Annotated in this window: 216 protein-coding genes and 6 tRNA genes (1 of these 222 cut by a window edge); 143 read left to right on the top strand and 79 right to left on the bottom strand. The window is 47.8% G+C overall.

The annotated features are described in order from the left end of the window. Positions 1-218 precede the first annotated feature (218 nt). Positions 219-521, bottom strand: coding sequence for a putative quinol monooxygenase (locus ACZ5PW_RS18500; protein WP_464556433.1), 303 nt, complete (start codon positions 519-521; stop codon positions 219-221). A gap of 170 nt (positions 522-691) precedes the next feature. Between ACZ5PW_RS18500 and ACZ5PW_RS18495 the strand changes: the two genes are divergently transcribed. After that, the gene (locus ACZ5PW_RS18495; protein WP_464556432.1) at positions 692-1,189 is read left to right on the top strand and encodes a methylated-DNA--[protein]-cysteine S-methyltransferase; all 498 of its coding nucleotides are present in this window, start codon (positions 692-694) and stop codon (positions 1,187-1,189) included. Between the two features lie 6 nt (positions 1,190-1,195). Here ACZ5PW_RS18495 and ACZ5PW_RS18490 read toward each other — a convergent pair whose 3' ends face one another. From ACZ5PW_RS18490 to ACZ5PW_RS18480, 3 genes are all read right to left on the bottom strand, one after another. Next, entirely contained in the window at positions 1,196-2,287 is a 1,092-nt protein-coding gene (locus ACZ5PW_RS18490) for a tetratricopeptide repeat protein (protein ID WP_464556431.1), read from the bottom strand. A gap of 173 nt (positions 2,288-2,460) precedes the next feature. Next, complete coding sequence (locus ACZ5PW_RS18485; protein WP_464556430.1) at positions 2,461-2,850, bottom strand: pancreas/duodenum homeobox protein 1; 390 nt, start codon at positions 2,848-2,850, stop codon at positions 2,461-2,463. Between the two features lie 95 nt (positions 2,851-2,945). Then, positions 2,946-6,242 (bottom strand): PAS domain S-box protein, encoded by a 3,297-nt coding sequence (locus ACZ5PW_RS18480; protein WP_464556429.1) that lies wholly within the window; start codon positions 6,240-6,242, stop codon positions 2,946-2,948. A gap of 203 nt (positions 6,243-6,445) precedes the next feature. Between ACZ5PW_RS18480 and ACZ5PW_RS18475 the strand changes: the two genes are divergently transcribed. From ACZ5PW_RS18475 to ACZ5PW_RS18455, 5 genes are all read left to right on the top strand, one after another. Further along, the gene (locus ACZ5PW_RS18475; protein ID WP_464556428.1) at positions 6,446-7,417 is read left to right on the top strand and encodes a YbgA family protein; all 972 of its coding nucleotides are present in this window, start codon (positions 6,446-6,448) and stop codon (positions 7,415-7,417) included. A gap of 17 nt (positions 7,418-7,434) precedes the next feature. Further along, a complete protein-coding gene (locus tag ACZ5PW_RS18470; protein ID WP_464556426.1) occupies positions 7,435-8,994 on the top strand; it encodes an SDR family oxidoreductase in 1,560 nt (519 codons plus the stop codon). A gap of 4 nt (positions 8,995-8,998) precedes the next feature. Then, positions 8,999-10,372: a deoxyribodipyrimidine photo-lyase gene (locus ACZ5PW_RS18465; RefSeq protein ID WP_464556425.1), complete on the top strand. Its 1,374-nt coding sequence runs from the start codon at positions 8,999-9,001 to the stop codon at positions 10,370-10,372. A gap of 132 nt (positions 10,373-10,504) precedes the next feature. Next, positions 10,505-10,867 carry a hypothetical protein gene (locus ACZ5PW_RS18460; RefSeq protein WP_464556424.1) on the top strand — a complete coding sequence of 121 codons (363 nt, stop codon included), beginning with the start codon at positions 10,505-10,507 and terminating at the stop codon, positions 10,865-10,867. Between the two features lie 278 nt (positions 10,868-11,145). After that, a complete protein-coding gene (locus ACZ5PW_RS18455; protein ID WP_464556422.1) occupies positions 11,146-11,913 on the top strand; it encodes an SAM-dependent methyltransferase in 768 nt (255 codons plus the stop codon). Positions 11,914-12,194: 281 nt separating this feature from the next. On the opposite strand, the gene ACZ5PW_RS18450 is transcribed toward ACZ5PW_RS18455, so the two are convergent. Next, the gene (locus ACZ5PW_RS18450) at positions 12,195-13,184 is read right to left on the bottom strand and encodes a substrate-binding domain-containing protein (RefSeq protein ID WP_464556420.1); all 990 of its coding nucleotides are present in this window, start codon (positions 13,182-13,184) and stop codon (positions 12,195-12,197) included. Between the two features lie 393 nt (positions 13,185-13,577). On the opposite strand from ACZ5PW_RS18450, the gene msrB reads away from it, so the two are divergent. The 7 genes from msrB (at position 13,578) to ACZ5PW_RS18415 (ending at position 20,962) form a co-directional block, all read left to right on the top strand. After that, on the top strand, positions 13,578-14,684 hold the full coding sequence (msrB, locus tag ACZ5PW_RS18445) for a peptide-methionine (R)-S-oxide reductase MsrB (protein ID WP_464556416.1): 1,107 nt from the start codon (positions 13,578-13,580) through the stop codon (positions 14,682-14,684). A gap of 172 nt (positions 14,685-14,856) precedes the next feature. Continuing rightward, positions 14,857-15,681, top strand: coding sequence for a glycosyltransferase family 2 protein (locus ACZ5PW_RS18440; RefSeq protein ID WP_464556414.1), 825 nt, complete (start codon positions 14,857-14,859; stop codon positions 15,679-15,681). A gap of 330 nt (positions 15,682-16,011) precedes the next feature. Next, positions 16,012-17,295, top strand: coding sequence for a hypothetical protein (locus ACZ5PW_RS18435; protein ID WP_464556412.1), 1,284 nt, complete (start codon positions 16,012-16,014; stop codon positions 17,293-17,295). 182 nt (positions 17,296-17,477) lie between these two features. Next, positions 17,478-18,278, top strand: coding sequence for a DUF3100 domain-containing protein (locus tag ACZ5PW_RS18430; protein WP_464556409.1), 801 nt, complete (start codon positions 17,478-17,480; stop codon positions 18,276-18,278). Then, a complete protein-coding gene (locus tag ACZ5PW_RS18425) occupies positions 18,278-18,736 on the top strand; it encodes a hypothetical protein (RefSeq protein ID WP_464556405.1) in 459 nt (152 codons plus the stop codon). Before ACZ5PW_RS18430 ends, ACZ5PW_RS18425 begins: the two co-directional genes overlap by 1 nt. Continuing rightward, positions 18,737-19,882: an amidohydrolase gene (locus tag ACZ5PW_RS18420; RefSeq protein WP_464556403.1), complete on the top strand. Its 1,146-nt coding sequence runs from the start codon at positions 18,737-18,739 to the stop codon at positions 19,880-19,882. A gap of 147 nt (positions 19,883-20,029) precedes the next feature. Beyond that, positions 20,030-20,962 carry a DMT family transporter gene (locus tag ACZ5PW_RS18415; protein ID WP_464556402.1) on the top strand — a complete coding sequence of 311 codons (933 nt, stop codon included), beginning with the start codon at positions 20,030-20,032 and terminating at the stop codon, positions 20,960-20,962. Here the strand turns inward: ACZ5PW_RS18415 and ACZ5PW_RS18410 are convergent. Further along, positions 20,959-21,504, bottom strand: coding sequence for a cysteine hydrolase family protein (locus ACZ5PW_RS18410; protein WP_464556400.1), 546 nt, complete (start codon positions 21,502-21,504; stop codon positions 20,959-20,961). The two genes, ACZ5PW_RS18415 and ACZ5PW_RS18410, sit on opposite strands and share 4 nt — an antisense overlap. A gap of 159 nt (positions 21,505-21,663) precedes the next feature. On the opposite strand from ACZ5PW_RS18410, the gene ACZ5PW_RS18405 reads away from it, so the two are divergent. Next, positions 21,664-22,611, top strand: a complete 948-nt coding sequence (locus tag ACZ5PW_RS18405; RefSeq protein WP_464556398.1) for a GlxA family transcriptional regulator — start codon at positions 21,664-21,666, stop codon at positions 22,609-22,611. 104 nt (positions 22,612-22,715) lie between these two features. Here ACZ5PW_RS18405 and ACZ5PW_RS18400 read toward each other — a convergent pair whose 3' ends face one another. The 3 genes from ACZ5PW_RS18400 to ACZ5PW_RS18390 all read right to left on the bottom strand — a co-directional run bounded on the left by ACZ5PW_RS18400 (position 22,716) and on the right by ACZ5PW_RS18390 (position 25,379). Then, on the bottom strand, positions 22,716-23,600 hold the full coding sequence (locus ACZ5PW_RS18400) for an MlaA family lipoprotein (RefSeq protein ID WP_464556397.1): 885 nt from the start codon (positions 23,598-23,600) through the stop codon (positions 22,716-22,718). After that, positions 23,597-24,859 (bottom strand): alpha/beta hydrolase, encoded by a 1,263-nt coding sequence (locus ACZ5PW_RS18395; RefSeq protein WP_464556396.1) that lies wholly within the window; start codon positions 24,857-24,859, stop codon positions 23,597-23,599. The genes ACZ5PW_RS18400 and ACZ5PW_RS18395 overlap by 4 nt, the downstream gene beginning before the upstream one ends. A 100-nt stretch (positions 24,860-24,959) precedes the next feature. Continuing rightward, complete coding sequence (locus tag ACZ5PW_RS18390; protein WP_464556395.1) at positions 24,960-25,379, bottom strand: hypothetical protein; 420 nt, start codon at positions 25,377-25,379, stop codon at positions 24,960-24,962. A 269-nt stretch (positions 25,380-25,648) separates the two neighbouring features. On the opposite strand from ACZ5PW_RS18390, the gene ACZ5PW_RS18385 reads away from it, so the two are divergent. The 3 genes from ACZ5PW_RS18385 (at position 25,649) to ACZ5PW_RS18375 (ending at position 28,456) form a co-directional block, all read left to right on the top strand. Beyond that, positions 25,649-26,413: a substrate-binding periplasmic protein gene (locus ACZ5PW_RS18385; RefSeq protein WP_464556394.1), complete on the top strand. Its 765-nt coding sequence runs from the start codon at positions 25,649-25,651 to the stop codon at positions 26,411-26,413. Positions 26,414-26,535: 122 nt separating this feature from the next. Then, the gene (locus ACZ5PW_RS18380) at positions 26,536-27,162 is read left to right on the top strand and encodes a hypothetical protein (RefSeq protein WP_464556393.1); all 627 of its coding nucleotides are present in this window, start codon (positions 26,536-26,538) and stop codon (positions 27,160-27,162) included. A gap of 160 nt (positions 27,163-27,322) precedes the next feature. Then, positions 27,323-28,456, top strand: a complete 1,134-nt coding sequence (locus tag ACZ5PW_RS18375; protein WP_464556391.1) for a GGDEF domain-containing protein — start codon at positions 27,323-27,325, stop codon at positions 28,454-28,456. Between the two features lie 126 nt (positions 28,457-28,582). On the opposite strand, the gene ettA is transcribed toward ACZ5PW_RS18375, so the two are convergent. Continuing rightward, positions 28,583-30,265: an energy-dependent translational throttle protein EttA gene (ettA, locus tag ACZ5PW_RS18370; protein WP_464556389.1), complete on the bottom strand. Its 1,683-nt coding sequence runs from the start codon at positions 30,263-30,265 to the stop codon at positions 28,583-28,585. A gap of 212 nt (positions 30,266-30,477) precedes the next feature. Between ettA and ACZ5PW_RS18365 the strand changes: the two genes are divergently transcribed. The 6 genes from ACZ5PW_RS18365 to ACZ5PW_RS18340 all read left to right on the top strand — a co-directional run bounded on the left by ACZ5PW_RS18365 (position 30,478) and on the right by ACZ5PW_RS18340 (position 37,854). Beyond that, positions 30,478-32,796, top strand: a complete 2,319-nt coding sequence (locus tag ACZ5PW_RS18365) for a methyl-accepting chemotaxis protein (RefSeq protein WP_464556387.1) — start codon at positions 30,478-30,480, stop codon at positions 32,794-32,796. 299 nt (positions 32,797-33,095) lie between these two features. Further along, complete coding sequence (locus ACZ5PW_RS18360; RefSeq protein WP_464556386.1) at positions 33,096-33,434, top strand: TraR/DksA C4-type zinc finger protein; 339 nt, start codon at positions 33,096-33,098, stop codon at positions 33,432-33,434. A gap of 15 nt (positions 33,435-33,449) precedes the next feature. Beyond that, complete coding sequence (locus ACZ5PW_RS18355) at positions 33,450-35,435, top strand: monovalent cation:proton antiporter family protein (RefSeq protein WP_464556384.1); 1,986 nt, start codon at positions 33,450-33,452, stop codon at positions 35,433-35,435. Next, the gene (locus tag ACZ5PW_RS18350) at positions 35,423-36,232 is read left to right on the top strand and encodes a hypothetical protein (RefSeq protein ID WP_464556382.1); all 810 of its coding nucleotides are present in this window, start codon (positions 35,423-35,425) and stop codon (positions 36,230-36,232) included. The genes ACZ5PW_RS18355 and ACZ5PW_RS18350 overlap by 13 nt, the downstream gene beginning before the upstream one ends. A gap of 10 nt (positions 36,233-36,242) precedes the next feature. Further along, entirely contained in the window at positions 36,243-37,109 is an 867-nt protein-coding gene (zupT, locus tag ACZ5PW_RS18345; protein ID WP_464560453.1) for a zinc transporter ZupT, read from the top strand. Positions 37,110-37,293: 184 nt separating this feature from the next. After that, entirely contained in the window at positions 37,294-37,854 is a 561-nt protein-coding gene (locus ACZ5PW_RS18340) for a flavin reductase family protein (RefSeq protein ID WP_464556380.1), read from the top strand. A gap of 143 nt (positions 37,855-37,997) precedes the next feature. On the opposite strand, the gene ACZ5PW_RS18335 is transcribed toward ACZ5PW_RS18340, so the two are convergent. Then, positions 37,998-39,803, bottom strand: a complete 1,806-nt coding sequence (locus ACZ5PW_RS18335; RefSeq protein ID WP_464556378.1) for a hypothetical protein — start codon at positions 39,801-39,803, stop codon at positions 37,998-38,000. A 237-nt stretch (positions 39,804-40,040) separates the two neighbouring features. Here ACZ5PW_RS18335 and ACZ5PW_RS18330 point away from each other — a divergent pair, with 237 nt between their 5' ends. Further along, on the top strand, positions 40,041-43,139 hold the full coding sequence (locus tag ACZ5PW_RS18330) for a UvrD-helicase domain-containing protein (RefSeq protein ID WP_464556377.1): 3,099 nt from the start codon (positions 40,041-40,043) through the stop codon (positions 43,137-43,139). A gap of 54 nt (positions 43,140-43,193) precedes the next feature. On the opposite strand, the gene ACZ5PW_RS18325 is transcribed toward ACZ5PW_RS18330, so the two are convergent. After that, positions 43,194-43,340 carry a hypothetical protein gene (locus tag ACZ5PW_RS18325; protein WP_464556375.1) on the bottom strand — a complete coding sequence of 49 codons (147 nt, stop codon included), beginning with the start codon at positions 43,338-43,340 and terminating at the stop codon, positions 43,194-43,196. A 141-nt stretch (positions 43,341-43,481) separates the two neighbouring features. Here ACZ5PW_RS18325 and cbiR point away from each other — a divergent pair, with 141 nt between their 5' ends. From cbiR to polA, 4 genes are all read left to right on the top strand, one after another. Next, the gene (gene cbiR, locus ACZ5PW_RS18320) at positions 43,482-44,231 is read left to right on the top strand and encodes a cobamide remodeling phosphodiesterase CbiR (RefSeq protein WP_464556374.1); all 750 of its coding nucleotides are present in this window, start codon (positions 43,482-43,484) and stop codon (positions 44,229-44,231) included. Positions 44,232-44,341: 110 nt separating this feature from the next. After that, positions 44,342-44,845, top strand: a complete 504-nt coding sequence (locus ACZ5PW_RS18315; RefSeq protein WP_464556373.1) for a bifunctional adenosylcobinamide kinase/adenosylcobinamide-phosphate guanylyltransferase — start codon at positions 44,342-44,344, stop codon at positions 44,843-44,845. Positions 44,846-44,850: 5 nt separating this feature from the next. After that, a complete protein-coding gene (locus tag ACZ5PW_RS18310) occupies positions 44,851-45,846 on the top strand; it encodes a DHH family phosphoesterase (RefSeq protein ID WP_464556372.1) in 996 nt (331 codons plus the stop codon). Positions 45,847-46,305: 459 nt separating this feature from the next. Beyond that, positions 46,306-48,945, top strand: coding sequence for a DNA polymerase I (gene polA / locus ACZ5PW_RS18305; RefSeq protein ID WP_464556371.1), 2,640 nt, complete (start codon positions 46,306-46,308; stop codon positions 48,943-48,945). Between the two features lie 77 nt (positions 48,946-49,022). Here the strand turns inward: polA and ACZ5PW_RS18300 are convergent, their stop codons facing one another. Then, complete coding sequence (locus ACZ5PW_RS18300; RefSeq protein ID WP_464556370.1) at positions 49,023-51,563, bottom strand: PAS domain-containing sensor histidine kinase; 2,541 nt, start codon at positions 51,561-51,563, stop codon at positions 49,023-49,025. Positions 51,564-52,150: 587 nt separating this feature from the next. Next, positions 52,151-52,276 (bottom strand): hypothetical protein, encoded by a 126-nt coding sequence (locus ACZ5PW_RS18295; protein ID WP_464556369.1) that lies wholly within the window; start codon positions 52,274-52,276, stop codon positions 52,151-52,153. 142 nt (positions 52,277-52,418) lie between these two features. On the opposite strand from ACZ5PW_RS18295, the gene ACZ5PW_RS18290 reads away from it, so the two are divergent. Beyond that, complete coding sequence (locus ACZ5PW_RS18290; protein ID WP_464556368.1) at positions 52,419-53,303, top strand: flagellin N-terminal helical domain-containing protein; 885 nt, start codon at positions 52,419-52,421, stop codon at positions 53,301-53,303. 639 nt (positions 53,304-53,942) lie between these two features. After that, positions 53,943-55,085 (top strand): NADP-dependent isocitrate dehydrogenase, encoded by a 1,143-nt coding sequence (gene icd, locus ACZ5PW_RS18285; RefSeq protein WP_464556367.1) that lies wholly within the window; start codon positions 53,943-53,945, stop codon positions 55,083-55,085. 81 nt (positions 55,086-55,166) lie between these two features. Here the strand turns inward: icd and ACZ5PW_RS18280 are convergent, their stop codons facing one another. Beyond that, positions 55,167-55,499, bottom strand: a complete 333-nt coding sequence (locus ACZ5PW_RS18280) for a hypothetical protein (RefSeq protein ID WP_464556366.1) — start codon at positions 55,497-55,499, stop codon at positions 55,167-55,169. Positions 55,500-55,791: 292 nt separating this feature from the next. On the opposite strand from ACZ5PW_RS18280, the gene ACZ5PW_RS18275 reads away from it, so the two are divergent. Further along, positions 55,792-56,847, top strand: a complete 1,056-nt coding sequence (locus ACZ5PW_RS18275) for an efflux RND transporter periplasmic adaptor subunit (protein WP_464556364.1) — start codon at positions 55,792-55,794, stop codon at positions 56,845-56,847. Between the two features lie 22 nt (positions 56,848-56,869). Then, positions 56,870-59,986 carry an efflux RND transporter permease subunit gene (locus ACZ5PW_RS18270; RefSeq protein ID WP_464556363.1) on the top strand — a complete coding sequence of 1,039 codons (3,117 nt, stop codon included), beginning with the start codon at positions 56,870-56,872 and terminating at the stop codon, positions 59,984-59,986. A 72-nt stretch (positions 59,987-60,058) separates the two neighbouring features. On the opposite strand, the gene ACZ5PW_RS18265 is transcribed toward ACZ5PW_RS18270, so the two are convergent. Beyond that, positions 60,059-61,219 carry a pyridoxal phosphate-dependent aminotransferase gene (locus ACZ5PW_RS18265; protein WP_464556361.1) on the bottom strand — a complete coding sequence of 387 codons (1,161 nt, stop codon included), beginning with the start codon at positions 61,217-61,219 and terminating at the stop codon, positions 60,059-60,061. 268 nt (positions 61,220-61,487) lie between these two features. On the opposite strand from ACZ5PW_RS18265, the gene ACZ5PW_RS18260 reads away from it, so the two are divergent. The 4 genes from ACZ5PW_RS18260 to ACZ5PW_RS18245 all read left to right on the top strand — a co-directional run bounded on the left by ACZ5PW_RS18260 (position 61,488) and on the right by ACZ5PW_RS18245 (position 64,961). Beyond that, the gene (locus tag ACZ5PW_RS18260; protein ID WP_464556360.1) at positions 61,488-62,066 is read left to right on the top strand and encodes an aminodeoxychorismate/anthranilate synthase component II; all 579 of its coding nucleotides are present in this window, start codon (positions 61,488-61,490) and stop codon (positions 62,064-62,066) included. Continuing rightward, the gene (locus ACZ5PW_RS18255; RefSeq protein WP_464556358.1) at positions 62,032-63,318 is read left to right on the top strand and encodes an anthranilate synthase component I family protein; all 1,287 of its coding nucleotides are present in this window, start codon (positions 62,032-62,034) and stop codon (positions 63,316-63,318) included. Before ACZ5PW_RS18260 ends, ACZ5PW_RS18255 begins: the two co-directional genes overlap by 35 nt. Continuing rightward, positions 63,315-64,079 carry an aminotransferase class IV gene (locus tag ACZ5PW_RS18250; protein ID WP_464556356.1) on the top strand — a complete coding sequence of 255 codons (765 nt, stop codon included), beginning with the start codon at positions 63,315-63,317 and terminating at the stop codon, positions 64,077-64,079. The genes ACZ5PW_RS18255 and ACZ5PW_RS18250 overlap by 4 nt, the downstream gene beginning before the upstream one ends. A gap of 210 nt (positions 64,080-64,289) precedes the next feature. Beyond that, positions 64,290-64,961, top strand: a complete 672-nt coding sequence (locus ACZ5PW_RS18245) for a PilZ domain-containing protein (RefSeq protein WP_464556355.1) — start codon at positions 64,290-64,292, stop codon at positions 64,959-64,961. A 199-nt stretch (positions 64,962-65,160) separates the two neighbouring features. On the opposite strand, the gene trpS is transcribed toward ACZ5PW_RS18245, so the two are convergent. The 4 genes from trpS to ACZ5PW_RS18225 all read right to left on the bottom strand — a co-directional run bounded on the left by trpS (position 65,161) and on the right by ACZ5PW_RS18225 (position 67,448). After that, complete coding sequence (trpS, locus tag ACZ5PW_RS18240; protein ID WP_464556353.1) at positions 65,161-66,156, bottom strand: tryptophan--tRNA ligase; 996 nt, start codon at positions 66,154-66,156, stop codon at positions 65,161-65,163. A gap of 25 nt (positions 66,157-66,181) precedes the next feature. Next, positions 66,182-66,820 carry a site-2 protease family protein gene (locus tag ACZ5PW_RS18235; protein WP_464556352.1) on the bottom strand — a complete coding sequence of 213 codons (639 nt, stop codon included), beginning with the start codon at positions 66,818-66,820 and terminating at the stop codon, positions 66,182-66,184. A gap of 38 nt (positions 66,821-66,858) precedes the next feature. Further along, positions 66,859-66,935, bottom strand: a tRNA-Trp gene (locus tag ACZ5PW_RS18230). A 153-nt stretch (positions 66,936-67,088) separates the two neighbouring features. Next, positions 67,089-67,448 carry a response regulator gene (locus ACZ5PW_RS18225; RefSeq protein WP_464556351.1) on the bottom strand — a complete coding sequence of 120 codons (360 nt, stop codon included), beginning with the start codon at positions 67,446-67,448 and terminating at the stop codon, positions 67,089-67,091. A 398-nt stretch (positions 67,449-67,846) separates the two neighbouring features. Here ACZ5PW_RS18225 and ACZ5PW_RS18220 point away from each other — a divergent pair, with 398 nt between their 5' ends. From ACZ5PW_RS18220 to ACZ5PW_RS18210, 3 genes are read left to right on the top strand one after another with little or no spacing between them, the layout of a single operon-like run. Further along, positions 67,847-68,044 carry a ubiquitin family protein gene (locus ACZ5PW_RS18220; RefSeq protein WP_464556349.1) on the top strand — a complete coding sequence of 66 codons (198 nt, stop codon included), beginning with the start codon at positions 67,847-67,849 and terminating at the stop codon, positions 68,042-68,044. Positions 68,045-68,049: 5 nt separating this feature from the next. Further along, positions 68,050-68,973: a PP-loop family protein gene (locus tag ACZ5PW_RS18215; protein ID WP_464556348.1), complete on the top strand. Its 924-nt coding sequence runs from the start codon at positions 68,050-68,052 to the stop codon at positions 68,971-68,973. Continuing rightward, positions 68,970-69,989 (top strand): glycosyltransferase family 2 protein, encoded by a 1,020-nt coding sequence (locus ACZ5PW_RS18210; protein ID WP_464556347.1) that lies wholly within the window; start codon positions 68,970-68,972, stop codon positions 69,987-69,989. Before ACZ5PW_RS18215 ends, ACZ5PW_RS18210 begins: the two co-directional genes overlap by 4 nt. Positions 69,990-70,133: 144 nt before the next feature. Here ACZ5PW_RS18210 and ACZ5PW_RS18205 read toward each other — a convergent pair whose 3' ends face one another. The 4 genes from ACZ5PW_RS18205 to ACZ5PW_RS18190 are packed head-to-tail and all read right to left on the bottom strand — an operon-like array spanning position 70,134 to position 75,199. Then, complete coding sequence (locus ACZ5PW_RS18205) at positions 70,134-70,853, bottom strand: STAS domain-containing protein (RefSeq protein WP_464556345.1); 720 nt, start codon at positions 70,851-70,853, stop codon at positions 70,134-70,136. Between the two features lie 21 nt (positions 70,854-70,874). Beyond that, complete coding sequence (locus tag ACZ5PW_RS18200) at positions 70,875-72,926, bottom strand: ATP-binding protein (protein ID WP_464556344.1); 2,052 nt, start codon at positions 72,924-72,926, stop codon at positions 70,875-70,877. Next, the gene (locus ACZ5PW_RS18195; RefSeq protein ID WP_464556342.1) at positions 72,926-74,128 is read right to left on the bottom strand and encodes an ABC transporter substrate-binding protein; all 1,203 of its coding nucleotides are present in this window, start codon (positions 74,126-74,128) and stop codon (positions 72,926-72,928) included. Before ACZ5PW_RS18195 ends, ACZ5PW_RS18200 begins: the two co-directional genes overlap by 1 nt. Then, complete coding sequence (locus tag ACZ5PW_RS18190; protein WP_464556340.1) at positions 74,129-75,199, bottom strand: hypothetical protein; 1,071 nt, start codon at positions 75,197-75,199, stop codon at positions 74,129-74,131. A gap of 236 nt (positions 75,200-75,435) precedes the next feature. Here ACZ5PW_RS18190 and ACZ5PW_RS18185 point away from each other — a divergent pair, with 236 nt between their 5' ends. From ACZ5PW_RS18185 to ACZ5PW_RS18165, 5 genes are all read left to right on the top strand, one after another. Then, positions 75,436-75,822, top strand: a complete 387-nt coding sequence (locus ACZ5PW_RS18185; RefSeq protein ID WP_464556338.1) for a response regulator transcription factor — start codon at positions 75,436-75,438, stop codon at positions 75,820-75,822. A gap of 119 nt (positions 75,823-75,941) precedes the next feature. Beyond that, positions 75,942-77,600, top strand: coding sequence for an HD domain-containing phosphohydrolase (locus ACZ5PW_RS18180; RefSeq protein WP_464556337.1), 1,659 nt, complete (start codon positions 75,942-75,944; stop codon positions 77,598-77,600). A gap of 95 nt (positions 77,601-77,695) precedes the next feature. Continuing rightward, a complete protein-coding gene (locus ACZ5PW_RS18175) occupies positions 77,696-78,937 on the top strand; it encodes an ABC transporter substrate-binding protein (RefSeq protein ID WP_464556335.1) in 1,242 nt (413 codons plus the stop codon). After that, positions 78,934-81,444, top strand: coding sequence for an ATP-binding protein (locus ACZ5PW_RS18170; RefSeq protein WP_464556334.1), 2,511 nt, complete (start codon positions 78,934-78,936; stop codon positions 81,442-81,444). Before ACZ5PW_RS18175 ends, ACZ5PW_RS18170 begins: the two co-directional genes overlap by 4 nt. A 14-nt stretch (positions 81,445-81,458) precedes the next feature. Beyond that, positions 81,459-82,121: a putative molybdenum carrier protein gene (locus ACZ5PW_RS18165; RefSeq protein WP_464556332.1), complete on the top strand. Its 663-nt coding sequence runs from the start codon at positions 81,459-81,461 to the stop codon at positions 82,119-82,121. Between the two features lie 52 nt (positions 82,122-82,173). Here ACZ5PW_RS18165 and ACZ5PW_RS18160 read toward each other — a convergent pair whose 3' ends face one another. Further along, entirely contained in the window at positions 82,174-82,482 is a 309-nt protein-coding gene (locus ACZ5PW_RS18160; RefSeq protein WP_464556331.1) for an Hpt domain-containing protein, read from the bottom strand. 185 nt (positions 82,483-82,667) lie between these two features. Here ACZ5PW_RS18160 and ACZ5PW_RS18155 point away from each other — a divergent pair, with 185 nt between their 5' ends. From ACZ5PW_RS18155 to ACZ5PW_RS18140, 4 genes are all read left to right on the top strand, one after another. After that, entirely contained in the window at positions 82,668-83,048 is a 381-nt protein-coding gene (locus ACZ5PW_RS18155) for an ArsR/SmtB family transcription factor (protein WP_464556329.1), read from the top strand. A 2-nt stretch (positions 83,049-83,050) separates the two neighbouring features. Further along, positions 83,051-84,277 (top strand): SO_0444 family Cu/Zn efflux transporter, encoded by a 1,227-nt coding sequence (locus ACZ5PW_RS18150; RefSeq protein ID WP_464556327.1) that lies wholly within the window; start codon positions 83,051-83,053, stop codon positions 84,275-84,277. A gap of 36 nt (positions 84,278-84,313) precedes the next feature. Continuing rightward, a complete protein-coding gene (locus tag ACZ5PW_RS18145) occupies positions 84,314-84,460 on the top strand; it encodes a hypothetical protein (RefSeq protein WP_464556325.1) in 147 nt (48 codons plus the stop codon). Between the two features lie 135 nt (positions 84,461-84,595). Beyond that, on the top strand, positions 84,596-85,132 hold the full coding sequence (locus ACZ5PW_RS18140) for a hypothetical protein (RefSeq protein WP_464556323.1): 537 nt from the start codon (positions 84,596-84,598) through the stop codon (positions 85,130-85,132). Between the two features lie 114 nt (positions 85,133-85,246). On the opposite strand, the gene mltG is transcribed toward ACZ5PW_RS18140, so the two are convergent. The 3 genes from mltG to ACZ5PW_RS18125 all read right to left on the bottom strand — a co-directional run bounded on the left by mltG (position 85,247) and on the right by ACZ5PW_RS18125 (position 90,608). Next, positions 85,247-86,368, bottom strand: coding sequence for an endolytic transglycosylase MltG (gene mltG, locus ACZ5PW_RS18135; protein WP_464556321.1), 1,122 nt, complete (start codon positions 86,366-86,368; stop codon positions 85,247-85,249). Further along, positions 86,290-86,697, bottom strand: coding sequence for a Holliday junction resolvase RuvX (ruvX, locus tag ACZ5PW_RS18130; protein ID WP_464556319.1), 408 nt, complete (start codon positions 86,695-86,697; stop codon positions 86,290-86,292). The genes mltG and ruvX overlap by 79 nt, the downstream gene beginning before the upstream one ends. Positions 86,698-87,065: 368 nt before the next feature. Beyond that, a complete protein-coding gene (locus ACZ5PW_RS18125; RefSeq protein ID WP_464556318.1) occupies positions 87,066-90,608 on the bottom strand; it encodes an FAD-binding and (Fe-S)-binding domain-containing protein in 3,543 nt (1,180 codons plus the stop codon). Between the two features lie 471 nt (positions 90,609-91,079). Between ACZ5PW_RS18125 and ACZ5PW_RS18120 the strand changes: the two genes are divergently transcribed. From ACZ5PW_RS18120 to ACZ5PW_RS18085, 8 genes are all read left to right on the top strand, one after another. Then, positions 91,080-92,219 (top strand): pyridoxal-phosphate-dependent aminotransferase family protein, encoded by a 1,140-nt coding sequence (locus tag ACZ5PW_RS18120; RefSeq protein WP_464556316.1) that lies wholly within the window; start codon positions 91,080-91,082, stop codon positions 92,217-92,219. 361 nt (positions 92,220-92,580) lie between these two features. Further along, positions 92,581-93,174 (top strand): TetR/AcrR family transcriptional regulator, encoded by a 594-nt coding sequence (locus tag ACZ5PW_RS18115; protein ID WP_464556314.1) that lies wholly within the window; start codon positions 92,581-92,583, stop codon positions 93,172-93,174. A 12-nt stretch (positions 93,175-93,186) separates the two neighbouring features. Continuing rightward, complete coding sequence (locus ACZ5PW_RS18110; protein ID WP_464556312.1) at positions 93,187-95,322, top strand: SulP family inorganic anion transporter; 2,136 nt, start codon at positions 93,187-93,189, stop codon at positions 95,320-95,322. Between the two features lie 12 nt (positions 95,323-95,334). After that, positions 95,335-96,549 (top strand): response regulator, encoded by a 1,215-nt coding sequence (locus ACZ5PW_RS18105; protein ID WP_464556311.1) that lies wholly within the window; start codon positions 95,335-95,337, stop codon positions 96,547-96,549. Positions 96,550-96,576: 27 nt separating this feature from the next. After that, positions 96,577-98,316 (top strand): sensor histidine kinase, encoded by a 1,740-nt coding sequence (locus tag ACZ5PW_RS18100; RefSeq protein WP_464556309.1) that lies wholly within the window; start codon positions 96,577-96,579, stop codon positions 98,314-98,316. Positions 98,317-98,320: 4 nt separating this feature from the next. Then, positions 98,321-98,677 (top strand): response regulator, encoded by a 357-nt coding sequence (locus ACZ5PW_RS18095; protein WP_464556307.1) that lies wholly within the window; start codon positions 98,321-98,323, stop codon positions 98,675-98,677. 19 nt (positions 98,678-98,696) lie between these two features. After that, entirely contained in the window at positions 98,697-99,329 is a 633-nt protein-coding gene (locus ACZ5PW_RS18090; protein WP_464556305.1) for a sensor histidine kinase, read from the top strand. 41 nt (positions 99,330-99,370) lie between these two features. Further along, positions 99,371-99,799: a response regulator gene (locus ACZ5PW_RS18085; protein ID WP_464556303.1), complete on the top strand. Its 429-nt coding sequence runs from the start codon at positions 99,371-99,373 to the stop codon at positions 99,797-99,799. A gap of 161 nt (positions 99,800-99,960) precedes the next feature. Here ACZ5PW_RS18085 and hypF read toward each other — a convergent pair whose 3' ends face one another. Genes hypF through ACZ5PW_RS18065 form a run of 4 tightly spaced genes read right to left on the bottom strand, consistent with a single transcriptional unit; the run spans position 99,961 to position 106,175 of the window. Then, positions 99,961-102,318, bottom strand: coding sequence for a carbamoyltransferase HypF (gene hypF / locus ACZ5PW_RS18080; protein WP_464556302.1), 2,358 nt, complete (start codon positions 102,316-102,318; stop codon positions 99,961-99,963). A gap of 40 nt (positions 102,319-102,358) precedes the next feature. After that, complete coding sequence (locus tag ACZ5PW_RS18075) at positions 102,359-103,297, bottom strand: DUF362 domain-containing protein (protein WP_464556300.1); 939 nt, start codon at positions 103,295-103,297, stop codon at positions 102,359-102,361. Then, on the bottom strand, positions 103,297-104,703 hold the full coding sequence (locus ACZ5PW_RS18070) for a hypothetical protein (protein ID WP_464556297.1): 1,407 nt from the start codon (positions 104,701-104,703) through the stop codon (positions 103,297-103,299). Before ACZ5PW_RS18070 ends, ACZ5PW_RS18075 begins: the two co-directional genes overlap by 1 nt. Further along, the gene (locus ACZ5PW_RS18065; RefSeq protein ID WP_464556295.1) at positions 104,700-106,175 is read right to left on the bottom strand and encodes a sulfite exporter TauE/SafE family protein; all 1,476 of its coding nucleotides are present in this window, start codon (positions 106,173-106,175) and stop codon (positions 104,700-104,702) included. The genes ACZ5PW_RS18070 and ACZ5PW_RS18065 overlap by 4 nt, the downstream gene beginning before the upstream one ends. A gap of 227 nt (positions 106,176-106,402) precedes the next feature. Here ACZ5PW_RS18065 and ACZ5PW_RS18060 point away from each other — a divergent pair, with 227 nt between their 5' ends. Beyond that, positions 106,403-107,887: an ATP-binding cassette domain-containing protein gene (locus ACZ5PW_RS18060; RefSeq protein ID WP_464556292.1), complete on the top strand. Its 1,485-nt coding sequence runs from the start codon at positions 106,403-106,405 to the stop codon at positions 107,885-107,887. 165 nt (positions 107,888-108,052) lie between these two features. On the opposite strand, the gene ACZ5PW_RS18055 is transcribed toward ACZ5PW_RS18060, so the two are convergent. Continuing rightward, positions 108,053-108,319, bottom strand: coding sequence for a hypothetical protein (locus ACZ5PW_RS18055; protein ID WP_464556290.1), 267 nt, complete (start codon positions 108,317-108,319; stop codon positions 108,053-108,055). An 11-nt stretch (positions 108,320-108,330) separates the two neighbouring features. After that, positions 108,331-109,077: a 3'(2'),5'-bisphosphate nucleotidase CysQ gene (gene cysQ, locus ACZ5PW_RS18050; RefSeq protein WP_464556288.1), complete on the bottom strand. Its 747-nt coding sequence runs from the start codon at positions 109,075-109,077 to the stop codon at positions 108,331-108,333. A 38-nt stretch (positions 109,078-109,115) separates the two neighbouring features. Here cysQ and ACZ5PW_RS18045 point away from each other — a divergent pair, with 38 nt between their 5' ends. The 4 genes from ACZ5PW_RS18045 to ACZ5PW_RS18030 all read left to right on the top strand — a co-directional run bounded on the left by ACZ5PW_RS18045 (position 109,116) and on the right by ACZ5PW_RS18030 (position 112,314). Then, positions 109,116-109,409 (top strand): MoaD/ThiS family protein, encoded by a 294-nt coding sequence (locus tag ACZ5PW_RS18045; RefSeq protein ID WP_464556284.1) that lies wholly within the window; start codon positions 109,116-109,118, stop codon positions 109,407-109,409. 3 nt (positions 109,410-109,412) lie between these two features. Beyond that, positions 109,413-110,255, top strand: coding sequence for a HesA/MoeB/ThiF family protein (locus ACZ5PW_RS18040; protein ID WP_464556281.1), 843 nt, complete (start codon positions 109,413-109,415; stop codon positions 110,253-110,255). Positions 110,256-110,784: 529 nt separating this feature from the next. Then, positions 110,785-111,012, top strand: a complete 228-nt coding sequence (locus ACZ5PW_RS18035; RefSeq protein WP_464556279.1) for a hypothetical protein — start codon at positions 110,785-110,787, stop codon at positions 111,010-111,012. A 117-nt stretch (positions 111,013-111,129) separates the two neighbouring features. Next, the gene (locus ACZ5PW_RS18030; protein WP_464556276.1) at positions 111,130-112,314 is read left to right on the top strand and encodes a PP2C family protein-serine/threonine phosphatase; all 1,185 of its coding nucleotides are present in this window, start codon (positions 111,130-111,132) and stop codon (positions 112,312-112,314) included. Positions 112,315-112,326: 12 nt separating this feature from the next. Here the strand turns inward: ACZ5PW_RS18030 and ACZ5PW_RS18025 are convergent, their stop codons facing one another. The 8 genes from ACZ5PW_RS18025 to flgB all read right to left on the bottom strand — a co-directional run bounded on the left by ACZ5PW_RS18025 (position 112,327) and on the right by flgB (position 119,619). Further along, positions 112,327-113,184, bottom strand: coding sequence for a transporter substrate-binding domain-containing protein (locus ACZ5PW_RS18025; protein ID WP_464556274.1), 858 nt, complete (start codon positions 113,182-113,184; stop codon positions 112,327-112,329). Between the two features lie 221 nt (positions 113,185-113,405). After that, positions 113,406-114,719: a FliI/YscN family ATPase gene (locus ACZ5PW_RS18020; protein ID WP_464556271.1), complete on the bottom strand. Its 1,314-nt coding sequence runs from the start codon at positions 114,717-114,719 to the stop codon at positions 113,406-113,408. Continuing rightward, entirely contained in the window at positions 114,719-115,462 is a 744-nt protein-coding gene (locus tag ACZ5PW_RS18015) for a FliH/SctL family protein (RefSeq protein ID WP_464556268.1), read from the bottom strand. Before ACZ5PW_RS18015 ends, ACZ5PW_RS18020 begins: the two co-directional genes overlap by 1 nt. After that, complete coding sequence (gene fliG, locus ACZ5PW_RS18010; RefSeq protein ID WP_464556266.1) at positions 115,449-116,450, bottom strand: flagellar motor switch protein FliG; 1,002 nt, start codon at positions 116,448-116,450, stop codon at positions 115,449-115,451. Before fliG ends, ACZ5PW_RS18015 begins: the two co-directional genes overlap by 14 nt. A 1-nt stretch (position 116,451) precedes the next feature. Beyond that, positions 116,452-118,056, bottom strand: a complete 1,605-nt coding sequence (gene fliF / locus ACZ5PW_RS18005; protein WP_464556264.1) for a flagellar basal-body MS-ring/collar protein FliF — start codon at positions 118,054-118,056, stop codon at positions 116,452-116,454. Positions 118,057-118,387: 331 nt separating this feature from the next. Next, on the bottom strand, positions 118,388-118,714 hold the full coding sequence (gene fliE, locus ACZ5PW_RS18000; protein WP_464556262.1) for a flagellar hook-basal body complex protein FliE: 327 nt from the start codon (positions 118,712-118,714) through the stop codon (positions 118,388-118,390). Positions 118,715-118,756: 42 nt separating this feature from the next. Continuing rightward, positions 118,757-119,197: a flagellar basal body rod protein FlgC gene (gene flgC, locus ACZ5PW_RS17995; protein ID WP_464556261.1), complete on the bottom strand. Its 441-nt coding sequence runs from the start codon at positions 119,195-119,197 to the stop codon at positions 118,757-118,759. Between the two features lie 11 nt (positions 119,198-119,208). After that, positions 119,209-119,619, bottom strand: a complete 411-nt coding sequence (flgB, locus tag ACZ5PW_RS17990) for a flagellar basal body rod protein FlgB (RefSeq protein WP_464556260.1) — start codon at positions 119,617-119,619, stop codon at positions 119,209-119,211. 315 nt (positions 119,620-119,934) lie between these two features. Here flgB and ACZ5PW_RS17985 point away from each other — a divergent pair, with 315 nt between their 5' ends. From ACZ5PW_RS17985 to ACZ5PW_RS17965, 5 genes are all read left to right on the top strand, one after another. Continuing rightward, complete coding sequence (locus tag ACZ5PW_RS17985; RefSeq protein WP_464556259.1) at positions 119,935-120,489, top strand: tetratricopeptide repeat protein; 555 nt, start codon at positions 119,935-119,937, stop codon at positions 120,487-120,489. Between the two features lie 185 nt (positions 120,490-120,674). Then, positions 120,675-121,274, top strand: a complete 600-nt coding sequence (locus ACZ5PW_RS17980) for an IMP cyclohydrolase (protein ID WP_464556258.1) — start codon at positions 120,675-120,677, stop codon at positions 121,272-121,274. 350 nt (positions 121,275-121,624) lie between these two features. After that, positions 121,625-123,226: a GTPase HflX gene (gene hflX, locus ACZ5PW_RS17975; RefSeq protein ID WP_464556256.1), complete on the top strand. Its 1,602-nt coding sequence runs from the start codon at positions 121,625-121,627 to the stop codon at positions 123,224-123,226. Positions 123,227-123,348: 122 nt separating this feature from the next. Then, positions 123,349-123,567: a translation initiation factor IF-1 gene (infA, locus tag ACZ5PW_RS17970; protein ID WP_464556255.1), complete on the top strand. Its 219-nt coding sequence runs from the start codon at positions 123,349-123,351 to the stop codon at positions 123,565-123,567. Between the two features lie 35 nt (positions 123,568-123,602). Beyond that, positions 123,603-123,812, top strand: a complete 210-nt coding sequence (locus ACZ5PW_RS17965) for a cold-shock protein (RefSeq protein WP_464556254.1) — start codon at positions 123,603-123,605, stop codon at positions 123,810-123,812. Between the two features lie 104 nt (positions 123,813-123,916). Here the strand turns inward: ACZ5PW_RS17965 and ACZ5PW_RS17960 are convergent, their stop codons facing one another. Together ACZ5PW_RS17960 and ACZ5PW_RS17955 are read right to left on the bottom strand one after the other, a co-directional pair. Then, a complete protein-coding gene (locus tag ACZ5PW_RS17960; RefSeq protein ID WP_464556253.1) occupies positions 123,917-124,243 on the bottom strand; it encodes a hypothetical protein in 327 nt (108 codons plus the stop codon). 204 nt (positions 124,244-124,447) lie between these two features. Next, positions 124,448-125,407 (bottom strand): chemotaxis protein, encoded by a 960-nt coding sequence (locus ACZ5PW_RS17955; protein WP_464556251.1) that lies wholly within the window; start codon positions 125,405-125,407, stop codon positions 124,448-124,450. Positions 125,408-125,587: 180 nt separating this feature from the next. Here ACZ5PW_RS17955 and ACZ5PW_RS17950 point away from each other — a divergent pair, with 180 nt between their 5' ends. The 5 genes from ACZ5PW_RS17950 to ACZ5PW_RS17930 all read left to right on the top strand — a co-directional run bounded on the left by ACZ5PW_RS17950 (position 125,588) and on the right by ACZ5PW_RS17930 (position 130,958). Then, complete coding sequence (locus tag ACZ5PW_RS17950; RefSeq protein WP_464556249.1) at positions 125,588-125,956, top strand: response regulator; 369 nt, start codon at positions 125,588-125,590, stop codon at positions 125,954-125,956. Positions 125,957-126,240: 284 nt separating this feature from the next. After that, on the top strand, positions 126,241-127,335 hold the full coding sequence (hypD, locus tag ACZ5PW_RS17945; RefSeq protein ID WP_464556247.1) for a hydrogenase formation protein HypD: 1,095 nt from the start codon (positions 126,241-126,243) through the stop codon (positions 127,333-127,335). A gap of 2 nt (positions 127,336-127,337) precedes the next feature. After that, a complete protein-coding gene (gene hypE, locus ACZ5PW_RS17940) occupies positions 127,338-128,342 on the top strand; it encodes a hydrogenase expression/formation protein HypE (protein WP_464556245.1) in 1,005 nt (334 codons plus the stop codon). 109 nt (positions 128,343-128,451) lie between these two features. Further along, positions 128,452-129,687, top strand: a complete 1,236-nt coding sequence (locus ACZ5PW_RS17935; RefSeq protein WP_464556243.1) for an EAL domain-containing protein — start codon at positions 128,452-128,454, stop codon at positions 129,685-129,687. A gap of 26 nt (positions 129,688-129,713) precedes the next feature. Next, positions 129,714-130,958, top strand: coding sequence for an EAL domain-containing protein (locus tag ACZ5PW_RS17930; protein ID WP_464556242.1), 1,245 nt, complete (start codon positions 129,714-129,716; stop codon positions 130,956-130,958). Here the strand turns inward: ACZ5PW_RS17930 and ACZ5PW_RS17925 are convergent. The 3 genes from ACZ5PW_RS17925 to ACZ5PW_RS17915 form a co-directional block, all read right to left on the bottom strand. Further along, a complete protein-coding gene (locus tag ACZ5PW_RS17925) occupies positions 130,955-132,727 on the bottom strand; it encodes a chloride channel protein (protein ID WP_464556240.1) in 1,773 nt (590 codons plus the stop codon). The genes ACZ5PW_RS17930 and ACZ5PW_RS17925 overlap by 4 nt on opposite strands. Before the next feature lie 16 nt (positions 132,728-132,743). Further along, complete coding sequence (locus ACZ5PW_RS17920; RefSeq protein ID WP_464556238.1) at positions 132,744-133,691, bottom strand: chemotaxis protein; 948 nt, start codon at positions 133,689-133,691, stop codon at positions 132,744-132,746. Between the two features lie 102 nt (positions 133,692-133,793). Then, positions 133,794-134,765 carry a tRNA dihydrouridine synthase gene (locus tag ACZ5PW_RS17915; protein WP_464556236.1) on the bottom strand — a complete coding sequence of 324 codons (972 nt, stop codon included), beginning with the start codon at positions 134,763-134,765 and terminating at the stop codon, positions 133,794-133,796. A gap of 313 nt (positions 134,766-135,078) precedes the next feature. On the opposite strand from ACZ5PW_RS17915, the gene ACZ5PW_RS17910 reads away from it, so the two are divergent. The 48 genes from ACZ5PW_RS17910 to ACZ5PW_RS17675 all read left to right on the top strand — a co-directional run bounded on the left by ACZ5PW_RS17910 (position 135,079) and on the right by ACZ5PW_RS17675 (position 167,365). Then, positions 135,079-135,154 (top strand) — tRNA-Thr (locus ACZ5PW_RS17910). An 18-nt stretch (positions 135,155-135,172) separates the two neighbouring features. Next, positions 135,173-135,257: transfer RNA gene (locus tag ACZ5PW_RS17905), tRNA-Tyr, on the top strand. Between the two features lie 62 nt (positions 135,258-135,319). After that, positions 135,320-135,395, top strand: a tRNA-Gly gene (locus ACZ5PW_RS17900). A 40-nt stretch (positions 135,396-135,435) separates the two neighbouring features. Further along, positions 135,436-135,511: transfer RNA gene (locus ACZ5PW_RS17895), tRNA-Thr, on the top strand. Between the two features lie 81 nt (positions 135,512-135,592). Continuing rightward, on the top strand, positions 135,593-136,786 hold the full coding sequence (tuf, locus tag ACZ5PW_RS17890; protein WP_464556235.1) for an elongation factor Tu: 1,194 nt from the start codon (positions 135,593-135,595) through the stop codon (positions 136,784-136,786). A 3-nt stretch (positions 136,787-136,789) separates the two neighbouring features. Continuing rightward, a complete protein-coding gene (gene rpmG, locus ACZ5PW_RS17885; protein WP_464556234.1) occupies positions 136,790-136,939 on the top strand; it encodes a 50S ribosomal protein L33 in 150 nt (49 codons plus the stop codon). A gap of 16 nt (positions 136,940-136,955) precedes the next feature. Continuing rightward, positions 136,956-137,032: transfer RNA gene (locus ACZ5PW_RS17880), tRNA-Trp, on the top strand. Between the two features lie 20 nt (positions 137,033-137,052). Further along, on the top strand, positions 137,053-137,307 hold the full coding sequence (gene secE, locus ACZ5PW_RS17875) for a preprotein translocase subunit SecE (protein WP_464556233.1): 255 nt from the start codon (positions 137,053-137,055) through the stop codon (positions 137,305-137,307). Positions 137,308-137,333: 26 nt separating this feature from the next. After that, entirely contained in the window at positions 137,334-137,894 is a 561-nt protein-coding gene (gene nusG, locus ACZ5PW_RS17870; protein WP_464556231.1) for a transcription termination/antitermination protein NusG, read from the top strand. Positions 137,895-137,968: 74 nt separating this feature from the next. After that, positions 137,969-138,394 carry a 50S ribosomal protein L11 gene (rplK, locus tag ACZ5PW_RS17865; protein WP_464556229.1) on the top strand — a complete coding sequence of 142 codons (426 nt, stop codon included), beginning with the start codon at positions 137,969-137,971 and terminating at the stop codon, positions 138,392-138,394. A gap of 15 nt (positions 138,395-138,409) precedes the next feature. Continuing rightward, positions 138,410-139,114: a 50S ribosomal protein L1 gene (rplA, locus tag ACZ5PW_RS17860; RefSeq protein ID WP_464556226.1), complete on the top strand. Its 705-nt coding sequence runs from the start codon at positions 138,410-138,412 to the stop codon at positions 139,112-139,114. Between the two features lie 151 nt (positions 139,115-139,265). Then, positions 139,266-139,787 (top strand): 50S ribosomal protein L10, encoded by a 522-nt coding sequence (gene rplJ, locus ACZ5PW_RS17855; RefSeq protein WP_464556222.1) that lies wholly within the window; start codon positions 139,266-139,268, stop codon positions 139,785-139,787. Between the two features lie 48 nt (positions 139,788-139,835). Beyond that, a complete protein-coding gene (gene rplL, locus ACZ5PW_RS17850) occupies positions 139,836-140,222 on the top strand; it encodes a 50S ribosomal protein L7/L12 (protein WP_464556219.1) in 387 nt (128 codons plus the stop codon). A gap of 302 nt (positions 140,223-140,524) precedes the next feature. Then, the gene (rpoB, locus tag ACZ5PW_RS17845) at positions 140,525-144,628 is read left to right on the top strand and encodes a DNA-directed RNA polymerase subunit beta (protein WP_464556216.1); all 4,104 of its coding nucleotides are present in this window, start codon (positions 140,525-140,527) and stop codon (positions 144,626-144,628) included. Positions 144,629-144,693: 65 nt separating this feature from the next. Further along, a complete protein-coding gene (gene rpoC / locus ACZ5PW_RS17840) occupies positions 144,694-148,851 on the top strand; it encodes a DNA-directed RNA polymerase subunit beta' (protein ID WP_464556213.1) in 4,158 nt (1,385 codons plus the stop codon). Positions 148,852-149,004: 153 nt separating this feature from the next. After that, positions 149,005-149,376: a 30S ribosomal protein S12 gene (rpsL, locus tag ACZ5PW_RS17835; protein ID WP_015851063.1), complete on the top strand. Its 372-nt coding sequence runs from the start codon at positions 149,005-149,007 to the stop codon at positions 149,374-149,376. A 26-nt stretch (positions 149,377-149,402) separates the two neighbouring features. After that, positions 149,403-149,873, top strand: coding sequence for a 30S ribosomal protein S7 (rpsG, locus tag ACZ5PW_RS17830; protein ID WP_464556210.1), 471 nt, complete (start codon positions 149,403-149,405; stop codon positions 149,871-149,873). Positions 149,874-149,930: 57 nt separating this feature from the next. Then, entirely contained in the window at positions 149,931-151,952 is a 2,022-nt protein-coding gene (gene fusA / locus ACZ5PW_RS17825) for an elongation factor G (RefSeq protein ID WP_464560451.1), read from the top strand. A 249-nt stretch (positions 151,953-152,201) separates the two neighbouring features. Beyond that, positions 152,202-152,519, top strand: a complete 318-nt coding sequence (rpsJ, locus tag ACZ5PW_RS17820; RefSeq protein ID WP_015851066.1) for a 30S ribosomal protein S10 — start codon at positions 152,202-152,204, stop codon at positions 152,517-152,519. A gap of 13 nt (positions 152,520-152,532) precedes the next feature. Beyond that, a complete protein-coding gene (gene rplC, locus ACZ5PW_RS17815; protein WP_464556208.1) occupies positions 152,533-153,165 on the top strand; it encodes a 50S ribosomal protein L3 in 633 nt (210 codons plus the stop codon). An 11-nt stretch (positions 153,166-153,176) separates the two neighbouring features. Further along, a complete protein-coding gene (gene rplD, locus ACZ5PW_RS17810; RefSeq protein WP_464556206.1) occupies positions 153,177-153,797 on the top strand; it encodes a 50S ribosomal protein L4 in 621 nt (206 codons plus the stop codon). 2 nt (positions 153,798-153,799) lie between these two features. Continuing rightward, positions 153,800-154,090: a 50S ribosomal protein L23 gene (gene rplW / locus ACZ5PW_RS17805; protein WP_464556204.1), complete on the top strand. Its 291-nt coding sequence runs from the start codon at positions 153,800-153,802 to the stop codon at positions 154,088-154,090. 3 nt (positions 154,091-154,093) lie between these two features. After that, positions 154,094-154,924 (top strand): 50S ribosomal protein L2, encoded by an 831-nt coding sequence (gene rplB / locus ACZ5PW_RS17800; protein ID WP_464556202.1) that lies wholly within the window; start codon positions 154,094-154,096, stop codon positions 154,922-154,924. A gap of 9 nt (positions 154,925-154,933) precedes the next feature. Beyond that, on the top strand, positions 154,934-155,215 hold the full coding sequence (rpsS, locus tag ACZ5PW_RS17795; protein WP_015851071.1) for a 30S ribosomal protein S19: 282 nt from the start codon (positions 154,934-154,936) through the stop codon (positions 155,213-155,215). Between the two features lie 13 nt (positions 155,216-155,228). Continuing rightward, positions 155,229-155,561, top strand: a complete 333-nt coding sequence (rplV, locus tag ACZ5PW_RS17790) for a 50S ribosomal protein L22 (protein ID WP_464556199.1) — start codon at positions 155,229-155,231, stop codon at positions 155,559-155,561. Between the two features lie 9 nt (positions 155,562-155,570). Next, positions 155,571-156,212: a 30S ribosomal protein S3 gene (rpsC, locus tag ACZ5PW_RS17785; protein WP_464556196.1), complete on the top strand. Its 642-nt coding sequence runs from the start codon at positions 155,571-155,573 to the stop codon at positions 156,210-156,212. Further along, entirely contained in the window at positions 156,212-156,625 is a 414-nt protein-coding gene (gene rplP, locus ACZ5PW_RS17780) for a 50S ribosomal protein L16 (RefSeq protein ID WP_464556194.1), read from the top strand. The genes rpsC and rplP overlap by 1 nt, the downstream gene beginning before the upstream one ends. A 1-nt stretch (position 156,626) precedes the next feature. Further along, the gene (gene rpmC / locus ACZ5PW_RS17775) at positions 156,627-156,821 is read left to right on the top strand and encodes a 50S ribosomal protein L29 (protein WP_464556192.1); all 195 of its coding nucleotides are present in this window, start codon (positions 156,627-156,629) and stop codon (positions 156,819-156,821) included. Between the two features lie 3 nt (positions 156,822-156,824). Next, positions 156,825-157,091: a 30S ribosomal protein S17 gene (gene rpsQ, locus ACZ5PW_RS17770; protein WP_464556190.1), complete on the top strand. Its 267-nt coding sequence runs from the start codon at positions 156,825-156,827 to the stop codon at positions 157,089-157,091. A gap of 10 nt (positions 157,092-157,101) precedes the next feature. Then, a complete protein-coding gene (gene rplN, locus ACZ5PW_RS17765) occupies positions 157,102-157,470 on the top strand; it encodes a 50S ribosomal protein L14 (RefSeq protein WP_464556188.1) in 369 nt (122 codons plus the stop codon). Between the two features lie 25 nt (positions 157,471-157,495). Continuing rightward, positions 157,496-157,813 carry a 50S ribosomal protein L24 gene (gene rplX / locus ACZ5PW_RS17760; RefSeq protein WP_464556186.1) on the top strand — a complete coding sequence of 106 codons (318 nt, stop codon included), beginning with the start codon at positions 157,496-157,498 and terminating at the stop codon, positions 157,811-157,813. A gap of 9 nt (positions 157,814-157,822) precedes the next feature. Continuing rightward, positions 157,823-158,362 carry a 50S ribosomal protein L5 gene (gene rplE / locus ACZ5PW_RS17755; protein ID WP_464556184.1) on the top strand — a complete coding sequence of 180 codons (540 nt, stop codon included), beginning with the start codon at positions 157,823-157,825 and terminating at the stop codon, positions 158,360-158,362. Between the two features lie 11 nt (positions 158,363-158,373). Beyond that, positions 158,374-158,559 (top strand): type Z 30S ribosomal protein S14, encoded by a 186-nt coding sequence (locus ACZ5PW_RS17750; RefSeq protein WP_015337847.1) that lies wholly within the window; start codon positions 158,374-158,376, stop codon positions 158,557-158,559. Positions 158,560-158,574: 15 nt separating this feature from the next. Beyond that, positions 158,575-158,958, top strand: a complete 384-nt coding sequence (gene rpsH / locus ACZ5PW_RS17745) for a 30S ribosomal protein S8 (protein ID WP_464556181.1) — start codon at positions 158,575-158,577, stop codon at positions 158,956-158,958. Positions 158,959-158,970: 12 nt separating this feature from the next. Beyond that, positions 158,971-159,507 carry a 50S ribosomal protein L6 gene (gene rplF / locus ACZ5PW_RS17740; protein ID WP_464556178.1) on the top strand — a complete coding sequence of 179 codons (537 nt, stop codon included), beginning with the start codon at positions 158,971-158,973 and terminating at the stop codon, positions 159,505-159,507. A gap of 12 nt (positions 159,508-159,519) precedes the next feature. After that, positions 159,520-159,879 (top strand): 50S ribosomal protein L18, encoded by a 360-nt coding sequence (rplR, locus tag ACZ5PW_RS17735; RefSeq protein ID WP_464556176.1) that lies wholly within the window; start codon positions 159,520-159,522, stop codon positions 159,877-159,879. A gap of 16 nt (positions 159,880-159,895) precedes the next feature. Beyond that, positions 159,896-160,387 carry a 30S ribosomal protein S5 gene (gene rpsE, locus ACZ5PW_RS17730; RefSeq protein ID WP_464556175.1) on the top strand — a complete coding sequence of 164 codons (492 nt, stop codon included), beginning with the start codon at positions 159,896-159,898 and terminating at the stop codon, positions 160,385-160,387. Positions 160,388-160,399: 12 nt separating this feature from the next. Then, on the top strand, positions 160,400-160,573 hold the full coding sequence (gene rpmD, locus ACZ5PW_RS17725; protein WP_464556173.1) for a 50S ribosomal protein L30: 174 nt from the start codon (positions 160,400-160,402) through the stop codon (positions 160,571-160,573). After that, positions 160,570-161,016: a 50S ribosomal protein L15 gene (gene rplO, locus ACZ5PW_RS17720; protein WP_421901153.1), complete on the top strand. Its 447-nt coding sequence runs from the start codon at positions 160,570-160,572 to the stop codon at positions 161,014-161,016. Before rpmD ends, rplO begins: the two co-directional genes overlap by 4 nt. 3 nt (positions 161,017-161,019) lie before the next feature. Further along, positions 161,020-162,330 carry a preprotein translocase subunit SecY gene (secY, locus tag ACZ5PW_RS17715; protein WP_464556172.1) on the top strand — a complete coding sequence of 437 codons (1,311 nt, stop codon included), beginning with the start codon at positions 161,020-161,022 and terminating at the stop codon, positions 162,328-162,330. A 6-nt stretch (positions 162,331-162,336) separates the two neighbouring features. Further along, positions 162,337-163,104, top strand: coding sequence for a type I methionyl aminopeptidase (map, locus tag ACZ5PW_RS17710; RefSeq protein WP_464556170.1), 768 nt, complete (start codon positions 162,337-162,339; stop codon positions 163,102-163,104). Positions 163,105-163,294: 190 nt separating this feature from the next. Next, positions 163,295-163,408 (top strand): 50S ribosomal protein L36, encoded by a 114-nt coding sequence (gene rpmJ / locus ACZ5PW_RS17705; protein ID WP_015851088.1) that lies wholly within the window; start codon positions 163,295-163,297, stop codon positions 163,406-163,408. Positions 163,409-163,420: 12 nt separating this feature from the next. Beyond that, complete coding sequence (gene rpsM / locus ACZ5PW_RS17700; protein WP_464556168.1) at positions 163,421-163,792, top strand: 30S ribosomal protein S13; 372 nt, start codon at positions 163,421-163,423, stop codon at positions 163,790-163,792. Between the two features lie 71 nt (positions 163,793-163,863). Then, positions 163,864-164,253: a 30S ribosomal protein S11 gene (rpsK, locus tag ACZ5PW_RS17695; RefSeq protein ID WP_464556166.1), complete on the top strand. Its 390-nt coding sequence runs from the start codon at positions 163,864-163,866 to the stop codon at positions 164,251-164,253. A gap of 18 nt (positions 164,254-164,271) precedes the next feature. After that, a complete protein-coding gene (gene rpsD, locus ACZ5PW_RS17690) occupies positions 164,272-164,898 on the top strand; it encodes a 30S ribosomal protein S4 (RefSeq protein ID WP_464556165.1) in 627 nt (208 codons plus the stop codon). 13 nt (positions 164,899-164,911) lie between these two features. Then, entirely contained in the window at positions 164,912-165,952 is a 1,041-nt protein-coding gene (locus tag ACZ5PW_RS17685) for a DNA-directed RNA polymerase subunit alpha (protein ID WP_464556163.1), read from the top strand. Next, positions 165,942-166,364 carry a 50S ribosomal protein L17 gene (gene rplQ / locus ACZ5PW_RS17680; RefSeq protein ID WP_464556160.1) on the top strand — a complete coding sequence of 141 codons (423 nt, stop codon included), beginning with the start codon at positions 165,942-165,944 and terminating at the stop codon, positions 166,362-166,364. The genes ACZ5PW_RS17685 and rplQ overlap by 11 nt, the downstream gene beginning before the upstream one ends. An 89-nt stretch (positions 166,365-166,453) precedes the next feature. Further along, on the top strand, positions 166,454-167,365 hold the full coding sequence (locus ACZ5PW_RS17675) for a selenium metabolism-associated LysR family transcriptional regulator (RefSeq protein ID WP_464556157.1): 912 nt from the start codon (positions 166,454-166,456) through the stop codon (positions 167,363-167,365). A 76-nt stretch (positions 167,366-167,441) separates the two neighbouring features. Here ACZ5PW_RS17675 and ACZ5PW_RS17670 read toward each other — a convergent pair whose 3' ends face one another. The 12 genes from ACZ5PW_RS17670 to ACZ5PW_RS17615 form a co-directional block, all read right to left on the bottom strand. Beyond that, positions 167,442-167,852, bottom strand: a complete 411-nt coding sequence (locus ACZ5PW_RS17670) for a hypothetical protein (RefSeq protein ID WP_464556155.1) — start codon at positions 167,850-167,852, stop codon at positions 167,442-167,444. 85 nt (positions 167,853-167,937) lie between these two features. Further along, positions 167,938-168,255 carry a hypothetical protein gene (locus tag ACZ5PW_RS17665; RefSeq protein WP_464556152.1) on the bottom strand — a complete coding sequence of 106 codons (318 nt, stop codon included), beginning with the start codon at positions 168,253-168,255 and terminating at the stop codon, positions 167,938-167,940. A gap of 5 nt (positions 168,256-168,260) precedes the next feature. Beyond that, on the bottom strand, positions 168,261-168,956 hold the full coding sequence (locus ACZ5PW_RS17660) for a flagellar basal body-associated FliL family protein (RefSeq protein WP_464556150.1): 696 nt from the start codon (positions 168,954-168,956) through the stop codon (positions 168,261-168,263). Positions 168,957-169,063: 107 nt separating this feature from the next. After that, the gene (locus ACZ5PW_RS17655) at positions 169,064-169,447 is read right to left on the bottom strand and encodes a chemotaxis response regulator CheY (protein ID WP_464556149.1); all 384 of its coding nucleotides are present in this window, start codon (positions 169,445-169,447) and stop codon (positions 169,064-169,066) included. Between the two features lie 10 nt (positions 169,448-169,457). Then, on the bottom strand, positions 169,458-170,249 hold the full coding sequence (locus ACZ5PW_RS17650; protein WP_464556147.1) for a FliA/WhiG family RNA polymerase sigma factor: 792 nt from the start codon (positions 170,247-170,249) through the stop codon (positions 169,458-169,460). Next, positions 170,191-171,018 carry a MinD/ParA family protein gene (locus ACZ5PW_RS17645; protein WP_464556145.1) on the bottom strand — a complete coding sequence of 276 codons (828 nt, stop codon included), beginning with the start codon at positions 171,016-171,018 and terminating at the stop codon, positions 170,191-170,193. Before ACZ5PW_RS17645 ends, ACZ5PW_RS17650 begins: the two co-directional genes overlap by 59 nt. Before the next feature lie 113 nt (positions 171,019-171,131). Then, positions 171,132-172,220, bottom strand: a complete 1,089-nt coding sequence (locus ACZ5PW_RS17640; protein WP_464556143.1) for a flagellar biosynthesis protein FlhF — start codon at positions 172,218-172,220, stop codon at positions 171,132-171,134. A 27-nt stretch (positions 172,221-172,247) separates the two neighbouring features. After that, the gene (gene flhA / locus ACZ5PW_RS17635; protein ID WP_464556140.1) at positions 172,248-174,347 is read right to left on the bottom strand and encodes a flagellar biosynthesis protein FlhA; all 2,100 of its coding nucleotides are present in this window, start codon (positions 174,345-174,347) and stop codon (positions 172,248-172,250) included. A 62-nt stretch (positions 174,348-174,409) separates the two neighbouring features. Then, entirely contained in the window at positions 174,410-175,477 is a 1,068-nt protein-coding gene (flhB, locus tag ACZ5PW_RS17630; protein WP_464556137.1) for a flagellar biosynthesis protein FlhB, read from the bottom strand. 12 nt (positions 175,478-175,489) lie between these two features. After that, a complete protein-coding gene (gene fliR, locus ACZ5PW_RS17625) occupies positions 175,490-176,293 on the bottom strand; it encodes a flagellar biosynthetic protein FliR (RefSeq protein ID WP_464556136.1) in 804 nt (267 codons plus the stop codon). Positions 176,294-176,489: 196 nt separating this feature from the next. Further along, positions 176,490-177,395, bottom strand: a complete 906-nt coding sequence (locus tag ACZ5PW_RS17620) for a M23 family metallopeptidase (RefSeq protein WP_464556135.1) — start codon at positions 177,393-177,395, stop codon at positions 176,490-176,492. Positions 177,396-177,469: 74 nt separating this feature from the next. Next, entirely contained in the window at positions 177,470-178,219 is a 750-nt protein-coding gene (locus ACZ5PW_RS17615; protein WP_464556132.1) for a tRNA lysidine(34) synthetase, read from the bottom strand. Positions 178,220-178,435: 216 nt separating this feature from the next. Between ACZ5PW_RS17615 and ACZ5PW_RS17610 the strand changes: the two genes are divergently transcribed. From ACZ5PW_RS17610 to moaC, 4 genes are read left to right on the top strand one after another with little or no spacing between them, the layout of a single operon-like run. Then, positions 178,436-179,746 (top strand): DUF4340 domain-containing protein, encoded by a 1,311-nt coding sequence (locus ACZ5PW_RS17610; RefSeq protein ID WP_464556129.1) that lies wholly within the window; start codon positions 178,436-178,438, stop codon positions 179,744-179,746. A gap of 37 nt (positions 179,747-179,783) precedes the next feature. Next, positions 179,784-180,005, top strand: a complete 222-nt coding sequence (rpoZ, locus tag ACZ5PW_RS17605; protein WP_464556127.1) for a DNA-directed RNA polymerase subunit omega — start codon at positions 179,784-179,786, stop codon at positions 180,003-180,005. Positions 180,006-180,008: 3 nt separating this feature from the next. Continuing rightward, complete coding sequence (gene dnaJ / locus ACZ5PW_RS17600; protein WP_464556125.1) at positions 180,009-181,118, top strand: molecular chaperone DnaJ; 1,110 nt, start codon at positions 180,009-180,011, stop codon at positions 181,116-181,118. Position 181,119: 1 nt separating this feature from the next. Then, on the top strand, positions 181,120-181,596 hold the full coding sequence (gene moaC / locus ACZ5PW_RS17595; RefSeq protein WP_464556124.1) for a cyclic pyranopterin monophosphate synthase MoaC: 477 nt from the start codon (positions 181,120-181,122) through the stop codon (positions 181,594-181,596). A 361-nt stretch (positions 181,597-181,957) separates the two neighbouring features. On the opposite strand, the gene ACZ5PW_RS17590 is transcribed toward moaC, so the two are convergent. Continuing rightward, positions 181,958-184,804: a M16 family metallopeptidase gene (locus ACZ5PW_RS17590; RefSeq protein WP_464556122.1), complete on the bottom strand. Its 2,847-nt coding sequence runs from the start codon at positions 184,802-184,804 to the stop codon at positions 181,958-181,960. Between the two features lie 455 nt (positions 184,805-185,259). Between ACZ5PW_RS17590 and ACZ5PW_RS17585 the strand changes: the two genes are divergently transcribed. Then, positions 185,260-185,907, top strand: a complete 648-nt coding sequence (locus ACZ5PW_RS17585; RefSeq protein WP_464556120.1) for a succinate dehydrogenase/fumarate reductase transmembrane subunit — start codon at positions 185,260-185,262, stop codon at positions 185,905-185,907. Positions 185,908-186,187: 280 nt separating this feature from the next. Here ACZ5PW_RS17585 and gatA read toward each other — a convergent pair whose 3' ends face one another. The 6 genes from gatA to ACZ5PW_RS17555 form a co-directional block, all read right to left on the bottom strand. Then, positions 186,188-187,651 carry an Asp-tRNA(Asn)/Glu-tRNA(Gln) amidotransferase subunit GatA gene (gene gatA / locus ACZ5PW_RS17580; protein ID WP_464556118.1) on the bottom strand — a complete coding sequence of 488 codons (1,464 nt, stop codon included), beginning with the start codon at positions 187,649-187,651 and terminating at the stop codon, positions 186,188-186,190. 22 nt (positions 187,652-187,673) lie between these two features. Then, positions 187,674-187,967, bottom strand: coding sequence for an Asp-tRNA(Asn)/Glu-tRNA(Gln) amidotransferase subunit GatC (gene gatC, locus ACZ5PW_RS17575; RefSeq protein WP_464556117.1), 294 nt, complete (start codon positions 187,965-187,967; stop codon positions 187,674-187,676). A 216-nt stretch (positions 187,968-188,183) separates the two neighbouring features. Continuing rightward, positions 188,184-190,247, bottom strand: a complete 2,064-nt coding sequence (locus ACZ5PW_RS17570; protein ID WP_464556115.1) for a penicillin-binding protein activator — start codon at positions 190,245-190,247, stop codon at positions 188,184-188,186. A 308-nt stretch (positions 190,248-190,555) separates the two neighbouring features. Continuing rightward, positions 190,556-192,475, bottom strand: coding sequence for a molecular chaperone DnaK (dnaK, locus tag ACZ5PW_RS17565; RefSeq protein ID WP_464556113.1), 1,920 nt, complete (start codon positions 192,473-192,475; stop codon positions 190,556-190,558). An 87-nt stretch (positions 192,476-192,562) separates the two neighbouring features. Then, positions 192,563-193,141, bottom strand: coding sequence for a nucleotide exchange factor GrpE (gene grpE, locus ACZ5PW_RS17560; RefSeq protein WP_464556111.1), 579 nt, complete (start codon positions 193,139-193,141; stop codon positions 192,563-192,565). A 163-nt stretch (positions 193,142-193,304) separates the two neighbouring features. Beyond that, on the bottom strand, positions 193,305-194,519 hold the full coding sequence (locus tag ACZ5PW_RS17555) for an aminopeptidase (protein ID WP_464556109.1): 1,215 nt from the start codon (positions 194,517-194,519) through the stop codon (positions 193,305-193,307). Positions 194,520-194,805: 286 nt separating this feature from the next. Here ACZ5PW_RS17555 and ACZ5PW_RS17550 point away from each other — a divergent pair, with 286 nt between their 5' ends. Then, entirely contained in the window at positions 194,806-195,039 is a 234-nt protein-coding gene (locus ACZ5PW_RS17550) for a FeoA family protein (RefSeq protein ID WP_464556107.1), read from the top strand. Next, a complete protein-coding gene (gene feoB, locus ACZ5PW_RS17545; RefSeq protein WP_464556105.1) occupies positions 195,040-197,220 on the top strand; it encodes a ferrous iron transport protein B in 2,181 nt (726 codons plus the stop codon). A 423-nt stretch (positions 197,221-197,643) separates the two neighbouring features. On the opposite strand, the gene clpB is transcribed toward feoB, so the two are convergent. From clpB to coaE, 5 genes are all read right to left on the bottom strand, one after another. Then, positions 197,644-200,265 carry an ATP-dependent chaperone ClpB gene (gene clpB / locus ACZ5PW_RS17540; RefSeq protein WP_464556103.1) on the bottom strand — a complete coding sequence of 874 codons (2,622 nt, stop codon included), beginning with the start codon at positions 200,263-200,265 and terminating at the stop codon, positions 197,644-197,646. A gap of 335 nt (positions 200,266-200,600) precedes the next feature. Next, on the bottom strand, positions 200,601-200,915 hold the full coding sequence (locus ACZ5PW_RS17535; protein ID WP_464556101.1) for a chaperone modulator CbpM: 315 nt from the start codon (positions 200,913-200,915) through the stop codon (positions 200,601-200,603). A 14-nt stretch (positions 200,916-200,929) separates the two neighbouring features. Continuing rightward, positions 200,930-201,919, bottom strand: a complete 990-nt coding sequence (locus ACZ5PW_RS17530) for a DnaJ C-terminal domain-containing protein (protein ID WP_464556099.1) — start codon at positions 201,917-201,919, stop codon at positions 200,930-200,932. 207 nt (positions 201,920-202,126) lie between these two features. Beyond that, positions 202,127-202,858 carry a rhomboid family intramembrane serine protease gene (locus ACZ5PW_RS17525; RefSeq protein WP_464556097.1) on the bottom strand — a complete coding sequence of 244 codons (732 nt, stop codon included), beginning with the start codon at positions 202,856-202,858 and terminating at the stop codon, positions 202,127-202,129. A 351-nt stretch (positions 202,859-203,209) separates the two neighbouring features. Then, a complete protein-coding gene (gene coaE / locus ACZ5PW_RS17520) occupies positions 203,210-204,859 on the bottom strand; it encodes a dephospho-CoA kinase (protein WP_464556095.1) in 1,650 nt (549 codons plus the stop codon). A gap of 207 nt (positions 204,860-205,066) precedes the next feature. On the opposite strand from coaE, the gene upp reads away from it, so the two are divergent. From upp to ACZ5PW_RS17460, 12 genes are all read left to right on the top strand, one after another. Beyond that, on the top strand, positions 205,067-205,693 hold the full coding sequence (gene upp / locus ACZ5PW_RS17515) for a uracil phosphoribosyltransferase (RefSeq protein ID WP_464556093.1): 627 nt from the start codon (positions 205,067-205,069) through the stop codon (positions 205,691-205,693). Positions 205,694-205,934: 241 nt separating this feature from the next. Further along, entirely contained in the window at positions 205,935-207,185 is a 1,251-nt protein-coding gene (locus ACZ5PW_RS17510) for a uracil-xanthine permease family protein (protein WP_464556090.1), read from the top strand. 197 nt (positions 207,186-207,382) lie between these two features. Then, on the top strand, positions 207,383-208,465 hold the full coding sequence (mnmA, locus tag ACZ5PW_RS17505) for a tRNA 2-thiouridine(34) synthase MnmA (protein ID WP_464556087.1): 1,083 nt from the start codon (positions 207,383-207,385) through the stop codon (positions 208,463-208,465). A gap of 18 nt (positions 208,466-208,483) precedes the next feature. Next, positions 208,484-209,062, top strand: a complete 579-nt coding sequence (locus ACZ5PW_RS17500) for a GNAT family N-acetyltransferase (RefSeq protein WP_464556085.1) — start codon at positions 208,484-208,486, stop codon at positions 209,060-209,062. Between the two features lie 288 nt (positions 209,063-209,350). Then, positions 209,351-210,118: a CDP-diacylglycerol--serine O-phosphatidyltransferase gene (gene pssA / locus ACZ5PW_RS17495; protein WP_464556083.1), complete on the top strand. Its 768-nt coding sequence runs from the start codon at positions 209,351-209,353 to the stop codon at positions 210,116-210,118. A gap of 165 nt (positions 210,119-210,283) precedes the next feature. Beyond that, a complete protein-coding gene (locus tag ACZ5PW_RS17490; protein WP_464556081.1) occupies positions 210,284-211,825 on the top strand; it encodes a 2-isopropylmalate synthase in 1,542 nt (513 codons plus the stop codon). Then, complete coding sequence (gene leuC / locus ACZ5PW_RS17485) at positions 211,825-213,084, top strand: 3-isopropylmalate dehydratase large subunit (protein WP_464556079.1); 1,260 nt, start codon at positions 211,825-211,827, stop codon at positions 213,082-213,084. Before ACZ5PW_RS17490 ends, leuC begins: the two co-directional genes overlap by 1 nt. A gap of 156 nt (positions 213,085-213,240) precedes the next feature. Next, positions 213,241-213,735, top strand: a complete 495-nt coding sequence (locus tag ACZ5PW_RS17480; protein WP_464556077.1) for a 3-isopropylmalate dehydratase small subunit — start codon at positions 213,241-213,243, stop codon at positions 213,733-213,735. A gap of 12 nt (positions 213,736-213,747) precedes the next feature. Continuing rightward, a complete protein-coding gene (locus ACZ5PW_RS17475) occupies positions 213,748-214,065 on the top strand; it encodes a hypothetical protein (protein ID WP_464556075.1) in 318 nt (105 codons plus the stop codon). Next, positions 214,062-215,138, top strand: a complete 1,077-nt coding sequence (gene leuB, locus ACZ5PW_RS17470; RefSeq protein ID WP_464556073.1) for a 3-isopropylmalate dehydrogenase — start codon at positions 214,062-214,064, stop codon at positions 215,136-215,138. The genes ACZ5PW_RS17475 and leuB overlap by 4 nt, the downstream gene beginning before the upstream one ends. Before the next feature lie 306 nt (positions 215,139-215,444). After that, positions 215,445-215,960, top strand: a complete 516-nt coding sequence (locus ACZ5PW_RS17465) for a NifB/NifX family molybdenum-iron cluster-binding protein (protein WP_464556071.1) — start codon at positions 215,445-215,447, stop codon at positions 215,958-215,960. Between the two features lie 164 nt (positions 215,961-216,124). Beyond that, a complete protein-coding gene (locus ACZ5PW_RS17460; RefSeq protein ID WP_464556069.1) occupies positions 216,125-216,481 on the top strand; it encodes a 50S ribosome-binding protein YggL in 357 nt (118 codons plus the stop codon). Between the two features lie 143 nt (positions 216,482-216,624). On the opposite strand, the gene ACZ5PW_RS17455 is transcribed toward ACZ5PW_RS17460, so the two are convergent. The 3 genes from ACZ5PW_RS17455 to mqnE form a co-directional block, all read right to left on the bottom strand. Then, positions 216,625-217,449, bottom strand: a complete 825-nt coding sequence (locus ACZ5PW_RS17455) for a menaquinone biosynthesis protein (RefSeq protein ID WP_464556067.1) — start codon at positions 217,447-217,449, stop codon at positions 216,625-216,627. Continuing rightward, positions 217,442-218,539, bottom strand: a complete 1,098-nt coding sequence (gene mqnC / locus ACZ5PW_RS17450; RefSeq protein WP_464556063.1) for a cyclic dehypoxanthinyl futalosine synthase — start codon at positions 218,537-218,539, stop codon at positions 217,442-217,444. Before mqnC ends, ACZ5PW_RS17455 begins: the two co-directional genes overlap by 8 nt. Positions 218,540-218,668: 129 nt before the next feature. Beyond that, entirely contained in the window at positions 218,669-219,757 is a 1,089-nt protein-coding gene (mqnE, locus tag ACZ5PW_RS17445; RefSeq protein ID WP_464556060.1) for an aminofutalosine synthase MqnE, read from the bottom strand. Positions 219,758-219,846: 89 nt separating this feature from the next. Here mqnE and ACZ5PW_RS17440 point away from each other — a divergent pair, with 89 nt between their 5' ends. Further along, a complete protein-coding gene (locus ACZ5PW_RS17440) occupies positions 219,847-220,695 on the top strand; it encodes a 1,4-dihydroxy-6-naphthoate synthase (RefSeq protein WP_464556057.1) in 849 nt (282 codons plus the stop codon). 3 nt (positions 220,696-220,698) lie between these two features. On the opposite strand, the gene ACZ5PW_RS17435 is transcribed toward ACZ5PW_RS17440, so the two are convergent. From ACZ5PW_RS17435 to ACZ5PW_RS17415, 5 genes are all read right to left on the bottom strand, one after another. Beyond that, a complete protein-coding gene (locus ACZ5PW_RS17435; RefSeq protein ID WP_464556056.1) occupies positions 220,699-221,628 on the bottom strand; it encodes a DMT family transporter in 930 nt (309 codons plus the stop codon). 319 nt (positions 221,629-221,947) lie between these two features. Next, on the bottom strand, positions 221,948-222,205 hold the full coding sequence (locus ACZ5PW_RS17430; protein WP_464556054.1) for a hypothetical protein: 258 nt from the start codon (positions 222,203-222,205) through the stop codon (positions 221,948-221,950). Between the two features lie 88 nt (positions 222,206-222,293). Then, entirely contained in the window at positions 222,294-222,815 is a 522-nt protein-coding gene (yjgA, locus tag ACZ5PW_RS17425; protein WP_464556052.1) for a ribosome biogenesis factor YjgA, read from the bottom strand. Positions 222,816-222,896: 81 nt separating this feature from the next. Continuing rightward, positions 222,897-223,781 carry a DMT family transporter gene (locus tag ACZ5PW_RS17420; RefSeq protein ID WP_464556051.1) on the bottom strand — a complete coding sequence of 295 codons (885 nt, stop codon included), beginning with the start codon at positions 223,779-223,781 and terminating at the stop codon, positions 222,897-222,899. Next, positions 223,782-224,222 (bottom strand): C-GCAxxG-C-C family protein, encoded by a 441-nt coding sequence (locus ACZ5PW_RS17415; RefSeq protein WP_464556049.1) that lies wholly within the window; start codon positions 224,220-224,222, stop codon positions 223,782-223,784. A 585-nt stretch (positions 224,223-224,807) separates the two neighbouring features. Here ACZ5PW_RS17415 and ACZ5PW_RS17410 point away from each other — a divergent pair. From ACZ5PW_RS17410 to ACZ5PW_RS17395, 4 genes are all read left to right on the top strand, one after another. Then, entirely contained in the window at positions 224,808-225,284 is a 477-nt protein-coding gene (locus ACZ5PW_RS17410; protein WP_464556047.1) for an Lrp/AsnC family transcriptional regulator, read from the top strand. Between the two features lie 140 nt (positions 225,285-225,424). Beyond that, complete coding sequence (locus ACZ5PW_RS17405; protein ID WP_464556045.1) at positions 225,425-228,445, top strand: proline dehydrogenase family protein; 3,021 nt, start codon at positions 225,425-225,427, stop codon at positions 228,443-228,445. 387 nt (positions 228,446-228,832) lie between these two features. Further along, positions 228,833-229,948 carry an ABC transporter permease gene (locus tag ACZ5PW_RS17400; protein ID WP_464556044.1) on the top strand — a complete coding sequence of 372 codons (1,116 nt, stop codon included), beginning with the start codon at positions 228,833-228,835 and terminating at the stop codon, positions 229,946-229,948. Beyond that, a protein-coding gene (locus ACZ5PW_RS17395; protein WP_464556042.1) for an ABC transporter ATP-binding protein crosses the window boundary here: on the top strand, positions 229,945-230,686 show its 5' portion. The gene runs 77 nt beyond the window's last position; 742 of the gene's 819 nt are visible here — the first part of the coding sequence; its start codon is at positions 229,945-229,947; the stop codon falls past the right edge of the window. Before ACZ5PW_RS17400 ends, ACZ5PW_RS17395 begins: the two co-directional genes overlap by 4 nt.

The raw sequence follows: 230,686 nt of genomic DNA, 5'->3' as shown, positions 1-230,686 counted from the left end.
AGCATCTGTATCGTGAAGTAAATTGTAAGTCGATTTGGAATGTTAGGGTGCCTAGCCTTGGGGAGTGTTGCTGGAATGATTGAAAGTCATGGATTTCTAATTACTCTTAATTGTGAACTTATTCTTTTGTATATCTTCTGAGACCTTCCCCGCAGTCCACTGATTTGATTTTGCCACCAGACACAAGCCGCCCGGACCAAGGGCGGCTTGTGTCTGGTTTATTTTTCGGGAATGGAGTCTATCAGCTCGAGCATTTCAAGTTCAGGTTCGCCCTGAATAAGTTCTGCTGAATATTCGCCAAGCTTTTTAAAGTGTTCAGTGTTTGCATGAAAATCGAATGCCTGCTGATCCTTGAACTTTTCAATGAAACGGAATTTGCCGGGAGTTCCCTTAACCCGGTGAAGTCTGTATTCCAGAGCTCCTTCTTCAGTGGATGTGCCCGCAACCAGACTACGTAGAAGTTCTTCCAGTTTTTCTTCGCAACCTTCCTTCGCGGTGATTGAAGCTGTGAGTGTTATCATTAGAAACTCCTTTGTTTGTGTTCAGCATTATATTCAGAGTGCTGGACTATTGGATTGATTTGAGTTCTGATTACATTTTTAAAATCGTTTTGTCTTCCCACTTTAGGATGACAGGACTAAGTGCTTATGAAGAGATTGGGATTGTATTATATTTTCAGACAGGAGGGCAAATGACTGCGGAAGCCTACTACACATGCTTTGATAGCCCGCTGGGAGAAATTATTCTCGCGGGCAATAAGGACGGTCTGACAGACCTGCATATCAATATCCGTGAAAGCAGCAGAGAGTTTGTCATATCCGACTTGTGGAGCAGAAATGATGCTTTTTTTGAAGGGGAAATTCGTCAGCTTAATGAATATTTCGATGGCCAAAGGACTGAGTTCAAACTTAAGCTGAACCCGCAGGGAACAGATTTTCAGAAGAAGGTGTGGGATGAGTTGTGCAAAATACCTTTCGGAGAAACCAGATCTTACAAAGGTGTTGCGGAAAACATCGGCAACACCAAGAGCTGCAGGGCGGTAGGTATGGCCAATTCCAAAAATCCGATTCCGTTGATTATCCCTTGTCACCGTGTAGTGGGAGCTGATGGAAAACTGTCCGGGTTTGCTTATGGCGCGGATATTAAAAGAAGGCTTATTGAACTGGAAAAGATGGCCGTAAAAATCTGAGGGAGATCAGTCGCCATTATCAATGGCTACCTGCTGGCCTTTTTTATCTGACATCAGCTTGTCCACTTTTCCCTGTTCTTTTTCTATGAGTTTCATGATCTGTTTATGCATAACCTTTGCAGGTTCAAGTGAACTGTCAAGGCGCAGGGATAACTCAGTGTAGTTGAGGGCACTCTCGTAATCCTTGGCGTAAGTGTAGGCCCTAGCCATGTTGTAATAGAGATTGGCGTCATTGGGAGTGAATGTGCAGGCCTGATGGTATGCCTTGATCGCCCCGTTGTAGTCACCTTCCTTGCGCAGTTTAACTCCCAGACGGTTGAAGGGGTTAACGGCCTCAGGTTCATTCTGCAGAATTTCTATGAAAAGTTCTTTCACACTATCAAGGTTATCCTGTATCGCGTATATATCCGCCGCTTTTGTCAGGTAATCCTGATAGCTGTCCATGTCGCCTTTGCCTCTGTATGCGTCTGCCATCCCCTTGTATGCTTCTGCGTACATTTCGTTCAAAGCTATAGCCTTGTTGAAGGCTATTATGGCCTTGCCGTATTTCTCATCGGAAAGGTAGTTCAGCCCTTTTTCGAAATACTCTTCGGCGGGATTCTTGTCTGCTTCAACCAGCTCTTCAACTATTTCCTCAAATCCGTTTATCGCTTCGTCGAAACTGCCATTTGAAACCATATCCCATGATGCGCTCAGGAGTTCCTGTTCAATTTCATCCGGGGTTGCGCTCATGTAGGCGGCATAGAGATGGCGTTTCATAGTCTCCATGCTGTAGGGGCGCAGCACATAACCGCCGCAGCCGCTGGATATGGCATTCAGGACCGAGTCCTTGCGCTGGTCTTTTGTAACCATGATTACCGGGAGTGATCTTGAGGCATGGCGTTTTAGATTTTTAAGACAGGTGCCCCCGGTTGCGTCATGCAGTTCGTCATCTACAAGGGCTACATCTATGGCATTTTCCTTAAGACCCTCCATGGCTTTTTCCCAGGATGAGTACACACTGATCGCGGTAGCTCCCAGACCGACCAGTGACAAACGGTCATTTGAGACGTGATTAGAGTCGTTTGAAAAAATACCATATCTTAAATCTTCAAGCATTCCCCGCTCCTGATATCAATTAGATTCAACAACAATACAGGGTAGAAGTGGATGATTCAACATAATTTCCGGGTATTTTAGATGAATTGTGGATAATAATCACTGGATAATTAAAAAGCCGGCGCTCTGGAATCAGAAGCCGGCTTGAAAAAGCTTAGCCTGTAAGGCTGGGCTTAATTGTCGCTCAGATTGACATAGAGCGGGATAACATGCAGTTCCCTGTTCTTTTCCTGAGTCATGCCCAGCTTCCAGTTTACGCTGTCTTTTTTGCCAACAGCTTCTCCTACTTTTTCGGCCAGCCCCTGAATATTGATTATCGGGTGGCGGGAAAAGACTTGAGGAAGGCCGTAAGTAAGGTTGCATGCAAGACAGCAACCCGGTCTCTGCTTAAGCTGAAGCTCAAAGTTGAGGGTTTCTCCGCTCTCTCCTGCGTAGGCGAGTGAGATGTCATAACTTCCCTCTTCCGCGTCACCGAAGAGAGCTTCGAAGAAATCATTAGTTCTGGTAGCCGGAAAAAGTTCTTCCAAAAGTTCTTCGCTGAAAATATCTGCATATTGAGCCATATATCCACTCCACTGCTTTTTGTTAAAATAATCCCTTATCCGCCGAAAGGAATAGATGCCTTTGAAGCAGTGTCTGTGTCAACATATAAGCACGTTCAGCATTTTGAAGCCTTTTCCAGTGCCTTTTCTAGCGTGGCCCATTCAAATGGTTTGCTTATATAACCGTTCATGCCTGCATTACGGGCCATTTTTACATTGCTCTGATGAGCGTGGGCGGACAGGGCGATTACAGGGATATCCTGAAATCTTTTCATCTCGGGGGAAGTCCTGATTATTCTGGTCGCTTCTATGCCGTCCATGACAGGCATCTGGATATCCATCAGGATGATGTCAACTTCAGTCTGCTTGAGTTGCATAAGACATTCCTGACCATTTTCGGCGCATATGATCTGGTGTCCCATGTTTTCAAGCATTTTAGTGGCCATCATTCTGTTTACTTTTTCATCTTCCACCAGCAGGATTTTAAGGGGTCTGACTGAGGATGTCCGGGAATTATGCTCCTCTGGCCAAGGTATTTCGTCAGTAGTTTTCAGTGAAAGGTTGAAAGATATTGTTGTGCCGGTGTTAACCCTGCTTTCGACATTTATTTCCCCTCCCATGAGACCTATAAGCCTTTTGACTATGGAAAGTCCCAGTCCTGCTCCTTTGTATCTTCTGGAAAGTGAGCCGTCCACCTGGGTGAAAGACTCAAAAATAGATTCTATTTTGTCTTCAGGGATTCCTACACCGGTGTCTCTTACTGTGAAAAACAGCTCCTTATGCCCATTGGATACGGAAGGGGAGGTCTGAACTTCAAGGGTTACCGATCCTTTTTCGGTAAATTTTAGTGAATTACCCAGCAGGTTGAATAGTATCTGTCTTATCCTTCCTTCGTCCCCTATGTAGCAGCCTTCAGTTTCCGGAGAGATGTTATGGATGAGTTCAATGCCTTTCTGCTCGGCCTGATACTTGAACAAGTTGACACATTCACTCATAAGACCATTCAAAATAAAGGGTTCTTCAAACAGTGTAAGGGTTCCCACTTCCATTTTCGAAAGATCCAGTATGTCATCAAGAACCCTTAAAAGGTTTCTGGAAGACTGTAAGGCTATATTTACACTTTCCTTCTGTTCATCTTCCAGCCGGGATCTATAGAGGAGCTGCAACATTCCCATGACACCGTTTAAGGGTGTTCTTATTTCATGGCTGATATTGGCCAGAAATTCGTCTTTGGATTTGTTGGCGGCAATTGCTTCTTCCTTGGCCTTGGACAGCTCACGCTCATTATGCAGCCGTTCGGTAATGTCGTGAATGATGGAAATAAGCCTTGTCTTGCCTTTGAAATGAAAAGGTCCTGAAAACACCTCAACGTCCCGAATTGTCCCATCTGACATGCAGTGCTGGAAGATAAAGGTTTTCTGGTTGCGTTCTCTGGCCTTATCCATCGCTTTGTCGATTTCATCCAGAGTAAGTGTGTTCAGTTCATAGATATGTTTTGAACAGAGTTTTTCTCTGGACATGCCGTACATTTCCTGGGCAGCTTTGTTTGCATCTCTAATTCTGCCGCTTCCCGGATTGATGATCAGCATTACCGTATGATTGTCTTCAAAAAGAGCCCTGAATTGTTCTTCACTCTCACTGATTGCCTTTTGGGCATGTTTTTGGTCTGTGATGTCTTCAAATGTTATTCCCAGCCTGTTGTCAGGGAGGCTGAAACTGCGGATTCTGAACAGATGTTCCTTTTTGCCGGACGGGTAGGGAACTTCATCTGTGTAGCAGTCACAATCAGAATTAATGGGAGAGATTATTTTTTCCAGAAGATCCCGATCAGGAGATGCCTTCCATATTTCCCGGATATCCAGCCCAAAGGAGTGTTCTCGGCTGATCCCGAAGATTTTTTCCGCGGCAGGGTTGGCATCTACAAGCGCCAGCGAACCATGATCGTTGAATCGGAATATCAGCATACCCGCCGGTATATTATTGAATATATCTCTTCCTGATTCCGACAACTGGTCGAATTTCTGTCTCTCAATAGCTATGGCCATCTGCTCGGAACATGCTGAAAATAGCTGAATATCTTCGTCTGAATATCCGTCGGAACTATCATAGTCCTGAATAACAAGGGTCCCGATAGGTTTGCCGCGGACTCGCAAGGGAACTCCCAGCCATGCTTCAGGGATTTCTCCATGGACTTCAACCTGATTGTTTTTCATCATTTTTTCAATTTCGGATTTCAAAAGATGAATAACGCTGTTATTGCGTATCGGTAAAAGTGCCAAAGCCCTATTTGAAGGGGCGTTTATATTAGTGATATGCGCACAATTCTCAGCTTTTTTATCTATGCAGTATTTAGAGCGGAGCTCTTCTCTCTCTTCGTCAATCAATGCGACAAAAAAGTTTTCAGCTTTTAGTTCGTTGAGCATCAATTTGTGTATTGACTCAAGCAGGTCTTCAAGATTTTCGGCGTTCTGTGAATGCTCCATCACCTCAAAAAGAATGGCCCTGATGTGTCTGGATCGCGCGAGTTCCCTTTCTTTACTGAAGATCTCAGTGAGATCTTCAGCATAAATAGCCACCCTGTTAACTCTATCATTTTCAATGATAGGATAGATAATATGAAAAATTGGTTTTCCGTCCCGATAATCTTTTACCTTTACCGGTTTCCTGCTTTCTATTGCTTCCGCGAGGCGCACCTTTCTGGCTTGGGCAAGATCCTCAGGGAGGTAGTCATAGACATTGGTTCCTATCATTTTTTCGGGGGTCGAACCAAGGTCTTGGGCGATGGTTTTGTTGACGTAAAGCAGTCTTCCGACAGGGTCGACCATGAAAATAGACTGGTGACTAACGTCAATCAGTGCCTGAAGTGATTTTTCAGCTTCATGTGCTTTGGTTTCTGCAAGTCTGAGTTCTTCTGTCTGCTCTTTAAGGCAGGTACTCACCTTCTTGAGGTCAGAGGCCTTTCGTTCAATCTCAAGTTCCAGCCAACTGAGGTAATCATCCTGAATCTTATCCACCTTTTTTCTGGTTGTTATGTCCCGGCATATTTCAAGCACATAAGTCTTACCTTCATGCTCAAATCGTCTTGCACTTATTTCCACAGGAATATCTCTTCCGTCTTTAGCGGTATGCACAGCTTCGTAAAGAGCGGCCGCCCCCGAAGAGGGTTCCTGCATGTACGGTTCGGAATATGATGTCAGTGTTTTTTCAAGATCATTGATGTTCATGAGCAGCAATTCTTCGCGACTGTATCCCAGACGTTCAATTGTGGCCTTGTTTACGTCTCTGATAAGCCCACCATTGGCATTCGGGAGAAGTTCAAATTTGATTACCGAATCTTCGATGGTATCAAAGTAAATACGAAAACCGGCGCTGCCATGAGGATTTGCCGATTTGCATTTGTTGTAGTTGCTCATAATTTTCTCATTGAGATTAAAAATGACACGTTAAATGATTTATAATGTAAACTGTAAATCTTAATTTTTCTACATTAAATTAAAAAAAGAACTTTTACTAAAATGAAGGACTCACTTACATTAGGTGCGATAAAATAATGTGTGGAAATGAAAAATAGTGTAGCATAACAACCTAAACTGAAAAATGAAAACTGGAGATAATTATGCAGCCTTCATCCATTGACGGGGAAAGTAAAATCAGGATCGGTATAGCAAGGTGTCTGCTTGGTGAAAATGTTCGCTACGATGGCGGCCACAAACTGGACAGATACCTGCGTGATGTTCTCGGAGATCATGTGGAGTGGGTTCCCGTATGCCCGGAAGTCGAATGCGGCATGCCCACACCGCGCGAAGCCATACGGCTGGTCGGTGATGTTGATTCACCAAGACTGGTGGGTCGCAAGTCAGGCAAGGACTGGACCGATCAGATGCAGGAGTGGGGCCGCGGGAAGCTTGAACTTCTGGAGAAAGAAGACCTCTGCGGCTATATTTTCAAGCATGGCTCACCTTCTGGAGCCATGGGCCGTATGAAGGTGTATCAGGACAATGGTAAAATAATGTATAGCGGCGTAGGAATCTGGGCCAGAATGGTTTTGGACCATTTTACGCAATTACCCTGTGAGGATGATGGAAGACTCCGTGACAACGGTATCCGTGAAAATTTCATTACAAGGATTTTTACCCTGAAACGCTGGAAAGATGCTTCCGCGGGGGGAATGACTCCCGGAGGACTTGTAGAGTTTCATACCAGAAATAAAATGCTGGTCATGGCCCATAACGAAGCCTTGTACAGGGCCATGGGCAAACTTGTGGCTACCGCCGGCAGTGCTGATCTGGATAAGCTGATTCCCGAGTACCTTGGAATGCTTCTCAAAGCCCTGAGTTACAGACCTACAGTGAAAAAACATGTAAACGTGCTTACCCATGCCATAGGTCATTTCAAGAAGGACATCACAGGGGATGAGAAGCAGGAGATTCTTTCACTTGTGGAACAGTATCGCAATGGCCTTGTCCCGCTGATAGTACCCATCACTCTGCTTAATCACCACGTGCGTAAGCATGGAAAGGATTATCTGGCAGGCCAGCATTATCTGAATCCTTATCCGGCAGAACTCATGCTCAGAAATCACGTCTGATCAACTTGGGAGGATCAATGGGAAAGATGTTAATTTCTGATGACGAACGGGGTAACCATACTGTCTGCGTCCTTGGAGCCACCGGATATGTCGGCGGCAGGCTGGTTCCACAGCTCCTTGAAAAAGGCTGGAGAGTCCGGGCTGTCGGTCGATCAATGGCAAAGCTGAAGTGTCGCTCTTTTGCCGGTCATGATCTTTGTGAGCTTGTGGAGGCTGATCTTTTCGATCCTGAATCTCTGGATAATGCTTTGCAGGGCTGTTTTGCAGCTTATTATCTGGTCCATTCCATGCAGCCCGGCTCAGGGGATTTTGCGCTCAAGGACCGTGTCGCCGCAGAAAATACAAGAGACTCGGCAGCTCGTAGCGATGTAAAGAGGATTATCTATCTGGGCGGGATGATTCCTGATGACCCGAATATTAGCCATCACCTTGAGTCCCGGGCGGAAGTGGGGAAGATCCTTTCCTCAGGTCCGGTATCCTGCACAGTATTGAAGGCTGCGGTCATACTTGGCTCGGGCAGCGCCTCTTTTGAGATTCTGCGCTACCTTGTTGACAGGCTTCCGGTCATGCTGACTCCTAAATGGGTGAGAGTTGAAAGCCAGCCGATCAGCATCCGTGATGTACTTTTTTATCTTGGCGGCTGTCTGGAGCATCCTGATACTGCGGGGGAAAGTTTTGATATAGGAGGACCGTTCATCGAGACCTATGAAAAGCTGTTCCGAATCTACCAGGAAGAAGCCGGACTGCGCAAAAGACTGATTCTTCCTGTTCCCTTTTTATCTCCCGAGCTTTCCTCTCACTGGCTCGGTCTGGTCTCACCTGTTCCTGTCGCTCTGGCCCGGCCTTTGATTATGGGGTTGCGTAACCGTGTAGTCTGTAAGGATTTTCGCATACGGGAAGTAATGCCCTGTGAACTCACGGACTGCCGCACGGCTATCCGACTTGCTCTGGCCAAGGTTGAGCAGCAGGTTGTTGATACCTGCTGGTCTGATGCCGGAGCTCTTGAAACTCCGGAGTGGGCTGTCTGCGGTGATGCGGGATATTCCGGTGGAACCGTCTATCACTCTGCGTACAGGGTAAAACTGGAAGGGGGAAAAGAAAAACTCTGGGAGAGAATCATTTCCATCGGCGGGGCTGAGGGTTGGTACTGCTGTGATTCCCTTTGGTCTATCCGGGGCTGGATGGACAAAATTATCGGTGGAGTGGGGTTGCGAAGGGGAAGGCGGCATCCAACGGAAATCTCTGTCGGGGATGCGCTTGATTTCTGGCGGGTACTGGATATTCAGCCGGGTGAAAGACTGCTCCTGTTGGCTGAAATGAAACTGCCCGGTGAGGCTCTTCTCGAGTTTACTCTTGAGGAGACTCTGGCAGGAGACACTGTATTGACTATGACGGCAAGGTTCCTTCCCCGCGGGCTTGGCGGTATGCTTTACTGGTGGTCGGTCTATCCCATGCATGCGATCGTCTTTAAGGGCATGGCCCGCTCACTGGCGAAAAAAAGCGGGAACCGTATTCTTGAGGGGCCTGAACTTGTTGACGGTCCGGCCCCCCGATGTCGTATCCCCGGAGTGAAATAAACTGATGAAAGCTATTGATAGAAGAAGAATCAACCATCACAACAGTGAAAAGGATAATGGCGGTCCGGTTGTATACTGGATGAGCCGTGAGCAACGGGTTCGTGATAACTGGGGACTGCTACATGCACGCAGCCTTGCCGGGGAAACTCGCCCTCTCATTGTCCTTTTCTGTCTTGCCCCGTCTTTTATAGGTGCGACCTTAAGGCATTACGATTTCATGCTTAAGGGATTGAAGCAGGTAGAGGCTTCTCTGGCAGCCGCAGGGATTCCTTTTGTTCTGCGGATGGGTAACCCGGAGCTTGAGGTCCCTGAGTTTGTCAGGGATATCAATGCCGGTGTGGTGGTAACTGATTTTGACCCTTTGCGTATTAAAAAAATATGGCAGGAAACCGTCTGCTGCAATGTCGACATTCCTCTGATTGAAGTGGATGGCCATAATGTGGTCCCGGCAAGAATTGTAAGCAATAAACAGGAGTATGCAGCCAGAACTATCCGTCCGAAGATTCAGCGCCTGCTGCCTGAATTCCTGACGGACTTCCCCGATCTTGCTCCCTTGAAAAACAATCCGCTCAAGTTTCCCAAGGTGGACTGGGAGGAAGTGTTCGGTTCGATTGATGTGGATACGGGAGTGAAGCCTGTGGATCTTGTTCCCGGAGAAGAAGCAGGCCTAAAAGCTCTAGACGGATTTATTGCGGAAAGGCTTGGTATTTATGCCGAGCGACGCAATGACCCCAATTCCGGAGCAGTCTCCGGTCTTTCTCCTTATTTTCATTTCGGACAGCTTGCCCCGCAGCGGGCGGCTTTTAATGTGCTTAACAGCGGCGTGGGAGAGAATCAGGAATCCTATCTGGAAGAGTTGATTATCCGGCGTGAACTTTCCGACAATTTCTGTCTGTATAACAATAAATACGATTCGCTTGAAGGAGCCCCGGAATGGGCCCGCAAAACCCTTGAGGAGTACAGCGGTGACATGCGTGAGTATGTTTACACGTATGAAGAGTTCGAGCAGGCCCGCACTCATTCGTCATTATGGAATGCTGCCCAGCGGCAATTGCTCACTACGGGCAGGATTCATGGATATATGCGTATGTACTGGGCCAAGAAAATACTGGAATGGTCGGAGTCTCCGTCAGAAGCATTGCGCATAGGCATTGAACTCAATGACAGGTTTGCAATGGATGGGCGTGACCCAAACGGATATGTCGGGGTGATGTGGTCCGTTGCGGGGCTTCATGACCGTGCCTGGAAGAAACGTCCTGTATTCGGTTCTATTCGTTATATGAATGAAAACGGGTGCAGGCGAAAGTTTGACGTGGACAGTTATATAGCCCGGTGGGTCAGTGGTATTTCATCCGGAAGTCTCCTTGATTTTGAGTAAGTTCGTTTTTGCGCCATCTTGAAATTAATTTTAATCAGAGGCTATTTTTTTCAAAAAAAGAATGCCCATCTAATTAAATTGTGCTACATGTAAGCTATCTACAAATCTAACTCGTTTCTTTGGAGGTTCACTATGGCTAATATGGATTATCCGGGCCCCTGCCCCAGTTGTGTTGGTATTGACGGATGCAGTACTGAAGAAGCAAAGCAGCAGGCTGTAGGGCATTACTGCAAGGGTCTGGAGATGGAACTCAATTCATGGAAGGCCCGTCTGTACGATGTGCTTGCCGATGAAAATTCCACCAGTCTCAAGGATCAGATTATACACCTCAAGTCCACAATGAAGGAGCTTGAGGCTGTTGTCGATCAGATGAAGGATGTCTGCCCGACCAGTCTCGGCGAACAGGAAAAGGTAATTTCAGGTAAGCTTGAAGATCTGCGTGTACATTATACCAAGGCTATGGAAGTTCTGGCTCCCGGCTGGTTCGGCGGCTAGAAAAGAAATTATTTGTTTTGGTTGATTAATGCCGGTCCATTGGGCCGGCTTTTTTTGGGCCCGGTGCTCATTGACGTGTTATTGGCAATTGAATTAAAGGCTTGAGATTGGTCGTTAAACGTCAGCATTTTGAAATTTAATACGAGGGTTTTTATGAAAAAGAGTTTTGTAGTGTAATCCGTCTGCTGGACGGCTTGTGTGTCTCAGCGGACGGAGGAATCCTGTTTGTTCAAGGAAACCGCATCAGGTTTGATCATAACTTTTAACAGGAAGTTCCAATGACACATTTTAAATACAGCAAGTCACTTAAATACACTGATCTGAAACATATCTATACCCAGTGCAGTGGGCCGGGCGGGCTTAAACTGACCGAGTTCATGGCTGAAAAAATGGGTGTAGGACTTATGGGGCGTGTACTCGATGTCGGATGCAACCGTGGGATTCAGAGTTGTTTTCTGGCAAAAGAATATGGTGTTTCAATTGTCGGGATCGATCCATGGGATGATCGCATGGATGGCCGCCCTATGATTGAGCATGCCCGTGAAAACGCTTCTATGTGGAAGGTTGCAGACAAGGCTCTGTTCCAGAAAACCGGATTGCCTGACTCCTATTTTGCTTCATCTTCATTTGATGGAGTCTACTCCACAACAGCACTTGAGATGGTTCGCAATCTTGTTGGTGAGGAAGGTTATCTGAATTGCCTCAAGGAGATCAGAAGGGTTCTTAGACCCGGAGGTATCTTCGGGATCGGGGAGCCTATGCATCTGGATGTGCCTTTACCGAATGATCTCGAACCTTATGTTTCACAGGAAGAGTTTCCATGGAAAGAATGTTTCAGGGATATCAATCATTCGGTCAGGGTTGTGAGGGAAGCCGGTTTTGAAATTATCGAATCGGGCTATGCCCCGGACTCCCGAGAATGGTGGGTTGAGTATGTAGAGAATGATCCGTTTTGTCTTGCCGCTCCGGACGAAGATCCTCTGACGATTGAAAAGGATGCAGGACGCTGGGTGAGTTTCGGCTACATAATAGCAAAGAAAGTTTAAATATGAATTGACGTTTTAAAGGGGGCCGGAAACCGGCCCTTCATACTGCTCATGAAATATCATCTGCATCGTAAAGAGAATTGTTGGCGGGTTTTAGAGCTTGCAAGGATTTTACCCTGTGGAGTGCTGTAAAAAAAATACTGGAATTCAAGTACGTATGAATACGCTTGGTTCCATTTTCTTTATGGTTACTTGGATTTTACACCTGGCTTATAGCTCTTTATCAACCGTCTGCTGATTTTTCTTGTGCAATGATACAAAGCTGTCCCGGGGCTGTTCTTTCAATTGAAACACATAGGGCATTCTTTTTTTTCTTCTTCTGTAAAATCCCTGAGGCATCTCAGGTGCTTCGTGAAATGGTAGTTCTCTTTGGTGATGACTTTTACCGGGCTCTCCATTTTTCTGACAACCTTCTGTCCTTTAAGGAGTTCCAGTGCGGTCCGGACTCCGGTATAGCCCAGTGCAAAAGGTTTCTGAGTTATCAATGCGTCTATCTTTCCTGATTCCAGCCCGGCTAACAGCTTTTGGCTGAAATCAAATCCTATAAAAGTCTTCCCGGAAATCTTCTTTTTATCAAGAATCCGCAGAACCCCCTCCGAAGAGACTTCGTTCACTGCGAAAATCCCAGCAATTGAGGGAGTGGTTGTTAAAATGTCTCTTGCCGCCAGTTCTGATTCTTTACGGGTCCCTTCAAGAATATTGACTCTTATTACAGTTCTGCCCGGTGAAAGTTCATTAAGAGTATCAATGAATCCTTGTTCCCTTCTGGAAATCGAACTGCTGTCCGGGGTGTTCCCCATCAGAAGAATCGGACCTTTCTTTTTAATCCTGTCCAGAAGCAGTTCTGCTCCGAGCCGTCCGGCTTTATAGTTGTCCGTTGCGATTGAACAATGAGCATTTCCACCGGTGACGAGAGAGTCTATAATAACAACTTTTATTCCGGCGGAAACAGCATTCTTAATGCTTTCATTAAGCTTGTCTTTATGAGTAGGTGCTATGACTATGGCGTCCACCTTTTTATCAGCATAGAATTTAACCAGATACTGCTGTGCTGATAATTTGTTTTCCACTCTGGGACCACGCCATATTATTGTCGCGTTACTGTCACGAATGGCGGCATGTGCGCCGACACATACTATTTTCCAATAATGCATAAGAGTTGCTTTGGGGATAACTGCGATAGTGTACTGCTTTGCAGCGGATGCCTGCAGCGGATTGATAAATCCGGAAAGCATAATAAGCAGTATTATTATGGCTTTTGTCTGTATCATGTAATACGATAAAGTCTGTCTTGTCGGGATGTGCAGCAATGATTTTATTTTCTTTTAAATGATTCTACGTTTATTATTTTTTAAAAAACCATAGACACATTTATAGTTATGGGCAAATTGTTTGTTTGAAAATTACTATATAATTATGATCTCGTTTGTTCATTGTCTTCCAGAAAAGGCAAACCATAACTATTTTTATGATCTGAATTAAACCCGCGTTTAAAAATAGTTCATGGTTGCCGAAGTTATAGGTGATATGCGGAGCTGATTTTTTTTCGGCAGAGTCTGGTTGGCCGAATTTATATTTATTCAGGTGAATGTGTCTTTTGTGATGATGATTGACATTAATGATTTCTATACTATTTTAGTAGTAGTTATCATTACGAGGTGAGTATGAATAATAAAAAAAAGATTCTGTTTCTGTTTGTCATGTCTCTCGCAGTTGGCATAGGGCTGACATCCTTAAATCTTTATGCAAATCAGGAGTCGGAAATGGATAAGGTTAATAATATTGAGATCGCGACACTTGCCGGAGGATGTTTCTGGTGTGTTGAGTCTGATCTGGAAAAAGTTAAGGGAGTCCATGAAGTTGTTTCCGGTTATGCCGGGGGACATGTGGACAATCCTACGTATGAACAGGTCAGCTCAGGCCAGACAGGGCACCTTGAGGTCGTTCAGGTGCATTTTGACCCGGAACAGGTCAGTTATGAGCAGATATTGGATGTGTTTCTGAAACACCATGATCCGACAGACCCGGCAGGATCTTTCAATGACCGCGGCTCGCAGTACACTTCAGCTGTGTTCTATCATAATGAAACGCAGAAGGCAGTGGCGGAAAAGGTTTTGTCCGACCTTGATGCATCGGGAGTTTTTACAAGACCAGTGGCTACAAAGCTGATTCAATTTACAGAGTTTTTCCCTGCTGAGGAGTACCATCAGGATTACTACAAGAAGAACCCTGTAAGATATAACTGGTATAGGTTCCTGTCCGGCAGGGACAGTTTTGTGGAAGAGCATTGGGGTGGGAAGAACGAATCGATTACCTCAGATCCCGGAAGCAGTAGTTATGTACGCCCCGGAGATGACGAGTTGAAGAATACCCTTACCCCTTTGCAATTCAAGGTTGTGCGAAAGGATGGGACTGAGCCCGCATTCAATAATGAATTCTGGGATAACAAACGTGAAGGAATCTATGTGGATATTGTTTCAGGTGAGCCGTTGTTCAGCTCAAAGGACAAGTTTGAGTCCGGAACAGGCTGGCCCAGTTTTACCCGGCCCATAGAAGATAAAGCTGTTGTGGAAAATGAGGACAATTCTTTCTTTATGAAAAGAGTTGAAGTCAGATCCCGCAAAGCGGATTCTCATCTTGGACATGTCTTTGATGATGGGCCGAAACCCACGGGGTTGAGATACTGCATTAATTCTGCGGCACTTCGTTTTATTCCTCTTGAGGAAATGGAGGCGCAGGGATACGGGGATTATCTCAGTCTATTTGATTAGATGTTGTTTGGTTGATGCTTGAAGGCCGCTTTATGCGGCCTTTCTACTTTCTATGCCCGTCATTTTCTTTTAAAAGAACGGTAACATTCAAGCCTGCCTGATTATTAGCCTTTATTGTAAAAAAATGATATTATAAGATTCTGTAAAACTTACAGATAGTTCGGGAAAACATATGTGCTTGCTGTCAATCATCATACCTAATTATAATTACGGACATTTCGCCAACCGTTTTTTTCGTTCCCTGGCTGATCAGTCTCTTGACATGTCAGAAGTGGAAGTCCTGTTTGTGGATGACGGCAGCACCGATGATTCTCTTAAGCAGGCATCAATCTGGCGTGAACGCTTCAGCGTCCGACGGTTTGAAATTCTTACACCCCCCCGAAGCGGAAAACCGGGGACAGTCCGTAACTATGGTCTGGAAAAGGCACGGGGGCATTTTTTAGTATGTCTGGACCCGGACGATACTCTTTATCCCGGCTACTTGAAAGCCTGTGTTGATTTTTTAAGTGCCGGTCCTGGAGTTGATCTTGTCTACACCGACTATCTAGAACGCAGGCCGGATTTCTCCACTGAGTTTATCCTGCCTGAATTCAAACCTCTTTATCTCAGGACTCAGAATCCCGTTCCTCCTTCTGCTGTATTCCGCCGTAATATATGGGAAAGGGGAGTGCGCTACAGGGATAACACTGTTTATGAAGATTGGGATTTCTGGATTCAATGCCTTATGTCCGGAGCTAAGTTCAGGCATTTACCCGAAGTTCTGTACGTCTACGAAATTCATGATTCCAACTTTTCCCATCAGGCCGTTAAAGATGACGGTAATGCTAAGGCTCAGATTGTGATCAACAATCCATCCTTCTTCCATCCTTCAGTCCTCCAATGGGCCCATGACCATTTAAGGAGAAGACCCTATGCTCCAGCTTTTCAGCGTGGATACATTCCTACCGCTGATGATGTCGTAAAAGTTATGGACATGTTCGGCAACAAACGCACCTGATTATACAGGAAGCGCTCACTCTTATTTGTGATGCAGCGAGTTTGTGTGAATTATTATATTTTATTGCGGAATTATTAATATGTGAGATTGATATTTCGTGTTGTGCTAATATGGTCAATGTTTAATTGCGCAAATTATAGTTTTCAGGGGCTATAATGCTTTTGGAATGCCTTGCCATGGTGTAATTCTTTCTTGACAGTGATGATTCTCAAGTGCACTCTTCTTTTAGTTTTGGTCACATTAGTGACATTTCCGAAAAGGTTTTTGTGGGTGTGCGTTACTTAATACGTAATCCTTTAAAGTCAGCAACTGACAGCTCCGGTGGTTTAAATGAAGATTGGCTGCATCGGTCCTTCCGATTCCATTCAACTTGTAGAAGAAGTTGTCTCCCGCCGCTGCCCTGAAATCGAGCTGGTTACCTATGTTCGTGAAAGAGCTGAAGACTCTTGGCAGGTTCTTGGACAGTGCCAGAGTGAAACACAGGGAACTCTTTTCACCGGAATTGCGGTTCAGGAGGGCGCTAAGGCCCGTGGAGCCGTTACCAATCCTTATGAACATATCCAGCGTGGCGGATACAGTCTGCTGCGGGTTCTTTCGGAAATGCACCGAAGCGGTATCAAGTCCGGTAAGCTGTCAATCGACGTTGTCAGTGACGATATCCTTGTGGAAGTAGTGAAAGAGTTTGGTGTAGAGCTTGAAAGTATCCACTCTATGCCTTTCGCCCTTTGCCGCACTGAGCAGGAGTATTTCGACCGCCATGTTGAGCTCTATGAATCAGGTCAGGTGGAAGCCATCGCAACCGGTTTCGGCTACGTCTACAGCGAACTAAAAAAGCGCGGCTTGCCCGTGTTCAGACTTTATGCCAGCAATCTGCAGATTCATGATTCCATAACCAGACTGGTCAACCGCATCAAGACCCGCAATCTCCGATCCGCCGGGATAGCCATCCAGCTTATACGTCTCAATTCCATCTCAAGAAGCTCCATCAACCAGTACGATGATATGAAAAATGGCGGCAGGTTCTACCTTGAACTTCTGGAATATGTCCGGGCTATTCAAGGAAGCTTGTTCAATTTCGGTACTGAGGAGCACGTTATTTTTTCCACCCGCGGGCTTATCGAAAGTGAACTGCACAGGGAACATTTCATGCGCCTGCTGGCATGGGGGCGGGAGCGCAATATAATTTTTTCATCCGGCATCGGTATAGGTGTTACCGCTTTTGAAGCTGAGAAATCGGCCCGCAAAGCTTTAGATAATGCCTCACAACTGGAAAGAGGCGGACTTTACGTTGTTGAAGGCAAGCAGATCAGAGGGCCTGTTGGTGAGGCGGATGAGCTGAAATACAACACTCACGTTGTGGACGACCGTTTGCTTGATATCTCCAGAAAGATCGGTATCAGCCCCAGTTATCTTGATAGGATCAAAGCTTTGATGGAGAAGACACGCAAGGACACCTTCGATTCATCCGATCTGGCTGCGTGCCTTGGTGTCGGGGAGCGCAGTGCCCGCAGGGTGCTGAAGAAGTTTCTGGACAGCGGTTATGCTGAGGTTCACGGAAGTGAGGCTGCCCATAAGGTGGGAAGGCCTAAAAAAATGGTGCGTATTCTGATCTAGGCTGGTCATTTTTTTTCGGCGCATTTTCGGACATAAATTTGACATGTCCGAAAATGCATCTGGCTCGGTTTCACTCAATAGATGAGTGGAAGGGGTGCTCGTGCTTGAGGAGCTGTCTGGTGTGACAGTGTGTTTGTTAACTTTCAGGTCACTATACGGTGACCGAAACAGTGGAGTGTTTTATGAACGATGCTGTAAAAAACGTGAAACTGCATCTGGTCGTGCTGGGGCTGGTGATTGTTTCAGAACTTATCGGAATTCAGACCTTTAAGATAGGTCCCGGTAAGCTGGTGTTGCTGCCCATGCTTTATGCCATGTTCATCGGTATTTTTCTGGGACCTAAATTTCTCAAAGTGGTCAAGCAGAAGGATATGGTCAACGCCGGATCACTGGTTGGGCTTACCCTTTTGCTGCTGATGGCCCGTTACGGAACTCTGGTAGGTCCGAAATTCTATGACATCCTTCAGGCCGGTCCTGCCCTGGTTCTTCAGGAGTTCGGTAACATTGCTACTCTTTTCCTCGGTATTCCCATTGCGATGTATCTCGGTCTCAAGCGTGAGGCTGTCGGAGCGGCACATTCAATCGCCCGTGAACCCAACGTTGCACTCATCGGCGACATTTACGGACTGGATTCGGCAGAAGGTCGCGGTGTAATGGGCGTTTACATCTGCGGAACTGTTTTCGGTACTATTTTCTTCGGCCTCATGGCTTCTTTTCTTGCTGCTTTCGAAGTTTTTCATCCCTATGCGCTTGCAATGGCTTCCGGTGTCGGCAGTGCCAGTATGATGACCGCATCCGTGGGGAGCCTGAGTGCCGCATATCCCCAGATGGCTGAGCAGATTCAGGCTTTTGGCGTGGCAAGTAACACCCTGTCAGGCATAGACGGTGTCTACATGTCCATGATTCTTGCCCTGCCCCTGTCCAACAGGCTGTACAATTATCTGTACAAGCTCAAATTCAACGAGTCCCGGGAGGCCAAATAATGACTAAACAGCAGAACCTCATAGAATCCGTAATTGTACTTATCATTGTTTCAGTGATGGTGCTTATTGGAAACCAGGTCGGATTCAGCAACAATATGGTCGAGGCCCTTCCCGGTATGGGCATCCTGCTGCTGCTCTGTATTGCAGGCGTTGCCACCAACATGTTTGTTTTGAAGAAAATCCCTTCGGTCCTTTTTGTTATCACTTATGGCGTAATTGTTACCCTCCCGGGATTTCCTTTTTCCGAAACAGTTAATGCTGCTGTTGCCAAAGTTCACTTTCTGGCCCTGACTACCCCTATCCTTGCATACGCCGGTGTTGCAATCGGTAAGGACCTTGAGACATTCAAGAAAAGCGGATGGCGTATTGTCGTGGTCAGTATCTTCGTAATGATTTCAACTTATATCGCATCTGCGGCCATTGCGCAGGGTGTACTGAAGTTTATGGGAGACATTTAAATGGCATTGAACTGCGAAGTCACAGCACTTCATGATGAAATGAAGGCAATCCGCCACCAGATTCATCAGAATCCCGAAGTCGGTCTGGATACCGAGGAGACAGTAAAGCTTATCAAGTCCAGGCTTGATGATTACGGCATTTCTTATGCCGATATCGGTGTGAACTCCCTTGTTGCCGAAATCAAAGGCGGGGAAGGGGACACCACTGTAGCTTTCCGTGTTGACATGGACGCCCTTGATATGAATGAGGAAAATGAATTTTCCTATAAATCTCAAACTGAAGGAAAGATGCACGCGTGCGGTCATGACGGTCATTGCACTTCACTGATTGCTCTGGCCGCCTACCTGTCCAAGAATCGTGATTTCAATGGAACTGTTCTGCTTCTTTTTCAGTCCGGTGAAGAAGGTTATGAGGGAGCTCTCCGTGTAATCGAGGACGGTTTTTTTGATAAGTACAAGGTTGACTACCTCTTCGGTTTTCATGCCTGGCCAGGACTTGAATCCGGTAAGATTGCGGTTCACAGCGGGGCCTGCATGGCATCCGAAGACCGTTTCGAAGTGCAGGTTACAGGTAAGAGCGGACACGCATCCATGCCTCATGTCTGCAACGAGCCTTTTGCCGCGGTGGCGGACATTATCAAGGGATTGCAGTCTATTATTGTCCGCAAGGTCCCCTCTCACGAGCGTGGTGTTGTTTCCATTACTCAGGTCCATGGCGGAAGCCTGCGCAACGGTATTCCCGACAATGTACTGGTTCAGGGAAATGTGCGCACCTGTAACGAAGAGGTTCAGGATCTCATTGAGGAGTCAATCGGACAGGTGGTTAAAGGAGCCGCGACCATGTACGGTGTTGAAGCCGAACTGGATTATGTGCGCAAGCATCCGGTTCTGGTTAACTCCACTCCCGAAATCGCGCTCAGTGCCGCACGTAAGGTTGTCGGTGATGAGAATGTCGTAACCGACATGGAATCATCAATGGCTGCTGAGGATTTTGCTTTCTTCATGAAATACACCAAAGGCTGTTACGTATGGATCGGTAACGGTTCAGACTCTGCTCCTTTGCATAACAGCAGGTTTGATTTTAATGATGATATCTTGCCCATTGCGGCAAGTTTTTTCATAACCGTGATAAATGAGCTGCTTTAAAGACAAGCGCGGGGCCAATGTTGGCCCCGCCTTGCACTCCCGCATTCTTAAATACCATTTCCGTATTAAATAAGCTCTCCCACGATGGACTTCTTTCTAGTGATCGTTTAAGCGTTCATACTTATTATTGATAGTTTGGAGACCGCTATGAAGATCATTCTTACCGGAATACTTGCCGCTCTTTTCTTCAGTTCCACATTCATCCTGAACAGAGCCATGAGCCTTGAAGGCGGACACTGGGTCTGGTCCGCAAGCCTCCGTTATCTATGGATGCTGCTGTTTCTGGGGACAGGGCTTTCTATCCTGCGCAGAAAACTTCTGCTGGATTCATTAAGGATTTATAGAGAGCATCTGGCTTTCTGGACATTGGCAGGCAGTGTCGGGTTCGGTGTTTTTTATACGCTGATTACGTTCAGTTCCACTTATGCTCCCGGCTGGGTAATTGCCGCAACCTGGCAGACTACAATTCTTGCCACTCCCATTGTTCTGCTCGGTTTTGGGAAGAAGATACCTTTACGCGCTATCATGCTGACCCTGATAATTTTTGCAGGGGTTCTACTCGTAAACATTGAAAGTTTTGAAGAAAGCTCATTGACTCAGGTGCTTCTGGGGGCAATTCCTGTATTTGTGGCAGCGTTTGCCTATCCATTCGGTAACCAGCTTGTCTGGGAAGCCAGAAACGGCGGTGGCAGGTATATTCCCGGCCTTGATTCTCCGGCAATGGACGATCCGTTCTGCAGGGTTCTTCTGCTGACTTTGGGGTCCCTTCCGTTGTGGATTGTGCTTCTTCTGGTGACAGATCCCCCGTCTCCGTCAACCAGCCAGCTTTTGAATACCGCTTTTGTCGCCGTGTTCTCCGGAATTGCAGCGACAAGTCTGTTCCTCTATGCCCGACATAAAGCCCGCTCCGCAGCCGAACTTGCCGCGGCAGATTGTACCCAGTCCATGGAGGTCGTCTTTTCACTGGGCGGTGAAGTCATTTTTCTGGGTGGCGCATTGCCGGGTATGCTCGGCTGGGCGGGAATACTCCTGACCATGATCGGGCTGGTTCTGTATATCAGGGTCCAGAATGTCCGTTAACCGGCCAATTCCATGGTACTGACCATTTCCGCATAAAACATCCCCAGCGAGGCCATAAAGGCTGCGTGAACTTCAGCAGATCCGGCTTTTGTTCCTTCAAATTCCAATGCAGCTCCGCAGCAGGCGTCATGCACAACAGTGCACTTGTAGCCTAGGTCATTGGCCGCTCTAGTTGTTGCGTCCACGCACATATTGCTCATCATTCCGGTTATGACCAGATCGGTCACACCCAGTTTTTCCAGTTCCTGCCGGAGAGAGGTTTCACGAAAACTGTTGGGGTAATTTTTGATTACAACCTTTTCCCCTTCAAGCGGTGAAACACATTCATTTATCACCACTCCTTGAGTTCCGGGGATGAAGAAAAATGAACCTTCTCTGACGGATTCGTGCTGAATGTGAATTACGGGCAGTCCTTTTTTTCTGAAGTTTTCCAGAACCAGTCCGGCATTTTTACCGGCTTGTATGCTGTTCTCAAGGGCAAATTTTCCGCCCGGGAAATAGTCGTTTTGAATATCGATAATGATCAGTGCGGTTTTGGACATTAATCTTCTCCGTTTGTTTTTGATGTTAAGCTGGAATTGTCCACATCCTTAAATTGTCTTTTGGACGATTAAATTGAAAGTGTCTATATTGACAACAATCATGCCTTAAGTGACATTGAAGACATGCCGAAAATTAATTTTTTAGTTTTTGAAAACTGTATGGCTTCGGGAATAATTGGCCCGCGGGAAGTTCTCAGCATTGCCAACAGTATTGCGGAAGAACGGTCCGACAGCATTGCCTGCTTCGAAGGCTTTGAAGTTGCAAGCTCAGAGGGAATAGAAGTGTGCGGCTTTGCGGGAAGTCGAGTTGAAGTGGGCTGCAAGCTTTCGGACATCAATCCGGACATCCTGATAATACCCCCCTGTTTTGGAGATGTTGATCCGTTATTAAATGACCAGACAGTCAAGAAATTTCTCTTGGAGAGAATTGATAAAGGCACAGTGGTGGCAACGGTTTGTGCGGGATCATTTCTTCTGGCGGGAACCGGATATTTGGACCGGAAAATTGCTACAACACACTGGAAGCTTGCCGATAATTTCAGAAAACGTTTCCCGCAGGTGGATCTTCAGCCGCAACAGATGCTCATTGATGGTGGGGGCTATATCTGCGCCGGAGGTGCGATGGCCTGGCAGGATCTTGCGCTGCACCTGATTTCCCGGTTTATGGGCCGTGACGTAGCCTCCAGTTGTGCCAAAATACTGGTTATGGATTCCACAAGGCATGTTCAGACTCCTTATTTTATGTTCGACCAGCAGAAGGAGGCATCCGGTTTTGCCGATAAGAATATAACTGAAGTACAGAAGTGGATGCAGGAAAACTACCGGGAAAGTATCTCTACAGAAGAAATGGCCCGGCTTGCAGGACTGGGAATGCGTACATTTTTGCGCCGTTTCAAGCGGGCAACCGGACTGACTCCCGGTTCATATCTTCAGCAACTGAGAGTCGAAGCCGCACGCCACCTGCTTGAGGTCAGCAACAAAGGTGTTGATGAAATCACGATTATGATAGGTTACGAGAATTCATCTTCGTTCAGGAGACTGTTCAAAAAGAAGACCGGGCTTAATCCGGGGGAGTACCGGAGTAGATTCGGGCGTTCAGATTGTTAATGGTCACATAGCTCGGAACCGTATGGGGAGAAGGTCAAGCTGAAGTAAAGACTTTGCCCGGAGAAAATATTATTCAAATATATTCAGGTGAGGATAGAGTAGGCTCATGGGTTGGACTCCATTCTTCTGGGAGTCTGGAAATCTCTCTTCATGTATGGCTCTCCGCCAAGTGCGGAATCAAGTTCCATTTTTTTCATATCGAGTTCGCGTTTTTTGGAATACAGAAAACGGACCAGATCATACTCAAACGGAGAACCTGTCTGGTAATAACGGAAGGGGATGTTAGCACGCAGGTTCAGTCCGCGTATTGTAGCTTCGCCAATACCTATAGCGGTTCTGCCTTCCTTTACCCCTGCAAGATCATAAACCCAGTTCATTTCATACCAGAGCAGAGCAAAGTCGCCAGTGTACCCGGCAGCATCCCTGATGCTGGATGGGCCGACAATCGGCAGGACCAGATAACGTCCCGGGGGAGCCCCCCAGATTCCGAGGGTGTCCGCAAACCCGGTCTCTTTTTTAAGTAAGCCCATCTCCTTGGCTACATCGAAAATTCCCAGCAGGCCGATGGATGAGTTTATGACGAAACGGGACAGGGCTGTGAATGTTCTGTCTCCGCTGACTTGAAGAATGCCATTGGTGAACGATTTGACTTCATTCAGGTTGTTAATTGCGTTGGTCACTCCGGCTCTCACGGGGGCGGGGAGTATTGCGGTGTATACATCCACGGCCGGAATATAAACAGCACGGTCGAACCGGGCATTGAAAGAATAAATATTCCGGTTCATGGAATCCCAGGGGTCGTATACGTCAAGAAATTCGAGGTCAGCAGCTTTCTTTCTGTTTGCCGCTGTGTCCGGTGCCCGGGAAATCGGCGCGATAAATCCCTTGGGCGCGAGAGCAAGATCCGGGTCAGTCTTGCTTATGGTCGCGCATCCGGCACAAAATATCAAAGCGCAAAGGTATATGATGCTCAGGATATTTTTATTCATCGTTTGAGCATCTCCTGTGCTTTCAGGGCAAAAGGCTTGAACATGAGGTTCCCGCAATGTCCGCCCCGGGGAAAAAGCACGGCCCGCCCGCCGAATGTTTCCCGGATGAATTTCACATCGTTTTCACTGAGGATTATGTCGTCCTCGTTACCAAGGACAAGTATTTTGTCGCTTTGCTTGAGATAATCCCGGATGGAGTGTAGGTCGCAATTTTTCACCAGTTCGCCTTTGGTTGTCCCGGGCTTGATGAATTGCAGATATGGCAGGAGATATTCATTTATATAGGCTTCAAATGAAATTGCCGCGCTTACCCGCATGTAGGGCATCAGGTTGTCTCCGGTGGTCAGTGTCTTGGAGACTGGAACAATGTAGCCAGCGTTAAGGCACACATCCGAGCAGAAAATCATGCTGGCGGAGGTCATGCGGAAGGAGGCGGCAATGATGGCTCGCAGGTCCATATTGGAAAAGTCGGTATGTTGGGACAATGCGTAGAGGAAGTCATCGTCAAGGTCGACTATGTTTGAATGGATATAAAGCTGGGAAAAGGCTTTAATCAGTTCATCAATAACCTGTCTGGGTGTTTTGTCGCCGAGGTTTTCCGGCCCAAGCCATGAATCAAACCTCAGGGCAGAAGTGTAAAGACTTACCGGGGGGTTGATCAAAAGAACCCTGCGAAAGCAGAAGTCCTTGTTCATTTCATCCATTCTGGCGATGAATGCTGAGTGCATCGCTCCCAGACTGTAACCGGTCACGTTCCAGCTTTTTATCTTGTATACTCCCTCAAGATCGGCTTTAATCCATTTCATTGCACGATAGAGGTCTCTTACGTCGTAAGGTACATACCCCGGGGCTGCGTATTCGGAAATACTGACCACGAAATTTATATGTGTGGGTGAAGACAGGGCGACTACATGAAATCCCGCCTCATAAAAAAGCTGGGTCAGGAATTTCATCTTTATGGAATTGTGTTCCGAACCTGTTCCGGCAATGATGAAAACCAGCGGAGCTTCATCATCCTGCATGGCTGTAGTGTATCTGAAGTTATCGTTATACCAGAAAATGTCCGGAATACGACGGTTTTCAACTTCAATCTCACATAGTTCCGTTGCTGCGGGATGTTCAATGCGGTGCATAAGCTCCGGTGGAGTTCCGAAAACAGTAGCCTTGTAAGGATCGGCAATCGGGAATTGCTCAGAGCATAGTGCTTTTTGGGGAGTCAGGAAGCAAAAAACAAACAGTAGAATGTAAAATGTATTCAAAAATGTGTTGCTGCCTATTTTTATACTTTTCATGCAGCATAAGTAGCAGTTGAAGAATTATTTGTAAACGGAAACACAGAAGAGCCGTATCTCTTTTGAGTTAAATCAACATCCTTGGCTCCGGAAGATAATCAATTATCCACCTTGTCCATTCTTCCGTTTTGACCAGTTCCAGAATTTTCTGGGCAATTTCATGGCCTTCAAAAGGCTCTTTGTAGTCATCGAGGACTTTAGCCCCTTTGAATACAGGGGTGAACTCTCCTTTGGTGAAGGGGGCTATGGAAAAGTCGAACATATCTATAAGATACCCGTCCAGTTTGCCTTTTGCCTTCCAGTCGAAAACTATCTCGTATCCCGGTTTGCTGTGGCGGGAAAAGCCCCACACCTCGGCAATTTTTTCGATTCCCTGTTCTTCGTCTCCCATCTGGAAGCATTCCCCCATTACTTCAACATGGGGTTCAAGGGTAATCATTTCCTTTGCAAGGTCTTGAAATTCTTTCAGAGTCAGAATTTTATCCATTTCATTATACCTGTCTGGTTAGCTGTAAAGAGAAGACTGAATACATATTTTTATAAGCGATGCCAACGAATCTTTTTCAGGATAGAGTTTTATTATAAAGTGAACGAAATTTGATTGCTGGTTGATTGAAAGTGAGATCCTGGACCATACCATTGTTTACGTCTTTGTTAATTTACACATTTCGTACTCAGTTGTGTTTGCATTGAATCATGGTTTGCTTTAACTTTAATATAGAATATTTTAGTCACCGGAACTATTGCGGAGTTTGAATGCTGATTGGCTCATACCTCAGGAGTGCACTGCTGGCCTGCGTGTTGCTTATTTCATTATGTGTCAATGCACGTGCGGATAAAGTTGTGTACCTGAGTTCTATTGAATGGCCGCCATACACAGGGCAGTTTCTGAATAATCAAGGAGAGAGTTCCAAACTCGTCCGTGCCGCTTTCGCCATGATGGGCTATAAGGTTGAAATTATTTTTGTCCCGTGGAAGCGGGCTATGCGCATGGCTGACACCGATATGCAGGTGGCTGGTTTTTTCCCCGAATACTATTCAGAGGAGCGGGCGGAAAAGTATATTTTTTCGGCCCCTTTCGGATGCAGTCCGGTCGGCTTGCTGATGCAGCGGGACAAACCTTTGGAATGGAAGTCGGTAGATGATCTTTCCGGCCACAGAATTGGTTTTGTGTCGGGGTACGTAAATACCCTTGAGTTGGATTTGGCCATAGCCAACGGCACAATTACCGCTGATTATGCTCCTTATGATGAAAGCAATATTCTCAAGGTGGCGACAGGGAGGATCCGGGCTGCGGTGATTGACCCGCATGTCTACAGGTATCTGGCGCAAACATCCCCGAAGGTTAAAAAATACAGTGACAGACTTGAAGTGCATCCTGATAATTTCGGTGTCAACGAGCTGTATATCGCTTTCAGGCGGGATAGAAACGGAGAAAATTATGCCCGCATTTTTAATGAAGGTCTTGAAAAAATAAGGGGAAGTGAAGGCATGGTCCCTTGCAAAGATTCAGGGCATTAGGCTTACCGGCAAAAATTGAATAGTCAGCCTGCTATATCAACAGGCTGGCTTGAAGTTTAAACGCAGCAGGAGTAAGCAAAGGGAATACATTATATAATCCCACCTGAGAAAGGAGCCTGCTAATGTCCCAGTCCTGTTTCAGTCCTTCTTCCATTGAAAAGTGCGTCCTGCATTTTCTTTCTTTGACTCTTGAAAAAAACACACCTGATAATAAAAAGCTGACAGTTTTCTGCGGCAGCGAGAAACTTGTTTTTCGTGAATTGAACATTGTTCAGGAGCGCGGGAGCCTGCCGTTACTGGAACTTTTTTTTGATGCTGGCGAAAGTGTTATTAAAGTCGAGCTGTTCGGGCATATTTCACCTGTAAAGTTCTACCGGTTCGAAATGTATGACAATGGCCGGCTTATTTCCGGACACTGTTTTACTGATCCCGGCCAGCTTTATCATCCGGATGTTTACGGACAGATGATTGATCTTTTTCCCACTGATGTGGATTCACGTGCACTGTTGCTTAGTCTTTATTTATGGAGATCCTGCACCGGTCTGTCTGGATTGTGTCCCGATGACTTAAAAAAATATTTTTCCAAAATGAAGTCAGTGTCCCGCTATGAGTGGATTAATGATTATGTTTTTTGTCAGGATGATAAAATACATGAAAAATGGACTGTGAAAAATATGGATGGCATGGAGAAATCAAGTTCTTTGTATGTTATTCTCAATAACGGAGTTATAACCGGGGTTGTGCAATAAATGAGTGAACATTATATGCATTTAAAATAATGGGTATTGCATTGTAAGTGTGTTTGTATTTAGTGTATAATTGTGTCAGGTTCTGTGCTTTTGTGTAGAAACTTGACTAAAGTGCATCCTGCGGTTAAATCAGCCCCTCGTTAATAATAAGGGGTTGTCCGTGGGAAAATTAAATTGGCTTGGGGAATTCAGTGATGGCACTCTTGAAAGGGCTTTTCAGCTTGACAAATGGCCTACTGCCAGAAGCAGGCTTTTGGTGCTCTATGTATTCATTATCGCCGCATATATCGTCAGTATAAGTACTGATTTCTATGATCTGGGATCTGGTGCAGGATTTAACCAGATGTTTGCTGCCAGAACCGGAGTCAGCTGTTTATGTGTCATGGCGTTCATTCTGCTGCTGCAAAACAGGATCAGGATGAACCTGCAGTACTCCGTAATGTCAATGTGTATGTGCGGCTACACCATTGTCGAGTCTCTGGAGCTCATGATCAAGTATGCCGATATCGGTTCGCTCAGTGTTCCAACTGCCGTTTTTATGGTTCTGGCCTATTATGTCCTTCTGCCTCCCCGGGTGATGCCTTCCCTCATTGCCGGAACCATCGGTTCTGTTTTCTATCTCTTTTCGTTGAGTACGGTTGTCCCGCTGACAAGCGGGACTTTCATGAATTGCGCAGTATATTTTTTTCTGGCGAACAGTTTCGGACTTTTTTTTCTGAGCTCATTCGGTATTTCCTTGAGGCGCGAGTATGAGGCTCATCATGAATTGAAAAAACTGGTTGAATATGACGAGCTTACCGGTGCATGCAGCAGACGGCGCGTACTGGAAGCCGGCGAAGAACTTTTCAAGTCATCGGTCAGGTTCAATAACCGTATGGCTGTACTGATGATGGATATAGACCATTTTAAAAGCGTCAATGACGACTACGGTCATCACACCGGTGATGAAGTTTTGCGGGAGACAGCTCAGAGGTGTGGAAGTGTGCTTCGTGAGGTTGATCATTTCGGACGTCTAGGCGGAGAAGAATTCGTCATTCTTCTTCCTCACTCCGGCCTGCATCAGGCCATAAGTGTTGCGGAGAGACTGCGTAGAAAGGTAAGTGAATCAGAGTTTGTTATTGACGGGAAAAAGCTGCCCGTCAGTGTCAGCATCGGAGTTACGGAGCTTCGTTCCCACAGGAATTTCTCAGACCTGCTTCAGGATGCGGACGAACAGCTCTACCGGGCCAAGAAGTGCGGTCGCAATCAGGTCTGTCCTGTTCAACTCCGCATCCTTGAATGTGGATGTCCCTGATTTTTAGAAGTTAACCTCTCTTCTCAATGATTATAAAATAAAGCCCACAATATCCATGAATGATATTGTGGGCTTTTCTTTTTTGATTCACCTGAAAGTACCAGCGGGGCAGAACTGCCGTAACAGCTATCTTGTAAGCTTGCGGTACTTGATGCGGTGGGGCTGGTCAGCTTCCTTGCCGAGTCTCTTTCTGCGGTCCTCTTCATATTCGGAATAGGAACCTTCGTAGTAGTAGACTGAAGAATCGCCTTCGAAAGCGAGAATATGAGTGGCAATCCTGTCCAGAAACCAGCGGTCATGGGAGATAACCAGTACGCATCCGCCGAAGTTGTTCAGTCCTTCTTCAAGGGCCCGCATGGTATTCACATCAAGATCGTTGGTAGGTTCGTCAAGAAGCAGTACGTTGCCGCCTTCCTGAAGCATGAGCGCAAGATGAACGCGGTTACGTTCACCACCGGAAAGAACTTTGCACTTTTTCTGCTGCTCAGAGCCGGTCAGGTTGAACTTGCCCACATAGGCTCGCGCGTTGATTTCCCGGTCGCCGAGTTTGACGAATTCATTCCCGCCGGAAATAACCTCATAAACGGTTTTCTCAGGGTCGAGAGCATCGCGGTGCTGATCAACATGGGTCACCTGAACAGTTTCGCCAACAATCACTTCCCCGGCATCTGGCTGTTCCTGACCTGAAATCATTTTGAACATGGTGGTTTTACCGGCTCCGTTAGGGCCGATGATGCCTACAATGGCTCCCGCCGGAATCATGAAACTGGCGTCTTCAAGCAGAAGTTTTTCTCCGGCCTGTTTGTTTACATTCTTGAACTCTATGACCTGCTTGCCGAGTCTTGGTCCCGGAGGAATATAGAGCTCAAGTTCCTTTGTGTATTCATCATTGTGCTGGTTGGCCAGATCATCGTATGCCTTGATGCGTGCTTTGCTCTTGGCATGTCTGCCCTTGGGGGACATGCGTATCCATTCAAGCTCCCGGGCAAGGGTCTTGCGGCGCTTGTCATCAGCTTTCGCTTCGTTTGCAAGGCGTTTTTCCTTCTGTTCAAGCCATGAGGAGTAGTTGCCTTTCCAGGGAATGCCCCGGCCTCGGTCCAGTTCGAGTATCCAGCCCGCAACATTATCGAGAAAGTAACGGTCATGGGTTACCGCGATAATGGTTCCTGCATAGTTCTGAAGGTGTCTCTCAAGCCATGAAACGGATTCAGCATCAAGGTGGTTTGTAGGCTCGTCAAGAAGCAGAATGTCGGGCTCCTGCAACAGCAGGCGGCAAAGTGCTACACGACGTTTTTCACCACCGGAAATCACGGACACTGGTGTGTCTCCGGGGGGGCAGCGCAGTGCGTCCATGGCCATTTCCAGACGTGAATCCAGATCCCATGCTCCGCAGTTATCCATTTTTTCCTGAACCTTTGCCTGGCGCTCCAGAAGAGCGTCCATTTCATCAGGTTCCATTGGCTCGGCGAATTTTGCGTTGATTTCATTGAATTCGTCTAAAAGCGCAACAGTATCCGCCACGCCTTCTTCAACTACTTCACGCACAGTTCTGGTTTCGTCTACCAGAGGCTCCTGTTCAAGGTAGCCGATAGTGTAGCCGGGAGAAATATGGGTCTCGCCGTCAAAGCGGTCATCTACACCTGCAAGAATTTTAAGAAGTGAACTTTTACCGGAACCGTTGAGTCCCAGTACGCCGATTTTAGCTCCATAAAAATATGAGAGGGAAATGTCCTTGAGAATCGGCTTCTTGTCATAAAATTTACTTACCCTGACCATTGAGTAAATGATCTTATCAGGTTCGTTGCTCATCCTTATTACCTCATTTGATTATATGCGATTGGTATGGACATGGTTTTGGCAGAAAAACGTGAGTCAGGCAACGTTTGAATTATGGGAGGACCGGATGAAAATTGTCAGGTTGTATTCTCCGTTGTAATAAATACTACATTTATGTTACATGTTAAATAGGGAAAACCATAGGAACGGGCTGTAATTTTAAAACAGGAGTTGTGGGGAAAGCTATGAAGGTTAAAAGTATCAACACGGTGGTTATTGTGGTGGTGTTTATCCTGATCACCCTGACCATATCAGTGAGTGTCATATGGGTTTCAGGAGACACTTACAAGGCTGTTTTCAAGGAACAGAAAAACGCTATGGAGAATATGGTGGATCAGTCCATCAGTGCTTTGGACCTTTATATGTCGCAGACGGCAAGCACAGTAAAACTGCTTGCAACGGATAAAGCCAGTGTTGATGCACTTGCGCATGGGGATACTTCCGCCGCTGACAGTCTTTTCAAATCCTTGATAGGTTCTTCCGACAATTACTGGGCTGCATTCCTTTTTGACACTGAAGGTAAGGTCGTTACCGGCTACAATGCTAAAGGTACCGATATGAAAGGGGCTGACCGCTCTTCACGCGGCTATGTGAAAAAAATACTTTCAGGCACGGATTTTTATATTGCAGATCAGATTCTAAAGTCTAAGAGCGGAGGCGGAATTCTTATTTTTGCCATCGCCAAGGCTGTCCGGGATTCAAACGGGAAAATAATAGGTGGTGTGGGGGTGTTTCCTAAGTGGGAAGTCTTTACCAGGGAATTTATTGATCCTTTCCGTGTGGGGAAGGAGGGGTACAGTTTCATGATGGATTCAAGAGGAACGGTTATTGCCCATGCCGTGGATAAAGATTTATACTTGGAAGATGTTTCAAAGTTTGAATTTGTTAAAACTGTACTCGCAGAGAAAAACGGCGGTACCGCTTATGAATGGAAAGGCCGTGAAAAGTACATGCAGTTCAAGACATTCCCAACTACTGGATGGGTTGTAGTTGTCAGCGCTTATGAAACGGACCTGACCTCTGCGGCTATAAACCAGAGAAATGTCCTATTAGTCGGTGGCGCTGTACTTGTGCTGGTCTTGAGCGCAATTATGGTGTTGATGATCAAGCGGTTGGTCGTAAAGCCTGTTGAAAGCATACTTGCATACTCGACAGAAATTGCGTCTGGTAATCTTCGGGCGGAACTTCAGGGCACATTCCGTTATGAGTTTGAATCCTTATCTGAACAGATCAATCATATGGTTGATGAGCTCAAGAACAAGCTCGGTTTTTCTGAAGGGGTTCTTAACGGTTTGACTGTCCCCTGCGGAATTGTTGATCCTCAGGGTAATATGGCCTGGGCTAACTCTAAAATCTGTGAGCTTATTTCAAGTCGTTACAGTCCTGATCAGTTGGCCGGAGTTCCGGCAGGTGAATTTTTTTTCGGAGATCCGTCCAAGAAGACTATGTCGTATGAAGCAATGCGGCAGGGTAAGATGCTGGAGAAGGAGACCGAGTACAGGACGCATAAAGGGGATATCAAGCACGTGTTCGTAACCACCACCCCTTTCCACGATATGGATGGCAATATGCTTGGTGCTGTCACGATGTGGATTGATATGACTGACATTAAAGAGCAGGCCGCCGAAATTGAAAAGCAGAACGAGCGCATCACTCTGGCCGCTGCTAAAGCTGAGGAAATCTCTCAGAATCTGTCCAGTGCCGCCGAGGAACTTTCTGCCCAGATTGAGCAGTCCTCTCGTGGAGCTCAGGAACAGCGGGACAGGCTGTCCGAAACCTCGACCGCAATGGAAGAGATGAACGCAACAGTCCTTGAAGTTGCTGCCAATGCCGGAACCGCGGCTGAAGATTCCACCAGTGCACGTGATAAAGCCCGTAACGGAGAGCAACTGGTTCGTCAGATGATTGATGCGGCTGATGGAGTCAGGGCTCAGGCGGACGGTTTGAAAATATCCATGGAGCAACTCGGTGTGGAGGCTTCTGAAATAGGAAAAGTGTTAGGAGTGATCAACGATATTGCAGATCAGACCAACCTGCTTGCCCTTAATGCCGCCATTGAGGCCGCAAGGGCCGGCGAAGCCGGGCGCGGTTTTGCGGTTGTAGCTGATGAAGTGAGAAAACTGGCCGAAAATACCATGTCGGCTACCGGCGAGGTCGGTAACGCCATAACAAAGATTCAGGATATGACCCGCCGCAACATTTCCGCCACCGAGGAAGCTGCCAGTTCTGCCCACCGCAGCAGTGAAATCGCCAATGAGTCCGGACAGACTCTGGCTGAAATTGTGAAGCTGGTTGTTAACGCCGCTGATCAGGTCCGGGCGATTGCCACGGCAGCGGAGGAGCAGTCGGCAACAAGTGAAGAAATCAACAGGTCCACAGAGGATATCAGCCGGATATCACTTGAAACGTCACAGGTAATGACTGAATCGGCCAAAGCTGTTCACGAAGTTGCCACAATGGCTGCTAAGCTCAATTCAGTTATAGAAGACATTCAGTCGGACTGATTTGTTCAAAATTAAATCTGAATGAGCTTTTTGAGGCCAGCGATAACGATGTGGGTGAGCAAGACAATAATTACCGCAACTTGTGACCAAGTTAGCTTACCGTTGAAGTGAGTTCTTCTGATACTTTGAAAAACCGCGCGCGATAATTTTCGCGGGACAGCGTTTACTAAATCAGCACCTGAAGCGGCTCTTTGCTCTTTAAAGACGCAAAGAGCCGCTATTTATTGTTCCTTATGAAAATTTAATTGCTCTTGCATGCCTTGAGATGCGTGTATAATATTACGCGATAAATGGAGAAAATGATGAATGAAAATCAGAAATCAGAATTGAAAAATAAAATCATTGAAGAGATTGGAAATCTTAAAATTCTTGTGGAAGGACTTAAAGATACAGTAGAGCCGGTAGCTCCGGATGTTGCAATAGGCAGGCTTTCCCGGCTTGATACCATGCTCAATCAGGGAATAAACAAGAATTCAATAGCCCAGTCCAAAGACCGAATCCTTAAACTTGAGGGAGCATTGGTCCGGCTTGGAGAAGATCCTTTTTTCGGTGAATGCGAAGAATGCGGAGAAGAGATTTCATTTGCCCGTCTCTTGGCGCTGCCGGAAAGCAGGTTGTGCATCAACTGTGCAGAATAATATGGAGAGTATAAAGTGGGAATTGCATCTGATCTGGTAATCCTGATCCTCGCCGGAATGATGGGCGGGATGATTGCCCGGCTACTCCGGCAGCCATTGCTGCTGGGGTATATCATTGCCGGGGTGCTTGTAGGTCCTTATACCGGAGGTATAACCATAAGCAGCGTTCATGACATCGAACTGCTGGCTGAAATCGGCGTGGCTCTGCTGCTTTTTACGCTCGGTATCGAATTTTCAATCAACGAGTTGAAGCCGGTCCGTAATGTTGCGCTGATAGGTACTCCTCTGCAGATTGTGCTGACTATGTTGTTCGGTTACGGGGTTGGCTCGCTGATGGGCTGGGATTCGCAGATTTCTCTGTGGTTCGGTGCTTTCCTTTCTCTCTCCAGTACCATGGTTGTTCTTAAGACCCTTGAAAGCAGGGGGCTGGTAGGAACCCTTTCAAGCAGGGTGATGCTCGGCATGTTGGTTGTGCAGGACATAGCCATTGTGCCGATGCTGATCATCATGCCTCAGGTCGGGACAGAATCTTTCGGGCTTAATGATCTTGCTTTTGCGGGCGTTAAGACAGTGCTTTTCCTCGCGACCATGTTTCTTCTCGGAACACGGGTGATTCCAAGGATTATGAAAATTGTGGCCGGCTGGAATTCCCGAGAATTGTTTATGCTCACCTGTGCCGCCATTGGTCTGGGGGTCGGATTTGCCACCCATGAACTGGGGCTGTCCTTTGCCTTCGGAGCATTTGTCGCCGGTATGGTGCTGAGTGAATCCCGTTATGCGTATCAGGCGCTGAGTGACATCCTTCCGCTTCGGGATATTTTCAGTATGATCTTTTTCGCTTCGGTGGGAATGCTTATTGACCCCTTTTATGTGTGGGAAAACCTGCCTGTTATTACAGCTCTGGCCTTATCTATCCTGCTCGGTAAAGGGGTGATCTTCGGCACTGTGTCCTGGATTTTTCGCTATCGCAATGTCATTCCCCTTGCTCTCGGGTTTGGCATGTTTCAGGTGGGTGAACTTTCATTTCTGCTTTTGCAGCAGGGAGTGGATTCAGGTTCATTTCCAAGGGAGTATTTTCCTCTGTTCATGGGGGCCGGAATAATGACCATGCTCATGACACCTTTCATGGCTTCATTGACCGGACCCATATACAATTACCTGCAACGCAGGAGCAGTTCCGATCCTGTACAGACAAAGAATCTCCCGGATTCCGAACTTGAAGGGCATGTGGTTATTCTTGGTTATGGCAGGTTCGGCTCGTATGTTGCCGGAACTCTTAAGGAACTGGATATGCCGCATGTCACAATTGAACTCAATGCCAATAAAGTAGAGCGTGCGGCGGAGGAAGGGGAGTCGGTTATTTATGGTGATGCCCAGCAGGAGATTGTACTCGAAGCGGCCCGGGTATCCCATGCCAGATCAGTTATCATGACTATTCCTTCCGTAAACGGCTCCTCGGCGGTGATCAGGAAAATCCGCCATCTTGCCCCGGATGTCCCGGTGACAGCTCTATCCAGAAACCCGGAACATCTTGAGGTGCTGGACCGCTTGAATGTGCACCACATTATCATGCCGGAGTTTGAATGCGGACTCGAAATGGTACGCCGCACCTTGTGTGAATTCTGTCTTCCGCCTGATGAAATTCAAAATGTAATGGATTCCATGCGCCGGGAAAGGTATACCACTTCGGTGGAAGAGAACCATCCCAAGTTTGCCCAGCTCGCCAGATTGGGCAAGGCCGCTGATTCAATCGGTCTGCACTGGGTTACGGTGGAGAAGGATTCAGAAGTTTCCGGGCGTTCTCTTTCCGGAAGTAAAATCCGGACAGTAACGGGAGTTTCCGTAGTCGGAGTTCTTCGGGGAGATGATTTCACTCTTAATCCCGAAGGTGATTACAGGTTCGAGGCGGGGGACATTGTCGGGGTGCTTGGTAAGAAGGATAATGTCAGAAGATTTAAATCGTTTGCCGGAGCAGAGAATAAAGAGTTATGCGCAATTTAGTTTTTATAGTATTTATGGTCCTTATTTCCACTGCCGGATGTGCCGGATCAATAGTCCCGGTTCCACAGGGGCTGCCTGAATCCCTTTCTCCGGGGGATAATCCCGTTGATATTCTTTCCTGTTTTGAGGGAGTTCCTTATCGCGGCGATGGGGCCGTAAACAGGTATGGGGAATATACCCTTTTTGCCACTCCGGAGATTCGGTTCGATGAACCGGGACTTAATTGCAGCGGTTTCACTGTTGCCGCGTCCCGTTATCTGTTCGACCGCAACCTGTATTTGAATGACATGACCATAGACAGGCTCGGTGACAGCGGAAAGGACTCTCCCTATGGGCAGGACTGGGATTTCGGTTATGATCTGGTTTTGAATGTAACGGAAGGAATGGAGCGCAGCGTGCTTCTGCCTTTCGGGAAAAAGGCTCAGATCGATGGCAGCAACGGAAATTCACTTAGGGGGTTTCAACTGCATGACCGTGCGGCATGGAAGGATATTATGTCCCGCATGGAAGCCGGGAAAGTTTACCTGTTCTCTATGAGCAAGCCGGTCAGTTTTAAGAAGTACAGGTTACTTCATTATCATGTCGGACTGATTGTTCCCGATGGCAAAGGACATATATGGCTCTGTCACGCGACAACAAAAGGCGGGGTCAATAAGTCCGATATAACCGATAAGGCGAAGCTTGAAAGAATAATTGAAGCAAATCCCGATACCCATCTGGGGCCTCGTAAAATACTGATAATCGAAGTTCCTTCCCGGGCAGGGGGAGTTTCAGTCCTGAAATCCATTGCCAACTGAGGAGAGAATGATGATAGCTGAAAATGCTGCTTTTGCTCTGGGACTGACTTTATTTGCGGGACTTTCCACTGGTATCGGTTCTGCTCTGGCCTTTTTTGCCAAACAGACCAATACCCGTTTTTTGTCGCTCGCTCTTGGATTCTCGGCCGGGGTGATGATTTATGTTTCGTTTATGGAGATTATGGTTAAAGCCCGTCAAGCATTGCAGTCTGATCTCGGAAATGTTGCCGGAACCTGGGTTTCTGTGATTTCTTTTTTTGGGGGGATTGCACTGATTGCATTGATTGATAAATGGGTTCCATCTTATGAAAACCCGCATGAAATGCATCGGGTAGAGGACATGACTCCCAAAAAAGCTGAAGAGGCTATTGAGTCCGGTGAAATGCCTGATCTTGGAAACGGGCTTGAAACTGAAGAGGGGCGCAGAAAACTTCATAGGATGGGAGTTATGGCAGCTCTTGCGATTGGTATCCATAACTTTCCTGAAGGTCTGGCGACATTTACCGCAGCACTCAGTGACCCCAGTCTCGGTATTGCAATCGCGGTTGCAATTGCTATCCATAACATCCCGGAAGGAATAGCTGTTTCGGTCCCTATTTATTATGCAACTGGCAGTAAGAAGAAGGCATTCTTCTATTCATTTACATCAGGGCTTGCCGAACCTGTAGGGGCTCTGGTCGGATATGTCCTGCTCATGCCTTTCATGTCAGATACTGTCTTCGGGGTTATATTTGCCGGTGTAGCCGGAATTATGGTCTTCATTTCACTTGATGAACTTCTTCCTGCGGCGGAGGAGTACGGTGAGCACCATATGTCCATCTACGGACTTATTGCCGGTATGGCCGTGATGGCCGTCTCTTTGCTGTTGTTCCTGTAGGGTTGGATCGCTTGTCTTGTTCGTTGCCGGCCTTTGTTTAGGGTTTTGTTGTCTCTGGGACTTGGTGGTATTATCATATATCGGAGTCTTGAATTTCCGGAAGTGACAGTTGAAGCTGATTTTGCAGATGTGATAATGGAATAGTAAATAAAATTAACTGGCGGATTGTTCAACAGGAGTTCAAATGGCTAAAAGAAATATAGGTGTCCAGGGGTTCACCATGCCGATGCCTCAGGCGATTCTGGGCAGCAGGTATGAGGGACGTAATAATTTTATGGCTCTGGCCTGGGTTTCAAGGGTTAACTATAATCCCGCATTGATGATGATCTCTGTAGGCAAGCGGCATTTTTCCAATACCGCTATCAAGGCCAGTGGCGAATTCAGTGTGAACATCCCTTCGGTTGATCTGGTAGAGGTTACTGATTTTGTGGGGCTTGTTTCCGGCAGCAAGCTGGATAAGTCCGGTCTTTTTGAGGTGGAAGAAGGCGAGCTTGAAAATGCTCCGGTAATCAGTAAATGTCCGGTATCTATAGAGTGCAAAGTCTTTGACTCCATGGAACTCCCCAATGACACCCTTTTCGTGGGGGAAGTTGTCGCCACATGGTGCGAAGAGGAGGTCCTTGTGGATGATGTTCCGGATATCAAAAAGGTTAATCCGTTCATGCTGACCATGCCTGATAACCGTTACTGGGATGTGGGAAACTGTGTTGGTCGTGCATGGCATGATGGGAAAAAATTAAAGTAGTCTTTTCAAAATGCCGGCAATGATATGTACTATAGCCGGAGTATGAATTGAAAACAAAAATCCCGTAATATTGGTCTCGATATTACGGGATTTTTTGTTCTGCTTTGAGATTACATCAGGCAAGGGCGCTGAAAAAGCGTGAATTATCGCATGTAATGTTTATAGCAAGCGATTGCATTCATGGCAAAAAGTGATGTTGTAACTTCACTTCCCACTATGATTCTTGTGGGATGCCTGACCATTGTCCATTCGTAGGCTTTATATGGATGTTTGAAACACCCCTCTCCAAGGTGCTCGTGAAGAATTTTGATTCCTCTTTCGATCAGTCCGTCGCCCCGCTGTGGATAACGCAGCAGGCAGAGAGTAGCCACCGCAAGGGATGCGTCAAACGGATTAAGTGTTGCTCCCAGCATGTCGTACTTGCAGTAGTTTATGGCTGCAAATCTTATCTGCTCAATTTTCCCTTCCGGGTCTATCAGTTCACGTTCATCTTTAGGGATAGTCAACCATGTATCGTAAAGCCGACCGGCATAGCTTACGTAAATCTCCGGCAGGTAGAATCTTACCGCGCTGTCATATTTGAAATTGCCGCTGATAAAGGCATTATGGTGAAAAGTAAGGAACCGTTTCACGGTTTCCAGATTATCACCTTCAAGTGCCTTCCACTGGTAGCGGTTGACCAGTATGGAATCGAGAATGTCCATGTTGTGGCCCGGGCATATTTCATTACCAAGTGTTTCACGGATAATCCGTCCGTCTTTTTTATGGAAGGGCTTATCAAACCAGAGTGGCACGGACCCGAAATAATCGAGGGGGCGGGTCATGGTGATTGTAGGCGGATTTGTATCGTATCCACTTCCAATCTGATACTCGTTAATGATTTCAACCCAAGGGAAATCGAGAAAATCTTCAGCCTTTTTCAGAAGATCTCTGTCACAGTCAATATTCTTCTTCTCCACCAGATCAAGCCATTTACGTGACATTGCCAGTGCAAGAAAGGTGGTGTCCACATCCGGGACATAATCATCGAAGCCCAGTTCTTTTTTGGCTTTCCAGTCACGGGGCTTCATGTTGCAGAGCGGGGTCCCGTTTTCATCCTTGGGCAGGCAGGTTATGGCTGGGTGTCTGATGCCCGAACTAGGCGCCATCAGCCATTCCATGCTGGTTACAATCAGAAAATGGAGAATGGACTCCATCATTTCCTTAAGTTTTGTCTGCTCCGTGTCAGGCAGTTCTTCCAGAATGTAGAGGTTGTAAATCTGTTCCCAGAAAATATCGTCATAAAAGCCTGTCCGGTGAGTGATCCATGAAACTCTCATGGAAAGCGGTTCGGCTATGCCTTTCCATGGACGTCGGAAAATTTTCAAAGCCAGCGGATTGGCGTGCAGGAAGCAGCGCATGAGTCCGAAAAGCAGGTTGATATTCTTAAATTCATGGGATCCCAGACCGATCATGATGTTCATGAAATTTTCACCATCACAAATGGAGTCTCCGGGCAAAAGGACCTGTGCGGAAACAGGAAAATATGGGTCTTTGGGATTTTTATCCCAGACCCGTATAATATCTTTAAGCACTTCATCCAGCACTTCGTTGATTTCGGAATCGTTAATACGCGGCGGGCGTGTATCAGCCGCATGGCGAATCCGCCACTGGGGATCTTTAACCCGGTTGAGCAGATTTGCCAGAGGTTCGAAGGTATTTTCTATCCATTCCCTATCCTGCCAGTTTTCATAACTTGCCTGCATGGCCGCGGACATCATGGATTGATAGGGCCCTACTTTTTCTTTTGGGATGGAAGGGTGGGTACACCAGCGCAGGATAAAATGCTTAAGCAGGGGGTTGCCGAACAGTTTTTTATAAAGCTTACGCAGGTTCTCGCCCGGTTCGCCGACTTTACCGCTTTTCAAAATCGGATCATCACAAATATCGTATACAGAAGCGAATTTCACTTGAACTCCTAAAGTTGTCTGGGCTCCGGCGGCCTCTTTTAAATTGTTAAAAAATTCCTATCAAAGTGGGGGCTGCCTTGCAATCCGTTCGGTCAGGATGTACTGTCCCTTAGATCCCTTGAGAAGGGCTCTAATGATACGATGATGATATGATAAAGTGTAATTTTTACACATTGTTATGATTTGACAGATGATCAGTTTATCAGGACGTGATCAAGACGGGGATGAACGGAAACCATGGAAAGATTTATAGCCGACCTGCATATCCATTCAAGATTTTCGCGTGCCACCAGTAAATCTTTGAGCCCCCGGCTGCTGGCCGCATGGGCCCGGATAAAAGGCATAGATGTCATAGGAACGGGCGATTTTACTCATCCCGAATGGGTGGCTGAGATTGAAGAGCAACTGGTTGATGACGGGTCAGGACTGTTTTCCCTCAAGGAGCCGGAAGGTCTGGAGAATGAGGTTGACTGGGTAGACGGCCCTTTTGCAGGGCAGACACGGTTCATGCTCCAGGCGGAAATAAGTTCTATTTACAAAAGACTTGGCAAAACCCGAAAGGTCCACAACCTGATTTACATGCCGGACCTTGAATCCGTGAAGAAGTTCAACGCCAAACTGGACGCAATCGGCAATCTCAAATCAGACGGCAGACCCATCCTCGGTCTGGACAGCAGAGACCTTCTCGAAATAGTCCTTGAAACAAATGATAAAGCCTTCCTAGTTCCCGCCCACATCTGGACTCCTTGGTTCTCCCTTTTCGGATCAAAATCAGGATTTGATACTGTTGAAGAATGTTACGGAGATCTTTCTTCAGAAATATTTGCCATGGAAACAGGTCTTTCGTCCGACCCGGAGATGAACTGGCTTATTTCCGCTCTTGATAAATACCGGATGATTTCCAATTCAGACGCACATTCCGGAGAAAACCTCGGGCGTGAGGCAAATATTTTCAGCGGAGATCTTTCCTACGAAGGTATATACCGGGCTTTGCGCGGCGAGGGGTTGGGACATAAATTTATGGGAACCATCGAGTTTTTTCCCGAAGAGGGGAAATACCATATGGATGGTCACCGCAAGTGCGGAGTTGTTCTTGATCCGAAGGAAGCTTCCATGCGGGGAGGAATCTGTCCCGCCTGCGGCAAACCCCTGACCCGCGGAGTTTATTCCCGTGTCATGGAGCTGGCGGATCGTGACGATCCGGTGCATCCTTCGGGGCAGCCGGGGTTTGCTTCTCTGGTCCCCCTTAAGGAGCTTATCTCAGAAGTGGTCGGGACCGGGCCCAAGACCAAGAAAGTTCTTGGGGTGTACGCTCCGCTTATCAAGGAATTCGGTTCAGAGTTTTCAATTCTTCAGCATGTTCCTGTCGAGGACCTGAAAAAACACAACGAACATCTTGCTGAAGGCATACGCAGGATGCGCGAGGGGCAGGTCATACGTAATTCCGGATTTGACGGCCAGTACGGAACAATTTCTGTTTTCAGCGCTCAGGAACGGGATGAGATTGTAAACGGCGTGAAGCTCGTTGTGGTGCGGAAAGAGAAAGGTGATCTCGACAGGGCTAAGCCGGGCATCGAGATTCGTAAGGAGTCCGAAGAAAAAGAGGAGCCGCAGGTCGTCAGGTTTAACAAGTCGCAGAAATCAGCAATTGCTGCCGGACCTGCACCGGTTCTGGTCATAGCCGGGCCGGGAACAGGTAAGACGCAGACCCTCATGGGCAGGATCAAACACCTTCTGGAGAGGGGGACCCGGGCCCGGAGAATTCTTGCACTGACCTTTACCCGCAAAGCCGCTGAGGAAATGAACGAGCGCATGAAAAGTATTCTGGGCGAGGACGAGGTCCTGCCGCGTGCTGACACGCTGCATGCGCTTGCGCTGGAATACTGGCAGTCCGCTTTTGACGACGCCCCCATAATACTGAATGAAGAAGGGGCAAGAAAAGTTTTCGCGCGGGCAAACCCGCAGCTAACGGGAACCAAACTTAAAAATGCTTGGGCAACAATCAATCTTTCAAGAGAAACCCTTGAACGTCTTGAAGGAGAAGCGGCTGATATCTATACAGCATATGCATCACAGAAAGATCAGTACAATCTGGTGGATTACACCGATCTTCTGGAGTTCTGGGTTGAGGAACTCAAATCTGATCATTACGTAAGAACTTTCACTCATGTGCTGGTTGATGAGGTTCAGGACCTTTCTCCCCTGCAGCTTGCTATTGTACACCGCCTTGGAGGAGATGACGGAGAAGGGATTTTTGCGATTGGAGATCCTGATCAGTCCATCTATGGATTTCGGGGGGCTGCCGGAGATGTTGCAGGGAGACTGAAATCTTTCTGGGGAAATCTGATTGAAGTAACTCTTGAGGATAATTATCGATCCGCACAGGATATTCTGGATGCTTCAGCTTCAATCCTTGAGAATCCTGCAGAACTCAAAGCTCAAAGGGATTATGAGGCGGATTTACATCTTTTTACAGCTCCTGACAGTTCCCGTGAGGCATCATGGATCAGTGAGCGCATCAAGCAGTTGATCGGTTCCACAAGCCACAGTCTGGGTGATTCGTTCGGGCATGGTTCCATGAGCCCGGGGGATATTGCCGTTCTGGTCCGGTTCAAGGCGTTGATCGGACCGATTGAGGGTATGCTCAAAAGACAGGGCATTCCATGCAGTGTCCCCGAGGTGGAATCTTTCTGGCACGATTCTCGCGTTGAGGCTTTGCTGGCCGCGGCCCGGCGCATGCTGGGTTTTGCCGAAGAGGCCGATGATGAGGTGCCGGAAGTACCGGAAAAAATAGTAGCTCAGGGACCGGTCGGCCTTTCGGCATATCTTAACAATATGCCGCCTTTTGATCAGCTTTTTTGGGAAAGCAAGGCTTTCAGGGATATGTCCAGAGGGTATAGGGAGCATGGCGGATGGTCGGGACTCTTAAACTGGATTCACATGCAGAACGACCTTGATCAGGTCCGTAGAAAAGCGGAAAAAGTCCGTATTATGTCAATGCATGCGGCAAAGGGTCTGGAGTTTGAAGCTGTTTTTCTTGCCGGACTGGATGATGGAATAATGCCTTTTGCCGGAATAGATGTTTTAAGCGGGAATGTGACCGGAACTTCCGGATTGATTGACGAAAACGAAGAGCGCAGGCTTTTATATGTGGGAATGACCAGAGCAAGGAAAAAACTTTATCTTTCCCATGCGGCCAAGCGGCAGCTCTATGGAAAAACTTTGCGTCTACCGGTTTCGAGATTTTTGAAGGGATTGCCTGAATGTGTGAAGAGGTCTGCTATGGTCGCGCGCAAGGTGCAGAAAGAGAAGAAAATCAGTCTGCTTGATATGTAAACCCCTGCGGTTTTTTATTTGATAGGCTTTTGAAGTTACGCAACATATTTGACTCTAAAGTAAAAATACCCGGTAAAGCACTTTTTCATAAACCATGGACATTTTTCTGGCGGCAATGACGCTTAAGCCCACGCCCCTGAGACGACAGAAGACATGCAGCGGGTTAAGATAGTGCTGAAAAAAATTTCTTACTTTTCTCATTTTAACGCTCTCCGACATGATTAGATTGATTACTATTAACTTTAGCAATAAGTATGCCTCGTATTAAAAAGGTTTTTTAGCCAGTCCATTGTAGAAGTGATTACTTAAGTTATATTTGAAATATCTTTAAAGACGGAAAAAATGTCCATTTTTTTGAGTCATATTGACCCATCAATCAAGCTCGCTGCCCCTTCGTGGGTTATTCCCGGAACAGTTGCTGAAAACTGCCGCTATCTTGCAGGAAAAGTGGATGAGGTAGGTCTGCTTTTTTTTGAAACCGAGTCCTGTCTGAATTATTCAAGCACTGATCTGCCACAGAGCCTAGCGGATACGGATCTTTCATTTCATATTCATCACCCTCTTGACCTTCCATGGGATGAAGGAGGCGATACTGTTGCTGAAGTGGTCGGTTCTCTGATTGCAAAGGCTGCACATCTTGATCCGGTGTCTCATGTGATTCACCCGCCTGAATCAGGTTCGTATGCAGGTGCGCTCATTTCCAGTTTCAGGGAATCTTTGGACCGTTTTGATGTAGATCCTGAAATTCTCCTTTTTGAGAACATTCAGCACAACAGCCTTGGTGGACTTGTTGACCACATAAGAGATTGCGGTTTCAGAGTCTGTCTTGATCTGGGCCACATCCTCGCCTATGAACAGCAGGCTGTTCTTGATGAGAATCTTGCCGGGCTGGTCAAAATGCTGCATCTTAACGCCCCCGGTAGGGGAGGAAGGCATGAGAGCCTGCTTAAGTTGGATGATGCAGGACTGTTGTTGCTTGGAAGAATTATGGATAAACTGGAAAAATCGGGTACAATAACGATAGAAGTTTTTGAAGAAAAAGTTTTTTTTGAATCTTTATCATTCCTTAACGAATATTGTAGTTACAAATAAATGTGTACTTACCTTGTGAAAATTTTCTTGTGGTTGCAGTATGTGCGAAAAATAGAGTAGGAAGGGGAAAGTTTTTCCCGATTTTGTATTACTGTATTTGAGGAGAAAACTTGATTACATTTATACTTGGGGGCAATAAGTCGGGAAAATCAGACTATGCCCTTGATCTTTTTGCCGGATATTCCGGTAAGAAGTGCTTCATCGCTACCGGGAAAGCCCGTGATATGGCCTTCCGCAGGCAGATAATGGAGCATCGTAAAGAAAGGGACCCTTCAATTCCTGTGCTCGAATGCGGCCCGGACTTGCATGAGGTTCTATTGAGGGCTAAAAAGGATTATGACCACATTTTGGTGGACAGTCTGGATTTTTGGATGTTCTCATGCGCAGAGCATATGAACGGAAAACGAAATATCGGGGAGGTTGTCCGGCTTTTGTCTGATTGGGACGGTCCGGATGTTGTCCTGGTGTCGTGTGAAGTGGGCCTCGGCCCTGTGCCCATGACCCGTGAGCTCCGCGGCTTCGTGAGAAGCCTGGGATCACTCAACCGAAAAATTGCCGCGATAGCCGATAAGGCTTATCTGGTGGCTGCCGGGTTGCCCCTGGCCCTTAAGTAGTAATTATGGCTTATTTTAAACAGCTTGAAGACCGGCTGCAGGATCTGCTTGCCCTGTGCAACAAAGATGAAAGATGGCTGGTGGTGGTTAATGCCGACCCGGACTCCCTGGCTTCGGCCATGGCCTTTAAACGCATAATCGGACGCAGGGTTTCCGCTGTGGGGATTGCGCATATCAATGAGGTCAAACGGCTGGATAACCTGGCCATGATTCATTATCTGCGAATCCCGGCTCAGAGAATGATTCCGACTCTGGTGGCCCAGTATGACCGGTTTGCGATAATCGATTCACAGCCACATCACCACCCGGATTTTGATGATGTTAAATTTTCTGTTGTAATCGATCATCATCCTCATCCCGAGAAGCCTTACGAACCTGCTGAATTTACGGATATACGCCCTGAATACGGCGCGAACAGCACTATGCTGACCGAGTATCTGTATAATCTTGATATCCGTCCGGCCAAGCTTCTCGCGACAGCTCTTCTTTACGGTATCAAAACAGATACTCAGAGTTTCGAAAGGCCTTTCATTGATGATGACGTCAAGGCCTTCCGTTATCTGACCAAATATTCGGATATGAATCTCATCAAGCGTATTACCCGCAGCGAGATACATCCGGACTGGCTTAGATATTTTTCAAGGGCTTTTTACAATCTGCGCCGGATCGGGCCGGGGCTCTATTCCCATCTGGGTAAAGTTGAAAACCCCGATACCCTGGTTATTCTGGCTGATTTTTTCATGCGTGTGCATGGCGTTTCCTGGGATGTTGTATCCGGTATTTATCAGGAAACCCTTGTGGTCATTTTCCGCGGCGACGGTTTGCGAAAAGACATGGGGAAGATGGCTGCCAAACTTTTCGATGATATTGGCTCTGCCGGAGGGCACAAGGCCGCCGCCCGGGCTGAAATCAAACTTTCGGCTCTTGAAGGAGCTGATCCGGAAGCCTTTGTGGTCAAACAATTGACCAAGGGTAAAAAGAAAACCGTCAAAAGGATTTGATCTCAGACTGCTGATAAAAGCACCATTGGCGTCATCTTACGCCAGTGGTGTGTTTCGAGAATAATTGACTAACGTGTGTCTGACTCTGTTTTATACCGGCATTTTCTTAACAGCCGGGGATTTGTCTTTAGCCCCATTCCTCAGAAGGGTGTATGTTTAGTATGCTCGCCTGTATTTCGATGTAGAAATCAATTATTGACTGTGACTGTTGTTTTAGGTTGTCTCAGTTTTATTATATTTATATTGTTTAGCAAAAATTGACTTGAAGTTTTGTTGAAATAAATTTAATACATTGTCAGCTCAGGTCTTACAAAAGTTTAATGACGGTGTTAGGAAAGGATGATCTCCTCTCTGCGCAGACGGTCCCCATAAAATATGGGCCGCAAAAAGTCCGGGAGTGGGAATGGTTATTCTAAAGCCGCAGCAGGCTTCCAAAAGAAATGATTAGCGAGAGTAAAAATGTCACTTAAAGATAAATTGAATTTGCAGGGCGACCCTCTTTACCTGATTGACGGTTCGGCTTTTTTCTATCGTGGTTTCCATGCTTACCCTGATCTGAAGCGTTCGGACGGTTTTCCCACCAACGCGCTGTATATTGTCCTTCGAGTCCTGTTAAAGGTAATCAAGGAAGAAAAACCCAAATATATTGTGTTCATGCTTGATGGAAAAGGTAAGAATTTTCGCCATGAACTTTACGATCAGTACAAAGCGCAGCGGCCTCCGATGCCAGATGATTTAAGAGTTCAGATTGAGCCGCTCAAGGAAGCCATGGCCGTTCTCGGCGTGCCGCTGGTTGTTTCTGAGGGTGAAGAGGCGGATGATTGCATTGCTTCGCTCGCCAGACGTTACAAATCTGAACGTCCGGTTGTCATTCTGGGAGCTGATAAGGACCTCAGACAGTGCCTTGATGAAAATGTTTTCATGTGGGACCCGGCTGGAAGGAAAGAAAAAATTACATCCCTTGCTGACTTCAAAGAAGATACCGGACTGGAACCTGCTCAATGGGCGGATTTTCAGGCCCTAGTAGGTGACTCTGCTGATAATATCCCCGGAGTGCCCGGAGTGGGAAAAGTCACAGCTACAAAGCTGATGGCCCAGTATCCTACTCTTGAAGATATTCGTGATAATTTTGAACAGCTGCAACCTTCTTTGAAAAAGAAGATGAAGGATGAGCTGGAGAATATATTTATTTACCGTGAACTGACCAGACTTAAGGTCGACAGCTGCTCTGACCTGCACTTGAATAGCTTAAAAGTGAAGCCTGCAGATCCTGGTCAGGTTTCATCCTTTCTGGAAACCTACGAATTCAGATCTTTGGTCCGTGATGTCCGTAATGCCTTTCCCGCTGCTGCATCTAATAAAGCTCCTGCTCCCAAATCAAAAAAAAATGATTCAGGACAGCTTTCACTTTTCGGAGATGGGGCCCCTTCAAAGCCTGCCCCTGAAAGCAGGCTGGAGGTCAAAAAGGTCACCCTTGATGAACTCCCTGATTTCAGTGACGGAGAGGTGGGGATTGTTCGTGAAGGATCGACCTATTTTATCGGGTTTTCCGGTGAAGAATGGATGTGCCGTACTGAAGCAGCTCCATTGGTCGAAAAACTCCAGTCCGCCAGAATTATAGCGGTTGCAGACGTTAAGTCTTTCCTGCGTGCTGATCGCGGCTGGATGGAAATTCCGCTTGCACGCTGGTTTGACTTGAGTCTGGCTTCTTATCTTCTGAATCCCGAAGATAGAAATTACAGCTGGGACCGTCTTCGTTCGATGCTGTTCGCCGGTGAAGAGTTGCCGGACGCAGTGGACGAAGTTCACCCGGATGCTCAGGGAATGGCTGCCCTTGCTTTGATGCATGTGCTTCAGCCCCGTGTTCAGTCAGCAGGGCTTGACGAATTGATCACCAATCTTGAGACACCGTTAATTCCGGTTCTTGCCGAAATGGAAGAAGCCGGTATCACAATTAATCTGGATTCTTTTTCTGATTTTCTCAAAGAGGTCAGTGAGCGTGTTGAAGAGCTTACTAAAATTATTCATGAGCGTGCCGGGGAGCCCTTCAATATTCGTTCGAGCCAGCAGATGAGTAATATTCTGTTTGAAAAACTGGGATTGAAGCCCGGCGGAAAAACTCCCAAAGGAGCACTTTCCACTGCCAACTCGGTTCTTGAAAAGCTGCAGGACCAACATGAGATAATAAATGATATTCTGGAGTACCGTAAAATGGAGAAACTCCGCTCCACTTATCTGGAGCCTCTTCCCAAGCTGGTTAAGGAAGACGGAAGAATACATACTCATTTCAACCAGCTGGCAACTGCAACGGGAAGGCTTTCCAGTTCAGGGCCCAACCTGCAGAATATTCCCATACGCGGCGATCAGGGCAAGCGCATGAGAGCCTGTTTTACTGCCGGAGAGGGAATGCGTCTTGCCGCAGCTGACTATTCTCAGGTCGAACTGCGTGTTCTGGCCCACTTTTCCGGTGATCCGACACTGGTGTCCGCGTTTGAGCATGATGAGGACATTCATTCGCGGACAGCCGCGCTTCTTTTTGATAAAGAACCTGATGAGATCAGCCGTGATGAGCGTGGAAATGCAAAGACTATCAACTTCGGCCTTATTTACGGAATGGGGCCGCAGAAGTTGTCACGCGAACTTGGTATAAAAGTTAATGATGCCAAGGAATTTATCGCAAGGTATTTCGAAAAACTTGGCGTGCTGAAAGAGTTTTATGATTCTGTGGTAGAGACTGGCCGGGAGAAAGGATATGTAACGACTCTCTCCGGACGCAGACGTCTACTTCCGGAATTGCACTCAACTAACCAGCAGGTAATTTCACAGGCGCGCAGACAGGCTATCAATACTGTTATTCAGGGAAGCGCCGCCGATATAATCAAGATGGCGATGATCAAGGTTGCTGAAAATCCTGAAATCAAACATCTGGGTGGCCGTCTTATCCTGCAGATTCATGACGAACTTCTTGTGGAAGGTCCTGAAGAGAATATTGAGGAAATCGGTCGTCTTCTTCAGGAAGATATGCAGAAAGTCACCAGCCTTGCCGTGCCATTGAAAGTTGATCTGGGGCTAGGCAGGACCTGGGCTCAGGCTCATTAAGTATTAAAAAGTTGAGTTTGGTGCCAAGGTCTAAATCATCAGGCTGAAAGCTCCGGCAGTTTACTGTCGGAGCTTTTTTAGTCGGTCATTGCCGGAAGCAGTATGATGAAAGTAGTTCCCTTGCCCGGCTTTGAACGGACAAGAAACTTACCCATATGGTTCTGGGTGATGATGAAATAGGACACAGAAAGACCTAGACCTGTCCCTGAGCCCGGTGCTTTGGTGGTGTAAAAGGGCTCGAAAACTCTTTTGCGTATGTTCTCGTCCATGCCGGGACCGTTGTCCGAGATAATGCACCGCACCATGTTGCCGAAATTGTGGATCTTTATTGTCAGCTGTGGAGCCTCTTTCATTTCCTGCCATCCAGACATGGCCTGCGCGGAGTTGCGCAGCAGGTTGAGAAATACTTGTTCAATTTCGGTTTCAGTACACTTAACCTTGCTGAGATTCCTGTCGTATTCTTTAGCTATGCTGATTCTTTTGAAGTCATATTTCTTTTTGAGGTCATAATCCTGTGCGGCCAGAACTGCAGCTTTATCCATCATCAGCCTCAGGTCACCTGGAGCTTTGCGGGAATCACTCTTGCGGCTGAACTCAAGCATGCCGGAAACTATATCAGCGGCTCTGACACCTGAATCAGTAATACCATCGAGGGTTTTGAAAATTTTGCGGTCTTCCATATATTCTACAATGGAATCGACAGTACACCCCACTTTTTCAGCTGCCTTATGGTTGGCTGGAAGATCAGGTGAAAGCCTGCGCACGATATTCTGGATACCCTGCAGGATGCCGCCTAGGGGGTTGTTGATTTCATGAGCCATCCCGGCTGCAAGTCCACCGATAGACATCATTTTTTCCGTCTGAATCATTACTTCGTCCATACGGACCCTTTCGGTGGCATCGTCAATACGTATAACAGCACCTTTCATTCCATCATTCAAAGGATAGATGATAATATCCTGATATGTTCCGGTGTAGGTAAGATCCTGTGTCCGTATGTCCTTCTCTGGAATTCCTGTCCGCATTGCCTTCATAATCCGCGGCATATATCTGGATATAGCCGGGAAAGCTTTTCCCGCCTCTGTACCTTCAATCGTTTCAGGATCTACTGCAGCAAGTTGCAGAGCTGCACTGTTGAAGTGGCTGATTCTGCTTTCATCATTGAGACCAATGATTATTGAGGGCATGGAATCGAGAATATTACGGATGTAGTTTCTGGTCTGTTCCAGCTTTTCTTCCGCTTTTTTCTGCTCGGTAACATCTATTCCAACGCTCAGAATTTCTACAAGATCGCCATTATCATCATAGATAGGAGTATTGGTCCAGAAAATCCAGGCTTTGGATCCGTCCTTGCGTGTGTTTTGATTTGTACTGGCTGGTAGGGTCTCAGGGTAGTCGAGTAGAGTTACCATAAGATTTTCCAGAAATGAATTACCATCGTCTGTCTTGGGCACGATAGTCCCGACAATGCTGTTACCTAGTATTTCATCTCTACTGTAGCCGAAGAAGCTCTGAGCGTAGCCGTTGAAGAATGTACAGCGTCCTTTTGTGTCCATTCTTATAATGATGCTCCGGGCCAATTGAACCAGATCTCTGTATTGTTGGCGAGATCTGGCCAGTTCTTTTGAGTGGACGGCTATTTTATCAAGAAGTGCAAGAATATTACGGGCGAAAAAAGAGGTGGCAACAATATAGTCTCTATTTTCCTCGAAAGACATTGCCTCGACTTCATCATTCCAGTTAACTTTACGAATAATTTCAGCCGTATATTCTATGGCGGATAAGTTGCTCATGTCTTTGCCCGGCTTAGCTGAAACCCGGGCCATAAGCTTACCTATTCTGATGAAATCCTCCTCGTTTTTGGCGAGGTCCCAGGTCAGGAAGGCTGAACGTTTTATGAGCAGCGCAAGACAGGTCAGACTTAAAGTGAGCAGCAGGGAACCGATATAAAATTCAGTGGAAATATTTTTGGCAAGTATGATGGTGAACCCACCAAATTTGTCTGTGTGTGATCTGGCGGTAGCGAAAATATTGAAATTGGAAAAAGTTATTCCGCTGATTTTATCCTTGCGCAAGGCATGGGTATCTTTTGTGTGATAGATGCAGTCACCGGAAAAATTACTGATGAACAATTCCGGGCTATTGGGGGCCACCGGTAGCAGTTCTTCATATGGCACTTCGGCTATTGAAAAGCTGTGGTCATTTCTTTTTACCAGAAAGATTTTATTCAACTCATATTTAGGAACGTCGGGTGTTTTGATTATCCTTACTTGTCCCGGGGTAAGATCCTGAATCAGAGGAAAAATAGCATAATTCCGGATTGACTGCTCTTCGGTTGGAAATGGGCGGCTGTTGATAATTTCACCGTTCGGGGCAACCTTTAGTATTGATTCGAGGCCATAGTCGAATGAAGAACGTGAGTTGATCAGTTTCTCCAGAAAGGAGACCCTGTCTGTGAAATAGCTTTGCCAGGTCTCGACTTTGTCATCAACCTCATTGAAAACCGACCAGAAGAACAGAGCCGTGGAAAGCAGTGAGCTGGCAACAAAAATACATAGGAAAACAAACAGGTAATTCCTGATGCGGTTGTTGAGTTTATGGATGCTTCTGATTTTCATAGTGGGGTAAATTTATGGTGGTAAGTCATTTAGAGCGAATGCATTTAACGCATGTCAGGTAATATAATTGTTATATTCTGATGTAAACACTTGTTTAGTAAATAATGTTTGTCTTTCATCTGCCTAGATTAATTGACTTGATAGGCTGGTATACAGCCTGTCGGTAGAGTTGCTGCATTGAAAAATACCTGCCGAGGTATACAGGAATCTTTTTCCCGCCTCTGATAGGGCAGATCTTTCCTCCTGTCTGAATTTTCCTTGTCTTTAAAGATTACATTAGGTTGTATTTAGAAATAAAAAGGCTTTCTAAACAGTATCTTAACCTTCCTTATGAATACAAAAAAGACGTTTCCCGCCAAATAGGCACAACCGTTGCAAAATACTCTGGCAGAGAAAATCTATAAGCAGACAACAAAGGGAGACGTTCGGAAAAAAGTCTATTTCATGAGCACATCAAGGCATTTGGTCAAGGGAGATGATTCTCGGAGGTTGGTAATGTGCGGAGAATGCTTCGCATAGAGAATATTTCCCAAAAGGGACATGTGAGAATCGCTGCCACTTAAAAAGGCCGTGCCTGTACAGAGTCGCTAGACCCGCAAAAGGGTCATGCGCATAACCATTAAGGAGCGTACACCTGCGCGGGTCATGCAGGTAATGCCCTGGGACTGCTCAAGAAATCCGGCGATTATCCGGGCTGATTGGCCGCAGGCCATAAGTCTAACTGTTCCGGAGGGTATTTTATGGAGTAGGTGGCGAGAACCGAAAATTAAAGTGAGTCCAGTTTAAAAATTAAAAAGCTCGGAGCGGATGGAACCGCTCAAGCATACTTTTGGAATAATTCAAGGAGGAATTATTATGTCGCTCGTAATCAATCACAACTTGATGGCAATGAATGCAAGCCGCAACCTGCAGGAATCATATGGCAACCTGGGTGTATCTACCCGCCGTCTGTCTTCAGGTCTTCGTGTGGGAACCGCAGCTGATGATGCTGCAGGTCTGGCAATTCGCGAACTTATGCGTGCTGATATTAAGTCCCTTAATCAGGGTATTCGTAACGCAAACGATGCCATCTCCATGATCCAGACTGCTGATGGAGCACTAGGGGTCATTGATGAAAAGCTGATCCGTATGAAGGAATTGGCAACTCAGGCTGCTACCGGTACTTACAACTCTGACCAGCGCCTTATTATCGACTCTGAATATCAGGCCATGGCTTCAGAAATTACCCGTATCGCCAACGCAACAGACTTCAACGGGATTCACCTGCTTAACGGTAACATGTCCGGTGAGAACAGTGCACACAGCGGTGCAGGACTTACCTCAACCGGTCCGGTAAAGATTCACTTCGGTACCGGTAACGACTCCGCGGAAGACTACTACTACATCTCCATCAGCACCTCTACCGCTTCCGCTCTCGGTGTCGGACTTGCCGCAGGAAACTCAGTTTCCACGCAGGCTCTTGCTCAGCAGTCTCTGGATAAGCTGCAGAATGCAATTATATCCAAGGACAAGATTCGTGCTAATCTCGGTGCTCTCCAGAACAGACTGGAAAACACTATTACCAACCTCTCAATACAGGCCGAAAACGTACAGGCTTCGGAATCCCGAATTTCCGATGTTGACGTAGCGACTGAAATGACCGAGTTCACCAGGAACCAGATCCTCACTCAGTCCGCAGTGGCCATGCTTTCCCAGGCAAACGGTATGCCCAGGATGGCAATGCAGCTCATCGGTGGCTAACACAGGTGAGTGGATTAAGCTCAGAAAGGGAGGTCCGAGATTCTCGGGCCTCCCTTTTCATTTTGAGTAATAGTGAATGCTGTACAGAAATATAGGAGTATTGCTGGCGATTGTTTCCCATTTTTTGTTTTTAGCGAAATAAGTACGAAAAAAACGCTTGTGAAAATAGTAACTTTACTTTTTTGCAAGAAAGCCATATATATGCAGTCTGAATCCGGTAATGCGGATACATAAATGCCGCTTTTGTCTTATTCTCAAAGAAAATATCGTTACACGTGTTCAAGACTTTAAAAAGCGGTTTTGCTGCGGATTACGCAGTCTTGCAACTTTCTTGAAGCTGCCTTGATTCTCTTGCCGGGTTTTCCCGTAATAAACATGTATTCAAGCGGAGTTCATTGTGTTGCGCACATGTCCGGTGTGATCCTTCAGATGATTCACACCTGATCAGGTCAGGCATGGCTCTCGGCTGAACCCTGCGCGGAACGAAATTGCCGCCAATCCCCACTTGCGGGCAGGGAAATTTCCGGTTTCCACTTCAGCTTAAGGAATGATTTTTAATTACCGTCCAGCCCTGCTTAATGCTTATCCACCGCACAGCCACAAGAAACCGGAGCTGTGCCCATCAACAAGGAGATCACTTTGTCTGTTAAAACTGTATATTTTATTGAAGGTGATGGTATCGGCCCGGAAGTCTGGGGCGCTGCTCGTCCTGTTCTCGACGCTGCGATTGAAAAAGCCTACGGTGAAAAGAAGATCGAATGGAAAGAACTTCTTGCCGGGGAGAAAGCCTACGCGGCAACTGGCGAGTATCTTCCCAAGGAGACTCTCGATACCCTCGCTAAAGCCGAACTTGCCATCAAAGGTCCCCTGCAGACTCCTGTGGGAAAAGGTATCCGCTCTCTTAACGTTACCCTGAGACAGGTTTTTGACCTCTATGCCTGCATCCGTCCCATCCGCTACTTCGAGGGCATTGAATCTCCGGTTAAAAGACCTGATCTGGTTGACATTGTTGTTTTTCGTGAGAACACCGAGGACGTCTATGCCGGCATCGAATGGAGCTCCGAATCAGCCGAAGCAAAGAAAGTCATCGAGTTTCTGGTCGATGAAATGGGCGCCAAGATAGACTCTACCGCAGGTGTGGGAATCAAGCCCATTACTCCCGCAGGTTCCAAACGCCTGGTCAGAAGTGCTCTTAACTACGCTGTTGATCAGGGCCGTAAGTCAGTTACTCTTGTCCATAAGGGTAATATCATGAAGTTCACCGAAGGCGGATTCCGTCAGTGGGGATATGAACTGGCGGAACAGGAATATGCCGGTAAGGTAGTCAAGGAAGGTGAGGAAGCCGAAGGCAAGGTTGTAATCAATGACCGCATTGCTGATGCGATGTTTCAGGAATTGCTCATGCGCCCTGAACAGTACAGTGTTGTTGCCACCACCAACCTGAACGGGGATTACCTTTCTGATGCACTGGCCGCACAGGTCGGCGGTCTGGGCCTTGCTCCCGGTGTAAACATGGGTGATAAACTTGCTATCTATGAAGCAACCCACGGAACTGCACCGACTATCGCAGGAAAGGATCTTGCCAACCCCGGCAGCATCCTGCTTTCCGGAGCTATGCTCCTGGAAAATAATGGCATGGGTGAAGCAGCGGAACTTATCAAAAATGCTGTTGAAAAAGCTCTTGCCGCTAAAAAGGTAACCGTTGACCTCGCAGGTCAGATCAGCGGTGCACAGCAGGTCGGTTGTAAAGAGTTCGGTGAGATTATTCTCGCCAACCTGTAATAGAGCTTAGTAATATTGAATCAGCCCTAAAGCTGAACTTAGAATCCCTCCCTTTGCATAGGCATTGGGAGGGATTTTTTTTCAATATACTTTGATCTTAATACCATTTTCACCGGGTTTTAGTTCTATATAGCAGTCCGGGCTCTGGATTTCCGTTTTGGAAATACCCAGCTTTTCAAGATCGTAAACATCCGGAGTCATATGCATGATAAGTTTCATCGGGCGGACTCCTTTAAGTACTTTAGCCTTTTCGCCTGGGGCCAATCGAAACTGTCCGAGATTTACTTTCCTGTCGGAGGTAAATAGCGATCCGGCTACCGGATAGCCGCATTTGTTGCGGATAGTCAGGGCGTTGGCAATTTCGGGAAGGCCAATCAGGATTATTAAAGCCAGGATATAGATTGATTGTCTCATAGTATAAAGCAACCTCTCTTGGTTGCAGAATTTTAATTACAGAGGGTAATACACATAAATTCTTCACAGGAAATAATATATCACCGCTGCAGAGAGTTTTTGAATTATAATTATGAAATGCCTAACGTCTTGAAAAAGCGTGAACTGTTAATTAAGCCATAAATGTTCATACTTTTATCTGATGTTGCGGGTGTTTACTCATGTTAGCAGTACACAGTTAACACTGTTGACTAAATGTTGAAGTCAAGTAAAGTGTGCCCCCTGATGATATAATTCACACCGGAGAAGATATATGCGTAAAATGATTGTTTTTCTTGTGTTTTTGTTGTGCGCCTTTCCAGCTGCCGCTGCAGAAAAGAAGGCTCCGCAGATGCCGCCTGCCCATGTTGTGGCGGCCAAATCTTATGCAGGACAGGTTGCACCGCAGTCGGCCTATATCGGAACTGTATATTTTTCCGAGGTCTCGGATGTTGCTTCCGAGGTCAGCGGTAAGATTGTCAGGGTTGAGGTGGAAGAGGGTGATATTGTTAGAAAGGGCGATGTCCTTATCAGGCTCAGTTCAGATCTCTTGAATACAGAGATAAGAGCTGCAAGATCAGCCTATGCCGAAGCAAAGGCCAACTATGACCTTGCAAAACGTGACAATCAGCGCATTACCCAGCTTTTCAAGAGTGGGTCTGTTCATGAAGGTGAATATGACTCAAAAAGATTCAAGGCCCTGGCAATGGAAAGTGAGCTTGCCTCCAGTCAGGCAAAACTGCGCCGCCTTCAGATTCAGCTCAATAAGAAGGTGATCAGAGCTCCTTTCAACGGTGTGGTCATCAAAAGGGATGTCTATCTTGGTGAATGGCTTTCCATAGGTTCAGAGGTCGCAAAACTCGGGATGAACACCAGTTACGATGTCGTGGTGAACGTTCCGCAGGAAGTAGCACAGGTTGTCAAGCCGGGCCTTGAAGTGGGAATCAATGTCGGTGTTAAAGATTATAAAGGCCGGGTGTTTGCAATTATTCCCCGTGGAGATGTCGCCAGTAGAACCTTTCCGGTAAAAATCAGGGTCGAGAGTGAAAACGGTCTTGCTCAGGGAATGGAAGCCAGAGTCTCTCTACCTTCCGCACTGGCCAGCGAGACTGTGGTTGTTCCTCGCGATGCGGTTATTACCCTGCGTGGAACCACTATGGTTATTGCGGTGGTTGACGGCAAAGCTCAGCCTATTCCCGTAAATGTTGTCGGCTATAAAGGCATGAATGCAGGGGTCAGAGGTAAAGGGCTCAAGGCGGATATGGATATAGTAATCAAAGGTAACGAAAGACTCAGGCCCGGACAGCCCGTGGTCATCGACAACAAGTAGATATTTTCTGCGGAGCTGAATTATGGATTTTGTAAAATTTTCAATTGAAAAACCGGTCTCTATTCTGGTGGGAGTTATCCTGCTGGTTCTTTTCGGGGGAATGGCTCTTACCGGGCTTCCCTACCAGCTTTCTCCTTCGGTTACAGAACCGGAAATTACTGTCGAAACCAGTTGGACCGGAGCTACTCCTTATGAAATCGAGCGCGATATTATCGAGGAGCAGGAGAAGGTTCTGAAAGGTGTTACCGGTCTGGTGGAAATGGAATCTGAGTGCTTTGACAGTTTCGGTCGTATTTCTCTGCGCTTCAAGATCGGTACGGACATTGATGATGCCTTGCTCAGGGTTTCAAACAAACTTAATGAAGTTAAGAAATATCCATCCGATTCTGACCGCCCGATAATTTCGGCGACAGGTGCTGCAACCTCTCCGGTAATCTGGATGATATTCAAGACCCTGCCGGGCAACGATAACCGGATCGGTGAGTACGCAACGTTTTTCGAAAATGATGTCCGCCAGTATCTGGAACGTGTGGACGGCGTGGCTGATCTTTTTATCGGTGGTGGTACTGAAAAAGAGATGCATGTCATTATCGCGCCGGAAAAACTTGCTGCATACAATCTTACAATCGCGAAAGTAATTGACGTCCTTAAAAGTGAAAATGCCAACGTTGCTGCCGGTAACTTAGGCGTTGGTCGCCGTGATTACCGCATCAGGACCACCTCCGAGTTTAAAACTCCTCAGGATATCGAGAATGTTGTAATCACTTCCTCCGGACAACAGAGGGTTACCATCGGCGATGTGGGCAAGGTTGTGGCCGGTTTTGAAAAAAATACCGTAGCGATGCTGCACAACGGCATTCCCGGTATTGCGGTGGGTGTTAAACCCGAGCCCGGCGCAAACGTTCTTGATGTTACCGAGAATGTGAAGGTCGTGGTCGATGAACTCAACAAAGGGGTCCTTGCCGAGCAGGGCACTCATCTTGATTGGGTTTATGACCAGGCTCCATATATCAACGGTGCTATCGATCTGGTAAAGCAGAACATCATTATCGGTGGTGTGCTGGCGATCCTGGTCCTGCTTATTTTCCTGCAGTCCTTTTCCGCTACGGTTATTGTCGCAATTGCGATTCCAATATCTGTTGTAGGTTCATTTATTGTCTTCGGAGGACTGGGCCGGACACTGAACATTGTAAGTATGTCCGGTATTTCCTTTGCCGTAGGTATGCTGGTGGATAACGCCATTGTTGTCCTTGAAAATATCGACCGCCATCGCGGTATGGGGAAATCTCCTTATAAATCTGCTTACGATGGTGCAAGCGAGGTCTGGGGAGCGGTTATGGCTTCGACCTTGACCACAGTTGCTGTCTTTCTCCCTGTTGTTTTTATCGAGGAGGAGGCCGGTCAGCTGTTCAAGGATATCGCCATCGCGGTTACCTGCGCTATCTCACTTTCCCTGTTTGTTTCTGTTTCGGTTATTCCCATGCTGGCCAAGCAGTTCTACTCCTTCTCCAAAAGGGAAAAGAAGGTCAGAAAGAATATTCTTACCGGGCTGGGAGCAAAGGCCTCAGACTGGATAATGGGACTGCTCAGTCTTGCTATCCGCAACTGGGCCACTCGAATCGCCACGGTTTTTATTCTCGTTGCTGCCTCTGGTCTTCTGGTTTTTTCCTTTTTTCCCAAAATGGAATACCTGCCGCAGGGTAACCGTAACCTGATCCTGTCCATCCTTATTCCCCCGCCGGGTCTATCCTTTGAGGAGCGTGACTCCATAGGTGAGTATATCGCTGCTCAGGCCGAGCCGCATTTCAAAGAGGAAAAAGACGGATTTCCCCAGATTCAGCAGCTTTTCTATGTCTCTGCACCGGACATCAACCTCTTCGGAGCCATGGCCGCAGATGATGAAAGACCGGCTGAACTCATTCCCCTTTTCAATAGAATTATGAACTCTATCCCGGGCATGTTCGGGGTCAGTATTCAGGCTTCCATTTTCGAGTCCGGGCTTGGTAAAGGTCGAATGGTGGCTGTAGATTTCAGCGGCTCAGATCTTAACAAGCTGATAGCCGCTGCCGGGACGATGTTCGGCATGGCAAGGCAGGCCATTCCCGGAGGACAGGTCCGCCCCATTCCTTCACTGGAAATGCTTTACCCTGAAGTCAGGATTGTGCCCGACCGTGACCGGCTGCGTTCAGCAGGCATGTCCAGTCAGGAACTTGGTGAAGCGCTTGATGTCTTGATGGATGGCCGAAAGATCGGTGATTTCAAGGAAGATGGTAAGAAAAAGATCGACCTCAAATTGAAAGCTTCCGATAAGCGTGTATCCACGCCTGAGGACCTCTACGAGTCACTTGTAGCGACACCTCAGGGGTGGGCGGTTCCGGTATCATCCCTGTCCCATCTTGAGCGGACTTATGGTATCACGCAGATTAGGCATCTTGAGCGTCAGAGAACAGTAACCCTGCAGATTACGCCCCCTAAAACCATGCCTCTTGAGCAGGCCATGGATGTTGTCGAAAATCAGCTTATTCCCAAGGTAAAGGAAATGGGGCTGATGGATGGCGTGAATGTGCGCATGTCCGGTGCTGCCGACAAACTCACCCAGACCCGTGAGGCCATGCAGTGGAACTTTCTGCTGGCGGTAGTTATCACTTATCTGCTCATGGCGGCTCTGTTCGGAAACTTCATCTATCCGGTGATCATTCTGCTCACAGTTCCGCTGGCAGGTGCGGGCGGTTTTCTCGGTCTTAAACTTGAGAACCTGTTCATTGCTCCTCAGCCGCTTGATGTGCTGACTATGTTGGGCTTTGTTATCCTGATCGGTGTTGTTGTTAACAACGCTATTCTCATTGTGCACCAGTCTCTTAACAATGTGCGTAATGAGGGAATGGATCATCAAGAGGCTGTGCTTGAAGCAACACGCTCCCGTCTGCGGCCGATATACATGTCTGCGACAACTTCCATTTTCGGTATGCTGCCGCTGGCAATAGCTCCGGGCCCCGGTTCCGAACTCTATCGAGGACTTGGTGCGGTTGTTCTTGGCGGGCTGGCATTGTCCACGGTTTTCACCGTGTTCATGATCCCGGCCCTGCTGATGTTCTTCATTAAGATGGAGAAGGTAGGCGGTAATACTGCCGAGCAGTAAGGTTCAATAATATAGAATAAAAAGCCCTGCGGACACCGTCTGCAGGGCTTTTTTGGGTAAATTTTAACCTGATCAACTGTTTTCTTTTACGTATTTTTCCAGCCTGTTCATTCCTTCGGCCAGATTTTCCATCGAGTTGGCATAGGACAACCGAATGTAACCTTCAGCTCCGGGGCCGAAGTCGATACCGGGAGTCACACCGATTCCTGCTTTTTCAAGTATATCAAAGGCAAGTTTGAGGGAACTGCCTTCAAACTTTGCGGCAAGGTGCTTCATGTTAACCAGCACATAGAATGCTCCGGTGGGTTCCACTTTGATATCAAATCCGATCTCACGCAGTCTTTTGATCATGAACTTGCGGCGATCATCATAAATACCTTTGATGCGGTTGACATCGTCCCATGATTCCGTGAGCGCCGCCACACCTGCCCATTGGGCCATTGAGTTGGCAGAGATGAAGAAGTTCTGGCAGAGCTTCTGCATGGGACGGATGTATTTTTCCGGTGCGATTACGTAACCCAACCGCCAGCCGGTCATGGCGAACAGTTTTGAGAAACCGTTCAGCACAAATGCGTGATCAGTGTATTCAAGTATGGTGTGTTCTTTTTCCCCGTAAACCAGACCATGGTAAATTTCATCGGAGATGATCCATGGTCCCATCCCAGCTATCTTTTCCATGCGTTCGGGGGACAACAGTGTTCCTGTGGGGTTTGACGGAGAGTTGATGAGTATTGCCTTTGTCCTGTCATCAATTGCTTTTTCGATTTCTTCAGGGCGGTATTGGAATCCGTCTTCCTCAAATGTGCGTACCATGTTTGCTTCAGCACCCGAAAATGAGATGAAGTTGCTGTAGCAGGCATAGCAGGGATCTGAAACAATGATGTTGTCGCCCTGATCAAGAATAAAGGTGAAAAGCAGAAGCATTGCCGGAGATGTGCCCTGAGTTACGATCACCCGCTCGGGATTAATGTCCACATAGTAAGTCTCTTTATAATAATTGCTTACAGCTTCACGAAGTTCCGGAATACCCAGACTATGGGTATAGTGGGTTTCTCCCCTGTCCATGGCTTCGCAGCAGGCTTTTTTCACGCATTCAGGAGTATCAAAGTCAGGCTCGCCTATTTCCATATGAATGATGCTGCGGCCTTCCCGCTCCATCTCCTGGGCTTTTTCAAGTACGTCCATTACCAGAAACGGGGTGATTTCACATGCCCTTTTAGAAATACATTCCATGCTGTTCTCCCAGGTTTGGATTTTGATGCGCTGTGCGCTTTGAAGAATGGATAAGAAGCCCCGGTCCCTTATTACAGGTGTTTCAGGCGGGCCGGAGGAGGGTAACTCAATTCGTAGTCACTGTCTGCGGGATTATCCTTATTAGCCAGTATCTCTGGGTATATACATATTGTCGGACTTATTCGCAACAATCCCTGTGATGGCACTTATTTCGTACTTGCCCGACTTTAAATGCTGAAGTAATTACTCCGCAGTACTAAACGGAGTTATGTTTAAAAAAGTAAAAAGTATGAAAATCCTGCTGATAGATAACAATGACAGTTTCACCAATAATCTTGAACACCTGCTGGCGCGTGAGATTTCAGGTTCGGAGATTCATGTTGTCCCGTACTCGGAGGCTGTGTCAGGTGCTGGACCATTTGACTATTGCGGGTATGAATTGCTGATAATTTCTCCCGGCCCGGGCTGTCCTGCTGATTATCCCGGATATGAGAAGGTCTTCGAATCCGGGCTGCCTGTTCTTGGAGTATGTCTAGGTATGCAGATAATGAATGAGTATTTCGGTGGAAGAACTGACCGTCTGCGCGGCTGCTTTCATGGCCGGACAGAGGTGATCGATTTCATGGACAGGGAAGTCGCCGTGGCACGTTATCATTCTCTTTACTGTTCTGAAACCGGACCGGAAATGAAGACTGTCTGTACAAACCGAAAAGGTATTCCAATGGCTCTCAGCCATAGCCAGCTTCCGATTATGGGCTACCAGTTTCACCCCGAATCTTTTTTGACCGAAAACCCCGGAGTTTTTATCCGCCATGCCATCGATTTTTTCAATTTGCGTAAGCTTTAATAAGTTTCGGGAAATAGCGTTTCACTTTGCGTCGGCAGGTAAGGCTGACGTTCTGCTTGGGGCTCCTGATTATCCGAAATCCTGCAAGAGTTATCTGTGCATCAATCCGGAAGAGGAGCTTATTCTGGAGGCGGGTACTGGACGGGATGAATTAGCAGATCTTATCAGAAAGTTCTCATTTGCGGACAATAGACCTGCTGTCGGTTATCTGAGTTACGAATGCGGAGATGTTTTACGCGGGGTTATCAGTCCCAAGGATATAGATTTTCCATACGTTCATCTGAAGAAATACGCAGCTGTTCTGGTCCATGATTCTGCTACCGGTACACTGGAATTCATTCACGGAAAAGATAAGTTTCAGCATGAAATAGAGCGCGTGGCTGGTGAATGTGTAGCCGTGCCCGATATGGAAGAATTACCAAGTTTTGAACAGTCGCGGATAGCAATGTCACTTGGAGAGCGTGATTATATCGATGGCGTTGCCCGGACTTTGGACTTCATACGTAGCGGACTTACCTACCAGCTGAATCTGACCACTAAATTTACCCTCCCTGCTGATAATATTGATCCCGTGCTGTGGTTTTTTGCATTGAACAAAGAATACCCTGCCCCCTATTATGCCCTGTTCTCCAGCGTTGAAAAAATGATTATTTCCACGTCGCCGGAGTTGTTTCTGCGGGTGGAGAATGGAAAGGTCAGTTCGGAGCCGATAAAGGGAACTTTGCGTTTTGATAAATACTCAGAAGAATTGAAACGTAAACTTACCACATCAATTAAGGAAGATTCTGAGCTGTCCATGATAGTCGACCTCGTTAGAAATGATATTTCAGCTGATTGCCGTTACGGTTCTGTTGTGGTTGAAGATCATAAATCAGTTTTTGCGGTGGATAATCTGCTCCAGATGTACAGCCGGGTCCGGGGTGAACTTGCAGCAGGCAGTGATTGTATCGACCTTTTGCTTAATTCTTTTCCCGGAGGATCAATCACCGGATGCCCCAAGAAAAGTTCCATGGAACTTATCGATCAGTTGGAGCCTCACACAAGAGGTCCATACTGTGGCAGTATGGTTATTCTGCAGAGTTCAAGGGATTTGGTCTCATCAATCGCAATTCGAACCGCTGTCCATGATGCAGGAGCCGGAGAGATCTGCTATTGGGCGGGAAGTGGTATTGTAATCGATTCAGTGCCGGAGTCAGAATATCAGGAGACAGTAGCAAAGGCGGGTAAGATTATTAATCCGGAGTTGGTATGATATACTATAGAAAAGGAAAACTGAGCAGAGAAGAAGTGGGGCTAGATCTTTCTCAGCCAGCTTTCAGAACCGGATATGGATTTTTTGAGACTCTGTGTTGGAACGGAAGGACTGTCTGCCATCTGGACCTTCATCTTAAACGGGCCAGAAAAAGTCTTTCTGGGTTCGGGATAATTGAAGAGGAGGTTGACTATCAGGAGGCTATCAGTGAAGTAATCACTGCCAATAAGCTTTCAGACAGGTTCGGGCGGGTGAATATCTTCTTCCCAGTTGAGCAGGGCAGAACTTTTCCTGTAATCTGCGCGGTTCCTTTCGATCATATTACTATGCGTGAATGGCGCTTATATCAGTCCAAGGACGTTTTCCTGACCAGTCTGATGCAGCATAAAAGTATGAACCGCATGGCTTATCTAAACGCATGGCATGAAGCTACAGATAAGGGCTTTGATGATGCTTTGCTAACTGATTTTGAAGGGAATATTCTTGAGTCTTCATTCGCATCACTTCTCTTCCGTAAAGGGAGTGCCTTTTTCGAACCCCAAACAGACTATAAATTGCCCGGAACAGCTCAGGAGATTGCTTCAAATCATATATCTATCGAACCTGCGGTTATAAATATTGCCGATGTAGGAGAATTTGAGCATGTCTATGCCCTCAATTCTCTGGGTGGAATGATTCCTGTTACGGCCATTGGAAATGTTGAATTTGAGGCTGATCACGAATTGTCTGTAGATATGAGTGAAAAGATTCTGGAATTTTAGGTATTCATTTATTTGATTCAGTTCAGATTATATATCGCCACGACTTATATTCCCTGAGCTGGAAATTCTCTATATAGAAAATCGTGTTATAAATTTGTCGTATTGTTATTTTGTTTATCGTAATGCGTTGACATTACCAGCAGAGGCTGTCTATTAGCATTTTCTCAAAAGAATTATTTGCTAAATTATTAATAAACGGTGTCTGCTGTTATGCAAAAAGGATTAACAACACATTCAGTTATCTCCTGTGGCGATTCTGATAATCTCAAATTGAGAATAGGCGAGAGAGCAAATCTTGAGCTTGTCACTGGAGAGAGGCTTTGGGGTGAGATTGTCGGTGCGAAGCCGGGGTATTTCTTGAGTGTCTGGGTCCCTCAGATTAAGGAAAGGGATTACAAATCTTTTCTGACTGACTATCCGGATGTGACTGTCCGGGCAAAGTGTGACAGTTGTTTTTTATGTGGATTCAAATGTGCAGTAACCAGAGTTCAGCTTTATCCATATCCACTTATGTTTTTGTCCTATCCCAAGAATTTTGAAAAAATTAATCTCCGTAAAAGCAGAAGGGTCCCCTGTTTTCAGATTGTATCGCTCATCAACGGCGATAAGAAATTCAATGGTGTGTTTCGGGATATTTCCGAGGGCGGCGGAAGAATCGAATTCACCTTCCATAAAGATATAGATGCAAGCTGTTTCGCCGAGAATGAAAAAATAAAATACTGCTTTGACTATGAACATTCGGATAGCGCTATAAGCGGAGTTGGAACGATTAAGAACATGATTATATCCGGAAATAAACTGTCTCTGGGGCTGAAATTTGATAGTTTTGACGGTAACTGCAGGTCTGAATTAGGCAAGGTCATTCGAGCTTTTGATATCTGATTAAAATTATTTCTAAGTTAAAATTAAATCCCCCGCTGCATTGCAACGGGGGATTTAATTTTACTACTTGTAAACAATCTGCTTTTAACGCGAGATGTGCTGTCGGCATTACTTAAGGCAAATGGATGCTGGATAAGTTCTGCCAGTTTACCATATCCTTTTCAACTGACTCGCGAAGATTGGCAGATCTAAATAATTCTTAGAATTTGAATCCGATCTTTTCCCGGATTTCTTCCATGTTCTGCTGTGCCTGAGCGCGGGCTTTGGCAGTTCCCTCGTTGAGAATATCCCACACTATTTGAGGATTTTCATCAAGTTTGCGGCGGCGTTCCTGCATAGGCTCAAGGAATTTGCCCATGTTTTCAGCGAGAAGCTTTTTGCAGTCAACACACCCCCATGAAGCATCCTTGCAACCCGCTTCGATTTCAGCGCATTTAGCGCTGTCTGTAAGCAGTTTGTGGTAGGGGTAAAGGTTGCAGACTTCCGGATCGCCCGGGTCGGCCTTTCTCATTCTGTTCTTGTCGGTAAGCATGGACATTACTTTGGGGCGGACTTCTTCTATCGGCTCGCCAAGGTAGATGCCGTTGTTGTAGCTTTTGGACATCTTGCGTCCATCAAGACCGGGCAGCTTTGCATCTTCAGTGAGCATTGCCTTGGGTTCGGGGAAATATTCACCGTTAAGATGGTTGAAGCGGCGGGCGATTTCACGCGCAAGTTCAAGGTGAGGGAGCTGATCCTGACCTACGGGAACCTGTGAAGGCTTATACATGAGAATATCGGAGGCCATCAGTACCGGGTAGCCGAGGAATCCGTAAGTGTTGAGCTCTTTCTGGATAAGCTCCTGACGCACTTCCTTGTATGTGGGGTTGCGTTCCAGCCATCCCAGAGGAGTCAGCATGGAAAGGATAAGATGCAGCTCGGCATGTTCTTTGACTTGAGACTGATGGAAAATGACGCACTTTTCGGGGTCAAGGCCGGCTGCAACCCAGTCCTTCACCAGTTCGGGGACAAAGCCCTGGATTTTTCTGGGATCCGAATATTCACTGGTCAGAGCATGCCAGTCAGCTACGAAGAAATAGCATTCATGGTCTTCCTGAATCCTGACCCAGTTTACCAGAACACCGAAATAATGACCGAGGTGCAGGCGTCCGGTAGGCCTCATTCCTGAAACTATGCGTTTGTTTGTCTTAGTCATATTGAAATTTGCGTTTAGATGATTTTTAAAAAAGCAGCATGTTGTAAAAATAGCCTATAGCCGGAGATATTATTCTGCCGAGCAAGCCTAGCATTGCCAGAAGTATGACGATAATGAATCCGTACCTGAAAGACATGAACCTGTAGGCAGTCTCCCGGGGCATGAATCCGGCAATGATTTTACTGCCGTCCAGAGGAGGGATAGGCAGAAGATTGAAAAAACACAAGGCCAGATTGATGATAACCCCGGCTTTGGAGATAATCGCTGTAGGCTCAAGCACCCTTAGAGTGAGTTCCGAGTAGCCGCTGATGTCCAGCCCGAGGATTGTATTTAAGATAAGTGCGAACATGATGGCAAGTGCCATGTTCGCGGCGGGGCCGGCAAGGGCCACCAGCATCATGTCGCGCTGCTGGTTCTTGAAGTACATGGGATTGACCGGAACAGGCTTTGCCCATCCGATCATACGGGTCAGCACGAGTGCTAGTGTGCCCATGGGGTCAAGATGCTTAAGGGGATTGAGAGTAAGCCTGCCTGCCTGTTTGGCGGTCGGGTCGCCGAGAAGATAGGCGACATAGCCGTGAGCGGCCTCGTGACAGGTGATTGCTAGGAGAAAAGGAACAGCGAGAATGCTGATTTCTTTGATGATATTTGCGATGTCAAACATTAGGGGTTTTGCGTATGCGCAATTTAGAAGTGAATAAATGGCAGGCCAGGAGGGATTCGAACCCCCAGCATTCGGTTTTGGAGACCGACGTTCTAGCCGTTGGAACTACTGGCCTGCATTTATTGGCTTATGGGTCCTGTGCGCCAAAGCCAAGTGGGTGCTACCATGGGTGTTTGTGCTTGGCAAGAAAAAAGGAGCCTGTTTTTAACAAACTCCTAAAAAAAGTTTAAAAATAATGTGTTAAACTACTATTGTGGAAATCTGAATATTATCCCAAAGCCTCCTTGACCTTATCCTTGAGCACGCTCAGGTCAACGGATTTTACCACATAGTGATCTGCGGCAATGGATTTCATGTCATGCTTGAAGCTGTCGTAGGCAGTACTCAGGATAACAGGCAGTTCCTGATCCTCCTGACGAATCTCCTGTAACAGGTCCAGCCCGGAACGGTCTATGCCGAGTTTTATGTCGAGTATGACAAGGTCCGGATTTTCTCTTTTGATGACGGAAAGGATTTCTTCTGTTCCGTCCGAGGTGGCAACCTGATAGCCTCCGGCTTCAAGTTCCTCCCTGTAGAGCATCCGTATATGTTTTTCATCATCTACGACTAAAATAGTCTTCTGAGCCATATGCAACTCCTTGGAAGGCGTGGTTCTCTTGTTTTATATTAGTTCAACAATCAACTTCCGGTCAACATATATGGGACTTTTTTTGGTTACATTTGGTGTTTTACTGTTTCCCGGCAACAAAGCAGTTAAACCGAATAGTTGGATTAATTGATTATTCAGGTTATGAAAGATTGCTTTGTCCATAAGAATAATACCTGATTTCAGGTTCAACCCTAGCATAGATAAATCAAAAAAACTCTTATTTCTAGAAAAAAAGTTTCAACTTTCAGTAAACATAATCTGGAAATTGAAAAATATCCCATCTACACGGTCTGAAAAGCTTGAAGAAAATGGGCTTACAAGCTACACCCACACTTCTCAAGGTATCATATAATATAAAACGCACAAGGAGTCTGCCGATGATCAAAGTCAGACTTGAGCCTGAGGACAAGGTTGTTGAGTTTACTTCGCTCAACACCGTTCTTCAGCTTCTCAACAAACTTGGACTTCATCAGACTGATGCCCTTGTTATCCGTGATGGTCAGCTGCTGACTCAGGATATGCGCATCAGGAAAGATGATGAAATAACAATAAGAAAAGTAATTTCAGTCGGGTAAAATATATGAAATGCAAGGTCTGCAAGGCTGAATCGGTAGTATCTCTGCCGAGCCATAACACCTCGTTCTGTAAGGAACATTTTTTGAAGTTTTTTTTCAAGCAGGTTGCACAGGGCATCAAGAAGCGCAAACTGCTTGAGTATGACGACAAGGTTCTGGTTGCTCTTTCCGGCGGGAAGGATTCCCTCGGTCTGATGTATGCTCTTTCTGAACTCGGCTACAACGTAACAGGTCTGCATATTGATTTGGGGATCCATGAATCTTCCCGAAAGGCCCGTGCGGTGGTTGAGGATTTCTGCCGGGATAAAGGCTATCCGCTGAAGGTGGTTGAGCTTGAGAAAGAGGGCGTGCCCATGCCGCTTATAAAAAAGCATATCCGCCGTCCGATCTGTTCTATCTGCGGAAAGTTCAAACGCCATTATTTTAATAAGGTGGCTCTTGAGGATGGTTTTACCGCCCTTGCCACCGGACATAATCTCGATGACGAGATAGCACGCCTTTTTGCCAACACCTTGCGCTGGGATCAGGCTTATCTGTCGGATCAGGGGCCGTTGCTTCCTGCTGAAAACGGCTTTGCCAAGAAGGTTAAACCGCTTTTCCGGGTAACTGAATTTGAAAGTGCGAACTTTTCTTTCCTTTCGGATATACCTTACCACCACTTGCCTTGTCCTTTCAGCGGAGGAGCCAGTTTTACCGGTCATAAAATGCTCTGGCGTAACCTTGAACTGCGCAGTCCCGGTTCGAAAAGGGCTTTTTACAAGGGGTTCCTTGATCGCGGCCAGCCTGCTTTCGCTGCAATTGCTAAAGAAGAGAAGGACTTTGAAGTCATCCCCTGTGTTGAATGTGGATGCCCTACATCCGCGGGAACCTGCAATGTCTGCCGTATCAAGGATCAGTTGCAGAAATCCATAGAGGAAAATGGAAAGTGAGTCAGCCGAAAGTCTCAGTGACCATGCCCTGTTACAATTGTGAAGATACCGTAGGGCAGGCAATTGAAAGCATTCTGGGGCAGTCTTTCAGCGATCTTGAACTCATCGCTGCTGACGATGGTTCAACGGATGGGACTGCTGCTGTTTTAAAGAAGTATTCGGCGAAAGATTCACGCCTGAAACCTCTTTTTCTGGATCATCAGGGCGTTGTGGGAGCCGCAAATGCCGCTATCAATGCCGCTTCAGGCGAGTATGTTGCCCGGATGGACGCGGATGATATCGCCCTGCCGGAAAGAATGGCAAAACAGGCAACCCTCCTTGATGTAAATCCCGAAGTAGGTCTTACCGCGTGCAGGGTAGGGTTCGGCGGTGACCGGGAGAAGTGCGCCGGGTATGCCCATTACGTTGATTGGATTAATTCTCTGGTAGAAAGTGATGACATATCACTTAACCGTTTTGTGGAGTTTCCTTTCGCCAACCCTTCCATAATGATGCGCAGGGACCTGATTCACAAGCATGGCCCGTTCCGGGATGGAGATTTTCCTGAAGATTATGAGCTGGTTCTGCGCTGGCTGGAAGCAGGGGTAAAGATGCGTAAGGTGGATGAGGAACTGCTCATCTGGAACGACCCGCCGGACCGTCTGTCACGCAATCATCCGAAATATACTGTTGATGCCTTCTACAGCATCAAGAGCCAATATCTGTTCCGCTGGCTTGAACAACACAGTTGTACGCATCCCGAAGTCGGTATCATCGGATCAGGACGAACATCCCGAAAACGCTATGAGATACTGGAAAATCTAGGAACCAGAACAGCCTTTTATGTGGATATTGATCCGCGCAAGGTAGGCAAGATCATTCACGGATGTGAAGTGCTGCACCGCGATGACCTGCCTGAACCGGGGACCGTCTTTCTTCTCTCTTACGTGGCCAGCCGTGGGGCGCGTGAAGAGATTACCGAGTTCCTTACAGCAAAAGGTTATATGCTGGGGCAGCATTACTTACTGGTGGCTTAGGCTTGCGGTAGCTTGACGAAGAGCTTGGAAGATTCAGAAAAAAGGATGAAAAAAATCATACGAAACTTACTGAAAAATTCCAAAATTATTAAACCTCTTTTAAAAGGGGTAAGGGGGCCGGCAGGGAGGGAGAGATGCCGGAGGTTATAAAGGGATGCTGTCTCGTGCTTCTCTCTCGGTGGTATGGATAGCAGCCATCTGGCTTATTCCCATGGAATCGAGAACCGCACGGAAATTCCCGGAAAGTCCGGCGATGAAAACGTTCATCCCTTTGGTTCGTGCTTTTTCAACCACACTGTAAAGGGTGTCCATCGCCGCACCGTTGATGGAAGATTTTTCCTGAAAGGTGAGCAAAAGATTGCCTTTGGTGGTAGCCATTGCTTCATCAAAAGTATCCAGCAATAAGCCTTCGGAATTTGAAGTGAGATTTCCTGTAACCTTTACTACCGCAAGATTTTCTTCCATGGTCAGTTTTACATCATCTTTTTTACGGCTTGCAAATTCGCGTCGGTCGCTGGAAAGCTGAAGGGCCTTTTCAAGATCTTCACGTCTGACAGGCTTGTTGAGGAAATCTGTAGCATCAAGGTTCAAGGCCTTGATGGCCAGGTCCATATCTCCATGCCCGGTAATGACAATTACTTCAGCGTTCGGAGCGATTGCTTTTATCCTGCTTAGAACTTCAAGTCCGTCCATGCCGGGCATTTTAATGTCAGTCATGACCATTTCAGGCTGTTCAGCATCGAAAAGCTCAATCCCCGTCTCACCGTTTTCAGCGGTGACAACATCATGTCCATAAGCGGTCAAAAGCATTTTGAACATGTTCAAAGTGGCTTTTTCATCATCAATTACAAGAATTTTACTCACACCAAAACCCCTGTCTAGGTTCTATTGTTCCGGGCCGGGCAATGAATTATCATCTTTTGCGGCGGGGAATGCAATAATGAATGCAGTTCCTTTGCCGGGCTGGCTTTCAATATCTATGCTGCCCTTGTAGTCCCGGACTATGCCATATGTGATTGCCAGCCCCAACCCCATGCCATATCCTACTTCTTTGGTACTAAAAAAAGGTTCGAATATCTTGTTTCGGACCTCTTCGGTAATTCCCGCGCCTGTGTCCTCCACCCTGATAACAACATGACTGCCGTCCCGGTAGGTTTTGACCTTTATGTAGTCTTCCCCTTCATACCCGGTGGTTTCCCGCTTTTCAGCTATGGCGTCACGTGCGTTGTTAACCAGATTGAAGAATACCTGCTGCAAGCGGTTATCCTGAGCGATAATGCGGGGAAGGTTTTCAGTCAAATCCATTTCAAAGATAACATTCTGCAGCTCAAACTGTTTGGTCACAAGCGTGAGTACACTGCGTACCGGGCTGTTTATATCTACTTTGTCAGTCTTAAACCCGGATTTCCTTCCGAATGCTCTTAGGGCGGAAATGATTTCCGCGGCCCTGTCCACCTGCGTGCTGACTTCTCTGGCAACTTCCTGAAGCTGGCTGGCCGGAACGTCCCGCCCCTGTTCCGCCATCAGAGCCAGATATTCGCTGCCCATCTTGATCGCGTTAAGCGGCTGGTTGACCTCATGGGCAACCCCGGCTGACATCTCCCCGAGGGATTTCATTTTTGCCGCCTGCACAAGCTGGGCATCTTTTTCAATAATTTCGGTGATGTCGTTAACCGCCACGATGATGGACGGCTGGCTTCTGTATGTGATGGGGCATGCGTGCATATTTACATAAACCGGGATTCCGCCTTTTTTGAGGTGCAGAATCTTGGGATAATAAATACACCCCGAAGGCCCGCCGTATTCTTCAAAAGCTTTTATGCACTCACGGTTTGATTCAGGACCGAGCTTGAGGAATTTCTCTCCGATCAATTCATTCAGCGGATATCCGTAAAGCTCAGTAACTCTCGGATTAGCGTCAATAATTCTGAAATCTGAACAGGAGACAACCAGAATGGGGTCCGGACCGCTGTCGAAAAGCGACTTGTACTTTTCTTCTGATTCACGGAGGCGGCGTCTGTAAAGTTTGATCGACCAGACCATGTTACGGAAACTGTCGGCCAACTGGATTACTTCATCACCTTTCCTTTTGTAATAAAAGTGGCAATCCCGGCATTTTTGAAGGTTGTCTTTCCCGTCCACACCGTTATCCGAGTGCGGGCTGGAAAGATCAAAATGCCAGCAGGGGAAATCTGTATTGTAGTAGGCCGGGCAGCTTGACGGATCCCAGTCGGTTCCGCCGGCGAGAACATCCAGGCTGAAATTGAAATTTCCCCGAGAAAGTTCGTCCGAAAGCTGGGTAAGCCTGCTTATGGGCTTGGTGATATATTCCGCAAGACGGTGGCTGATAACGAAGATAATGACAACTACAAATGATATGAAGCCGAGGAATGTAAAGCGCAGGGTGGAAACAAGCTGGTCTATGTGTATTTTGTTAAGCCCTACATGAACTGTTCCGATGCGGTACAGGCCTTCTCTGATAGGTACGGCAATATCATAGGCGGAGGTCTTCCCGAGATCAATCAGGCGTACTGATTTTGATTCACCTTCTTTAATAGGGTTGGCCTTGTCCAGATTCTCAGGAAAGGGTTTGGTAAAGGTATGGCACAGCACTTCCTGATCCTTGCTGAGGACAAAGATATAGGTGATCAGGTGCTGCCGTTCACGGAGTTTTGCTTCCTCAAAGGCCAGACTGAGAAGTTTGGGATAGTTGCGGTCAAGGATATATCCGGCTCCGCGCTCGGCGATGGAATAGGCTATGGCCACACCTCTGAGTTCAAGCTCTTTTGTTAGGGATGAAACAAGTATCCACCGGGCCAGAAGGGCGATTATGGCACTGATGATGAGAATTACACCCAGAGTGGAAACAAAGAATTTGTTCTTGAGGGTCAGTCCTGAAAATCGGCGTATAATTCTGTCTGTATCAAAGAATCTCACTACCTTATACTCCTCCTGAGTTCGGCCCAGTCTCTGATAAGTTCAAAGCTGCCGTTTCGGTAGCGGGTGAAATAAACCTTGTCCATCCCCTGATGATCCTTTTCCCCGTATGAAACCGTAATTCCCGGAGCGATCTCGTATCTGTCCATGGACTTTACAGCGTCAATAAATTTGTCCCGTGTTAAATACCTGCCGCTTCTCCGCAGACCTTCAACCAGTATCCGGGCGTTGAAGAAACCTTCCAACCCCACCAGGTTCGGAGTTTCATCAGGATAGTATTTTTTCATGAGCCTGATGTAGCTGGCCGCTTCTGAACGGGAAAGCCCCTGGTCATCACTAAAGGGGGGAACCACCTGCGACATGATTACCAGATTCTTTGCTCCTTCGAGCTCCTGCGCGAATTGTCGCGCTCCAATGAAGGAAACTGTGTAGTAAACGGGGGTAACTCCTTCTTTATTGAGCTGTTCCATGAATTTTATGCATGGCGCACTGGTTCCGATCATGAAAACAGCCTGTGCTCCGGAGTATTTGATTTTCTCCACCCCTTCCTGCACATCCAGAGAGCCTCGCGTATAAGAGCCTCTGGCCACGGGTTCGAGGTCGAAGTCTTTTAGAGCTAGTTCGGTCCCGGTCAATCCGTCAAAGCCGAAAGCGTCATACTGGTAAAAAACCGCAATGCGGGTGATACCCAGATCCTCAACCATATGTCGAACGGCTTCCTTGGTTTCCTGGTAGTAGGAAGGCCGGATATTAATGACGTAACGGTTGAAAGGTTTGCGCAACGCATTTGCTCCGGTGAACATGCCCAGCAGGGGGATGCGGGCATCATCAACAAGAGGAAGTATTTTTACGGTGGTGGGGGTTCCCACATAGCAGAAAAGGGCGAATATTTTGTCTTCGATGATCAATTGCTGCGTATTGATAAGACATTTAGGTGGGTCATATGAATCGTCATAGGCGACAACTTCAATTCTGCGTCCGTGGACTCCGCCCTGATCATTTATGTGATTGATGTAGGAAAGAGCACCGTGGAGGGTCTGGGTTCCCAGATAACTGGCATGTCCTACGAGGGGAAGGGATGATCCAAGGACAACCCTGTCCTCATGGACACCCGGATTTTTGTCTTCATGGACTTTGACCGTAACCGATCTTTCACATGCCGCAAGAAGCAGCAGTGCCAAAATTAGGAGGGCTTTTTTCATTTACTGTCCTTGCTGGGGATTTGAAAGCTGCATGGCCATAACAGCCTGCCCTTTGAAAAGGCAGCTGCGCTTGCACGGAGGAATTTTAAGACTGCGCAAAAACTGGAAACTCATTCTGGTCTTATTGACGCCCATTGATCTTGCGGCTCTAGTTTCTGCATAAATGAGATGAGGCTGAAAAGTCTTTTTCGCAGGCATGTAGATCAGCATGGCCAGAAGAACCCGGTCATTGCGGGAAATCATTTCCCCCCCTTCACGGATTGAACCGACGAGAGCAAGTCCGCCTTTGGAAATATCAACAACGTGCGGTTTATCCGTTTTGGAGGTCAGGTGTCTTCTGTTGTCTATTACTATGTCCGGCTGGACTTTATCCAGTGTATAATCGATATCGAAATCTTCATTATCAAGCCGCCATATTTTTATCTTTATGTATCGCTGGTCAGCAACTTTCCTGCGGGCGTAGACCCGCCTCTTGATATAGCCGAATGAAGTTTTACGGGTGATAACGGCCCCTTTACCCGGGGAAAAACTTTTGACCGTTCCGGCAAAGGCATTGACCTTTTTGTTTCCCTTCAAAAGATCTTCAAAAACGAATTTAATCTCGGCTCCTTCATTAAGCAGATCTTCAGTAGCCATATCTTTAAATGTCACAATAACATTCATTCCCTCTATTCCGGCAACATTGACCACCGCCGCAAGGGTTCGCTGCCCTGAACGTTCCCCGAAAATATCAGCTTGAGTCCGGTTCATGACCAGTCTTTCAAGAATGTCCTGGTCAGTTTTTCCTTTCCAGATTTTGTTTTTTCCGGGATGCCTCTGTCCGGCATCTTTTCCCGGAACCTGTGGTGCGGCATGTTTCTTACCGGTCAGCTGATGTATTTTTTCGTTTAATAGGGATTTTATGAGCTGGTATATTTTGTATTTACGTATGAAGTAGTTCGCAATGAGAAGTGCAAGACCCACTGCAATAAGCATAAAGAACATTTTTACAGGTTCAGGTAAGGGTGGAAGCCCGTAAAATGTATTCTGGATGGTTCCCAGGAACCTTGTATCCACTTTGGCTTGGATCATAATAGATTATCTGGCTTCTTGTTTTAATTACTCAGTTTGATCGGGTGATCGGTTAACTCTTAATTCAACTATAGTATAAAAACAGACAAAAAGGCTATAACCCTCTCTGATGTTGACTTAATATTCTTTTTACAAGGTTCTTCAGTAAATAAATTATTTTTTCAGTAAGGTAACTCTTGCCGAGGTTGAAGACAATATGTAAATATGGTCACAGTTTGGCAACAAAAGGAGAGCCCATGCCCGGAAAAATTCTAGTTGTGGATGATGAAGTCCACATCAGGATGCTTCTCGAACAGACTCTGGAAGAACTCGAAGATGATTATGATGTTGAGTTGCTGACGGCCGAAAACGGCGAAGAAGGTCTGGACTGTATCCGTGATGAGCGGCCGGATCTGGTTTTTCTCGACATCATGATGCCCTATATGAACGGCTACGAGGTTTGTCAGGCTGTCCGGGAGGATGAGGGATTGTCTGGTGTGAAGATAATTCTTCTGACCGCCAAAGGACAGGAAGTAGACCGCAAGCATGGACTTGAACTTGGTGCTGAACGATACATGACTAAGCCTTTTGATCCTGAGGAAATTCTGGAAGTTGCTAAATTAATACTTCAACTAGAAGACTGACAGTGCAGCCGATGAATGTGAGCCTGAAGCCTGAAACACGGTTGAAAAAATTTATAAAACCGAAAAAATTGAAAGCTTTCTTTCGGAAAACGGCTCCGTTGCTTCCGGAAGGAGCGGTCTTGTGTGCTTACATCGACAGTTTTCCCTTATATTGTGAAGAACCTCTGAACGCTTCCAAATCCAGTGCTATTCTGGTCCCGGTAAAAAATCCGGCCAATGAGAATCTGAGCATCGGTGTCTTTCTTGATGAGAATGAGGATTATGGTTCAGAAGATCTTCAACATATCAGATCAGTTCTGGAACTCACTGCCTTTTCCATAGCAAATCACATTGAATCCGAGACAGCTCGAAGACTTATCGGGGAGGAAACCCTTTCCAAGTATCGTGAGCTGGCACTTCTGCACCGGTCCATCGTTGAACTGAATAATTCACTTCGGCTGAAGGATGTTATTCATGCCTTGTCGAATGAGTGTCAGACCTCAACTCTTCCGGCTCAGATGGGGGTTGTTTATCTGCCCGAAGAGGACGGGTTCAGTGTTTTCGACAGCTTCGGTGATTTTGAACCTGAACTTATTAAGACTCTGGTGGAGAGTCCGTTGTTTCAGGACGTGATTTCAAGTCTTCGCGGTGAGATAATCAATAATGTAACTCAGGACAGACGTTGCAGCGGCTGCATGCCTCAGGGAGTCCGTTCCCTGCTGATAATGCCCATCCCTTCCCCCAGTGTCTGTGAGGGGGTTCTGGTCCTCATGTCACGCTGTGTGAATGCTTTTAACGCGGCGCATCTCAAACATGTTTCCACATTGTCTTCCGTTGCGGGAATTTCCATAAGCAACGCATACAATTTTGAATCGATAAGGGTTCTGATGGATGCCCTTCTCAAGGCTCTGGCTGAAGCCATTGATGCCCGTGATCCTTTCACCGCCGGGCATTCTGAGCGGGTTGCCCACCTTTCTGTCGCTTTTGCCCGCCAGATATCCAATGAAGGTGGAGTCTTTGAGGATATAAATTTCAATGACGAACAACTTCGCGAAATATTTTATTCCGGTATCCTGCATGACATCGGGAAAATAGGAATCAAGGAAGAGGTTCTCACCAAGAAGACCCGCCTCCCGAAATCCATGCTTGATGTGATAGGAATGCGGCTGAAGCTTTTTGGTCTCCATCACAAGCATGAGTGGGAAAATGACTATAAAAGGCTTAAGAAAATAAATATTTCACTCAGTCCTCCTCAGGAAGATCTGGATTTTGTCAACAGCATAAGCAATGTGAAGTTCAAGGTTAATGGTTCAACCGTGCACATGCTTCAACCTGATGAGCGCAAGTGCCTGTTGGTGAGGAGAGGCAATCTTACCAGCGAAGAGCGGATGGAAATTGAGCGTCATCCCACCGAAAGCAGACGTATTCTTGAGCATATTCCTTTTCAGGACGATTTAGCTCAGTTGCTTACCATAATCGGCCAGCATCATGAGCGCATTGACGGTTCCGGTTATCCAGAAGGTCTGGAAGGTGATAATATCCTTATACAGAGCCGTATTCTGGCAATTGCGGATATTTATGATGCGATTACTCAGGAGCGGCACTATAAACCGGCAACTCCTCAGTCCAGAGCATTGAAGATTCTGGCCGCTGAAGCTGAAGAGGGTAAACTGGACCGGGATCTGGTTTTTCTTTTTATCAACAATATAAGTGAAATTGAAAAAGGGGCGGAGAGTATTGACCTTGATCGTCCTGTTTCTCCGAGGTTCTGCAAGATTCCTCGGAATAATATGAACTAGCCGCCGGCTACCCGAACGCCCCGGCGACAGGGATAACCTGCAATAAAACCGGGTTTTCCGGTCCGCCGGCTGAAATTTACTTCGGGGTTTCCGGTATGCTTAAGCCTGTTCTCAAGTCACTTCTTCTTTTCTCATTTCTGCTTCTATTATGTTCTTCCGCAAGTGCCGCCTGGAAAGGAAACTATATTCTGGGAATGTCTGCAGCCTTCACCGGCCCGAGTAAAGGGCTGGGGATAGAATTATTTCGTGGTGCCCAGGCTTATTTCGATCTGGTCAATGCCCGTGGAGGAATAAACGGCCGTAAGATTGTAGTGCAGTTTTACGATGATGATTACAATCCCGTTCCTGCAATCCGCAATACCATAAAACTTGTGGAGCAGGATGACGTTTGCTGTCTGTTCAATTATGTGGGCACGCCTACTGTTACCCGCGTTCTTCCCGTCATCAAACATTTCAATTATGACAAGCCGGTTTATCTGTTTTTTCCTTTTACCGGAGCTCAGCCCCAGCGGGAATTCCCTTACGAAGAGTATGTTTTCAATCTCAGAGCTTCATACCGTCAGGAAACTTGGGGACTTGTTCATAACCTGTATATGACAGGGCGGACCCGCATTGCTGTTCTATATCAGGCTGACGCGTATGGGCGCAGCGGCTGGGACGGTATCAGAAAAGCTCTTTCTGAAAAGGAATTGAGTATCGTGGCGGAGGCTACTTACCGCCGAGGGGCATCTTTTTCAGACTCCATGAAACAGCAGGTGGAAATTCTGGCCGAAGCAAAGCCTGATGCTATTATATCGGTTGGAACCTATGAGGCCAGTGCCGCTTTTATAAGGGACGCGCGTGATGCGGGAGTAGATGTGCCCATCTGCAATCTTTCCTTCGTAGGCAGTGAGAATATGCTTGAATTGCTGCAAGTGCTGGAGAAGCAGACCGGCAGAAATTATACGCGGAATCTGGTAAATACTCAGACTGTTCCAAGCTATGAAGATACCACCCTTCCTGCCGTTGTAGAATACCGCAAGGCCATGACCGGCAATCCGCCCTCAATGCCGGAAGGATTCGGTATGGGCTATGTTCCCCTGAAGTTCAGCTTCATAAGTTTTGAAGGTTTTCTCAATGCCAAGGTTATGACTGAGATTCTGGAGAAACTTGAGCAGCGCCAGTACAACGGGAATATCTATGCCGCAACCTTGTCCATACGAAATCTTGATATCGGAATCGGAGCAAAAGTGAGTTTCGGCAGGGGGAAGCATCAGGGGCTTGACGAGGTCTATTACACGACAGTTTCCAACGGAAAGTTCGTTCCGCTGAAAAGCTGGAAGAGGTGGAGCAAATGACCATAAAAATGAGAATGTCAAAGATTTTTCAGAAAACCATGCTTATGACTTTCATTCTGTTCGGGGTCATATCATGTTCCATGTCCCTTATATCCGCGCTTACCCTGCACAACCACATGGTTGACGAGTACATAAGCAAGGGCAAGGCCATCGCCAGCAGCATTGCCAGTTCCAGTGTCGAGATTCTTCTCAACCGGGATTCTTCCACTATACAGTCCATGATAGACCAGTTCACGGCCAGTGACGGGGCCGCTTACGTCTATGTTCAGGATGCTGATGGAAATATTATTTCCCATACTTTTGTGCCGAGGGTTCCCGAGATTCTGGCTTCCAGAAACATCCATCCGGAAAATATGTCCGTACGGGAACTGGAGCTTCCTGAATTCGGCGATGTGATAGATATCACCAAGCCCATATTGGCTGGAATGGCAGGTTATGTTCATGTCGGTATGGATAAGGGGATCATCAATAAATATGTATGGATTGCCATTGCCAAGCTCCAGGTGGTTATGTTTTTCATTTTTTGGGGCAGTGTGCTCATGCTTTATATGATGGTGAAAAAAATATCTGAGCCCCTGAATGAACTAACTGAATACGCCAAAAAGCTTTCTGATCATGATTTCACCGCTGATATCGAGATTAAATCCAATGATGAAATCGGGTTGCTGGCCGGAACAATGAAAAATATGGCCGATGAACTGACCACTCTGATTGCAGGCCTTGAGCGGGCGGTGAGTAACGCTACCAGCGAGTTGCAGGATACCCTGACTTATATGGAAGTCATCATGGACAACTTGGCGGATGGTCTTCTGGTTGTTGATATAAAAGGTAAAATATCTCTTACCAATCCGGCTTTGAGTGAACTGTTCGGCCTTTCCGGTCAGGAGGTCAAAGGGAAAGATATAAAGGATTATTTTTCGTCCGAAATGACAGATCTATATCATCTGGTTCGCGGTTGCGAACATGAAATTTATTCATCCGAAATAACCCTGCCGGACCGTCGTACGGTCAAGGCCGTTGCAACCCCGATCCATAAGTGGGAATCCGAGAACGGCTGCAATTTATGCCTTGGAGCTGTAATTCTGGTCAGAGACATTACTTATGAAAAAGAGGTTGATAATCTTAAGACTGATTTTATTTCCACTGTTTCTCATGAATTACGCACGCCTATGACTTCAATTCTCGGGTTCGCCAAAATAATCAGGAAGAAGCTGGAAAAGAATGTTTTTCCAACTTGCAGTGCTCCGGATAAGAAAACCGAGAGATCCATTTCGCAGGTAAAAGACAATATCAATATTATTGTCTCTGAAGGTCAGCGGCTTACTGAATTGATAAATGATGTCCTTGATATCGCCAAAATGGAATCGGGAAAAATTGACTGGAAGAAAGGTCCGGTTGATATGACAGATATTTTCAATACCTCGGTTCAGGCAACGACACCACTATGGCAACCGAAAGGATTGGAAATGATTGTGGATGTCGAGAACGGGTTCCCGAAAATTTATGGTGACCATGACAGAATCCTGCAGGTTCTCGTCAACCTTATTTCAAATGCCGTCAAGTTTACAGATTCCGGGGCGATTACCCTTAATGCCAGATCTCTCGGTGATGAGATAATGGTCAGTGTCACTGATACCGGGAGTGGGATTTCGCCCGAAGACCAGAAGAAAATTTTTCAGCGGTTCAAACAGGCAGGAGACACGCTTACCGGTAAGCCCAAGGGAACAGGACTGGGACTGCCCATTTGCAAGCAGATTGTCGATCACCACAAGGGGCGGATCTGGGTGGATAGTAAACTCGGCGAGGGGAGTTCTTTTCATTTTACACTGGCTGTGGACTCACCTGTCGTCGAAAGAGCAGTACCTGTATCGTCCCGTATTTCAAGAAAGGGTAAAGGTGAGATGCGTCCCGGCTGTCCTGACAGTCCTTTGATAATGGTCGCAGATGATGATCCGGCTTTAAATGAGTTCCTCTCACAGGTTCTTGAAGAAGAGGGGTACAGGGTGGTTACTGTAACCGACGGTCAGGAGGCTGTGGAAACCGCTAAAAAGAGGCTTCCCCATCTTATTACCATGGACCTCAAGATGCCGGTGATGAATGGAGATCAGGCGATCCGTTCACTTAGATCCGACCCGTCAACGAGCCATATACCTGTAATTGTGATAAGTGCACTTGCAGAAGGGCAGCGTGCCGGCGGAGATGCCGCACTCATCAAACCAATCGATGAGAAACGTCTTGTGGAGACAATCCACGGGCTTTTGCAGGAAGATCTGGTCATGAGTGATCCCTGCATGGTTCTTGGACAGGAGGACGCTCAGCCTGTTGAGAGTCTGCTGGTAATGTGTCCGGGTAAGATTAATTATTGTCCTCCTGCAGATTTGTGGAAAAGGGTGTCATCAGGTTTCAAAGGGACTATTTTTGTCACAGCCGAACTCAGCAACAGCCTTGATCTGGATAGATTATCGCAAACCCCTGATGTGCAGATTGTTATTTTACCGGAAAACTGATAACTGTCCCGGTCATGGAAAGAGCAGCTATATACGGGGGCAGTAAATACAAGTCCTGTGAAAAGTGTGGATGGACCGGAGCATTGGCAGCCTATGAAGTGATTCCGGCTCTTGTTCCGGGAATGGAATTGCTTAGGTGTCCCTATTGCGGAGAAACCCAGACAGTAGAAAGCAGGGTGTTCGGTGATGAGAAGGCTGCTCTGCCTCGCGGTTTCAAGATAGTTTCAGGAGGTCAGACCGGGGTAGACCGGGGGGCACTGGATGCGGCTATAATTATGGGCATTCCCCACGGAGGATGGTGTCCACGTGGCAGAAGGGCTGAAGATGGCAGAATACCTGACCGGTACAATGTTCAGGAGATGACATATCCGCAGTATTGGAAAAGAACCGAGAGAAACGTTCTTGATTCAGACGGTACTCTTGTTTTTCCCGGAGATTGCGAGTCTAAGGGGACGGCACTTACAATCAGGCTGGCCCGCAAGCACAAGCGTCCTCTGGCTGTTGTCCCTCTTGAAGATGGCGGGGCGCACAAGACTGTTTCAGCATGGATAATTGCCCGGAAAATAGAAGTTATGAATGTTGCCGGACCTCGTGAAAGCGGTGCTCCGGGAATAAGTCTTCGAACCAGAAAATTTCTGATCCAACTTCTCTCAATGATGAGGGAAGATTCGTCTTAAAAACCAGTGCAGTCTTTTTTTTAGGAATGCAGTTCTTTTACATGGGAGATGCTTATGGCTGCTCAGGGATAAACCGGGTGTTTTGGAGCAGATTCTCAAGCCGGAGACAGATCTTTTTTAAGTCTTCAGTATTTTCGTTCTGCGCAGCACTGCTTATATCTTCCAGACCACGGACATAAGTATCGTATCCGAAAGTAAGGGCAGCTCCACGAGAGGAGTGCGCTATCTCGCATATTTCAGCGAAATCTTCTTTACAGATTGATTTTCTGATGTCTTCCAGTTCCTTTGAAAGTGACTCAGTCAGAACCGGAGTCAGATCCATCAGATCCGGATCTATGATGATATCTATTTTTCCACTCAAGCCAACTCCTGCGGTAGCGTCCATTTTTATAATTACCTAAACGTTTCTTACTTTAATATATTATAAAATTTTGAGGAATTATTTATTTTGTCTTTGGTCAGGTTCGCTCTTGACCGGGTTGACAAAACATTTTAAGGAAATAATATATGAATAGTTGCTCATATATAAACATGACGGAGCTGGGAATGAACAATAAGAGCGGTTGCTGCGATGGCTATAATCCTGACATATGTAAAGTTAAACTGGTCCAGAGCAAGTGTTGTTCTCGAGAGACAATGCATGAGCTTGCTTCGGTTTTTAAACTGATGGGGGACCCGGTGAGAATCTCCATTCTGCACGCTCTTTCCATAAGTGAAATGTGTGTATGCGATCTGGCCGAGTTCCTTGATATGAGTCATTCAGCTGTATCTCACCAGTTGAGGCTGCTGCGTACCGCCAGAATGGTTCGGTTCGAGAAAGAAGGGCGCAGGGCAGTTTACAGTCTCAGTGACAGTCATGTTGAAACCATAATGCGGACAGCCCTTGATCATATGAAAGGTGACGGATGCCCGCCTGAAAAGGGATAGATATGCTCGAAATTATCATCAAAATTCTTCACGAGTCATGGGAGGTACTGCTGCAGTCTTCCCCTTATATTCTGTTAGGTTTTTTTATTGCCGGTTTACTCAAGGCTTTTGTCGGCCCTGAGTTTATAAGTCGTAACTTAGGTTCGGGAAAAACTTCAGATGTGCTTAAGGCTTCTCTTCTGGGTGTTCCGATTCCTTTATGCAGCTGCGGGGTTATCCCTGCGGCCGCCCAGCTCCGCCAGCAGGGGGCAAGTAAAGGTGCTACCACTTCCTTTCTCATCTCCACGCCTGAAACCGGTATGGATTCAATTGCGGTGACATACGCCCTGCTTGATCCGGTGATGACTTTTTTCCGGCCTTTTGCAGCCTTTTTTACCGCAATGGTGGCCGGTGTACTTGTTGACAGGAATGACAAGAAAAACAGTCCCTTGCATGAGAAAAACGTAATTCCGAATGCAATACTTACCCCCCACGATTCAGCTCATGTGCATTTGCACGGCGAGCAGAATGATTGCGGGTGTTCTGACAATTCGAAGGATTGCGGATGCTCGAAATCATCCTCAGGGCACAGATGCACTGATGCTGGCGGGGAAGTTCAGAGCTGCTCCGGTGGCGGGTGCGGATGCGTTGATTTATCAAAAGAGCTTCCTGCTACGTTCATGGGCAAGCTGAAAAGCGGTATGAAGTATTCGTTTGGAGAGTTGCTTCAGGATATCGGATTGTGGTTCCTTTTCGGTGTGCTGCTGGCGGGGCTTTTCAGTGCTGTGATTCCTGACGGATTTATCGAGGAAAATCTCGGGGGCGGCTTCCTGCCTCTGCTGATAATGCTTGCTGCTGCTGTTCCGCTTTATGTATGCGCCACAGCATCTACTCCGATAGCTGCGGCCCTTGCGCTCAAGGGACTGTCTCCCGGTGCTGCACTGGTTTTCCTTCTGGCCGGGCCTGCCACTAATGCGGCTTCCTTTACCGTTGTTGCTAAGCTGCTGGGAAAGAAGTCCGCTTTTATCTATCTTGGAAGTATTATAGGATGTTCATTGGTGTTGGGAATGTTCGTCAACTGGCTTTACTACAGTCTGGGACTGAGTATCACGGACTGGGTACAGAGTGGCGCGGAAGATACTCATGGCCTGCTTTATATTGTATCGGCATTGATTCTTCTTGCATTGGTTGTCTATCCCAAGGTATCGGCATTAGTGAAGGGTGAAAGTGTGATCGGACATTCTCACTAGTATTGCTGGATAAAATTCTCAACCCGGGAGGATGAAGTGACTGGAGAAGGAGTAGAAGCCGTCATTGTGATGCTGGTAATCGTATTTGCTATTTTCCATATGGTCAGGAAAAAATCCCGGGAAGGGCTGGATGAAATGATGAGAAAGCAGGAAAGGGATTCTGTTGAATCTGAAAAGGATTAGCAGCCCGACTATTTAATAATATAAAGTCTCCCCGAAAATTCGTGGGAGACTTTTTTTGGGTGTCTTGTTCAGTGTTGAGTAAAGTGTTATCGCAGGCTGAGTTTTGTTAACAATTAAATGTGCGGATAAGTAGAAGTGACTGAAAATACAGCTTTCATTGAAAAACAGCTTGCAGAATTGCGTGATACTGAAAACTTTATCGGTTTTTGCGCCTTTGATCTTTTTCTGGATGATGATGAATCAAGACGTAAGGAAGGGGTGCTTAAGATTTCCCGCCACAACCTCACTCCTGAAACCGGGTTTCTTAAGTTTATTTTCATCGTGGATGTGTATGGGGATAAAATAACCCGGGGAAAGGTTCTGGATATTTTTTCAAGATTTCATGACAGTGAACTGAATGCCGAGACAGATCCTGACTTCATGTATGTGAGGCCTACGGAACCCAAAACTCAAAAAGACCGCTCCTGGTTTATAGGAGAAGTTTTTTTTCATTTTGACACAGCCAAAGGGGCTTCGCATCAGAATGTATTAAAGTTCTTTCTGCCTTTTCTTACATTGAGACTGCCTGTTGAGTTCAGGGATTTGCAATGGTGGGATGATGAACAGTCCGAAAGTCCCGTTAAAAAATCCGCGATCGAATCGATCACGGATTTCATTATGAGTAAATTTTAGAATTCATCAGAGAATAGCCGAAAGATGAATATTCTTTATTGCTACTGAAAGATCAGAGATAAGAAAGCTTTATTAAAAAGGCGCAGTATCTATCGGGATACTGCGCCTTTTAGTTTAGTTGTAAGATCTGTAGGTGTCGCGGTTCCTGCGTAATTGGTATTTTCTAACGGCTGCGTTGTGTTCTTTGAGGGATTTGCTGAAGTAGTGAGAACCGTCTCCCTTGGCAACAAAGTACAGATAGGAGTGCTGTTCGGGATTTATGGCTGCTTTTATCGATTCAAGGCCCGGGGAACAGATCGGTCCCGGAGGAAGCCCTTTGTGCTGGTAAGTGTTATAGGGGTTGGATTTGTCTTTGAGATGCTTTTTTCGCAGATTACCGTCAAAGGTTTCACCCAGACCGTAGATAATGGTCGGATCGCACTGCAGCAGGTAGCCCTTTTTAAGTCTGTTTGCGAAAACACCGGCGATTCTGCGGCGTTCAGTAACATCTCCGGTCTCTTTTTCCACCAGCGAGGCGAGAATTATCGTACTGTGTACTTCTTTTGGTGAAGGAATCTTTCCGTCCCATGCCTCATTTGCTGCCTTCTTGAATTCCTTAAGCATGGTTTCGACCATGGTTTTTCCGGAATTGCTTTTGGGCCGGGTAAGCAGGTAGGTTTCCGGGAAGAGGTAACCTTCTGCATTTTTTGCAGGGATCTTGTATTCTGCAAGAAGTTCCGGGTCTGAAACAGCGGTTTTGAAGTCAGCGTAAGTTGTAAGTTCAGACTTATCGGCTTCCTGGGCTGTAGCCCACCAGGTCAGTCCTTCACGTACTGAAAATTTATGCAGAATTCCGGATGTGGTGGTAAGTTTCTCAAGAACTTCGGGAGCTGTCATATTGGACCAGAGGCGGAATTCCCCAGCTCTGATCTTGTCTTCCTTGCCTTCAACCTGAGCGTACTGGCGGAATCTTTTAGCATCACTGATCAGGCCTTCTTTGGCCAGATTTCCGGAAATGGTCCAGAGCGGTTGCCCCCGGTCAACTGTAAAGATAACTTCCCGCCCCTCAATTTCCGGGGGTAAGTTAAGAAAACTCCAGTTCTGGTACATGAACCAGCCGGCGACAAGCATGAGTGCCATGCATCCAAAAGCGATGGTTGGCATGACATAGCGCAGAACTATGCCCGGCTTAGCCATGTCTCCAGAATCACCTTTGCTGCCTGGCTGTCCAGATTTTTCTTTCTTTTCCTGTCCCAAAGTCCAGCCTCCTTGAGTTCTTCTTCCGCTGCTATAGAGCTGAGTCTTTCATCAACAAGATGAATGGGCAAGTCAACCCTTCTTTGTAACGATGCCGCAAAGTTACGCACTTGCCGGGTGGTAAGGGTGTCTTCCCCGTCCAGAGAAAGTGGAAGACCGATCACAATGTCGGCAATTTTTTCATCTTCTATTATTCCAAGTAATTCCATGAACATTGCGTCACGGGTTGTCCTCTCCATTACTTTATACGGAAATGCGAACATCCGTTCGGGGTCGGTTATGGCCAGTCCGACGCGTTTGGTTCCGAAATCTATACCTAGTGCTTTCATGTTTTCTGCCTTGGGGCACTTCGGAAATCAGTATGACTTTGTGATTACCTGTATGCCGGAATTACTCTATGGATGTGGTAAAATTATGACTTAAAATCCTCATCTTTCCGTAATTGTGGATTATCCGGTTGTGTAGTTCTCGTTTATCAGTATGGGATAAGGTCGGCCCGGCACATGCGTACACAATTGGGCTTAAACTCTCTGGGCATACGTTCGGATATTTCAAATCTTATAGTAAACCACATGTCAAAAACTCAAGGAGCCTTTGAAACCGCCCACAACCAAGAAATATCGGAAAAAGCGATAGCGTATAAAAATGCCCCCGGCAAGCCCTTAAAGGGCAGCCGGGGGCATTGGTCATGGTTTCTCTAAATCAGTACCAGTTCGTCCTGACGCTTGGCTTTTTCAAGTTCTTTTTTGAAATCCTTGCGCCATTTCGGTCCGCCTATGACTTCGGCCAGATATTCAACTGTGTGCATAACCCTATTCTGTTTCTTAAGGTTGTCCACATTGCGTTTAATACCGACTTTACAGGAAGGACAGCCTACCAGAATCGGAGTGTTCTTGTCCTGCCCCTGAAGATCATTTTTAAGCTGATCTCCTTTGCGGTCTCTGAGTTTGTTATATATTTCAGGGCTGGTTATTGAACCGAGACCTGATTCACCACAGCATCCCGGGGAGAGAGTGACTTTGGTTCCCAGAATGTCGGCGATTGCGTTGCGGTACATTTCAGGGGCTTTGGATTTTTTAACTTCAGTCCATTCAGTGTGGCAGGATGCATGATAGATAACTTCCTGATCCGCGCTGACAGAGCTGAAATCCAGTTGTCCGGGATTAGCCAGCAGATACTGGACTGCATCACTGCGTTTGATCTCCTGCCCGAGTTCTCTGAATTCGTATGAATCAAGAGATTCGCGGCAGGTTCCGCATGCGGTTATCAGGGTAGATACGTCCATTCCGGCAATTGATGCCTTGGCAATACGGTACTGGATGTCACTGATATTGCGGTGACGGTTGGTATTGTATGCCTCAACACAACCGCTGGCCAGCAGCGGATAACCACAGCAAAGATGTTTGGCGGGCATAATCACGTTCACACCGGACTTGAGCAGCAGATACAGGGTTGCCATTCCGATGTCCTTGGAGAACAGGGAAGCTCCACAGCCCGGAAAGTAATATACACTGTCCTTGGCGGGGGTGTTCTGCATGAACATGGAGCCTTTGTCCAGATTAATGGTCTCGGACAGGTTCTGGAAGTCCATGGCCGGGGTTTTGCTGTGCAGCATGGGAGATTCCATGCGTCTGCGCCAGTGTCCGGGAACAAGACCCACAGCCTTGGACTGGAGTCCGGCCGAAAGGGATAGAAACTTGGCAGCCTTGGGCAGCCTGCTCTGAGGATCTTTGGCAATGAAGCCGAGTACCGCGTTTTTAACAGGATGACCTCCGGTTCCCTTGTACTCAAGGAAGGAACGGATCTGAAGGGCGGCTCCGGCGGAGTCTATTTTGATAGGGCATACTGATGTGCAGCGCCCGCAGGCGGTGCAATGCTCCATCAGTTTGCGAAGTCTGGTCATCAGTTCAGGGGTCGGCTCACCACGCTGTACCTGAGAATAGTAGATTGCTTCAACAAGTGCGCCAAGGGCGATGTTCTTGTTGCGCGGATGGTACATGAGTCCCTGCTCCGGGAAATACATGGGGCAGACCTGCTTGCATTTTCCGCAACGGGTGCAGGTCTGGATGTTCTGGAGCAGTTCCATAAGGTGTTCCTTGTCCTTGATAGCGGTCTTGTTCAGGTCGTTGATGAGCCTGTTGAACGAGAATGTGTATGCCGGAGAAGGAAGATCCCTGCGGGTCAGTTTGCCGGGGTTGAGTATATTCAGCGGGTCAACCTTGAGCTTGTAGTCGCGGATGGCTTCGATCTTGGATTCAGACAGGTAGTCGATTTTGGTAATGCCGATTCCGTGCTCACCGGAAACCTCACCTTTCAATTCAAGAACTTTTTTGAACACATCATCAACCGCTTCATGTGCGGAGTGGAGCATTTCCGGGTCGTTGGAGTTGACCGGAATGTTTACATGACAGTTGCCGTCACCGGCATGCATGTGGTTAGCAATGATGATGCGCTGGTCCTTGAGCTTTTTAAATATTCTGGAAATATCCGAATCAAGCTTGGGAAATTCATCGCGCAGTTCCTGAAAAAGAAAATGCACCTGTCCCTCAAGCTCCTGATCGCTCATGTCGGTTCCGGTTATCTTGCCTTTGAGGATATTTGTGGTGCGCTCAAGAGCCAGTTCCACTTTTGGTTCCTCGATAGGAAAGCCGGGGAGTTCTTTAACCGCAAGCAATGATCTGCGGTAGATCTTGGCAAGGTAAATGAGGTTGAGGTCCTCAAGGAAGTCGGAAAAGTCCGGGATAACCTCAAGGGGAATAACGATATCCTCGTTTACTTTAAAGCCGGAGGTTCTTTTTGCGATAGCGGACAGCTTGTGACGGTCCTCCCAGAATACTTCAGCCTCTTTCGCATCACGGGCAGCGAAGATGTCCACTCCGTCATAGGGCTGCGCTATGGACATAATGGTGTCAACGGCACTCTGGAGAGCGGCTTCGTCATCAGAGTCAAGCTGGAGGATAAGAACGGAGATGGGATCACCTTCGTATTTTTCAGACTTCTTTACATATTTGATAGCCTGAACATACTTGGGACCGAACTCTTCAAGCGCGGATATTTTAACCAGATCGCCTTCTTCACGGATGGTGTCACGCAGGGCTACTACATCCTTGATGACAAGCATGGCATTGCGCATGGAGCGTCCGAAAAATTCAAGACACAGCACGCGGGATATGCTCGGCTTGGGATAAAGAGCGAAGCAGCATTCGGTAATGATGCCGTCCACTCCTTCTTTCTGCACTCCGGGGAGTCCACCGAGATACTTGTTGGTAACATCCTTTCCAAGCCCGGTACTGCGGATTTCCTCGGGGCTGAGCTCAATCATATCTATGCGACTGCCTTTAGCATCATAGATTTCGAAGGTTGCTTTTTCATCCGCGAAAATTTTGTGACCGGGATGTCCCTGACGGCGGACTTCGATCAGTTCGCCTTTAGGCATAACCATTTTATAGCTGATGATATTGTCGATAGTGCAGCCGTATTCAAAAGCGAAGGGCCCGCCGGAGTTTTCCGAAATATTACCGCCAAGGGAGGAGCCTGCTTTGGATGCGGGGTCCACGGTGAATAGCACCCCTTTTTTATCTGCTGCCTTGATGGCGTCCAGAGTGATTACTCCTGACTGGGCGCAGAGAGTCATGGACTGGGTGTCTACACTCATTATCTTTTTGAACCTGCCAAGGGAGAGCACTGCGGTACGGTCGAGTGCCGGTATAGCTCCACCTGTCGCACCGGTTCCGCCGCCCCGGGGGATCAGACCGAACTGCATTTCGTTGGCGAGGCGTACAATTGCCTGAACCTGCTCGGTTTCTTCGGGAAAAAGTACTGCTATGGGCAGCTCAATACGAAGGTCTGTTGCATCCGTGGCGGACTGAACAAGGGTATGCGGATCAAGGCCGATACAGTGTTCAGGAAGGATTTCCTTCATTTTTTCGATGAATCTGTCCTTGAATTCTCTATCTGCATCCTGTTTGAGCCAGAAATTTTCAACCGCTCTGGTCAGTCTTTGCGGGTATTCGCCGGAAAGGCTGGGACGGGCAAGTGTGAGCGTGCGGGAGACGGACTTGCGGACAAGCTCCGGATCGATGAAAGGATTGTAGCGCACAAGGAAGAGTTCCGCAGCAATGCTTTCCGAAAGCATGCGCACATCTTCAGGCCAGCCTTTGAATTCATAGGCATCGAGACCTAGCACTCTCTGCAGGAGCGCTTCGGCGGGAATAGAAATATGAGGACCTAACTGAGGCATAATATCTTACCGTGAGTGTTTTTATGTTTGGGGCAGAACAGCCCCTGTGAAGAAAAGAAGGCAATATAGTGGGGGTCCACCTGAAAATCAAGCAACTATTTTGCTAAAAAATTATATTTGAGGTTGATTTTGTTACAGGATGTATTTGTTAACTGTCCATTTTTTATACATAATTGTTTGCAGTGAGGTTGTTAAGAAACGCAAAGCAGCATAAAATTCAGGGGCACTCCATTAATCAGCTGTTCAGCCGAATAAAATTTCACTTATAAAGTGGCTCCTACCAGTTTGATATAATAACCACAGCACTGATTGTAAAGGTATCCCTCCTTTTGAACTTGACATAGAGCTGAAAAATGGAAGATTATTCGAACCTTGAATTTTACCTTACACCGCTCGAAAATACATTTTATTTCGAAATGCAAAATTAGGGCGGGGTTAAATTAATAAAAAAGAAAAAGAAAGGGGCAAATAATGATCGGAGATAATTTTGATGAACTCAAACTTTTTATAACCGGCCCCATCATGCTGCGCGAGGAAGTGCGCAAGGCTGGACTTCTGCCGGAATTCGGACACCGTGATGCGGAAAACCCCAAACGCTTCGGTCCGATTATGGAAAATCTCATGAACATCGCAGGAAATCCTGAGGGGTATACTCCGGTTATCTTTAACGGTTCCGGAACGAATGTCCTTGAGGCTTCTGTGCGTTCACTTGTTGCTGACTCCGAGAAGGTTCTCAATGTTTCAATAGGCGCCTTCGGGGATTTATATCACAAGCTGGCAGTTCTTAACGGAAAGAATGCTGTTCAGCTTAAGTTTCCCTATGGAAGGGCTGTTGATCTTGAAAAGCTTGAGGATGCCCTTAAAGAGCACCGGCCTGACGTTGTCACTTTTACCCATAATGAAACTTCTACCGGTGTTATCAACGATATCGTTGCTATCAGTGAAATGGTAAGATCATACGGTGCAAAGCCGATTATCGACGCGGTTTCCATTTTCGGTGGTGCTCCGTCCATGATCAATGAATCCAGACCGCTCATGTATTGCACCTCAACCCAGAAATCACTGGGACTGCCTGCCGGGTTCGGCATTGGTTTCATTTGTGATGAGGCGATTGAAAAGGCCGAAACCGTCCAGAACCGCGGCTACACCACTGATATTATAGCCCAGATGGGCAAGGCAAAGCTCAACCAGACTTTGACTACCCCGAACGGAACTCTTGCCAACCAGATGTGTGTGCAGCTTGATTATATAGTTAATGATGAAACGGTCGAGGGACGTTTCAGACGCCATGAAGAGATGCGCGCCATCGCCCATGAGTGGGCTGATACGATGGGTGGTTATGAACTTTTCGCGCAGGAAGGTTACCGTTCGCCCAGCCTGACTACCTTTAAGACTCCGGCCCAGATGACTATCGACAGGCTGAAAGAGGTCAAGGAGATCATGCGTGGTCATGGTTACCTGTTCGACCCCGGTTATGGAAAGATCAACAAGGAACTGGCAGAAATGGGTGAATCTCCCATTTTTCGCGTAGGTCACATGGCGGATATTATGCCCGATATGCTTGAAGAGTATCTTGAAGTTCTTGGTGGGGTGTTGAAGGGGTTTGAATAAAATCTAACGCTATAACAAATATGACTGGCCCCGAATCCTTCTTTAAGGATTCGGGGCTTTTTCGCGCCGAATAAGATTTTTATGTGGTGAGCGCTCGGTTTTTTTGCTTGAACTATCAAAAAAAATGATCAATAAAAACCGAGTAGTGGCTCAGTTTATTTAGAAAAATGGACTCTGTGAAAAAAAGATCATGGATATTTTGGATGTTTTAAATTGACTAAGTCGATATATTTTAGGTGTTTATTTGCTAAATTGCGTGCGTATTGTGAAAAAATGAACGGGTTGACATTGAACCCGGATTCAGATTATTTTTAATTCCGACTGAGTGCTCAGTCGGTTTTTTCGATCAAGAGGAGAAACAATGACCAAAATGTCCAAAAAGAAGGCGGCAATACTGGAGGCTGCCACCATACTTTTCGCCAACAAAGGTTTCACTGAAACTTCCATGCAGGAACTTTCAAGTATGACCGGGGCGGCGGAAGGTACGATCTTCTATCACTTCAAGAACAAGGAACACCTTTTGTTGAGTATCCTTGAAATAACCAGGGAGCGTATTCTGGAGGAGTTCAACCAGCACATGGAACACCATGCGCCGGGAACCGGAATTGAAGAAATGGAAGAGGTGGTTGCGTTTTACCTTCTTCTGGCAGGACGGATGGAGTATCAGTTTTTACTTTTGCACCGACATTTTCTCTATCAGTTCGCAGAAAGCAGACCTGAATTCCGGGAACATCTTGAGGCCATTTACAATTGTCTGGTTTACCTGTTCGAACAGGCAATTGAAAAGGGGGTGGAAGATGGTACCATTGGCGGGGTAAGTCCCCGGAAGAGCGCACTCATCATTTTTACGATGGTCGATGGTTTAGTGAGATTCAAGAATTTTAATCTCTATGATGCGGGAGCTCTGTTCAACGATTTGATTGAGTCCATCCGCAGAATGTTGAAACCTGAATAGGGGTGTTATTTCATGCTTACCAGAATTTTTCCTTTTCTGGACTGGTTTAAAAAGTACAGTGGCGCAGCTTTCAGAGCGGATATCATTTCCGGCCTGACTGTGGCACTCGTTCTTATCCCCCAGTCCATGGCGTATGCGCAGCTTGCGGGAATGCCTGCTTACTACGGTCTTTACGCCTCCCTGCTTCCTCCTATGGTTGCAGCTCTTTTCGGTTCCAGCCGCCAGTTGGCCACCGGCCCTGTTGCGGTTGTGTCGCTTATGACAGCAGCTTCTCTTGAACCTCTGGCGACAGCCGGAAGTGAGGGGTATATCGCCTATGCACTGCTTCTCGCTCTGCTGGTCGGAATTTTTCAGTTTCTGCTGGGTGTTCTTCGTCTAGGACTGGTTGTTAACTTTCTTTCCCACCCGGTTGTAAACGGTTTCACCAACGCGGCGGCTATCATTATTGCTTCCTCACAGCTTTCCAAGATGTTCGGTGTTTACGTGGATAAAGCCGAACTTCACTTTGAAACAATAATGAGAGTTATACATGGGGCTTTCCATTACACCCATCTTCCTACGCTGGGTATGGGGGTACTGGCATTCGCAATCATGGTGGGATTGAAAAAGGTCAACCCGAAAATTCCGAACGTGCTTTGTGCGGTTGTGATAACCACAGTGCTTTCCTGGGCGACCGGATTCAACCATGACACTGTTGTTGAATTATCCGCTATTCAGGATAAGCACGCTCAGGATGTTATTTCCGAGTTCAACAAGTCCGTAACAGGTATCGAGCAGCTTGCCCTTAAACGCACCCAGATTGCTGCCCTTGAAGACAAAGCCAAGGCAGACAAAGACCAGATCGGTTTTTATGATGCTGAACACGATCTTCATGTAGTGAATTACGAGGTTAATGTTTTAAAACATAAGTCGCATGAACTTCGTGCTGAACTGCGCTCCATGCTTTTCAGCGGAGTAGAGCAGTCTGACGGCTCAATGAGCTTTTTTCTGCAGGGCAATGTCCCGGCCGGAATGCAGGATGACGGCCGCACCTGGCGTCTGAAGGTCGGCAACAAACTGCTTAAGACCGATTCCCTCAAAATGATGGGCGGCGGGGCTGTTGTCGGAACAATTCCTTCCGGTTTTCCTCCGATTGCCATTCCCACTCTCGATTTCAAAGTTATTTTGAAACTGTTTCCTTTTGCAGTTATCATTTCGCTCCTCGGTTTTATGGAGGCTATTTCCATTGCAAAGGCCATGGCGGCGAAAACAGGCCAGAAGCTTGATCCCAACCAGGAACTTATCGGTCAGGGACTCGGTAACATGCTCGGTGCGTGCGGCTCAGCATATCCCGCTTCAGGCTCTTTTTCTCGATCGGCGGTTAACCTGCAGGCAGGGGCTGTGACGGGACTTTCAAGTGTTTTTACTTCCGCTATCGTGGCGGTTACGCTGATGTTCTTCACCCCTTTGCTTTACCATCTACCGCAGGCTGTTCTTGCTGCCGTAATCATGATGGCGGTTATCGGACTGATCAACGCGTCCGGTTTTATGCATGCATGGAAAGCACAGAAGTATGATGGCGCAATTTCTATCATTTCTTTCGTAGCGACCCTTGCTTTTGCACCGCACCTTGATAAAGGTATTATGATAGGTGTTGCATTGTCTCTGGGGGTGTTTCTTTACAAGAGCATGCGCCCGCGTGTCGCTGCTCTTTCCAAAGATGAGAACGAAGTCCTCCGCGATGCCAATGTTCACGGACTGCGCGAATGCGATCATATTGCGGTCGTTCGTTTCGATGGGCCGCTGTTCTTCGCCAACGCGAGTTTTCTTGAAGACCAGATTACTGACCGTCTTCTGGAATCTCCGAACCTGAAGCACATCATACTGGTCTGCAACGGTATCAACGATATTGATGCATCCGGAGAAGAAGCTCTTTCACTGATTGTCGATACTGTACGCAGCGGTGGACGTGATATCTCCCTTTCCGGTGTCAATGAAGCGGTAATGGCTGTGCTTGAACGCACCCATCTGCTCGAAAAGATCGGCAGGGATCATGTTTATGCTGATACTGAAACTGCTCTGTGCAAGACTCACGCTCAGGCCCATGTGGACGGCACCGAGTCTGATTGTCCTCTCACCACCTACTGCCGTATCAGCGGTAACGCTTAGTGGAGGTTTTTAATGTCTGATCTGTTTATTTTCAGCGGTCTGTTCTGCCAGACGGAATCAGTGATAAAACGGCTGATGGACAATGGTGAATTCAAGCTCGTGACTGATGATGATCTGGTTGCTGACGCAGCAGAACTCGGCGGTATGGATAAGAAGGCCGTTGCAAAGGCCTTTTCTCATAAGACATCCATTTTCAATAAATTCAGCCACGAGAAAGAGCGGGCTGTTTCATGGCTCAGGCTTGCCCTGGCTAACAAGCTCGCAAAGGGTGAAACTCTTCTCGTTTCAGGTCTGGTCACACAGCTTTTATCTCAGGAAGTGGCGCATGTTCTTAAGGTCTGCCTTATTGATGATGTGCACAAGAGAACAGCAATCGCCCTGAGCGAAGAGGGGTTTTCCGAGAAGGATGCTGTTAAGGCTATGCAGCACGCTGATGAAGAAGCTACTGTATGGGTTCGTGAAGTCGCAGGTAATAATGATCCCTGGGCTTCATCCCTTTACGATATGGTCGTGCCCGTTGGCAAAACCGGTGTAGACGAATCTGTCGCTCTGATAAGGGAGCAGCTGGGCAATGCGGCTGTGCAGGTTACCGAGCAGTCCAGGCAGGCAGTGCAGGATTTTCTGCTTGCGGCGCAGGTTGAGACCGTACTGGTTTCAAAAGGCCATAACGTGGAAGTTGCCGCCGTCAAGGGAACCGTTACTATCTCCATTAACAAGAAAGTTCTCATGGTGGAGCGTCTTGAGAAAGACCTGCGCGAAATAGCAGAACCTCTTGAGGGTGTTGAAAAGGTTGAAATCAGTTTCGGCAAGGATTTCTATGAGGCTGATATCTATCGCCGCATGGATTTCGAGCTTCCTTCACGTGTTCTTCTGGTTGACGATGAACGCGAATTTGTGAAGACCCTTTCCGAGCGTCTGCTCCTGCGTGATCTCGGTTCTGCGGTTGTATACGATGGTGAGTCCGCTCTTGACGTGGTCAAGGAAGATGAGCCTGAAGTAATGATCCTTGACCTCAAGATGCCCGGCATCGACGGTATCGAGGTACTGCGCAGAGTCAAGGGAGAACGTCCCAATATCGAAGTGATCATACTTACGGGTCATGGTTCTGAAGCAGACCGCAAGACCTGTATGGATCTGGGCGCGTTCGCTTACCTGAACAAGCCCGTGGATATCGAGGTGCTCAGCCGCACACTCAAGGAAGCTTACGCGAAAGTCCGTAATTCATAAGATAAACAATCTCCCCGGAGAAGGACCATGTCGATCAAAGGATTATTCAAACCGGAATTCTGGGATGCGGAAACTCAGTCCTCAGGACCTTACAAGCGCTTGTTTGACTACAAGCGTATCTGGCAGCTCTGTTTCGCTATTCTGGTAGTGGTTTCTCTTATTCCGATTCTGATCATGGCTTCTATCGACTTGAGTGTCACCGGGAGTGCAATTAAATCTGAAAATACGCTCCGGGCGGCGAGGACAACGTCCAATACCCGCCGGGCGGTTTCCTACTTCGTGGAGGAGCGGAAGTCCGCTCTCAAGCTCTTAGTCGGGCTTGATGATTTCCGCTCCTTCGACGATAGGAACCGACTTACCGAAATGCTTGAGTCTCTCAAGAACAGCTTCGGAGGATTTATTGATCTCGGAGTGATCAATAAAGAAGGTCGGCAGGTCGCATATGTTGGTCCGTACAATCTTGAGGGCCGTGAATACACCGGGCAGGACTGGTTCAAGCAGGCTGTTGAGAAGGGAGTCTTCGTAAGTGAAGTCTTTCTCGGTTTCCGGGACAGTCCTCATCTGGTTATCGCTTTGAAACATTATCTGGACAAGGAAAAGAAAAGCTTTAAAATCCTACGCGCGACACTGGATACCAAACAGTTCAATAATATTTTTTCAAGCCTTGATCTTTCTTCCGGTGAAGATGTTTTTCTGGTGAACCGGGAAGGAAGGCTTCAGACGCCTTCGCGCTGGAACGGTGCCATTTTCACTCAGGTGAGCTTTGATCTCCCGCAGAAGTCTTTCCGCACAAAAGTCGAGGAAATAGAGTTTAATAATGGCGGACCTGCCATGGTTGGATATGCTTATATCGAACACACTCCTTTCGTGCTTCTTTTTGTAAAGACCAAGGAAGAATTCATGGGGGCATGGCAGAGTTCCAGAGATACGGTCACTTGGCTGACGGTTGTAAGTGTTGCGGTAATTCTAGTGGTCATGTGGGGTGTGGCTTCTTATCTGGTCGAACGTATTTATATCGCGGACAAGAACCGGTCAAAGGCTCTGCAGCAGATGGAACACCAGAACCGGATGGCATCCATAGGCCGACTGGCGGCTGGGGTTGCACATGAGATTAATAATCCGCTTGCAATCATAAATGAAAAGTCTGGCTTACTTAAGGATCTGTTTACATTCAGCAAAGCCTACGAGGCCGATGAGCGGGTGCTGGGACTGGTCGATTCGGTTATCGAATCCGTTGAAAGGTGCGGCCGCATAACCAAAAGGCTGCTCAGTTTCTCCCGGCAGACCGATGTCGATTTCAGGCCGGTTTATCCTCGTAAGATTATCGAAACGGTCCTCAGTTTTCTTGAGAAGGAAGCCGAGTACAGATCCATTGATGTTCAGGTCAGCGTTGATGATTCCATTTATGAAATAGTCACGGATCGGGGAAAACTTGAGCAGATACTCCTAAACCTGATAAATAATGCTTTTCAGGCTATGCAGGATGGCGGTTCCCTTGAAATCGGAGTCAGGCGCTGCGATAAAAAAGAGATCTGTTTTGAAGTCAGGGATAGCGGGTGCGGGATTCCTGCCGCGGACCTTAAGAAAATTTTTGAGCCTTTCTATTCAACAAAGAAGCAATCTGGTGGAACAGGGCTTGGACTGTCCATTACTTACGGGCTGGTTCAGGATCTTGGCGGTGATATGAAGGTTAAGAGTGAACTCGGGAAGGGTACGGAGTTTACATTTACACTGCCGACTGTTCCGGTAATAAATGGAGACAGGTAGGATAATGAGAATATTACTTGTAGACGATGAGCCAGAACTCGTTTCTGCGCTGGCGGAACGTCTATCTTTCAGAGGGTTTGATTCTGAATGGGTGACCTCCGGCGAAGAAGCTATTCAGAAAGTTGAGGAAGCTGAATTCGCTTTGGCCGTTCTGGATGTAAAAATGCCGAGAATGAGCGGACTTCAACTGCGTAAGAAGCTTGAAAAGATCAGACCTGATATGAAGTTTATATTTGTATCCGGTCACGGATCGGAAGACGATTACAAGTGCGGCAGGGAAGAAGCGGCCTGTTATCTTGTCAAACCGGTCAGGATTGAAGATCTGGTTGATAAGATCAATCTGGCTCTTGGAAGTGAATAAACTTCAGGGAGAAATAAACATGGAATCAACAACACTGCCAAAAGATCGTGATGGGCTTGAGTTTTTCGGACAGATCAGCGCGGCTATTTCTCATGATCTTAAAAATGTTCTGGCTATAATCAACGAAGATGCAGGGTTGCTTCAGGATTTTTCGTTGATGGCCGCACAGGGTATGGAGTTGGACCCGGAAAGGCTGGGCAGGCTTGCCGAAAAGATTCAGGTTCAGATCAAACGGGGTGACTCGATCATCAAGAACATGAACAGATTTGCACACAGTGTGGATCTTCCTGAGTGTGAAGTTGATTACCGTGAACTTACAGCACTCGTGATTTCCCTTCTTACCAGACTGGCATCGAGAAAATGCGTCACAGTCATTCTGGATGAGAGTGATCCTGTAAAGGGCAAGGGTGATCCGTTTATTATACAGAGGCTCATTGCCAAGATTCTTGAAGTGTGTATGGACAATGTCGGGAATGACAATGAGCTTAAAATCGGGGTGGCCGCAGAGAATGGGCTGGGAGTCATCAGGATCGAAGGGCTGAGTGAGCAGATTCCGGAAGATTCACTGGGCGGTCTGGAAAAAATAGCCGAAACAGCGGGTGCTTCTCTTGAGTGCAACCCGCAGGATAAAGTTTTAACAGTTAAATTTTAACTACTTTTTAAACTGCACTATGATGCAGGTGGAGAGAAATCATGGCAGAAAAAGTACTCCTCGTTGATGACGAAAAGGAATTTGTTGAAGGTCTGGCTGAACGTATGGAACTGCGCGGTATGAACGTGACTGCATGCACCAACCCGCAGGATGCTCTGGACAAGGTTGATTCGGAATCTTTTGACGCGATTGTTCTTGACCTCCAGATGCCCGGCATTGACGGTATTGAAGCCCTTAAGCACATAAAAAAGACCCATCCTGAAATGCAGGTTATTCTTCTCAGCGGCCACGCTACCGTGGAAAAGGGAATTGAGGCCATGAAGCTAGGTGCTATGGATTTTGTTGAAAAACCTGCTGATATTAACATTCTCACTGATAAAATTAAAAAAGCTCAGGCAAAAAAAATGATTATTGTCGAGGAGAAGACCGAAGAAAAGGTTAAAGATATTATCAGCCACAAGGGGTGGTAGGGGCGGAAAGCTCGATACCCTTGTGTTAGATATTATTCATTTTTTGATCAGGGTTGCCTGATTATATGCAAGTCTGTTTTCTGAGTGAATTAAAATGAACAGCCGCAAGTCCAAAAGGAGTTGCGGCTGTATTTTTTAGGATTCTCCCCGAGGGAGAAGAATTATTTTTTTTTTCTGTTGAGCAGAAGCTGTCCATAGACCGCCTGCCCAAGTGAAATACAGGCGTCATTGGGGGGCAGATAACGATGTACCAGAGGAGTCAATCCCCGTTTCTGAAGTTCCACAGGAAGCTCAACCGCAATGGTCAGGTTCTGCATGACACCGCCGCTTAAGCCCACGGTTTTTACTCCTGTCTGTCCCGCAATAATTTCGGCACACTCGGCAAGGCCGAGGATCAGTCCCCGGTGAAACCTGCGGCTGATCACGGCTGGCTTGATTCCATTCACCCTGTCCTCATATGCCTGCCTGAAAAGTTCTCCCGTTTTGATTTCAAAGGGTGGCTCATTTTGCAGTAAAGGACAGCTGTATGCTCCCTGCTCTTCCATATCCTGAGCTTTCTCCAGAATAATGGCGGCCTGTCCTTCGTAAGTAATCACTGAACAGAGTCCGAGCATAGCGGATACTGCATCGAAAAGACGTCCGCAACTGCTGGTGGGCGGGCAGTTTATATTCCTTTCAAGAATCTGATCAAGCATGGCCAGTCCCGGCTGAACGCTTTCGGGGACTGGAATATTCATTGTATCGAGGTTTAAATCTTTTGCAGCTGCATAAGCAATACGCCAGGGCTCGCGAACAGCAGCCTCCCCGCCGGGAAGACGCAGGTGGGTGAAGCGGGCCAGTCTTTTGTGTTCAAGTTTATCATTATCTACATAAAGACATTCACCGCCCCAGATGGTGCGGTCCTCGCCCAGCCCGGTCCCGTCAAGGGCCAGTCCAAGCGCAGGTCCGTTGTATTTGTTTTCAGCTAGAACGGAGTGGATGTGGGCGTAGTGGTGCTGAAGGGCTTTTGTTTCAAGTCCTTCGTCAAGTGAAATTTCTTCGGCCAGTGCCGTTGTTAAATAATCCGGATGAAGGTCATGGACTATGAGTTCCGGTTTTACTTTGAGTATTGATTGAAGATGCTGGCGTATCTCTTTCCAGAAGTTTGCGGTTTCAAGGTTCTGCATGTCACCGATATGCTGGCTGCAGAATGCCTGATCGCCTTTGGTCAGGCAGAGGGTGTTTTTAAGTTCCGGTCCGGTCCCGAGCACACAGGGGCCGTTGTTGGATAGAAAAACAGGTGAAGGGGTGTAGCCTCTTGCCCGGCGCATGAGAACAGTGCGGTAAGCGGATTTATTTTTCAGCTGCTGGTCAAATTCAGGTACTGAGCGGGCAACGGAATCATCAACACGGATGAGAATATCCCGGTTGTGAAATAGAAAAATGTCAGCGATTTGAGGGAGTCTCTTCAGAGCCTCTCTGTTACCGATGCAGATGGGAGCGGAGCTCATGTTGCCCGAAGTCATGACCAGCGCAGCCGGATCGTTTGTACACAGGTCGAAAAAATATTTCAGCAGCACCTGATGCAATGGAGTGTAAGGAACCATCAAACCTATGTAGTCCGTGTCCGGTGCAATTTCAGAAGCAAGCGAGTAGTCCGCTGATTTTGGAGCAAGAACTATTGGCCGCTGCATCCCTTCAAGCAGTTCTATATCATTATCTTTTAGCTCGGCCAGTTTTTCAGCGGCTGAAATGTCATTGACCATGACGGCAAGGGGCTTGTCGGGGCGGCTTTTTCTTTGGCGCAGCTTCTTTACTGCTTCGGGGTTTGTCGCGTCACATACAAGGTGAAAACCACCAAGCCCTTTTACAGCCGCAATATTTCCTGCAGAAAGCAACCGGGCCAGTTCCCGCAATGAGTTCTCGGGAGAGGAAAGATTATTGCCCTTATTGTCTGTTAGCCAGACTTCTGGGCCGCATTCAGAACATGCGTTGGGCTGGGCGTGGAAACGGCGGTCCAGCGGATTTTCGTACTCCTCTTTGCAGTCCGGGCAAAGTGGAAAACATGCCATTGATGTTACCGGGCGGTCATAGGGAATGGAGCGGGTGATCGTATATCTTGGTCCGCAGTTTGTGCAGTTTGTGAAAGGATACTCGAAGCGGCGGTTCTGAGGATCGTTCATATCATTGAAGCAGTCCGGGCAGGTAGCCACATCCGAACTGATCAGCACACAGTGTCCTTCCCCTGCTGTGGATGCAAGGATGCAGAATTCTTCTTCTCCTTCCACTGTCTCCATATCCTTTTTATCAAAAGAGACGATACGGGCAAGACGCGGCAAATCCGAGTTGAAGGTCTGCTCAAAGCCGTCCAGGTCTTCTTCCGGTCCCTGAAGTTCAATCAGAACTCCCTCCGGGCTGTTCAGAACTGTGCCGGATAGATTATGTTTGAGGGCTGTTTTGTAAACAAAGGGCCGAAAGCCGACTCCCTGAACCTGTCCGGTCACGGTGAGCAGTCTGCGGTAAATTCTGCTGTTGTTCATCTGGGGATATATTCTCTTTTTTGCAAATTAATGGGAATGCTCAATTGCGGTTGAAGGGGCTGAGCAGGCTTTTTATTCTGCCCTTTACGAAGCGCACAGGTTCAAATTCCATTGGGCTTAATTTCTCGGGAATTACAAAGTCGGTGGTATCAAAATCGTCCGGCGGTTCTATTACATATTCTATATGCTCGGGGTGGTAACCGAAGATTTTCTGTTTTGCGCATTCCCGCCAGAGCAGAACCTTTTTGGGACTGAGTCCCAGAAGCATGTAAAAGGCGGTATCTAGAGCGTACTGATTACTGGATCCGGCCAGAAGATTCATGGTGTAGGGTTTGCCGTTGATCGGCCCTGTTACATGCATGGGGTAGATGGCGTCCATAATGTTGAATCTTACCGGCAGGGCTTTGTTCACTTCAATGATCATTTTTTCCATAAGCCCCGGATTCTCGCCGAACCGGGTATGCGCGTATGCTTTACGAAATCCTACAACTGTACCGAAAAGATTTTTCACTGCTCCGGTTACCAGGAACTGCCCATGCGCTTTGAACTTAGGAACATTGATAATCATATCTGTTTCAAGAGCGTCCCTTGATATCCCGATTGTTTCACCGAAGGATAATTTAAGCGGAGTGGGGCGGCCGAGATTTTTTATTTTAAGCCCCATTCTTTCGAGTCCGGAAGTCATGTCTATCGCCTTGGAAACATGCGCGGCGGAGCCGTAGCCCGGAGAGTCCGCCACCGTGATTTCTGCACCGCAGTCTTTAAGATAGCGGCATACCGCCAATGTGACATTGGGATGTGTGCAGGCAAGTTTGTTCTTGGAGGACACCAGATTAGGCTTGACCAGGACTTTTGCTCCCGGAGGAATTTTGAACCCGCATTCCTCCATTATAAGCTCTACAGCGGTGTTCATTATGGTTGACTCGTATTCAAGAATACGGAAAAAAGCCACCGCTTCTCTTTTGCGTTTGGTGCTCATTAATTTTTATCCTGTTCCTTGGCTTCCGGTTTAGGTCGCGTTTTTCCGGTTTTCCCACTCTGCTTCTGCTGAATGTCGGGAGTGGCTTTTTCTCTTTTAGCCGTTCCGTTTGTTTTACTCACTTTGCGGGTAGTTACTTTTTTTGAGTTATTTTGTGAAGTTTCGGGGGAGGGCTTCTCTGCAGTTTTTTTGACCTGACGGACTTTCTTGGGAGTTGCGTCTCCTGAAGAAGTTGAATCAGTCGTATTTTTCTTTTTAGGGATCTGTTTTTTTACCGCAACGGACCGATTTTGCATTTCCTGCTTTTTGTCGGCGGCAACGTTCTTCTTTTTAGTGGCAGTCCGTAATGGGGCCGCTGTCTTCTTATCGGCAGCACTTGAGGTTTTGTTAACTGCTTTTTTGGATGCCTGCTTAGGACTGTTGGCGGCTGTTTTCTTTTTAGTACTAACTTTTTCCGGGTCGGATTTCTTTTTACCCGTCTTTCGGGCTGCGGGTTTTGCTTTATCTTTATTCTGTTCAGGATCAGTTTGTTTCTTGAGAGCTTCCTTGTTTGTTCTTTTTCCTTCCCTTGTCTTCAACAATTCCTCAGCCTTTTTTTTGGCCCGGGCTTTTTTGGCTGCTTCCATTTTTGCACGTTTTTTCTTCAGCAGTTCTTCCTTTTTTTTGATAGCAGCTTTTTCTTCATCAGAAAGCTCCAGACCAAGCTTGACCCGAAGAGGGTTAAGAAAATTCTCAGAAACGAGTGTTCCGAAAAACATATAGTTGGAAATATCCCAGAAAATGGCAAAAATTAGAATTCCGATGGTTCCGAAAGTAAGGTAGAAGAATCCGGAAGTCTGACCGACCGGAAGGGCCTCTCTCAGGTTGTATGCCGGAACAAGCAGTTTGCCACGAATGTCCCGGACAAGTTTTTCCTGCCTGCTCAGGTTGAGTGCGGCCAGAGCCGGAGACATTTTTTTCAGAATCCTGTCCAGCATATACATGGATTGCATGTACGGCATGGAGTACTTTTTTTCTATCAGATCAAATCTGTTGGCATACAGGAGACTGATGTCGTCCATGAAAAACTGGAGAGTGTAACCGAGGTCTCCCTGAATATTAACTGAGCGTCCTTTTGGTGTTACGGTCAGTTTATTTGCCAGAAATATCATGGTTGCTATCCGTGCCTTTTCATTACTCCGGAAAACCATCGTTGTTCTGAAATTCCTGCCCAGATTGATTTCATTTTCTTCTGTCAGCTTTTTGAAGGGCGGGCGCACTCCTTTCCTAAGTGAATTGAAGGCAGTCTCCATAGTCTGGAAGCCGTTCTTTCCTTCAAAAAGGGGAAGGTACATTGACCCAACCGCCATTAGACTTGCAGCGAAAAGCACGGCTGATATCAATAGCGTTTTCATGGAAAAAGTCATTTGCCGTTCTCCTGTTGATCGGTTCTCTTGTCGGGAGGAGTCAACGATTCAACAAAGCCGGTTCCAAAGGCATAAATAAACCAGCCGCAGAATGTAGCCATGCCTATGAACATTATCCATGTGCCGCTCTGACTGAGAGTTGAGGCAATACCGTGAGGAATTGAAGCTCCGGATTTGTTCAGAAGGGCTGGAAGGGCCAGCAGACGGTTCAGCATCACTGATATCACAAGAAGGGCGGTTAAGCCTTTAACACGGTATGGCTGTATATGTTTCAGAGCTTTACTGCCCAGATGCAGGCCGGTCGAGGTTCCGAATATTAGCCCGGTAATGCAGTAGATATTGATAAGGCCGTCCAGTCCGTATGTTCCCATACTCAGAATTCCGGTTGAGATTGCCAGTCTGGCGAGATCGGTTCCCGCCACCAGCGCGGCCACACATCCGAATCCTTTAGTAAGAATAGTGAAACTGAGGATTACACCGCCGGACCCGGTCAGGGCCATGAAGAACCCCCCGGCCATGGCGAGAAGAACAGGAGGAATGACAGGAATACGATCGTATGCCGGTTTGGATTCGGACTGCTCCGGCAGATCTTCCATGCCCCCGCGTCGCATAATAGCAGGTTCAAGATCGTCTTCTGATTGGTCCTTGATGGTCCCGGGAAATTTTATGTAAGGGGGCAATTTTATTGTCCGCATGGTTCGGGCAATGGGCCAGGGCTCTTCATCGGGATACAGGTCATCTTCGAATTCAGCTTTTTCAGGTTCTTCTGTCTGCTCTGCTGTATTCTCTTTTTCCGAATTTTCGCCCTTTTTCTTTTCCGTTTCTCCTTCTTTGGATTCATCCTTATTTTCTTTATCCGGAGATTCCACTTGAACTGCAACTTCCCTGTTCTCAGCCTCTTTTTCTTTCTTCAGTATCTCAAGGGCGTACTGGTGTGCCGATTCTCTGAATTCAGGAACTATAATGAATGAGTAAACCGCAAGCCACAAAATGATCATTGAAGATATGAATACATCACTCCCGGCCGGGTCTGCGAGAAAAACGGTTTTACTTAGCTTGTAACCTCCGAATCCGCCTATTGTCGTCCCTGCCATGAGGTATAGTGCCAGCATGTAGTTGATACGTTTGTTGATACCCATGCGCATTGACTGGATAGAGCTGAATATGAACAGCCGGAATATTTCCGAACCAATGGCATAAACTCCCGAGATACCGGCGCTCATAAGTGCGGGGACAACCACCAGACCGCCCCCGGCCCCGATGGCAGAACTCAGCAGCCCGGCGGCGAGTCCAATGGCAGTGGAAAGCCAGAATCCGGGTTCACCGCTTTCTGGCAGAGAGTAGGGATTGTTAACATTACCTATTATATTGGGGATTTTAATTTCTGAAGCAGCCTGAAGCATGTCCGGAAGGAAAAGGACTGCAACAGTGGAAATGAAGATGGAAATGTAGAGGCCGGACGACTTTTTCATGTAATCCTCTGCCTGATTGGTTAATTATTTTCTTTACATATAAAAACAAAAGGAACTTTTTTCAACTAAATGAGTAGATAATTGTTTTTATCGGGCAATTCTGCCGGGACATAGGGGGGTGACTGTGACTATTGCACTTGCTGATCTTAAGTAGTAGTTGTTTGTTCCTTGAGTGAAAACAGGGTTTGTATTCAATAAGTTTCAGTATGTTATGAAGCGGGGTTTTCATGAGCGATTTACTGGTTTCAATGAAAGGTGTTTCACTTACCCTTGATCGGGGTCCGGTGCTTGAAGATATAAACTGGGACATTAAAAAGGGTGAACATTGGGCGGTTTTAGGACCCAACGGTGCAGGTAAGACCACCCTGATGATGATCCTTGCCGGGGAAGTCTGGCCTGATGATGATCTTAAGCGGGAATTTTATATTGAGGGTGAGAAAACCAGCAGTCCGCTAGAACCACTCGAGCGTTACCGTATGATTTCTCCCGAACATCAGGATATTTTTCTGCAGCTGGCCTGGGATGTTACCGGTGAGGAAGTTGTTCTTGCCGGCAAGGATAATACCCCGTTTCTTTACCGCCTTGCGGATGAGGGCGAGTACGGACCTGTGCGGGATCTCATGCAGTCGCTGGGGATGCTCGATCTGGCTAAACGCAGCATGGTTAAGATGTCCCGTGGAGAAGCTCGTAAAATACTTATTGCGAGAGCTCTCATGGCCGAGCCTGAATTTCTTATACTCGATGAGTTCCTTGAAGGTATAGACCAGCAGTCCAGAGCCCAGCTCATTCGCGCTATTGATGCCGCAGCCGCGTCCGGTACTACTGTGATCTGTTCGGCTCACCGTAAAGAGGAACTGCCTTCCTGTGTAAACCGCACCCTTTATATTCGCGATGGCAGGGTGGACCGCTGCGAGGATGGGGCTGGGGAAGGCGTAAGCTGCGCTACTCCGGATTTTGAAAACAGGGTTCTTCCGGAAATAGAGAGAATTGAGCCCGGTAGAAAGCTGTTTCAGCTTAAAGATGCAAGTGTTGTCTTTCTCGGCAAAACAGTGCTCCATAATATTGACTGGACGATGCGCGGCGGCGAAAACTGGGCTGTGTTGGGACACAACGGAGCAGGTAAATCAACTCTCCTGCGCCTGCTTTATGGTGACGCCGCGGCTTACGCTGCTGAGGAAGAAATGGAGCGTCTCCCTGAAAGAGGTGATTCATTAAGATCGGTACGTGGACGCATGGGGATGGTTTCAGCATCCATGCAGGCCTCATTCGGGGAAGCGGTAGGCAGGCCCATACCTATTTTTGATGTGGTGATTTCAGGATTTTTTGCTTCTGCCGGCATACTGGATGAAATCAGTGATGAAATGCGCAGCAGGACATGGGAGTGGCTAAACTTTTTCGGTATTGAAGACCTGGCCCAAAGACCCATGGAGCAGGTTTCATATGGACAACTCCGCAAGGCTTTTATCGCTCGGGCATTGATAGCAGGTCCTGATGTGCTGCTCCTTGATGAACCACTGGCCGGTGTAGACGCTGAATCAAGAATAGAGATATACCACCTTCTTGAAAAGCTGGCTCAGGCCGGGGTCTGTATGGTTTACGTCACCCATCACAGTGAAGAGCTTATCCCCTCCATTTCAAATGTGCTTGAAATTGAGAACGGCAGGGTTTCCTTTCGTGGCAGCAGGGAAGATTATACGACTCTGAGCAGATAAACCGGGATATTCAGAATAAATTAAAAGGCCGCCTGCTTCGTAATGTTTATCCGGAGCAGGCGGCCTTTCTCGTTGAATGGGACAGTTTGATTAAAGTGAGTGGATTTGGAAAGTCGGTATTATGATCGGAAAAAGGGGCTAACTGTATTGCTGAATTGGCAGGGATTATTTTTTAATCCAGCCTTTTCCGGCCATGCAACGGTCGAAAGCGCGGGCTTCATTGTTATGTTCAATACGCTGCTGATCATAGGTTTTAAGAAACTGCCAGTCGTTCTTAGGTTCGGAGTTTGCCTCCTTTTTTGAACGCTCCCGGCAGGCCGCGCGGTCTTTTTTAAACTGGTCGTTACGGTTGGTATCCATGCCGAGGCTCGGATTGTAATATGAAGTGCAGCCTCCGAGCAGTATCAGGGTGGTCAGAAGAATGGCACGCATTAAATCTCCCTTTATGCTTTGACTATGAAGCCTTTGTTTTTCAGTATTTCCTTGTTGTATGGGAATTCGCTTCCATCAAGTGATGTCATGCTTCCGCCTGCAGCTTCAACTATGGCTTGTCCTGCTGCAGTGTCCCATTCCATGGTGGGATTGAATCTTGGGTACTGGTGAGCCTTGCCTTCGGCTACCAGACAGAATTTGATGGCACTGCCTGCAGGGATCATTTCAGCGACACTTCTTTTTTCAAGATAGGCGGCCAGATCCGGAGAAGGGTGTGAGCGGCTTCCTACTATAACCAGTGCTTCATCTTCAGCGGGTGGGCTGGTGTTTATCTTTTCCGGTTCAGCTCCCCCCCGGCTGATATGTGCTCCGGTCTCCTGACTGCCGGTGTAAAGCTTGTCTTGTGTCGGCGCGTATACAACTCCCAGTACAGGACGGTTGTCCCGCATCAGAGCAATACAAACGCAGAATTCTCCATTGTTTTTAATGAATTCTTTTGTCCCGTCCAGAGGGTCCACGAGGAAAAATTCCTTCCATTCTCTGCGTTCTGAAAAAGGGATCTTTGCTCCTTCTTCAGAAAGGACCGGAATGTCGGGGTACATTTCAGAAAGGTGGTTCGAGATGACTGCGTTTGAAGCAATGTCGGCTTCCGTTACCGGGGATTTGTCATCTTTGCTGGTAACTTTGAAACCACTGTTTCGCACATCCATTATGGCTGCTCCTGCTTTCCGGGCAATCATGGATAAATTGTCTATCATTGTTTGCATGGTTAACGACTTAGCAGAGCTTTAAATTTATGTCATTATCTCCTTTGAAACCTGAGCCCCATTTTGACTTATATTTTCCTGCGGTTTACTTATGTTCAATGAAAATAAAAGCAGTCTGTTTCAGCCATCTTGCGGTTTATCATTCAAGTGATGGCTACTTGGAAGTCTCCGATAGCATTCGGGTGGATGATGTCCCTGAATTACTGGGTTTTCAAAAGGACGAGGTGGCTATGTATTTTGTTGGGGACAGTCGTGTTGACGTTGATTACGAACTTGCCGATGGTGATGTGCTCAAGTTGTTTCCACCAATAACCGGGGGGTGATCTATGGCAGTGGAAGACAAGGTTTACGAAATGATGGCCGGGCATCTTATGGATAAACAATGTGGTGATCAAAGACAGAACATCGCTCCTCATGAATTGTGCCTGAATATTTCAAGAGAACTGGGGCTGGATCGCCGTTTTGTTGAAATGGTGGCCTTTGATAACGGAGCCGTGCCGGAACGGTATTCCCGTAATATGTGTACTTTCAGTCCGGATGACCAGAAAACCATGTTCAAGTCCAAGGTTGCAGTAGTGGGCCTTGGCGGCCTTGGCGGTCATCTGCTTGAGGCCCTTGCCAGGACCGGAGTCGGGCATATTGTAGGGTGTGACGGGGACTCTTTTGAGCCTTCTAATCTCAACAGGCAGCGGCTGGCAGCTGAAAATTCCTTGAGCCTGAGTAAGGCGGATGCAGCCTTTGAAATGGTGAGAAGGGTAAATCCGGCGGTTTTTTTTGATGTGCGTTCGGATTATCTTGAGGAGAGGGATTTTGATGTTTTTATTGAAGGAGCCCGGGTTGTAGTTGATTGTCTTGGCGGGTTGGCCCATCGGCAGCAGTTAAAGGAAGCATGTACCAGGAATAATATCCCGATGGTTACGGCTTCTGTTGCCGGGTGGGCCGGGATTGTTTCCACGGTGTATCCCGGTGATGTGTCTCCTGCAGATTTTTTTGGAAGTGACGACGGTCTTGAAGAAAAGTTGGGGACTCAGACTCCGGCTATTCTCACTGCTGTCGGCATTCAAAGCAGTGAGGTTCTCAAGATTGTATGTTCCAAAGATCCCGGACTGAAAAACAAAGCACTGATGTTTGATCTTTCAAGATTTTATTTTGACATCGTTTCATTATGAAATGAAGAAAGCATAAGAGACTTATTCAGAATACAGATAATATTTACAATTTATTTTTTTGTATAAAGAAAAGGAGATTTCAGGGAATACTGAATCTCCTTTTTATTTTGTTTCTGAGTGTATGATTTATATTTGCTGGATATATATTGTATTAATTTATATTTTGAATGTATCTAATATTAGTTTTTATTTGTTAGTTCTGTTTTGTGGTTAATATATTGTATAGTTTTTGTTGTTTGTGTCATAATATTATGTAAGTAAAGTTGTTTATGTTGTTTATGCTCGTTTTTGTCTAGTTATTTGTTTGTTTTGGTGTGTGTATTTGTTTTTTTATTTCGTGTTCTTTGTGTTTTGTGTGTTTGTGTGTCTTGTTGGGAAAAAACTTTTAAAAATATTAAAATGTTCAAACCTTCGCAAATAGATGAATCTATTGGAAAAAATTAATAAAACACTAGACAAGATAGTCTTTAGAATATATTTCTGCGTTCATGTCGGGTGTTTTTATAGGATTTAACATCAGGAGGGTTTGATGAGTAAGCAGATTGAAGATATAACAGCTGAATTAAATAGTGTTTCCGATGCCTTGGAGTTTATTAGTAATTCTATTGAGTGCCATGAGTCAGAAGGGCGTGAGATTGAGACAGGAGGAGTGGCCTACCTTGTAAGGCTTGTGGGTGGACGCTCCAGAAGGGTTGCTGAGTTGTGCTGGGCAGTCATTGATGGGGGGCATGTTAATGATTCCGGCTCGGGAGAATGAAGAATGCTGCTGCTAATAATACTGTAGTGTCTTGGGATATTGTGCTATGGTTTACATGCTGCAGGAAGTTGGAATTTCCAATGCAGATGTATATTTTTTCCGCATGGAGGCCGGTCGGTGGATCTCGATATTGTAAACGAAAAAGTTAACGGTAATTTCTCAAGGATACTGGTAGTGGATGATTCCGCAACCATGAGGAATTTTCTGACTCGTGTTCTGGAAGATTCCTACGAAGTTCAGACCGCATCCGATGGTATGGAATGCATAAGGCTTTATCAGGAGAACTCCCCTAGTGTCATTCTTCTGGATCTGCTTATGCCGATGATGGATGGCTTTGATGTCATTGACAAAATAAGAAATGAGATCGGTGATCAGGAAGTCATAATCATTGTGCTCACCGGGCAGGATGAACAGGAGATCAAAGCCAGGGCCCTTAACAGTGGAGCCAATGATTATCTAACCAAGCCTTTCCATGTTGTGGAATTGAAAGCGCGTGTCGGCGTTGCTTTTCGGCAGGTGTCGCTTACCAGGCAGATACAGACAGCCAACGCCCGTCTGCAGCGCGCATATAATATTATTGATGATGAGGTGAAACTTGTAGCCCGTCTTCAGGACAAACTGTTGCCGACAACTGTTCCGGTAATAGACGGGCTTGAGCTTAACAGTCTTTACCGTCCATCAGGCAGGGCCAGCGGAGACTATTACGATGTTTTCGGTCTTGAGGACGGTGTCATAAGAGTTATTGTGGCTGATGTGTCAGGACATGGTCCTCAGGCGGCGTTCATTATGGCTATTGTCCGAACTCTTTTCAAGGCTGATGGTGCTTCGGGCAGTGATCTCGGAAACAGCCTTGACCAGATAAACAGCCACCTGCTGGATCTTATTGGCAAGGACAGTTACTTTGTCACTCTTTTCGCTGCGGATATAGATTTCAACAAGGGCCAGATGAAATATTTGAGTGCGGGACATTGTCCGGGGCTTATTATGACAGACGGCAGCCTGAGAGAGCCTCTTGCAGCCAAGATCCCGCCACTTGGCTTCTTCCCAGTGGAGTGCGATCTATCCGAATGCAGTTTTGAGAATTCCTTAAGGCTTTTCCTGTTTACTGACGGTTGTTACGAATGGCGCATGGGGAATGACTTTTTCAGTCTCGATCCTTTTGTAGAGATAGTTGAGGATCTTATGGAAAAGGGATGCTTAAAGCTTAATACAATTGAAGATGTCCTGGAAGAAAAGACAGGTTTCCGTCCCGTTTTTGATGACGATGTGACTGCAATGCTTATTGATTGGGCAAGAGCATAGTTTTGCCTGCCTTTATTTACCTTTTTTGAAGACCGTCAGAAAAGCTTTTAACTCTTTTCGATGAAATAAGGTGATACCTAGAACAATCAGGATAGCCAGCCAGACTGTAGCTTCTCTTGCAATGTTGACTTCTCGTTTTCTGCTCAGCCATTTGTTTATAATGGCGTTCTTTTTTTTCTTGGGAATAGCTGCCATGTACAGGTTTACAGTGGAGATGAGTTCTTTGTTGCGCTTGCTTACAGCCGGCAGCAGGTCTCTTGTGTACATGTGTTTGACTAGAGAAAAAGACTTTTCAAGCCCATGTTGGTGAATGAGATATTGTGCAACGGGGTAGTCGGCAACCAGAAGTTTCATTCGGCCTTCAGAAATTGTGCGAAACATTTCTTCTACTGAATTAAAAAGCATAAGCGGCGTGAACGGATAGTTCTTTTCCATGAATGTTTTTGAGTAGCCGTTTTTAAGCACCCCGCAGATAGTTTCTTCAAGGTTTACATTCCCGTCCCTGATCAGGCTTTTCTCCGCGAACATTGAGCCTCTCATATGAAAGAGGTAGTCCCCGAAAACAAGAGATCTGGCCCTTTTATCTGAATAAAACAGCCCGGCATTTACAGCGTACTTCCCAGAGACAGTTTCGGAAACAGCCTCTTTCCAGTCTTTCAGATCAAATCTTATGGGGATTTCTGAATGCTTTGCCCACTCTTTCCACATATCTACAAGAATACCGTCTGCTTTACCTTCGTCATTAATAAATGACAGTGGAGGCATGTTTGAAGAGTGGATTATTTTAAATTCTTGAGATGAATAAACCTGCACAGGTTGTGAAAACAGAGCAGCAATAGATAATATGGCACCAGCTAGAAATTTAAGCACAGTTTCTCCCCAGTCCGAATTAGATCACCTTTCCGAAATAAACCTGTTCAGTCCCCTACGAACATAGTTTCAGGAAGGTAGATATCAGCAGTCCGCATATATAATATAGTACTGAGATGGAATCCTACTATAAAACAATAAAAAAACCAACTATATGTTATATATTATAAATGTCCGACTCATTTTCTTGGCGGGGAGGGATTATGGGGTAATGTAGGGGGTCAGCTTGCGCTGGAAAGCTGCATGAGTTGGGAAAAACTTTCCTCGAGAGTCTGTTTTTCCTCGATAACCTGCTGAAGAAAAGTGTTGATTGTGGGGACCATTTTAATAGCAGTGTCAATATCGGGGTTTGCACCGGACTGGTAAGCACCGATGTTTACCATGTCCTCAACCTTGCGGAAGGTGGCAAGCTGTCCGAGAACCTTGCGACCGGCTGCGACAATTTCGGGCTGAACGATGTCTCCGCGTACGCGGCTGACACTTTTGAGAACATCGATGCACGGGTAATGGCCCTGGTCTGCAAGATCACGGGTAAGAACTATGTGGCCGTCAAGAATTGATCTTACGGCATCTGCGATCGGTTCTGTGAAGTCATCTCCATCAACAAGGACAGTGTAGATGCCGGTGATTGAACCCTTCTGGTTTTTCCCAGCCCGTTCTAGAAGTTTAGGGAGCTGTGCAAATACGGAAGGGGTGTATCCTCCACGTGTCGGGGGTTCCCCAGCGGCGAGTCCGACTTCACGCCCGGCCATGGCAAAACGGGTGACCGAATCCATCATCAGCAGGACGTCCTGACCGAGATCACGGAAATATTCAGCAATGGCTGTGGCTGTGTAAGCGGCACGCATGCGGATGAGAGGGCTTTTGTCAGAGGTGGCCACAACGAGAACTGATCTGGCCAGTCCTTCCGGACCGAGATCACGTTCAATGAATTCCACAACCTCACGGCCACGCTCACCGATAAGCCCGATCACGTTTATGTCCGCCACTGTATAACGGGCCATCATTGAAAGCAGTGTCGATTTTCCGACTCCTGATCCGGCCATGATGCCCATTCGCTGGCCCTTGCCGAGAGTCAGAAGACTGTTGATGGCTTTAACGCCGACATCGAGAGGCTCATTGATGCGGGGCCTTTCAAGAGGGTTGGGCGGATCACGGTGGAGCGGATTGTAATCATCGGGGATGATGGGCCCCAGTCCGTCTATCGGCTGTCCGAAAGCGTCAACAGCACGTCCCAGAAGATTCATTCCCACAGGAATTTTCGGGGGGGTACTGGAGTTCTGGATAAGGCTTCCCGGACTGATGCCGTGCATTTCTCCATAGGGCATGAACAGGCAGGCGCCGTCCCTGAATCCCACAACCTCTGCCGCAATAGATTCCTCCTCCCCATCAGGAATAAGGTGACACACTGATCCGAGCGGAGCACGGATTCCGCGGCCCTCGGCAATGAGACCCACGACCTTGCTCACCTTGCCGAAACTGCGGCAGGGGTCGACGGCTTTCAGAAGCTGGGTGCAGCCTTTCATGTCCGCCATTATTCTTCTCCGGTGGTTCCGGTTAACTGGGCCAGTATTTCCTGAACTCCTTCCCAGCGGGAGGTGACGGTGTTGTCAATGACCGCATCTTCAGCTTCGACAATAATCCCTCCGTTTTCTATGGTCTGATCCTGCTTGATACGCCACTTTTCCAGATCCGGATGCTCAGCTTGAGCCCGTTCCAGCAGAGGAGTGATGATTTCAGCATCAGCGGGAGAAATTTTTATTACCAGCTGGGTCAGGGAATCAATCCGTGCAAGAGCCTCATCAAGTAATGAGTACAGTATTTCCTGCCTGCGGCTTTCCATTTCAACCGCGAGAGTTTTTTCAATTACCATGAACACCAGCTGTACCGCATCAGTTGACTGGGCAAGAACCACATTCCGGGACTGTTCCTGAATGGCAGTCAGAGTCTGTGTCAGATTCTGGCTGAAGCCGATCATGTGTTGCTCTGCTTCCTGAGCGGCCTGCTGCTGTCCTGCCGCATAACCTTCGGTCTGAGCGTTTGCCCGGATTGTCTCTGCCTCGGTCATGGCTTTGGCAATAATTTCCTTGGCCATGTTTTGGGCTTTTATTTTAACCCGCTCGAAGTATTCGCGGTCGGTGTCATCGTTCCAGGTCGGCTTTTTCTTGCCTTCCATTTCCTGTAAAGTCATCTCCTGGGACTTGTTGTTGGAATCAAGCCCCATGATGACTCTACCGGTGTAGAACTTCTGGTCATTTTCTGACTTAGACAAAGACATCTCCCGATCCTCTGCTGATCATGATCCGGCCTTCGTCTTCAAGGCGGCGGATGTTCTTAACAATATTCTGCTGCGCAGCTTCCACATCGGAGAGCTTTACAGGTCCCATGATTTCGAGGTCTTCGCGGATCATGTTGGATGCTCGTTCGGACATGTTCTTGAAGAAGAGTTCCTGTAAATCGTCGGAAGCACCCTTGAGTGCGGTGGTGAGCTCTTCGTTTGAAACTTCCTTGAGCAGTTCGCGAATGGCGCGGTCGTCGAGGCCCTTGATGTCTTCGAAAACGAACATGAGGTTCCTGATCTCTTCTGCCATCTGGGTGGATTCTTCCTCGATCTCGGAAAGAACTTCCTCCTCGGTGGAGCGGTCCACTGCGTTGAGGATTTCCGCAACAGCGGGGACGCCGCCGACTTTCTTACCTTCTTTACCGCCCATTGCTATGAGCTGGCTCTGGAGCACGCGGTCCACTTCCATGAGCATTTCCTCTGCAACCGCTTCAAGTTTGGCCAGTCGCATCAGTACTTCTGCTCTTACTCCACCGGGCAGGTTGGCAATAAGGTCCGCTGCCTGGTCCGGGTGAAGATGCCCGATAATAAGAGCAAGGGTCTGCGGATGCTCGTTCCTGAGAATCTGTGCAAGAATCTTGGGGCTGACATTCTGAAGCTCCTGAAAGGGAGCGGGGCCTGTTTCAAGGTCCAGCTTGTCCAGAATGAATTTTGCTGTTTCCTCGTCAAGAGATTTGCTGAGCAGTCTTTTGACCTGATCTGCTCCGCCCATAAGAAGTTCTGCACCGTAAGCCAGAGTTTCGTTAAACTCCTTGAGTACTTCCAGAACCTGCTCCTTGGGTACGGAATCCATTTCAAGCATGGCTTTTGATACATCGGCAATTTCCTGACGGCTCATGCGCTTGAAGGATTCAGCCGTAAACTTGTCCCCAAGGGCAAGAAGTACGATAGCTGTTTTCTGATTCCCGGTGAACGGCGTAGACACTTTATGCAGCCTCCTGCTTCAGCCAACCCTTCAGCACCTGCACCGCCTGATCCATATTCTTTTCCGAAAGTTGCAGAGCCTGAGCTTTGGCGTTCTCTAGCTTACGTGCCGTATCAAGCGCCTCTTCGTCAAGGTCTGCGTCATCAAGAGCAAGTCTTTCTCCTGCTTCGGGCAGTCCTGCCACTTCTTCGATTTCTTCTTCAGCCACACGGGGCTTGATCAGAGCCATGACAACCGGGCGTACTACAAGAATCAGGAAGAGGAAGATAAGCAGTCCGTTAAGGAAGGGCTTGCCGAGTCGCTGAGCGTATTCCAGCATGGTCCGCATGAGTCCTTCGTCACCGAAGAGATCCTGCATTCCGAAGGACATATTGGACACTTCAAGGGAGTCTCCGCGTACTTCATCATAACCCACCGCATTGCGGACCAGTTCACGGATGCGCTGCATTTCTTCTTCTGAGCGGGGCACATAAGTTACTTCGCCGGTGTCAGGGTCTTTATTGTAGATACCGTCAACTATGACCGCCACACTGAGTCTCTTTACTTCGCCCACTGGCACTACTATCTGCTGTTCTTCCTTGTTGATTTCGTAGTTGGTGGTCCTTGTCTCACGGGTAGAGTCCTGAGTGGTCGCGGTTCCGGTGAATCCGTCTCCGCGGAAGTTGGCTTCAGGTACGCCGCCGTCAACATTGGCAGTTCCTCTGGTGTTTTCTTCGCTGGTCTGTTCGGAGCGTGCAACCTGACCGTCAGGATCGTAGGTTTCCTTTTTAATGGTACGCTGTCTGAAATCCAGTTCGGCATTAACTTTGGCTATGACTTTATCAGGACCGACTATGGGCATGAGCAGACGCTGAATGCGCTGTTCTATTTTTGACTCGATGCCTGATTTGTATTCAAGCTGGCTGTTGCTGACATTAAGCCCGATTCCGCCGTCTTCTTCCGGCTGGTAGAGAACCTGCCCACGCATGTCGGTAATTGTTACCGCTGCGGGCTTGAGGCCTTCAACAGACATAACAACGAGGTTGAGCACGCCTTTAACCTGCTTTTCGGAAAGCTTTTCGCCTTCTTTGAGTTTCAGAACAACTGAAGCGGAAGGCTCTGCCTGTTCTTCGATGAATAATGATTTGGCAGGGAGTACGAGATGTACACGGGCCCTTTCAACCTGAGGAAATTCACTGATAGTTCTGGCCAGCTCACCCTGGAGGGCTCGCTGGTAATTTATTCGCTGGATAAAATCCGTCTGCCCGATCTGAACTTCATCAAAAATCTCGTAACCGATGCCCTGACCGTGAAGAGCTCCCTCTCCGGCGATTTTCAGGCGCAGGTCATAGACCCGGTCCGCCGGGACCAGAATGGTGGAGCCGTTATCCTGAATCTTGTAAGGTTCTTTGGTGGACTGCAGAATGGAAACAACGCGGGACGCGTCCTCTGCGTACAGTTTGGTGTAAAGGACTCGGTACTCAGTCTGATTGAGCCAGAACACCATCAGTATAAAGGCGATTACAACTGTTGCTGCCAGACCTCCGATAAGGATTCTCTGGGAGACAGTGCGGTTGGACCAGAAACCTTTGAATTTATCCAGATACTCAGTGATGAAATTGGGCATAGTAAAACTCCTGACGATTTTTCAAGAGTTGTAGCAATATGTAGTCCAATTGAATTTTGTTGTTTAAATTTAGTTGTTTGTGGAGTGTTTTTTGGGTTTTGTGAAGGTGGGGTGTTAATGGTGACAAAAAACGGTCACCTGTTTGTGCTGTGGCAGATGCCGGAGGAACGTCAACATCTCCTTGAATCGGCAATCTGCTGCCGAATCAAAGAGTGTTTGAATGTCAGTGCAGAGGTGGAATCCTCTGCACTGTGGAGAAAAAGGTCAGGGGGAAATACCTGAAGGAATTTCAACCCCGCAAAGGTAAACAACAGCTTATGCACTTTCCGGCCTAGAAAGGCATCTTCATTACTTCCTGATAAGCGGTCATGACTTTTGTTCGCACAGTTGAAGTCATGGTCATGGCAACACTGGCCTTCTGCAGGGAGATCATTAATTCATGGACATTCTGGTTTTTTCCTGAAGCAAAGTCCTCGATCATTGCCTTCTTTTCTGACTGAAGATCGTTAACTCCTTTAAGGGAGTTGGTCATTGTTTCGGAGAAAGAGTTCGGGTCGGCTTTGTCCATGTTCATGGTCTTGTCGAACTTTTTCTCAAACTGCTGCTGGGTCTTCAGGGCATTGGTGTATGCCTGCATTGCTACGTTTTTGATGGCCATTGTACTTCTCCTTATCGGGGTGCTGTCGTTTATCTGTCAGCCTTAACGCATGCCTATGCGCAGAGCTCGGTTGAACATTCTTTTGGCTGATTCAACAGCCTGTGCGTTGGCCTCGTATGATTTACTGATCGTGATCATGTTGACCATTTCTTCAACCACGTTGATGTCCGGGTAGCGGACTATACCTTCTGCGTTGGCATCCGGGTGGTTGGGCTCGAATACTTCTTTGAAAGGGCGGGTGTCATTGACGATGCCCCTTACCGTTACCCCGCGGAGCTGTTTATTCATTTCCTGATTCATTACAGAATCAAAGGGAGAGAGCAGAGGACTGGACTCCATGGCGACACTTTTACGGCGGTATGGACCTCCGTCTTCGGTGCGGGTGGTTCTGGAGTTCGCCATGTTCATGGACACAACGTTCAGATACTCTCTCTGGGCCTTGAGACCTGATGCTCCGATATCTAATGCAGTCATGAAGTTCATTTAATTATCCCCTATCTGGCTCCGCTCTGGATGATCTTTTTCATTCCTTCAAAATTTTTGGAGATGACCTGGGTCAGAGCGTTGTACTGAAGAGTGTTTTTGGCCATGGTGGTCATTTCTTTGTCCATGTCTACAGCATTCTCGCCGTGAACCACTCTGGGTTCAAAGCTGGAGAGAAACTTGCCGCTGAATTTGTCTGCATGGAACGCAGCGGGAATGTGCATTTCGCTGGTCTTGGTCATTTTGCCTTTTGCATCCAGACCGAGGGCTTTTTGCAGTTCGCCTTCAAACTCAAGCCGCTTTTCCTTGTAGCCGGGGGTATTGACGTTAGCCAGGTTAGAGGCGACGAGATTCTGACGCTGCAGTCTCAGGTCCAGTACCTTGGCTGTCAAATCTATATGGCTTCCGAAAAGTCCTTTCATTTATCTATCCTCCTGCAAAAATTGCCCGGTACGGTTTCAGTGCGGAAAATTGTGTTCGATTTATGTTGTCAGAGGTATAGCAAAAGGTGTTCCATGTTTGTAATATACTGTAATTTAATGGTTAAGTTGTTAGTAGCTGGGTGTTGTAGAGTGCTGGTGTCGGAAAACAGGCAGGGGGAAAGTTGGTCTCTTTATAATGTAGGGGGAGTGGATCTTGGTTTTGGCACATGGGTTGCATTAAGTCAGGCAGGTCAATAAAGGCCGAATAAAATGCCGCCACATAAGGCTGACGGTAAATATTTACTGGAGGGGATTATGAGTCACCTGGATTATGAAATTAACAAAGAATTAGGCGAGTGCTACCTGTTCATGGGTGAACTGGACAAGGCAGAAGATTACTACAAGAAGGCCGCCGGCTCGAACGGTGTGCATCCTGATCCGTACATCGGGCTTGCAACCATCGCTGTGCAACGTGGTGAGTATGATACTGCCATGGCTCTTTACGAAAAGGCCCACAGTGTTGAAGCTACCGACAAAAGCTTTGCCGGAATGGGGCTCATCCAGATGGAAACCGCCCGTCAGGAAGAAGCATTTGAAAATTTCGCAGAGGCTCTTGGAATCAATCCGAGCAATATGGTTGCCCTGTTTGGAATTATCCGTATCGGTCATGAATCCGACAAAGTTGCCGAAGCAGCTCCTTTCCTGGAAAGATTCCTTGATGTGGAGCCTGAAAAGCACGAAGTCCGCTATTCGCTTGCTGGTCTGTACATCTGCATGGACCAGAAAGATAAGGCTGTTGAACAGCTTGAAATGATCCTTGAAATGGATCCCGCAAACGAAGCGGCCAAGGAACTGCTGGATCAGATCTAGCACACGGTTCCTTTACATAAAGCCGACTCCCCTCCCGGTTGGTCCCGTTCCTGAGTTGTTCAGGAACGGGGACAGCCACAAGGAAGAGAATGATTCCTTTGGGAGACGTCAGGGCTGCGGATGCTTGCAATTGGAGCATAAATCCGGCACAACTCCACAAAAAACAATTACCCTGGAGATGTGTTATGGATATGCTACCTGTCAAACGCGGTATTTTGAGTGTTACCGATAAGTCCGGGCTTGCTGAATTTGCGTCCGAACTGGTCGGCTATGGTGTTGAACTTATCAGCACCGGCGGCACCAGAAAGATGCTTCTTGATGCCGGACTTGATGTGAAATCCGTCAGCGATGTAACCGGATTCCCTGAAATTATGGGCGGACGTGTCAAAACCCTGCACCCGAATGTGCATGGTGGCCTGCTTGCGGACAAGGACAACCCTGAACACCTGTCGACTCTTGAGGAACACGGAATCAAGACGATCGATATGGTTTGTGTAAACCTGTACAATTTTGCCAAGGCTGTAAGCGAAGGGCAGGACCTGAGGAACGCTGTTGAACAGATTGACATCGGCGGGCCTACTATGCTGCGTGCTTCAGCGAAGAATTTTCATTCTGTTCTGGTTGTCCCCAGTCCGGTGCACTATCCCCGAATTCTTGAAGACATGAAGAAGAATGACGGAAAAGTGTCTCTGGCACTTAGAAAGGATCTGGCAGCGGAAACATTCGCGCTGGTTTCTGAATACGATTCCATGATCGCCAAATATTTGGCAGATCACGACGCTTAAGATTTTTATGCGGACGGTCAATTTTCTGACCGTCCGCATTTTGTTTGCCTCCGGCCTCCTCTCCCTCTTCCCAAAATGCGCTTTTATTATGCTTCGCAGGGTAGGTTTGAGGTGTGTGCGTTAAGGTAAATATTGCTTCTAAGGTAAAGTTGACTATAATGCAGTCTTATATTTTTGAATAAATTTATGCTAACGGCGGCGAAGCCTTTTTAAATTTTTTGAAGAGTGCAGAGAAAATTTTCCAAAAGTTTCTTTGCCCTTCGGAGAGCCGCCAGAAGCAAATATAAAAAAGGAATACTACCATAGCTCTTAAAGCCAAAGGAAACACTCAGGGCCTTAAGCCCAGTGAGTTGAAACGTATCAACCGCCTTGCAGACCGCCGTTACAGCGACCCATGCGGTTTTTCAAATGAACAGGCCCGCGAACTGGCATTTCTCAGTCATGAGATAGGCCGTCAGATAGGTCTTCTCATCAACCGTCAAGGCAGGCCGGAAATGATTCTGGTGGGTGATCCCGGCTCAATCTATATTCCGGAGCTTCCCAGATCCCGCCAGTCTGAAGGCAGGCTGCGGGGACTTAGACTCCTGCATACTCATATTTCCGGTGAAAACCTGTCCGAGGAAGATCTCATGGACATGGTTTTCCTGCGTCTGGACAGTGTCACCGTTCTGGCTTCATCGCCTCACGGTGAGCCTGATTTTGTCCAATACGCCTACCTTCTTCCTCCCGGTGCGGGTGACAAGCCTTATGAGCAATTAGCCCCAGTCCGCTGGGATCGAGCTGATATTGATCTACCTTCCCAGATTAAAGCTCTGGAAGACGAATTTCGTCGCGCCGACCGTACCCGTGACACCACAGATAAACGTGAACGGGCAATTGTGGTCAGTGTTTCACAAGACCCTAAGTCTGTTCAGGAGCGTTCGCTTGACGAGTTGGAAGATCTTGCTGACACCGCAGGGTTGAAAGTTGAAGGGCGGCTTGTTCAGCGTATCCGCAAACCCAATCCCAAATTTATCATGGGCAAGGGTAAACTCGCTGAACTTGAAGTTCTTGCCCTGCAAGCGGATGCCGAAGTGGTTCTCTTCGACCAGGAACTTTCTGCCGCCCAGATGCGAAATCTTGCTAAGCTTACGGAACGCAAGATAATCGATCGCACCCAGCTCATACTTGATATTTTTGCCCAGCATGCAACTACCCGCGCAGGTAAGCTTCAGGTGGAAATGGCCCAGCTCAAATATACCATGCCGCGTCTGGTTGGTAAGAACCGCGCCATGTCTCGTTTAATGGGCGGGATTGGCGGACGAGGACCCGGTGAAACAAAACTGGAGATTGACCGCCGCCGGATTAAGGACAAGCTGACCAAGCTGGGCAATGAACTTAAAAAGGTCAGCAAGCAGCGGGGATATACCCGTGACCGCCGTGCCAGTGCCGGAGTTCCTGTTGTTTCACTTGTCGGGTATACCAACGCGGGTAAATCCACCTTGCTGAACACGCTGACCAACAGCGGGGTTATTGCGGAAGACAAGCTGTTCGCAACACTTGATCCCACCAGCAGGCGTATCCGTTTTCCCCGTGATCAGGAATTGATCCTGACTGATACTGTAGGGTTTATCCGTCAGCTTCCAAAGGAACTCAAGGAAGCTTTCCGGGCTACTCTTGAGGAACTGGAAGCAGCGGATGTTCTGTTGCATGTTTGTGATGTTTCCCATCCGGAAGTGGAGGAGCATATTTCTGCAGTGAACAGAATCCTTGAGGATATGGAGTTGCATGACGTTGTGCAGATTCTTGTGCTCAACAAATGGGATCGCCTGGATGATGAACAGCGTGAAATGATGAGCAGCAGTTATCCGCAAGGTATTCCGGCAACTGCAGTAAACCGCCGTTCTTTGAACCGACTGGTTGAAGAGATTATGGATGCTCTGGACAGACTAGGTAAATCCGGTAACTGGTAATTCCTGCCCAAAGATATGATTTTCCATCTTGCCTTAAGCTCTCTAAATTTGTAAAAAAATCAAAGGATGAGTCTGAAAGGTTGTGGCTGCTTGAAATCATGCTGCGTTAGATGGAGGAAATCATGGCCAAGGAAGAAGCCATAGAGGTGGAAGGTGTTGTGCAGGAAGCATTGCCCAACGCCATGTTCCGTGTTGAACTGGAAAATGGATTTGAGGTCCTGGGACATATTTCAGGGAAGATGCGTAAGCACTATATCCGTATTCTGCCCGGAGACCGGGTGAAGGTGGAGTTGTCTCCATACGACCTGACGCGGGGGCGGATAACTTTCCGTATGAAATAATTTTTCAGAAAACCGGAAGACTTTCCGGGGGATGTATGAGTTCAAAGGGTGTTGTCAGCTGGTTTAACGATATCAGAGGATTCGGATTCATCGTAGATGAAGACGGCCGGGATATTTATGTGCACTACTCCGAGGTCATCCGTGACGGATTTAAAACCCTTAGTGTTGGAGAAAAGGTTGTATTTGAAATAATTGACGAAGATATAGCACCTAAGGCAACCGAGGTAAGAGTCATAAACTACTGAGCGTAATTACCTGATTCATAAAATTTCAAACCCGCCATGTGATCATACACATGGCGGGTTTTTACTTTAATAAATACTGGCTGAAACGACTGTGTTGCCACTTGCTACCTTTGACCTGCCTCGTTCTTGGTCGGTTCAAGCACCGCGTCAACATTGACGATTCGTGAAGTCAGTTTGTTTCCGTTGATTTCGTAACGAGTCAACTGCCAGTCAATGTGATCGATAAAATCCACTTTGGCCCATCCTTCAGGCGGGAGCCTTTTGACCAATTCATCAAGAAAGTCTTCTATATCGATGTAGTGGCCTTCGAAATCAACGTTTAGAACTTTATCTTTGTACACGATTTTCTCAAAGGGGAGTTCCAGTTTGATGTCCTCGAAGTCTTCTTCAGAAAGGCCGTGAACATCTCCGTATACTCTCACATCTTCCATTTATTTTCCTCCATAGGCGAAGATTGCTGAATACCGTCTGACAATTCAAAGACGGTGGATAATAATATTGTTCAGGTATGAAAATATGACGGGTTTCAGATCTGCGCAAGAAAAAACGGCCCTCCAAAAACAGAGGGCCGCTGAAATTTATATCAGGTCCCGGTCAGAAGACTCTTGACCACTCAATAAAAAGTGGATCTATGGTCAATAAGCTCTCCGGCCTTTTTTTGATTCTATCAACTTGATAGCCTTTTCAGGTAAAAGATGCAGATCCGGTTTTGAAATCTGTTCATCAGCTCCGACCGAGTCTCCTTTGTGGCGCAGTTCCTTCGTTATAATAGAAGAGTAGAGAATGACTGGCAGATGCTTGAGATCATCATCTTCCCTTATCCATTTGGTAAGGCTGAAGCCGTCCATCAGCGGCATCTCAATGTCGGATATTACTATTTCAACATAGTCTGTTACGGGACGGCCTTCCTGCTTTGACGCGAGCTTTACCTGCTTGAGCGCGTTGAGAGCTTCCTCTCCGTTGTTCACTATGGAGTGCCTGAAGTTCGCCTGATCCAGACTCTGGTGAAGCATGGCCCTAATCGTGGGGGAGTCATCGCAGACAAGAGCCGCGTATGCCTCGGACGCAACCATTGATGGTGCTCCAAGGTCTCCTCCAAGTGTCGGGTCGAGGTCTGCAAGAATTGATTCAAGATCCAGCAGTTGGATGAATCTGTCCTCTCGCTCAACGATTCCCACAATGCAGCTGTCGTCAAAACTACTCATGAATCTATCGGGTGAAAGAACCTGCTGCCAGCCGACCCGGTGAATTTCCGTTACCCCGCTGACCTGAAAACCTGATACGGTCTGACTGAATTCCGTGACTATGACGATATCATACTTCTGAGCTTTTCGTTCCATTCCAAGCCAGACAGCAAGGTCAAGCACAGGAAGGATATGGTTGCGCAGAGGGATTGTTCCCATGAAGCAGGGATGTTCGGCTGATTCGGGGTGCTCAAGCTCAGGGCTTTCAATAACCTGCATTACCTTGGCAACGTTTACGCCGAAGTGGCATCTGGTTTCCGGGCCATCTTCTGATTCGGGGATATCGATATAAAATTCCAGAATTTCAAGCTCGTTGGTCCCGGTTTCCAATAGGATGTCAGTTTTTGCCATGGCGGTGGCTCCTGAAGTTTAATTAAAAAGAATCGCATCAAATAGGGTTATTATTGTTAAATTACTACAATCCAAAAGTCAGGTCCATAAAATTTGAAATCGCCTCTTAATTGATATTTCTTTACAATATTAAATTATTAGGTTTAATTAAGATATTAATGAAAAGATACGGGGTGAACCATGCGTAAAGTCCTGATTGCTGAAGATGATAAAATATCGCAGAAACTTGCTGCACGATTTGTTGAAGATCTTGGTCATATCCCTTTTGTGAGTCCCCATGGCAAGCATGCTTATGAGGCTCTCAAGGCTGAGAATAATTTTGATGTGCTCGTCACTGACATAATGATGCCCGAGATGGACGGGAGGCAGTTGGTGCAGACCCTGCGCGGAGATTCCCAGTTCATGGATCTTCCGATTGTTATCATGTCAGCTGTTGTGGGGGTTTCAGACATCTCGAATTTATTAGCTCTTGGAGCAACATATTTTCTTCCGAAGCCGATAGATAAAGCCGAGTTCGAAGAGGTTATCAAACGTTGCACCAGTAAATGATCTTTGATTTGATATTTCTGATTTGATTCTTAAAAACTCCGCCACCAGAGCGGAGTTTTTTTATACATAAAATTTGCATTCGGCCGGGGTTGTTACCGGGCGGGAATGGGTATATTGAAAACATAAGTGGTTTCAAAATCGAATGATATTTTGGTTGGATGCATAAAGTTTTGAAACTTCGTTATAAGTGTGGGGATGCCGGAGGTTCCTGCGGGAATATTTGCTCTGCTTGTCATTAAGAGGTTGAATCTGGTTATAGGGAAAAATTAACTTGGGGGTAAGGTTTGTCACTAGAGATTCTGGAAAAATTTAAGGACCCTGAGCTGTGCAAGGAATTGCTGGCCCGTCTGAAAGGGGAAATAGACGGTGAAATAAGGTTCATGGAAGTTTGCGGGACCCATACGGTCGCGATCTTTAGAAGCGGTCTTCATTCTGTTCTGCCTGAGGAAGTTGTTCATCTCAGCGGTCCCGGATGTCCGGTCTGTGTCACTCATGAATCCGAGGTAAATGCATTTCTTGAACTGGCCGAAAAAGAGGATGTGATCATCGCGACTTTCGGGGACTTGATGAAAGTTCCCGGTGCGAACGGCCACTGCCTCAAAAACGCGCAGGCTGACGGTGCAAGGGTAGAGATAATATACTCTCCGTTCGATGCCCTTGAGCTGGCCCGCAAGAATCCTCAGAGCACTGTGATTTTTCTTGGGGTTGGTTTTGAAACCACTGCTCCTACCATTGCCGCTACGGTGTTGATGGCTAAACAGGAAGGGCTTCGTAATTTCAAGGTCCTTTCCTTCCATAAGCTGGTTCCGCCAGCCCTGGATGTATTGATTTCCGATCCCGAAACCCGGATTGACGGTTTCATCCTGCCCGGACATGTCTCAACGGTAATCGGAATTCATCCTTATGATTTCATCGGTGAGAAATATGGGAAACCTGCAGTTGTAACCGGTTTTGATCCTGTTGACATCCTGCAGGCGCTTCTGCTCATGATCCGTTCGTCGAAAAAGAAAAATCCTGAAACCGTAAACCAGTACACCCGCGCGGTTTCTGAAAATGGCAACCCTAAAGCGGTGGATGTCATGTATCAGGTCTTTGAAAAGTCGGACGCCCTTTGGCGCGGTATTGGAACCATACCGGGGAGCGGGCTGGAATTTCGCGAAGAGTTTGCAGAATTTGACGCCAAGAAAATCTTTGATCTGGGTATTGGCGAGTGTCCGCCACTGCCGGGCTGCAAGTGTGGAGATGTGCTGAAGGGTAAAATGACACCGGAAGACTGTCCCTTATTCGGCAAGGGGTGTACTCCTGCAAAGCCGGTCGGTCCGTGTATGGTTTCAACCGAAGGAAGCTGTGCGGCTTACTTCAAATACAAAGTAGATTAGATATGTCTGATAAGGTTTTACTCGATTACGGTTCCGGAGGCAGAGCATCCCAGCGTCTTATTTCCGACCTTTTTTTAAAGCATTTTGCCAATCCGGAACTCGATAGGCTCAACGATGCTGCTTCACTTCAGTTGAATGGCAGAATTTCCGTAAGCACTGATAGTTTCACGGTTGATCCCATTTTTTTCCCCGGGGGGGATATCGGTTCTCTCGCAGTTCACGGGACCGTCAATGATGTAGCCATGCTTGGGGCTATTCCGAAATATATGACCTGTGCGTATATTATCGAAGAAGGACTGCCCATGGCTGATCTGGAGCGGATTGTCGCCTCCATGGGAGAGGCATGCAGGCATGCCGGGGTTAATATTGTGACCGGTGATACCAAGGTTGTGCCCAAAGGTATGGTTGATAAAATTTTTATCAACACCACGGGAGTCGGCGAAATCATAGCCGATCCTGCGCCGAGCGGAGACCGGGCCACTGTCGGCGACGCAGTCCTTGTCAGCGGAACCATGGGGGATCACGGTCTGACTATTCTGGGGACTCGGGAAGGTCTTTCACTGGAATCCAATGTCAAGAGCGATAGTGCTTCCCTTAATCATCTGCTGGTCAAACTGGTTCGTGAAATTCCTGAAATCCACGTCCTGCGTGATCCTACTCGTGGCGGACTGGCAACCACTCTCAATGAGATCACAATAAGTTCCAATGTCTGTTGTGAGCTTGAGGAATCTAAAATTCCGGTTAAGGCGGAGGTCTCGGGAGGTTGTTCGTTCCTTGGTCTTGATCCTTTGTATCTTGCCAATGAAGGTAAATTTTTGTGTATCCTGCCTCAGGAACATGCTGAAAAGGCTCTTGAGATTATGCGTGCAGACGAACTCGGTCAGGACGCGTGTCAAATTGGTACAATAACCGATGCTAATCCCGGTAAGGTGGTGCTGGTAACTCCGTTAGGCGGTAAAAGACTGCTGAATATGCTTGAGGGCGAACAGCTTCCAAGAATCTGCTGATCAGAATTAATTGTATAGAGAGTTAAAACCCGCTTCGCTATGAGGCGGGTTTTTTTGTGCTTATATAATTATGATTTTATGCTAGTATTGCTGCAAAATGGAGGATTACGTGACAAATGAACTCAAGCAGTGCATTGAAGCCGTTGGACGAATTGTAGCTGAAGAGGGTATTGCTGTTTATTTTCAACCTCTTGTTTCTCTTTCCAGTAAAGGAATTGTTGGGTTTGAAGCTTTTTCAAGAGGGGTTGATGAAGAAGGCGGCACGCTGGCGGATGCCGGATGTCTTTTCCATGAATCTTTACCGGAGAAGGCCCAGCGAAGTGTGGAAGACCTTTGTCTCAAAAAGAGTTTGTCGGCATACAAGCCGATTTATGAGAAATATCACACAATGCTCCTGTTTTTGAACATTAATGCAGGCTTGTATTCAAAAGACGATCTTAAGGATACTAATCCACTTAAATATCAGGATGAATTCAGGTATAATCCGAGGATGATTGTTTTTGAATTTGACTCGGATCAGTTGGTGAAAAATGCGCCATTGGAACTTATCAGAAAACTGCAGAAAGACGGATATAGAATTTCCATCGATAACAGCGATCTCCGAAAGGGGTGCAGGGAACACCTTTTCATGGTGAGGCCTGATTTTGTGAAAGTTGACCGCACACAATACAAGGGGATTGAAAAATCAGAAAAAGTCAGGGAACTTTTCCGGTTTATAGTTCGCATGTTCAGGCAGGCCGGAGTAATGGTCATTGCCAAGGGGGTCGAGACGGAGGAGGAGGCTCATGGACTTCTTGAAGCTGGAATCTGCTTGCAGCAGGGATATTTTTATTCAGACAAAAGTGATAACGGTGACAATTTCACTGATAAGGTTACACGGATTAATTCATTTTTGCGCGAACGTAGAAAAGCAACTCTTAAGGCATTGCAGGAACAATTCAGTTCGATTCATCTTTTGCTCAAAAATACCATTTCGAGGCTGCAGCAGGAAGAATCCGAACGAATGAATGAAATTCTGGAAGATGTAGCCAGACGCACACCGGAACTGGTTGCGGCATTTATAATGAATGAGTCTGGAAAGCAGTTGAGCAGGCTGGTTGTGGGACGTGCCGGTGACCGGGTTGGAATGCGCATTGAACCTACCGCTGTTGGAAGCGATCACAGTTACGAAGATTACTTCATGTATTACAATACAGGTATAGACAAATGTGCAGGAATTATGGAATTCTCCCCTTTTTGCCAGGAAAGGCACCGCTATGTCTACGGTCATTTTTATCGTGATGATTCCAGAAAAGGGTCTATACTGCTTTTGTTCTATAAGGAAAAGCAGACCCAGGAGGATTAGGTAATTGATATACAAGGGGAAAGATATTGGGTGATGCATCTGAAATGGAGCAGGCTGAAACTGTCCGCAGGGTACTTGATGAGCAGGGGATTGCTATCTATTTTCAACCGTTGGTATCGGTTGAGAGTAAAGGTATCGTCGGTTTTGAGGCCTTTTCAAGGGGAGTAGACCGGGAAGGCCGGACTATTGCCGATGCCGGAGTCCTTTTTAATGAAAAACTTCCCATGAAGGAGCAGTACGATCTTGAACTGCTTTGTCATAAGGAGAGTCTGGAGTCCTTTGAAACTATCAATAACAGATTCAAAGATATGCTTCTGTTTCTCAACGTTAACAGTAATATTTATAATTCGAAGGATTTTGCCAGATGTGATCCTGCAAGTTCATTGACTCCCTTCCATTACAGTCCGAAGCTTATCGTCTTCGAGTTTGATGTAGCGCAGTTGGCTGATCAGATTCCGGTTGTACATATCAAAAAACTTAAGCAGCTGAATTATAGGATCTGTCTGGACAGCATTCAGGAAAATGTCAGGAGCAGAGAACTGACATTACTGATCAAACCTGACTTTGTTAAAATAGACCGCAGTTTTTATGATGGAATTGATAAGTCTGCTCAGGTGGTTGATAATGTAAAAAGTGCTGCTCACGGATGTCGCAGGGCCGGAGTACAGCCTATAGCCAAAGGGGTTGAGACGGAGCAGGAGGCAACCGCCCTTGCCCTCGCAGGGGTTACGCTCCAGCAGGGATACTTTTATACAGATACCGGCGGCAAGAAAAAAGAAAGCTTTAACAGCCGGGTTACCCGCCTGAATTCCGCCTGCCGTGATAAGGAAGCAGAGTCATTCAAAGTAGGGCATGATCATTTCTGCCGCTATCATCTGCTGCTTAAAAAAACGATGAATAAACTGACATTAGCGGCAGATGCTGTGGGAACTAACAAGATTCTGGAACATATGGTCAGGAAGAATGATGAGGTTGTGACAGCATTTGTACTCAGTGCCTCTGGGAAACAGCTGAGTTCTCGCTTTGTCGGGCGCTCCGGTGATTTTATAGGCAAAAGAATTGAAAGCTGCGCTGTGGGCAGTGATCACAGTTTGAAAGAGTATTTTATGTATCTTAATTCAGGTTTCGATAAAATAGCAGGAGCAACGGAAAGCAGTCCGTTCTGCCGGGGCGGATGCCGGTATCTTGCGGGGTTTTATTTCAATGAAGAAAGAAGAAAAGGGGAGATTTTGGTCATTGAGTATTCGGATTGCAGCAGAAACGGAAATTAGATTGATGAGGATAGAATCCGGTTTTTATAACGTTTTTCCCTGAAGAGTTTGAATGCGTCACGGGACTTGATAATACCGCATATTTTGCCTTGCTTATCGATAACCGGCAGAAATGAAACTCCGGTCTTTTCAAAGATCATGAGCGTTTCCTTTAAGTTAGAATCACAACCAACTGACACAACTGTTCTAATCATAACCGAATCTACTATCGGGGGAAATCCACTGATTTCCCTGTCGCCCTTCAGCCATGAACGCATGTCCCGCAAAGTCAGCACCCCCACGACTTTACGATTTTCATCCAGAACAGGGAAGTGGGGAAAAGGGGAGTCTATGACCATTGAAGATGCTTTTTTGAGGCTGTCATCAACCCGCAGGTAATCAAAATCATCTTCCATGATTTCAGAGACGGAAACATTTACCAGAATAGATTCATCATGGCCCCGCAGGATATTGATTCCCTGGCGTAAAAGTTTGGCTTCATAAACGGAATATCCTTTCAGCAAACGCACAACAAGCGCGCTGGTAATGCATCCTACCATCATGGGCAATATTATTTTGTATGAATAGGTCAGTTCAAACACGGTAAGAACTGCTGTGATAGGAGCCAGAGTCGTTCCGGCCACAACAGTTCCCATACCTACAAGTGCGTATTGTCCATGGGTCAGGGCAAGTTCAGGAAACAGCATGTTTATCGATGAACTCACCGAGGTTCCGAGTGCCGCCCCCAGAACCAGGGAAGGGGCGAATATACCGCCGCTCATTCCTGAGCCGATGCATAAAGATGTGGCTGTCATTTTGGCAAGCAGGATTATCACTGCCATGCCAAGGGGGAGAACTCCTTCCAGTCCCATGCCCACCGCTTCATAACCTACTCCCATAATCCCTGGAATGTGCATGCCGATGATGCCTAGTAACAGTCCCCCGATACCCGGCTTGGTCCATTCCGGTACGGGTAAGTGTTCAAAAATATTTTCTGTAAGCCTGATCATATGTACAAATGCGAGAGAAACAATGCCCGAAAGGACCCCCAGAATAAAAAAAATAATCAATTCCTCAAAGTTGTTGAAAAAAAATCTGGGCGCATCGAATGTTGGGAAATCTCCCCAGAAGAGCTTGGAAAGCGCGGAAGCGGTCACTGAAGCCACTATTATATGGCTCACATAGGACATCTCGGTATCAAGCAAAAGAATTTCAATCGCGAAAAGGGTTCCGGTCAGGGGAGCGTTGAAGGTCGCTGCAATTCCCGCCGCAGCTCCGGCAGCAACACAGACAGGAAGCATTGACCTGTCCAGTCTGAAAATCCGGGCGGCTGAAGATCCTAAAGAAGCTCCAATCTGGACAACCGGTCCCTCCCGTCCGACAGAAGCTCCGCAGCCGATGAGCAGGCTGGTAACAAGTGCTTTGAGAAATGTTATCCTGTGGCGTATCACTCCGCCACGGACGGCGATTGCTTTAATCACTTCGGGGACCCCCGGGCCTCTGGCCTCCGGAGCCCATTTCGTAATAATTACTCCTGCGAGGAGCCCACCGCCACAGGGCAGCAAGAGAACAAGCCACCATGGTGATGCGGCAACCTGATCAAGGAAGCTGTTGCCTTGGACCCAAAATGTGCTTTGAAAAAGTTCGATAAGCCAGCGAAAGAAAAAAGCGCCCATTGCCGCCGCGATTCCGATAGCTACGGAAAAACACATAAGCAAAACGTATTGAACCCGCTGGTTGATAGCGGGCTCAATACGTTTTTTATCCTGAATATCTGTTGGGCCAACCATTGGCTGTCCTGATGGGTTATCTTTCAATCAGTGCTATGGCCCTCTGGGCAAGCTGGGTCACTTCGGGCTTGGATATCTGATCATCCGCTCCGACTGATTCACCCTTGTGGCGAAGTTTGTCGGTGATAATTGAGGAGAACAGAATGACCGGGAGTTGTTTGAGAACTTCATCTGCTTTGATGCGTACCGTCAGATTATGTCCATCCATCACCGGCATTTCAATGTCAGAAATAACAACGTTGACGAAGTCGGTGATAGGTTTGTCCTCTTCAATGGAACGACGTTTCATCTCAAGAAGTTTCTCAAAGCATTCACGTCCGGTATTAGCAAGTTCAACTGCGAACTTAGCGCGGGTCATGGTTTCGAAAAGCATTTCTCTGATCAGGGTGGAGTCATCAGCTATTATGGCTTTGTATCCGCTGTGAGTACCCCAATCAATACTGTCGTCAAGTTGGAGACCAAGTCCCGGGTTAAGCTCGGCTACTATTTTTTCAAGGTCCAGAATGAGCGAAATCCGGTCGTCAAACTTAACAACACCTGTGATTGAATCCTCGGACAGTGTTGATACATAGTTGGAGGGAGCTTCAACTTTTTCCCAGCTGATGCGATGAATTCTGGTGACGCCTGAAACTAGAAAAGCAGAGCATACGTTGTTGAACTCTGTAACGATTACTTTTGGAGGCTCAGATTCAACTCGAGGTTTTTTTAGCCAGTGACTGAGGTCAACAAGCGGAATAACCTTGTTCCGGAGATTGAATGTCCCCATGATAGCCGGGTGAGCTACCTTGGGTAATTTGGTAACTTTTTCCGGCATGCGGATGATTTCAAGAACCTTGGCAACATTGACTCCATAAAAGCCGCGATAGTTACCTTCTCCTTCCTCACGGGGTTCCTCTTCGAGCCAGAACTCAACGATTTCAAGTTCATTGGTGCCTGCTTCGAGTAAAATGTCGGTCTGGGCCATAAATCTCTCCGTAAGTTTCTGAAGGGCTAATTCGTTACTTATTTATATATTAGTCTTTAATGGAGCTTATCGTCAACAAGTGCCGGAAAATAATTAAAAGGCTCAGCAGCGTTCGCTTGTGAGACTGGATACAGTGCGGGCTGCTTCGATAAGTTCGTCCCAGTCGCTGCATTGGGTCAGTCGTGACCTTATGGCTCTTATTCCGTCCATTCCCTTGGCGTAGCGGGGCAGAATAGAGCGAATCTTGCGAAATGACCGTCTGCTACCATCAAACTCGCGGGTAGTGACTATATGCTCTTCCATGGTCCTGCCAAGATCAAAAGGCGGAAGATTGTCGCAGGACGGATCATCAAGGAGCTTGAGATAGCGGGTGAAAATTGCGGGATCATACAAAGCTCCCCGGGCAAACATAATACCGTCAATACCAGTCTGTTTAATGCATTCAATAGCATCTTCAGCAGTAAAAAGGTCTCCACTTCCTATTACGGGAATGGAAATGTTCTGTTTCAGAACTGCCAGCTTAGACCAGTCAGCTGTGCCGGAAAACATCTGTTTTGAATATCTGGGGTGCATGGTTATCCAGGCTACACCGACATCCTCAAGCCGTTTGGCTATTTCAAGATAATTATCCTCCCCCATCATGAAGCCGAGTCGTATTTTGACTCCGACCCGTCCTTCACCCGCGGCCTTGACCATGGTCCGGGCTGTTTCCACAAGCCGGTCCGGATCAAGATGGAGAGCGGAACCGCCTCCGGTCTTCAGAACTTTTTTCACAGGGCAGCCTGAGTTTAAATCAAAAAAGTGGTAGCCCTCATCAATCAGTTGAGGCATAGTATCTGAATAATCGTTTGGCTCCCCGCCGAAAAGCTGCACGACCAGCGGGGCGTCCTCGGCGCAGGTTGCCAAAAGGGATTTTGTTCCTTTGCCGTCATATTTGAGGCCTTTTACGCTGACCATTTCAGTTACAGCTACAGCGCATCCCCGCTTCCGGCAGAGCATGCGAAAGGGCAGGTCTGAGTAACCGGCAAGGGGCGCCAGCCAGGGTTTATCTGGACTGATGGGAAGTGAGTTCATTCTTTTTTGTACCTGATGATTGCTTTGTAGTTTTTGGGTCCGGCAGTGTGCCGGGGAAGATGAATTAAGTCCAAATCGCCTTAAAGTCAAAGACTGCCTGCTCTGAAAGGGGATTGAAGGCGGCCCTTTTTTAAAAAAAAATCAAAAAGTTTAAAAAAGGTGTTGACTTGTGAGGCAGTTTCCATTTAAACCCCGCTTCGTTGCTTCGGCGAAAGACGGGTCGAAAAGTTTTCAGAAAGAACTTGCTCGAAAAAAAACGAAAAAAGTCCTTGCAATTTGAAAACGGAGCCTGTAGAAAGATTCGCTCACGAGGGCTGGCGTAGCTCAATTGGTAGAGCAGCTGATTTGTAATCAGCAGGTTGCGGGTTCAAGTCCCATCGCCAGCTCCAGTAACAAACATATATAATGGTGGGGTTCCCGAGTGGCCAAAGGGAACAGACTGTAAATCTGTCGGCAACGCCTTCGGAGGTTCGAATCCTCCCCCCACCACCATAATTTTTAGAAATCGCGCTGTAGGAGGCAGGAAGGCCTGCTGTTAACTACGGACATAGGGTGCGGGAATAGCTCAACGGCTAGAGCATCAGCCTTCCAAGCTGAGGGTTGCGGGTTCGAATCCCGTTTCCCGCTCCATTTATACTTACCCTAGTCCAACCTGCGCGTTGATAAGGATGCCCACGTAGCTCAGTCGGTAGAGCACTTCCTTGGTAAGGAAGAGGTCACCGGTTCAAGTCCGGTCGTGGGCTCCATACATTTGTGTAGTATGACCTTGAACGCTTTAAATCTAAATCAGTAAAACCTAACTGAATTAAAATTTAGGGGGATTTATCATGGGTAAGGCTAAATTCGAACGCGGTAAGCCTCATGTTAACATCGGTACCATCGGTCACATTGACCACGGTAAAACCACTCTGACCGCTGCAATCACTAAAGTTGCAGGTCTCGCCGGTTCCGGTGAATATGTTGCTTTCGATGAAATCGACAAAGCACCTGAAGAAAAAGAGCGCGGCATCACCATTGCTACCGCTCACGTTGAATATGAAACCGAAGCACGTCACTACGCTCACGTAGACTGCCCCGGTCACGCTGACTACATCAAGAACATGATCACTGGTGCAGCTCAGATGGACGGCGCAATCCTCGTTGTTGCTGCTACTGACGGTCCTATGCCTCAGACTCGTGAGCACATCCTGCTCGCTCGTCAGGTTGGTGTTCCCGGAATCGTTGTATTCCTGAACAAATGCGACATGGTTGACGATGAAGAACTCCTTGAGCTCGTAGAAATGGAAGTTCGTGAACTTCTCTCCTCCTACGATTTCCCCGGTGATGATCTTCCCGTTATCCAGGGTTCCGCTCTGAAAGCTCTCGAATGCGAAAGCGCAGACGAAGAAGCTGCAAAGCCCATCCTCGATCTCCTCGCTGCTTGTGACTCTTACATTGAAGAGCCCGAGCGTGACATCGACAAACCTTTCCTCATGCCCATCGAAGACGTTTTCTCCATCTCCGGTCGCGGTACCGTTGTTACCGGTCGTGTAGAGCGCGGTGTGATCAAAGTTGGTGAAGAAGTAGAAATCGTTGGTATCAAAGATACCGCCAAGACTACTTGTACCGGTGTTGAAATGTTCCGTAAGCTCCTCGACCAGGGTCAGGCTGGTGACAACGTAGGTGTTCTCCTCCGTGGTACCAAGCGTGATGAAGTTGAGCGCGGCCAGGTTCTCGCAGCTCCCGGCACCATCAAGCCCCACACCAAGTTCAAAGCAGAAGTTTACGTTCTGTCTAAAGACGAAGGTGGACGTCACACTCCTTTCTTCTCCGGATACCGTCCTCAGTTCTACTTCCGTACAACTGACATCACCGGTGTTGTAACTCTGGATGAAGGCGTTGAAATGGTAATGCCCGGTGATAACGCAACCTTCAACGTTGAAATGATCAACCCCATTGCTATGGATCCCGGTCTTCGCTTCGCTATCCGCGAAGGTGGCCGCACCGTAGGCGCAGGAGTTGTTACTGAAATTCTGGAGTAAGACATGCGTGTCAAAATTCAGATGCAGTGCACCGAGTGTAAGCGTCGTAACTATTCGACGATGAAGAACAAGAAGAATACTACTGGTCGTATCGAACTGAAGAAGTTTTGCCCTTTTGATAAGAAGCATACTCTTCACAAAGAAACCAAGTAGTTCTCTATAAAAAAGCAGGCCAGTAGTTCCAACGGCTAGAACGTCGGTCTCCAAAACCGAATGCTGGGGGTTCGAATCCCTCCTGGCCTGCCACTTCATTTATGGGAATCAATATGGCCAAGAAAAAAAATAAAGGTGCGGGAGCTCAGCAGACCAAGGCTGAACCGGCTGGAATTGGCGGAAAATTCAAAGAGTTTTCCGAATTCCTGGAACAGTCCAAGGTTGAGATTAAAAAGGTCGTATGGCCTACTCAGAAAGAGACCATTCAGACCTGTACCGCCGTCTTGGTCCTTGTCGTAGTCATGTCGCTTTTTCTGGGTGTTGTTGACATGGGACTCAGCAAACTTGTTGAAGTTATCCTGTCTTAATCAACCCAACTTAGAGGAAGAGCATCATGAACACAGACGCTGAAAAACCTCAGGGAAGGAAAGCCCGTTGGTACATTGTTCATACCTATTCCGGGTTTGAACAGCGGGTTGAGCAGACTGTCCGTGAGATGATGAGAACCGGTCAGGACAAAGGACTGATCGAAGAAGTCATTGTCCCCACGGAAAAAGTTGTCGAGCTGGTAAAAGGGGAAAAGAGAACATCTACCCGGAAGTTTTACCCCGGGTATGTTATGATCAAAATGATCATGGAGGATGAATCCTGGCATTTGATTCAGTCTATCCCTCGCGTTACCGGATTCATCGGTGGCAAAAACCGTCCGACTCCTATGCGTGACAGCGAAGCAGCCAAGATCCTGAGCCTGATGGAAGACCGTCAGGAACAGCCGAGACCGAAGTTCAACTTTGACCGTGGCGATGAAGTCAGGGTGATAGATGGACCTTTCAGCGGTTTCAACGGCGTTGTAGAAGATGTCAACTACGACAAAGGCAAGCTTCGGGTGTCAGTCTCCATTTTCGGCCGCCAGACCCCGGTGGAACTTGACTTTGTTCAGGTTACCAAAGGGTAGTCCTGACCGCACTGCTGCATATTCATTTCCGACAGTGAGTTTCCTCACTGGAATTTAATATAGGACATAAAGCGATGGCCAAGAAAGAAATAGGCAAAATTAAGCTTCAGATCCCGGCTGGCTCAGCCAATCCGTCCCCTCCGGTCGGTCCTGCGCTCGGTCAGCACGGTGTTAATATAATGGAATTCTGCAAGGCGTTCAACGCTAAAACGCAGGATCAGAAGGGCATGATCATTCCAGTGATCATTACTGTTTATCAGGACAGATCCTTCACCTTCATTACCAAGACTCCGCCGGCTTCCACCCTTCTGCTCAAAGCTGCAAAGCTGCAGAAAGGTTCCGGTGAGCCCAACAAGAACAAGGTCGGTAAAGTGACCAAAGCTCAGGTGCAAGAAATTGCCGAGCTCAAGGCTCCTGACTTGACCGCTGCCGATGTTGAAGCTGCCATGAAATCCGTCATGGGAACAGCCCGCAGCATGGGCATTGAAGTCACAGAGTAGGTGAGGGGATAGATTATGCCTAAGCACGGAAAAAATTACAGAAAAGCGACCGAAGGCGCTGAACTTCGCGGTCTGACCGTTGAAGAAGCAGTAAAGTCTGCGGTTGATAAGGCATTTGCTAAGTTCGACGAGACTGTTGATGTTGCCATCAACCTCGGTGTCGATCCCAAATACTCCGACCAGATGGTTCGTGGCGCAGTAACCCTGCCTAACGGCCTCGGTAAAGAAGTACGCGTAGCATGCTTCGTAAGCGGAGAGAAAGAAGCGGAAGCCAAGGAAGCAGGCGCTGATTTTGTCGGCGGTGATGACCTTGTTGCCAAAGTCAAAGGCGGCTGGCTTGATTTCGATCAGGCAATTGCCACTCCTGACATGATGGCAAAAGTCGGTCAGATTGGTAGAGTGCTCGGCCCTCGTGGTCTGATGCCTAACGCCAAGACCGGCACCGTAACTTTCGATGTTGCAAATGCTGTTAAAGAAGTAAAAGCAGGTCGTGTAGAATTCAAGGTTGATAAGGCCGGTGTTCTTCACGCTCCTATCGGAAAGGTTTCCTTCGGAGCTGAAAAGCTTCTTGAAAACCTCAAAGCGCTGCTTGAAACTGTGAACAAACTGAAACCCACAGCTGCAAAAGGCACTTACATGAAAGCCGTTGCAGTGGCTACTACCATGGGCCCGGGTTTCAAGGTTGATCCTCTGGCAGCACGCAAGTATTCAGAGTCCTAAATCGTCATAGGCCGCTCCTTTAGAGGAGCGGCCCTTGATGTACAAATACACGGGAAGTTTAGTCGAAGACGGCAGGAGGGATGGTCCCTTAATATCCTGCCCAGACAACACTTTGACTTGCTTTCCGGGTCAAAACATTAGGAGTGTTAAGGTGAACAGGCAAGAAAAAGCCCAGATTATCGAGCAGCTCAAAGAAAAAGCTGAAAGGGCGAGTATTGCCATCGTTACCGACTTTAAAGGCCTTGGTGTAGAAGAGTTTACTGAACTCCGCGCCAACCTGCGTAAAGTCGGTGTCGATTGCCAAGTCGTCAAGAACACTCTGGCCCGGTTGGCTTTCACTGGTACTGATCACGAAGTACTGGCTGACAAATTCAAGGAAAACTGCGCTATCGTAACCGGATATGATGATCCTGTTGCGGCAGCTAAAGCAGTTGCTGATTTCGCAAAAGGAAGCAAAACTTTCGATATGCGTTTCGCATCCCTTGAGGGCAAGTATCTTGACGAAGATGGCGTGAAGGCGCTTTCCAAGCTCCCGAGCAAGGAAGAGCTCCTCGGCAAAACTCTGGGTACAATGAATGCTGTACCTACCAACTTTGTGAGCTTGCTCGCAAATGTACCCCGCGGCCTCCTGAATGTCCTTTCCGCTGTGAAAGACCAGAAAGAAGCTGCATAATAACCGCCAAGTCAAGGCAATTCAAAGAATTCCCAGGAGGAAATTTCCATGGCAGATATCACCAAAGATCAGGTTGTAGAGTTTATTTCCAACATGACCGTTCTCGAACTCTCCGAGTTCATTAAAGAACTGGAAGAGAAATTCGGCGTATCCGCAGCAGCTCCCGTAGCAGCTGTAGCAGCAGCTCCCGCAGCAGGCGGAGAAGCTGGTGCTGCTGAAGAGCAGACTGAATTCGACGTCATCCTCAAGGGTGCAGGCGGCAACAAGATTGCTGTTATCAAAGCAGTTCGCGCTCTGACCGGTCTCGGCCTGAAAGAAGCAAAGGCTAAAGTTGACGAAGCTCCTGCAGCTATCAAAGAAGGCGTAGAGAAAGCTGAAGCTGAAGATGCTCTCAAGCAGCTCACTGAAGCCGGTGCTGACGCTGAAATGAAGTAATTGAAGCGAAATTACCGCTAATGCAAGAGGAGCGCAAACCCCGGTAAAACGGGGTTGCGCTCTTCTCGCTGTTAAAAAGATTGACAAAATTGCCTGATCAATTATTTTGAGAAGATTCGGAAAAGGCGCAGCCGGATTTTTAGCGCTCTCAAAATAACCTAAAAATTTCTCCCAATAGGCAAGATTGTTCTGCCGCCCTCTGTTTATCTTGTACTTTTTGACTTATAATTAAATCTTAATTGGTTGATGTTCGTCAAATTGCTTCATTCCAACCCTAACCTTCTCACTTGATTGAGGATACGATGGGTCAGCTCAGAAAAATATTTGGAAAGATCAAAGTCACATTGCCGATTCCCCATCTGCTTGAACTGCAGGTGGATTCTTTTAAGAAATTCCTTCAGGACGGTGTCGCACCTGCAAGCAGGGCCGATGTAGGCCTTGAGGGTGTTTTCCGTTCGGTTTTTCCGATAGAAGACTTTAACAAAACTGCCAGTCTCGAATACGTCAGCTACGACATAGGTGAGCCTAAGTATGATATGGACGAGTGTATCTCCAAAGGCCTCACTTATGAAGCGCCTATCCGTATCAAAGTCCGCCTCGTGGTTTTCGATGTAGACGAAGAGACTGAAAGCAGAACAATTCGCGACATCAAAGAGCAGGATATCTATTTCGGTACTGTTCCTCTCATGAGTGAGCAGGGAACTTTCATTATTAATGGTACCGAACGCGTTATCGTCAACCAGCTTCAGCGTTCTCCGGGAATCATCTTCGAGCATGATTCTGGTAAAACACATACCAGCCGAAAGGTTTTGTATAGCTGCCGCATCATTCCCATGCGCGGTTCCTGGCTTGACTTTGATTTCGATCATAAAGATATCCTTTATGTACGCATCGACCGCCGCCGCAAAATGCCTGCGACTGTTCTGCTTAAAGCCATGGGACTTTCCAAGCAGGATATCCTGGACTACTACTATGACGCTGAAGAGTATTCTATTGATCGTCATATTGTCCGCCGCAAGGTAGTGGAAAACCAGTTCCGTAAGGAAAATGCATGGGTTGACCTCTGCCTTGAAGATGGCAAAATCATTGTTCCACGCGATAAGCCGGTAACCAAGTTCGGTTGGAAAAAACTGATTCGCGGTGGCGTTGAATATATTGAAGTAGATCCCAAGTCTCTTGTCGGCCAGTTTGCATACAATGATATTACCGATCCGGATACCGGAGAGGTTATCGCTGAAGCAGCTGACGAGATTACCGAGGAAATCTTCGAGCGCATCATGGAAGTGGGCATTAAGGATGTTAAGGTTCTGCATACCAGAGGTGCTGATGTTTCCTCTGCTTTGCGTGATTCCCTGATGCTCGATAAATCGACTGATGTAGAATCAGCTCAGATTGAAATCTACCGTCGTCTGCGCCCCAGTTCTCCTCCCACAGCTGAGATTGCTTCCAGCTTTTTTGAGAACCTGTTTCGCAGCTCTGACTACTATGACCTTTCGAGCGTTGGACGTTACAAGCTGAACGCTCGTCTTAGCATCGATACACCTCTAGAGCTCAGAACTCTTACTAACGAAGATATTCTTACTGCAGTTAAAGTTCTCTGCAAACTGAAGGACAGCCATGGTCCGGCTGATGATATCGATAACCTCGGTAACAGACGTGTACGTCCTGTGGGAGAGCTGGTCGAGAACCAGTACCGTATCGGTCTCGTGCGTATGGAAAGAGCTATCAAGGAGCGCATGAGCCTCCAGGAAGTCGCGACTCTCATGCCCCATGATCTGATCAACCCCAAACCTGTCGCAGCTGTTCTTAAGGAATTCTTCGGAACTTCGCAGCTTTCACAGTTCATGGACCAGACCAACCCTCTTTCCGAGGTTACTCATAAGCGCAGACTGTCAGCGCTTGGACCCGGTGGTCTTACACGCGAACGCGCCGGCTTCGAAGTGCGAGATGTTCATGTTTCCCACTACGGACGTATTTGTCCTATTGAAACTCCTGAAGGACCGAACATCGGTCTCATCGTGTCCCTGACCACTTATTCCAAGGTCAACGATTTCGGTTTCATTGAGAGTCCTTACCGGACAATCAAAGATTCTACCATGACTGATGAGATCCTTTACTACGACGCTACCCGTGAAGTCGGGCATATCGTCGCTCAGGCTAACGCTCCTATTGACGAAAATGGTACCTTTGTTAACCAGATGGTTACCTCTCGTCTCAATGGAGATGTTGCCATGCAGCCGCGTGAAGATGTCACGCTGATGGATATCAGTCCTTCCCAGACTGTTTCTGTTTCTGCTGCCCTGATCCCTTTCCTTGAGCATGACGATGCTAACCGCGCGCTCATGGGATCGAACATGCAGCGTCAGGCTGTTCCTCTTCTCAAAACCGCTCAGCCCTTGGTAGGTACCGGAATGGAGGCCAATGTTGCCCAGGATTCCGGTAGCTGCGTCCTTGCTGAAGCGGATGGATATATAGATTACGTTGATGCAGAGCGTCTTGTCGTCCGCTATGACGGGGATATCTACCCTGATACCGGCGGAACTAAACATTACGAGCTGCAGAAATGGCATAAGTCCAACCAGAACTCATGTTATGGACAGCGTCCGCGACTGCCTATCGGTACCCGTGTCAAAAAAGGCGATGTTCTTGCTGACGGTCCCGGTATCAAGGACGGCGAACTTGCACTTGGTAAAAACCTGCTTGTGGCCTTTATGCCCTGGTGCGGATACAACTTTGAGGACTCCATCCTCATTTCCGAACGTGTTGTGAAGGAAGATGTTTTCACATCTGTACACATTGAGGAGTTTGAACTCGTCGCTCGTGATACCAAGCTCGGGCCCGAAGAAGTTACCCGCGATATTCCGAACGTCAGCGAAGATATGCTTCGCAACCTCGATGAATGCGGTATCATTCGCCTCGGAGCACGTATTGCTCCCGATGATATTCTCGTAGGTAAGATCACTCCTAAAGGTGAGACCCAGCTGACGCCTGAAGAAAAGCTGCTTAGAGCTATTTTCGGTGACAAGGCCCGTGATGTTAAAAACACATCCCTGAAGGTTCCACCGGGAATCGAGGGAACCGTTGTAGACGTCAAGGTTTTCAACCGTCGTTCCGGTGAAAAGGATGACCGCACCCGAGCAATCGAAGATTTCGAGCTTGCCAAACATGATATGAAGGAAGGCAAGCACATCGAATCTCTTACCGCCAAAGTAAGAACCAAGATTGCTGATGTTGCACTCAATAAACAGATTGCAACAACCCTTATGGGACGTAGAAAAGGCGAAGTTCTGGCTGAAGCCGGGCACATCCTCACTGAGGAAATCCTTTCTGAAGTTCCCCTTAAGAAGCTGGGCGGTCTGTTTGCAGATAAAGAAACCAATGAAGCCGTTAAACAGCTTCTTGCAGAATATGATAAGCAGATTCGCATCATCAAAGGCATTTACGATGTAAAACGCGAAAAGGTTACCGAAGGGGATGATCTGCCCCCGGGCGTCATCAAGATGGTCAAGGTCTACATCGCGGTTAAGCGTAAGCTTTCCGTGGGTGACAAAATGGCTGGACGCCATGGTAACAAGGGTGTTGTTTCCTGCATTCTTCCAGAGCAGGACATGCCGTTCTTTGATAACGGAACTCCCATGGATATCGTGCTGAACCCTCTCGGTGTGCCTTCTCGTATGAACATCGGGCAGATTATGGAAACTCACCTCGGATGGGGGGCCCTTGCTCTCGGTCAGAAGTTTGCGACCATGCTCGATAACGGCGAAGCCCTTAATGTCATCCGCCAGGAGATCAAGAATACTTTTGAATCCGAGGATGTATATGAGCTGGTTGATTCTCTTGATGATGAAGAATTCAGACTCGCTGTCAATAAAGCCCGTGAAGGTATAGTCACCAAAACACCTGTTTTTGACGGAGCGACTGAAAAGGAAATCTGGGATCTCGTTGAAAAGACTGGTGTACCCGATGATGGTAAAGTAACCCTTTACGATGGGCGTACCGGTGATCCTTTCCACAACAGGGTAACAGTTGGTGTCATGTACATCCTCAAACTGCACCACCTTGTTGATGAGAAGATCCATGCCCGCTCCACCGGTCCTTACTCGCTGGTTACCCAGCAGCCTCTCGGTGGTAAAGCTCAGTTCGGTGGTCAGCGTCTCGGTGAGATGGAAGTCTGGGCTCTTGAGGCCTACGGCGCAGCGTACCTGCTGCAGGAATTCCTCACCGTCAAGTCTGATGACGTGACCGGTCGTGTCAAGATGTACGAGAAAATAGTCAAGGGAGATAACTTCCTTGAATCCGGCCTGCCTGAATCATTCAACGTCCTGGTCAAGGAGCTTATGTCCCTCGGCCTCGATGTTAACCTGCTTCAGGATGAAAGCGACGAAGCTGCCGACAAGAAAAAATAAATATGAACGCGGGGTCTAAAAAGACCCCGCGACTTGATAAACCTTTTCATGTAAGGGGTACATTAATGAGTCTGGACGAACTGTTCACTATGCGTAGAACATCCGGTGCAGGCCTCGCAGGACGCGGCCTCAAAGGTATTCAGATTTCCATTGCTTCTCCCGAGAAGATCCGTGAGTGGTCTTTCGGCGAAGTCAAGAAGCCCGAGACAATCAACTACAGGACCTTCAAGCCGGAAAGAGACGGTCTTTTCTGTGCTAAAATTTTCGGGCCTGTAAAGGATTATGAGTGCAACTGCGGTAAATACAAACGTATGAAGCACCGCGGCATTGTTTGTGAGAAATGCGGTGTTGAAGTTATCGCATCCAAAGTAAGACGTGAACGCATGGGACACATTGAGCTCGCAGCTCCTGTGGCCCATATCTGGTTCCTGAAAACCCTTCCTTCCAAGATCGGTACCCTGCTGGATATCACCATGGCCGACCTGGAGAAGGTTCTGTACTTTGATTCTTATATTGTGCTCAATCCGGGTGAAACTCCGCTCAAGCAGTACCAGATCATTTCAGAAGACCAGTATTTTCAGGTGATCGACCACTATGGCGAAGAAGCCATTGAAGTTGGTATGGGTGCGGAAACCATCAAAGGACTGCTGGCGCAGATTGATATGCCGGCGCTCAGGCATGAACTGCGTGAAGAGTCATTGACCACACGCAGCCAGACCAAGAAGAAAAAGCTCACCAAACGACTTAAGATCGTTGAAGCTTTCCTTGAGTCTGGAAACGATTGCCAGTGGATGATCATGGATGTTATCCCTGTAATTCCGCCCGAGCTGCGTCCCCTTGTTCCTCTTGATGGCGGACGTTTTGCAACGTCTGACCTTAACGATCTTTACCGTCGTGTAATCAACAGAAACAACCGCCTCAAGCGTCTTATTGAGCTCGGTGCTCCTGACATCATCATCCGCAACGAAAAGCGCATGCTGCAGGAATCCGTTGACGCACTCTTCGACAACGGCCGCCGTGGCCGTGCCATTACCGGTACTAACGGTCGTCCTCTCAAGTCCCTGTCTGATATGATCAAGGGTAAGCAGGGCCGTTTCCGTCAGAACCTTCTTGGTAAACGTGTCGACTACTCTGGTCGTTCTGTTATTGTTGTTGGTCCCAAGTTGAAACTGCACCAGTGCGGTCTTCCCAAGAAGATGGCTCTGGAGCTGTTCAAGCCTTTCATTTACGCTGAGCTTGAGCGCAGGGATATTGCCACAACAATCAAGAGCGCGAAGAAAATGGTCGAGCGTGAGGACCTGGTTGTATGGGATATTCTCGATGATGTTGTCCGTGAGTACCCCATTATGCTGAACCGAGCTCCTACTCTGCATAGACTCGGTATCCAGTCTTTCGAGCCGACTCTGGTTGAAGGTAAGGCAATTCAGCTTCACCCGCTGGTATGCTCCGCCTACAACGCTGACTTTGACGGTGACCAGATGGCGGTTCACGTTCCTCTTTCTGTGGAAGCACAGGTTGAGTGTCGTGTTTTGATGATGTCTTCAAACAATATCCTGTCCCCGGCTAACGGACAGCCCATCATCAACCCCTCTCAGGACATCGTGCTCGGGCTTTACTATCTGACCGTTGAGCGTTCCTTTTCCACAGGCGAGGGCATGGTTTTCACAGCTCCCTGGGAAGTTATTACCGCGCTTGATTCCGAAGTGGTCAGCATGCACGCACGCATCAAAGTCAAGGTCGACGGAGAGCTGGTAGAAACCACCCCGGGACGTATTCTCGTTGGTGAGCTTCTTCCTGAAGGAATGGGATTTGAGAATGCCAACGTGGTGATGACCAAGAAGAATATTGCCAAGCTGGTATCAAACGCTTACCGCACATCCGGCAGTAAAGCGACTGTCATTCTTTGCGACCGTCTCAAAGACCTCGGCTATGAGCATGCAACCCGTGCTGCTGTAACTATCGGTGTTAAGGACCTGACCATTCCGGCTAAAAAGGCTGGTCTCCTTGATGCTGCTTACGCAGAAGTCGAAGATATTGAGGCTCAGTACCGCGAGGGTATCATTACCCGTACTGAGAAGTACAACAAAGTTGTCGACGTCTGGACTAAAGTCACCAACGATGTCTCCTCTGAGATGACTCATGAAATGTCTACCGACATCATGACGGATCCCAAGACAGGCAAGCAGGTGACCAACTCCAGCTTTAACCCGGTCTTCATGATGGCTCACTCCGGGGCTCGTGGTAACCAGGACCAGATGCGTCAGCTCGCAGGTATGCGTGGTCTGATGGCGAAACCGTCGGGTGAAATTATCGAGACTCCGATTACTTCTTCCTTCCGTGAAGGACTTTCGGTTCTCCAGTACTTTATTTCAACTCACGGTGCTCGTAAGGGTCTCGCGGATACCGCGCTCAAGACTGCAAACTCCGGTTACCTGACTCGTCGTCTGGTTGATGTTGTTCAGGATGTAACTGTATCCGAACACGATTGCCGCACTGTTGATGGTCTTGAACTCACTCACTATATCAAGGGTGGGGAGATCAAGGAACGTCTGTCTGAGAAGGTTCTTGGCCGCGTAACCATTTACGATGTTGTCAAGGAAGATACCGGCGAAATTCTTATCCCCGCAGACTCAATTATCGATGAACAGGGCGCTAAGATTATTGACGAAAACGGTATCAACTCCATGACTGTCCGTTCGCCCCTGACCTGCCGCTCCAAGCATGGTGTTTGCGCTATGTGCTATGGTCGCGACCTTGCCCGCGGGCATCTGGTCAACGTTGGTGAAACCGTCGGAATTATCGCTGCCCAGTCAATTGGTGAACCGGGAACACAGCTCACAATGCGTACCTTCCATATTGGTGGTACCGCGAGCCGTGAAATTCAGCAGTCATCTTTTGAAGCACAGCATAACGGTTCCGTTGTTCTGAACCGCATGCGCTCGGTCCGTAACGTTGATGGCCACCAGATGGTTCTGGGTAAAAGCTGTCAGGTCGGTATTGTTGACGAGCAGGGTAGAGAACGTGAAAAATATGTTCTTCCCCTTGGTGCAAAACTTTACGTTGAAGAAGGGCAGCAGATCACACAGGGAACTATGCTGGCCGAGTGGGATCCGCTCTCTGAGCCCTTCATCACAGAAGTAACAGGTACGGTTAAATTCACCGATATGGTTGAAGGTAAGACCTATCAGGAACGTATTGACGAAGCCACAGGACAGGCTACCTACACAATTACTGAATACCGTACTACCAACTTTAAACCTTCACTCTCCATCTGCGGTGAAGACGGTGAACCTCTGGTTCGTCCCGGCTCCACTCTCAAGGCGGTTTACTCACTGCCCGTAGGTGCGATTCTGATGGTTAAAGACGGTAATGTCGTTAATGCTGGTGACATTATCGCGCGTAAACTCCGCGAAACCTCAAAGACCAAGGACATTGTTGGTGGTCTGCCGAGAGTTGCGGAGCTGTTTGAAGTGCGCAAACCCAAGGAACTTGGAATCATTTCGGAGATAGATGGTGTGGTCTCCTATGGACCCGAATCCAAAGGCAAGCGCAAAATTATTGTTACCCCTGAAATTGGTGAATCCAAAGAATATCTCGTGCCTAAGGGCCGCCATATCACAGCTCAGGAAGGCGACTTTGTCGAAGCCGGCGACCTGATGACTGAAGGTCTGCCCGAACTGCATGATATCCTCAAGGTTAAAGGCGAGAAATACCTCGCACGTTTCCTCGTGGAAGAAATTCAGGATGTTTACCGTTTCCAGGGTGTTGGAATTAACGATAAGCACATCGAAGTTATTGTCCGCCAGATGCTCAAGAAGGTCAGCGTTGTTGATCCTGGTGAAACCCATTTTCTGGTGGGTGAGCAGGTGGACAAACAGCGGTTTATGGAAACCAACCAGGATGCCGTTGCCAACGGGCTTAAGCCCGCTACTGCCCAGACTCATGTGCTGGGTATTACTCAGGCCTCACTTTCAACCGCCTCCTTCATTTCGGCAGCATCATTCCAGGAGACGACTAAGGTTCTTACCGAGTCTTCTCTGTGCGGCAAGAAGGACTATCTGCGCGGCTTGAAAGAAAACGTTATCGTTGGACGTCTGATACCGGCAGGTACCGGTTTCCGTAAATATGCACGGACAGATATTGTCGTTCCCGACCAGCCTGAACGTGCTGATAAGTTCCTTGAGGAACTTGAAGAAGAACCGCTGCTAGTTAACGAAGGATAGTGCAGCGCAATAACGCAGACAGCATTTTGCGGGCAGGTAGTTGCAGCCTGATCCGCAAGTGTGACCAGAATGTATCCAATTTGTACTTGACAAAACGGAAATTTTTGGTCTAACTGCGTCGGTCTTTGCAATAAAATAAAATTTGGAGGGTTCATGCCAACCATCAATCAGCTTATAAGAAAAGGGCGTGAAAAGCAGCTCAAGCGTAAGAAGACTCCTGCGCTTCAGGCTTGCCCCCAGCGCCGTGGCGTGTGCACTCGCGTGTACACCACCACCCCTAAAAAGCCTAACTCCGCACTGCGTAAGGTCGCTCGTGTGCGTCTGACCAATGCTATCGAAGTAACTGCATACATCGGTGGTGAGGGTCATAACCTTCAGGAACACTCCGTGGTACTCATCCGCGGCGGTCGTGTAAAAGACTTGCCCGGTGTTCGTTACCACATTGTTCGCGGCTCCCTCGACACCGCCGGTGTTGCAGATCGTCGCCAGGGTCGTTCCAAGTACGGCGCAAAGCGTCCTAAATAGCATTAAATTCCAAGGAGTATACCAATATGCCTCGTAAAGGTCCGGTACCCAAAAGACAGATTCTTCCAGATCCGGTATACGGCTCTCAGCTTGCAACCAAGTTCATGAATAGACTCATGTACGATGGTAAGAAGAGTGTGTCTGAAAATATATTCTACCAAGCTCTTGAATTCCTCGGTGACAAAACCCAGGAAGATCCCATCAAGGCTTTTGAAAAGGCAGTGGAAAACGTTAAGCCTCATGTGGAAGTTAAGTCCCGCCGTGTAGGTGGTGCAACTTATCAGGTGCCCGTTGAAGTCCGCCCCGACCGTCAGGTTTCCCTGGCGATCAGATGGCTGATCAACTACGCACGTTCCAGAGGAGAGAAGGGCATGGTTGCTCGTCTTAGCGGTGAGTTCCTCGATGCTTACAACAAGCGTGGCGGAGCTGTGAAGAAAAAGGAAGACGTCCATCGTATGGCCGAAGCCAACAAGGCTTTTGCTCACTACCGTTGGTAATCGGAGTTCAAAGTGCCTAGAAAGGTTGCAAGAGATAAACAGCGCAACATTGGTATCATGGCCCACATTGATGCGGGTAAGACTACCACTACAGAGCGCATTCTGTTCTATACTGGTGTTTCTCATAAGATCGGTGAGGTTCATGACGGCGAAGCTACCATGGACTGGATGGTTCAGGAACAGGAGCGTGGTATCACCATTACCAGTGCTGCTACCACCTGTATGTGGAAAGATCACCGCATCAATATCATCGACACCCCCGGCCACGTTGACTTTACCATGGAAGTCGAGCGCGCTTTGCGTGTTCTTGATGGTGCTGTTGCTGTATTTGATGCAGTAGCAGGTGTTGAGCCTCAGTCTGAAACCGTATGGCGCCAGGCAGACAGATACAAAGTTCCCCGTATGGCTTTCGTCAACAAGATGGACCGTATCGGCGCAGACTTCTTCCGTTGCGTTGAAATGCTCAAGGACCGTCTCGGCGCCAAGGCCGTTCCTCTCCAGATTCCCATCGGAGCTGAAGATGAATATCAGGGTGCAGTAGACCTCATTACCGGTAAGGCTTTTATCTATACTGACGTTATGGGCAAGGATTACTCTATTGAGGAAATCCCTGCTGATATGATGGATCAGTATGAAGCCATGCGTCTTGAGCTTATCGAAGCCATTGCTGAAGAAGACGAAGAACTTCTCGATAAATATCTCGGCGGTGAAGAACTCACCCCCGAAGAAATTATTAAAGGGATCCGCGCAGCAACTATCAACCTGACCATCTGCCCTGTTCTTTGCGGTACCGCATTCAAGAACAAAGGTGTTCAGCCTCTGCTTGACGCAGTTGTTGATTATCTGCCTTCCCCGCTTGATGTTAAGGCTATCGTAGGTATCGATCCTCACACCGAAAAGGAAATTCCTTGCCCCTGTGATGACGATCTGCCTCTCGCAGCTCTTTCTTTCAAGCTTATGACCGACCCCTTTGTAGGACATCTTACCTTCCTGCGTCTCTACTGCGGTAAGATCGAGTCCGGTGCTACTTTCATCAACGGTGCTACCGGCAAGAAAGAGCGTATCGGTCGTCTTCTGAAGATGCATGCTAACAAGCGTGAAGAAATCAAGGAAGCATACGCAGGGGACATCGTTGCTGCTGTCGGCCTTAAAAACATGGCCACCGGTGACACTCTTTGTGAAATGAAAAATGCCGTTGTACTCGAGTCTCTCGATATTCCTGAACCGGTTATCGAGGTTGCGATCGAACCCAAGACCAAAGCTGACCGCGATCTGCTCAGCCAGGGTCTTGCCAAGCTCGCAAAAGAGGACCCCTCTTTCCGCGTAAAGGGCGATGAAGAAACTGGTCAGACTTTGATCTCAGGCATGGGCGAACTTCACCTTGAAGTTATCGTCGACCGCCTGCTCCGCGAGTTCAACGTTAACGCTAATGTCGGCGCACCTCGCGTTGCCTATCGCGAAACCATCACCAAGGCAGTCGAGTCTGATCTCAAATATGCCAAGCAGTCTGGTGGTCGCGGTCAGTATGGTCACGTTGTGGTTACCATCGAGCCGAACAAAGAAAGCGAATACGAATTCAAAGATGAAATTAAGGGTGGCGTAATTCCCAAGGAATACATCCCCGCAGTTGACCGTGGTATTCACGATGCAATGAAAAACGGCGTTATCGCCGGCTTCCCGCTCGTGGATATTAAGGCAACACTTACTTTCGGTTCCTACCACGATGTTGACTCCTCCGAGCAGGCTTTCTACATCGCTGGTTCTATGGCGCTGAAAGATGCAGTTAAAAAAGCTGCTCCGCAGTTGCTCGAGCCTATCATGGCTGTTGAAGTTGTTACTCCTGAAGAGTACCTCGGAGACGTCATGGGCGACCTTAACGGTCGTCGTGGTCGTATCGGCAGCATGGATTCCCGCGCTAACGCGCAGGTTATCAAGTGTGATGTTCCTCTTAGCGAAATGTTCGGTTATGCAACCGACCTTCGCTCCAAGACTCAGGGACGTGCTACTTTCACCATGCAGTTCGACCACTACGAGCCTGTTCCCGCTTCCATCGCCGAAGAGCTGATCAATAAAAATTAGACTAATTTTAATATTAATCTTGTTTTTTGCTTGACAGCTAGGCTGAAAAAGCAATATACCTCCCGGACCCCATAGTGTTCGGGAGGTTCTCATTTTTTACGGGAACCGCCCCGTGAAACCACAGAGATAAGGTATAAGGTCCGGCATGCTGGCTGGACGACCATACCAGGCCGGGAAGGTGTTACCTCACAAGCCTTCTTACCGTTGCAAGTAAATGGCCGTCTCTGAATTTAATTAGGAGAAATTGACATGGTTTCTATGACTAGTGATCGTATCAGGATCAAGCTCAAGGCTTACGATTACCGTATCCTTGATAAAGCAGTTACCGAGATTGTGGATACTGCCCGCAACACCGGAGCTGCTATCGCAGGACCCATTCCTCTGCCCACTCAGATCAGCCGTACTACCATTCAGCGTTCTGTACATGTAGACAAAAAGTCTCGTGAGCAGTTTGAAATGCGGATCCACAAGCGTCTGCTTGACATTCTTGAACCCACCCAGCAGACCGTTGACGCGCTTGGCAAGCTCAGCCTGCCTGCTGGCGTTGACGTTGAAATCAAGCTCTAGGGAGGGATTCAACATGGCAAAAACTATCGGTTTACTCGGTAAAAAACTGGGCATGACCCGCGTCTTCGCAGATGATGGATCTATTGTGCCCGTTACTGTACTCGAAGTAGGTCCCTGTCCTGTTATGCAGGTCAAGACCGAAGAGAAGGAAGGCTACAACGCCATCCAGCTCGGCTACGATGCTCTCCCCGAGCGCAAGGTTAACAAGCCCGCTAAAGGTCATCAGGAAAAAGCCGGTAAAGGCTTCTACCGCCACCTTCGTGAGTTTCCCCTTGAGTCTGTAGCTGACTATGAACTGGGCCAGGAAATCTCCGTGGACATCTTTGCCGCAGGTGAAAAGGTTAAAGTAACCGGCACCTCCAAGGGTAAAGGTTTCCAGGGTGTAATGAAGCGTTGGAACTTCGCAGGTTCCCGCGCATCCCACGGTGCTGAAAAGGTACACCGTTCTCCTGGTTCCATCGGCCACGCTACTTTCCCTGGTAAAGTCTTCAAAGGCAAAAAAATGCCCGGTCAGATGGGTAATGAACGCGTTACTGTTTCCAACATCGAAATTGTAGACGTTCGCGCCGAGGAAAACGTTCTCGTGGTTAAAGGACAGGTTCCCGGACCCAAGAACGGCTTGGTGATGATCCGTAAGACCAGCTAGAGGAATAAAAAATGGCTACCATTACTATATATGATCAAACTAAAAAGGAAGTCGGGAGCATGGATCTTGCTCCGGAAGTATTTGAAGTTCCGGTCAAGCCCGAAATCCTGCACCTCGTAGTGCGTTCCCAGCTTGCAGCCAAGCGCCAGGGTACTCATGCCACCAAGACTCGTGGTATGAAACGTGGCGGTGGCGCAAAGCCCTGGCGCCAGAAAGGCACCGGTCGCGCACGTGCAGGCTCCACCCGTTCACCTCTGTGGCGTGGTGGTGGAACCGTATTCGGTCCCCAGCCCCGTGACTACTCCTTCAAGGTTAATAAAAAGGTCCGCCGTCTTGCTCTTAAGATGGCTCTCACCGCCAGATACAGCGAAGAAAAGCTGATGGTTGTGAAGAATATCGACCTTCCCGAGATCAAGACCAAGCTCTTCGCAGAAGTAGCAAAAGATCTGGGTCTCGAAAAAGCCTTGATTGTTGTCAAGGACGCAGATACCAAACTCCTCCTTTCTGCGAGGAATATACCCGGCATTAAGCTCATCTCTGCCGATCAGCTGAATGTTTATGACATTCTTAAAGCTCGTCAGCTGGTGATGCTTGAGAACGCAGCTCAGGACCTGCAGGAGAGGTTGAAATAGTCATGGACTATACTCAGATTCTTATCAAACCGGTCATTTCGGAAAAGGCCACTGACATCAAAGAATCCTCCAATCAGGTAACATTCTTTGTGCTGCCTTCTGCCAACAAGACTGAAGTCAAGAAAGCAGTTGAATCCGCTTTCGACGTTAAGGTTGATTCCGTACGTATCGTACGCAAAAGACCTGGTCTCCGCAGAAAGTTCGGCCGTGTTGTCGGTAAAGAGTCCGGCTACAAAAAAGCTTACGTTAAGCTTTTTGAAGGCGAAAAAATCGAATTCTTCGAAGGAGTTTAAGAGATGGCTACTCGTAAACTGAAGCCGACCTCCCCTGGTCGCCGGTTCCAGACTATCTCCACCTTTGAGGAGATTACCAAGTCTACTCCGGAAAAGTCTCTTACCAAAGGGCTTACCAAGAAGGCCGGTAGAAACAACAACGGCAGGGTTACTTCCCGTCGTCGTGGCGGTGGCGTAAAGCGTCTTTACCGTATCATCGACTTCAAACGTAACAAGGTTGAAGTACCTGCAACTGTTGCATCAATCGAATATGATCCCAACAGAAGCGCCCGTATCGCTCTGCTCAATTATGCAGACGGTGAAAAGCGCTATATTCTCGCTCCCGTTGGACTCAACAAGGGCGATAAGGTTCTCGCTGGAGAAAAAGCCGATATTAAACCCGGCAACGCACTCCTGCTCAAGAACATCCCTGTTGGTACTATCGTTCACAATATCGAATTGTACCCCGGAAAGGGCGGCCAGTTCTGCCGCGCTGCCGGAACCTATGCACAGCTCATCGCAAAAGAAGGCAAATACGCACTGCTGCGTATGCCCTCCGGTGAAGTGCGCAAGGTTCTCGCTACCTGTTGTGCCACTGTTGGTCAGGTTGGAAACATCCACCACGAAAACATCACCCTTGGTAAAGCAGGACGTAACCGTTGGCTCGGTCGCAGACCTCAGGTCCGCGGTGTAGCAATGAACCCGATCGATCACCCCCTCGGTGGTGGTGAAGGTCGCAGTTCCGGTGGCAGACACCCCTGTTCTCCGTGGGGTATGCCTGCTAAGGGATACAAGACCCGCAGTAAGAAGAAACCTTCTTCCAAGCTCATCGTTAAACGCCGCGGGCAGAAGTAGGAGACTGTAATGCCAAGATCACTGAAAAAAGGCCCGTTTATTGACGATCATCTGCTTAAAAAGGTCGTAAAAGCTCAGGAATCAGGTGACCGCAAGGTTATTCAGACCTGGTCCCGTCGCTCCACTATCATTCCCGAAATGGTAGGTCTGACCTTCGCAGTACATAATGGCCGCAAGTTTATCCCTGTATTCGTGACCGAAAACATGGTAGGACACAAATTGGGTGAATTCTCCCCGACCCGCACCTACTACGGCCACGCTGCGGATAAGAAAAGCAAGGCCAAACGCTAGAAGGTGTTGAGCAATGGAAGCAAGAGCTATTGCAAAATATATGCGCATCTCCCCTAGGAAGGTGCGTCTGGTAGCGGAAAACATCAAGGGAAAGCCTGTTGAGGAAGCCCTCAACATTCTGAAGTTCACTCCCAAAAAGGGTGCTGAAATGCTCAGTAAAGTGCTTTACTCTGCTGTAGCTAACGCTGAGCAGATTCCCGGAGTGGATGTTGACACTCTTCGCGTGGACACCGTCAAAGTTGACGAAGGTCCCACTTGGAAGAGGATTCAGCCCAGGGCTATGGGTCGTGCGTATCGCATTCGCAAGCGCACAAGCCATATAACCATCGTAGTTAAAGAAATGTAGGGTAGTGTCATGGGTCAGAAAGTACATCCATACGGCTTCAGACTTGGATACACCAAGAACTGGCTTTCCAGATGGTTCAGCAGCAAGGACTATCCCGCTTTCGTCTACGAAGACGACAGCATTCGTAAATATGTAAAAGAGAAGCTCTATCACGCAGGCCTCTCCAAGATCGAAATTGAACGTGCCGGCGGTAAGATCCGTCTTATCCTGCACACTGCACGTCCCGGTATCATCATCGGACGTAAAGGCGTTGAGATCGAGAAGCTCCGTGAAGACCTTCGTAGAAAATTCAATAAAGAATTCGCTCTCGAAGTAAGTGAAATCCGCCGTCCTGAAACCGACGCGCAGCTCGTTGCAGAGAATATCGCTCAGCAGCTCGAGCGCCGTGTGGCTTTCCGTCGCGCGATGAAGCGCATTGTGGGCCTCGCCCAGAAGTTCGGCGCAGAGGGTATTAAAGTGGCTTGTGCCGGTCGTCTTGCCGGTGCTGAAATCGCACGTACCGAATGGTACCGCGAAGGTCGCGTACCCCTTCAGACTCTCAGAGCTGACATCGACTATGGTGTAGCAAGAGCAAACACCACCTACGGTGTCATCGGCATCAAGGTCTGGATCTTCAAAGGTGAAATTCTTGACCATGAGGTGGACCAGTAATGTTATCACCTAAGAAAGTTAAATTCCGTAAGCGTCAGAAAGGTCGCTTGAAAGGTAAAGCCCAGCGCGGTTCCACAATCGCATTCGGTGATATCGCTATCAAGACTCTGGAACACGGAAAGCTCAGCAACAACCAGATCGAAGCAGCTCGTGTCGCTATCATGCGTCACATCAAGCGTGGCGGTCAGGTATGGATCAGGGTTTTCCCCGACATGCCTATCACTGCCAAGCCTGCTGAAGTCAGACAGGGTAAAGGTAAAGGTTCCCCGGTCGGTTGGGTTGCCCCGGTTAAACCCGGTCGCATCCTCTACGAAGTAAAGGGCGTTGATATCGAACTGGCCAAAGAAGCTTTGGTTCGTGCATCTCACAAACTTCCTGTCAAGACTGCTATTGTAGTTAAGGAGGAATTGTAAAATGAAAGCCAAAGAACTTCGTGAACTCGACAGCGCTGCTCTTAACGAGAAGCTTGCTGAAGCTCGTAAAGAGCTCTTCAACCTTCGTTTCCAGCACGCTACTGCTCAGCTGGAAAACACCCAGAAGCTTTCCGATGTCAAAAAAGACATCGCTAAGATTCTCACCGTGCAGCGTGAAAAGGAACTGGGAGCATAAGCCATGGCAGAGCTTAATCTGAAAGGAAACAGGCGTGTGCAGACCGGCGTGGTTATCTCCAACAAGGGTGACAAGACTATTGTCGTTCGCGTTGAGACCCTCGTAAAGCACCCCCTGTATAAAAAATTCATTCGTCGTCACACCAAATTCATGGCACATGATCCGTCCAATGAATGCAGTATCGGCGATAAGGTACAGATTGTTGAATTCCGCCCCCTTAGCCGGCGCAAAAGGTGGCATTTAGATAAAATACTGGAAAAAGCAGTTTAGGGGATAAGCTATGATTCAGGTAGAATCCAAACTTGACGTAGCAGATAACTCTGGTGCCAAAAAAGTCGCCTGCCTCAAGGTACTTGGTGGCTCCAAGAGACGCTACGCCAGTGTCGGAGACATTATTGTGGTTTCCGTTAAGGAAGCGATGCCCCATTCCAAAGTGAAGAAGGGCGCTGTGATGAAAGCTGTCGTTGTTCGTACCAAGAAAGAAATTGGTCGCCCCGATGGTTCTTACATCAAGTTCGACAATAACTCTGCCGTTCTTCTGAACAACTCTAATGAACCTCTCGGGACCCGTATTTTCGGCCCCGTAGCAAGAGAACTCAGAGCCTCCGGCTTCATGAAGATTGTTTCTCTCGCTCCTGAGGTTCTGTAATCCTTATCACAAGAAGGTAAACGGCATGAACAAGATACATGTTGATGACAAAGTAATGGTCATCGCCGGCAAGGATAAGGGGAAGATCGGTAAGGTCCTCAAGATTAACCGCAAAAAGGATACCCTCCTTGTTGAGCAGGTGAATATGGTTTCCAGGCACACAAAGCCTAATCCGTATGCAAACCAGCCCGGCGGTATTGTTGAGAAAGAAGCCCCTGTTCACATTTCCAACGTCCAGGTTGTGTGCCCCGCGTGCACAAAATCAACCAGGGTTGGAGTTCGTGAGACCGAAGACGGAAAGAATGTCCGTTTTTGTAAAAAATGTAACGAAATCATCGACTAGGGTTTTGCGATGACACGTCTCGAAAAAATATACACGGACAAGGTCGCCCCGGCTCTCAATAAGGAGTTCGGGTACAAGAGTTCGATGGAGATTCCCGGTATCAAGGCTATCTCTTTGAATATCGGACTCGGTGAAGCAAGCCAGAACTCAAAGCTCATTGATGGCGCTGTTGAAGAACTGACTGCAATTGCAGGCCAGAAAGCAGTCGTCACCAGAGCAAAAAAGTCAATTGCAGCTTTTAAACTGCGTGAAGGAATGCCTGTAGGTTCCCGTGTTACTCTTCGTAGAGAACTCATGTGGGACTTTCTGGACAAGCTGATTAGCTTTGCTCTTCCTCGCGTCCGCGACTTTCGCGGAATTCCTGACAAAGGCTTCGATGGCCGCGGCAACTTCACCCTGGGAATCAAGGAACTGACTATCTTTCCTGAGATTCAGCTCGACAATGTCGAGATAACTAAAGGGATGAACGTGACTATCGTCACCTCCGCTAAAACAGATAAAGAAGGCAAGATGCTCCTCGAGCTTCTTGGTATGCCCTTCAAGAAATAGGAGGATTCGTTTTGGCCAGGACAGCTTTGAAAGTTAAGGCGAAGCGTAAGCCCAAGTTCAAGGTGCGCGAATATAACAGATGCCCCATCTGCGGACGTCCTCGTGCATTCCTGCGCAAATACGGCATCTGCCGTATCTGCTTCAGGGAAAAAGCCCTTGCGGGTGAACTTCCCGGCGTGCGTAAAGCCAGCTGGTAATATAAGGAGTTTAAAATGCCTGTTGTCGATCCTATCGCCGATATGCTGACCCGTATCCGCAATGCTTACGGTGCTTACCATAAGACCGTGACCATTCCCGGGTCAAAAATTAAAGCAGCTATCGCCGGGATTCTTAAGGAAGAAGGTTACATCAACGATTACTCTGTTGAAGAGCGTGATATTACCGTTACCCTTAAGTATGTTGATGGAAAAGCCCTTATTAGTGGCATGAAGAAAATCAGCACTCCCGGACGTCGCGTTTTTGTAGGCGTTGAAGATATTCCCTCCGTTCTTAACGGACTCGGGATTTGCATAATTTCCACTTCCAAGGGTGTTGTTGACGGCGTTAAAGCCAAAGAGCTTAACGTTGGCGGCGAACTCTTGTGTGAAATCTGGTAGAGAGGTTTTATTATGTCCAGAATTGGAAAAAAACCTATTGAAATACCTGCCGGAGTGGAAGTTACTGTTGGTACTGACGTGGTTTCCGTAAAGGGCCCCAAAGGTACTATCACCACCCCGGTTCACCCCATGGTCAGCTTCACTGTTGCTGACAATGTGGTCGAGGTGAAGAGGTCTGGCGATTCCCGCCAGGAGCGTGCACAGCACGGCCTGCACCGTTCACTGCTTGCCAACTGCGTTGAAGGAGTCTCTAAGGGCTTCTCCAAAACACTGGAAGTAGTAGGTGTCGGTTACAAGGTTAACGTTCAGGGTAAAAATGTTGTTCTCAATGTTGGATACTCTCATCCCGTTAACTTTGAACTTCCTGCCGGGATTGAAGCCACCGCAGAGGGCACCACTAAACTCACCATCAGCGGCGTAGACAAGCAGCTCGTTGGTGAGGTTGCCGCTCAGCTTCGTCGTGTACGTCCGCCAGAGCCTTATAAAGGCAAGGGCGTCAAGTACATTGATGAACAGATCAGACGTAAAGCCGGTAAGTCCGGTAAATAGTAGGGTATAGCCATGAAAATGACTAAAGAACAGGCAAGACAGCGTAAAAAGATCCGCATCCGCAAGAAAATCAGCGGAACCGCAGATCGTCCGCGTCTTGTAGTATTCCGTTCAAATAAGCACATCTACGCTCAGCTCGTGGATGATCTCATTGGCAAAACCGTTACCGCTTCCTCTTCCAAGGGCCTCGCAAAAGACGGTGAAGCTTCTAAGCTCACCTGCGAGACCGCAGCAGCTGTCGGTAAAGACATTGCTGCCAAGGCAAAGGAACTCAAGATCGAGAAGGTCGTTTTCGACCGTAGCGGTTATATATATCACGGCCGAGTTAAGGCTCTGGCAGACGGCGCTCGTGAGGGTGGCCTGAAATTCTAAACTTATGGGAATATCCATGGAACAGAATGATCTGGGTCTGATTGAAAAAATCGTTTACCTCAACCGAGTCGCTAAAGTTGTGAAGGGCGGTAGAAGGTTTTCCTTCAGTGCCCTGGTTGTGGTAGGTGACGGTAATGGTCAGGTCGGTTTCGGACTTGGTAAGGCAAATGAAGTACCTGAAGCTATCAGAAAAGCTTCAGAGAAAGCCCGTAAGGAAATGATTTCCGTTCCTCTGCTGGACGGAACTCTTCCCTACGAAGTCCTCGGCCGCTACGGTGCCGGACGCGTAATGCTTAAGCCCGCATCCAAGGGTACCGGTATCATCGCCGGTGGTCCCGTACGTGCGGTGCTGGAAGTTGTAGGCGTACACGATATCCTTACCAAGGCTATCGGCACCAACAACCCGCATAACGTCCTTCGCGCGACTATCGCCGGACTTGCTTCCCTTCGCAGTGCTGATGAAGTATCTCAGCTCCGTGGGAAGAAAGTCGAGACTCCCAGAAAGTAGGAGGACAGGATTATGCTTAAGGTTAAACTCGTACGCAGCATGATCGGCTGCAATCCCAAGCAGCGTGCCACTTTGAAGGCACTGGGACTGCGCAAGATCAGACAGGAAAAAAGCTTTGATGATTCCCCCGTTGTTCGCGGTATGATCAGAAAAGTTGAGCACCTTGTGGAGGTAACTGAATCATGAGGCTGCACGAAATATATCCGTTCCAAGAGGAACGTAAGAATCGCAAGCGCGTAGGTCGCGGCGGTGGCTCTGGCTGGGGTGGAACCTCCGGTAAGGGTCACAAAGGTCAGAACGCCCGCTCCGGCGGCGGCGTCCCCGCCTGGTTTGAAGGTGGGCAGATGCCTCTGGCTCGTCGTCTTCCCAAACGCGGTTTCAAGAATCCCTTCCGCGAAGAGTACGTAGCTCTTAACGTTGGTCAGATTCTTGGTGCTTTCGAAGGCAAGACTGAGATTTCCCTTGAAGACATTTACGAAAGAGGCCTTTGCAAAAAAGGTGCTCTCGTCAAAGTCCTCGGTATGGGAGAAGTAAGTGCTGCTGTTACCATCGAAGCACACCGCTTCAGCGCATCCGCGACTGAAAAAATCACAAAGGCAGGTGGTACTGCCAAAGCCTTGGAAGGATAAAACGTGGCATTGTCTGGCGTTGATAATCTTTCCCGCATGCCGGAACTGAAGAAAAAGATCTTCTGGACTTTTCTTCTTCTGGCTGTCTACCGGGTCGGGATTCATATCCCGGTCCCGGGCGTAGACAGTGCAGCATTGGCCGATTTCTTTGAGAGTGTTTCCAACACTCTCTTCGGTCTTTTTGACATGTTCTCCGGTGGCGGGTTGCGTAACTTGTCCATATTCGCGTTAGGGATCATGCCCTATATCTCCGCGTCTATTATCATCCAACTTCTTAATGTAGTTAGTCCTGAACTCAAGCGGCTCAGTCAAGAAGGGGCTCAGGGACGCAAGAAGATTACTCAGTACACCAGGTACGCAACTGTAGCGATTACAATCGTTCAGGGTTTCGGTATCGCAATTGGTCTTGAAAGTATGACCAGCCCCACTGGAGCCCCTGTTGTACTGGAAGCAGGATGGGCCTTCAGGCTTATCACCATCCTGACCCTGACAGCCGGTACTGTCTTCCTGATGTGGCTCGGTGAGCAAATGACTGAGAAAGGCATCGGAAACGGTATCTCCATGATCATATTTGCCGGTATTGTTGCGGGACTGCCTTCCGCTATTTTCAATACCGTGAGACTGATGCAGGCAGGTGAAATCACCTTGTTCCTGCTTATTTTCATTTTGGCATTCATGATCGCGATCCTGGCTTTTATCGTTTTTATGGAGCGTGGGCAGCGCAGAGTACCCATCCATTATGCCAAGCGTATGATGGGTCGTAAAATGATGGGCGGGCAGACTACACACCTGCCGCTGCGAATCAACACTGCCGGTGTTATTCCCCCTATTTTTGCGTCCAGTATTTTGATGTTTCCCGCAACTCTGGCCAACTTCTCCAATAATGAATGGTTGTCCCAGATTTCCGCGTATTTTACGCCGGATTCCATTGTTTACAACATCATCTTTGTCGCTCTGATCATCTTTTTCTGCTATTTCTACACCGCGATCATTTTCGATCCCAAAGGAATTTCGGAAAATATTCAGAAGCAGGGCGGCTTTATCCCCGGTATCCGTCCCGGCGCCAGAACCCGCGAGTATATTGACCGCATTCTTGCCAGGATTACTCTCTGGGGATCCCTGTACGTTGCAGCTATCTGCGTACTGCCCATGATTCTCATTTCTCAGCTTAATGTTCCTTTCTACTTCGGTGGAACCGCACTGCTCATTGTTGTCGGTGTGGCCATGGACTTTATGGGTAAAGTAGAATCCTACATGATTTCCCGTCAGTACGAAGGACTCATGGGTAAGGGCAGTAAGATTAAAGGCAGGTAGGTTGCGTTGAAAAAGTACAGAGGTATATACCTCAAAAATGACAAGGAGATTGGCCTCATGCGTGAGGCCAATCGTCTTGTTTCTGTGATACTGGATATGCTTGGAGAAGCAATCAAGCCTGGTATCACAACCATGAGCCTGGAAGATATCGCCTGCAAGGCTTGTGAAGGTTTCGGTGTCGAACCGGCTTTCAAAGGTTACCATGGGTTTCCGTTTGCCCTCTGCTGCTCCGTGAATGAAGAGATTGTTCACGGTTTTCCTTCTGAAAAACGGGTTTTGAGTGAAGGCGATATTGTCAGCATTGACATGGGCGTCATTTATCAGGGATTTTATGGGGATTCAGCCCGGACATACCCTGTAGGTGAGATCGAAGAAGGTACTTCAAGGCTTCTTGACGTCACTCGTGAATCGCTGATGAAAGGGATTAAACAGGCAGTTCCGGGCAACAGCCTCTATGATATTTCCAGGGCAGTTCAGGAATATGCCGAAGGCGAAGGCTTCGGTGTAGTAAGAAGATTTGTAGGACACGGAATTGGCCGCAATCTTCATGAAAAACCTGAAGTGCCTAACTTTGTTCCTTCCGGTCTACCCGGTGTGCAACTCAAGAGCGGGATGGTCCTGGCCATTGAACCGATGGTTACACAGGGCAGCCATGACATCGAAATTCTCGATGACAAATGGACTGCGGTTACCAAGGACAGGAAGCTGTCCGCCCACTTTGAGCATACCGTTGCCATAACCGTTGACGGACCTGTAATTCTGAGTCGGTCATAAATTTTGAAAGTGTTACTTCTAAGGGTTGATTTTTATAAAATGCTCTTGTAGAGTACACGTCTTGAATTTCGCGGCAACGAAAGACTGGCATGGATTTGACTGCCTTTTAGCCAGGCAGTAGATGCATTTTGGCCCCGACCGGCTAGCTCCCGGTTCAAGAAACTGTTAACTGCATTATTTGGAGACGGTCATGAAAGTAAGACCATCTGTTAAGAAGATTTGTCCCAAATGCAAAGTAATCAGACGCAAGGGCGTGCTGCGGGTTATTTGTGACAACCCCAGACACAAGCAGCGTCAAGGATAGAGAGGTATAACTGTGGCTCGTATCGCTGGAGTAGACCTTCCGAAGAACAAGCGTTTGGATATTGCACTGACTTACATCTTTGGTGTAGGTCGTACTACCGCTCTCAAGATCCTGGATACTGTTGGTATCGACTGGACACTCAAAACTGATGACCTCAGTGGTGACCAGGTTAATACCATCCGTAAGGAAATTGAAGATAATCACAAAGTTGAGGGTGACCTCCGTCGTGCTCAGGTCGCTGATATCAAGCGCCTGATGGACATCGGCTGTTACCGTGGACTCCGCCATCGTCGCGGACTGCCCGTACGCGGTCAGAGCTCCAAGACCAACGCAAGAACTCGCAAAGGTCCCCGACGCTCTGTAATGAGCAGGAAGAAGAAATAATATAATCCGCAGTTTTCAGACCATGTGAAAGGTCTTCGCTGCTGATATAAATTCATTCTGGAGAGAATGGTATGGCTAGACCTCGCCGTTCCGGCAAGAAAAAAGAGAAAAAGAATGTTCCCGCGGGCATAGCCCACGTTAAAGCAACATTCAATAATACCATCATTACCTTCACTGACCTGAAAGGTAACGTGATCAGCTGGGCTACTTCCGGTGCATCCGGTTTCAAGGGTTCCAGAAAATCCACTCCTTTCGCTGCTCAGGTAGCTGCTGAAACAGCTGCAAGGAAAGCTCAGGACCAGGGTATGCGTACCGTTGGTATTTTTGTCAAAGGCCCCGGCTCCGGTCGTGAAGCAGCAATGCGCGCAATCGGTAACGTCGGTATGAAGGTCAGCTTCATTCGCGATATCACACCCATCCCGCACAACGGCTGTCGTCCGCCGAAACGCCGCAGGGTTTAATTACGAAGGAGTAGAACCTTGGCCAGATATACTAAAGCAAAATGCAGACTGTGCCGCCGTGAAGGTGAAAAACTTTTCATCAAAGGCGACCGCTGCTACACTGATAAATGTTCATATGAGCGTCGTCCTTATGCTCCCGGTATTGCCGGTCGCATGAGAAAGAAAATGAGTGACTACGCAATTCAGCTGCGTGAGAAGCAGAAAGTGCGTCGCATGTACGGTGTCCTCGAAGGGCAGTTCCGCAGCTACTTCAAGCGCGCGGACTCCATGAAGGGTGTTACCGGTGCAAACCTGCTCATGCTTCTTGAAACACGCCTTGACAACGCTGTTTACCGTCTTGGATTTGCCAACTCTCGCAGTCAGGCTCGTCAGCTCGTGAAACACGGCATCTTTAAACTTAACGGTAGACGTGTTAACATTCCTTCCATGCACGTGAAGCCCGGTGATGTTGTTGAGGTTCGTGAAGAATCCCGCAAGATCCCCGTGATCATGGAAGCACAGGAAGTTATCGCACGTCGCGGCTGCCCCGAGTGGCTCGAAGCTGATGGTGCAAACTTCAAAGGTGAAGTTAAAGCGATGCCGACAAGGGAAGATATCCAGTTCCCTATCAACGAGCAGCTGATTGTCGAGCTGTACTCCAAATAAGAAGGATTAGTGCATGCTTATTCAAGACGGTGACAAACTCATCAACACCCGCAACTGGGCCGAGCTGGTCAAGCCGGAACAGCTTGTGCGTGACCCCAAGTCTAACGAGCTTTACGGTAAGTTCATCTGTGAACCCCTTGAGCGCGGATTTGGTACAACCATCGGTAACTCTCTTAGAAGAGTTCTGCTCTCCTGCATGCAGGGTGCTGCCGCGGTTGCTGTAAAGATCGAAGGAGTTCAGCACGAATTCACCACCATTGAAGGTGTGATGGAAGATGTGACTGAGATTGTTCTGAACATCAAGCAGATCAGATTCGCAATGACTACCGATGAACCCCAGTTTATTACTCTAAAAGTTAATAAGCAGGGCGCCGTCACCGCAGCTGATATTCAGGAAAACCAGAACGTCAAAGTCCTCAATCCTGAGCAGATTATTGCGACTCTTTCCGAGCAGATGGAACTTGAAATGACTTTCGAAGTGCGTATGGGCAAGGGCTATGTTCCTGCTGAAATGCATGAAGGTCTTGTCAATGAGATTGGTCACATAATCCTCGACTCCAGCTTTTCTCCCATCCGTAAGGTCGCTTACAGTGTGGAGCAGGCTCGTGTGGGTCAGATGACCAACTATGACAAGCTCGTAATCGAAGTCTTTACTGACGGTTCCGTTACCCCTGAGGATGCTATTGCTTACAGCGCTAAAATCCTCAAGGAGCAGCTCTCCGTATTCATCAACTTTGATGAAATGGGATCCGAGCAGGAAGAGTCAAAAGAAAGTACCCTCGACCTGAACCCCAATCTGTTCAAGTCCATTGACGAACTCGAACTTTCTGTTCGTGCTACAAACTGCCTCAAGGCTGCCAACATTCGTATTGTTGGTGAGCTCGTGCAGCGTACCGAGCAGACCATGCTTAAAACCAAGAATTTCGGACGTAAGTCTCTTGACGAAATCCGCAGGGTTCTTGACAGCATGGATCTCAAGTTTGGCATGGTCCTCGAGGATTTCGATAAAAAGCATCAGGAATGGCTGAAGAGGAAAGAGAAAAATGAGGCATAGAAAGTCCGGAAGAAAGTTCAACAGAAGCAATTCCCACAGGAAGGCCATGTTGAGAAACATGGTTCGCTCTCTGCTGACCTACGAACATATCCGTACCACCGAGCCCAAAGCAAAGGAACTGAGAAGCTCTGTTGAAAAGCTGATCACCCTTGCTCTTCGCAATGACCTGCACTCTCGCCGTCTTGCATATAAGACCCTCGAGAATCACGGTCTTGTTAAAAGGCTCTTCGATGAAATCGGCCCCCGCTACAATGGCGGCGGCGGTGGTTACACCCGTATCATCAAGCTTGCTGAGCCCCGTAAAGGTGACTGCGCTCCCATGTGCATCATCGAGCTCACCAAGCGTGCCGAGGAAGCTGCTGTTGAAGCTGCTCCCGCTGCAGAGGCTCCCGCTGTGGAAGCTGAAGCTTAGGCATTTATTAATGCGCATTAAAAAGGGCGGAACTTGTTCCGCCTTTTTTTTGATCTTAACTTATAGATAATTTCGATACGAGTTATTAGATGGACTTACGTAGACTTGAAGCATTCTGCAAGGTTTATGAGCTTAAGAGCTTTTCCAAAGCCGGGAAGGAGCTTTTCCTTTCACAGCCGACTATTAGTGCTCATATTTCCACTCTTGAAGAGGAATTGGGTGTTCAGCTTTTTGATAGGTTGGGTCGCTCCATTATGGCTACTCAGGCCGGAGAGGTACTGTACCGTAATGCCCGTGATATTTACGACCTGATTGGTAAAGCACAATCAGAGATCAATATTCTTAGAGATAAAGTTGTAGGTGATCTTGAAATTGGAGGCAGTACAATACCATCTCATTATCTGCTTCCTGAGATTCTTTATAACTATTGTAAGAAGTATCCTGATGTAAGTGTTCATCTCTCTGTGGGTGATACCAGTGAAATAGTCCAGAAAGTGCGATCAGGTGAGCTTATACTCGGTGTTGTGGGGGCGGCTGTTGATATCCCCAATATCGAATTTTTTCCTATAATGCGTGACGAACTCGTCATCGTGGCTCCTCCTGTGCTTGTCAGCAACTATGATGGAATTGACGATATCCAGCAGCTCGCTGAATTGCCGTGGGTTATGCGTGAGGGTGGCTCCGGCACACGTAAGGCTCTTGAGGCCGGTCTTGCAGAAATGGGCACAAGTGTGAGGGATCTGAATGTAACTGTGTGGGTGGAATCGACTCAAGCCGTTGTTCAGTGTGTCAGGTCCGGTCTGGGCGTGAGTGTTACCTCAAGACTTGCGGCTCAATCATTTATAGACTCCGGTGAGCTTGTGCATATCAAAGGCCTGCCTCTTAATCTTGAGCGAAGTTTTTATCTGGCTCATCTTGAAGGAAGGGAATTCTTTCCTGCTGTCCGATTTTTCATTGACCATGTAAAGAGAACTTCATTCAATTTTCAGAATATCAATTAAAAATTATTTCTGACATAATTAAAAAGCGCGGCATGTCTTTGCCGCGCTTTTTTAATTGAATTATGGCTCTATTTCCTCATGAATACTGATCGATAATCAGTTCAACTTCTTCAATGGTCAGCCCTGTAGCCTTAGCTAGTCTGCTGACAGGCTTTCCTTCCTTATGACCGGTAATTATTATTTGGCGAAGGAATTGCGGTGACCTTGAGAATTCTTCAGCCTGAGACAGGATCTTTTTTAATTTCTTGGTTTTGCGGTCCAGTTGTCTGTCCAGTTTGGCAAGTTCATCCTGTCTCTCTTCAAATGTGTTCATCAGTTCATTTTCAAGCTGAGCATTGAAATGAAGTTTATTAATAAATTCCTGCTGCTTTGATTGTAGCTGAGTAACAAGTTCTTCAGATTTCCTCAGTCGTAAAAAGAAAAAAACAATAGCAACGAGTAGTGCAATTTCGGTGATTGAAAAAAAAATCAGAAGGAGTTCAGTCATAATTTACCGGATCGATGTGGCTGAATGTTAATTTCAATTCAGGCAGTCTGCACTTTTTAAGTTTCCAGGGCAATACACAATAAAGCTATATTTTGACGTTGATAATATTTCCTGACCAGGGAGAGGGTTTTGTTTTCTTCTCTTCTTCAGGCTCTTCTTTCTTTTTTTTTCTCGGTGAGGCGTGCTGCTGTGACTTGCCTCCACCCTCATCGTTTACAGCTTCCGAACTTTCGTCTTTTTCAATATGCTGGATCTGTTTTTGCGAATTCTTGTTTTTTTCCTGTTCTGCTGGATTAATTAACAGAGTCTGCTGCATCTGAGCCTTGGTCGTCTCTGAATTGGAAATCTTCTGAACGTTCGCCAACTGCGAAATTATCAGGGGCATGTCCACTGGACCAGGCATGATACTTACCTCACTAAATATTTCTCAAACAAGATTTCCTCGAATTGTCCTGCTACTATATATTGGTTGATCACAACCAGCAGGTCTTTTTTCAGCTTCTCTACATTATCTTTATCGGCCAGAAACTGGAGATCTTTATTTTTAAGATAGAAGTATACGGCATCACGCAGTATTACGGTCTTGCGTCCAAATTCAGCCACCACCATTGGGTCTGTGGTCGTCATAGCAAAGCGGGCAATCAGAAAACGGGTGTGGTTCTTGTTGTCTTTTTGTTCCACCCAGAAAGGGTCCATTCTGAGCAGGGTCACGCCGGGTTCTTCCGGTGGGGGAGGAGGTGTATCTTCGGGGATGGTTTTGGGTATTTCTTCCAGAGTTTCTTCAACAACCGGTTCTTCACTGGATGGAGGAGTGTCTGTAAAAAGGAAAAGTTTAACGAGGATGGCGGCAAGGAGAATAATTATAACTGCGATGCCAATTACTATGAGCAGTTTAGTTTTTGATTTTTTCTCAACCGGAGCTTCATCTGTGGATTCAAGCTCTTCCGGCTCTTCGTCCGGAATCTCATCTTCTTCGTCTTCATCTTCAAGAAAAGGAGCATCATCAAGGTCAAGCTCAACTTTCTGGGCTGCCTTGTTAGCAGGTGCCGGAGAAGTTGATTCATCCCCGGAATCATCAATATCAGTAACCGCGAGGAAGATCATTCATGCAACCTTATGATATTATTCCGGTCAGGCAGTTCCGGCCTGCTGATTTATGTAGGTAGGGGCACAACGGAGGCGGGCATGCGCAACATACCCGCCGTCCTGAATTATTCGAAAATTTTATTGATTTTCTGACCAAGGGTATCAGGGGTGAAAGGCTTTACAATATAGTTGGATACCTTTGCCTGAACAGCCTCAATGATGTTTTCCTGCTGTGCTTCAGCTGTAACCATCAAAAAGGGAAGGTCTGCAAATTCTTCGCTGGCTCTGACTTTGCGGAGAAGTTCAATGCCGGTCATCTGGGGCATGTTCCAGTCCGAAACAATAAACTGAATGCTGTCATCTTTATTCAGAGTTTCCCAGGCGGTTGTTCCATCATCAGCTTCAACGATGTTGGTGAAACCGATCTGACGGAGGATGTTTTTGATAATACGACGCATAGTTGCGAAGTCATCCACAACAAGAACTTTCATAGAGTAGTCAATCGCCATTTATTTCTCCTTAAGGTTCCGAATAATATTTTTCCTGGAACATTTTTCTCAATTTTTTGAGGGCTTGTGAGTGGAGTTGAGACACTCTGCCTTCTGTGATCTCCATTACTTCAGAGGTTTCTTTCATGTTAAGTTCCTCTCCGTAATATAGAGATAATACCAATTTTTCCCTTGGCGTCAAATTATCAATCAGATCAGCCACCTTGTCTACTGTTTCCTTGAAAAGGGCAGACTCAAATGGTTCATCATCAATTGCAGAATCTCTATTGCTGGGAATATTATCATTAAATGCATCAAGGTTGACACAAAGCTGATTCTGTAATGCTTCAAGACCCTGCCGCACATCTTTGGTGCTTAATCCCGTTGCCTCGGCAATCTGTTCAGTGTTGGGCCTTTCTCCGCTTTGATGCTCAAAGTCCCTGATACAGCTTTCTATTGATTTTACTTTCTGCCGCAGGCCTCTTGAAAACCAGTCCATGCGCCTGAGTTCGTCAAGCATGGCCCCTTTGATACGGTTTTCGGCATAAGTCTCAAATTTTATATTCAGATCTGGGCGAAATTTTCCAAGTGATTCCACCAGTCCCAGACTTCCGGCACTGATAAGCTCTCCAAGCTCCACACTCTGCGGCAGCTTGGATTTCATTCTGAGAGCGATTATACGAATCTTAGGTGAATAGTGTCGTACAATCGCTTCCTGATCTGCGGGCGAAAAATCTTCCCAACTGGTAGCCCCGGACTCAAGTTTAAGCCACGGACTGTTCCTGGAAGAGAAGTTTTTTCCAGAAGAACTTGATATTTCCATCTAGCTCAGACGTTGCCTTCCATTTAGTGATTTTCTTTGCAGCAGCGGCAATCTGGGTACAAGCGGGGCTTGAAGGGGCTATTTCACACAGAGGTGTCTGCTTGATGACAGCCTTCCTCATATTAGGATCACGTGGAATAACCCCCACTAGATCCAGTGAAACTCCGCTCAGGAAATGATCACAGGCCATATACAGCTTTTTGAACACTTCTTTTGCCGCTTTCATGTCCGGTGCCATGTTAACCATAACTTTGAACTTGTCTACTCCATGATGCAGTTTCATGACCTTGATCAGGGCATATGCATCTGTCAGAGAAGTAGGTTCAGGGGTCAGCACCAGAAGTCTTTCCTGCACCGCCAGATTGAAGTAGAGAACATTGTCATTGATTCCTGCTCCGGTATCAACGATGAGGTAATCAATTTCCTCTTCAAGATGGTCCATGGCTTCAAGAAGGTCAAGTTTCTGACCGGTATCAAGAGAAACCATATCGCTTACGCCTGATGAGGCAGGGAGGATATCAAAACCGTAGTCGGTTCTGTAAAGAACTTCCCTGATTCCTGTGCCCTCGTGGAAGAGATGAAACAGATTGTGCTTCGGGGCGATGCCCAGTAGCACATCCACGTTTGCAAGACCCAGGTCAGCATCAAGAAGTACTACTTTCTTGCCCATTCGGCTTAAGTTGCAGGCCAGATTGACTGAAATATTTGTCTTGCCTACGCCTCCCTTGCCGGAGGTTACTGAAAATACCATGGGAAGATTGGAATTCATTTGTATCACCCTGTTCTTATTTATCTATACTGTTTACGTTGCCAGCGGTATTTATGCAACGAGTATTGGGCCTTTATTTTTATTTATAACGGATTAACGGGCTTGAATCCGGGTTAAACCGCCTTGGCGAAAGTCTGCTTGTCTTCAGTCGGAAGCTGGTGCTTGAAAACAAGGCGCCAGAAATCTTTTTCACAGGCCGGTTTCATGCTGTTGCGCAAAGTTGAACCGTATGAGAGCACGGATACTGGCAGGCCGCTTTCATAGGCTGTGTTGACCAGCGCACCATAATTGCACGCTTCGTCAAGTTTGGTCCAGATCAGGCTTTTCAGTTTGGCTGATTTGTATTTTTTCAGAAAAGCACAGTATTGTGCCGGGGCATAGTAAGGATTCAGCACAAGATGAACTGCAAGGTCGCAGTTTCCGTTCATGCCGCAGGCGCACATCCATGCCTCAAGTTCCGCGTTGGCGGATAGTCCGGGAAGGTCTATAAAAATTTTGTCAAAATTTCGGCTTTCACCGATCAGTACCGCAAAATCCTCTCTGGAGCTGATTTCTCTGAATTCAAGTCCGGACAGGTCGGCATAATGGCGCAGAACCAGACGCCCTTTGCCCTGGCCTTGATCAGCGGAAGCAAGGCATATGCGGGACGTGGGGTTTTCCTTTTTTTCCTTGAGTGCCAGACGGATTATCGTGGAGGTTTTGCCTGCCCCGTGAGGACCGGCAAGAGCATGAAACTTTTCCTTCCAATGAGAACTGTTCAAAGGTTTGACAGGTACTATTTTTTCGAGTTCCGGGAGGATGGCTTTGGATCTGTTGCCTCGGAGCTGCTGGAAAAGATCAAGTATGACCTTGCCGTCTACCCCTTCACGCTCCAGATATTCCAGAGCCAGCTTCTGTCTAGGTGCAAGCAGGTTCAGGTTCATCTGCGGTTTCAGAAGAGCCATCATATGGCCTTTGATCTGATTCCACTCCTGATTCCAGTCAGGAATACTGTTCATGGCATCATCGATAACTTCATCTCTTGTTTCCTGCTTTTGCACAGGTGATTCAGTGTTGTCGATTCCAACCATGATTTCGTGGATTCTGCGGCCGTGCTCCTCAGTAGTCTTGTTACTGAGGATAATGGCATCGTCCCCGAATTCAGCTTTAATATCAGCAAAAACCGCCGCTGTGCTGTTTCCTCTGAATGTTTTTACCCGCATAATACCAACCTTTGCAGATCCTGCGTTTTAGACCTCTACAGTTCCGGCAGACATGATTCTCACACTTGCGGGAATCTCGGCCTGCGATATTACAGGAACAGTAGGCAAGAAGCGTACCAGTAGTTGTGCCAGGTGGCTTCGCAGCTGAGGAGCACAGAGCAGTACAGGCTGACCGTCAGTATTCAGCACATTTTCGGCTGCCGTGTTTATGCTCTGGATGATCTGCTGCGCAGAACCGGGGTCAAGGGCCAGGAAAGCACCGCCTTCAGATGCTCTGAGGGCTTCGTTGAGTTTGTTGTCCACGTTAGGTCCGAAAGTTAGTATGGGCAGGCTGCCATCGCTTGCCAGATAGGGCTTGATGATGGTTCTGCTCATGTGAGAGCGGACATACTCAGTAAGCTGGACGGGGTCCTGAACGGAAGGACCATAGTCAGCCATTGCCTCAACAATAGTGAGCAGGTCGCGTATGGACACGTTTTCCCGCACGAGATTCTGAAGTACCTTCTGAACGGAGCCCAGTGAAAGGATGTTGGGAACGAGATCCTCAACTGCTTTGGGAGCACGCTTAGAAAGGTTGTCCAGAAGTTCCTGGGTCTCCTGCCTGCCAATGAATTCACTGAGGTTGCGGCGGAAGACTTCGGTAAGATGTGTGGCGATAACAGTTGAGGGGTCGACAACTGTGTAGCCCGCGAGCATGGCTTCCTCTTTCTGGGTGTCCGGAATCCAGACGGCCGGGAGGTTGAAAGCGGGCTCAACGGTTTCAATTCCTTTGATGCGGTGCTTTGCGTCACCCGGGTCCATGGCGAGCTGGTGGTCGATAAGTATTTCCGCTGACGCCATGACATTGCCTTTTACCAGCACACGGTATTCACCGGGCTTGAGCTGAAGGTTGTCACGGAGATGCAGTGACGGAATAATGACACCCATGTCCAGTGCGAACTGACGGCGGATGGAACGGATTCTTGACAGCAGGTTGCCGCTCTGCTCTTCGTCCACCAGAGGAATGAGGCCGTAACCGACTTCGAGTTCCAGCTGGTCGAGGGGCAGCAGGGCCTGCACTTCTTCGGGGCTGTCCAGAGAGGGAGCTTCGTCTTTGGCTTTCTGAGCTTTCTTCTCATCCTTTTCCTGCTCGGCCGCAGTGTCACGCCCCAGAAGAGATACGCCGTAGACCAGTGCTGCGAGGCAGAGGAACGGGATGGTGGGCATGCCGGGAACGATTCCGAAAACAGTCAGGATTACGGATACAAGTTTGAGTGCGCGTGAGTGGTAAGTGAGCTGGCCGATGAATTCTTCACCCATCTTGGCCTCAGCTGCGGCTCTGGAGACGATGATACCCGCGGATGTGGAAATAATGAGTGAAGGGATGGTTGAAACCAGTCCGTCACCGATAGTCAGCAGGGTGTATGTTTCTGCCGCGGACTGCCATGTCATTCCCTTTTGAAGCATGCCGATGAGAATTCCGCCGACAATGTTGATACCGGTGATTATCAGGCCTGCGTTGACATCCCCCTGAACAAACTTACCCGCACCGTCCATGGAGCCGTAAAAATCTGATTCGCGGCGAAGATTTTCACGCTGTTCTTTGGCCTCGTTTTCATCAATGAGTCCGGCATTCAGGTCTGCTTCAATTGCCATCTGTTTACCGGGCATGGCGTCAAGAGTGAAGCGTGCTGCAACTTCAGCAATACGTGTGGTACCTGAAACAATAACTGTTTTGTTCAGAATAAACAGGATCATGAAGATAACTACACCAACAAGATAGTTACCACCCACAACAAATTCACCGAAGCTCTGAATAACAGAACCGGCAGCGGATGTACCTTCATCCCCGTGAAGAAGAATGGCTCTTGTGGTGGCTACGTTAAGTGCAAGCCTGAGCAGGGTGGTTACCAGAAGCAGTGAAGGGAAAATTGAAAATTCAAGAGGTGACTGCATGAACATGGCGGTAACAAGGATTACCAGCCCCAGCGAAATACTTATGCTGAGCATGAAGTCAAGAAACATTGTGGGCAGAGGGATGAGCATGACGAAGAGAATTACTACAACGCCAGCCGCCAGCAGGATGTCCCCCTGTTTGGCAAATCTTTCGTAATCTACATTTATGGTCTTTGGACTGGTTCCGGCCATGATTTTGACACCCCTTTATTTCATTGACTGGTGTGGTGACCTGACCGGATGAAGCGCTGTAACTACCTGTTCTTGCGCGTGAATTTGTTCAGCTTTGCAAGTATGGCCGCTACGGCCTGGTAAAGTTCTTCCGGGATAATGTCACCGATCTCAACCTGTTTATACAAAGCCTGTGCCAACGGCTTGTTTTCGCGGATTGGTACATTGTTTTCCCGGGCAACTTCTTTGATTCTTTCGGCTACCTTGTTCATTCCTTTGGCCAGAACCTGCGGAGCCGGAGCCTGTATGGGGTCATAGCGGAGGGCTATTGCGTAGTGGGTGGGGTTGGTAATGACCACATCAGCCTTGGGAACATCAGCCATCATACGCTGCTGAAGCACCGCCATCATCTTCTGCTTCTGCTGTGCCTTGATTTCCGGGTTACCTTCAGCTTGTTTCCTTTCATCCTTGACTTCATCCTTGGTCATTTTGAGTTCTTCCTGATAATTCCAGCGCTGATACCAGAGGTCGGCTATAGCGAGAACGATCATCGGGATCATGGCATAGGTGACCATTTTATAGCCGATTTCAAGAATGAAAATAGCCAGTTGATGAGCATCTGAATAAAAGAGGGGAAGGAACTTGGGCAGTTCCTGTTTTATGACCATATATGGAGCTATTGCTACGATTACGGCGAAAAGCACACTTTTGGCGAGCCTTATAAAAGTCTTAAGGTTGAACATAAGTCTTTTAAGACCTGCAAAAACATTGAATACTTTGGAAAATTTAGGTTTGAAAACTTTGGTTGTCCATAGTTTTCCCACCTGTAAGCGCATAACAAGATAGGCAATGAAAGAGATGAAAAGAAAAAGCGGCAGAAGGATTATGGCAAGCTTCTGAGAGCACCAGACAAAAAGTTCATAAATAGATTTACGGTCGGCCTCGATAAATATTCCTTTGGTAAAGAACCATTGGAATATTTCATAAAACTGCTCATAGTACATGTCGATAATGATCCTTAGGCCGAATACTCCGGCGATAAGGGTCATTATCTTGCCCATTTCCTCACCTTTGGCGACGCTACCATCTTCTCTGGCTTTATTTACTCGCTTGGGCGTCGCCTGTTCAGTTTTACTCGGATCTTGTGCCATAAATTTTCTCCCTTAGTTGCCTACAGGAATATCCGGCGGTGACGCGGCGTCCATTATCTGAAGCATCAGGCTAGGCAGCCCTGCCACATAGTCTTCCACGTAAAGGGAAAGTACGGTGAAAACCATACTCAGGAAAAAGAAACCGACCAATATTTTTAGGGGGAATCCAAGCATAAGCACGTTCATCTGCGGGGCCATCTTACTGATTAATGCCAGTGAAAGGTCAACTACAAATATAGAGGCGATAATCGGTGAAGCTACTTTGACGGCCAGAATGAAAAGGTCTTTGGAAATGGTCAGGATCTGTGCTGTCAGTTTAGATGAAATGAATAACTGTCCCGGTGGAACATGCTTGAAGCTGTCCACCATGGCGGATAGCAGATAAAGGTGTCCATTCAGGCTAAGGAAAACCAGTATGGCTGTCATATAAAGAAAATGGGCTGTTACCGATTCATTAGTACCGGTCAGCGGATCAAGTACATTGACCATTGAAAAACCCATCTGGACACCAATGAAGTTGCCTCCGGTCTGAATAGCTGAAAACATCACATGTACCGCGATGCCCATGCAAAGTCCGAGTACCATTTCCCCTAGAATCATTATGGCTATATTCCACGGGCTTGAGGGCATCAATGCTCCGTCAACTTTTACATATGGCCAGATCGCTATCGCAAGGACGATGGTAAGTGCAGCCTTAACTGTTTTAGGAATTGAGTTGCCACCGAAAAAAGGCAGAAGAAACAGCACGATACTTACCCTGAAAAAAACAAGGTAAAAACTCATCAGGTCACTTGGATTGAAGTTGAAAAAATTCATGCTGTCCTCATTCAAATACTCATTGCAAAAAAAGGCCCATAAATGAATGCTGGTTTTATCCCGCAGGCACAGTGATAATCAGTTCCTTAACATTATGCCTGTTGTTGGGCAAAGGTTTCAACTCAGCAGTCCTCAGGCACGAAAAAAGCCCGCAGGAATTTATCCGGCGGGCCGTAATAATTAATATTCGAAAAAATCAGTTAAGTATGTAACGCATCGGATTGACAGGAACATTTCCCAATCTGACTTCATAATGGACATGAGGCCCAGTGGAGCGTCCGGTATTTCCAGCGTAACCGATTAGTTCACCACGGGTTACAACCTGACCTTTTTTGACGATCTGCTGTTTCATATGGGCATAGCGGGTGGAGAGGTTGGCTCCATGATTTATTTTAATCATTTTTCCGTAACCACCCTGATTTCCAACGAAGGAAATGGTTCCCTGTGCCGGAGCATAGATTGGGGTTCCGAGCGGGCAGGAAATGTCTATACCTTTGTGGTATTCACGTTTTCCTGTGAAAGGAGAGCTTCTCCATCCGAAAGGAGATGTCACCCACCCTTCGACGGGCCATATGGAAGGGGTCGCATCCAGAGCGTCCTGTTTGGAGCGCATGGACTGGATTATTTCCTGCTGTTTTACCTCTTCGAGCTTGGCTTCAGTGCTGAGCTGGGCGAGGAAATCATGCATTTTTCTGACAAGAAGTTCCTGCCTGTAGAGGGGGAGATAATTATTTGAAAAATCTGCTCCGGTTGATCCGCCTTTGGGAGCTACATTTTGAACATTGCCCTGATCCAAGTTGATCATCACCCGCAGCTTTGAATCGAAGTTGCGGACTCTGTCGAGATCCTGGGAAATGTTCTGCATTTTCTGGGAAAGGGACAGAAGCTGGGCTTTCTGCTCTTGAACCGCTTTTTCAGCGTGGGCAAGATTTTTCTCCAGACCTGAATAGTTCTGGTAATATTTCCAGAGGAATATATTACCACCTGCAAGCCCTGCAACCAGTGCGAAGATGAAGAAAAATATCCATCCCCTGAGCTGGATCTTGCGGGCGTTGTCGCAAGGATTTTTGAATATTACTACGTGATATTTTTTGAACAGCATAATTTTTTTGAGCCCGGTGTTGCCGTGATGTTGGTTTGTCCCCGAGTAACAGGCTTTATTAATTTGTAGAATTTTTATGTTGTTTTCATGTTTAAGTCAAGTTGCCAGCGCCTTAAAGCATTAAAAGTATTGTTCCTGGATTTGGGGAATTTTTTCCATTCCTCCTCCAGCCATTTGTTTATTTCACTTCTTTTGGTGTTGTCGTTGGAGGGGCATTTGTTAGCCCATACGGGTAGGTCCCATTGACGTGCGGCTGCTTTGATATATTTCTTTTCCAGCATAAGGGTTGGTCGTATAACGTGCAGTTTTCCTTGGAAAAAAGGTTCGTTGGCCGAGAGTCCGTCAATACGTCCGTTCTGGAGCATATTCATGTGGAAGTTGGTTACAAGGTCATCGGCCGTATGCCCGAGCGCAAGGTGGGTCAGGGAGTACTGATCACAGAGTTCGAAAAGTCTTTTGCGTCTCAGACGGCTGCAATAAAAGCATGCAGACTTTTTTTTGTTTTCAGGTCCATGGGCGCGCGGTCCGTAATCAGTTAATTCTATATGAGAGGACACACCGTGCTCTTTACACCATTCTGATAAAGGGAAGTGGCTTTCCGGTTCAAAGCCCGGATTAACATGCAGGACCATAAGTTCAATATTGAAAGGAATTATGGCCTGCCTGATAAGCATGGTCCGAATGAGAACAAAGCTGTCAACGCCACCGGATACAGCTATGCCTATTCTGGATCCTTCGTGGACCATTTCCGTTTTCTGCATGAGCATCCCCACAGTGGATACGCATTTTTTCTGGGCGAAGCTGAGTTTTCCCCATTTAGCCATGTTGCAATTCTCCGGTCTGATTTCAATAAATATGTAGAAAAAATCGAGTTTATATTTTAATAATTGAGCAGGTATGCTAACAACGTGAATACCCGACTAAAAGGAGAGGGTATGTTGCCCTAAAAAAGGTTGACATGCAAGTGTAAGGCGTTTATTTTAGCAAATTGCTCCATTGATGAACAATGTCGAGGTTATACAAAATCCAAGGTGCTGTCTGTGCTAAAAAGGTTCCTGTTTTTTCTGGCTCTGGTTTCGGCTGTGTGCGGAGCCTTTTTTTTGAGCTCGCCTGAAAAGCCGGTTCAGCGCTCAGAGCCGGTTTGGCCGGTTGTTGACGCCGCAAAGGTTGACAGAGTTGATGTCTGCCTGCCCGGAGAAGACTGTTTCTCACTGCTGAGAAGATCTGAAGGATGGGATGTAGCGCAGCATGGATGGACTTATAATCCGGAAGCTGATTCCTCAAGGGTGCACAGTCTGCTCTCGACGCTAAGTCAGGGCAAGGCTTTGCGTTACATGGGAAGGATTAAACAGAACCATGCGGAAGAGTATGGACTGGACACCCCCTGCGTCCGTATAGCAACTGGCGGCGGACAGGAACTTGCTTTTTCGGTGGGTGATGAGAATCCTTCGGGAGAAGGTTATTTTGCAACCAACAGCAGGGAAGCGGACAGCCTGTTTCTACTGCCCGGAGATTTCGTTAAACAATGTGCTTTTCCCGCTGAACATTATTACAATCTTTTTTTGCTAAGCGGTAAATCAGATAATATTTCATCCATAACTCTGGGTAGAGCCGGATCGTTCCTGTGGACTCTCAGCCGTAATGACGGAGAGTTTGTTTTTGCTTTTCCGGCCGGGCTGAGCGGAGAATACGCCAGCAGTGGGGAAGTGGATCTTCTTATACATTCCCTGCTTGATACTGCGGCTAAAAGAATTGAGCGCAACGGAAGCAGAAAAAGAAAACAAACCGTGCTGGATATAGAGATTGTATTTGATGACAAGAGATCTGAAAAAATAGAGATCAGCAGTATCGAAGATGACGGTGATTTCTATCTGGCAAACTCGACCGTGCGGAAAGGAAATTTCATTCTTGGTAAAGAACATTTTGAGCAGCTGAATAAAAAATCTTTTCAGATGCGCCAGCGGAACGTGCTTTCCATTGAAACTGGTAAAGTGGGTTCCATGAGGGTCTTGCAGGGTAATCAGACTTTTATGGGGATGAAATCCGATAAGACCTGGATTAATTTTGAGGATAAAAAGCCGCTTCTGGGCATTGACATGTCTCTATGGCGACTTAATGAATTAAAATTCGAGGCGGAACCGGTTGAAAACCTTTCAGCTACATCTGAAAAGGTTATGGAGCTCGAACTGATGGATGACGAGGGGAACAGTATGGTTACTGTTGCCTTTTTTTCCGATCCCGAGCTTGAGTCCGGACAATGCTGGCTCTCTTTAGGCGATGGAAGCGGGTACTATCCTGTTTCAGACAAACTGCTTGAAGATCTGCAGGGCCAGATTCCTCTCAGAAAATAACCGGCAGGACCGGTAAAACCATTGTGTTGGAGATAACATGGCAAGAATCACAGTTGAAGATTGTCTGGCTGAGGTAGGTAACAGATTCCTTATCGTCCAGATGGCCATTAAAAGAGTGAAACAGTACCGCGAAGGGTATAATCCTCTTATTGAATCCAAGAACAAAGAAATTGTAACCGCTCTCAGGGAGGTTGCTGCAGGCAAGGTTCTCCCGGAGGATTACCACACCGCTTCCGGTAAAAAGCCCGGTAGTGAATAAGTCATGTCCAAACGTTGTTATTACGAAGTATTAGAAGTTTCCAGAGAAGCACAGGAAGGGGAAATTAAAAGGGCCTACCGTAAAAAGGCCATGGAATTTCATCCCGACAGAAACCCTGGTAATGCTGAGGCTGAAGAAAAGTTCAAGGAAGCTGCTGAAGCCTACGAGGTTCTCAGTGATCCTGAAAAAAGATCCCGTTATGACCGTTTCGGCCACGATGGCATGAATGGCGGCTTTGGCGGGTTCCAGTCTTCTGAAGATATTTTCGGAGCTTTCGGGGATATTTTCGGAGACATTTTCGGTTTCGGCGGCGGCCGCGGTGGTAACCGCATGCAGGCCGGGGCAGACCTGCGTTACAATCTGACTGTATCTTTCCGTGACGCAGCCAAGGGAACTGAAGTCGAGCTGGATATTCCTGTAACCGATACCTGTGATTCCTGTGATGGCAGTGGCTCCGCCCCGGGCACTACTCCTGAAACATGTTCCCACTGTGGTGGTAGAGGATCCATAGAACAGACACAGGGCTTCTTCCGAATTGCTGTCCCATGTCCCGCATGTAATGGAAAGGGTAAGGTCATTACCAAGCCCTGCCCTGATTGCCGTGGCGCGGGATATGTCCGGAAACAGAAGAATCTCAATGTCCGGATTCCTGCCGGAGTGGACAACGGTTCCAGACTGAGACTCCGAGGAGAAGGGGAAGCCGGACTTAACGGTGGCCCTCACGGCGACCTTTATGTGGTCATTTCCGTAGAACCCGATAAAGTCTTCAGGCGTCAGGGTCAGGATCTTGTTCTCAGTACCGAAGTTACCTTTGTACAGGCCGCACTCGGACACAAGATGGAGATTCCAACCCTTGATGAACCTGTAGAAATGGACATCCCCAAAGGTACACAGTCCGGAGAAGTTTTCCAACTGCGCGGACTGGGACTTCCATATCTTGGAAGCAACCACAACGGGGACCTGCTTGTAGAAGTCAAGGTTGCTACTCCCACCAGACTAAGCAGCAAGCAGGAAGAGCTTCTCCGCGAGTTCGAAGCACTCGATGAAGAGAAGCCCATGAAGAAAGTAAAAAAGCTTTTCAAGAAAGCTAAAGATACTGTGATGGGTGATTAGTATGAGTGAATTTTCCCACATTGATGCCGATGGAAATGCCGTAATGGTGGACGTAGCCGCCAAGGCCGACACCGTTCGTAAGGCAATAGCCCGAGGAAAGGTTATCCTTAATGAGGAAACCTTCGGCATGCTGCAGAAGCAGGCACTACCTAAAGGTGATGCACTGGCCGCAGCCAAACTGGCCGGAATCATGGGGGCAAAGGAAACTCACAGGCTGATACCTCTCTGTCATCCGATAGCTCTCAGCTACGTTGACGTGCGTTTTGCTGTGAATGAGGCAGACAGGACCATTGATGTCGAATCCGAGGCTCGCTGTACCGGTAAGACCGGAGTCGAGATGGAAGCTCTTATAGCAGTTCAGGTTGCATGTGCCACCATCTATGATATGTGCAAGGCAGTCCAGAAGGATGTAATTATCTCCGATTGCCGGCTGGTCTACAAGGAAGGCGGGAAGTCAGGAGTCTTCAAGTCCGAATAGTTTAATTTCAATCAGAGAGGAAGCATGGACTTACCAGTGCATAACTCTTGGTGAATTAGCTGTCACTAATGCAGACTGAGCAGTATTGAGTTTTTATAGAATTTAAGAAAGGGCTGATATGGTTAAACCATATCAGCCCTTTCTTTTGTTATTCAGAGTCCAGATATATACTGGTATTTTAATGCTCTACCGCTACTGACAACCGGAAAGTGGCTTTGTTTTGCGGTCATGGCATACAGTGTTGTCGGGCGAGCAGGAGGAAAATTGACAGACTGGGCTCAGAGCGGATTAATTGTATGAATAAGAAAAGTCCCTCAGTGAATGATTCACCGAGGGACTTTTTCCTTTTTAGTCTTTTCTATCAGGGTTTGACAGTGAGCGTGTATTTTTCATCCCAGTTGAGGTACTTTTTGATAAGCTCACGTATCCGGGGTGCGCTCATGCTTCCGGCCTGCTCAATGATTTTAATATCAAGATCCTGCTCAAATCCTTTTACTACCAGACTTGCGGACTCTCGGCTGCGTGACAGCAGTCCCTGATGCTCCTGATAGTATTCACCGTTGAGGATATTTCTGGCTCTGGCCATTTCGGCTTCAGAGAGATCTTCCGCCTTAAGCTGTTTAACGGTATTTTCAAAGCCTTTCATTGCCTGATCCAGCTGTTCCGGTTTCGTGCCGATGTAAAAAGCCATGAACCCGGTTTTGGGCGCCTGCCACAGGAAAGCGGTCACAGTGTAACCGAGTCCCTGTTTGTCGCGCAGGTCGCGGAATAGCATTCCGCTTTGTCCTGCAAGAGCAGCCCGCAGCAGTGAAAGGCCGGCTGTAGTTTCCTTGTCTTCCATTCCGGGAACAGGAAAGATAACCATTAGATGTGCCTGATTACGGTCGGGAAGAACCATGCTGAGGTCTTTTTCAGTTCCCCATTGCGGAACAGGAATGGTAACCGAGTTTTTCTGCCGGACAAGGCTTGCATCCAGTTCCTGTGCAAACTTTTCGATAGCTGACCGATCAAAATCTCCGCAGACAGCTATTACAAAAGGTCTGGAAGACTGATTCTCCCAGTATTCACGAACTTCATTTTCACTGAACCCGGCCACATTTTCAGGCATTCCAAGATGGAAGTACGAGTAGCTTCCTTGCTTGTACAGGAATGGGAATATGTTTCTGAAAGCAAGACTGAGCGGCCTGTCTTCTTTGCGCTTGATTGCGGAAATCTGATCCTGCCGTGCCCTGTCTAGTTCTTCAGAGGCAAAACGAGGCTTGCTGATGACTTCCGAAATCAGCGGCAGCATATCAGCCGTGAAGCGGGACGGAAACTTGGAATTAATTGCGAATACTTCACGCCCGGCTGTGGCTCCGATAGAGGCGGCCCGGTCTGAAATGAAGTCTTCCAGAGCAGTCGCGTTCATGGAAGCTGTTCCACGTGTCAGGCTCTGGGATGTGAGAGCTGCCAGCCCTTGCCGTTCTCTGGGAAGGTCTGCGTCACCACCTACCCAGTACATGGACAGGGCTGTATAGGGAAGAGTTTCATCAGGAATGAAAATAAGTTTGCTGCCATTGGAAAGCTCAATGGTTTCACCTTCACCGGGACCATTGCCAGCTTTTGAATCTGCCGCTTTCTTATTTGAAGGCCAGTTCTGGGCTACAACCTGTTCCAGTTTTCCGGCATCAGCCTCACTGCCTTCGGGGACAAGCATGCATGCAGCCAGTTTATTGGGGTCGAAATACTCATCATAGAGTTTTTGCAACTGGTCACGGGAAATATTGCGAAGATCGTACAGGTAGTTTTCCTCTGCCTCCTGTCCTCCTTCGAAGAACTGGAAATAACCGAGTTTGGAAGCAAGTCCGGACAGGGTTTCCTTGGTCAGGAAGAGTGAATCCTCAAGATTCAGGGCGACACGGTTCATTTCCCTGTCAGTGAAATCCTTGAAGTCAATCTCGGACAGTTCAGTCATGAGTTCCTGCCAGAACTCATCTACACGGTCCGCATCAAGAGTCGCAAATATATACAGCATACCTGCCCGTTCAAGGGTCAGAGAAGATACGGAGATGCTGTCCACCATGCGTTTTTCGTACTTGAACTTGCGGTACAGCCGGGAGGTTTCACCGCCGCCGAGAAGTTCGCACAGCATCTCAAGACCCGCAGTCTTGGCGGAACTCAGTCCGGGTATGGGGAAAGCCGCACCAACATAGACTTTGTTCCATTTGCCGGGGATGACTTTAACGGTTGTCTCGCCGCTTGTAGGAATTTCAAAAGCTTTAGGTGGCAGCACCGGCTTTTTGTCTTCAATTGAGCCGCACAGTCTTTCAGCCTCTTTCACTACCGCTTCGGGGTCGATCTTGCCTACTACGGTAAGGAGCATGGATTGAGGCTGGTAGAGACGGTCGATATAGGCGTGAATATCGTCTGCTGAAATACCTTTCACCGTGTCGCGGTAGCCGATGATCGGCCATTGGTAACTTGTGTCTTTCCAGACTACGGATTGCAGTGTTTTGAATATTCTGCTTCCGGGGTTGTCTTCACCGCGTTCAAGTTCTGAGAGAACGACGTCTCTTTCAGATTTAAGTTCCTCCGGATCAATGGCGGCATTAAAGGTCATATCGGTTACGATATCCATGCCCAGTTTCCATTCTTTTTCGGGAACTTCAACATAGTAGACAGTATAATCAAAACTGGTGGCCGCATTCATGTCACCGCCCACCGATTCAATTTCACGGGCAGTCTGGCCCGGTCCACGTTTTTTTGTGCCTTTGAAGACCATGTGTTCCAGCAGATGGCTTATACCAGCCTGACCGGGATCTTCATATGCCGAACCGGCATGTACGAAAAGTCGGACGTTGACCAATGGAAAGCGGTTGTCTTCTTTTATCAAAAGAGACATACCGTTTTTAAGCTTGATCACATGCGGGCCTTCACCTGAAGCAAGAGCTTGGGATATCTCTTTGCTCAGCTCTATGTCGGCTGTTTGCTCAGCTGTAATTTTCTGTTCGGTGCTGGCGTTCGATTCAACCTGCACAGCAGGTTCTGCTTCTGTTTTGCTTTCATTCAGCAGGGCCGAGTTATCTTGCTTTCCGCTGGAATCTATTTTTTCGATATTACACCCGGCACTCATCAGCAGCACCCCGAAAAGAATGATAATAATGGATAACTTTTCAAATCTGAATCCTTTGAGGCCTCTTGCGACCATTACATTTTGTTGTGGGACCATGTCTTTTAAACTCCCGTATGTCAATCTGGTTTGTGTTGGAAATTGTCTTTAAATATAGCGGTCAAAACATAAAATACCATGATGACTGAAAGTAAATGTAAGCATGCGTAACATGCAGGTCAACGTTTAGCGACTCATTATATGTTCTGACAATTATACTGTATTGTAATTTGAGTTTTTCTGGATCGAAGTATGTTGGATTTTAATTCGTTAAAATTTGTTTGATATGAAGTATGTCTCAGTAAAATACAACTAATTTACAGTAAATGAACCTCGGTGAAGCAGAATGTTTGCGAAAATCGTAAAAACAAATAAAATAACGCACAAAAACAGATTGTTATCGTGCGGTGTAAAGATTCCAAGTTGATTGACAAAACAATCCATGAGGGACATTATCTCGACTCCCATAATACCGGTTGCGAGGTATTTTAATCAATTAATTATCGGAGGTGCTGATGTCTTTCATCACAACCGTCACCCCTGCAAGGCGAGGCAGGAGTGACGCTGTTCTGGATTGGCTCCAGATGTTTTCAGGTGTGGCTCTTATCATTTTTGTATTTATGCATATGAGTCTCGTTTCCAGCGTTATCATAAGTCCGGCCATAATGGACACCATTGCGCATACCTATGAAGAGAATTACATGGCGCAGATTGGCGGGCCCATGCTTTTCCTTCTCTTTCTTTTTCATTTCTATCTTGCCGCGCGAAAGATTCCCTTCAGGCTTGAAGGACAGAAAACCATCTGGAAACATGCCAGAATGCTCCAGCACAGAGATACCTGGCTTTGGATTGTGCAGGTTGTTTCCGCCATGCTTATTCTCGTAATGGGAGCGATCCACATGTGGGCCGTTTTGAGCGATCTGCCTATCACCGCAGCGCGTTCTGCGGAACGTATTCAGTCCGGACCTTGGCTCTATTTCTATCTCATTCTTGCTCCGCTTGTGGTTTTGCATGTAGTCGCAGGATTATACCGCATTGCTGTAAAATGGGGTTTCATCCGTGACTATCAGAGAAGCGGGCTGAATAAGTTCGCCACCGGACTCGCTGTATTCTTCATCTGCATCGGTCTGGCAACTCTGGTACGTTTCATGACTTTAACTTAATTTTGCCTCCGGCGGCTGGGGAAGGGAAACTTTTGCAAAAGTTCCCCTTCCCCAGACCCCATCCCTTCAAAAACTTTTATTATGCTTCGCAGCTAGCGCAAGAGAAGCAGTCTTCGAAGTATAGAACATAATAAAGCCCTGCGACTTTTAGTAGCAGGGCTGATTTTATTTTAATCTTTGCGGGCAAAGCGGCGAAGCCTTATTAAAAGTTTTTGAAGAGTCCAGAGAAGCTTTTTTCAAAAAGTTTCTTTAGTCCCCGAAGGGCCGCCGGAGGCCTGCTTTACAATTTAACTTTTGGAAGTTCCGGCAGATTCTTTTCAAGAATATGCGCAGCCTGCAGCATGGTTTTCTCTTCAAAGGCGGGAGCCATCAACTGCAGCCCTACCGGCATGTTGGTTTCTTTGCCCAGTCCTACAGGTAGCGACATCCCGGGCATTCCCACGAGGTTGAGTGAGATTGTGAAGATGTCCATGAGATACATCTGTAGCGGGTCAGCGGTCAGGTCACCAACGGGGAAAGCGGTGGTGGGACAGACCGGCCCGGCAATCAGGTCACATGTTTCGAAAGCTTTGTAAAAGTCGTCACGCAACAGGCGGCGGATCTGAGCAGCCTTACGGTAGTAAGCATCGTAATAACCTGCTGAAAGAACGTATGTTCCGATGATGATACGTCTCTGAACTTCGTCTCCGAAAGCTTCAGTACGGGATTTAGTGTAAAGATCAATAAGTTCTTTTGGATCCTTAGAGCGGTGTCCGTATCTTACTCCGTCAAACCGTGACAGGTTGGAGCTGGCTTCAGCCATTGCGATGATGTAGTAGGTGGCAATGGCATAGTCAGTCATGGACAGTTTAACAGGGACTGTCTTTGCTCCCATCTCTTCGGCTTTGGCGATAGCGTTCCGGCAGGCTTCAGCCACTTCCTCGGAAAGACCTTCTCCCCAGTACTCCTCGGGCAGCCCGATAGTGAGTCCTGACAGATCGGTGCGTTCGGAAAGAGCTGCAACAAAATCTTCCATCGGCTTGTCTGCGGATGTTGAATCGCGCTGATCGTGTCCGCCGATCACGTTGAGCACTCTGGCTGAGTCTTCAACTGTGCGGGTCATGGGTCCGATCTGGTCAAGGGATGATCCGTAGGCAATCATGCCGTAACGGGAAACACGACCGTAAGTGGGTTTCACTCCAACACAGCCGCAAAAGGATGCGGGCAGTCTGATTGAGCCACCGGTATCTGTTCCAAGTGAAGCAAAACACTGTCCTGCGGCGATTGTAGCTCCGGAGCCGCCTGAAGAACCGCCGGGAACACGGTTGATATCCCAGGGGTTGGTGGTGGTTTTGTAAGCGGAGTTCTCAGTGGTGGAACCCATGGCAAATTCATCCATGTTGGCTTTACCGATGATAATTGCTCCGGCTTCCTTGAGCTTGGCTACAGCGGTTGCATCGTAGAAAGGAGTAAATCCTTCGAGAATTTTGGAACCGGCAGTGGTGGGGATCCCGTTGGTTGCCAGAACATCTTTAACCACTACGGGCACACCCCATAGAGGCCGGGAAGAATCAGGACCCTGAGCATCCATTTCTTCGGCCTGTTTGAGTGCTTCTTCTCCGCACACTGTAAGCAGTGCTTTGGTTTCCGGCTCGGTCTTTTCAATCTGCTCAAGACATGCTTTGACGGCTTCTACAGCTGTCACTTCTTTATCCATGAGCATGGAGTAAATTTCAGAAAGAGATTTTTCTATGAGTGAGGACATTTTTTATCCGTAGGTATTCTGGTTAAACAATTCTGGGAACAACAAAATACTGGCCGTCTGAATCGGGAGCATTGGAGAGCACTTCATCTCTGGTGTGCTCTTTTTTGACTTCGTCCTTGCGCAGCACAGTGGTGTGTTCTACCGGGCTGAACATAGGTTCCACTTCGGAAGTGTCAATTTCGTTCAGCTTGTCCATGTATGTGAGGATGTTATTGAGCTGTCCGGCAAACATTTCGGTTTTCTCTTCAGACAGGTCCAATCGGGCCAGTCGGGCCACACGGGCAACTTCCTCTAAATTGAGTTTTTCATCACTCATTGATGTCTCCTTTTATCATGCCTCCGGCGGCCTGAAGGTAGGTTCAAACTTTGTAAGCGTATCCACTTTACCCGTCAGACTTTCCTTTTCCAAGACGTTTCAGTGTTCCGTTGTTTTGGAAGGGGAAACCGCTTTAAGAAGAGGCTTATATTCTGATTAAAGTTATTTTTACAGTAGTGAGCAGCGTGGCTCAAACACGTGGTCTCAGGAGTTTGGCTAGTTGTCAGCTTCAGAACCTTTGAGCTCTGCAGCTTCCTTGGCTGCTTCAAGTTCTGCCTGCTTTTCTTCCCAGGCTTTCACTCGGGCAATACGTCTTGCCTTGGCTCTCGCCAGAGTGCTGCTGACTATTTCTGCGTCAACCCTTGTCTTGCCGTTTTGTTCAGGGCGGAAAAGATAAAGCTTCTGGCTGGCGTGTCCGTCCTTGTCCCAGGTGATTGGTGCGAGGCTGAAATCCATTTCCTGTGCATCAGCAATGCGGCTGTTGACTGTTTCGGGTGTCCAGCCGGTGGAAAAGGTTCCGAGCTTGCTTGCAAACTTGATAAAGTCGTAACCGAGTGCAACCCAGAAGTCCGGAGTCCCGAGCCCCTCACTGCTCATGGCTTCGCGCAGTCGTCCCGCTCCGTCACTGGCGGGCCACCATGCTCCGGGCGCAACAGTGAGTTTGAGATTTCTTGCTTCCACGTCCCTTGCGGAGTTGAGAGCCTGACTCCATAATTCGGGACCGAGGAAAACGAGAGTATCAGCCTCATGGAAAAAGAAATGTGGAATAAGCAACTGGGCCTGACTCCATGTGTCAGGGATGAACACCGCGCCGAAATCTGTCTCAGGCAGAGGCGCATCCTCGCCAAGTCCTTCAGCTATGTTCTGTGCTTGTTTCTGTGGGGCCCGAACAAGTTTACCCACTACCTTACCCCATTTGGGGAAATCCCGGGGAGGGTAGGACTGCATTCCGGTTATCTTGGCCCCGCGCTCAGAAGCTATGTTGAAAAAGATCTGGGACATTTTGCGCCCGAAGTTCTCTTCGGGATAAAGAATTGCAAAATCGGTGATTCCAAGGTCTTTGATCGCAAGGTCGAGAGTTGATCTTATCTGGTCTTCGGGGCTGGAGAAAAATCTCCAAGCTTCTTTACCCTCTTCAAGGTTTCCGGGTTTAGCCAGAAAAGAGAAAGTGACTTTATCTGTATAAACGCCTGATTTCTCGAGTTCCTTGAAAGCTTTTACACTGATAGGGCCGCCTATTACTGTGTACCACGGAGGAAGATTTTCCAGTTTCTCCAGCCAGCCGGGTGATTCGGTGTTGATGACCTGCACGTCCACATCCAGCCCGGCCTTGGTCATTTCCCATTGTGCTGCCCCGGCGCCGCGGACAATTTTCCAACCGTATTCCTGAAAACGTCCGGAGATCGGCAGAACGAGAGTTATGCCAACACGGGGGATGCCGTATTTGTTTTCAAGCTCTGAAACGATCTTGTTGTACCAAGGCTTGTCTGCAATCTGTCCGTTCTGGATTATTCCTGTCATGGTGCGCCATGACATGGGCCAGTATTCCTTGGCTTCGGACTGACGAACCGCCTGCTCAAAGTTGATCAACTCATAGGGAAACTTGAGGTTGCCACCGGCAGGAATCAGTTCTGCCATGAATTTTAGGTCCGCTTCGCTTTTATCTGTAAGGCCGTTGGTAAACCAACGTTCAAGCTCTTTCTGATCTTCTTCAGCCGGGGCAATGGCGTAAAGTCTTTCCAGAGCTGCCAGTGATTCGGCGTTCTGGGTCATGGATGAAAGGCGTTTCCCGGCAGTGGAGCGTATCTCCCAGGGCAGGAAAGGATCTTCCATTGTAGCGGCCAGATGTGTTCTAAGTTTGTCCAGATCATCTGTCGCCTTGAGTGTCTCGTAGTAATATTCCTGCCAGACGGGGGAGTTGGTTGCCTCGTCGGAAAGCTTCTTCCACTGTTCCAGCCGGGCTTCGGCTTCATGGTAGTGTCCGGACTTGAAGGAACTTACAGCCAACCTTTCGGTTGCGGGGAGGATGGCGTTTGCGGGGATGTCCTTGCGTTCCAGCAGACGTGTATAGAACAGCTCACTGGTTATGTAATCCCTGTCGTTCCATGCCTTGTCCGCTTCCTGGACCAGTTCATGGGTTGGCAGCATGGCAACGGAAACTGTCGGCTGCTTAACCGTCTGCCTGGCTCCGATACAGCCCGATCCAAGGACTGAAAAAGAAGCAAGCAGGACCATTACGAAAATATGTGATAAAAGACGGCAGGTCTTATCTTTATTCATAGAGTATCTCATGAAGAGTTTGTGGCCCAAGTAACCGGATTCGTCAAGGACTCAACTTAAATGCGAAATGTTAACAGCTCGCAATTTCCGATCCAAAGTATCCGAATATTCTTTATAATATGATATCACTAGATAAACAGTGTGCTCTGACACGATGTCTGCGGAGCTTGGTAAAACTAGAACTCCGGAGAGACTGTCTATACTGTCAGAAACAAAATTTTTAGAAACAAAAAATCCGGCCTTCCCGAATTTGAGAAGGCCGGATTAAATTATACTTTAGTTACCAGCTATGCAAGTGCTGACGAGTCTTATTTTTTCTCATCTTTAACTTCAGTGAAGTCCGCGTCGACAACATCGTCGTCGCCACCAGCTGCTCCAGTTGCACCTGCACCTTCAGGGCCTTCAGCGCCTTCGGCTCCAGCCTGGTTCTGCTGTGCGTAGAGCTGTTCAGCCAGCTTGTGGGAAGACTGAGAAAGAGCTTCGGTTGCCTGCTTGATGGCTTCAGGATCATCAGAGTCCTGAACTTTCTTGAGGTCTTCAACCTTTGCTTCGATGTCGGACTTCAGTGCAGCGTCAACGTTATCTCCGATTTCGCGCAGGGACTTCTCAGTAGTGTAGATGAGAGAGTCGGCCTGGTTGCGGGCTTCGATGAGTTCCTGTTTCTTTTTGTCGTCATCAGCATGAGCTTCAGCATCCTTAACCATTCTTTCGATGTCGTCTTCAGACAGCCCGGAAGATGCAGTGATCTGGATGGACTGTTCTTTGCCGGTACCCATATCCTTGGCGGAAACGTTTACAATACCGTTGGCATCGATGTCGAAGGTTACTTCGATCTGGGGCACGCCGCGGGGGGCTGCGGGAAGACCGGTCAGTTCGAAGCGGCCGAGGGTCATGTTGTCAGCAGCCATGGGACGCTCACCCTGCAGAACATGGATGGACACGGAGGGCTGGTTGTCAGCCGCAGTTGTGAACACCTGGCTCTTGCGGGAAGGAATAGTGGTGTTTCTTTCGATGAGGTTTGTGAAAACACCGCCCATGGTTTCGATACCCAGAGACAGAGGGGTAACATCGAGAAGCAGAACGTCTTTAACGTCACCTGCGAGGATACCGCCCTGAATGGATGCACCCATTGCTACAACTTCATCGGGGTTAACGGAACGGTTGGGTTCCTTGCCGAAGAATTCTTCAACTTTTTTCTGTACCAGAGGCATACGGGTCATACCACCGACGAGGATGACTTCGTCAATGTCAGCTGCGGTAAGTCCTGCATCCTTAAGTGCTTTCTGGCAGGGTTCCTTGGTGCGGTCAACCAGATCTTCAACCAGTTTTTCCAGCTTGGAGCGGGAAACTTTGACCATAAGGTGTTTGGGGCCGTTCTGGTCAGCAGTGATGAAGGGCAGGTTTACTTCGGTTTCCATGGAAGTGGAAAGCTCTTTCTTGGCTTTCTCGCCAGCTTCTTTCAGACGCTGCAGAGCCATGCGGTCCTTGGAGAGATCAATACCGTTTTCACGCTTGAACTCTTCCACGAGGTACTGGATAACTGCGTGGTCGAAGTCTTCACCGCCGAGGAAGGTGTCACCGTTGGTGGCACGTACTTCAACAACGTTGTCGCCGACTTCAAGGATGGAGATGTCGAAAGTACCGCCGCCGAGGTCGAATACAGCGATTTTTTCGTTTGCTTTCTTGTCGAATCCGTAGGCCAGAGATGCAGCGGTTGGTTCGTTGATGATGCGTTTTACTTCAAGACCTGCGATACGTCCGGCATCCTTGGTGGCCTGACGCTGGGAGTCGTTGAAGTATGCGGGAACGGTGATAACCGCTTCTTTTACTTCCTCTCCGAGGTAGGTCTCAGCATCTTTCTTGAGCTGCTGCAGGATAATGGCGGAAATTTCAGCGGGGCTGTATTTCTTGCCTTCGATTTCAACCCATGCATCGCCGCCTTTACCGTCAACAATGGGGTATGGGCAGTGGTCAGCCCATTTTTTAACGTCGGGAGAACTTACCTGACGTCCCATGAGACGTTTGATTGCGAATACGGTTTTTTCGGGGTTTGTAACAGCCTGACGTTTGGCAATTTCACCAACAAGGCGTTCTTTGTCGGTGAAGCCCACGATGGACGGGGTGGTACGTCCGCCTTCCGGGTTGCTTACGCATTTGGGGTCTTTACCTTCCATTACGTAAACACAGGAGTTGGTGGTACCGAGGTCGATTCCGATAATTTTAGACATATATAACTTCCTCCAGATAAAATTTCAGTTTCACTGCATTATGAATTAATGCCTGATTCTAACTTGTAAAGTGTCGTGTGAAAAAAATTACGCTGTTTTGTTTACCATTACTTTGGCTGGGCGGATTACACGTCCTTTCAGAACGTATCCTCTCTGCATCATCTGGGCTATGCATCCGTCAGAAAGTTCTGCGACCTGTGCCATTCCCATGGCTTCATGGAAATTGGGGTCAAATTCATCCCCGACTTTGCCCACAGCTTCAAGCCCATGCTTTGCAAGAGTATCCAGAAACATCTTTCTGGTCATATCCACTCCGGTAACGAAGTCTTTGCATGCTTCAAGGTTCTGCGCATGATCAAGTGCGAGGTCAAGGTTGTCCAGTATCGGCAGCAGATCAGAAAGAATGGACTCGGCCGCGAACTTTTTCAAATCTTCAGTCTCGCGGGCCAGTCGTTTCTTAATGTTTTCTGTTTCCGCCAGTGAACGGAGCCTTTCTTCCTTGGCTTCACCCATCACATCACACGAAGGACATACATGCTCCCTGCAGAGAGCGGTAAGCTCTTCTTCGCTGAGGGTTACTTCATTCTCGGTTTCCGCGGTTTCTTCGGTTTCAGTCGCCGCTTTTTCCTTTTCAGTCATTTCTTTTGTATTCTCTTTTCCAGACATGGATTCTCCGGTGTCATGAATTAGCGGCCTGAGCCTTGGTAAAAAGGGCTATCAGACCGCACAATTGGACAAATAAGCATCCACTAAATGTTGTCAACATATATGGACGTATCAAAGCTGTTTTTTTTGAATTTTTTGAAAATGGTATCAGTCAGATCGTTTTCTATCCGTCAATCAGAAAATGTCCATGTTCGTAAATAATGGCCTTTTTACCTTCCGCAAGATTGGCGGTGACGGTTTTCTCTTCGGTGTTAACCAGATCCCAGTGTATAGAAGAGGTGTTGAATCCAAGTGAATCCATCATCATTTTATCGAGCATTTCAGGCGGGCCGGAAAATGTTCCGCTTAAGGACTGTCCCAGAGCTAAATGGCAGCTGCCGTGTTCTCCTCCGAAATTTTCATCAAGGATTGTCTGGGCCATGAAGTGGTCTACACGTGAGATGGATGAATCCGTAAGCGAAAATTCTCCCACACGCCTTGCTCCTCCATCAGCACGAAGCTGGTCGAGCAGGAATCTTTCGCCGCCCATGGCTTTTACTCTGATGGCGATTCCATCCATGAATTCAAGCTGTACTCCGTAGACCCCCCGATCCATGTATAAAGATGGCAGGTCGGAAAAGTAGACCCCATTGACCGTTCGGTGGTCAGGCGAAATATAGATTTCATATCCGGGGATGTTGTCGCCTGTGGCGCCTAGCCAGCGGCGGTTTTCACCGGGAGAAAAATACAGGTCGCACAGTTCGGACTGCATGCGTATTGATTTTATGTCCATTGAAGTCAGCCATTCCGAGATTTTCCGTGTCCGTTTGGCTATCTTTTCCCATTCACGCACCGGGTCGGGCATGTTCAGGTAACAGGCTCTCATGAGTCTGTGTGTATAATCTTCAAGAGTCAGACCGGATTTATCTGCCAGTGCGGGAGTGGGGTAAACGCATTCAGTCCAGGCCAGTTTGCCCTGCATTTTGCGCTTTTCCACAGTCTGGCGGAATGTTCTGGCCGCATTCCTGTTTTCCATTATGGATCGGGGGTCTACTTCCGCCATGGCTCCCACTTCCTCAGGAGCGTGAATCCGGATAATTCCGGCGGCCTGTTCGTACAGCTCCCGTCTTCCGGGAGGGGTGAACATCAGTTGCCCGAAGCTTGAGTTGATATACAGTTCAGCCTTCATTCCCGGTGTCGGGGCAATTTCCACAACCGGATGGAGGTGTCTTTCAATCATGAGGGCGAAAAGGGACTCCGCGAGGGGGGTGGCGAGATGGTCGTATCTTATTACAACGATATCCCTGTTCCTGAGTTTGGTTCCTTTCTGATTCTCAAGAGCCCAGAGCAGGACCTTGGAATACTGGCGCATGTCTTCGTATGGGATGTTTTTTTTCATATAAATATCTGAGTATCATCTTGAAAAAGCAGGATTGCTGATTACATAGTCTAGAGGCTAAAGTTAAACTTATCTACAATAAATGCGATTGTGCTACAGTTTAATAGTTAGGTATCCTACAAAAAAAGTATAGTATTCGAGGCTTGTTTTATTTATATGTAGAACAAGGCGAATATGAGATTGACTTTCATTCATCTGTAAAGCTAAACATGAATCGCACCAACTTGGGTTGGGCTGTAACACTTTGATAATGTGATTCAAAATCAGTAATATATAAGGATAGGCGATGTCGGTATCACTTCGAAGCATGAAAAAAGACCAGAAAGGTGTAGTTGTAGCTGTTAACGCCAGTGGTGAACTGGGCCGCAGGATCAGGGATATGGGTCTTGTTCCCGGGACCGAATTCATGGTCGTGGGCCGTGCTCCGCTGGAGGACCCTGTTGCTCTCCGGATGAAGGGGTTTACCCTTACTCTGCGCAACAACGAAGCTGACTTTATTACCGTCAAGCCGGAGGGTTAAATGAACAGGGAATATTTTGTAGCCGTATCAGGCCAGCCCAACTGCGGCAAAAGCACCATGTTCAACGAACTGACCGGGTCGACAGCCAGAGTGGGTAACTATCCCGGAATTACAGTTGACCGCACGGAAGGGCGCTACTGTACAAGTGACTTCTGTGCCAACCTTGTAGACCTGCCCGGGACCTATTCGCTTACTTCCTACTCTATGGAAGAAGTCGTGGCCCGTGATGTTATAGTGGATGAGAAACCGGACGTGGTTATTAATATGCTGGATGCCACATCCCTTGAGCGTTCACTGTATCTTGCTGTGCAGTTCATGGAAATCGGTGTTCCAGTGGTCCTTGGCCTCAACATGATGGACGAGGTCCGCAAGAAGGGTATCCGTATAGATTCCGAAAGGCTTTCCGAGTTGATGGGAGTTCCGGTTATCGAATGTGTCGCCCGCAGGGGCGAGGGCCGGGATGAGCTTATGGCAGCGGTTAAAGAGGTGGCTGACCGCACTCAGGGTAAATGGAGTCCGGTGAATATTTCTTATGGTCATGATCTTGATCCGGTCATTGAAGAAATGACTGAGCTTATCGTTGAGAATAATTTCATGACCGACCGTTATGATCCCCACTGGCTTGCGGTCAAATATCTTGAGGAAGATGAGATCGTCATCAAGAATGGGCGGGACACCGGGCCACTTTCCGCTGAGCTTGAAGCAAAGGTAAAAAAGGTTTCCGAACATATTCAGAAGACTCTTAATACCTACCCCGAAGCGGTTCTTGCTGATTACCGCTACGGTTTCATCAGTTCCATTTTGAAGCAGGGCGTCATCACCCGTGAGGATGATCTGCGTTTTGATTTTTCCGATAAGATTGACCTTGTTCTTACCCATAAATTTCTGGGGCCGGTTATCATGCTGCTGCTTATGTACGGCATGTTCTATGTGACATTTAATATCGGAGCGATTCCTCAGGGCTGGGTTGAAGACGGCTTTGGCTGGCTATCCAACACGGTAGCCTCCATCCTGCCTGACGGTTTGCTTAAATCCATGATTGTATCAGGGGTTATTGATGGCGTGGGAGCTGTAATGGGCTTTACACCGCTTATCCTGATCATGTTTTCAATGCTGGTTTTTCTGGAGGATCTCGGCTACATGGCCCGGGTCTCCTACATGGTGGACAGGGTGTTCCGGATGTTCGGGCTGCACGGTATGTCGATCATGCCTTTTATCATGTCCGGCGGTCTTCCCGGGGGATGTGCTGTTCCGGGAGTTATGACCTGCCGGACCCTGCGCAGTCCCAAGGAGCGTATTGCCACCATAATCACCGCTCCTTTTATGATCTGCGGGGCCAAGACTACTGCGTATATCATGCTTGTTGGGGCCTTTTATCCAGAAAATGCCACCACGGTGATGTTTTTTCTGGTGCTTCTATCATGGCTCCTTGCTCTTTGCTTCGGGCGCCTGCTGCGCTGGACTGCCCTTAAAGGTGAGTCCACTCCTTTTGTCATGGAACTTCCTCCTTACCGCATCCCCACTCTGCATGGCGTGGCTATTCACACATGGGACCGCGTCTGGGAATACATCAAAAAGGCCGGTACTGTAATTCTGGCCATCTCCATTCTCATGTGGGCATTGATGACTTTTCCGCAGCTCCCATCCGAACGCGTCGCGGCTTATGAAACCCAGCGGACACAGGTTATGGAGCAGAGTGCTGCATGGTCTGGAACAGCAGAGGAAAAAGAACAGAAGCTTGATGAAGCCCTGGCCGAGATTGACTACAATGAAGGCGAGGAAGCGCTGAAAAGATCTTATGCCGGGCGCATGAGTGAGGCCATCTCTCCGGTAACCGATGCTGCCGGATTCCCGTGGCAGGCCAATATCGCTTTTATTGGTGCATTTGCGGCCAAGGAAGTGTTCGTATCCACAATGTCCACGGCCTATTCTTTAGGTGATGAAGACCCTGAGGAAGCATTGTCACTCAAAGAAAAGATTGCAGCGGACAAGGCTTGGACGACTCCGGTAATCTGGTCGGTATTTATCTTTTTGATGGTTTACGTGCCGTGCATGGTAACCGTGGCGGTAATTATCCGTGAGACCAACTGGAAGTGGGGGCTCTTCTCCGTGTTCGGTTCTTTAGGTTTCGGGTATACTCTGGCCGTGTTTATTTATCAGGTAGGTACTGCACTGGGATAAATTAGCCTCCGGCGGCTCTCCGAGGGCCAAAGGAAAAACTTTTGCAAAAGTTTTTCCTTTGGAATCCTTTTCAAAACCTTTCATTAAGCTTCGCATGTAGCGCGGCAGTTCTCTTGTAAAAGCTAATCCCGTGGAATCAAACGCTCCCACGGGATTTTTATTTTTCAGACTAAGCCCAGTTAAAAGTTTTTGGGAGAGTCCAGAGAACCCCTTTTTTCAAAAAGGGTTCTTTGGCCCTCGGAGAGCCGCCGGAGGCCTTCTTGCCGCGGCAGTTCTCTCATAAAAATTAATCCCGTGGAATCAAACGCTCCCACGGGATTTCTATTTTTCAGGCCAAGCCCAGTCAAAAGTTTTTGGGAGAGTCCAGAGAACCCCTTTTTTCAAAAAGGGTTCTTTGGCCCTCGGAGAGCCGCCGGAGGCCTCTTAGTCTGTTTTGAAGACCAGTCCGTCCTCACCTGCATCAATTGACACGGTCTCTCCTTCCAGCAGTTCTCCACCGATAATCCGGCGGGCGAGCGGAGTTTCCAGATGTGCCTGCAGATAGCGGCGCAAGGGCCTTGCCCCGTAGATGGGATCGTAAGAAGCGTGGGCGATGAATGCTTTGGCTTTGTCGCTTACTTCCATCTTCATCTTCTGCTCATCAAGACGGATACGTAATCCTGCAAGCTGCAGGTCTACAATCTGAACCAGATCCTTTTCAAGCAGCGGCTTGAAGAGCACAGTTTCATCAACACGGTTCAGGAACTCCGGCCTGAAATGATTCCGCAGTACGTTCATTACTCCGTCCTGAACTCCGTCCTTGAATTCTCCGTTGGACTCAATCCCTTCAAGCATGAGCTGTGAGCCGAGGTTCGAAGTCATGATTATGAGGGTGTTCTTGCAGTCCACGGTGCGTCCCTGCGAATCGGTAATGCGTCCGTCATCCAGTATCTGCAGCAGTACGTTGAAAACATCACTGTGCGCTTTTTCTATTTCGTCGAAGAGCACAACGGAATAGGGCTTGCGGCGGATTGCTTCGGTAAGCTGACCGCCTTCATCGTATCCGATGTATCCCGGAGGCGCTCCGATGAGTCGGGCAACCGCATGTTTTTCCATGTACTCGGACATGTCCATGCGTACGATGTTTTCCTCGCTGTCGAAGAGGGCTTCGGCCAGAGCCTTGCAGAGCTCGGTTTTACCTACCCCGGTGGGGCCGAGGAAAATGAATGAACCGATGGGGCGTGAAGGATCTTTAAGACCCGCGCGCGCCCTGAGCACTGCTTCGGATACAGCTCTAACTGCATCATCCTGACCGATGACTCTCCCGTGCAGGATATCTTCCAGACGTAGAAGCTTTTCCCTTTCGCCTTCCACCAGCCTTTTAACCGGTATCCCGGTCCAGCGGGAAATAATTCCGGCGATATCATCGGGTCCGACAAATTCTTTCAGCAAACGTTTGCTGTCTGCGGTGATTTTTTCTTCATCACCTTCAATGTCGGTTTCAATGTTTTCAAGCTGCTTCTGAAGACCCGGAAGCACGGAATAGGTCAGCTCGGATGCCCGACCAAGGTCTCCGGCCCGCTGGGCTTCTTCGATATCGATTCTGGTTTTTTCAATCTGCGCCTTGAGGTCGCGGACCTTGTCGATAGATCCTTTTTCCTTTTCCCACTGTTCAATCAGCTCAGACTGCCTGATCTTCAACTCGGTGATAGTGTCTTCCAGTTTGGAGAGACGTTCACGGGATGCCGCGTCCTCTTCTTTGCGCAGCGCTTCGCGTTCGATTTCTGCCTTCAGGATCTGGCGGTTGACCTTGTCCAGTTCATAGGGCTGGGAGTCTATTTCAGTCCTGATCATGGCGGCGGCCTCATCTATGAGGTCGATGGCCTTATCCGGTAGCTGGCGGTCAGTAATATAGCGGTCGGAAAGGCTTGCGGCCTCAACAATCGCGCCGTCACTGATCCTTACACCGTGATGCACTTCGAACCTTTCTTTGAGTCCCCGCAGGATGGAAACTGTGTCCTCGACTGTGGGTTCTTCAACCATAATGGTCTGGAACCGTCTTTCGAGGGCAGGGTCTTTTTCGATGTACTTGCGGTACTCGTCAGTGGTTGTCGCGCCGATGCAGTGCAGTTCTCCTCGGGCCAGCATGGGCTTGAGCAGATTGCCCGCATCCATTGCTCCGTCTGTTTTTCCTGCGCCAACAATGGTATGAATTTCGTCGATGAATATGATGATCCGGCCTTCGGACTCCTGAACTTCTTTGAGCACAGCCTTGAGGCGCTCTTCGAATTCACCGCGATATTTGGCTCCTGCAATGAGCGCACCCATATCGAGCATGAAAACGGTTTTGTCCTTCAAGCCTTCGGGCACATCTTTTTTGACGATGCGCTGTGCCAGACCTTCGATGATAGCGGTCTTACCGACACCTGCCTCACCGATAAGGATCGGGTTGTTCTTGGTCCTGCGGGAAAGGATCCGGATTACCCGTCTGATTTCGGAATCGCGGCCGATGACAGGATCAAGCTTTCCTTTGCGGGCTTCCTCAACCAGATCGCGACCGTATTTCTTGAGCGCGTCATAAGTTGCTTCAGGATTGTCAGTGGTAACACGCTGGTTGCCACGGATGGAAGTCATCGCTTCAAGAACCTTGTCCTTGGTCAGGCCGAAGGATTTGTTGACCCTTCCTGCGCCGGTTGATCCGTGTTCATCCATGATAGCGAGAAAAAGGTGCTCCACGCTGATGAATTCGTCCTGCATGCGCTGGGCAACTTCTTCAGAAGCAACGATTATACGGTTAAGCCGCTGAGTGACAAAGACCTGCCCCGGCTGCGCGCCAGGGCCGCTGACTTTGGGCAGCTTGCCGATTTCATTTTCTATTTCAGCCTTGTAAGCCGAAGGGTCTATGGAAGATTTTTCGAGAATTTTTGAAACAATTCCGTTCTCCTGATCCACGAGGGCCAGAAGAAGGTGTTCCACTTCTATCTGCTGCTGACCGTGTTTAACGGCCAGAGACTGCGCCGCAGCGATTGCGTCGTTGGTTTTCTGTGTGAATTTGTTCGGATCCATATTGAGTCTCCTTTTGATTTATATCGTTGACTCGCATTCAAGATTCTGAACTCACTTTCCGGCCACTGGGCCACGAAATCCGGACGCACTTCTACTGTTCCTCAAAGGGGAGGGCTTATCCTCCCCTTGAAGTTTTCCGGCAATACAGGCTGGAGTCTGAATCCTGTTGATGGTTCGCAAGTCATTGCGTGTTCTTTCTTATTTCCGGGTGCTTGAACCGTTTTGATTCGCACCGCCTCAGGGTCTAACCTTTTTAGCGGGTACTGCTCTTAAGTATTACAGACCCTTTAAAAGCTGAGTACGTCAGACCTTTATACGGCTTAGCTCCCGGAGTGTTAAATAAGTTTTTTCATTTCTTTAATCTGGCTTTCCAGTTTTTCCACTCTGTCGAGCAGGTCCACAATTATGGAGCCGCCTATGGTGGTTATTTCGAGATCCTTGCAGAGCCTCGCCAGCTTACCCATGCGGTAGAGGTCGCGGGTCTCGAAGAGGTAGTGTCCGTCACCGGTTGTTCCCGGTTGAATCCACTCCATGCTTATCAACTCAAGTACAGCTGTTTCCTGCAGGCCTGTGATCTCCACAACCTGAGCGATAACAAGCCGCTTGGAGCTGCTGGGAGGCTGCGCTTCCATTCTTTTATTAATGTCCATCAGTTCAGCCTCCGTTAAAAAGATCTTGGTTTGAAGTCAGACTTGGCTGCCATTTCTTCCCAGAGTTTCTTCATTTCATCGGAATCCGACTTGGGGACCTGAACCATTATGCGCACAAATTGATCGCCTTTTCTGGCTCCTGTCCCGAGACCACGGCCTTTTACACGAAGTTTTTTACCGCTTCCGATCCCGGCGGGAATGTTCATCTCGATCATACCGTCCAGAGTGGGCAGCTTGAACTTACCACCCAGTGCGGCTTCCCACGGGGCCAGGTTCAGATCAAGGATAACATTGTTTTCCTCAACCTTGAAATGCGGGTGCGGAGCCAGTCTTATCCTGAGGTACAGGTCGCCGCGGGGGCCGTCATTGGGCCCGGGGGAGCCCTGGCCGGCGAGACGGATTCTCTGGCCGTCTTTGATACCCGCAGGAATATTCACATCCAGAGTCTTTGACTGGACCATGGGATGTCCGCCGGGGCCGGTCGCACGTTCCTGCACAGTGATGGACTTGTGTCCGCCCCGGTAGGCTTCTTCAAGCGAAAGCTGCAGGGAAGTCTCGGAGTCTTCTCCCTTGCGCGGGCGTTGCTGGAAACCTGCTCCACCAAATCCGCCTCCTCCGAAACCGGAACCTCCGAACTGTGCTCCGCCGAATCCACCGGCCCCGCCGAAAATGGTTTCAAAGAAATCGCTGAAGTCTCCGCCTCCGGCTCCGGCTCCGCCGAATCCACCGAAATTCATGTTCTCGTAGCCCGGCGGGGGACGGAAATTCTGTCCGTGCTCCCAGTCTGAACCGAACTGGTCGTACATTTTACGCTTTTCGGGATCCTTGAGGACTTCGTAAGCTTCGTTGACTTCCTTGAATTTCTTTTCTGCTTCAGGATTGTCCGGGTTAAGGTCCGGGTGATATTGCCGGGCCAGTTTCTTGAAGGCCTTGGCAATCTCTTCCTGACTTGCGGAGCGGGAAACTCCCAGAAGTTTGTAATAATCCTTATATTTCACGCTCATCTCTATACTAACTCCTTGAGTGATTGGACGATCGGCTTTTGCTCGTCACTTTACCAAAATAATTCATGGGTTGAGCAAGTCAAGCGTAATGATTGAATTTAGGTTGCATACTACATTTTAAAATCCCTCTAAAACAGTCGGGAATGCAGTAAACTCCTACGTTTTGGAGGGGAATAAAGAAATATAATTTTGTAACCGAATTTTAATTTAAAAATCTTCAGGCAGTTCATAGTCTTTCTTTTCAGGTATGTAGCAGTAAACGCAGCGGTCCTTGCGAACGAAGAGCTTGATCATAACCATTCCAGCTATGAATCCTCCAACATGTGCCGCCCACGCCACTCTTTCCGCTGAGCCGTTGAAATGGTCGGAAACACCGGATACCACCTGAATCATAAACCATAAACCAAGGAACAGCCCGGCGGGTATCTTGAAGAAAAAAGGAATAATTATAACCGGAAAGAGGGTCAGCACTTTTCCGTGCGGATACAGCATGAGGTATGCCCCCATTACTCCCGCGACCGCTCCTGACGCACCGATAACAGGCGCACTGGCAAGAGGGTCTATAGCCATCTGCACTCCGATGGCTACCAGTCCGCAGGCCAGATAAAAGATTATGAACCGCCAGTGCCCGACGGCATCTTCGATATTGTCGGCGAAAATCCATAGCATCCACATGTTGAGGATGATGTGCAGCCAACTGCTGTGCAGAAACATGTAAGTAAAAAGAGGCAGCGTTCCGGCATCCGGATACCCGGCGGCGACCGCCCATTCCGGATGGAAAAAGCGTGCCGGGACTACCCCAAGCAGGTGGAAAAGCACCAGCCGTCCCTGTGGTGTGAGCATCTGTTCGAACAGAAACACGGCTGCGTTAAGAATAAGTATTGTCCTGAGGACATAAGGGGTGATGAGGCAGGGGACGTTATCGCGAATCGGGATCATGTAGCTGGGCCTTCATTGTGAGTTCGTAAATTTTGAGTCTTTAACGGCACTGTAGCAAAAAAGAATACTGATCTCTATCGGTGAAGACCTAAAAAAATCCCCGCCGCGTAAACGCAGCGGGGAAAAGACGAGATTGAGTTGGTAGGTAAACTAGGGTCACTCACTCCCTAAACGCAAAACCCGATGCCGAAAGCGGGGTTGGACCTTTGGTAGAATTCTCTTATGTCAAATGGATTTTCATCCTAACTATTATTATGTGTTCATTCTTCCGACTACGGTCCTGGCCCTCGCCTCAGGTCTCACTTATATAGTAAGAACTCATAGGGCCAAGTCAATACTCACCATGCACGATTAGTTTTCTTCGTTCTTGAAAATCTTTCCCAGGAAAGCGCTGAAATTTTCTTCCTTTTTCCTGCGCAGGATTGCAAGCTCATCAAGAACCCGCAGAGTCTCTTTTTCCAGTTTTTCCAGACCTTCGTCATTTTGGATAACTGCTGTACAGCAATCAAGTTTTGCCTGTTCATCCCATTGCCATGAGTCGAAAACAGCCAGTACCTCTGGCGGAAGATTGCGTTTTTCCCTGAGTTCGCCTGTTCTTTTTTCGGCGGGGCAATGCACTCCTATCACAGCATCCACAATCCCGCTGGTATGCCAGCCCCCTTCCAGCAGGAGCGGTACTTCTGCCACTGCGACCGGGCGGCTGTTGTTCTCACGGAAAAATTCTTCCGCTTCATGCTGAACAATGGGGTGGATTATATTCATTATTTCACGGCGCAGAGTTTCGTCATCGCGCATGGCGCTGAAAAGTGCGGTTTTATCGATATTTCCGGTGTCCGGGTCGATAAACCTGTTTCCAAATCTCTGACGGATAAGTTCCCATCCTGCTCCATCCTTTTCGTAAGAACGGGCCACTGATTCGTCTGCACTGAAAGTGGGAATTCTTTGTTTGCGTAACATGCTAAGAACGGCTGACTTTCCACAGCAGGGCATACCTATAAGTCCCACACGCTGAGTGGTTTTGTTCAGCTCCGTCAGCAGGGAAATGAAATCTTCAGGCGGGGTAAGCTGAAAACTGAGTTCCTCACCGGATTCGGGATGCCTGAATGCAAGGCTGTATGCATGCAGCATCTGCCGTTCGCAAAGATCTGCCAGTCTTTGGTTGCTGCGGATAAGGTCGGCATGCTCCCTTGACCCGTATACCTGATCGCCAAGCAGCGGGTGTCCGATGTGGGCCATATGCACTCTTATCTGGTGAGTGCGTCCGGTATGGATTTTGACTCTTACAAGGCTGGCTATTCCGGCTGGATCGGACCATAGCACTTCGTATGAGGACCGGGCTTCACGTCCGCCTTTAAGTATAACCGCCATCTTGGTTTTGTGTACGGGATGGCGTCCCATGGGTTCATCAATATCCCCGAACTGTCTTTCCGGAACACCGTGGACAATTGCCAGATATGTCTTGTTGACTTCCCGCTCAGCAAAGGCTTCGGACATGGCAAGGCGGTCATGCTCGTTAAGGGCTACAGCAATGAGTCCTGAAGTGAACTTGTCCAACCGGTGGACAATTCCGGGCCGCCACTGGTCCATTTCCTTAATCTCCGGAAAATGGTGGATAAGTCTGTGTACCAGAGTGTCAGTAGGGCAACTGGGTGCTGGGTGAGTGGTCAACCCGGCAGGCTTGTTGATCACTGCTATCCGGCCATCATTGAAAATTATTTCAAGAGGCTTGTCTTCCGGAATAAGGGTTGTTTCTTCCGCTTCACCCTGAAGGGTAAGTACTTCGTCTCCCATGAGTTTCAGATTAGGTTTGGTGCAGACCTTGCCGTTAACTGTAGCGTTTCCGGCCTTGATCCATTCCTTGATCTTCCCTCTTGAAACTCCTTCATCTTCAAGGGCGGTTCCCCAGAATTTGTCGAGGCGTGTGTTGCGTTCTGTTCCCGGGACGGTTCGTTCCCATATAGGATTTATATTTTCATTGGACAGTTCTTCATTATTATACATGTCATTTGTTCCGTATTTCGGTTATATTCTAATTCAGTAAGTTGGATGTGCGCGGGTTTTCCTGTAATATCGGAGAGATATGTCTTAGCAGGAAAATATGTCTAAAATCTGTTGACCGTGGTAATCGTGTCTTATATAAACACGAAGTTTTGACTTTTGGGAATTTATAAAAAATAACATACATTAACTTGGCATACAGGAGGCACCGTGGCGGTACATGTGGTAGACCATCCTTTGGTAAGACACAAGCTCGGCATTCTCCGTGAAGACGGCATCAGCACCAGCCGTTTTCGCGCACTGGCTCAGGAAATCTCAAGGCTCCTCACTTATGAGGCCACCAAAGACCTTGCCACCGAAACCAAAACCATCAAAGGCTGGGCCGGAGATGTTGAGGTTGAGGAGATCAAGGGTAAAAAAATCACCGTGGTTCCCATCCTCAGAGCCGGACTCGGCATGATGGACGGTGTCCTTGACATGGTTCCCGGTGCCAGAGTCAGCGTTGTCGGTTTTTACCGCAACGAAGAAACTTTGCAGCCTGTAGAATATTACGTCAAGCTCGCAAGCAACATCAATGAGCGTATTGCACTCATTCTTGATCCCATGCTCGCGACCGGCGGAACTCTGCTGGCTACAATCGAACTGCTTAAAAAAGCAGGCTGCACCAACATTAAAGGGCTTTTCCTTGTTGCTGCACCCGAAGGCATTGAGAAAATAGTCAGCGCGCACCCCGATGTGGATATCTACACCGCGTCAGTTGACGAAAAACTTAATGACGTCGGATATATCCTCCCCGGTCTTGGAGACGCGGGCGATAAGATATTCGGCACCAAGTAAAATATACTTTTCAGGCACCACACGGTGCCTTTTTTTTGGATTAAGTTCCGCAGTTACTCAGCCGTTCCGGGTTGTCGAGTCTCTGAGGAGCATGATTTATCCGATCGCTTAAGTGCGGTATAAATTTGATTTTGTATCCGGTAGCCAGAGGAGCAGCGCCCTCTGTTCTGCCGGCAGGTGGAGCCTGTTCCACGTCAGGAGCAGCTGTCCTTTTTCAGGTAATTTTTTTGATGGAGAAAAAATGAGCACTCACAGCACTGATTACAACTTTCGGGCAAAAGACATTGTCCTTGGCGCACAGATGCTTTTCGTGGCATTCGGCGCACTGGTTCTTGTTCCGCTTCTTACCGGACTTGATCCCAACGTCGCGCTTTTTACCGCCGGTGCCGGTACATTGGTTTTTCAGGTTGTAACCAAAGGTAAGATTCCGGTATTTCTGGCTTCGTCCTTTGCCTTCATTGCACCCATTATTTACGGTGTTCAGACATGGGGAATTCCGTCAACCATGTGCGGCCTTGCTGCTGCTGGGCTTTTTTATGTGGTCCTAAGTTTTCTTATCCGCTGGCGCGGAACAGACGTTCTCAAAAGGGTCCTGCCTCCCATTGTCACCGGTCCGGTAATCATGGTTATCGGTCTTATTCTGGCTCCCGTGGCTGTTTTCATGGCGGTGGGTAAGACAGGAGACGGTTCCGCAGTTCTTGTCCCGGAGAAAACAGCGCTGATGATTTCCATGGTCTCATTGTCGGTAACCGTTGTTGTGTCCCTGTTCGGTAAGGGGTGGCTGAAGCTTATCCCGATTCTTTGCGGGATTGCTGCGGGTTACGTTGCTTCCATTTTCATGGGGCTGGTGAACTTTGAAGCTGTATCTGCAGCCCCCTGGATTTCCATGCCGAGTTTCACTGCTCCCGAATGGAACCTTGAGGCTGTGTTGTTTATTGTTCCCGTTGCAATCGCACCCGCAATTGAGCATTTCGGTGATGTACTCGCGATCAGTTCCGTTGCCAACAAGGACTACGTCAAGGATCCGGGGATCCAGAACACCATGCTCGGTGACGGCCTTGCCACTTCGCTGGCGGCTCTTCTTGGAGGTCCTCCGAACACCACCTACTCCGAGGTTACCGGAGCCGTGGCCCTGACCAAATCCTTCAACCCTGCAATTATGACCTGGGCCGCGATTGTCGCCATGGTGCTCGCTTTCTGTGGTAAGGTCGGTGCTTTTCTGTCCACAATTCCTGTGCCTGTAATGGGTGGTATCATGGTGCTGCTGTTCGGTGCGATCATGGTTGTCGGTATCAATACTTTGGTCCGCGCCGGTGAAGATCTTATGGAACCCCGTAACCTTGCAATCGTGGCCCTTATCGTGATCTTCGGAGTCGGCGGTATGTCCCTGCCCACTCCGTTCAGCGATGAATTCCGTCTTGGCGGAATCGGCCTGGCAGGTATTCTTGGGGTTTTCCTTAACCTTGTTCTGCCCCGGCCCAAAAAGTCTTAGTAAAAGAAGTCCTGTCAATCGGGTCGTCCGGTTGATTTCCTATAGAGACTTGTGAGAGACCTATGCCCGGGCAGTGTTATCGCTGTCCGGGCATAGTGTTTGGTCTTCACTTTTACCTCAGGCGCCACTTGTAACAGTTCTGAGCTTAATTGGAATACTTGCTGTTACATTAAATGTGTAAGTGTTGGAGAATTAAGATGGATTCAGGTCTACGATATCCTGATTTGAAAGAGTTCGCTGCGGGCCGCAGGGTTGCCATGGCTGTCAGCGGCGGTGCGGACAGTCTGCTTTCTCTGGTCCTGCTCAAAGAGAGCGGGGCGGATGTGTTTGCCATGCACGGATGCTTTCTCGGGCAGGAGAAAGCAAAACCCGCGGTGGAAGGTCTGGAGAAGCGTTGCGTTGAACTGGGGGTGGACCTGCATGTTTTCGATCTAACAAATAAATTTGATGAGCTTGTGATTGAGCCTTTTGTCAAGGAGTACCTCAAAGGTAACACTCCGAATCCATGTGCCCTGTGCAATCCGGAAATAAAATTCGGTGAGCTGGGCCGGGCAGCAGAAAGGCTTGGTGCCGAACTGCTTGGGACCGGACATTACGTAAGGATGGCAGAACATCCTGAATATGGACGGGTGCTGGCCCGGGGGGCTGATAGCGGGAAAGATCAGAGTTACTTTCTTTCGCTGGTACCGAAGGCAGACCTGTTGCGCGGAGTTTTTCCGCTGGGTGGCCACAGCAAGGACCAGACATACGCTGAGCTGGAAAACAGGGGAGTTGAAATACCGCTGCCTTCGGAGAGTCAGGAGATATGTTTTGTTCCAGACGATGATTACCGCACGTTTTTGATTGACCGCAATGTAAAGCTTCCGGGTGGCGGAAATGTGGCGCTCTCGTCCGGGAAGGTTATCGGTAAGCATCAGGGGGTGTGGAGGTATACGCAGGGTCAGCGCAAAGGGCTGGGTATTGCATGGAAAGCCCCTCTTTATGTGCTCGACAAGGACATGAAACGTAATGTGCTCATAGTCGGTACACGCGATGAGCTTGATGCGCAGGGATGCGTGGCCGGGGATTTCAATTTTCTGGTCGAATTCCAGCGATGGCCGGAAACTATTTTTATTCAGACAAGATACCGTCAGCGATCCAAGCCCGCGAGGGCCAGGCAGGATGGCGGAGAGATATTTTTCGATTTTATTGAGCCGCACTCGAAGCCCACGCCGGGCCAGATTGTGGCTGCTTATTCAGAAGATGGGGCAGTGCTCGGAGGCGGTATAATCCGGGGCTAGCTCCGGGGGTAAATACCGTTGATTATAGAAACAGACAGACTTTTGCTGCGCCCTTTGAGGGTGAAAGACGCCGAATTCTTCAGTTTGATGATGAAAGATCCGGCAGTCTACAGATATATCCTGAAACAGGAACCGTGGTCGGATTCCAAAATAGGACGGCTGCTGTGTGTCCAGCGTGAGGTTCTGGAACAACGGGGGTTCTGCCTTTTCGGTGTTGAGCTCAAAGGCACTGGAGATCTTACCGGTTACTGTGGATTGCAGCCCCTTGAAAGTTTTTCCGAAGCTTTTACCGATGAGGTGGGGGCGAGCTGGGCCTTTCATAAGAATTTCTGGGGATTGGGACTTGCCACTGAGTCTGCCCGGGCAATTATGGAGCAGACTTTTCTCCGTACCGGTCTGGATGACGTCAAGGCTCTTATTCACCCCGCCAACAGGGCTTCCATGCGTGTTGCCGGGAAGCTTGGTTTTCAGTTTGAGGATCTCGTGTTCCGTAACAACCGGTTGCGGCTCATGTATTCGGTTCCTAGGTCTGCCTATGAAGTTGGAAGAAACGGAAATTTTGCTCTGACTTCCTGTCTGGGGGCGGCATTCACATGACTTTGTATTCAGTAATTTAAGTACAATTTTCGTATTTAAGAAAGGTGTTTGATCGCTTAATCAAAATTTTGTTCGGCATAAACTCCTTTAATTCTGAGGCTTTGAACTTCATTTTATTATAAAGTTGTGCTTGCGGGTTGACCTTTGCTTCTGTGAAAGGTATTACTTGCACTCACAAACGGCGGTTACGACCAAGTTACCGCTGAAACGTTCAGGACTCGAAAGGGTCGAGGTCCGGTAACAGTCCGGACTGATCAACTTAAAGAAGCGAATTAGCAAGTAGTTTTAATGGCAAAGGAAAAAAGAATACCGAAGCACAAGGGCGTATATATCCTGCCCAACCTTCTCACCGTGGCGAGCCTCTTCTGTGGCTTTCTCGCGATGAACTGGGTTGTTGAGGGTAAGTACGAGATGAGTGCTGTAGCCATCCTGGTGAGCTGTCTGTTTGACGGTCTCGACGGGAAGGTGGCAAGGTTGACCGGAACAAGCAGTGAATTCGGCGTTCAGCTCGATTCTCTGGCTGATGTGGTCGCCTTCGGTGTTACTCCTGCGTTCATGATCTACCAGTGGCAGCTTCACCAGTTCGGAAGACTGGGCATGCTTGCGGCTTTTCTTTTGATAGCCTGCGGTGCGCTCAGACTCGCCCGTTTCAATGTCCGTGCTGCAACCACCTCCAAAGCCCACTTCATCGGGCTGCCCATCCCAGCGGCAGGTTGCACTCTGGCGACTCTGATCCTGTTCAATCCCTACATCCCCGCAAGCCTTGCACAGAGCGTACTGCCCATGTTCACTCTGGTGCTTGTGTATTGCCTCGCATTTCTCATGGTGAGTACCGTTCGTTACAACTCTTTCAAAGAAGTTGGAATGTTCAAAGCTCATCCCTTCAGCGCCATGGTAACTGTTATTGCTCTCTTTGCAATGGTTGCCTCTCAGCCCAAATTTCTGGGTTTCATTATTTTTGTCGGTTATATTATTTCCGGCCCCATTTACACTGTTTTCTTTCTATCCCGCAGAAGCAGTAAGCTACTAGGAAAGTCCTCCAAAGAATTGTCATAAGCTGTCAGTGCGGTTTGATACCTCACAATCAGTTTATAAGGTACAAGAATTCTTTAGGGGACGGTAATATCCGCGGCTTAACCAGATTCCTGTTACTTTCTTTTTATAATTCGTATAGCATGCAATAGGTTTGTCCTTTTGCAGGTAATTCATAGGAGATAGAAAATGTCCGATAAAGTATATATCTTTGATACAACCCTGCGTGATGGTGAACAGTCCCCCGGTGCAACCATGAACATGGCTGAAAAAATTACCATGGCCCGTCAACTGGAAAAACTCGGTGTAGACATTATCGAGGCGGGTTTTCCCGCTGCGAGCGAAGGTGATTTTGAGGCTGTCACCCAGATTGCTAAATCTGTTAATGATATTCAGGTTGCAGGACTCTGCCGCGCACTCCCTTCAGATATAGACCGGGCTTATGAAGCCGTTAAACACGCCAAGAACCCCAGAATCCATACTTTTGTTGCCACCTCCGATATCCATATGAAATACAAGTTCAATAAGGAACCGGAGCAGATTCTGGAGATGGCCCGTAAAGCGGTCAGGCATGCAGCGTCCCTGACTCCCAATGTAGAATTTTCCGCTGAAGACGCTTCCCGTTCCCGCTGGGATTTTCTGGCCCAGATTGTTGAAATCGCAATCGCTGAAGGTGCAACTACCATTAATATTCCTGACACCGTAGGGTACGCCCAGCCGGAGGAATTCGGTAAGCTGATTGAATATCTGCTCAAAAACGTACCCAATAGTGATAAGGCAATCTTCAGCGTTCACTGCCATAACGATCTCGGCCTGGCGGTGGCAAATACTCTGGCAGCGATTAAAGCGGGTGCCCGTCAGGCGGAAGTTACCCTGTCGGGTATAGGTGAACGTGCCGGTAATGCTGCTCTGGAAGAAGTTATAATGGCCCTGCATACCCGCAAGGATTATTATGATGTGGAAACTTCCGTAATCACCGAGCAGCTCTTTCCTTCCTGCCGCAGACTGGCTTCCACAATCGGCCAGCCCATCTCCCCATACAAAGCGATTGTCGGTGCCAACGCTTTTGCTCATGAGTCCGGAATTCATCAGGATGGCATGCTCAAGAACCGCCAGACCTACGAGATTATGACACCGGAATCCATCGGCAAGAAAGGGACATCGATAGTTATCGGTAAGCATTCCGGTCGTAACGCTCTGGGGTCCAAGCTCAGGGAAATGGGCTATGAACTCAATGAAGAGCAGATTGGCCGTGTTTTTGTTGCTGTTAAGGCTCTGGCGGATAAGAAAGAAGAAATTTATGACGAGGATGTTGAAGCTCTGGTACTTGAAGAAGCTTACCGCATCCATGACCTGTACCGGGTAAAAGAGCTGTCTGTTTTTTCCGGTACTGCCGGTGTTTCACCGCATGCGGCAATCGTGCTGGAGGATTTCAGCAAGGATAAAGATAATCCTGAAACAATTCAGGAAGTGGGATTCGGAGAAGGACCTATTAACGCGGTTTTTTCAACCATCGATAAAATGGTTGGCAGGAGCCCCAAACTGGAACTTTATTCCGTTAACGCAGTGACCGGCGGTATAGACGCGCAGGGAGCTGTAATGATCCATATAACCGATGACGGATTGAAATCAATCGGGCGCGGTTCTGACGAAGATATTATTGTCGCCAGCGCCAAGGCCTACATCAACGCCATAAACAGGGTTGAACGTATGAAACAGGAGAAAAAATAATGTCCAAAACATTAGCTGAAAAGATTTTGCAGGCGCATACCGATGAAACAGTAAAAGAAGCGGGACAGATTGTCCGCTGCAACGTTTCAATGGTGCTGGCCAACGATATCACCGCTCCCCTTGCAATTAAATCCTTCAAGGCAATGGGTGCCGATCAGGTTTTCGACAAGGATAAGGTGGCGTTGGTTTGTGATCACTTCACACCGAACAAGGACATCGATTCTGCTGAGCAGGTCAAAGTTGTCCGTGACTTCGCCCATGAAAAAAATATCACCCACTACTATGAAGGTGGTGAAGTTGGTGTAGAGCATGCTCTCCTGCCTGAACTGGGGCTGGTCGGTCCTGCCGATATCGTAATCGGCGCGGACTCCCACACCTGTACATACGGCGGTCTCGGAGCTTTCGCTACAGGCATGGGCTCCACTGATATCGCGGGCGGAATGGCTCTTGGCGAAACCTGGTTCAAAGTTCCGCCGACCATTAAGGTGGAGATCGAAGGTACTCCCGGAAAATTCATTGGAGCCAAGGATTACATTCTGAATCTTATCGGAACCATCGGTGTTTCCGGTGCACTGTATAAGGCTCTGGAGTTCAGCGGTTCAGTTGTGGATGATATGTCCATTGAAGGCCGCATGACTATCGCCAACATGGCTATTGAGGCGGGCGGAAAAGTCGGCCTTTTTCCTGTAGATGCAAAAACTCTCGAATACTGCAAGGCTGCCGGGCGCACCGGTGATGTCGAAATGAAGGCGGACGAAGGCGCGACCTACGAGCGTATTGTCAAGATCGACGTTACCGGCATGAAACCTCAGATTGCCTGTCCGCATCTTCCCGATAACGTCAAGCCGGTTGACGAAGTTAAGGATATGAAGATCCACCAGTCCGTCATTGGTTCCTGTACCAACGGCCGTATCGAAGACTTGCGTGTAGCAGCGGAAGTTCTCAAGGGCCGCAAGGTCGACAAGAATGTTCGCCTCATTGTTCTGCCCGCTACTCCCAGCATTTGGAAGCAGGCTCTTAAAGAAGGTCTTATCGAAACTTTTATGGAATGCGGCGCGATTGTAGGCCCTGCAACCTGCGGTCCCTGCCTCGGCGGTCATATGGGTATTCTTGCTGGCGGAGAAAGAGCTATCGCCACCACCAACCGTAACTTCAAGGGCCGTATGGGCAGCCTCGAGAGTGAAGTTTTCCTCTCCAGCCCCGCAGTTGCAGCAGCTTCAGCTCTTACCGGTATCATCACCGATCCCGAAGCTCTGTAGAATGCCTCCGGCGGTTTAAATACTTTTTGAAAAAAGGTTTAAGAATCCCAGAACTTTTTAGTAGGGATTTGCCGCCGGGTACGGACATTGTTTTAAAATAATTTCAATTGGTTTAAGTTTCTAAAGGGGTACAGAATCCCCAAGGAGAATTAAAATATGTCTATTAAAGGTACTGCACACAGAGTAGGGGCGCATATTGATACTGATGCGATCATCCCTGCCCGTTTTCTGGTTACCACTGATCCTGATGAGCTAGGCGCGAACTGCATGGAAGGTCTTGAAGCTGGCTGGATCAAGCGTGTTAAAAAGAATGATATTATGGTTGCCGATGAGAACTTCGGCTGTGGATCGTCTCGTGAGCACGCGCCTATCTCAATCCTCGGTGCCGGAATTCCGGTTGTTGTCGCTAAGAGCTTTGCCCGTATCTTTTACCGCAACGGTTTCAACATGGGCCTCATTCTCCTCGAAGTCGGAGATGATTTCGAAAAGCTCGGTGACGGCGATCAGCTCGACGTTGATCCTGAAAAAGGTGAAATCAAGAATGTCACCACCGGGGAGGTAATTACCTGTGCTCCGGTTCCTCCGTTCATGAAAGGGATTCTCGACAGTGGCGGACTGGTTGAATACGTAAAGGATCGCCTGTCCAAGTAAGAGGGGCAGCTCATGAAGCGGTTCCTGACAGCAGTACTTATCATTTTTTGCACCGGCACATCGTCTTACGCGGACGATGTGTACGGCTGCATTATTAATGAAACTCCGGTTTCGTATTACGGAACTATCTCATCTGATGAGCAGAAGTTTCATTTTGATGTGCAGGGTGATTATGTCTGGTGTCGGAAACTCCCGGAAGGGCGGTATTCAATTCAATCCGCAGACGGGAAGCTGAATCACAATTTTACCGCTTCATGGCAGACAACCATCGGCCTTGCTGGCGATGAAAATTTACACTGGCTTGTTAAAATAAAAGAACAGGATAAATGAAAATGAAAATTTGCGTAATGCCCGGCGATGGTATCGGGCCGGAGATCATGGAACAGGGCGTCAAAGTCCTTGAAATAATAGGTGGAAAATTCGGACATAAATTTGAGACAACTGAAGCTCTCATAGGCGGTGCGGCCATTGACGCTACCGGAAGTCCTCTTCCTGAAGAAACCGTCAAGGCATGCAAGGAATCCGATGCTGTTCTCCTCGGTGCAGTAGGCGGCCCCAAATGGGATACAATCGATCCCGCAATCCGTCCTGAAAAAGGTCTGCTCGGCATTCGTAAAGAACTCTCTCTTTTTGCCAACCTGCGTCCTGCTTCACTTTTCCCCCAGCTTAAGGATGCCTGCTTCCTGCGTCCCGATATAGTTGAGAAAGGTATTGATGTTATGGTGGTCCGCGAATTGACCGGCGGTATTTATTTCGGTGAGCCCCGTGGCACAAAGGAAGAAAACGGTGAACGCATGGGTTACAACACCATGGTTTACTACGAGCACGAAGTTGAGCGCATCGCCAGAGTCGCTTTTGAAGCCGCGCAAAAGCGCAACAAGAAACTCTGCTCCGTTGATAAAGCCAATGTTCTTGACGTTTCCCGTGTATGGCGTGAAATCGTCATTGAAGTATCCAAGGACTACCCCGATGTTGAACTGAGCCACATGTACGTTGACAACGCTGCCATGCAGCTTGTGCGTGATCCTTCCCAGTTTGACGTAATCGTGACCGGTAACCTGTTCGGTGATATCCTTTCTGACGAAGCTGCGGTAATCACCGGTTCCATCGGTATGCTGCCTTCCGCGTCCCTCGGTGCTTCCAACCCCGGACTGTACGAGCCTATCCACGGTTCCGCTCCGGACATTGCAGGCGAAGACAAGGCCAACCCTCTGGCAACAATTCTGTCCATCGCCATGATGCTTCGTTACTCCTTCAATATGGCTGAAGAAGCTGACTGCATTGAAGCCGCAGTTGAAAAGACTCTTTCTGAAGGTCTGCGTACCGGAGATATTATGGATGAAGGCGGTAAGCTCGTTGGTTGTGAAGAAATGGGGGCTGCTGTCATCAAGAACCTTGGATAACCTTCCTTCAGGCGACCTTGCTTATCAGTCGGGTTTGTAATCTGATTTTAATTGCCGGTCCTGTTTATCAGGGCCGGCTTTTTTTGGGTGAGTAGAAAAAGTTGGTACATATGACATTTGTATTGAATATATTTTGATCTGGGTTCTTCTTTCGGGCTTATTTTGCGTCATGTGGGGGCTTAAAATAAGTCTCTAGGCCGGTCGTGTAGATTCTGTACTTTCGCTATTTATCTGTATTGAAAGATTAAATTTGTTTGGCCCTCTTTGTGCAGTGTTTAAGCTAAATGAAAAATAAAGGAGGAATTTATGATTATAGCGATTAGTTCAAACAGCGCAAATATTGAGGAGCAGATGGAGCCTCGGTTTGGCAGGGCCACTGGATTTATTTTATATAATTCAGATACCGGAGATTCAGGATTTGTTGAAAATGTAGCAAACAGCGAACTTGCTCAGGGTGCAGGTATCCAAACAGCCCAGATGATGTCTGACCACAATGTCAATGTTGTCATATCCGGTAAGTTCGGGCCCAAAGCTCTTGCAGCTCTCGAAAAAGGCGGGATTGAGATGGTTGAGTCAACCGGTGGAACAGTGCGTGACGTTCTGGAGAGTTATCTGGGTAATTCTGACCGCAACATTGGAGATAGCGTTGGATTATCTAAGTACAGTCCGGACTCTCGCACTCCAGGATTGGGAACCGGTTGTAGAGCTATGGGAGGATCTGGAAGGGGGCTTGGTCGGGGTAATGGTCAGGGCTCCGGCAAAGGACAGGGCGCTGGCAGAGGAATGGGATCAGGCAGAGGTATGGGCGGTGGTCGAAGGTAGGTTGTAGTTGTGAGCTTGAAGTGTTCCATTGTTGTTAAGTGAGCGTCCCGGAAGAAGTCAGCTTTTAGTGAGCTAAAATTGCAATATTGAAAACTATAAGCTATCTCTATCAGATTGACTTGTATGAATATTTTTATATTTTAGAAACTACATGGGGAGATAGTATGCGAAAAAGGTTGAGAAAGAAAAAAAGGATTGGCGAATTTCAGGAGTTTGCCTTCCTAACCGGATGTCGTTTAGTAGATAATCTTGAAGAAGAAACAGTTGATTCTTTTATCGATACTTTTGTTGAGAAGGCTATCGAAGATAATGGATTAGCAGTTATGGGTGGTGGTAGTGGCAGGGAATTCGGATGGTCTGTTGTTACCGAGAGAAGTAGGGGAACAGTTTGCGAAGAGCAAAGAAGAATGGTTGAGAAATGGATGACTCAACGTTCTGAAGTTGAGGCGTATTATGTTTCCCCTTTGATTGACGCCTGGCACGGTGATTTTGATGGAGTATACGGGTGGGTTGAGAAATAGCTTTCCCGTAAATTCTCATTTTGAACTTTTGTCCTTTACAGTCTCAACATAAGAAAAGGACCTACAGCAATAATACTGTAAGTCCTTTGTATTTTATTTAAGTCTTGGAAGACTTGACCGGCGTTTGATATTTATGAACAGATTTACAGATCAATAAAATCGAGCTCCGGGATGTGTGAAATCTGCCCTGTTTTGAGCAGGTACTTGGCAAAAACTTTGAGCCCTTCAATTTCCTTTTCGCCCAGATCGTACACAAGTCCATCATAATATGAACGTGCTTCTTCCAGATTCAGCATACTTTTCTGAGCCGTGAGTTCAGACATCTGCTCAATGTTTTTCTGTCCCCATTCCTTGCCTTTGATAAGTGAGAGAACAGCTTTCTTTACATCACTGCGCTCGGCAACATCCCTTCTCACCAGCCAGATGCCGAAAATGAAAGGCAGTCCGGTCCAGCGCAGCCATTCTTCTCCAAGATCAAAAATATATGGATAATCTTCGTGTTTGCGCAGGTTGAGAGCTTCGTCTCCTATGCAGAGGATTGCTTCCGGTCTTTCGCCACTTTCAAGCTGCTCGGTAGCATTACCTGTCTCGTATGTAGGATTGAGCGGTATATACTCGGTAAGCAGAATTTTCAGGAGTGCGGCGGAGGTGTGAGTCTGTGCGCTGACCAGCACGTTGCATCCCTTGAGCTGCTCAAGAGGTTTGGTGCTGATCATGATCACGGACTGGACCGGGCCTCGGCTGCCGATTGCGAGGTCGGGAAGCAGCAGATACTGTTCCGCATGGCGCAGATATTCCACACATGAGTTGGATGAAATGTGCATGAGCCCTTCGGACATCATAGTGTTCAACTGTGCCGGAGGACCGTAAACAAAATCAAAGTCGTTTTTGATTATCCCTTCTTCCAATGGATGGTAAATGGGCAGCACGTTCAGGTACGAAATACGGCCTACCTTGACCTTATCCATTGTTGACCTCTGCAAGTGTGTAATCCATCAAACGTTGTCTGGGTACAAATCCCGCTTTTCTGATCAGGGTATGAATTTCCTGTTCGGAAAGCCTGAACTGGACCCCGGCGGCTTTGACCACGTTTTCTTCAATCATGGTTGAACCGAAGTCGTTGCCTCCGTAATAGAGTGCCATCTGTGAAATTTTGGGGCCCATTGTAACCCACGAGACCTGCAGGTTGTCGAAGTTATCGAGAACTATGCGTGAAACTGCCAGCATGCGCAGGTATTCAACACTGGTCATCTTGCGGGCGTTGGGAATGTTTGTGTTGTCGGGCTGGAATGTCCAGGGAATGAAAGCGGTGAAGCCACCGGTACGGTCCTGAACTTCACGCAGAGCAAACAGATGCTTAACTCTGTCCGCTACAGTCTCTTCGTGCCCGAACATCATGGTCGCGGTAGTGCGCAGTCCCAGATTGTGGGCGGTTTCCATCACATTCAGCCATTTCTCGGTGGAGCATTTCTTGGGCGCGATCCTGCTGCGGACTTCATCCACAAGAATTTCAGCACCGCCGCCGGGAATGGATGCCAGCCCTGCCTTGATAAGTCTTTTGAGAACTTCTTCTACTGAAATACCTTCCAGTTCGCTGAAATAGACTACTTCCGGCGGAGAAAAAGCATGAATGTGTACCGGATAATTCTCTTTGATAAAGGTCAGCATTTCCTCATAGAATGTGAGAGGAAGGTCCGGATTGTGACCGCCCTGCATCAGAATCTGGGTTCCGCCGAGATCAATTGTTTCCTGAATCTTTTGTCCCAGTTCTTCCCGACTGATAACAAAACCGCCTTCCTGCCCCGGAGCCTTGTAGAAAGCGCAGAAGCGGCAGCCGCATTCACAGATGTTGGAGTAGTTGATATTGCGGTCGATGACGTAGGTTACATTGGGCTCAGGGTGTTTTTTCATCCTGATGCCGTGGGCAAGATTCGCCAGATCAAAAAGGTCGGCCTTTTCAAGAAGAGTCAGGCCTTCATCAAAGTCAATGCGTTCCCCGGCTTCAACTTTTGCGCCGATCTCCATAACTTCAGCCGGACTGGTCGATAGGTTTGTCATAAATTTATCTTCCTCTGATTTTCCCAAAAGGCAACTATGGGAACGCAATCAGTTTAAAAGAGATTAAAATTTTCATAAGGATATGTCCCTTTATAAAGAGGAACGAATAGTTCGGAGAGCCGCAGCAGATTAAATCTCGTTGAAAGCCGCGTCTCGCTCAACCGGGGTGAAACCGCATCCTCTGATCATCTCTTCAAGTTCAGAGCGGGTCAGCGCCTGATCCGAAGATGCTCCGGCCATGTGTCCGATCTTTTCTTCCACCACGGTTCCATCGAAATCATCCGCGCCGAAATGCAGTGCAGCCTGTGCCTGCTTCACTCCGAGCATAACCCAGTAAGCTTTGATATGCGGGATGTTATCGAGCATCAGCCTGCTTACGGCTATTGTGCGCAGCTCATCGACTCCGGTCAGGGGCTGGTCAATTTTAAGCCTGCTGTTCTCGGTCAGAAAGGGCAGGGGAATGAAGCAGTTGAATCCGCCGGATTTATCCTGTTGGCGTCGCAGACGGTCAAGATGGTCAACACGGTGTTCGGCATCTTCAATGTGCCCGAAGAGCATGGTGCAGTTTGTGGTCAGCCCCAGTCCGTGCGCTTCTTCATGTATACGCAGCCAGTTGTCGTCATCAAGTTTTTTTGGGCATATTTTGTTGCGGATTTCGGCATCAAATATTTCAGCACCGCCGCCCGGCATCATTTCAACTCCAACATTCTTCAGGCGTTTCAGCACTTCAATGGAGCTGATGCCTTCCGTGTTGGCCAGATGGTCGATTTCTACGGCTGTGAAAGATTTTATTACTGCCTGTGGAAATTCAGACTTGATTTCGGCAAAAGTTTCTTCGAAGAACCCCAACGGGATATCATGATGGCAGCCGCCCACCACATGGATTTCACGTGGAGGAACCGGAGCATCCTTGAGCTTGGCAAGGATCTCTTCCCTGCCGAGCTGAAAGGAGCCTTCCTCTCCGTGCTCGCGCGCATAGGCACAGAACAGGCATCCGTTCACGCAGATATTTGTGTAGTTGATGTGGCGGTTGATGACGTAGAAAGTCTTATCCCCGTGCATTGAACGCCTTTTAATTGATGCCAGAGCGCCAAGGGCGTTCAGGTCGGGACAGTCATAAAGGGTCAGCCCGTCTTCAAGGGAAAGTCTTTCACCGGAAAGAACCTTGTCCAGGATGGAGCCGAGTCCCGCATTTTGAAAGTATTTTTTTGAGATCATATATTCACCTTTGTTAAGCAGTAGATAAAAGTCGGTTCCGGGCATGTCAATACTGGATTTCCGGCTCTTTAGGGTATAAAACTCTGTGCATGAGTAAAATACTGCAGATGGGCTATTCTCCATGCCCCAACGATACGTTTATTTTTCATGCCCTTGCCAGCGGAGCGGTTTCCGTAAATCCGTTCAGGCTCAATATCACTCTTGCGGATGTGGAAGAGCTTAATTCCATGGCCCGTTCCGGTAAAATGGATATCTGCAAGGTTTCGGTGCACGCCGCTGCGCATATAATGAATGACTATGTCCTTCTTCGTGCCGGTGGAGCAATGGGCCGTGGCGTGGGGCCTCTCCTGCTCACCGGGGAACCTTGCACCATAGAAGACCTTGATGGCAAGCGTATTGCCATTCCCGGACGCAACACCACGGCAAATCTCCTTTTCAGCCTCATGTGCCGTGAGTCCGGTATAAAGGTCGAACTTGTTGAAATGGTTTTTGATCAGGTCATGCCCGCTATCAGTGAAAACCGTGTGGATGCCGGAGTAGTTATTCACGAAGGACGTTTCACTTATCAGGATCAGGGCCTTAGTAAACTTGCTGATCTCGGCCAGTGGTGGGAGGATTTTTCCGGTCTGCCCATACCTCTCGGGTCCATTGCCATTAAGCGCTCACTGGGCAGCGAAACCGCAGCACTTATCAACGCGGCTATCCGTAAATCCCTCACGCTTTCGCACGTGGATGAAGAGGCGGCCTGGCCTTATATTAAAGAACATGCACAGGAAATGGATGATGCTGTGATCCGCGAACACATTAAAACCTTCGTTACCGATTACTCAATGGATGTCGGTATCGAAGGTGAACAGGCTGTTGCCCGGCTGCTTATGGAAGCTGCGAGGATGGATAATATTGAACTGCCTGATCTGAATATTTTTATTACCGAATAATCCTCATACGGTTTCGGATACTTCAACAATGCCGGGGGCGTTCTGCTCCCGGCTTTTTCTGTCCTGCGAAAGAATGACTCCACCCATCACAAGCCCGGCAGCAAGAAACTGCATAGGGGTGAAAGTCTCGCCAAGGATCAGCCAGCCAAGAAAAAGTGTGATCACCGGAATGAGGTTTACATATGCGGTTGTCTGGTTTGCCGGAAGCTTGCTCATACCGAAGTTGTAAAGGCCGTATGCTCCAAGAGTGATAAAAACTCCAAGATAAAGAATTGATCCGGCTGCCATGGGGTCGAAGACCGTGGGCAGGGTCGTGGTCGGCAGTGCCAGAAGAGGGAGATAGAAAATCGCGCCCATGAAGGCCTGAAAGGCGGTCAGGAACAGTGCCGTATAGTGAACTGTCATACGCTTCAGTACAGTCATGTATCCAACCGCACAGCACATGGCCATAAATTCCAGAAAATTTCCAAATGCGGGATCAGGGGCACTGTCAGTGGATTCGGAACAGAGCGACAGCCAGACACCGCCGATAACGGCAAGGGCAAATCCGGTTAGTGTTCTTTTGCTTAATCTTTCATTCAGTATAAAGCGTGATGAAACGGCCATCAGCAGGGGCAGGGTGGAAGTAATCATGCCAGCCTGTGCGGCAGATGTATGTATAAGGGCGTGACTTTCAAAGACAAAGTACATGCATGGCTCACAAAAAGCCATGAATGCCAGCCATTTGAAGTCGCCTTTGCGTATAGGCTGCTTCTTGAAATTGGGGATGAAGAAGAGAAAGCAGATAGAAGCCAGAATCATCCTGCCGAAAATAACAACGGTAGGATCATATACCGCCATGGCTATTTTGAGGGCGATGAAGGAACTGGCCCAAAGGGAAACGGCTACAAGCAGCGCAACAACGGCAATGTGTTTGGATTCAAGAAAGGACATAGGACTCTCGCAAAAACCGGTTTTCCGGGTTCTGGCACACCAGTGCACGGTTGATAAGAAGCACTATTTTCTATTGATGGAAGTTGTGCTGGCGCGGACCGGAAACTTTCATGCCTCTGATTTCTGCTTGAGAACTGACCATTCAGGCTGGCGGAGATTGGATTTGAGAAAGTTTAGTCCCGTGCGGAAATGAATAGAAGTTGTGATTTGCTTTGTCAACGGGGTGTTTACTTTGATAAATTGAAAAAATGGGCCCAAAAAACAGAAAACCCGGAAGTCTGAGACATTCCGGGTTCGGTGAGTGTATTGCTTTTCAGGACTATTTGGTCCAGGCGAGGAGGTTGAAAGGTGTATATTTATTGTCAGGGTTTTCAGCGTAGCGGCAACCGAGGTTGGAGTCATCACGTTTGTTGATGATATCACAGTCGGAACCTACGTAGTGGGGGCATTCGTTGTTGTTGCATACCACGATAACACCCCAGCCTGATTCGGGCGGTGCAACCCAGGGGGAAAGAGCTTCTCCGCAATGGGGGCAGTTCCTTTCTTCCAGTTCAACACCTTTATAAGTATAAGTCACGGTAACTCTCCTTGATGAAATCATTATTTATGAGCTGTGAATAATTTCACAACACCACTAAAATAAGCCTCTATCTGTGACAGTCAAGTCACTTTTCTTCAGATAGTTCACGCAGGGCCTTGAAAAGGGCGCGTGAAGACTTGGGCGGCTTGTTGTTCTGTTTTTCTTTTTTCGCATTGCGGGCCAACTGTGATAAGCGCTGGCGGTCAGCACCGGGATAAATCTCAAGCAGTTCATTGAGAGCGGACATGTCGCCTTCAATAAGGGCATCCCGCCATTTTTCAAGCTGGTGGAATTTCTTGTTGTCCGCCCTGTTTCCGGTTTCTATATCCTCAAGAAAGTCAACAAGCGGTTGCGGGTCAATATCGCGCATAAGCTTGCCTATGTACTGGGTCTTTCTGCGCTTGGCTTCATGGGAGCTTATGGACATCGCATCGAGAACTTCTTCAATGAAATAGTCCGGAAGTCCGCATTTCTTGACCAGTTCAGGACTGAGAGTCATCAGCTTTTCAGCCAGTTTCTGCAGTGCGGTCATATCCCGCTTTTTCTGCGAACGGCTGGGACCGTTGTACTCCTCTTCGTCATTATATAAATCTTCTACGTCATACATGGTCTTATTTCTATTTTAGGGGTTCGTTGTTTTGTTCGGGCACGCATCTTCCACTTTTTTTAAAGATAGCACAAGTGCGGATTATCTGCTGCGATTTGTTATCCAGACCCCGGAAATAGTCAAGGCTCCGCCGATGAGCAGGAACATGTCCACCTGTTCATCAAGTATCAGGGCTCCCATGATGATAGCAACAACCGGAACCAGGTTGATGAATATACCGGTCTTGGACGGGCCGATGACGCTTATGGCTTCGAAATACCAGCTGAATCCCAGACCGGTTCCGAGCAGCGCCAGATAGAGTACACAGCTGTAGTCGAGTAAAGATGCGTTCGCCATCTCCTGCGGAAGTCCGTGGTAAAGTGCCGGACCAAGAAGCATTAACGCACCGAACAGACAGGCCCAGTATACCGATTCCAGTGCGGTTATTTTTCTCAGTACGGGTTTTCCGCCGAGGGAATATGCTGCCCAGCTAAGTACACAACCCACAATGCAAAGGTCTCCGAAGCTGGCACCTTCTGTAATGATGGAAATAGGGTTTCCATGACCGATAATGGTGCTGACTCCGATCAGCGCGAGAAGAAATCCGGCCGCTTTACCCAGAGTAAATTTCTCCTTGAAAATCAAAGCGGACCCGAGAGCAATGAAAGTCGGTGTTGCGGCTATTATCAGTGCCGCCCGTCCAGCTGTAACCGTTTTGAGGCCGCTGAAGAAAAGGATGTTGTAGAGGAAAACTCCGGTCAGTCCCAGAAAAGCGAGAGGCAGTAGGTCACTTTTTTCGCAGCGGGGCATGTGTCCTGTCGTTCTGTATACCATGAAAAGCATGAAAACGGTGGCGAAGAGGAAGCGGAGAAAAGCAGCGGAATAAGGAGTGAGGTGTCCGGCGAGTATGCGTCCGGCAATCCATGTTCCGCCCCAGAAGATAACTGATCCTATAAGTTTAAAGTAGAGCAGGCTTTTGGAAGACATTTATGCGGCTTCTTTTCTTAGTATTTTTATAGTGTAGTCGGTTACTTTTTCAACTAGATCAAGACAGGTTTTCTCTTTTATCCCTTCTTCCTTGAATTTTGTTCGCCCTTTTTCAGTAGATAGATCACAGTCCGTCAACTGCAGGCAGTTAGTTGTTTTGTTACTGTCCATAAAATGGATGTTCAGTTCCTGGATTAGTCGATAGCAGATATCGTGTTCCTCTTCATGGTTGTTTCTTCCGTGGATGAGGCTGATGGCGAGGACTCCTCCCTGAAATGCGCCGCAGACGCTTCTGGTTCGGGCAATGCCAGAGCAGAAACCGGTAGCTATTGCAGGAATGGCAGGATTGTTAATATCAAGAGCCTCTGTAACGGCCATAAGTACACTCTCAGCGCACATGTAACCGTTATTGAAATAATGGCGTGCCTTTATGCCGTTCATGAAAATCCTCCGGGGAAACCCCATGAATAATGTTTCAGATAAAAATAAGACAGGACGGGATTATTGCGAATTTGCTCTTTTTGAAACGATAAAGTTTGTCTTAACCGGAAAAAGGAGCGTTTTGATTGTGTATTCCGAAGATTGTTCTCCGGGCTTGCTTTGTTCTGTGTTATTACATAATATACGAACTTAATTCGTCAAGTGTTACCTGACATCTAAATTGCTATCCGACATTTTGCAATGCATTAATCTGCATTTCCAGCTTCCGCACTTATATCTTCGGTATTTAACTTTCCGCTTCTATTGTTTTGTATGTAATACGCGGTGTAAATCTTTTGTGTTTTGCAAAAATGGATATTTTTGCTGAAGTTGTGACAATTTTGGTTGATTGCTTAATCAATTGATGTGCGAGTGATGGTGGATAAAAGTATGTTTAATAGTTTTAAATTCGGTTAAAACAGGGTATGTATAGAAAATAATTCTTTTACAAGGCTGTTTTGCTTAACTTTGTGCTTGTTATGCATGCTTGTTGTGTTGTTTTGACTTGACAAAACCTTTAAAATTGAATTTTATTCTTGAGAACAAATGGATAAGAGAAAGATTGACGAAACTGATCGTAGAATTCTGACAATACTTCAGAATAGTGGCAGGGTTTCCAACGCGGACATAGCCAGGAAAGTAGGAATGGCTCCCTCCGCGGTGCTTGAAAGAGTCCGTAAACTGGAACGAAAAGGTGTCTTGGTCGGTTATGAGGCCATTGTAGACCCCAAGGCAGTAGGCCGCTCCCTTACTGCTTTTATCTTTGTGAACGTGAACGAAGGTGTTGGGGCAACATCAACAGGCGCAGAACTTTCGAAAGTGCCTGGTGTTCTGGAAGTCCACTACTGTGCCGGTCGTGACAGTTATCTTATAAAGGTGCGCTGCGAGGACACAGACGGCCTGGCTATCATGCTTGGACAGATCGGGCGCATTGAAACTGTCCGTGATACCAATTCCACTATTGTTTTGAACACTATCAAGGAGTCGCGTGCAATTCCTCTTGAAGAGGAGAGTTTTGATTAAAAGCAGACTGTGAATATTCCCGTGGCCGGTATCGGATAAGATTCCTGATACAGGCCTCCCGGTCCGGACGTAGGGGTGGTTTTTGATCGGTCTGCAAAAAACTTTTTTGAAGAACCATTAAAAATCAAGGAGAGGCAGGTATGAATGTAGAAGTCTCCACCCTCGACACTCAGATTATCGAGCGCGGGAAACAGTTTTTCGACTCCATATCCGGCGAGGCACCCTCAGTTTTCAATAAGGGCTGGTGGACCGGAAAAGTAATGGACTGGGCAATGCAGAACGAGGACTTTAAGGTCCAGATGTTCCGTTTTGTTGACGTTCTGCCTTACCTCAATACCTCCGAATCCCTTTCAAGACATATTGAAGAATACTTCGCCGGTGACGATTGCAATATCCCTGATGTACTCAAATGGGGAGCCAGTAAAACCGGAATAGGAGGTGGCCTTGTAGCCAAGGTTCTCAATAAAACTATCCGGGCCAATATTGAAGGTATGGCCCGCCAGTTCATTATAGGCCAGCAGTCCAAAGAAGCTGTTAAAGGTATCAAGAAGCTGCGCAAGGACGGTTTTGCCTTTGTCCTTGATCTGCTTGGTGAAGCCACTGTTTCCGCTGAAGAAGCGGATGCCTACCGTGACGGATATCTTGAAGTCCTCAACGCAATCGAAAAGGAATACAAGAAGTGGGACGGTCTTGCCACCGGTGGTGATCTGGACTGGGGGCATGCTCCCAAGATCAATGTTGCTGTTAAGCCCTCGGCCTTTTACTCCCAGTCCAAACCTGTGGATCTTGAAGGAACCGTTGAAGGCATGATGGCCAACATCGAGCCTATCTATCAGAAAGTGATGAGCATGGGCGGTTTTATGTGTATTGATATGGAAGCTCTCAAATACAAGGAGCCTACCGTTGAAATGTACAAGAGGCTGCGCAAGAAATATTCTGATTACCCCCATCTCGGAATTGTTTTTCAGGCTTACCTCAAGAGTGTTGATGATGACGTTTCCGGTTTGATCGAGTGGGCGAAGGAAGAGAATCTTCCCATCTCCATCCGTCTGGTTAAGGGAGCCTACTGGGATTTCGAAACAGTAATCGCCAAGCAGAATGACTGGCCTGTTCCCGTATATACCCGTAAGCCTGAATCGGATATGGCTTTTGAACGTGTCTCCAAGATGATTCTTGAAAACCACGATATCTGCCACTATGCCTGTGCTTCCCACAACATCCGCTCAATCTCCGCTGTAATGGAAATGGCCAACGCCCTGAATGTTCCTGACGAGAAGTATGAATTTCAGGTTCTCTACGGTATGGCTGAGCCGGTGCGTAAAGGCCTCAAAAATGTTGCCAAACGTGTACGTCTCTACTGCCCCTACGGTGATCTTATTCCCGGTATGGCTTACCTTGTCCGCAGGCTGCTGGAAAACACTGCGAACGAGTCATTCCTTAAACAGACCTTTGCTGATGAGGCTGACGTCGACATTCTGCTTGAGAATCCGGAAAAGACCCTTGAGCGTGAGCTTGCCGCGAAACCTCCTAAAAAGGCTCCCGAACCTGCTGAAGGTGAGCTGCCCAGATTCATCAACTTTGCTCCATCTGATTTTACCATCAGAGAAGAAAGGGAGGCTTTTCCAAAAGCTATTGAAAAGATTCGCAGTAATTTCGGGCAGCGCTATCCTCTCTATATCGGCGGTAAGGATGTAACCACCGATGATACTCTCGACACCTACAATCCCGCTGATACTTCCGAGATAGTCGGTTCAGTCTGCCAGGCCGGCGTGGCAGAAGTTGATAATGCCGTTGCCGTGGCTAAAGAGGCCTACCTGGACTGGCGGAATGTTTCTCCCCGCGAGCGGGCGGAATATCTTCTCAAGGCCGCGCACTACTGCAAAGAGAATGTCTATGACCTTGCGGCGTTGCAGGTTCTCGAGGTCGGCAAGCAGTGGGATCAGGCTCAGGCTGACGTGGGCGAGGCAATTGACTTCATGGAATACTACGCCCGTGAAATGATCCGCCTTGGCGAGCCCAGAAGAATGGGTAAGGCTCCCGGTGAATTTTCCCAGTATTTTTATCAGGGCAAGGGTGTCGCGGCGGTTATCGCTCCGTGGAACTTTCCTTTTGCCATCAGTGTGGGCATGGTTTCTGCGGCAATTGTTTCAGGATGCCCGGTTGTCTACAAGCCTGCCGGAATCTCCTCTGCCATCGGTCACGGACTGGTCGATATGTTCAAAGCCGCCGGACTTCCCGATGGTGTCTTCAACTATATTCCCGGCCGCGGTTCAGTGATGGGCGACCATCTTGTCGATCATCCGGATATTTCCGTGATTGCTTTCACCGGCTCCATGGAAGTTGGCCTGCGTATTCAGGAACGAGCCGCCAAGGTCCATCCCGGACAGGAGCAGTGCAAGAAGGTTATCGCTGAAATGGGCGGCAAGAATGCCATCATCATCGATGATGACGCTGATCTTGATGAAGCTGTGCTGGGTGTTCTTTATGCCGCTTTCGGTTTTCAGGGGCAGAAGTGCTCCGCATGTTCACGGGTGATTGTTCTCGACCCGATTTATGACCGTTTTATCCACCGCCTCAAGGAAGCGGCACAGTCCGTGAAACTCGGCCCCGCTGAGAACCCGGCCAACTATATGGGCCCGGTTGTGGATAAATCAGCCCAGAAGAATGTTCTTGAATACTGCAAAGTAGCGGAGTCTGAAGGGCAGGTCGTGGTTAAGCGTGAAGTGCCCGCCGAGTTACGGGAGAAAGGTTGTTATGCTCCCATGCTTATCGTTGAGGGAATTAAAAAGGATCACCGCATCGCCCAGGAAGAGGTCTTCGGCCCTGTCCTTTCAGTGATGCGCGCCAAGGACTTTGACGAAGCGATCGATATTGCCAACTCCACGAAGTTTGCACTTACCGGAGCGGTCTATTCCAGAAGTCCTAAACATCTTGAGCTTGCTTCCCGCGAATTCCGTGTTGGTAACCTCTACCTGAACAAGCCCAGTGTAGGTGCTCTGGTTGAAAGGCATGCTTTTGGTGGGTTCAAAATGTCCGGAGTCGGCTCCAAGTCAGGTGGCCCCGATTACCTGCTGCAGTTCATGGACCCGAGACTGGTCTGCGAAAACACTATGCGTCGCGGATTTGCTCCCATCGCTGAAGATGACGACTGGATTGCATAGTATAATTGATCCCGTAGGCTGAGCCTGATGGAAAATACGGCTACAGAGTCCGGCCCGTTAATGCCGGTAAAATGTTCATTGCAGGATTTACAGCAGTAACTCAGACAGCCCGCAGCATTAAAGATGCTGCGGGCTGCTTTTTTGGTAAGCATCAATTTGCGGGGTTAATAGCAATCCCATTAGGTATGTGTCCGAAAGTTATGTGTTGAGTGTTGATCCATAACCTGTTGGCCCACAGATTTCCTGCCTCATTTTTGACTGACGAGATCTTGCAGATTTTATCACAAATGTGGTGATCAGAGGGGACTGTATATATAAATACTTCCCATTCATGGTGTGTCCTGTTAAATCAGTGGGATGAACACAGAAGATATGGATGGGAAATAAATGGCGACTGGTTCGGTGCAAATCTCCCGGTCGGGACAGGGGCTGAAACTTACCGGACATCTCGATGCTGAAGGTGCGGGAGATGTTTGGGATCAGGCTCGTTCGGCTGTCTCTGGAGGAGTGCGCGAAGTGGACTGCTCCGGACTTACTTATCTTGACGGAGGCGGAGCTTCTCTCTTCATGATGATGCAGGTGCTTTCTCGGGAGAATGGCAGAGAACTGACCGTAAAAGGCTTGAAGCCGGAACTGGGAAAATTTCTTGATCTGTTTGACGTGGATAAATCAGCTCCCCCTGTCGACAAAAAGAAGGGGCAGGGCGGATTAAAAGGGTGGATTACATCTGTAGGTGTATCCGGTCAGGCTGTGGCTGCTGATATGCGGGCACAGATAGAGTTTACAGGTAACTGTGTACTTGCTGCTCTTGATACCGCCACCATGCGCAACAGGCTGCGCTGGCCTGATTTCTGGCTTACATGTGAAAAGGTGGGCGTCGACGGACTGCCCATAATCCTGCTGATCGGTTTTCTCATGGGCCTGATCATGTCCTTCCAGTCCGCTGTTTCTCTTATGCGTTTCGGAGCCGAAATTTTTGTTCCCAATATGCTTGGTCTGGTGATGTTTCGAGAGCTTGGGCCGATGGTAACGGCTATCCTGCTTGCAGGCCGAACCGGTTCCGCCTTTGCCGCTGAAATAGGGACCATGAAGGTGAACGAGGAACTGGATGCCCTGAATACAATGGGGCTTAATCCGGTCAATTTTCTTGTACTGCCAAGGGTACTCGCTACTGTGTTCGTCACTCCGCTGCTCACACTTTTTTTTAATTTCATGTCTCTCGTCGGTGGAGCGCTGGTCATGCTTTCTATGGGTTACCCTCTTGCCACTTACTGCAGCCGCGTTTTTCAGAATGTGCAGTGGGTGGATTTCAGCGGCGGTATGTTCAAGGCGGTTATTTTCAGTTTTCTGGTGGCCGGGATCGGCTGTCAGCGGGGGCTGGTAACCAGATCCGGTGCAAGCGCTGTCGGTGATTCAACTACGAGTGCCGTGGTAAGCGGCATAATCCTCATTGCTGTTTTTGACGGTATTTTTGCCGTGATATTTTTTCTGGCGGGAATATGAGCGTGCATGAAAACGGCAAAAGCATAATAAACGTCAGCAACCTGACCTGCGCTTACGGAGAAACATTTGTCATTGACGATATAAGTTTTGATGTGCGTAAAGGGGAAATCTTCATAATCCTCGGCGGTTCCGGATGTGGTAAAAGTACCGTTTTGAAACACATGATCGGCCTTTATCCTCCGGCCACAGGCGAGATACTGATTGATGGTGACGATATCGGGTCCGCATGGGGAGACAAAAGACTGGAGATTCTGCAGCGCATCGGGGTTATGTACCAGATGGGAGCTCTTTTCGGTTCCATGACCCTGCTGGAAAATGTGCGCCTGCCATTAGAGGAATTTACTTCCATGCCCCGTGAGGCCATGGACTATACCGCTAGAATGAAGCTTTCACTGGTGGGGCTTGAGTCATCTGCCGACAAGATGCCGTCAGAGCTTTCCGGCGGGATGCTTAAGCGGGGTGCAATTGCGAGGGCTATGGCTCTGGACCCGAAAATACTGTTTCTTGATGAACCCTCGGCCGGGCTTGACCCGGTGACTTCCGCCGAGCTTGATGAGCTTATACGCAGCTTGTCACGTTCTCTGGGAGTTACCTTCGTTATCGTCACCCATGAACTGCAATCCATTTTTTCCATTGCCGACCGGGTAATCATGCTTGATAAGAGTACCAAAGGAATCATTGCCGAAGGTGATCCGAGGGAACTTCGGGATAACTCCGATCATCCGATTGTACGCAGTT

The sequence above is a fragment of the Maridesulfovibrio salinus genome (assembly GCF_055394525.1).
Note: the sequence above shows the minus strand (reverse complement) of the source record. Positions and strands in the feature narration are given on the sequence as shown.

What these genes read in the sequence shown, in the direction of transcription:
- ACZ5PW_RS18500 (WP_464556433.1), bottom strand. Translation starts at nt 521, where the DNA reads ATGATAACACTCACAGCTTCAATCACCGCGAAGGAAGGTTGCGAAGAA.
- ACZ5PW_RS18495 (WP_464556432.1), top strand. Translation starts at nt 692, where the DNA reads ATGACTGCGGAAGCCTACTACACATGCTTTGATAGCCCGCTGGGAGAA.
- ACZ5PW_RS18490 (WP_464556431.1), bottom strand. Translation starts at nt 2,287, where the DNA reads ATGCTTGAAGATTTAAGATATGGTATTTTTTCAAACGACTCTAATCAC.
- ACZ5PW_RS18485 (WP_464556430.1), bottom strand. Translation starts at nt 2,850, where the DNA reads ATGGCTCAATATGCAGATATTTTCAGCGAAGAACTTTTGGAAGAACTT.
- ACZ5PW_RS18480 (WP_464556429.1), bottom strand. Translation starts at nt 6,242, where the DNA reads ATGAGCAACTACAACAAATGCAAATCGGCAAATCCTCATGGCAGCGCC.
- ACZ5PW_RS18475 (WP_464556428.1), top strand. Translation starts at nt 6,446, where the DNA reads ATGCAGCCTTCATCCATTGACGGGGAAAGTAAAATCAGGATCGGTATA.
- ACZ5PW_RS18470 (WP_464556426.1), top strand. Translation starts at nt 7,435, where the DNA reads ATGGGAAAGATGTTAATTTCTGATGACGAACGGGGTAACCATACTGTC.
- ACZ5PW_RS18465 (WP_464556425.1), top strand. Translation starts at nt 8,999, where the DNA reads ATGAAAGCTATTGATAGAAGAAGAATCAACCATCACAACAGTGAAAAG.
- ACZ5PW_RS18460 (WP_464556424.1), top strand. Translation starts at nt 10,505, where the DNA reads ATGGCTAATATGGATTATCCGGGCCCCTGCCCCAGTTGTGTTGGTATT.
- ACZ5PW_RS18455 (WP_464556422.1), top strand. Translation starts at nt 11,146, where the DNA reads ATGACACATTTTAAATACAGCAAGTCACTTAAATACACTGATCTGAAA.
- ACZ5PW_RS18450 (WP_464556420.1), bottom strand. Translation starts at nt 13,184, where the DNA reads ATGATACAGACAAAAGCCATAATAATACTGCTTATTATGCTTTCCGGA.
- msrB (WP_464556416.1), top strand. Translation starts at nt 13,578, where the DNA reads ATGAATAATAAAAAAAAGATTCTGTTTCTGTTTGTCATGTCTCTCGCA.
- ACZ5PW_RS18440 (WP_464556414.1), top strand. Translation starts at nt 14,857, where the DNA reads ATGTGCTTGCTGTCAATCATCATACCTAATTATAATTACGGACATTTC.
- ACZ5PW_RS18435 (WP_464556412.1), top strand. Translation starts at nt 16,012, where the DNA reads ATGAAGATTGGCTGCATCGGTCCTTCCGATTCCATTCAACTTGTAGAA.
- ACZ5PW_RS18430 (WP_464556409.1), top strand. Translation starts at nt 17,478, where the DNA reads ATGAACGATGCTGTAAAAAACGTGAAACTGCATCTGGTCGTGCTGGGG.
- ACZ5PW_RS18425 (WP_464556405.1), top strand. Translation starts at nt 18,278, where the DNA reads ATGACTAAACAGCAGAACCTCATAGAATCCGTAATTGTACTTATCATT.
- ACZ5PW_RS18420 (WP_464556403.1), top strand. Translation starts at nt 18,737, where the DNA reads ATGGCATTGAACTGCGAAGTCACAGCACTTCATGATGAAATGAAGGCA.
- ACZ5PW_RS18415 (WP_464556402.1), top strand. Translation starts at nt 20,030, where the DNA reads ATGAAGATCATTCTTACCGGAATACTTGCCGCTCTTTTCTTCAGTTCC.
- ACZ5PW_RS18410 (WP_464556400.1), bottom strand. Translation starts at nt 21,504, where the DNA reads ATGTCCAAAACCGCACTGATCATTATCGATATTCAAAACGACTATTTC.
- ACZ5PW_RS18405 (WP_464556398.1), top strand. Translation starts at nt 21,664, where the DNA reads ATGGCTTCGGGAATAATTGGCCCGCGGGAAGTTCTCAGCATTGCCAAC.
- ACZ5PW_RS18400 (WP_464556397.1), bottom strand. Translation starts at nt 23,600, where the DNA reads ATGAATAAAAATATCCTGAGCATCATATACCTTTGCGCTTTGATATTT.
- ACZ5PW_RS18390 (WP_464556395.1), bottom strand. Translation starts at nt 25,379, where the DNA reads ATGGATAAAATTCTGACTCTGAAAGAATTTCAAGACCTTGCAAAGGAA.
- ACZ5PW_RS18385 (WP_464556394.1), top strand. Translation starts at nt 25,649, where the DNA reads ATGCTGATTGGCTCATACCTCAGGAGTGCACTGCTGGCCTGCGTGTTG.
- ACZ5PW_RS18380 (WP_464556393.1), top strand. Translation starts at nt 26,536, where the DNA reads ATGTCCCAGTCCTGTTTCAGTCCTTCTTCCATTGAAAAGTGCGTCCTG.
- ettA (WP_464556389.1), bottom strand. Translation starts at nt 30,265, where the DNA reads ATGAGCAACGAACCTGATAAGATCATTTACTCAATGGTCAGGGTAAGT.
- ACZ5PW_RS18365 (WP_464556387.1), top strand. Translation starts at nt 30,478, where the DNA reads ATGAAGGTTAAAAGTATCAACACGGTGGTTATTGTGGTGGTGTTTATC.
- ACZ5PW_RS18360 (WP_464556386.1), top strand. Translation starts at nt 33,096, where the DNA reads ATGATGAATGAAAATCAGAAATCAGAATTGAAAAATAAAATCATTGAA.
- ACZ5PW_RS18350 (WP_464556382.1), top strand. Translation starts at nt 35,423, where the DNA reads ATGCGCAATTTAGTTTTTATAGTATTTATGGTCCTTATTTCCACTGCC.
- zupT (WP_464560453.1), top strand. Translation starts at nt 36,243, where the DNA reads ATGATAGCTGAAAATGCTGCTTTTGCTCTGGGACTGACTTTATTTGCG.
- ACZ5PW_RS18340 (WP_464556380.1), top strand. Translation starts at nt 37,294, where the DNA reads ATGGCTAAAAGAAATATAGGTGTCCAGGGGTTCACCATGCCGATGCCT.
- ACZ5PW_RS18330 (WP_464556377.1), top strand. Translation starts at nt 40,041, where the DNA reads ATGGAAAGATTTATAGCCGACCTGCATATCCATTCAAGATTTTCGCGT.
- ACZ5PW_RS18325 (WP_464556375.1), bottom strand. Translation starts at nt 43,340, where the DNA reads ATGAGAAAAGTAAGAAATTTTTTTCAGCACTATCTTAACCCGCTGCAT.
- cbiR (WP_464556374.1), top strand. Translation starts at nt 43,482, where the DNA reads ATGTCCATTTTTTTGAGTCATATTGACCCATCAATCAAGCTCGCTGCC.
- ACZ5PW_RS18310 (WP_464556372.1), top strand. Translation starts at nt 44,851, where the DNA reads ATGGCTTATTTTAAACAGCTTGAAGACCGGCTGCAGGATCTGCTTGCC.
- polA (WP_464556371.1), top strand. Translation starts at nt 46,306, where the DNA reads ATGTCACTTAAAGATAAATTGAATTTGCAGGGCGACCCTCTTTACCTG.
- ACZ5PW_RS18300 (WP_464556370.1), bottom strand. Translation starts at nt 51,563, where the DNA reads ATGAAAATCAGAAGCATCCATAAACTCAACAACCGCATCAGGAATTAC.
- ACZ5PW_RS18295 (WP_464556369.1), bottom strand. Translation starts at nt 52,276, where the DNA reads ATGGCCTGCGGCCAATCAGCCCGGATAATCGCCGGATTTCTTGAGCAG.
- ACZ5PW_RS18290 (WP_464556368.1), top strand. Translation starts at nt 52,419, where the DNA reads ATGTCGCTCGTAATCAATCACAACTTGATGGCAATGAATGCAAGCCGC.
- ACZ5PW_RS18280 (WP_464556366.1), bottom strand. Translation starts at nt 55,499, where the DNA reads ATGAGACAATCAATCTATATCCTGGCTTTAATAATCCTGATTGGCCTT.
- ACZ5PW_RS18275 (WP_464556364.1), top strand. Translation starts at nt 55,792, where the DNA reads ATGCGTAAAATGATTGTTTTTCTTGTGTTTTTGTTGTGCGCCTTTCCA.
- ACZ5PW_RS18270 (WP_464556363.1), top strand. Translation starts at nt 56,870, where the DNA reads ATGGATTTTGTAAAATTTTCAATTGAAAAACCGGTCTCTATTCTGGTG.
- ACZ5PW_RS18265 (WP_464556361.1), bottom strand. Translation starts at nt 61,219, where the DNA reads ATGGAATGTATTTCTAAAAGGGCATGTGAAATCACCCCGTTTCTGGTA.
- ACZ5PW_RS18260 (WP_464556360.1), top strand. Translation starts at nt 61,488, where the DNA reads ATGTTTAAAAAAGTAAAAAGTATGAAAATCCTGCTGATAGATAACAAT.
- ACZ5PW_RS18255 (WP_464556358.1), top strand. Translation starts at nt 62,032, where the DNA reads ATGCCATCGATTTTTTCAATTTGCGTAAGCTTTAATAAGTTTCGGGAA.
- ACZ5PW_RS18250 (WP_464556356.1), top strand. Translation starts at nt 63,315, where the DNA reads ATGATATACTATAGAAAAGGAAAACTGAGCAGAGAAGAAGTGGGGCTA.
- ACZ5PW_RS18245 (WP_464556355.1), top strand. Translation starts at nt 64,290, where the DNA reads ATGCAAAAAGGATTAACAACACATTCAGTTATCTCCTGTGGCGATTCT.
- trpS (WP_464556353.1), bottom strand. Translation starts at nt 66,156, where the DNA reads ATGACTAAGACAAACAAACGCATAGTTTCAGGAATGAGGCCTACCGGA.
- ACZ5PW_RS18235 (WP_464556352.1), bottom strand. Translation starts at nt 66,820, where the DNA reads ATGTTTGACATCGCAAATATCATCAAAGAAATCAGCATTCTCGCTGTT.
- ACZ5PW_RS18225 (WP_464556351.1), bottom strand. Translation starts at nt 67,448, where the DNA reads ATGGCTCAGAAGACTATTTTAGTCGTAGATGATGAAAAACATATACGG.
- ACZ5PW_RS18220 (WP_464556349.1), top strand. Translation starts at nt 67,847, where the DNA reads ATGATCAAAGTCAGACTTGAGCCTGAGGACAAGGTTGTTGAGTTTACT.
- ACZ5PW_RS18215 (WP_464556348.1), top strand. Translation starts at nt 68,050, where the DNA reads ATGAAATGCAAGGTCTGCAAGGCTGAATCGGTAGTATCTCTGCCGAGC.
- ACZ5PW_RS18195 (WP_464556342.1), bottom strand. Translation starts at nt 74,128, where the DNA reads ATGAAAAAAGCCCTCCTAATTTTGGCACTGCTGCTTCTTGCGGCATGT.
- ACZ5PW_RS18190 (WP_464556340.1), bottom strand. Translation starts at nt 75,199, where the DNA reads ATGATCCAAGCCAAAGTGGATACAAGGTTCCTGGGAACCATCCAGAAT.
- ACZ5PW_RS18185 (WP_464556338.1), top strand. Translation starts at nt 75,436, where the DNA reads ATGCCCGGAAAAATTCTAGTTGTGGATGATGAAGTCCACATCAGGATG.
- ACZ5PW_RS18175 (WP_464556335.1), top strand. Translation starts at nt 77,696, where the DNA reads ATGCTTAAGCCTGTTCTCAAGTCACTTCTTCTTTTCTCATTTCTGCTT.
- ACZ5PW_RS18170 (WP_464556334.1), top strand. Translation starts at nt 78,934, where the DNA reads ATGACCATAAAAATGAGAATGTCAAAGATTTTTCAGAAAACCATGCTT.
- ACZ5PW_RS18165 (WP_464556332.1), top strand. Translation starts at nt 81,459, where the DNA reads ATGGAAAGAGCAGCTATATACGGGGGCAGTAAATACAAGTCCTGTGAA.
- ACZ5PW_RS18155 (WP_464556329.1), top strand. Translation starts at nt 82,668, where the DNA reads ATGAACAATAAGAGCGGTTGCTGCGATGGCTATAATCCTGACATATGT.
- ACZ5PW_RS18150 (WP_464556327.1), top strand. Translation starts at nt 83,051, where the DNA reads ATGCTCGAAATTATCATCAAAATTCTTCACGAGTCATGGGAGGTACTG.
- ruvX (WP_464556319.1), bottom strand. Translation starts at nt 86,697, where the DNA reads ATGAAAGCACTAGGTATAGATTTCGGAACCAAACGCGTCGGACTGGCC.
- ACZ5PW_RS18125 (WP_464556318.1), bottom strand. Translation starts at nt 90,608, where the DNA reads ATGCCTCAGTTAGGTCCTCATATTTCTATTCCCGCCGAAGCGCTCCTG.
- ACZ5PW_RS18120 (WP_464556316.1), top strand. Translation starts at nt 91,080, where the DNA reads ATGATCGGAGATAATTTTGATGAACTCAAACTTTTTATAACCGGCCCC.
- ACZ5PW_RS18115 (WP_464556314.1), top strand. Translation starts at nt 92,581, where the DNA reads ATGACCAAAATGTCCAAAAAGAAGGCGGCAATACTGGAGGCTGCCACC.
- ACZ5PW_RS18110 (WP_464556312.1), top strand. Translation starts at nt 93,187, where the DNA reads ATGCTTACCAGAATTTTTCCTTTTCTGGACTGGTTTAAAAAGTACAGT.
- ACZ5PW_RS18105 (WP_464556311.1), top strand. Translation starts at nt 95,335, where the DNA reads ATGTCTGATCTGTTTATTTTCAGCGGTCTGTTCTGCCAGACGGAATCA.
- ACZ5PW_RS18100 (WP_464556309.1), top strand. Translation starts at nt 96,577, where the DNA reads ATGTCGATCAAAGGATTATTCAAACCGGAATTCTGGGATGCGGAAACT.
- ACZ5PW_RS18095 (WP_464556307.1), top strand. Translation starts at nt 98,321, where the DNA reads ATGAGAATATTACTTGTAGACGATGAGCCAGAACTCGTTTCTGCGCTG.
- ACZ5PW_RS18090 (WP_464556305.1), top strand. Translation starts at nt 98,697, where the DNA reads ATGGAATCAACAACACTGCCAAAAGATCGTGATGGGCTTGAGTTTTTC.
- ACZ5PW_RS18085 (WP_464556303.1), top strand. Translation starts at nt 99,371, where the DNA reads ATGGCAGAAAAAGTACTCCTCGTTGATGACGAAAAGGAATTTGTTGAA.
- hypF (WP_464556302.1), bottom strand. Translation starts at nt 102,318, where the DNA reads ATGAACAACAGCAGAATTTACCGCAGACTGCTCACCGTGACCGGACAG.
- ACZ5PW_RS18075 (WP_464556300.1), bottom strand. Translation starts at nt 103,297, where the DNA reads ATGAGCACCAAACGCAAAAGAGAAGCGGTGGCTTTTTTCCGTATTCTT.
- ACZ5PW_RS18070 (WP_464556297.1), bottom strand. Translation starts at nt 104,703, where the DNA reads ATGACTTTTTCCATGAAAACGCTATTGATATCAGCCGTGCTTTTCGCT.
- ACZ5PW_RS18065 (WP_464556295.1), bottom strand. Translation starts at nt 106,175, where the DNA reads ATGAAAAAGTCGTCCGGCCTCTACATTTCCATCTTCATTTCCACTGTT.
- ACZ5PW_RS18060 (WP_464556292.1), top strand. Translation starts at nt 106,403, where the DNA reads ATGAGCGATTTACTGGTTTCAATGAAAGGTGTTTCACTTACCCTTGAT.
- ACZ5PW_RS18055 (WP_464556290.1), bottom strand. Translation starts at nt 108,319, where the DNA reads ATGCGTGCCATTCTTCTGACCACCCTGATACTGCTCGGAGGCTGCACT.
- cysQ (WP_464556288.1), bottom strand. Translation starts at nt 109,077, where the DNA reads ATGATAGACAATTTATCCATGATTGCCCGGAAAGCAGGAGCAGCCATA.
- ACZ5PW_RS18045 (WP_464556284.1), top strand. Translation starts at nt 109,116, where the DNA reads ATGTCATTATCTCCTTTGAAACCTGAGCCCCATTTTGACTTATATTTT.
- ACZ5PW_RS18040 (WP_464556281.1), top strand. Translation starts at nt 109,413, where the DNA reads ATGGCAGTGGAAGACAAGGTTTACGAAATGATGGCCGGGCATCTTATG.
- ACZ5PW_RS18035 (WP_464556279.1), top strand. Translation starts at nt 110,785, where the DNA reads ATGAGTAAGCAGATTGAAGATATAACAGCTGAATTAAATAGTGTTTCC.
- ACZ5PW_RS18020 (WP_464556271.1), bottom strand. Translation starts at nt 114,719, where the DNA reads ATGGCGGACATGAAAGGCTGCACCCAGCTTCTGAAAGCCGTCGACCCC.
- ACZ5PW_RS18015 (WP_464556268.1), bottom strand. Translation starts at nt 115,462, where the DNA reads ATGTCTTTGTCTAAGTCAGAAAATGACCAGAAGTTCTACACCGGTAGA.
- fliF (WP_464556264.1), bottom strand. Translation starts at nt 118,056, where the DNA reads ATGCCCAATTTCATCACTGAGTATCTGGATAAATTCAAAGGTTTCTGG.
- fliE (WP_464556262.1), bottom strand. Translation starts at nt 118,714, where the DNA reads ATGGCCATCAAAAACGTAGCAATGCAGGCATACACCAATGCCCTGAAG.
- flgC (WP_464556261.1), bottom strand. Translation starts at nt 119,197, where the DNA reads ATGAACTTCATGACTGCATTAGATATCGGAGCATCAGGTCTCAAGGCC.
- flgB (WP_464556260.1), bottom strand. Translation starts at nt 119,619, where the DNA reads ATGAAAGGACTTTTCGGAAGCCATATAGATTTGACAGCCAAGGTACTG.
- ACZ5PW_RS17985 (WP_464556259.1), top strand. Translation starts at nt 119,935, where the DNA reads ATGAGTCACCTGGATTATGAAATTAACAAAGAATTAGGCGAGTGCTAC.
- ACZ5PW_RS17980 (WP_464556258.1), top strand. Translation starts at nt 120,675, where the DNA reads ATGGATATGCTACCTGTCAAACGCGGTATTTTGAGTGTTACCGATAAG.
- infA (WP_464556255.1), top strand. Translation starts at nt 123,349, where the DNA reads ATGGCCAAGGAAGAAGCCATAGAGGTGGAAGGTGTTGTGCAGGAAGCA.
- ACZ5PW_RS17965 (WP_464556254.1), top strand. Translation starts at nt 123,603, where the DNA reads ATGAGTTCAAAGGGTGTTGTCAGCTGGTTTAACGATATCAGAGGATTC.
- ACZ5PW_RS17960 (WP_464556253.1), bottom strand. Translation starts at nt 124,243, where the DNA reads ATGGAAGATGTGAGAGTATACGGAGATGTTCACGGCCTTTCTGAAGAA.
- ACZ5PW_RS17955 (WP_464556251.1), bottom strand. Translation starts at nt 125,407, where the DNA reads ATGGCAAAAACTGACATCCTATTGGAAACCGGGACCAACGAGCTTGAA.
- ACZ5PW_RS17950 (WP_464556249.1), top strand. Translation starts at nt 125,588, where the DNA reads ATGCGTAAAGTCCTGATTGCTGAAGATGATAAAATATCGCAGAAACTT.
- hypE (WP_464556245.1), top strand. Translation starts at nt 127,338, where the DNA reads ATGTCTGATAAGGTTTTACTCGATTACGGTTCCGGAGGCAGAGCATCC.
- ACZ5PW_RS17925 (WP_464556240.1), bottom strand. Translation starts at nt 132,727, where the DNA reads ATGGTTGGCCCAACAGATATTCAGGATAAAAAACGTATTGAGCCCGCT.
- ACZ5PW_RS17920 (WP_464556238.1), bottom strand. Translation starts at nt 133,691, where the DNA reads ATGGCCCAGACCGACATTTTACTCGAAGCAGGCACCAATGAACTTGAA.
- ACZ5PW_RS17915 (WP_464556236.1), bottom strand. Translation starts at nt 134,765, where the DNA reads ATGAACTCACTTCCCATCAGTCCAGATAAACCCTGGCTGGCGCCCCTT.
- tuf (WP_464556235.1), top strand. Translation starts at nt 135,593, where the DNA reads ATGGGTAAGGCTAAATTCGAACGCGGTAAGCCTCATGTTAACATCGGT.
- rpmG (WP_464556234.1), top strand. Translation starts at nt 136,790, where the DNA reads ATGCGTGTCAAAATTCAGATGCAGTGCACCGAGTGTAAGCGTCGTAAC.
- secE (WP_464556233.1), top strand. Translation starts at nt 137,053, where the DNA reads ATGGCCAAGAAAAAAAATAAAGGTGCGGGAGCTCAGCAGACCAAGGCT.
- nusG (WP_464556231.1), top strand. Translation starts at nt 137,334, where the DNA reads ATGAACACAGACGCTGAAAAACCTCAGGGAAGGAAAGCCCGTTGGTAC.
- rplK (WP_464556229.1), top strand. Translation starts at nt 137,969, where the DNA reads ATGGCCAAGAAAGAAATAGGCAAAATTAAGCTTCAGATCCCGGCTGGC.
- rplA (WP_464556226.1), top strand. Translation starts at nt 138,410, where the DNA reads ATGCCTAAGCACGGAAAAAATTACAGAAAAGCGACCGAAGGCGCTGAA.
- rplL (WP_464556219.1), top strand. Translation starts at nt 139,836, where the DNA reads ATGGCAGATATCACCAAAGATCAGGTTGTAGAGTTTATTTCCAACATG.
- rpoB (WP_464556216.1), top strand. Translation starts at nt 140,525, where the DNA reads ATGGGTCAGCTCAGAAAAATATTTGGAAAGATCAAAGTCACATTGCCG.
- rpoC (WP_464556213.1), top strand. Translation starts at nt 144,694, where the DNA reads ATGAGTCTGGACGAACTGTTCACTATGCGTAGAACATCCGGTGCAGGC.
- rpsL (WP_015851063.1), top strand. Translation starts at nt 149,005, where the DNA reads ATGCCAACCATCAATCAGCTTATAAGAAAAGGGCGTGAAAAGCAGCTC.
- rpsG (WP_464556210.1), top strand. Translation starts at nt 149,403, where the DNA reads ATGCCTCGTAAAGGTCCGGTACCCAAAAGACAGATTCTTCCAGATCCG.
- fusA (WP_464560451.1), top strand. Translation starts at nt 149,931, where the DNA reads ATGGCCCACATTGATGCGGGTAAGACTACCACTACAGAGCGCATTCTG.
- rpsJ (WP_015851066.1), top strand. Translation starts at nt 152,202, where the DNA reads ATGGTTTCTATGACTAGTGATCGTATCAGGATCAAGCTCAAGGCTTAC.
- rplC (WP_464556208.1), top strand. Translation starts at nt 152,533, where the DNA reads ATGGCAAAAACTATCGGTTTACTCGGTAAAAAACTGGGCATGACCCGC.
- rplD (WP_464556206.1), top strand. Translation starts at nt 153,177, where the DNA reads ATGGCTACCATTACTATATATGATCAAACTAAAAAGGAAGTCGGGAGC.
- rplW (WP_464556204.1), top strand. Translation starts at nt 153,800, where the DNA reads ATGGACTATACTCAGATTCTTATCAAACCGGTCATTTCGGAAAAGGCC.
- rplB (WP_464556202.1), top strand. Translation starts at nt 154,094, where the DNA reads ATGGCTACTCGTAAACTGAAGCCGACCTCCCCTGGTCGCCGGTTCCAG.
- rpsS (WP_015851071.1), top strand. Translation starts at nt 154,934, where the DNA reads ATGCCAAGATCACTGAAAAAAGGCCCGTTTATTGACGATCATCTGCTT.
- rplV (WP_464556199.1), top strand. Translation starts at nt 155,229, where the DNA reads ATGGAAGCAAGAGCTATTGCAAAATATATGCGCATCTCCCCTAGGAAG.
- rpsC (WP_464556196.1), top strand. Translation starts at nt 155,571, where the DNA reads ATGGGTCAGAAAGTACATCCATACGGCTTCAGACTTGGATACACCAAG.
- rplP (WP_464556194.1), top strand. Translation starts at nt 156,212, where the DNA reads ATGTTATCACCTAAGAAAGTTAAATTCCGTAAGCGTCAGAAAGGTCGC.
- rpmC (WP_464556192.1), top strand. Translation starts at nt 156,627, where the DNA reads ATGAAAGCCAAAGAACTTCGTGAACTCGACAGCGCTGCTCTTAACGAG.
- rpsQ (WP_464556190.1), top strand. Translation starts at nt 156,825, where the DNA reads ATGGCAGAGCTTAATCTGAAAGGAAACAGGCGTGTGCAGACCGGCGTG.
- rplN (WP_464556188.1), top strand. Translation starts at nt 157,102, where the DNA reads ATGATTCAGGTAGAATCCAAACTTGACGTAGCAGATAACTCTGGTGCC.
- rplX (WP_464556186.1), top strand. Translation starts at nt 157,496, where the DNA reads ATGAACAAGATACATGTTGATGACAAAGTAATGGTCATCGCCGGCAAG.
- rplE (WP_464556184.1), top strand. Translation starts at nt 157,823, where the DNA reads ATGACACGTCTCGAAAAAATATACACGGACAAGGTCGCCCCGGCTCTC.
- rpsH (WP_464556181.1), top strand. Translation starts at nt 158,575, where the DNA reads ATGCCTGTTGTCGATCCTATCGCCGATATGCTGACCCGTATCCGCAAT.
- rplF (WP_464556178.1), top strand. Translation starts at nt 158,971, where the DNA reads ATGTCCAGAATTGGAAAAAAACCTATTGAAATACCTGCCGGAGTGGAA.
- rplR (WP_464556176.1), top strand. Translation starts at nt 159,520, where the DNA reads ATGAAAATGACTAAAGAACAGGCAAGACAGCGTAAAAAGATCCGCATC.
- rpsE (WP_464556175.1), top strand. Translation starts at nt 159,896, where the DNA reads ATGGAACAGAATGATCTGGGTCTGATTGAAAAAATCGTTTACCTCAAC.
- rpmD (WP_464556173.1), top strand. Translation starts at nt 160,400, where the DNA reads ATGCTTAAGGTTAAACTCGTACGCAGCATGATCGGCTGCAATCCCAAG.
- rplO (WP_421901153.1), top strand. Translation starts at nt 160,570, where the DNA reads ATGAGGCTGCACGAAATATATCCGTTCCAAGAGGAACGTAAGAATCGC.
- rpmJ (WP_015851088.1), top strand. Translation starts at nt 163,295, where the DNA reads ATGAAAGTAAGACCATCTGTTAAGAAGATTTGTCCCAAATGCAAAGTA.
- rpsK (WP_464556166.1), top strand. Translation starts at nt 163,864, where the DNA reads ATGGCTAGACCTCGCCGTTCCGGCAAGAAAAAAGAGAAAAAGAATGTT.
- ACZ5PW_RS17685 (WP_464556163.1), top strand. Translation starts at nt 164,912, where the DNA reads ATGCTTATTCAAGACGGTGACAAACTCATCAACACCCGCAACTGGGCC.
- rplQ (WP_464556160.1), top strand. Translation starts at nt 165,942, where the DNA reads ATGAGGCATAGAAAGTCCGGAAGAAAGTTCAACAGAAGCAATTCCCAC.
- ACZ5PW_RS17675 (WP_464556157.1), top strand. Translation starts at nt 166,454, where the DNA reads ATGGACTTACGTAGACTTGAAGCATTCTGCAAGGTTTATGAGCTTAAG.
- ACZ5PW_RS17670 (WP_464556155.1), bottom strand. Translation starts at nt 167,852, where the DNA reads ATGACTGAACTCCTTCTGATTTTTTTTTCAATCACCGAAATTGCACTA.
- ACZ5PW_RS17665 (WP_464556152.1), bottom strand. Translation starts at nt 168,255, where the DNA reads ATGCCTGGTCCAGTGGACATGCCCCTGATAATTTCGCAGTTGGCGAAC.
- ACZ5PW_RS17660 (WP_464556150.1), bottom strand. Translation starts at nt 168,956, where the DNA reads ATGATCTTCCTCGCGGTTACTGATATTGATGATTCCGGGGATGAATCA.
- ACZ5PW_RS17655 (WP_464556149.1), bottom strand. Translation starts at nt 169,447, where the DNA reads ATGGCGATTGACTACTCTATGAAAGTTCTTGTTGTGGATGACTTCGCA.
- ACZ5PW_RS17650 (WP_464556147.1), bottom strand. Translation starts at nt 170,249, where the DNA reads ATGGAAATATCAAGTTCTTCTGGAAAAAACTTCTCTTCCAGGAACAGT.
- ACZ5PW_RS17645 (WP_464556145.1), bottom strand. Translation starts at nt 171,018, where the DNA reads ATGAATTCCAATCTTCCCATGGTATTTTCAGTAACCTCCGGCAAGGGA.
- ACZ5PW_RS17640 (WP_464556143.1), bottom strand. Translation starts at nt 172,220, where the DNA reads ATGCGGGTAAAAACATTCAGAGGAAACAGCACAGCGGCGGTTTTTGCT.
- flhA (WP_464556140.1), bottom strand. Translation starts at nt 174,347, where the DNA reads ATGGCCGGAACCAGTCCAAAGACCATAAATGTAGATTACGAAAGATTT.
- flhB (WP_464556137.1), bottom strand. Translation starts at nt 175,477, where the DNA reads ATGGCACAAGATCCGAGTAAAACTGAACAGGCGACGCCCAAGCGAGTA.
- fliR (WP_464556136.1), bottom strand. Translation starts at nt 176,293, where the DNA reads ATGAATTTTTTCAACTTCAATCCAAGTGACCTGATGAGTTTTTACCTT.
- ACZ5PW_RS17620 (WP_464556135.1), bottom strand. Translation starts at nt 177,395, where the DNA reads ATGCTGTTCAAAAAATATCACGTAGTAATATTCAAAAATCCTTGCGAC.
- ACZ5PW_RS17615 (WP_464556132.1), bottom strand. Translation starts at nt 178,219, where the DNA reads ATGGCTAAATGGGGAAAACTCAGCTTCGCCCAGAAAAAATGCGTATCC.
- rpoZ (WP_464556127.1), top strand. Translation starts at nt 179,784, where the DNA reads ATGGCAAGAATCACAGTTGAAGATTGTCTGGCTGAGGTAGGTAACAGA.
- dnaJ (WP_464556125.1), top strand. Translation starts at nt 180,009, where the DNA reads ATGTCCAAACGTTGTTATTACGAAGTATTAGAAGTTTCCAGAGAAGCA.
- moaC (WP_464556124.1), top strand. Translation starts at nt 181,120, where the DNA reads ATGAGTGAATTTTCCCACATTGATGCCGATGGAAATGCCGTAATGGTG.
- ACZ5PW_RS17590 (WP_464556122.1), bottom strand. Translation starts at nt 184,804, where the DNA reads ATGGTCCCACAACAAAATGTAATGGTCGCAAGAGGCCTCAAAGGATTC.
- ACZ5PW_RS17585 (WP_464556120.1), top strand. Translation starts at nt 185,260, where the DNA reads ATGTCTTTCATCACAACCGTCACCCCTGCAAGGCGAGGCAGGAGTGAC.
- gatA (WP_464556118.1), bottom strand. Translation starts at nt 187,651, where the DNA reads ATGTCCTCACTCATAGAAAAATCTCTTTCTGAAATTTACTCCATGCTC.
- gatC (WP_464556117.1), bottom strand. Translation starts at nt 187,967, where the DNA reads ATGAGTGATGAAAAACTCAATTTAGAGGAAGTTGCCCGTGTGGCCCGA.
- ACZ5PW_RS17570 (WP_464556115.1), bottom strand. Translation starts at nt 190,247, where the DNA reads ATGAATAAAGATAAGACCTGCCGTCTTTTATCACATATTTTCGTAATG.
- dnaK (WP_464556113.1), bottom strand. Translation starts at nt 192,475, where the DNA reads ATGTCTAAAATTATCGGAATCGACCTCGGTACCACCAACTCCTGTGTT.
- grpE (WP_464556111.1), bottom strand. Translation starts at nt 193,141, where the DNA reads ATGTCTGGAAAAGAGAATACAAAAGAAATGACTGAAAAGGAAAAAGCG.
- ACZ5PW_RS17555 (WP_464556109.1), bottom strand. Translation starts at nt 194,519, where the DNA reads ATGAAAAAAAACATCCCATACGAAGACATGCGCCAGTATTCCAAGGTC.
- ACZ5PW_RS17550 (WP_464556107.1), top strand. Translation starts at nt 194,806, where the DNA reads ATGTCGGTATCACTTCGAAGCATGAAAAAAGACCAGAAAGGTGTAGTT.
- feoB (WP_464556105.1), top strand. Translation starts at nt 195,040, where the DNA reads ATGAACAGGGAATATTTTGTAGCCGTATCAGGCCAGCCCAACTGCGGC.
- clpB (WP_464556103.1), bottom strand. Translation starts at nt 200,265, where the DNA reads ATGGATCCGAACAAATTCACACAGAAAACCAACGACGCAATCGCTGCG.
- ACZ5PW_RS17535 (WP_464556101.1), bottom strand. Translation starts at nt 200,915, where the DNA reads ATGGACATTAATAAAAGAATGGAAGCGCAGCCTCCCAGCAGCTCCAAG.
- ACZ5PW_RS17530 (WP_464556099.1), bottom strand. Translation starts at nt 201,919, where the DNA reads ATGAGCGTGAAATATAAGGATTATTACAAACTTCTGGGAGTTTCCCGC.
- ACZ5PW_RS17525 (WP_464556097.1), bottom strand. Translation starts at nt 202,858, where the DNA reads ATGATCCCGATTCGCGATAACGTCCCCTGCCTCATCACCCCTTATGTC.
- coaE (WP_464556095.1), bottom strand. Translation starts at nt 204,859, where the DNA reads ATGTATAATAATGAAGAACTGTCCAATGAAAATATAAATCCTATATGG.
- ACZ5PW_RS17510 (WP_464556090.1), top strand. Translation starts at nt 205,935, where the DNA reads ATGAGCACTCACAGCACTGATTACAACTTTCGGGCAAAAGACATTGTC.
- mnmA (WP_464556087.1), top strand. Translation starts at nt 207,383, where the DNA reads ATGGATTCAGGTCTACGATATCCTGATTTGAAAGAGTTCGCTGCGGGC.
- pssA (WP_464556083.1), top strand. Translation starts at nt 209,351, where the DNA reads ATGGCAAAGGAAAAAAGAATACCGAAGCACAAGGGCGTATATATCCTG.
- ACZ5PW_RS17490 (WP_464556081.1), top strand. Translation starts at nt 210,284, where the DNA reads ATGTCCGATAAAGTATATATCTTTGATACAACCCTGCGTGATGGTGAA.
- leuC (WP_464556079.1), top strand. Translation starts at nt 211,825, where the DNA reads ATGTCCAAAACATTAGCTGAAAAGATTTTGCAGGCGCATACCGATGAA.
- ACZ5PW_RS17480 (WP_464556077.1), top strand. Translation starts at nt 213,241, where the DNA reads ATGTCTATTAAAGGTACTGCACACAGAGTAGGGGCGCATATTGATACT.
- ACZ5PW_RS17475 (WP_464556075.1), top strand. Translation starts at nt 213,748, where the DNA reads ATGAAGCGGTTCCTGACAGCAGTACTTATCATTTTTTGCACCGGCACA.
- leuB (WP_464556073.1), top strand. Translation starts at nt 214,062, where the DNA reads ATGAAAATGAAAATTTGCGTAATGCCCGGCGATGGTATCGGGCCGGAG.
- ACZ5PW_RS17465 (WP_464556071.1), top strand. Translation starts at nt 215,445, where the DNA reads ATGATTATAGCGATTAGTTCAAACAGCGCAAATATTGAGGAGCAGATG.
- ACZ5PW_RS17460 (WP_464556069.1), top strand. Translation starts at nt 216,125, where the DNA reads ATGCGAAAAAGGTTGAGAAAGAAAAAAAGGATTGGCGAATTTCAGGAG.
- ACZ5PW_RS17455 (WP_464556067.1), bottom strand. Translation starts at nt 217,449, where the DNA reads ATGGATAAGGTCAAGGTAGGCCGTATTTCGTACCTGAACGTGCTGCCC.
- mqnC (WP_464556063.1), bottom strand. Translation starts at nt 218,539, where the DNA reads ATGACAAACCTATCGACCAGTCCGGCTGAAGTTATGGAGATCGGCGCA.
- mqnE (WP_464556060.1), bottom strand. Translation starts at nt 219,757, where the DNA reads ATGATCTCAAAAAAATACTTTCAAAATGCGGGACTCGGCTCCATCCTG.
- ACZ5PW_RS17440 (WP_464556057.1), top strand. Translation starts at nt 219,847, where the DNA reads ATGAGTAAAATACTGCAGATGGGCTATTCTCCATGCCCCAACGATACG.
- ACZ5PW_RS17435 (WP_464556056.1), bottom strand. Translation starts at nt 221,628, where the DNA reads ATGTCCTTTCTTGAATCCAAACACATTGCCGTTGTTGCGCTGCTTGTA.
- yjgA (WP_464556052.1), bottom strand. Translation starts at nt 222,815, where the DNA reads ATGTATGACGTAGAAGATTTATATAATGACGAAGAGGAGTACAACGGT.
- ACZ5PW_RS17420 (WP_464556051.1), bottom strand. Translation starts at nt 223,781, where the DNA reads ATGTCTTCCAAAAGCCTGCTCTACTTTAAACTTATAGGATCAGTTATC.
- ACZ5PW_RS17415 (WP_464556049.1), bottom strand. Translation starts at nt 224,222, where the DNA reads ATGAACGGCATAAAGGCACGCCATTATTTCAATAACGGTTACATGTGC.
- ACZ5PW_RS17410 (WP_464556047.1), top strand. Translation starts at nt 224,808, where the DNA reads ATGGATAAGAGAAAGATTGACGAAACTGATCGTAGAATTCTGACAATA.
- ACZ5PW_RS17405 (WP_464556045.1), top strand. Translation starts at nt 225,425, where the DNA reads ATGAATGTAGAAGTCTCCACCCTCGACACTCAGATTATCGAGCGCGGG.
- ACZ5PW_RS17400 (WP_464556044.1), top strand. Translation starts at nt 228,833, where the DNA reads ATGGCGACTGGTTCGGTGCAAATCTCCCGGTCGGGACAGGGGCTGAAA.